The 170,022-nt window shown below is 56.2% G+C and carries 112 protein-coding genes and 1 pseudogene (1 of these 113 running past the window's edge); 58 read left to right on the top strand and 55 right to left on the bottom strand.

The window, feature by feature from the left end:
• Positions 1 to 439 precede the first annotated feature (439 nt).
• Positions 440 to 1,594, bottom strand: a complete 1,155-nt coding sequence (locus tag Pla100_RS08625) for a DUF1559 domain-containing protein (RefSeq protein ID WP_146577219.1) — start codon at positions 1,592 to 1,594, stop codon at positions 440 to 442.
• Positions 1,595 to 1,926: 332 nt separating this feature from the next.
• Between Pla100_RS08625 and Pla100_RS08620 the strand changes: the two genes are divergently transcribed.
• Positions 1,927 to 3,411 (top strand): arylsulfatase, encoded by a 1,485-nt coding sequence (locus tag Pla100_RS08620; protein WP_231602850.1) that lies wholly within the window; start codon positions 1,927 to 1,929, stop codon positions 3,409 to 3,411.
• A gap of 146 nt (positions 3,412 to 3,557) precedes the next feature.
• Here Pla100_RS08620 and Pla100_RS08615 read toward each other — a convergent pair whose 3' ends face one another.
• From Pla100_RS08615 to Pla100_RS08605, 3 genes are all read right to left on the bottom strand, one after another.
• Positions 3,558 to 4,685, bottom strand: a complete 1,128-nt coding sequence (locus Pla100_RS08615) for a hypothetical protein (RefSeq protein ID WP_146577218.1) — start codon at positions 4,683 to 4,685, stop codon at positions 3,558 to 3,560.
• A 955-nt stretch (positions 4,686 to 5,640) separates the two neighbouring features.
• Positions 5,641 to 7,680 (bottom strand): protein kinase domain-containing protein, encoded by a 2,040-nt coding sequence (locus Pla100_RS08610; protein ID WP_146577217.1) that lies wholly within the window; start codon positions 7,678 to 7,680, stop codon positions 5,641 to 5,643.
• A complete protein-coding gene (locus tag Pla100_RS08605) occupies positions 7,677 to 8,333 on the bottom strand; it encodes an ECF-type sigma factor (protein ID WP_197167777.1) in 657 nt (218 codons plus the stop codon). Before Pla100_RS08605 ends, Pla100_RS08610 begins: the two co-directional genes overlap by 4 nt.
• Before the next feature lie 194 nt (positions 8,334 to 8,527).
• Between Pla100_RS08605 and Pla100_RS08600 the strand changes: the two genes are divergently transcribed.
• Both Pla100_RS08600 and Pla100_RS08590 read left to right on the top strand, forming a co-directional pair.
• Positions 8,528 to 9,334: a PEP-CTERM sorting domain-containing protein gene (locus Pla100_RS08600; protein ID WP_146577215.1), complete on the top strand. Its 807-nt coding sequence runs from the start codon at positions 8,528 to 8,530 to the stop codon at positions 9,332 to 9,334.
• 1,176 nt (positions 9,335 to 10,510) lie between these two features.
• Positions 10,511 to 10,732: an EscU/YscU/HrcU family type III secretion system export apparatus switch protein gene (locus Pla100_RS08590; protein ID WP_146577214.1), complete on the top strand. Its 222-nt coding sequence runs from the start codon at positions 10,511 to 10,513 to the stop codon at positions 10,730 to 10,732.
• 178 nt (positions 10,733 to 10,910) lie between these two features.
• Here Pla100_RS08590 and Pla100_RS08585 read toward each other — a convergent pair whose 3' ends face one another.
• Positions 10,911 to 11,201, bottom strand: coding sequence for a Trm112 family protein (locus tag Pla100_RS08585; RefSeq protein WP_231602848.1), 291 nt, complete (start codon positions 11,199 to 11,201; stop codon positions 10,911 to 10,913).
• Positions 11,202 to 11,309: 108 nt separating this feature from the next.
• Here Pla100_RS08585 and Pla100_RS08580 point away from each other — a divergent pair, with 108 nt between their 5' ends.
• The 4 genes from Pla100_RS08580 (at position 11,310) to Pla100_RS08565 (ending at position 17,990) form a co-directional block, all read left to right on the top strand.
• Complete coding sequence (locus Pla100_RS08580) at positions 11,310 to 12,119, top strand: hypothetical protein (RefSeq protein ID WP_146577213.1); 810 nt, start codon at positions 11,310 to 11,312, stop codon at positions 12,117 to 12,119.
• A 209-nt stretch (positions 12,120 to 12,328) separates the two neighbouring features.
• Entirely contained in the window at positions 12,329 to 15,754 is a 3,426-nt protein-coding gene (locus Pla100_RS08575; protein WP_390620583.1) for an aminotransferase class I/II-fold pyridoxal phosphate-dependent enzyme, read from the top strand.
• Between the two features lie 351 nt (positions 15,755 to 16,105).
• Positions 16,106 to 16,732, top strand: a complete 627-nt coding sequence (locus Pla100_RS08570; RefSeq protein WP_197167776.1) for a molybdenum cofactor guanylyltransferase — start codon at positions 16,106 to 16,108, stop codon at positions 16,730 to 16,732.
• A complete protein-coding gene (locus tag Pla100_RS08565) occupies positions 16,725 to 17,990 on the top strand; it encodes a molybdopterin molybdotransferase MoeA (protein ID WP_146577210.1) in 1,266 nt (421 codons plus the stop codon). The genes Pla100_RS08570 and Pla100_RS08565 overlap by 8 nt, the downstream gene beginning before the upstream one ends.
• Here the strand turns inward: Pla100_RS08565 and Pla100_RS08560 are convergent.
• Positions 17,987 to 18,958, bottom strand: a complete 972-nt coding sequence (locus tag Pla100_RS08560) for an alpha/beta hydrolase (protein WP_146577209.1) — start codon at positions 18,956 to 18,958, stop codon at positions 17,987 to 17,989. The two genes, Pla100_RS08565 and Pla100_RS08560, sit on opposite strands and share 4 nt — an antisense overlap.
• A gap of 382 nt (positions 18,959 to 19,340) precedes the next feature.
• Between Pla100_RS08560 and Pla100_RS08555 the strand changes: the two genes are divergently transcribed.
• The 5 genes from Pla100_RS08555 (at position 19,341) to Pla100_RS08535 (ending at position 25,698) form a co-directional block, all read left to right on the top strand.
• Complete coding sequence (locus Pla100_RS08555) at positions 19,341 to 19,775, top strand: GntR family transcriptional regulator (RefSeq protein ID WP_146577208.1); 435 nt, start codon at positions 19,341 to 19,343, stop codon at positions 19,773 to 19,775.
• Positions 19,768 to 20,706 carry an ABC transporter ATP-binding protein gene (locus tag Pla100_RS08550; RefSeq protein WP_146577207.1) on the top strand — a complete coding sequence of 313 codons (939 nt, stop codon included), beginning with the start codon at positions 19,768 to 19,770 and terminating at the stop codon, positions 20,704 to 20,706. Before Pla100_RS08555 ends, Pla100_RS08550 begins: the two co-directional genes overlap by 8 nt.
• Positions 20,703 to 23,138, top strand: a complete 2,436-nt coding sequence (locus Pla100_RS08545; RefSeq protein WP_146577206.1) for a DUF2339 domain-containing protein — start codon at positions 20,703 to 20,705, stop codon at positions 23,136 to 23,138. Before Pla100_RS08550 ends, Pla100_RS08545 begins: the two co-directional genes overlap by 4 nt.
• Complete coding sequence (locus Pla100_RS08540; RefSeq protein WP_146577205.1) at positions 23,135 to 24,526, top strand: hypothetical protein; 1,392 nt, start codon at positions 23,135 to 23,137, stop codon at positions 24,524 to 24,526. Before Pla100_RS08545 ends, Pla100_RS08540 begins: the two co-directional genes overlap by 4 nt.
• A 329-nt stretch (positions 24,527 to 24,855) precedes the next feature.
• Complete coding sequence (locus Pla100_RS08535) at positions 24,856 to 25,698, top strand: DUF6655 family protein (RefSeq protein WP_231602847.1); 843 nt, start codon at positions 24,856 to 24,858, stop codon at positions 25,696 to 25,698.
• Between the two features lie 8 nt (positions 25,699 to 25,706).
• On the opposite strand, the gene Pla100_RS08530 is transcribed toward Pla100_RS08535, so the two are convergent.
• The 4 genes from Pla100_RS08530 to Pla100_RS08515 all read right to left on the bottom strand — a co-directional run bounded on the left by Pla100_RS08530 (position 25,707) and on the right by Pla100_RS08515 (position 29,991).
• On the bottom strand, positions 25,707 to 26,141 hold the full coding sequence (locus Pla100_RS08530; RefSeq protein WP_146577203.1) for an acyl-CoA thioesterase: 435 nt from the start codon (positions 26,139 to 26,141) through the stop codon (positions 25,707 to 25,709).
• On the bottom strand, positions 26,134 to 28,119 hold the full coding sequence (locus Pla100_RS08525) for a tetratricopeptide repeat protein (RefSeq protein ID WP_146577202.1): 1,986 nt from the start codon (positions 28,117 to 28,119) through the stop codon (positions 26,134 to 26,136). The genes Pla100_RS08530 and Pla100_RS08525 overlap by 8 nt, the downstream gene beginning before the upstream one ends.
• A gap of 118 nt (positions 28,120 to 28,237) precedes the next feature.
• Positions 28,238 to 28,996: a tributyrin esterase gene (locus tag Pla100_RS08520; protein WP_146577201.1), complete on the bottom strand. Its 759-nt coding sequence runs from the start codon at positions 28,994 to 28,996 to the stop codon at positions 28,238 to 28,240.
• On the bottom strand, positions 28,993 to 29,991 hold the full coding sequence (locus tag Pla100_RS08515) for a purine-nucleoside phosphorylase (protein WP_231602846.1): 999 nt from the start codon (positions 29,989 to 29,991) through the stop codon (positions 28,993 to 28,995). Before Pla100_RS08515 ends, Pla100_RS08520 begins: the two co-directional genes overlap by 4 nt.
• Before the next feature lie 217 nt (positions 29,992 to 30,208).
• Here Pla100_RS08515 and fusA point away from each other — a divergent pair, with 217 nt between their 5' ends.
• Positions 30,209 to 32,296: an elongation factor G gene (gene fusA, locus Pla100_RS08510; protein WP_146577200.1), complete on the top strand. Its 2,088-nt coding sequence runs from the start codon at positions 30,209 to 30,211 to the stop codon at positions 32,294 to 32,296.
• 544 nt (positions 32,297 to 32,840) lie between these two features.
• Here fusA and Pla100_RS08505 read toward each other — a convergent pair.
• Positions 32,841 to 36,290: a PVC-type heme-binding CxxCH protein gene (locus tag Pla100_RS08505; protein ID WP_146577199.1), complete on the bottom strand. Its 3,450-nt coding sequence runs from the start codon at positions 36,288 to 36,290 to the stop codon at positions 32,841 to 32,843.
• A gap of 220 nt (positions 36,291 to 36,510) precedes the next feature.
• On the opposite strand from Pla100_RS08505, the gene Pla100_RS30440 reads away from it, so the two are divergent.
• Positions 36,511 to 36,891 (top strand): hypothetical protein, encoded by a 381-nt coding sequence (locus Pla100_RS30440; protein WP_197167774.1) that lies wholly within the window; start codon positions 36,511 to 36,513, stop codon positions 36,889 to 36,891.
• A gap of 38 nt (positions 36,892 to 36,929) precedes the next feature.
• Complete coding sequence (locus tag Pla100_RS08495) at positions 36,930 to 38,246, top strand: tetratricopeptide repeat protein (protein ID WP_146577198.1); 1,317 nt, start codon at positions 36,930 to 36,932, stop codon at positions 38,244 to 38,246.
• A gap of 8 nt (positions 38,247 to 38,254) precedes the next feature.
• Here Pla100_RS08495 and Pla100_RS08490 read toward each other — a convergent pair whose 3' ends face one another.
• From Pla100_RS08490 to Pla100_RS08480, 3 genes are read right to left on the bottom strand one after another with little or no spacing between them, the layout of a single operon-like run.
• The gene (locus Pla100_RS08490) at positions 38,255 to 39,904 is read right to left on the bottom strand and encodes a response regulator (protein WP_231602845.1); all 1,650 of its coding nucleotides are present in this window, start codon (positions 39,902 to 39,904) and stop codon (positions 38,255 to 38,257) included.
• A complete protein-coding gene (locus Pla100_RS08485) occupies positions 39,901 to 41,421 on the bottom strand; it encodes an ATPase domain-containing protein (RefSeq protein WP_146577197.1) in 1,521 nt (506 codons plus the stop codon). Before Pla100_RS08485 ends, Pla100_RS08490 begins: the two co-directional genes overlap by 4 nt.
• Before the next feature lie 9 nt (positions 41,422 to 41,430).
• Positions 41,431 to 41,646 (bottom strand): hypothetical protein, encoded by a 216-nt coding sequence (locus tag Pla100_RS08480; RefSeq protein WP_146577196.1) that lies wholly within the window; start codon positions 41,644 to 41,646, stop codon positions 41,431 to 41,433.
• 168 nt (positions 41,647 to 41,814) lie between these two features.
• On the opposite strand from Pla100_RS08480, the gene Pla100_RS08475 reads away from it, so the two are divergent.
• The 6 genes from Pla100_RS08475 to Pla100_RS08450 all read left to right on the top strand — a co-directional run bounded on the left by Pla100_RS08475 (position 41,815) and on the right by Pla100_RS08450 (position 48,989).
• Complete coding sequence (locus tag Pla100_RS08475; protein ID WP_231602844.1) at positions 41,815 to 42,228, top strand: cupin domain-containing protein; 414 nt, start codon at positions 41,815 to 41,817, stop codon at positions 42,226 to 42,228.
• A gap of 79 nt (positions 42,229 to 42,307) precedes the next feature.
• Positions 42,308 to 44,302 (top strand): AI-2E family transporter, encoded by a 1,995-nt coding sequence (locus Pla100_RS08470; protein ID WP_146577195.1) that lies wholly within the window; start codon positions 42,308 to 42,310, stop codon positions 44,300 to 44,302.
• A complete protein-coding gene (locus Pla100_RS08465) occupies positions 44,299 to 45,327 on the top strand; it encodes a putative zinc-binding metallopeptidase (RefSeq protein ID WP_146577194.1) in 1,029 nt (342 codons plus the stop codon). Before Pla100_RS08470 ends, Pla100_RS08465 begins: the two co-directional genes overlap by 4 nt.
• A 9-nt stretch (positions 45,328 to 45,336) precedes the next feature.
• The gene (locus Pla100_RS08460) at positions 45,337 to 46,179 is read left to right on the top strand and encodes a transglutaminase-like domain-containing protein (RefSeq protein WP_146577193.1); all 843 of its coding nucleotides are present in this window, start codon (positions 45,337 to 45,339) and stop codon (positions 46,177 to 46,179) included.
• Between the two features lie 54 nt (positions 46,180 to 46,233).
• Positions 46,234 to 48,066, top strand: coding sequence for an alpha-amylase family glycosyl hydrolase (locus Pla100_RS08455; RefSeq protein ID WP_231602843.1), 1,833 nt, complete (start codon positions 46,234 to 46,236; stop codon positions 48,064 to 48,066).
• 20 nt (positions 48,067 to 48,086) lie between these two features.
• Positions 48,087 to 48,989, top strand: coding sequence for a diacylglycerol/lipid kinase family protein (locus Pla100_RS08450; protein ID WP_146577192.1), 903 nt, complete (start codon positions 48,087 to 48,089; stop codon positions 48,987 to 48,989).
• On the opposite strand, the gene Pla100_RS08445 is transcribed toward Pla100_RS08450, so the two are convergent.
• On the bottom strand, positions 48,986 to 51,490 hold the full coding sequence (locus Pla100_RS08445) for a serine/threonine-protein kinase (RefSeq protein ID WP_146577191.1): 2,505 nt from the start codon (positions 51,488 to 51,490) through the stop codon (positions 48,986 to 48,988). The genes Pla100_RS08450 and Pla100_RS08445 overlap by 4 nt on opposite strands.
• Positions 51,491 to 51,720: 230 nt before the next feature.
• Between Pla100_RS08445 and Pla100_RS08440 the strand changes: the two genes are divergently transcribed.
• Positions 51,721 to 52,764, top strand: coding sequence for an aldose epimerase family protein (locus tag Pla100_RS08440; RefSeq protein ID WP_146577190.1), 1,044 nt, complete (start codon positions 51,721 to 51,723; stop codon positions 52,762 to 52,764).
• A gap of 575 nt (positions 52,765 to 53,339) precedes the next feature.
• Positions 53,340 to 53,471 (top strand): annotated as a pseudogene (locus Pla100_RS32565) (IS91 family transposase); the annotation flags it as partial.
• A gap of 406 nt (positions 53,472 to 53,877) precedes the next feature.
• Here Pla100_RS32565 and Pla100_RS08435 read toward each other — a convergent pair.
• The 3 genes from Pla100_RS08435 to Pla100_RS32160 all read right to left on the bottom strand — a co-directional run bounded on the left by Pla100_RS08435 (position 53,878) and on the right by Pla100_RS32160 (position 56,589).
• Positions 53,878 to 54,357: a hypothetical protein gene (locus Pla100_RS08435; RefSeq protein WP_146577189.1), complete on the bottom strand. Its 480-nt coding sequence runs from the start codon at positions 54,355 to 54,357 to the stop codon at positions 53,878 to 53,880.
• A gap of 599 nt (positions 54,358 to 54,956) precedes the next feature.
• Positions 54,957 to 55,295 (bottom strand): MotA/TolQ/ExbB proton channel family protein, encoded by a 339-nt coding sequence (locus Pla100_RS32395; RefSeq protein ID WP_390620582.1) that lies wholly within the window; start codon positions 55,293 to 55,295, stop codon positions 54,957 to 54,959.
• Positions 55,296 to 56,466: 1,171 nt separating this feature from the next.
• Positions 56,467 to 56,589, bottom strand: a complete 123-nt coding sequence (locus tag Pla100_RS32160) for a hypothetical protein (protein WP_261344782.1) — start codon at positions 56,587 to 56,589, stop codon at positions 56,467 to 56,469.
• Between the two features lie 181 nt (positions 56,590 to 56,770).
• Here Pla100_RS32160 and Pla100_RS08425 point away from each other — a divergent pair, with 181 nt between their 5' ends.
• Positions 56,771 to 57,709: an alpha/beta hydrolase family protein gene (locus Pla100_RS08425; RefSeq protein ID WP_146577187.1), complete on the top strand. Its 939-nt coding sequence runs from the start codon at positions 56,771 to 56,773 to the stop codon at positions 57,707 to 57,709.
• Between the two features lie 488 nt (positions 57,710 to 58,197).
• On the opposite strand, the gene Pla100_RS08420 is transcribed toward Pla100_RS08425, so the two are convergent.
• From Pla100_RS08420 to lpxD, 5 genes are all read right to left on the bottom strand, one after another.
• A complete protein-coding gene (locus tag Pla100_RS08420; protein WP_231602877.1) occupies positions 58,198 to 59,640 on the bottom strand; it encodes a DUF7133 domain-containing protein in 1,443 nt (480 codons plus the stop codon).
• Positions 59,641 to 59,715: 75 nt separating this feature from the next.
• Positions 59,716 to 63,345, bottom strand: coding sequence for a family 16 glycoside hydrolase (locus Pla100_RS08415; protein ID WP_197167772.1), 3,630 nt, complete (start codon positions 63,343 to 63,345; stop codon positions 59,716 to 59,718).
• A gap of 215 nt (positions 63,346 to 63,560) precedes the next feature.
• Positions 63,561 to 66,398: a DNA translocase FtsK gene (locus tag Pla100_RS08410; RefSeq protein ID WP_146577184.1), complete on the bottom strand. Its 2,838-nt coding sequence runs from the start codon at positions 66,396 to 66,398 to the stop codon at positions 63,561 to 63,563.
• Between the two features lie 602 nt (positions 66,399 to 67,000).
• Positions 67,001 to 67,915, bottom strand: coding sequence for an LpxI family protein (locus tag Pla100_RS08405; protein WP_146577183.1), 915 nt, complete (start codon positions 67,913 to 67,915; stop codon positions 67,001 to 67,003).
• Positions 67,912 to 69,111, bottom strand: coding sequence for a UDP-3-O-(3-hydroxymyristoyl)glucosamine N-acyltransferase (gene lpxD, locus Pla100_RS08400; protein ID WP_146577182.1), 1,200 nt, complete (start codon positions 69,109 to 69,111; stop codon positions 67,912 to 67,914). The genes Pla100_RS08405 and lpxD overlap by 4 nt, the downstream gene beginning before the upstream one ends.
• 333 nt (positions 69,112 to 69,444) lie before the next feature.
• Between lpxD and Pla100_RS08395 the strand changes: the two genes are divergently transcribed.
• Positions 69,445 to 71,907, top strand: a complete 2,463-nt coding sequence (locus Pla100_RS08395) for a TonB-dependent receptor (protein ID WP_231602842.1) — start codon at positions 69,445 to 69,447, stop codon at positions 71,905 to 71,907.
• Between the two features lie 324 nt (positions 71,908 to 72,231).
• On the opposite strand, the gene miaA is transcribed toward Pla100_RS08395, so the two are convergent.
• Positions 72,232 to 73,287, bottom strand: coding sequence for a tRNA (adenosine(37)-N6)-dimethylallyltransferase MiaA (gene miaA / locus Pla100_RS08390; RefSeq protein WP_146577374.1), 1,056 nt, complete (start codon positions 73,285 to 73,287; stop codon positions 72,232 to 72,234).
• Positions 73,288 to 73,439: 152 nt separating this feature from the next.
• Here miaA and Pla100_RS08385 point away from each other — a divergent pair, with 152 nt between their 5' ends.
• Together Pla100_RS08385 and Pla100_RS08380 are read left to right on the top strand one after the other, a co-directional pair.
• A complete protein-coding gene (locus Pla100_RS08385) occupies positions 73,440 to 74,006 on the top strand; it encodes a GNAT family N-acetyltransferase (RefSeq protein ID WP_146577181.1) in 567 nt (188 codons plus the stop codon).
• 83 nt (positions 74,007 to 74,089) lie between these two features.
• Positions 74,090 to 77,596, top strand: a complete 3,507-nt coding sequence (locus Pla100_RS08380; RefSeq protein WP_231602841.1) for a DEAD/DEAH box helicase — start codon at positions 74,090 to 74,092, stop codon at positions 77,594 to 77,596.
• Positions 77,597 to 77,980: 384 nt separating this feature from the next.
• Here Pla100_RS08380 and Pla100_RS08375 read toward each other — a convergent pair whose 3' ends face one another.
• Both Pla100_RS08375 and Pla100_RS08370 read right to left on the bottom strand, forming a co-directional pair.
• The gene (locus Pla100_RS08375) at positions 77,981 to 78,733 is read right to left on the bottom strand and encodes an SOS response-associated peptidase (RefSeq protein ID WP_146577180.1); all 753 of its coding nucleotides are present in this window, start codon (positions 78,731 to 78,733) and stop codon (positions 77,981 to 77,983) included.
• A 26-nt stretch (positions 78,734 to 78,759) separates the two neighbouring features.
• Positions 78,760 to 82,869, bottom strand: a complete 4,110-nt coding sequence (locus Pla100_RS08370) for an FHA domain-containing protein (RefSeq protein WP_146577179.1) — start codon at positions 82,867 to 82,869, stop codon at positions 78,760 to 78,762.
• A gap of 479 nt (positions 82,870 to 83,348) precedes the next feature.
• On the opposite strand from Pla100_RS08370, the gene Pla100_RS08365 reads away from it, so the two are divergent.
• The 4 genes from Pla100_RS08365 to Pla100_RS08350 all read left to right on the top strand — a co-directional run bounded on the left by Pla100_RS08365 (position 83,349) and on the right by Pla100_RS08350 (position 88,037).
• Positions 83,349 to 83,765, top strand: a complete 417-nt coding sequence (locus Pla100_RS08365; RefSeq protein WP_146577178.1) for a TraR/DksA family transcriptional regulator — start codon at positions 83,349 to 83,351, stop codon at positions 83,763 to 83,765.
• An 81-nt stretch (positions 83,766 to 83,846) separates the two neighbouring features.
• Complete coding sequence (locus Pla100_RS08360) at positions 83,847 to 84,848, top strand: stage II sporulation protein M (protein WP_146577177.1); 1,002 nt, start codon at positions 83,847 to 83,849, stop codon at positions 84,846 to 84,848.
• A 10-nt stretch (positions 84,849 to 84,858) separates the two neighbouring features.
• Positions 84,859 to 86,670: a DUF4129 domain-containing protein gene (locus tag Pla100_RS08355; protein ID WP_146577176.1), complete on the top strand. Its 1,812-nt coding sequence runs from the start codon at positions 84,859 to 84,861 to the stop codon at positions 86,668 to 86,670.
• The gene (locus tag Pla100_RS08350) at positions 86,670 to 88,037 is read left to right on the top strand and encodes a hypothetical protein (RefSeq protein WP_146577175.1); all 1,368 of its coding nucleotides are present in this window, start codon (positions 86,670 to 86,672) and stop codon (positions 88,035 to 88,037) included. The genes Pla100_RS08355 and Pla100_RS08350 overlap by 1 nt, the downstream gene beginning before the upstream one ends.
• A gap of 358 nt (positions 88,038 to 88,395) precedes the next feature.
• On the opposite strand, the gene Pla100_RS08345 is transcribed toward Pla100_RS08350, so the two are convergent.
• The 9 genes from Pla100_RS08345 to Pla100_RS08305 form a co-directional block, all read right to left on the bottom strand.
• Positions 88,396 to 90,813: a site-2 protease family protein gene (locus tag Pla100_RS08345; protein WP_146577174.1), complete on the bottom strand. Its 2,418-nt coding sequence runs from the start codon at positions 90,811 to 90,813 to the stop codon at positions 88,396 to 88,398.
• Between the two features lie 315 nt (positions 90,814 to 91,128).
• Positions 91,129 to 92,628 carry a proline--tRNA ligase gene (gene proS / locus Pla100_RS08340; protein WP_146577173.1) on the bottom strand — a complete coding sequence of 500 codons (1,500 nt, stop codon included), beginning with the start codon at positions 92,626 to 92,628 and terminating at the stop codon, positions 91,129 to 91,131.
• Between the two features lie 139 nt (positions 92,629 to 92,767).
• A complete protein-coding gene (carA, locus tag Pla100_RS08335; RefSeq protein ID WP_146577172.1) occupies positions 92,768 to 93,955 on the bottom strand; it encodes a glutamine-hydrolyzing carbamoyl-phosphate synthase small subunit in 1,188 nt (395 codons plus the stop codon).
• 73 nt (positions 93,956 to 94,028) lie between these two features.
• Positions 94,029 to 94,928, bottom strand: a complete 900-nt coding sequence (locus tag Pla100_RS08330; RefSeq protein WP_390620574.1) for a PSP1 domain-containing protein — start codon at positions 94,926 to 94,928, stop codon at positions 94,029 to 94,031.
• Positions 94,925 to 95,740, bottom strand: coding sequence for a sugar phosphate isomerase/epimerase family protein (locus Pla100_RS08325; protein WP_146577171.1), 816 nt, complete (start codon positions 95,738 to 95,740; stop codon positions 94,925 to 94,927). The genes Pla100_RS08330 and Pla100_RS08325 overlap by 4 nt, the downstream gene beginning before the upstream one ends.
• A 171-nt stretch (positions 95,741 to 95,911) precedes the next feature.
• Complete coding sequence (locus Pla100_RS08320) at positions 95,912 to 96,331, bottom strand: hypothetical protein (protein ID WP_146577170.1); 420 nt, start codon at positions 96,329 to 96,331, stop codon at positions 95,912 to 95,914.
• Positions 96,331 to 96,675, bottom strand: a complete 345-nt coding sequence (locus Pla100_RS08315; protein WP_146577169.1) for a hypothetical protein — start codon at positions 96,673 to 96,675, stop codon at positions 96,331 to 96,333. The genes Pla100_RS08320 and Pla100_RS08315 overlap by 1 nt, the downstream gene beginning before the upstream one ends.
• A gap of 166 nt (positions 96,676 to 96,841) precedes the next feature.
• Entirely contained in the window at positions 96,842 to 98,200 is a 1,359-nt protein-coding gene (locus Pla100_RS08310) for a DUF1552 domain-containing protein (RefSeq protein WP_146577168.1), read from the bottom strand.
• A 6-nt stretch (positions 98,201 to 98,206) separates the two neighbouring features.
• Positions 98,207 to 100,717 (bottom strand): DUF1588 domain-containing protein, encoded by a 2,511-nt coding sequence (locus tag Pla100_RS08305; RefSeq protein WP_231602840.1) that lies wholly within the window; start codon positions 100,715 to 100,717, stop codon positions 98,207 to 98,209.
• A gap of 384 nt (positions 100,718 to 101,101) precedes the next feature.
• Between Pla100_RS08305 and Pla100_RS08300 the strand changes: the two genes are divergently transcribed.
• From Pla100_RS08300 to Pla100_RS08270, 7 genes are all read left to right on the top strand, one after another.
• Positions 101,102 to 101,689 (top strand): response regulator, encoded by a 588-nt coding sequence (locus Pla100_RS08300; RefSeq protein ID WP_197167771.1) that lies wholly within the window; start codon positions 101,102 to 101,104, stop codon positions 101,687 to 101,689.
• 65 nt (positions 101,690 to 101,754) lie between these two features.
• Positions 101,755 to 103,017: a sensor histidine kinase gene (locus Pla100_RS08295; protein ID WP_231602839.1), complete on the top strand. Its 1,263-nt coding sequence runs from the start codon at positions 101,755 to 101,757 to the stop codon at positions 103,015 to 103,017.
• 196 nt (positions 103,018 to 103,213) lie between these two features.
• Positions 103,214 to 104,134: a tetratricopeptide repeat protein gene (locus Pla100_RS08290; RefSeq protein WP_231602838.1), complete on the top strand. Its 921-nt coding sequence runs from the start codon at positions 103,214 to 103,216 to the stop codon at positions 104,132 to 104,134.
• 1,182 nt (positions 104,135 to 105,316) lie between these two features.
• A complete protein-coding gene (locus tag Pla100_RS08285) occupies positions 105,317 to 108,208 on the top strand; it encodes a M16 family metallopeptidase (RefSeq protein ID WP_231602837.1) in 2,892 nt (963 codons plus the stop codon).
• 32 nt (positions 108,209 to 108,240) lie between these two features.
• A complete protein-coding gene (locus Pla100_RS08280) occupies positions 108,241 to 109,746 on the top strand; it encodes an anthranilate synthase component I family protein (protein ID WP_231602836.1) in 1,506 nt (501 codons plus the stop codon).
• A 70-nt stretch (positions 109,747 to 109,816) separates the two neighbouring features.
• The gene (locus Pla100_RS08275) at positions 109,817 to 110,422 is read left to right on the top strand and encodes a DUF3467 domain-containing protein (protein WP_146577166.1); all 606 of its coding nucleotides are present in this window, start codon (positions 109,817 to 109,819) and stop codon (positions 110,420 to 110,422) included.
• A gap of 916 nt (positions 110,423 to 111,338) precedes the next feature.
• The gene (locus Pla100_RS08270; protein WP_146577165.1) at positions 111,339 to 112,517 is read left to right on the top strand and encodes a multiheme c-type cytochrome; all 1,179 of its coding nucleotides are present in this window, start codon (positions 111,339 to 111,341) and stop codon (positions 112,515 to 112,517) included.
• Between the two features lie 50 nt (positions 112,518 to 112,567).
• On the opposite strand, the gene Pla100_RS08265 is transcribed toward Pla100_RS08270, so the two are convergent.
• Together Pla100_RS08265 and Pla100_RS08260 are read right to left on the bottom strand one after the other, a co-directional pair.
• Positions 112,568 to 115,534 carry an FG-GAP-like repeat-containing protein gene (locus Pla100_RS08265; RefSeq protein WP_197167770.1) on the bottom strand — a complete coding sequence of 989 codons (2,967 nt, stop codon included), beginning with the start codon at positions 115,532 to 115,534 and terminating at the stop codon, positions 112,568 to 112,570.
• Between the two features lie 304 nt (positions 115,535 to 115,838).
• Positions 115,839 to 116,942 (bottom strand): DUF1559 domain-containing protein, encoded by a 1,104-nt coding sequence (locus tag Pla100_RS08260; RefSeq protein WP_146577163.1) that lies wholly within the window; start codon positions 116,940 to 116,942, stop codon positions 115,839 to 115,841.
• A 555-nt stretch (positions 116,943 to 117,497) separates the two neighbouring features.
• On the opposite strand from Pla100_RS08260, the gene Pla100_RS08255 reads away from it, so the two are divergent.
• From Pla100_RS08255 to Pla100_RS08240, 4 genes are read left to right on the top strand one after another with little or no spacing between them, the layout of a single operon-like run.
• A complete protein-coding gene (locus Pla100_RS08255; protein WP_146577162.1) occupies positions 117,498 to 118,736 on the top strand; it encodes an amino acid aminotransferase in 1,239 nt (412 codons plus the stop codon).
• A gap of 46 nt (positions 118,737 to 118,782) precedes the next feature.
• On the top strand, positions 118,783 to 120,786 hold the full coding sequence (locus tag Pla100_RS08250; RefSeq protein WP_146577161.1) for a peptide ABC transporter substrate-binding protein: 2,004 nt from the start codon (positions 118,783 to 118,785) through the stop codon (positions 120,784 to 120,786).
• Positions 120,783 to 121,712: an ABC transporter permease gene (locus Pla100_RS08245; protein ID WP_146577160.1), complete on the top strand. Its 930-nt coding sequence runs from the start codon at positions 120,783 to 120,785 to the stop codon at positions 121,710 to 121,712. Before Pla100_RS08250 ends, Pla100_RS08245 begins: the two co-directional genes overlap by 4 nt.
• On the top strand, positions 121,712 to 122,947 hold the full coding sequence (locus Pla100_RS08240) for an ABC transporter permease (protein ID WP_146577366.1): 1,236 nt from the start codon (positions 121,712 to 121,714) through the stop codon (positions 122,945 to 122,947). Before Pla100_RS08245 ends, Pla100_RS08240 begins: the two co-directional genes overlap by 1 nt.
• Before the next feature lie 231 nt (positions 122,948 to 123,178).
• Here the strand turns inward: Pla100_RS08240 and Pla100_RS08235 are convergent, their stop codons facing one another.
• On the bottom strand, positions 123,179 to 124,681 hold the full coding sequence (locus Pla100_RS08235; RefSeq protein ID WP_146577159.1) for an aldehyde dehydrogenase family protein: 1,503 nt from the start codon (positions 124,679 to 124,681) through the stop codon (positions 123,179 to 123,181).
• Positions 124,682 to 125,049: 368 nt separating this feature from the next.
• Positions 125,050 to 126,189 carry an LptF/LptG family permease gene (locus tag Pla100_RS08230; protein ID WP_146577158.1) on the bottom strand — a complete coding sequence of 380 codons (1,140 nt, stop codon included), beginning with the start codon at positions 126,187 to 126,189 and terminating at the stop codon, positions 125,050 to 125,052.
• A 192-nt stretch (positions 126,190 to 126,381) separates the two neighbouring features.
• On the opposite strand from Pla100_RS08230, the gene Pla100_RS08225 reads away from it, so the two are divergent.
• The 7 genes from Pla100_RS08225 to Pla100_RS08195 all read left to right on the top strand — a co-directional run bounded on the left by Pla100_RS08225 (position 126,382) and on the right by Pla100_RS08195 (position 134,808).
• The gene (locus Pla100_RS08225) at positions 126,382 to 127,782 is read left to right on the top strand and encodes a M48 family metalloprotease (protein ID WP_231602835.1); all 1,401 of its coding nucleotides are present in this window, start codon (positions 126,382 to 126,384) and stop codon (positions 127,780 to 127,782) included.
• A gap of 37 nt (positions 127,783 to 127,819) precedes the next feature.
• Entirely contained in the window at positions 127,820 to 128,338 is a 519-nt protein-coding gene (tpx, locus tag Pla100_RS08220; protein ID WP_146577157.1) for a thiol peroxidase, read from the top strand.
• Positions 128,339 to 128,400: 62 nt separating this feature from the next.
• Complete coding sequence (locus Pla100_RS08215) at positions 128,401 to 129,426, top strand: phosphatidate cytidylyltransferase (protein WP_146577156.1); 1,026 nt, start codon at positions 128,401 to 128,403, stop codon at positions 129,424 to 129,426.
• Positions 129,427 to 129,612: 186 nt separating this feature from the next.
• Positions 129,613 to 130,647: a PhoH family protein gene (locus Pla100_RS08210; protein ID WP_146577155.1), complete on the top strand. Its 1,035-nt coding sequence runs from the start codon at positions 129,613 to 129,615 to the stop codon at positions 130,645 to 130,647.
• Complete coding sequence (locus Pla100_RS08205; protein ID WP_146577154.1) at positions 130,644 to 133,007, top strand: HD family phosphohydrolase; 2,364 nt, start codon at positions 130,644 to 130,646, stop codon at positions 133,005 to 133,007. Before Pla100_RS08210 ends, Pla100_RS08205 begins: the two co-directional genes overlap by 4 nt.
• Positions 133,007 to 133,504 carry an rRNA maturation RNase YbeY gene (gene ybeY / locus Pla100_RS08200; protein WP_146577153.1) on the top strand — a complete coding sequence of 166 codons (498 nt, stop codon included), beginning with the start codon at positions 133,007 to 133,009 and terminating at the stop codon, positions 133,502 to 133,504. The genes Pla100_RS08205 and ybeY overlap by 1 nt, the downstream gene beginning before the upstream one ends.
• Positions 133,501 to 134,808 carry a hemolysin family protein gene (locus Pla100_RS08195; protein WP_146577152.1) on the top strand — a complete coding sequence of 436 codons (1,308 nt, stop codon included), beginning with the start codon at positions 133,501 to 133,503 and terminating at the stop codon, positions 134,806 to 134,808. The genes ybeY and Pla100_RS08195 overlap by 4 nt, the downstream gene beginning before the upstream one ends.
• Before the next feature lie 18 nt (positions 134,809 to 134,826).
• Here the strand turns inward: Pla100_RS08195 and Pla100_RS08190 are convergent, their stop codons facing one another.
• From Pla100_RS08190 to Pla100_RS08160, 7 genes are all read right to left on the bottom strand, one after another.
• The gene (locus Pla100_RS08190; RefSeq protein WP_231602834.1) at positions 134,827 to 136,764 is read right to left on the bottom strand and encodes a DUF4129 domain-containing protein; all 1,938 of its coding nucleotides are present in this window, start codon (positions 136,762 to 136,764) and stop codon (positions 134,827 to 134,829) included.
• 63 nt (positions 136,765 to 136,827) lie between these two features.
• Positions 136,828 to 138,117: a beta-ketoacyl-[acyl-carrier-protein] synthase family protein gene (locus tag Pla100_RS08185; RefSeq protein ID WP_146577151.1), complete on the bottom strand. Its 1,290-nt coding sequence runs from the start codon at positions 138,115 to 138,117 to the stop codon at positions 136,828 to 136,830.
• 6 nt (positions 138,118 to 138,123) lie between these two features.
• A complete protein-coding gene (locus tag Pla100_RS08180) occupies positions 138,124 to 138,630 on the bottom strand; it encodes a 3-hydroxyacyl-ACP dehydratase FabZ family protein (RefSeq protein ID WP_146577150.1) in 507 nt (168 codons plus the stop codon).
• 3 nt (positions 138,631 to 138,633) lie between these two features.
• Positions 138,634 to 139,023 carry an acyl carrier protein gene (locus tag Pla100_RS08175; RefSeq protein WP_146577149.1) on the bottom strand — a complete coding sequence of 130 codons (390 nt, stop codon included), beginning with the start codon at positions 139,021 to 139,023 and terminating at the stop codon, positions 138,634 to 138,636.
• A gap of 22 nt (positions 139,024 to 139,045) precedes the next feature.
• A complete protein-coding gene (locus Pla100_RS08170; protein ID WP_146577363.1) occupies positions 139,046 to 139,543 on the bottom strand; it encodes a 3-hydroxyacyl-ACP dehydratase FabZ family protein in 498 nt (165 codons plus the stop codon).
• A 105-nt stretch (positions 139,544 to 139,648) separates the two neighbouring features.
• Entirely contained in the window at positions 139,649 to 140,680 is a 1,032-nt protein-coding gene (locus Pla100_RS08165; RefSeq protein ID WP_146577148.1) for a galactitol-1-phosphate 5-dehydrogenase, read from the bottom strand.
• 417 nt (positions 140,681 to 141,097) lie between these two features.
• Positions 141,098 to 141,319 carry a hypothetical protein gene (locus tag Pla100_RS08160; protein ID WP_146577147.1) on the bottom strand — a complete coding sequence of 74 codons (222 nt, stop codon included), beginning with the start codon at positions 141,317 to 141,319 and terminating at the stop codon, positions 141,098 to 141,100.
• Between Pla100_RS08160 and dnaG the strand changes: the two genes are divergently transcribed.
• Positions 141,318 to 143,459: a DNA primase gene (gene dnaG, locus Pla100_RS08155; RefSeq protein WP_146577146.1), complete on the top strand. Its 2,142-nt coding sequence runs from the start codon at positions 141,318 to 141,320 to the stop codon at positions 143,457 to 143,459. The genes Pla100_RS08160 and dnaG overlap by 2 nt on opposite strands.
• A gap of 158 nt (positions 143,460 to 143,617) precedes the next feature.
• Complete coding sequence (locus tag Pla100_RS08150; protein WP_146577145.1) at positions 143,618 to 145,396, top strand: sigma-70 family RNA polymerase sigma factor; 1,779 nt, start codon at positions 143,618 to 143,620, stop codon at positions 145,394 to 145,396.
• A gap of 522 nt (positions 145,397 to 145,918) precedes the next feature.
• Here the strand turns inward: Pla100_RS08150 and Pla100_RS08145 are convergent.
• The 6 genes from Pla100_RS08145 to Pla100_RS08120 form a co-directional block, all read right to left on the bottom strand.
• Positions 145,919 to 147,373, bottom strand: a complete 1,455-nt coding sequence (locus tag Pla100_RS08145) for a c-type cytochrome (protein ID WP_231602832.1) — start codon at positions 147,371 to 147,373, stop codon at positions 145,919 to 145,921.
• A gap of 92 nt (positions 147,374 to 147,465) precedes the next feature.
• Complete coding sequence (locus Pla100_RS08140; RefSeq protein WP_146577144.1) at positions 147,466 to 147,909, bottom strand: response regulator; 444 nt, start codon at positions 147,907 to 147,909, stop codon at positions 147,466 to 147,468.
• Between the two features lie 20 nt (positions 147,910 to 147,929).
• Entirely contained in the window at positions 147,930 to 148,772 is an 843-nt protein-coding gene (locus Pla100_RS08135) for an alpha/beta hydrolase (protein WP_231602831.1), read from the bottom strand.
• Between the two features lie 165 nt (positions 148,773 to 148,937).
• A complete protein-coding gene (locus Pla100_RS08130; protein ID WP_146577142.1) occupies positions 148,938 to 150,419 on the bottom strand; it encodes an arylsulfatase in 1,482 nt (493 codons plus the stop codon).
• Between the two features lie 76 nt (positions 150,420 to 150,495).
• Positions 150,496 to 153,135 carry a serine/threonine protein kinase gene (locus Pla100_RS08125; RefSeq protein ID WP_146577141.1) on the bottom strand — a complete coding sequence of 880 codons (2,640 nt, stop codon included), beginning with the start codon at positions 153,133 to 153,135 and terminating at the stop codon, positions 150,496 to 150,498.
• Positions 153,136 to 153,142: 7 nt separating this feature from the next.
• Positions 153,143 to 153,832, bottom strand: a complete 690-nt coding sequence (locus Pla100_RS08120; RefSeq protein ID WP_146577140.1) for a sigma-70 family RNA polymerase sigma factor — start codon at positions 153,830 to 153,832, stop codon at positions 153,143 to 153,145.
• A gap of 213 nt (positions 153,833 to 154,045) precedes the next feature.
• Here Pla100_RS08120 and Pla100_RS08115 point away from each other — a divergent pair, with 213 nt between their 5' ends.
• Together Pla100_RS08115 and Pla100_RS08110 are read left to right on the top strand one after the other, a co-directional pair.
• Positions 154,046 to 156,310 (top strand): peroxidase family protein, encoded by a 2,265-nt coding sequence (locus Pla100_RS08115; protein WP_146577139.1) that lies wholly within the window; start codon positions 154,046 to 154,048, stop codon positions 156,308 to 156,310.
• 255 nt (positions 156,311 to 156,565) lie between these two features.
• On the top strand, positions 156,566 to 157,780 hold the full coding sequence (locus tag Pla100_RS08110) for a YHYH protein (RefSeq protein ID WP_231602830.1): 1,215 nt from the start codon (positions 156,566 to 156,568) through the stop codon (positions 157,778 to 157,780).
• 45 nt (positions 157,781 to 157,825) lie between these two features.
• Here the strand turns inward: Pla100_RS08110 and Pla100_RS08105 are convergent, their stop codons facing one another.
• From Pla100_RS08105 to Pla100_RS08095, 3 genes are all read right to left on the bottom strand, one after another.
• Entirely contained in the window at positions 157,826 to 159,256 is a 1,431-nt protein-coding gene (locus Pla100_RS08105) for an aminotransferase class III-fold pyridoxal phosphate-dependent enzyme (RefSeq protein WP_146577138.1), read from the bottom strand.
• A 436-nt stretch (positions 159,257 to 159,692) separates the two neighbouring features.
• Positions 159,693 to 161,606, bottom strand: coding sequence for a DNA gyrase/topoisomerase IV subunit B (locus tag Pla100_RS08100; RefSeq protein WP_146577137.1), 1,914 nt, complete (start codon positions 161,604 to 161,606; stop codon positions 159,693 to 159,695).
• A 234-nt stretch (positions 161,607 to 161,840) separates the two neighbouring features.
• The gene (locus Pla100_RS08095) at positions 161,841 to 164,303 is read right to left on the bottom strand and encodes a DNA gyrase/topoisomerase IV subunit A (RefSeq protein ID WP_146577136.1); all 2,463 of its coding nucleotides are present in this window, start codon (positions 164,301 to 164,303) and stop codon (positions 161,841 to 161,843) included.
• A 251-nt stretch (positions 164,304 to 164,554) separates the two neighbouring features.
• On the opposite strand from Pla100_RS08095, the gene Pla100_RS08090 reads away from it, so the two are divergent.
• From Pla100_RS08090 to Pla100_RS08065, 5 genes are all read left to right on the top strand, one after another.
• A complete protein-coding gene (locus Pla100_RS08090; RefSeq protein WP_146577135.1) occupies positions 164,555 to 165,037 on the top strand; it encodes a hypothetical protein in 483 nt (160 codons plus the stop codon).
• A gap of 45 nt (positions 165,038 to 165,082) precedes the next feature.
• Positions 165,083 to 165,466 (top strand): hypothetical protein, encoded by a 384-nt coding sequence (locus tag Pla100_RS08085; protein ID WP_146577134.1) that lies wholly within the window; start codon positions 165,083 to 165,085, stop codon positions 165,464 to 165,466.
• A gap of 408 nt (positions 165,467 to 165,874) precedes the next feature.
• Positions 165,875 to 168,238 (top strand): flagellar filament capping protein FliD, encoded by a 2,364-nt coding sequence (gene fliD / locus Pla100_RS08080; RefSeq protein WP_146577133.1) that lies wholly within the window; start codon positions 165,875 to 165,877, stop codon positions 168,236 to 168,238.
• A gap of 312 nt (positions 168,239 to 168,550) precedes the next feature.
• A complete protein-coding gene (locus tag Pla100_RS08070) occupies positions 168,551 to 169,765 on the top strand; it encodes a hypothetical protein (protein ID WP_146577132.1) in 1,215 nt (404 codons plus the stop codon).
• 57 nt (positions 169,766 to 169,822) lie between these two features.
• Positions 169,823 to 170,022: the 5' end (the start) of an outer membrane protein assembly factor BamB family protein gene (locus Pla100_RS08065; RefSeq protein WP_146577131.1), read on the top strand. The gene runs 1,084 nt beyond the window's last position; the window shows 200 of its 1,284 coding nt (coding positions 1-200); its start codon is at positions 169,823 to 169,825; the stop codon falls past the right edge of the window.

The following is a 170,022-nucleotide window of genomic DNA, read 5'->3' as shown; positions in this document are numbered from 1 at the left end:
CGATTCTGGGGGAGGGGGGCGTTGTGCGCGGTCGGTCAAAATCAGACTCGCAATCCGCTTCGCTGCGTTTCGCAATGGCCAAACCTCAAAACGCAGAACCGATTTCGTCCTTGGTGAATAATGCGGGATGATGCAAGCGGCCACATCACGACGATTGAAGTGCCAGCGATTGCACCTGATCCGAAAGATACCGTGATTGCATTGGAATACGATGCACCAGTCGAAATAGATCCCAATTCAAAGGGCGCGTACTTCTGGTCAAAGAGTACGGGTGTCAAGCATAACAACAACTAGATCGCCTAACGAATAGGCATCAAATTAGGGCTCGATCGGAAATTAAGTTTCCGATTTGAATGTAGTGGACGAGGCAACGAGTCCTTCATGCCGTGACTCGTTGCCTCGTCCACTACACCATGACAGTGCAGGCAAAGCCCGATACTTAAAAGTCTGTGCTGATGACTTCCTTCGAGGCCCGAGTCCCCAACGAGCCCCACAAGCCATACTTGCTCTGTTCGCCCGCACCTGCGGGTGCAGCGGCTTTATTGCCCGCCTCGATGCTGTCGGTAATGAACTTCACTGCACCGTCGCCCATCAGGACATGAGCGCCCCCCTGGTGCCGACTGCCCACGCTTGAAACTCCCTGGTTTATATCATTTGTTCCCATTACGCACGAAATGCTGTTGGGGGGCAAAATGGTTTGGACCGACGTGTAAACGATTTCGCAATCAGCCCATCGATAGCCTCGGCTAAGAAAATCCGAGAGAACACCGCCAGTAAAAAACTGGGGACGCGTTGGATCAATTGGGGTCTCGCACAAGCTTGGATTGGCGTGCAGGGTTTCATCGCGTCCTGTCGATACATCAGCGATGTTCTCGTTGGTACCGATGCTGGTCACGATCTCTCCCATGGCTACGGTGTTAGCCAAACCATCTAAGCAGTCGCGGAATTTCATTGTATTCCGTATCCAGAAGAATCCACGGTTGGTTGAGCGTGCAACACTCGCAGCGGCTGATTGGCCCGTACCGCCGGTGCCATTTTGTTCGTCAAAATCGGTCATGGCTGCATCTTGGTAGTCCCAATTTCCATCCTGGTTTCGCCCTCCTGAGTGCACCAAATAAATGGTGTCTCCAACACATGCAGCGTAGTTGGAACGAGCCAAGGCGGGCAACCCAACCCCCGGATCGCTTGGGCAGCGAAAGGCGGGCAATTCGGTGACCCAGGGCTTGTAGGCTGAATCCCAAGGGACGGGCCCCATCGATGGGAAGCCACCGGTCGGGTTGCTAATTTGCTCCCAAATCGCCTGTTGCTCAACGAACGGCGTGATGCCAACAAGCATGCTCAAACGCAATCGGTTAGTGTTACCACCGTTGCCAACGGTTCCGCCACCGTGAGTAGGCAGTTGATCGTAGGCTGCGTGATAGTTGTGAATGCCAAGCCCGATCTGCTTGAAATTGTTGCTGCAACTCATCCGCCGTGCGGCTTCTCGGGCTGCCTGCACAGCGGGAAGCAATAAACCGACAAGGACGCCGATGATGGCGATGACTACGAGTAGTTCCACCAATGTGAAACCGGAGTGGGAAGAAGGACGCTTCATTGATCTTTCCTGGGGAAATGCACCCGAAAACGGTGCTAGGGACATAAGAAGGCCAATACGGCAGAATAGAGTTATCATAGTGGACAAAGCTGTGTTTGTGATAGGGATTCTTGCAATCTCCTTATAGGTCACACCTGCCTGGTGTGACCTGTTTCCTTCAGTATTGCACCTGGAAGGTACGCCCCGCACTCTGAGTCGGTACATTATTCTGTTCCAACTCACCAAAATACGTGGGATAGGCTTCCAGCCTGTCGTGTACTCCTAGACAGGCTGGAAGCCTATCCCACTTATTGTCCCGACGATGCTAAATTAAATAGAAATAGGAAACTGAAATGAAATACCGTCATCAGCATGTTGTCGCCGCCTTCATGTGTATCGCGATGGGTGCGCATTCTTATGCACAGGAGAAAACATCCGAAGGCTCTTCCGAGGTGCGCATGACGCCCCCAAATATCATCTATGTACTTGCCGATGATTTGGGATATGGCGACTTGAGTTGCTTAGGGCAGCAGCATTTTAAGACCCCGAACATTGATGCGTTGAAAGCGAAGGGGATGTTCTTTTCGAACCACTATTCCGGCAGCACGGTCTGCGCACCGTCGCGATCCGCGCTGCTGACCGGACAGCATACCGGCCACACCTTTGTGCGCGGCAACAAGGAAATCATGCCGGAAGGCCAGCATCCGATGCCTGCAGAGGTAGTAATGCTCCCGGAGATTCTGAAAGAGGCTGGCTACGTCAGTGGCGTGTTTGGTAAATGGGGACTCGGTTTCCCTGGTTCTGAGGGCGAGCCTTTGAAACAGGGCTTCGATGTTTTCTATGGTTACAACTGCCAGCGTCTGGGGCATCATTACTATCCGCACCACCTTTGGGACAATGTCCAAAAGGTGGTGTTACAGGACAACGCTGGAACGGCCAAAGGAACTTATGCCCCGACTCTGATTCACGAGAAGACCCTCCAATTCATTGAGGACAATAGGGACCAGCCGTTCTTTGCCTACGTGGCCTCCATCATTCCCCATGCCGAATTGGCGGCTCCGGAAAAGTACATGAATCGGTTCAGTGATCACTTTGATGAACCCAAGCAGTATCGCGGCGTTGATGATGGGCCGAACTTCCGCAATGGGCCCTATCAGTCGCAAGCAAAACCCCGCGCCGCATTCGCAGCGATGATTACCTTGCTGGACGACCAGGTGGGTGAAATCGTTGCGAAGTGCGAGGAACTCGATATTGCTGATAGAACGCTGATCATTTTTTCGTCTGACAACGGAGCCCACCAGGAAGGCGGAGCCGATCCAAGTTTCTTCAACAGCAATGGACCGTTTCGTGGTCACAAACGCGATCTGTATGACGGCGGTGTGCATGTGCCGATGATTGCATACTGGCCAGGGAAAATCGCCGCTGGTTCCGAGTCGGATCATATTTCCGCCTTCTGGGATATGGTTCCAACGTTTACCGAACTGGTCGGACTTCCAGCACCGAGCAATACGGACGGCATTTCCATTTTGCCTACCCTTCTAGGCAATGAGACGCAGGCAGACCATCCGTATCTGTATTGGGAATTCCATGAGCGTGGCGGACGGATCGCGGTGCGGATGGGAAAGTGGAAAGCGGTCCGCTACGAAGTGCTAAAGAAACCGAACGCTCCGATGCAACTGTTCGATCTTGAATCCGACCCCGGCGAAGAAAGTAACATTACCAGTGCAAATCCAGAGGTCGTTTCGCGAATTTTGGGCATCATGCAAAATGGCGGGAGCTTGGGGACACGACACTTTGCCAGTCTATCCGCATGTAGCTCAACAAAGCTACATCCCTGATTCAACAACAGTCGCCTGCACCGAAGCGTCGACAGCTTTGGTTTTGCCGGGTCTGCCGGCGTTTGCGACGAGAAAAGTGCATGCCTCATCCACGATCGGCCTGTTGGGCCGATGAGCTGAAGCAAATAAGATGCTGATCCCGGACCTTAGTCCGTGACCGCGAATAGCTCGCGTGCCCGGCGACGCAAATGATAACGTCGATGAGTGCCGTGACTCCGCATGGAGTCGACACTGTCGGGGCTACCAGCAACGGTGCAGAACAGCTTGCCGAAGTCGCTAACCAACTCACACCAAGACGCTTGATCCAAACCGAGTCGCTGGAGAAGGGACGGGACACTTGCGGGTGTCTTGCCACGTTTGCCTGGGGCCGCCTGACGGGCCGTCCAGTCCAATAGTTCCAAGTAGTCCGCCAGCGACATCGCTAAGAATCCTTTGTCACTGCAACGCTCCGGCTTGGCACTGCCACACGGGCCGATCGGATCAAGCAGCTCGTCGATCGAAACAGGCGACAGAAACGAATCGCGACGATGCCGCAATTTCGCGATCGGTTCGGATCGCTCGCCCGTGGCTTCGTCGGGTGGCGTTTCGTGACGTGTCGCTTCGTCGGGTGGCGTTTCGTGAACTTCTTCATGCTCGGCCTGGATTCGCCGCTGAGCCGAGGTGAAATCGCTGTCTTCGAGCCGCTCGCACATCGCCGCCCGAATCGGATTGAGATCCACATAAGCCGCACAAGCCAACACAGATGCCTCATCGGTGAGCCGAGTCGCCTTGTATCGATCCTGGAAAAAGCGACCGTGTTCTTCGTCCTCACGGTTGGCCCGCATTGCCACACGCTGGCACAGCAACCGCATCCACCAACTCAGATCACTCAAACGACGGCGAATCTCTTCACGCTTAACCGGACAACCGGCGATGGAGTTGATCTCCGGTTGGGTCGGTTCCATCGGCGACCCGTCCGCCTTGCGATGGCTGGGGCACAGCATCATCCAACGACGGGCAACTTCTTCATCGCTCCAAGTCGCAACGACGTCCGGTCGAGACCTAAGAATCAAATGGAAATGATTTGAAAGCAAACTATAGCAAAGCAGATCGATTCCGAAATACGCCGCGAATTGCTGCAAATATTCCTCGATCCAGCGTTTGCGATGGTCGAAGTTCTTCCCAGAGACAGGATCATCGCCCATGAGAAAGCACCGTCTGACGGTACGGCTAAACACGTGTCCGACCGCGACTTCGCCCGGATCAAAAACTTCCGCTCGACTCATCCGTGCCATCACGCACCTCAGTGGTTACCAACTCAGCAAACTCGACCCCGTCATGATTACCGCTACAGGGTGCCAAGTCAATAGCCTCTGCGGTGCTATGTCCCCAAGATCATGGCTGACCGGGGCCGTGTGGAGTCACCGACCTAGCCGACTCAGCACATCGAACCTCGACGCTTAAGTGCGATCACTCAACCGCAGTGATCGCACTTTTTTCATGCGCGGCCAGCCCATGAGGTCCGCCACGTCGCACGCGCCCCGAATCCCTTCTCCAAAATTCTCAGCAATTCGGCAAAAGGCTCTCCAGCACCCCCAAAACCCTACAGTCCTAATTCGGCAAAAAGTACGACCGTAATTCGGTCGGTAACAGCTAATCGTTCTTCGTAAGAAACTTTCATTCTCTATCCAAAACCGGTTTTATCCCGGCACACCCTGGAATGGCTTCGCCGGGGTCAGGCTGGGTTTTCGGTTTTCAGGGCCAGGGAGCGTTTGAGGTTGTTGATCGGATGCCTTTGGCTCGTCGACTCGGCCATCCGCTTCGTCGATCAGTGAACCAATCTAGACGATTTCCCCGGATATGCCAAACCGAATTGTGCCGGAAGATCGCGATGATTTGGTCGCGTCGGTGCGGGAACCCAGTGACTCGCGAAAACCGAAAACCCAGCCTGACCCCGGCGTGAGCCGACTTCCGTAGCCGGCTTGGCCGATCGTGCTGGAATGGCTTCGCCGGGGTCAGGCTGGGTTTTCGGTTTTCAGGGCCAGGGAGCGTTTGAGGTTGTTGATCGGATGCCTTTGGCTCGTCGACTCGGCCATCCGCTTCGTCGATCAGTGAACCAACCTAGACGATTTCCCCGGATATGCCAAACCGAATTGTGCCGGAAGATCGCGATGATTTGGTCGCGTCGGTGCGGGAACCCAGTGACTCGCGAAAACCGAAAACCCGGCCTGACCCCGGCGTGAGCCGACCCTATGGTTGTTTTTGGGTCTGAAATTCTCGTTCCCATTGAGTGTCAATCAGTTGAACGCGGAATCCGTTGACGGTTGATTTCGCTTCCGCGCCTTCTCCTTCGGAGAGGTCAAACATGCCGACAGTCGAAGATTCGACAGCGAGGATGTTGTGAACCCGTGCAGCAGGTTGAAGCTCCTCGCCCTTGGAAATTCTGACTTGGTGGATAATTCCCGCGAAGAATCTTGTCCCTTGGTGTCTTGGCAGAAGACCATCGGGAAGTCCTCCAAAGCAAAGTGATCGGCGGCTGGATACAAGCTCGTATTCCCCGCGTCGCGTGGGCACTTGACTACCATCGACCCAAAGCTCGAGCTGATCACCTTTTCGCTTCGCGGCGAGAAGGTACTTGCGCCCGATTTCATACGAATCTCGGCTGACCTCAAGGTGAGATTCTCCATCGTTGAGCGATGCGACACCCCATTTCTGATCGAAGCCTGCAAACAGTACGAACAGGTCGTCGCCGCCCCAAGTCACAAGGTTGCATGGCAATGGGCCAGTCTGCGGGGTCGCGATCACTTCGATCATAGCTGGGCCATCTAACTCCACGTCAAAGTCTTGAACCTCGGCATAGCTGGTCCGTCCGTTGAACAATAAGCCATCACTCAGGTTTGACGAAGAGCTCGACTCATTGATATCACTCGAACGCGAGCCGAAATTGCCTCGCCCAATTGCGAATCCGATCGCCGCCAAAATCATTGCGGCCACAGCAACCCATGGCAGCCAGCCGTCGCGAAGATTCCAGCCAGCTTGGGGAGCCGCAAAATCGCTCGAAGTCAGGCTGCGAATTTGAACCAACCTCTTGAGCACCGTCTGCATCGAAGCAGGACGGTCGTCGACAGATTTACTCAGCATGGAATGGACCAACGCGGAGAGCCCATCAGGCAGTGCTTGACCTGCCATTTCTGAACAAAGCATTGGCGGTTGGGCGTTGATGTGCTCCAACAGTGTGTCGATGGGTGATTCGCCCACGAACGGAGGCTTTCCCGTCAGCAGAAACATCATTGTGCAACCAAGACTGTAGATATCGGTTCGGACATCCACGACGTTGGGAGTTCTGGCCTGTTCAGGAGAGAGGTATTCGGCGGTGCCGACTACTTGATGGTCCGCAGTCAGCGGCGTTGAACCAGTGTTGGCATCTCGCTGTTCGAGCAGCTTGGCCAGTCCAAGATCGAGCAACTTGACATTGCCATTGCCATCACGCACCAAGTTGCTTGGCTTCACATCGCGGTGAATGTATCCAATCGAATGCGCATAGTCCAAACCTTTCGCAGCTTGGATCGCAACATCCAGTGCCTCCTCCACTGGTAACGGTCCCTGCTCCAGTACGATCTCGCCAAGGTCACGCCCTTGGATCCACTCAGTTACCAGATACAACGAACCATCTTGCAGGCGCGCATCATAGGCCGTCACGACATTTGGGTGGCTCATCTTCGCGACCGATTTGATTTCACGTTCAAAGCGAAGCAAGCTCGATGGGTCTTGGCTGGTGCGAAGTGTAAGAGCCTTGATCGCGACGATTCGTCCCATCAATTGGTGATGCGCGCGATACACGCTCCCCATTCCCCCACGTCCGATTCGCTCTTCGATGACATAGTCGCCGATCTGTTGCCCCTTTCGCAGTTCATTTTCTTCGGCGAGTCCCGATGCGGTTTGGCTGCTTCCCGTCGTGGTCGTTTTTGGCAACAAGATGTCTCGGATTGCCTGCTCGTCGACAGTTGGAAATTGGTCGACAAAGTCATTGAGTCGAATCGAGTCTCCAGCTAGTCGTTTGTAGTGCACATCCATGGTGATCAATTCCAAGGCAAGGGCCCGGAATGCATGAACGTCCTCGAGCTCAACGGACTGCACGAATTCGGCGAGTGTTGGTCGTTCCGACTTGGCCCAGAGTTTCTCGTAGCGATCACACCAAAGATTGACCGCAAGCATTTGCTGAGTAGAAAGCTGTTCAAAACTTGTGTCTTCGTCGCCACACCGATGGCTTGCATCCCTCGCGTCATTCATTGTGAGCAAGACTCCCACAATGCACTCACCGTCTTCAGTTTCCGCTGCACGGTCCGAGGCGAGCAACCCAAATCCGTTGCGATCTGACTCGGACCGCTGCCTTCGAGGCTTTGCACTGCGATTTCTCTGAGGTCGGTGTCACCAGTTGCATCAAGCATCTTGAGCAGCTTTTCGAATGACTCGGCTGCCAAGGCGAGCTGTTCTGGTGTAGGTTCCGAACCGATTAGCTCCTCCACATTGACTGGACCCGTGGTTCGACGAGGAGAAGTTGCAGGCTCACTATTTGGCGATCGTTTCTGACGGTTTTCGTATCGAATCTGGTCGACCGATTTGCGAAGCGTGATGGTAACCAGAAGCGGCCATAAGTTGGTCGACGCATGCTCCGTATCGTACTTTCCTCGCTGCAAACCCAAGCAAAAGCTCTTGAACGCACTCAGAGCGACGTCCTCCTCGTCACGAACGGCTCCAGGCACACCCCGCAATTGCTTGCGTGCAAGCATGACCATCCGTTGAAAGTACATGTCCCACAACCGACGAGTTGCCTCACTGTCACCGTCACGAAGACGAAGTCGCCATTGGCCAGACGAGTGCTCAGCGTTCGAGTGCTCAGCGTTCGAGTGCTCAGCGTTCGAGGAGACATTCAGCGAATCCATGGAATGTTGGTTCTCGTAAAATAGCTGTTTTCGTTCAAAAACGCTGGGGAATTGGCCGTCTCGGACCTCCATTATGGACGTCGGAATAATTCTGACCAGGGTTTTTGTCGCGAATCTTGTCCAATGTCGAACTAACCAATAGGGGAACGATTTGTAGAACAAGCATACCGAGAAACCTGATAGAGGTCGCTGCTGTGATCATCCAACCAACCAAAAGCACTTCTTCGTCTCTGGCGTTGATTGTCGCCGTCGCGGCAGCATGTTGGATCGGCCGATGTGATGCTGCCGTTGTAACGGTTACCAATCCAGGTTTTGAAGACATCAGCGGCGAGTCTCCATTCAACGAGTTCACCTTCGGACCTCTCAACGGCTGGGGCTTGTATGACCCCGGTGGAATCACCAACGGAGGTGCCGGTGGAACCTACTACATTGGAACGCTCACTCCCAATCCGCCAACCAACTTCACCAATGGAGCCTCCGAAGGCCAACGGGTTGCAATCGCATTCAACTTCTTTGGAAGTGGAGGACAAGGAGAATACGGACTCCAACAGACGCTCACCGAAACACTCCAGGCGAACACGAGCTACTCGCTACAAGTGGATATTGGGAACATTGCCTCCGGCACAGCCCAGAACGGTCAATTCTTCAATCTCGACGGATTTTCTGGATACCGAGTGGACTTGCTCGCTGGCGGCGTGTTGCTGGCTCAGGACAATAACTCGCTGTTCGGTGCGATCGCTGAAGGGCAGTTTGGCACCAGTGTGGTCAACTTCAACACGGGGACTTCTCATGCTCAATTGGGCGAAACGCTCCAGATTCGCCTCGTCAATCTGAATCAAGTGGACCCGTCTTTCCCGTTGGCCGATCTGGAAGTCGATTTCGACAACGTGCGACTCAATGCCTCGGCTGTTCCCGAGCCCTCCAGCATTGCCGTGCTTGGCTGCCTGGTGTGCGGATGGGCGCTGCGACGCAGGCATCGGGCGACTTCATTTGATGCCTAGTTTGCCTTTGTGAAGATCGAGTTCGGATTCCAATTCGCGAATTAGTGTGGTGATTGCATCACGTTCATCTTCCAACTCCACGAGTCGACCTTGGTATCGCGTCGTCAGCGTCGAGGGCAACCTCGCATCGTCTTTAGGCCAATTCAGGGGCCACCCATATTCTGTAGACTCACCACGCTACTTTCCGTATATTATCCTGCTGCCCCCCCCCCCAACTCGACAACGGGAAAACGGATGCCACGCGAACCTCGTTATGAAGTCGCTGATCCCGCTGAAGTGCAGGTTTTTCATGCCATCCAGCGTTGTGTTCGCCGTGCCTTTCTATGCGTGGAGGATCGTTTTTCGGGGGCAATCCTATGAACACCGGCGTGGCTGGATTCGTGAACGCTTGGAGTTCCTGGCCAGCGTTTTTGGAATTGACTGTCTCACATACACGGTGATGGTGAAGTAATCACAATGCCCTCCTTGGCAGATTTGTGTTCAAGGGGTTTCAGTTGGTTTTCATGATCGGAGTGGTCAGTTCGGTTGGTGTTTTTTGTAGACCCTGTCGATTGTGATCGACCAGTAGTGTAATCATAGGGACAGAGCACTTTTCCAAGGGTTGACTTTGCCGCTCGTGAAAGTGGTGCCACCCACGAATGGCACAGTCTTTGACGCAAATATTTTGTTTCAAACGAGTTATCTCCAGCGACGAGCCTTGCTCGTAGGACCTCGCGGGGTTGCATCATCAGGTTGTAGTTGCTGCAGATCCAAGTGCTCCCCGGGACCGTCGTCCGGACGGCGCTGGAAGCCAACATGGTTACCCAGAACTCCTCATAGTTTGCACCTGCGCCGGGGCGGGGTTGCGGCTACACCGGGGGTCAGTTCCCGGGCTCGGGGTTCAATCGGTAGCTGGTAAGCTACCGCTCCTCTTTGGCGGATACGAACTCCACCATACTTGTGGCAGGAAACCGCACATTCAATGGTTCCTCCGATAGCGATGCGGACGGTCGACGCGCACGAAATACGTCGCTGCTGTGCCGGTCTGGAAGGCCGCCGCCGGGTGAGGGCTTCGCCAGGGAACGGACTTGGGTTTCGGGCTTGAGGAAAGGCTGAATCTCGAAACTCGAGAACGACCCCACGCGAAGCGTTTCCCAGATCCTCGGTGAAATGGACTGACGGGCGTTCTTCCGACCAATGGCGGACGTGATCGTGAGCCATCCGACGGAACTGGCGATCGCGATCAAATACAACCCGCAATCCAAGCCCGCGCCGATCGCCGTTGCAGTAGGGGCCGTTGTGATCGCGCAAAAGACCCGCCGTAAGGAGTTGGAACACGGTATTCCCTTCGCCGAAGTGTTGCGTTGCGTCTTTCAGTTGCAAGGCAAATCCATCCCCCAAGCCCAACAAGCCGCGTAAGCGGCGAGTTGGCTCTTAAACTTAAACTTAAACCCGTCACGAATTTCGAGCGGGCGGTCGCCGTCTGAGAAGCGGGTTGAGGTTTAAGTTTAAGTTTAAGTTTAAGTTTAAGTTTAAGTTTAAGTTTAAGTTTAAGTTTAAGTTTAAGTTTAAGTTTAAGTAATGGAGCGATGCTCCATTACAACCGAATCGCGTCATCGGCGATCAGGGTGGGGATATTTTCTCGGATCGGATAGAGGCGATCGGCGTTTGCGGTGACGAGTCCGCCGTCGACGGGTGTTTCCACTCGCGCGTCGAGTTGGTCGCGGGCGGTGCCGGCGGCAATTTGTTCGTTAATCCGCTCGATCAACTCCGCGTCGGCCAGGGTGAGCGGGCCGCCACCCGCCGGACAGCGCAAGATGGGAAGGATATCCGGAGTAATCGTCATGCGTTTGTGTCCTGAGGATGGAATGATTTCATCGACGGTCATTCGTTTCGCCGATGATGAAAGGCATTGTCTTCACTTTCAGGGTGTTCGCCAAGCGGCAACTCAATCGCCGCCGTGATGTTCATCCGCCCCGCACGACGAGGGACTGTCATGCGATCTAATCTTGCTCGAAAACTATTGACACTCGCCACAATCACAGGATTCTCTTCGGGACTCGGTCTTGTGAGTTTCCAGCCGCTGTCCGCTCAAGAATCTCCGGGCTTCTACACCGATCCGGCGACCGGAATCGTGTATCGGCAGATCATGCGGACGATCGAAAAACCGGTGGTCGAAACGAAGATCGAACAGCGCCAACAAACGGTCTACAAACCCAAGACTGTTACCGAAACCCGGCCGACGACTCGCCGGATGTACATTCCCGTCACGCAAAATCGCTGGGTTCCCAAGGTCGAAAACCGCTGGAACCCGTTCGTCGCCCCTCGGGTGGCGTACCACCATGTGCCGGAGACGACCTGGCAGGTCCGCGACGAAGTCATCGCGGAAACGAAAACACATGTTCAGTGGGAACCGGAAACGCAGACCGTCAGTGTTCCCCAACAATCGCTGCGCATGGACCGACAGCAGCAGGTCGATTTCGAGCCCGTCGGTCGGGTGGCACCCAATGCGATGCCGCAGACGTTAGGTCCGGCGGCGGCCGGATCGGTCCCCAACGTACCGCCGGAGATTGCGGCTCGATTGCGACCTTTGGCGGCTAACTCACCGATCCAACCGATTCGGTCGGGCACGTCCATTGGAGGTGTGTCATCGGTCGCAAGTTTGGCGTCGGGCGAGAGTCCCCGCTCGAGTTTGCAGACCGGACTGCGGGCGACGGAATTGGTTCCTCGGTCGGTGCCGTCGTATGTGGCCCCCGTCGATGCCACCGGAATTGCGGGTTTGCCGCCGATGCGGATTTGGCGGTAGGGTGGACTATCGGTGCTCTCACGTTTTTAGGGACAATCCCCCCGACGCAGCGGTCTTCTGAGCTAATTGTGGTTTAAACTAGGGACCACAGGCAATCTTTCGGTCATGTGCCGATGAATAATTCGGTTGAGGAAGCTAGACTACGAAGCGATATTCATTCCTGGGACAGGTTGATACTGGTGGATCTGCAAAAATACTTCTGCGGCGAAATGCCCCCGCGAGACCATTTCGTGTCGATCCTTCGGCACTGGGAACAAGCACGCTCGGATTCCAACGCATTCGCCTTCTCCGACGGCGATGAGATCGAACGATCATTAAGCTACGCCGAACTTTGGGCCGAAGCGAAGGGTCTGGCGGGGTACCTGCAAGGCCGTTGCGGAATTCGGCCGGGCGACCGAGTTCTATTGCTTTACCCGCCGGGTTTAGATTTTGTCGTGTCTTTGTTCGCGGTTTTCGCCGCCGGCGCGATCGCTGTTCCGGCGTTCCCGCCCCGCCGCAATCGAAAAGCGTCCCGGATTCGGTCGATTGTGTTGGATGCCGACGCCCGATGGGCTCTGTCGACGCAATCGGTCATCGAACAACTCTCCGGACCGGACCTTCACGAAGACCTCGTCGGCGTTCAGATGCTGAGCACGGATTCGCCGGACCATCGCGACGAAGCCTACTGGCGATGCCCGCGACTGCGCAGCGACGCATTGGGTGTTTTGCAATACACTTCCGGCTCGACCGGCTCGCCCAAGGGCGTGATGTTGACGCACGAAAACTTGATCGCCAACAGTCAACTGATTCTGCACGCGTTCGAGCCGTCCGAACAGATCGTCGGCACGACTTGGTTGCCAACCTATCACGACATGGGACTGATCGGCGGAGTTTTGATGCCGATGTACATGGGCCGTCCAAACGTGTTGATGAGCCCGATGTCGTTCTTGCAGCGGCCATCGCGTTGGTTGCAAGTGATCTCGCGACATAAAGTCACGATCAGCGGCGGACCCAATTTCGCTTACCAGTTGTGCGTCGACAAGATCGACGACGCCGAAGTCGCAGGCTTGGACTTGTCGTCGTGGGAAGTTGCGTTCAACGGAGCCGAACCGATTCGCGCGTCGACGTTGCAACAGTTCACCGAACGATTCAGCAAGATCGGATTCCGCGCGTCGTCGCACCTGCCGTGCTATGGCATGGCCGAGACAACCTTGATCGTCACCGGTGGCCCCAAAGAAACTCGTCCCGTTTTGACGTCGTTCGACGGAGCGGAACTCGACAAGAAGAATGTCGTACCGTCGCGCCATGAGATTGATAGTCGCGAGTTGGTCGGGTGCGGTCGCATCCTACCGGGCGAACGCATCGAGATCGTTGATCCTGATTCGTTGAAGATCCTGCCTTCCAATTCGATCGGTGAAATCTGGGTTCAAAGCCCTTCGGTCGGCCGTGGCTATTGGCAACGTCGTGAAGAAACCAACAAGACGTTTTCGGCAATGACCGACGACGATCAAGGGCCGTTTCTACGAACCGGCGACTTGGGATTCCGCCACGAAGATCAACTCTATGTCTCCGGTCGGCTGAAGGACATGATCATCGTCCGCGGCGTCAACCGCTACCCGCAAGACATCGAGGCGACGGTCGAAAAGGCCAGCGACTTGGTCCAGGCGGGCAGTGTGGCGGCGTTCGCGATGACCGACATCGACCGTGAGCAACTTGTGATTGTGGCGGAGACCGTTCGTCGCCGTGACATGGATTGGGACGAGCACCTTCAAGCGATCCGCCGAGCCGTTACCGAAGAACACGACCTGCCTCCTGATGCGATCTACTTGGTCCGCAACAGCAGCGTGCCGAAAACGAGCAGCGGCAAAATTCAACGCCACGCCTGTTTGCATGCCGTCCGCGATCACGAACTAAAAATCGTCGCCCAATGGGTTCGCGGCGAAGAGTCTTCCTTGCAATCGACTGGCGGTAGCTCGGAAACGATGATGAAGGCGGCTTCGGGCTCGGCGGGTTTGAACGCCGCCGCCGATCCGATCATCATCGACGCGATCGAGGCTCACGTTCGTCGCATCGCCGGCGAACGTGCCGGACAGATTTCAACCGACACAAACATCGTCTTGGACCTCGGCTTGGATAGCTTGGAGCGACTCGAGATCGCTCGCAACCTTGAGCGGACCTTTGGCGGGCGTTTCCCCGAAACCGTGCTCGATGAGATCGAAACGATCGGCCAAACCGCTGCGGCCGTCGAACGTTATCTTCCCGCCGGCGCACGTGGACGGGCGGAGTCGTTCCTCAAAGACCCCAACGCGCAGCTCGGTGCGGCCGATTCAGAAGTCAATGCGACTGGTATCCATGCCGCGATCAGTGACACGTCCGCGAATGGTACCGTCGTCCGGACCCCACGATTGTCGCCGGTGGCTCCCGAAGACGACGTGACGCAGTTCACCGAATACCGGCGACTCAAGGCGACAATGCGGCAGATGCAACTGACCGGTTGTCCGAATCCGTACTTCACCGTCCATGACAACACCGTCGGCGACACGACGATGATCGACGGTAAGACGTACATCAGTTTCGCGAGCTACAATTATTTGGGTTTGTCCGGGCATCCGGAAGTCTCCGCCGCTGCCTCCGATGCGATTCGCAAGTACGGCACGAGCGTCTCGGCCAGTCGCCTTGTCAGCGGCGAAAAGCCGATCCACGGACAACTCGAACGCAAGATCGCGCAGTGGCTCGGCGTCGACGCGGCGATCACGATGGTCGGCGGGCATGCGACCAATGAAACGACGATCGGCCATATCGTCGGCCCCGAAGATTTGATCCTGCACGATTCACTGTCGCACAACAGTATCGTGCAGGGGGCGTTGTTATCCGGTGCCAAACGACGCCCGTTTCCTCATAACGACTACGAAGCCCTCGACCGGATGTTGCAGGCTCTGCGTCATCAATACCGGCGCACGCTCGTCGTGATCGAAGGTGTCTACAGCATGGACGGTGACTTTGCCGATGTGCCGAAGTTCATCGAAGTCAAGAAACGCCATCGCTGCATGTTGATGGTCGACGAAGCCCACAGTTTCGGAACGATGGGCAAGACGGGGCATGGGATCGCCGAGCATTTCGGATTCGATGCACGCGAAGTCGATATTTGGATGGGAACGTTAAGCAAATCCGCGTCCTCATGCGGCGGTTACATTGCGGGCAGCCAAGCGCTGGTTGAATTGCTGCGTTACACCGCGCCGGGTTTTGTGTTTAGCGTCGGGATGCCGCCCAGCCAAGTGGCTGCCGCGATCGCGTCCCTCGATGTGCTCGAACGCGAGCCAGAACGGGTCGAACGATTGCGTCACAACAGCAATCTGTTTTTGCGACTCGCCCAAGAAGCAGGTTTGGACACGGGCGACAGCGGTGGAACTCCAGTGGTGCCGGTCATCACGGGGAACTCGCTCGTCGCACTGAGGTTGAGCAATCGCTTAAAGAAAGATGCCATCAACGTGCAACCGATTTTGTATCCGGCCGTTGACGAGTCCGCCGCCCGATTGCGATTCTTTATCACGAGCGAACACAGCGAAGAACAAATCCGATTTACCGTCGATCGAACCCAGCATCATTTTCACGAACTGTGCGAAATGCCGGTGCCTCGATTGGCGGAAACGGGTTAAGACCATTCCGAACACGTTTCGCTAGTTGCACTTTTTTTTTACCCCGCAGCGTAAGGGCTTGTTGATTTAATCGTAACCCGAAGCGTGAGCGAGGGATTCATCGCCATTAAGGCCTCTGTATGTATCCCTCGCTCACGCTTCGGGTTTCGATGAGGACTAAATCAACAGCCCGGCAAGCGAGGGATCATTAATATTGACTCATCCCTCGCTTACGCAGCGGGTTACTAAAAACCAATGCCACAGACGAAAGTGCAACTTCAAAACTGACGCGTCGGGGTACGATTCTCTTGCTCGATGCAAATGGCGAAGTTATTTCAGCGTCGTCGACTTGCTTTTATTGATCTCACCATCATGTCTACCTCCGGCGTCTCACGAATTCTTGGTGTTGTTCTCGCCGGCGGTCGTTCGTCGCGGATGGGACATTGCAAAGCCGAATTGGCTCATCCGAGAGGCGGTACGTTTTTGCGGCATGCGATCTCGGAACTGCTACGCTGTTGTGACAAGGTTTCCGTCTCGCTTAACGCGGATCAAGCAGGGATGATCGATGAGTTGATTGATACCGAGCACCACTCGATCGTGACCTTGATCGATCAGATCGACCAACGTGGACCGGCCGAAGGTTTGCGTTTGGCGATCGAGTACGCTGTTGCCAATTCCTGCACCGGAGTCCTCGTCATCCCTGTCGATCTTCCGTTCCTGCCCGCCCATGAACTGCAGGTTTTGGCGGACACGTTTGGCGATCAACCGGATCAGATCGTGACAGCAGTGAGTGAAGAAACCCCGACGCGGATCGAGCCGCTCGTGGCGATCTACCCGGTGGCGTTACAGAAGCCGATCGAGTGTCTGGTTTCGTCGGATGACCGGAGTCTTTATCGTTTCATCGAGCGATATCCGCATCAAACGGTGCGGTTGAGTGCCCACGCACTCACGAATGTTAACCATCCGACTCAATGGCCGCTGATCCATACCGATGAATGAAACCTTTGAGCATCCCGACGCCGCGATTGCCGCGATCGCTGACCGAGTGTTACCCGTCGGAGTGGAACTGGGGTGCGAGGATCTCGTCGGACGAGTTTTGGCGGAATCGATTCACGCGGACCGCGACAGTCCCGCAGCGGACGTTTCAGCGATGGACGGCTACGCGATCTTTCCCGGCCAACTTTCTCAAAGTGGCGAACTGAACGTCGTCGCCGAATGTGTGCCCGGTTCCCCGCCGCCGGAGCTATCACCCTCAAAGTCGAGCGGGTCGGGTGTCGTGCGAATCTTCACCGGTGCGGTCGTGCCGCGTGGTTGTGATCGCGTCATCCAGCGTGAACACACGATTGAATCGCAGGCGACGATTGATGACGATGCAGCGAGCTTGGGCACGATTCGCTGGAAACCTCAGGCAAACGAAAGTCAGCCGGGGCTGAACATTCGTCGCCGAGGCGAAAACCTTCGCGGCGGTGATCTTGCTCTCCCCGCCGGGACGCTGGTCAAATCACCTCAGATGGCGTCGCTGGCGAACTTCGGCATTCGATCTGCGTCGGTTTATTCGCTTGTTCGCGTTGCCATCATCACAACGGGTGATGAGATGGCGTCTGAAGGCGATGGCGGACCACCGATATCGCCGTGGCAAATCCGCAACAGTAACTCATTGACCCTTGCGGCATTGATCGACGCGTGTTCGTACACCGTGATTCCGACACTCGCCCACAGCCCTGATGAGCCCGAGGCGTTGCGTGGGGTGATCGAGCAAGCGATCGCGAGTCACGACGCGGTCTTGTTGACCGGTGGTGTCTCGATGGGCGATCACGACTACGTGCCCTCGGTGCTCAAAAACATGGGAGCCGAAACGATCTTCCATCGCTTGCCACTTCGGCCTGGTAGACCCATTTTGGGTGTGGTGTACCAAGAAACATCCCAAGCACCCGTCAAGCCAATTTTAGGTTTGCCGGGCAATCCGGTCAGCGCGACCATGGGGGCGGTACGGTTCGCCTTGCCGTTGATCGCCAAATTGGCGGGTGTCAGCGATTGGAACCCCCACCCGCCGTTGGTCCGATTAGAGGACGCCGGTTCAAAGACGTTGCCATTGCACTGGATGCGAGCGGTGCGAATGATCGGCCCAGGCTTGGCCGAACTGGTCATCGGTCAAGGCTCTGGTGATCTTGTTTCGATGGCCCAGAGCGATGGATTCATCGAAATGCCCGCCAACGCCAATGACGAGGGCCCTTGGCCGTATTTCGCTTGGTCTTAATAGCCGACCGGAGCATATAACAAGTTCCGACGCAATCGCTGTTCGACGTTCCGATCTCGAATGTATTCCAAATAGTCATGATCGGGACCGACCGCTCTTGCTGCATCGAACTGATCGATTCGATAGGCGGCGCCAGGCAAGCGGCCCGCACATGCTAATCCGGTGTACCCCATCGCCGGTGTCTTTCCGCTAAAGCGGGTGAAGCGAAAAAGCGACAAGTAACGGTCACGGCGGTTGTACATCACAAACAGATGATTCAATTGTCCAAAAGCATGTGGCACCGAGGTAAACAGCGCATCGTTCCGGATTGCCGGCGCGATCAAGGTTAGATTGATGCGTGGCGTCGGGGCCTGTGTTGCTGCGATACGGGCACCGTTGATGCTGCCACCGCCGAGCAGATTCAATGCCCCCAGGGTGACGCGGGATCCATAGCTGTAACCGATCATGGAAACCTGAGAAGACACCGGGATCCGTTGCAGGAACTTCGCCAAATGAAACGAGTGGTCTTCGGCGAGATCCGCTTTGATCCGAATGTCTCGGATCGGTCCGGGGATGCGATCGGACGGCCATGTCCAAATGATGAACCGTATCGGCGGCTTATCACGCCAAGGCAAAAACACCTGACGGTAGGTCTGCAGCCCCCGTTGGATCGCTTTGGATAACGACCAGCTGTTGCCGTGGACCAAGATCACGGTCGGTTTGGCAGCGACCGCCATCTCCGCCGAAAGCAGAGTTTGCGGTGTCGAAGAATACCATTGTCCGTCTGCATATTGACGGACCTCGAGCGACTCGACGTCACAATTTCGCGAGCCGAGATGCCGACTGCTGACCAACCAGATTTCATCTCCGAGCTGTGCCGAAGGGGACCCCAGACCCCCGTCGTCGAACTGCGCTGCGGAACGACGAACGTCAGTGAACAATCCACACACGAGCAAAACGGAGGCGATGAAAACGCGGATCGATGACATGGTTTGCTCGGCAATAAGAGAAGGCCGTTCATTCTAGTTGCGCAAATAGTCTTGTCGATTAGCCATCAACGGACTTTACCCAAAAGTAGGCTGGGTCGCAGCGATAGCGGAGACCCGGCAGCAGGCAAACGCTTCCGGCAAACCTAAACCTAAACCTAAACTTAAACTTAAACTTAAACTCGCTTACACCTCGTCCGAAGGACGATCGCCACGGGCGAAATTGGATCGCGCCAGAAGCTGGGAAGTTTAAGTTTAAGTTTAAGTTTAAGTTTAAGTTTAAGTTTTGAAGCAGATGCCTTTCGCTTGACTACGGCCCGATCATCACCTAGCATGCCTAAAGGGTTGCCTAGTTCACTAGGTAGCTATACTTCCTGGAGGGCTCATGTTTCTAGACATCGACTTTCACGCCGACGTCGCGATTTATTTGCAAATCGTTCGTCAAATCAAGTTCGCGATCGCGGCGGGCAAAGTTCGACCGGGTGAGCTGTTGCCCAGCGCTCGCGTGTTGGCCGGACAGTTGGCCATCAATCCGAACACGGTCGCGCACGCTTACACCGAGTTACAAAATGACGGCGTGATCGAATCGCTCCGTGGTCGCGGAATGGCCGTCTGCAACGGGGCAGCGACCTTGTGCCGTCGGCAGCGTAACGACGTCCTGGCCGACCGGATCGGCGAGAGTCTTCGTGAAGCATGGAACGCTGGCTTGAGCGAAGAAAAAATCCAGTCCATCGTCAATGCCCACCTCAAACGGCTCGCCAAAGCGCCGCCGTCGGTCAACTCTGAATCCATCGTCCCCAACGAGAACGCCGATGTCTGATCAATCCAGCCCGAACGAATCGCCGGTCGTGATCCAGACCGAGCAATTGACGATGCACTATCGACGCTGTGAGGCGCTGCGTGGTGTCGATCTGCAAATTCGTGCGGGCACCGTATTCGCCATCTTGGGCGAAAACGGCGCGGGCAAGACGAGTTTGATCCGGATCCTAACGGGCTTTCAAACGCCCACGGCAGGTACCTGCCGCGTCAACGGACTCGATCCGCTGACGCAAGGCGATCAGGTTCGCCGTCTGATCGGCTACGTTCCCGACGCTCCGCCGCTGTACGGTTGGATGACGGTCGAACAAATCGGCTCGTTCACCGCGTCGTTCTACTGGCCCGAGTATCGCGATCGCTTCAACCAATCGATCGCCCAGTACAAAGTCGACCCGAAGCAAAAGATCAAGTATCTCAGTAAAGGCCAACGGGCCAAGGTCGCGTTGTCGTTGGCCGTCTCCCACGACCCGGAATTGTTGATCCTCGATGAACCGACCTCGGGGCTCGACCCGAAGGTCCGGCGTGAATTCTTGGAAAGCATGATCGATCGAGCGGCGGCCGGGCGAACGGTGTTCTTATCGAGCCATCAAATCGCCGAGGTCGAACGCGTGGCCGACTGCGTGGCGATCTTGCACGACGGGGTGATCGTGATGTCTGGATCGATCGATGAAATCCGATCGGCCATCACCAGGGTCGTCGTCGATTTTGACGATCCGCATGTTGCCCTGCCCGAACTGCCGCCGCCAGCCCGCGTCTTGGTCGATGAACGCGAACGAACCGGACGGCGATGGTTCGTTCGCGACTTCGATCCCGAGATGGTTGATCTGATTCGCCACTCGCCGGGCGTATTAGACGTCCGCGTTCATCCGGCGACGCTGGAGGAAGTGTTCGTGGCGTGTACGACGGGCAACGCAACCGAGGTGGTGACCTCATGAATACGAGCACACGCTGGTTCGTTTGGAAAGAGTCGTGCCAACTGTTGCCGCTCGTGGCCGCGTTGGTGATGATCGTCGGAATCTTGTGGACGATCCAGTCGTCGATGTGGGAGGTCCGCACCGATGCGTATTACGTTCAGCTCGAATGGACGTTTTTGATCCTGCCGATCGTCTTCGCGACCGGTGCGGGTTCGATCCTGGTTGGCTTCGAACGCGAGCAAGGAACGATGCAATGGATGTCGATGCTACCGATGTCTTCACGCCGGTTGATCGTGACCAAAGGGGTCGTTGCTTTGATCGGACTGGTGGTGATGTGGTGTGTTTCCGCCATTTTAATATTCGGTTTCGGCGTCGACCGATCATTCGCTTCGCGGACTGCGCTGGACGATCCCAGTGTTGGGATGCCGGGTGTGCACGCAGTGGCTTGGGTGGCGCGATCGATTTTTGTTTTGGTGGTCAGTTTTTATACCGCTTGGAAGATCGCCAATCCGTTCCTGGCGTTGGTGGCTTTGGTCGCGTTGATGTTCGTCCCCAGCCTGATCGTGTGGACGTTTTTGGACGGCCCAGAAATCGAGATTTGGAACGGTCAATCACGTGAAATTCGCTTGACGTTGGCAGCAATCGCCGTCTCGACGCTGGGGTTTGCCTTTGTCGGATATCGAAGCGCCGTCCGAGTCCTTTCCCCAACGCCCGCGACACGCTGGCATCCGACTGACATACTCAGTTGGATTGGAAACACTTTTTCGGGTGATCGGTCCTATCGTTTTGAAAGCTCGTTCGCGGCGTTGTTGTGGTTCAGCCTGCAAAACATGGCTCGGGTTTGGCTAATTCATCTTGGCCTCCTGACGCTGGCGACGGTCAGCTTGTTTTCGCTTCGAGATCACCCCGATTCGATCGAGCAGAACCCAGGAGTCCCCGCCATGCTCTTCGGACTGACGGCATCTTGGTTGGGTGTCAGCGTGTTCAAGTTTGCTGGTTCGCCGGCGGCGGTTCGTCCACTGGCGTTGATCGGTGTGTCACCGACGCGGGTTTATCTGGCTCGTCATGCGGTTCCGCTGGCAATTTTGTCATCATCGATCGTCGTCTACGCGGCGATTGCCACCTACCTGATTGCGAATCGAACTGCAGACAACTACCCGCTAACGATTCTACCGAGCGTTCTTCAAGTGGGATTGTTCGCCGGGATGGCCTACGCCATTTCCCAGTGGCTCTCGCAAGTCATGCGGACGACAGTCTTGGCATACTTCGCGGCTCCACTGATCACCTTGCCGCTCCTGATTTTGTGGAGTCGATCATTGTTGTCAGTGACAACGCTGGCAATCTGGACGATGGTGATGATGGCGGTGACGTGGTGGTTGATGCGACGTTACATGTTGGGCAACGACCGAGTGTACGGGAGTGTCAGTGCGGCGGTCGTCGCCACCATTTTTTACTTCGGTGTGATCAAACCGCCGGACTTCGAAGGCTTCTTGATTCCGGATATCCAAACGGTCCGCTTAGGAAGCGATGCCGTTGGTTCGGCGGCACCGCGAACGATCCAGATCAAATCAAAGATCGGATTTTCCTATGGTTTGGCGGCTGATGAAATCGAAGCCGACAACCTGAAGACGCGTCAGTTTCTGAGATCGAAATTGGACGAGGAGGATCTTCAATTCATCTCGTTGTTCGAGAACATGGATCGATTGATCGAAAGTCCGAATGCGATCGTTCAAATGGAAACTCCAACTCTCGGGGATCTTTTCAGCGTCCTGATGTTTGAACGAATCGAGTACCGTGAGAAGGCAAACGATCGGTTCGTCGATTCCGTTCAAGATGTGGCGACACTGGTCGCCGGTCTCAGACGCAGTACACGTTGGCTCGACCAGGAATCGGCCGACCGGTTGGAGATTTTCATTGCCGATACGTTGACCGATCCCGAATTGAATCTCGACCCGTCCAGCCCGACGCTCGTGACAGCTTTGAGTCGTTTGCCAACCACGGCGGAGCGACATGAGGCTCGGCGTCGAGCGATTCTCGTCAGCTATCACGACTTCAATTCCCGGAGCACGGTCGATTCGCACACATTGATCGACGGTCTGACGATCGATCCGGAGGACCAATCGTTGGCCGGTGCCAAAGGTCGGGGGACGCGTCAGTCTCGAATGCGAACACTCGTCGCCGCCGCACTTTCGGCGATCGAATCGGAATCGCGACCGGGCGAGATTCAACCGTGGCAGATCACGTTGCACGAGCAGACGGTGTTCGGCGCAGTCCCGTTTGAGTTAGGACCGTATTCCGATTGGCATCGAAACGAAGTCCCCACCATTGCGACCATCCCGTGGGGGTTTTATGGCGAGTCGTTGTATCCGGTTCGTTACGTCGGATTGCCGTGGGAACAACAGATTGAAACGCTTCGAAACGGTGCGACCGATCAAACGAAGGGAACACGATGATGCGATGGTTCAAAGCCGATTGGATGTTTCCGGCGATCGTTCTGGCTCCGATGGCCACCTTGGTCGTGATGCTAACCGCCTCCTCGTGGGAGTGGCTGCGAAATGCTTCGACGCAGCGTCACCTGATCGCCGAGTTGGTTGTCAACGAACCAGTTCTTGAACCGATCCGAAGCGATGCGGAAAGATTGCAAGTGCGTAAGATTCATGAACTGATGGCCGGTTCGGCTTACTCGCGAACTTGGTACACCAATGTGTTGTTAGGTGAGCAAGTCGAAGACCTGCTTTGGACTCAACCCGAGTCACTAAGCAAAGAAAGGAGGCGTTTGATCGACCAGTTGAACGACCGATTCAAAGTTCTAGATCAAAGCTTGAAGACATTGATGTTGTCAACGGATAGCTCGCTCCATCGTGTTTATCCGGCTACTTTTCAGTACGAGGGAATCGAACATGGGTACGTATCCATGGCACCCGTTTGGCTCTTGGTTCAAATTCCGACCGGCGACCTAGGATTAACAATCCGTGGCGACGAGCCAGATCCGAGTCTTGTCATGAACGAACTCACCCGGTTATACGGTTTAACCTTGCCGGCTCCCAATGAATCGATTTCCTGGAATCACTCGCTCTACTTGTCTCACCCGATGAGGATCACTCGTATCGCGGCGGCGAAGGGGTGGCTCAACGACGAACAATACGCGGAACTGGATCGAATACTGAAAGTCTCCATCGATTGGGAACAATCGTGGATTGACGAGCGATCCAATCAAGCATGGCTGGCGGGGCTGTTTCTGCAAAACCCTGAGGTGACCTCTCGATCTCGTAATTGGTTTGGTAGTTATTCAAACCGCGCCTCCCGGTCCACGCAGGACGAACCGGGGTCGTATGCACCGAGCGAAACGCTAGCGATCGCACGGGCGCTGCTCCCGCCGAAAGACCGCAAGAATATGTCAAGAAGTATCCCGGTCACTGATCGGAGCGTCGTTCATTTCTACGGGATTGATCAGTGGCTCAAGTCATCTGGGTTGACCCACAGGCGACTTCCGATTCTAGGTAACAGTCGCATGCAGTCGTTCTCGCAATCGCTTGAGAAAACTCAAAAAGAAATTCTGTTCACGCGCGTGTGTTTGGCGGTCGCCCGGTTGAAAGACGCATGGGTGAGCGAGGATCAATCGGGCGCTTTCACGTTCACCTTCACGGATCTCGCTCGTTTCGGTTGGAGTTCGCAGGAGATCGCCGACGCGGAAGAGGAGCTGAGCATCGAGCCGAGCCTGGGTGGTTTGACGATCACATCACGAAGTGCTGATTGGATCAGGGACGGGCAAGGAAACCTGCTTGACGGCGGCGATTCCAAGCAGGTCCGATTCGAGATGGACGACGAGAACGGCTCGTGATTTCAGCGGCGTAGCCGCGACAGCATGTAGCCCCATGCATCAGCATGGGGTGGGCATGAGCAACACGTTAAGGAGTCGTGGAACGACGGCAGCAGGTGTCGCCGCTCCGCTGCTGGGAGAGTTGTTGGGTTGGGACCCCCCATGCTGACGCGTAGGGCTACATACTACCGTCGCTTTGCGACTCGTGCATTCGTCCGTCACTTGGCTCGCTCAAGGGTGGACGGGGTTGATCTTGTCCGGGGACCACAAGGTTTGGTATCGAGCAACTTCCTGCCTCCCTCGCCCACCTATTGATTTGTCTTGGCTGTCCCGTGAATTGGTATCGCTTCGTGCTCCTATCGCTAGGCACTTTCGCCGTCTTGGCGATCGGTTGCGGCACGACGCGTGAACACCAAGCGACCGAGCAATTGCTATTATCGGATGCGGTCGACCGTAGCGTTTCAACGATCGACTTTCGGCCGCTAAGCGGCGAGAAGGTTTTCCTGGACGAAAGCTACTTGCGTACGGTCAAAAGCACCTCTTTCGTTAACGCAGAGTACGTCACCAGCGCGCTGCGGCAACAAATCATGGCGGCGGGTTGTCTGTTGCAAGAAAGCAGCAATAACGCGGACATCATCATCGAAGCCCGCATCGGAACTCTCGGCGCTGATGACCACCGGGTGACCTTTGGGGTCCCTGAAAACAACGCGATCGGATCAGCCGCTTCGTTGATCAGCAGCGCCCCACAAATCCCGAATGTGCCTGAGATCGCGGTGGCGCGACGGGATGCCCGAGAAGGTGCTGCCAAGATCGCGGCGTTCGCCTATGAACGAGAATCCCGCAAAGCGATTTGGCAGTCGGGCATCAGTCAATCCAGATCGACCGCCCGCGATACGTGGGTAATGGGGGTTGGGCCGTTCCAGGCCGGATCGATTCGGAAAGAAACTCGCTTGGCAGGCTCCAAACTACTCAAATTTGGCCGCTCGCTGACGGGGTCGCCGCCCAAGTCGTTCGATCGACCGCCGGTCGATTACACGGCCGAAACCAGGTTTGATAACGGCTGGCCGGTGCTGCAGTCGATCGGTGGCGGTGGTGCCTCGGGTATGTTGCCGGGAGAAGGTTTGGTCCCAGGCGACGAAGTGCCTCCGATGATCGCGTCGGAAATCGGAGACGAAGCGGTCAAGCTTCGCTGAGCCGATTCTTACCAGGGAGCTGGCGGTATCTTCTCGCATATTTGGTAACCTTCGATCGCGAGTTTGGGCACCTCCAACGCACGATGGCGTTTTAAATCGATGTAGACCCATCGGGTACTGGCTTTGGACAACAATCGCTTATCGCTAGGCCGATAAATCATTGCGTTCCGAACGCATGCGTAACGATTGGTTTGACTGATCCAAGTCCGCACGACAATCTCATCATGGGCGACCGCCGCGACTCGGTAGGTGATTTCGTGATCACGAACGACCCAGCCGAATCCAGCCTCGAGTGCCGCTTGAGCGTCCCATCCGATCGCCGCGTTGTGATCCCGGGCCGCCCACAACGTCCATTGCAGATAACGTAAATTGTGTACGTGCTGCTGTGCATCGACCTCGTCTATCGTGACTGTGTGATGAAAATCAAACCAAGCATCATTCATTGGAACTTTGAGTCGCATCAGAGGTGGACGATGGTTGCAGTAGCTCATACATGCCGAAGTATTGGTTCGCCTTGTTGGCGTTGCCTAACTGTTCATGCATGACGGCCGCGTTGTAAATTGCTTTCAGGTTCTTGCGATCGATTTCGATGACTTGTTCGAAATAATTCGCGGCAGTTTGGAGACGTTGGTCCCCCGCCGCGATGACGCCCAGATTCAACATCGCCACTGTGTTTTTCGGGCTGCGTTGCAAAACTTCTTGCCATTGCGTTTGCGCTTCCGCGGGTCGGTTCAACGACATCAACACGCGCGCCAAGTTCTCTCTTACCTCGATCAACTCGGCATCCAGCTCGATCGCTGCTTGATAACCGGCAACGGCTTCTTCAAAACGACCTTGGCTGGCGTAGAGCGTTGCGAGATTGGAGTGGGTCTGCGCGTAGCTACGATCAAGCTTCAATGCCTGCAGCAACGCTTTTTCGGACGCCCCGAAATCGCCCTTCATGCCATAGGTGGCACCCAATCCGTTCCAAGCCACCGCCAAGCCGGGACTGATCCGCGTGGCTTCTTCGTAGAGCGTCAAGGCTTCGCCGAAGTCACTTTGGCCTTCGCGAGCTTTGGCTAAATTCACGACCGAATCGGCGAACCCTGGCTTCAATGCGACGGCCTGTCTTAAATGCGATTCGGCTTCGATAAATTCGCCTCGCCGATTCAAAATTGCCCCAAGATTGTTGTGGGCCAAAAATGAAGTCGGGTTTTTGGCCAGCGTATCCCGCCATAGCGTTTCGACGTCATGATAGACCCGTCCCTGTTGCCATGTCAGTGTTCCAAGGCACGACACCACGACCACCGCAGCGCCTGTTTGAACTCGGGACGATTTCCCAAACCAACGCGCGAAAAGCACGTTCCCCGTCACGACGACGAGTGAGATCACGCCGATGCTGGCGAGGTATTGAAAGTGATCGGCTACGAACGAAAAACGCATCGGATAAACGTCGAAAAAACCCAATGCGGGAAACAACGTACCGGCAAAGAACAGCACGGCCGCGAGTGGACCACGTCCGACTCGATGCCGCAATCCGAACAATGCCAGCATGACGCCGATGGCGGCGATCGGGAATAACCACTGCCAAGTCTGCGACAGATCGATGTCCCAGCGTTGATAGCTAAAAATCAGCGGCGCCGGCCAAATTAACTTTCCGGCATAAAACCACAACGCGCGACCGGCGATCAGGCATCGTTCCAGGAAGCTCAGTTCCCAATCAATTCCGCTCGCACCGACTTGGTTCTTTTCTAACCAAACGGTAAGCAAGCCGAGTGTGATCCCCAATACAAAAAACGGGGCCAAGCCAATGACATGTGATGCTCGTATCTGTCCTCGCTTCCACCAAATCATAACCAACAGGGCTGCCGGAAACGTTGCCGCAACGGTTTTGCTCAACAATGCTCCGATGAAACACGCCAATGAGCCCGCGTACCATCGCCATCGATCCGAAGAAGGTGAATCTTCCGAGCGAGTGAAATCACGAAAGTTCAAAAAGCACCAAGCCGCCGACAGGTAAAACAAGCCAGACAAGACGTTCTTTCGCTCGGTGATCCAAGCGACCGATTCGACATGAACCGGATGCACTGCAAAGATCATGGCAATCAACCCCGCGACGGGCACGCCGAGCCAAACCAACAGTCGCCAAAGCAACAACGCGTTGGCCGCGTGGATCAACACGTTGACGAGGTGATAGCCGAGCGGATGAAGTCCCCACAAATGATTCTCGATCCAAAACGACGAATGGACCAAAGGGTAATATTGTGGCGTCGCCGAAGGATCGAACCAAATCGCTTTCAATCCGGACAAGTCGTGCAGCGTCGGGTTTTCGGTGACGTAATCATCGTCATCCCAAATGAATCCACCACCGATCGCAGGGAGGTAAACCAATAGCGTGATCAGCAGCAAGGCGATCGCCGCCGCCGTATTGCCAAGTCTCATGAATGAATTGTTTGAAAAGATTGGAGTTGTGATTTAACCAGATTGATTTCGCAGATAGCGAAACGACGAGAGAATTTCGATCCAGCCATTGGGTCACCGAAAGTCTTGGCGACTTTCGTTACCGCCAATTGGGGCGGACTTCACCCGCGCCGGCTTCCTCGGCTTGCCAGCGGGCGGCGGGAATGATTCGGCGGAAATCCGACGGCTTGCCACGGATCGATGCGTTCATCAACAGCAATCCCAAACGAACTTCCTCGCGTTTTCGAAGCGGGGCTTGGATGACGCCCGGGGCCAACGATTCGGCTTTGCCGCGCAAGAACACCGTCACGTTATTGAGTCCGTCACCTAAGTTCATGCCCGCATCCCCGCCGACGACGATCGTGCCTCCGAGCGCGCCCGCACCGGTATCTTCACCGACGTCACCGCGCACGAAGATGCTGCCGCCGCGCATCGCCGCGCCCACCCGCGGACCGGCTGAGCCGTAGACCGCCAAGGTCCCGCCGGTCATCGCCGCCCCCAGGCCACACTTGGCATTTCCCGTAATTCGCACCCTTCCGCCCGTCATGCCTTCGCAGGCACCGTCGCCGACGCTGCCTTCGAGATGCACGTCGGCCGCATCGCACCAGGCAAAGGCAAAGTCGCCCAAGTGTCCTTTGCCGTGAATGCGAACCGCCTGCGTGATCCTCATGCACATCGCGGCTTGATGGTTTAGCCCCGCTAATTCGACCAGCGGCGGCGGACATTCTTCGCCCGACGCCGAATCGTTCAGGCGAACAGCTTCGGGAGCCGGCAAACCCGAGATCGCCGAGCGGATTTGCTCGTTGGTCATCTGGCTGACATCGAGCGTCAAATCGGGAGTTTGGATTTCGGTCGTCATGTTGTCGTCTCGCTGGGGCATCCGGCTGGGGCGAAGGTCGATATATTGTCGCGGGCGATGGCCCGAACGATTTGTTCCAAACGGTCTCCGGCCGCGGAGGAAACCGCAAGGACGTCCTCGTGACTGGCCGTTTGGGCAGCATCGGGCACCGCCATGTTTGTGACAATACCGATCGCCAACGTCGGCAATCCGGCCGAACTAGCCAGAACGACTTCGGGGACGGTGCTCATTCCGATCAGGTCAAATCCCCACGAACGCATCATCCGGCACTCAGCGCGGGTTTCGTAGTTCGGACCGGTGACGGCGAGATAACTGCCCCGGTGCAAACGAAAATCGGCCTTCCACGCCGTTTGTTCGGCCAAAACAGCGAGCGATTCGTCACACGTCGGACGACCGGATCGGTGAAGCGAATGAGGCTCGCCGAGCGGCACGCCACCCAGCCCAATCTTGCCGTGCAGAAGGCTGAGATGCTCGTCGATGATCACCAAATCGCCGGTTTCGTATCGCGGATTCAGGCCACCGGCGGCACAACTGACCACAACGGCACGGGGCCGCATCGCGGCCATGATCGCCATCGGTCGGGTCAACGCCTCAATCGAATGACCTTCGTAGGCGTGCAGCCGCCCCGCCATCGCGATGATCGGCATGTTCTCCAAACGGCCCAGTAAAAACTCGCCCCGATGTCCTGACGCGGTCGATCGAGCTAGGCCGGGGATCTGGTGATAGCCGACCGCGATCGGGTCGATGATCGCGTCCGCCAAACCACCCAGTCCACTGCCTAGGACGACCGCGAGGGGAGCCTGTTCGAGATTCGCGAACCAATCCCGCGCCATACGGACCAAAGCACGCAGCGGCGAAGGGATCTCATCGTCCGAAAGCAAACGCTCCCGGCTGAACTCGGCATCAGCTTGTTCCGTCTGAATCAAATGAAGATCCCGTGTGTGAGAGGGGCCGTTGGCCAGATTCGGCACCAGTTTGGCACCTGTTTGGTTCAAAAAATGCCCCCAAGTCGTGTGAATCGTCGTTTTGGGCTTCCCGATTGGGCGGTCCTTTGCGATATTTTCCGCTTCGCGCACGCGAAATCTTACCCCATCCACACCCTTACGATCGAGGCATTTCGCCTCCGAACCTGCCGGTTTTTTGAGATGCACACGTTTGTCGCATCCCGGCGATTCATTGGTCGAGCGTGTACGTCAGCCTAGGTAAAGAAGAATGAAACTGGAGAAAGTCCGAAACATCGGTATCAGCGCCCACATCGACTCGGGGAAGACCACGCTGAGCGAACGAATCCTGTTTTATAGCGGTCGAATTCACAAAATCGAAGACGTTCGCGGTGGCGGGGACGGAGCGACGATGGACCACATGGAACTCGAAAAAGAACGTGGGATCACGATCACCAGCGCCGCCACGAGCGTCCAGCACAAGGGTTTCCACATCAACTTGATCGACACACCCGGCCACGTGGACTTCACCGTCGAAGTCGAACGTTCGTTGCGGGTTCTCGACGGAGCCGTGCTCGTATTGTGCAGCGTCGGTGGCGTGCAGAGCCAATCGATCACCGTCGACCGCCAAATGAAACGCTACCAGATTCCTCGTTTGGCGTTCATCAATAAGATGGACCGAACGGGTGCCAATCCCCGTCGCGTCGTCGAGCAGCTTCGCAATAAACTCGGGGCGGACGCCTTCATGGCCCAAATCCCAATCGGTGCGGAAGAAAACTTCCGTGGCGTCGTCGACCTGATCGAAATGGAGGCCTACACATTCGAGGGCGACCAAGGCGAGAAGGTCGTCACCAGTGCGATTCCCGCCGACTTGCAAGACGAAGCTGAAGAAGCACGCGTGGCCATGTTGGACTCGCTATCGAACTACAGCGACGAAGTCATGGAACTGTTGCTCAGCGAAGAGGAAGTGCCCAAGGCCATGATTTACAAGGTCATGCGTCAAGCCGTTCTCAACGGTGCAACTCCGGTCTACATGGGCAGTGCATTCAAGAACAAAGGCGTTCAACCTTTGCTCGACGCGGTCACGCAGTATCTGCCCAGTCCGCTCGATCGTGAGATCCATGGTCGCGACCCGGCCGACGAAGCCAACAAGATGCCACTCTACCCCGATGCCGATAAGCCGTTCGTGGGCATGGCGTTCAAGATCGTCGAAGACCCGTTCGGTCAGTTGACTTTCATGCGAGTCTATCAAGGCAGCATCAAGAAGGGTGAAGCCTACACCAACCAACGAACCGGAAAGAAGGAACGCTTCAGCCGCATTGTGCGGATGCACAGCGAAAAGCGCGAAGAAATCGACGAAGCATCGGCCGGTGACATTGTCGCCGTGATGGGCATCGATTGTGCCTCCGGGGATACTTATGGCAACGAACGCGATTACTGCACGCTCGAATCGATGTTCGTGCCTGAGCCGGTGATCAAGATTGCGGTCAATCCGATGAACCGTGGCGACGGCGATAAGATGAGCAAAGCGTTGCAACGTTTCCGCAAGGAAGACCCGACGTTCCGCGTCGAAACCGACGAAGAAACCAACGAGATTTTGATCTCGGGAATGGGTGAGTTGCACTTGGATATTTATATCGAACGAATTCGTCGTGAATACGGCGTCGAGATCGAAGTCGGTGCACCGAAGGTTTCTTATCGAGAAAGCCCGACCCGCGAAGTCGAGTTCAACTACAAGCACAAGAAGCAAACCGGTGGTTCGGGCCAGTACGCTCACATCGTCGGCAAGTTGATCCCGATCGCCTCGGATAGCGAAGATAGCTTTGAGTTCGAAGAGAAGGTCGTCGGCGGCCGGATTCCCAAGCAGTACATTCCAGCCGTGGAAAAAGGCTTCCGTGACATCTTGGGCAAAGGCCCCGTCGCGGAATACCCCGTGGTGGGAACCCGGATCGAATTGCTCGACGGCAGCTACCACGACGTCGACTCGAGCGAAAAGGCGTTCTACACCGCCGCCCAAGGTTGTTTCCGCGAGTACTTCAAGCAAGCCGCACCAAAGCTGCTCGAGCCGATCATGAACGTCGAAATTGAATGTCCCGAAAACTTCCAAGGTACCGTTACCGGTGACGTGATTCGTCGTCGTGGTCTGATGACCAGCAACGATACCAATGAAGGCATGACGATCATTCGGGCCGAAGTTCCATTGGCTGAAACCTTCGGTTATGCCACCGACCTTCGCTCGATGACTCAAGGTCAAGGAACGTTCACGATGGAACTTTGTGCTTATCGCCAAACTCCATCGAACATCCAAGAAGACATCATCGCGATGAAGAAGAAAGCTGAACTGGCCGGCGCTCGCTAGGTCGGTAAAGCTTAATTTTTAAGGTAGCGAAACTCGTTAAGAGTTTCGCAGGCAGGCGTAACGTTGTAGCTTGCAGTTGTGATCCCGCCGGGGCAAACCCGGCGGAGATCCCTTGAATCTTCATAGTTTTGGGGCCAACGGCCCGTCCGTTTGCCTAGTGCTTTGTCCAACTTTAATTTTAGGATTAGCCGTTTTGGCGCTAGCGGGCTGTTGATTTAATCGTTTAACGGCAAGCCGCAGGCGACAGAGCTTGAGAACGCAGACGCCTGCGGCTTGCCGTTAAACGAAAACGCCCAATCGTGCACTAAATCAACAGCCCGCTAGCCACGGTTCCGTCGCAAAAAACCGGGGCTAGCGGGCTGTTGATTTAGTTTGCATCGTAACCCGAAGCGTGAGCGAGGGATACCTACAAAGGATTTAATGGCGCTCAATCCCTCGCTAACGCTTCGGGTTACGATTAAATCAACACCCGCTAGCGCCCAAACGGCTAATGTTGCCAACCCTAATGTTGAATCTAGACAAAGCACTAGCCCAATCCATGCACCTATTCCACCTCGGTGGTCGCTCTCGGGTCGACTTGAAGACTCGCGAGATACGCGACGAGGTCGCGGAGTTGGCGTGGAGTCATCTGATCGACGAGTCCTGCAGGCATCGATGATTTGCCTTTCTTGCGGGCGATGATCAGCTCTTTGTCGATCGACGACCGTGTGCCGTCGGCGGCGATCAGGTCGACGAACTCTTCGTTCTCGCTGGCGACGATTCCCGTGTAGACTTGGCCGTCTTCGTCGGCGATCACGGCGGTTTCGAACCCTTCGGCGATCTTCGCGTCGGGCAAACAGATTGCTTCGAGCAACGTGCGGCGATCGCGGGTCTTGCCGATCACGGTCAAGTTCGGGCCCACTTCGCCGCCGGCTCGGTCGACTTTATGGCATCGAACGCAGGATAGCTCGGTTTTCTCGAAAAAGACCTTCTTTCCTGCCTCTGCGTCTCCGCCGTGCAAGGAGTCGTACCATTTCGCAAGCGGCTCGCTGGTTTGCTTTTTCGCTTGATAGTCGAGCAGATCGTCGATGGTTGATTGCGGCAATCGTTTCCGAACCGCTTCGGCAACGTTCAAACGCACATCCGTCGGCAGTGTATCGGATAGATAGTCCTTGAAACCGGCTGAGATCGTTTCCACCGCGAGCGGCGAACTATTCTCAGCGAGCAAGTCCCAAGCAAGACCACGAACGGATTGGCTTTCGCTCTTGGTGGCATCGACGATACGCTCGACCGATTGCTTCGCGTCGAGACGCCCCAAAACATCCAGGCTGGCCAAAATGACTTTAACCGGTTGCTGTCCATCAACTTTTTTCGCCAGTGCGATGGCTTCGGCGGGGCTCAATCGACCGATTGCGGTCAACGCGGAAGCTCGCGCTTCGGGACGCGCGTTAGCCTTTTCGAAACGGGCGATCAGGTTCGGCGTGATCTTGGAGATTCCCAGTTTGGAAGCAACGTCGATGACTTTCTCGCGGACTTCGTCGCCCGCGAGCATGAGTTCGTCGATGCGAGCGGAAAGGGCGGCTTTGGCAACCGGTTCGGTCGTGCCCTGCGCCGGTGCGGGCCGCGGAGGGAGCGGTCGAAACTCGTTCGTCACGCGACATCTTGGATCGGGATCCGCCCAATGACCGAGCAGATCGATGGCCTCGATCCGAGCCCATTTCGGCGATAAGTCCGACGCCGCAAACCCGGCAACGGACGCTGCTGCGGAGGGAGTGCCGATCCGGTAGGCCGCCGAGAGTACCCGTCGCAGCAGCGGATCGGAGTCGAGCGGAAGATCCTTGGAACTGAGTAGTTCAACCAAGCTATCCTCGGCCGCCGGAATCGGTTCGTCGTGAATCGCCATGGCGGCTTCGGTAGCAACCAACGCAGATGAATCGGAGAGGTACTCGGCGATCTGTTCGCTGTGCTTGCCTCGAAGGGCGGCAACGGCGGCGCGGCGCACGTCGACACTTTCATGAGTTCGCAGGTCGACCAAATCGGATTCACGAACCGACTCGGTCATGAATCGGATCGCCGCATGTCGCAAAGCGGGGTCTGCGTTGGCATTGCGGGCGGTCATCGCGACGACCGACACGAACGCTTGGGAGGTCACCGAGTCCGATGCCGACGTGTCGGCTTGGATCAGTTCCGACAAAGCCATGGTGGCAAAGTAAGCAACGCGAGCGTTTTCGTCGTTGACCTTTTGAATCAGCTTGACGACCGAATCGCCATCTTTCTGATCACCGAGCAGCGAGCAGGCGGCCGCGCGAATCCACTCACTCGGGTCGTCGAGCAGCTCACGAGCGGCTGCCACGACGGCTGGTCGTAACGTGGGCTGAAGTCTTGCCGCGTGTTCGGCACCCCAGAAACCGTGCAACCGAAATCGCGGTTTAATCTCTAAATTCTTCATCACGCCGACCAACGCGTCGGCTTCGCCTCGGATCGCCAGTTCCCACTGCGACATCAAACGGACTCGCCGATCCGCGTGCCGTAAGTGTTCAGTCAGCGCAGCGACCTCGATTTGCGAAACGTCCGAAGCGAGCAATCGTTTGACTTCTTCGACGATCGGTTCTTGTTGAGCTGCGGGATCGGTGATCCGGTAGATTCTCGCTTTGCCCAATCCGTCCCAGCCGTTGACCCAATCGCTGACGAACAATTCCCCTCCGGGCCCGAACGCAATATCGGTGGCGAGCACACTCCAGATCGGTTGGGCGTCCGCGGCGAGCTGATAAAACGCGCCGTCATTTTGTAGCTGGAACGAACGGATGCCACTGTTGCTCGGGCCGCCACGAAAATCACAGATCAGAAATCGATCGTTGAGTTCATCGCCGAATCCGGTGCCGGGATAGTAGGCCAATCCCGAAGGCCCGTCAGTAAAGTTCGCGACCGGAGGAATCAAATGAGCGGGCCGTTCGTTGTGGTGCGGTTCCCAGATCTTTTGTCGATTGAAGGGACCACGATCGGGCAGGTATTGATAGTGCATTCGCCAACCGCTGTCGCCGTGTTCGAGCAGATGGACGATGCGGGCCTTGTCTCCGCTGTCGGAATTGTTGTCGACGGTGAACCAATCGCCGTAGTCGTTGAAGTCGAGTTCCTGCGGGTTGCGAAGTCCGTGGGCGAAAACCTCCAAACCGGTGCCATCGAGTTCGCATCGAAACACGGCTCCTTCGGCGGGATTGGCCAGCGTTTCGCCTTCTTTGTTGATAACGTAAAAGCCTCGATCGCCGATCGAAAAATACAAACGCCCGTCGTACCCGACCGTCACGCCGTGTAAGTCGTGACCGCGGAAGGCGACGCGCACCCCATAGCCATCCGAGAGAATCGTTCGCTCATCCGCAACTCCGTCCCCGTCGGGATCGGTGAACTGCCACAATTTAGGAATGCAGGTGTAATAGACCTTACCTCGGTGGGCGAGCACGCCGGCGCCCGTGCCTTCTTCGAGCGAGTTGAATCCATCGGCGAACACCGTGCTTTCGTCGGCCGAACCGTCGCCGTCGGTGTCCACGATCCGACGGATTCGGTCTTCCTGTTGAGCAAAGGCGTTCGCGCCGTCGCCGAGCAAACGCTTGTGATAGTCGATGCGATCTTGGACCGTTTCGGCCGCTAAATCAGCGAGCAACCATTTCTCGTCGTGAGCCCGATTGTCGGTAACGCCGCGGTTTTGACGGAAGGTTTCGCAAACATAAAGGCGACCTTGGTGATCGACGTCGAAGGCGACTACGTTGGCGACGTCCGGTTCGGCGGCGAACAAATCGATCGACCAATTCGGGGGTAGTCGGATGGCCGACATGGACTCCATCGGCTCGTCGGACGATTCCGAAATCTGAGGAGTCGCGGCGGTACGCTTGACGCTGGCAACGTCGGCAGCGACGGATAGACTTGGCGAAACGCCTCCGACGATGTTCACTCCCAACAGGTAAACGGCGAGCAAGACGCGAGGCGAGCGGGTTCGACTGAAAACGAATGAAAGCGGCATCTTGAAACCAATGGAAGATTCGAACGGAAGAGCACCCGGCGGCCCCGCAAACAAGGAACATCGCGTAGAATGTTGATCTGCCCCAGACCACTAGGATAGCTGGGCAAGTTTCGAATGAACAAGATTCAACCTCACGAAATCGGCGATTCCGCTCCACGTTTTGTGGCACTGACGTTTGATATGTTGTTCAACCTAGCTTACCCAACGAAGAACACTCATCGTGACCGAACCTGCTGACACGCCCCGAGACGATACGGTTCGCAAAGGCAGTCCGTTCGCGCAATCGATGCCGGCAGGCGAAACGCTCGGCAATGCAGTTCAAGCTGACGCGACGATCGCTTTTCGAGCCGTCGAAATACGAGCCAACGACGTCTTGGATCCCGAATGGGGAGTCCTTCGTTCGGCCATTTGGGCGTCGGCGTGGGTGGCTATTTTCTCGCTCGCTTGCTATCAATACTTCCCCGGCGGCGGAGTCCTCGTCACGGCGCTCGGGTGCGCCCTGGCAATCGTCGGACTGTTCTCGTCGCGACCGATCCCGGCATCGGTTTTGCTAATCGCTCACGCGGGACTGTTCTTTGCTTGCTATCAACGCCTTTTCTGAAAGTCCGAATCCATTCATAGCCGAAAGAGTTGGACGTGATGAACGAATCGGGTTCGGAAGACGACATGGACCTCCATTTCGATGACGCGTCTGACGGCGAAACCGTCGATGTCTTGACCCTGCATGATGCGATCTCGGAGTACCGCAATGCGAGGCAGACTCCGGACGAAGAGACCTTGGCCGGTCGCCGGATCACCCTGGTCGGCCGTCTGGGCGGAATGAGCCGTCGGGAAGCCGGGAACTTACTGCGTTCGTACGGCGCAGTGATCGTTGAGTCGGAAACCGCTCCGGTGGATTGGATCGTGATTGGTGCCGAGGAATCCCCATTGGCCGAGGCCGAATTGATCGAAGAGGCCAGTCGGCGTCGGCTACAAATCGGCCAAACGCAAATTCTGCACGAAACGGATTTGTGGCAACGATTGGGGTTGGTTGACGCCGAGAACTCCGTTCGCAAACTTCATACACCGGCGATGCTGGCGCACTTGCTCGGTGTTTCCGTTCGCGTGATCAGGCGGTGGCACCGGCGAGGACTGATTCAACCGGTTCGCACCTTGCATCGTTTGCCCTATTTCGATTTTCAAGAAGTCGCAACGGCCCGGCGCTTGGCCCAATGGGTAGCGTCGGGGGCGAGTCCTGAGGCGATCGAGCGACGATTGATCCAACTGATTGAGATTGTCCCCGAGCTCCGTCGTCCGCTCGATCAACTTTCGATCTTGGTCGAAGGCAAACACGTGCTATTGCGTCAGGGCGAAGGCTTGATCGAACCGGGCGGACAACTGCGTTTTGATTTCGACCGCCTTGAGTCGGCGTCATCGAGCGAGCCGACTCGGTCCAGTGACGATCCGATATCGATCCGTTTCCCCGATCCTTTCGCATTTCCGCCGAGCGAAGCGGCGGACGAGACCGAAGATGACTTATTGATGTCCGCCTACGCGGCTGAAGACGATGGCGATTTGGCTTACGCGATCGATTGTTATCACGCTTTGCTAGCGCGTGACGGAGCCCGCGCTGAATGGCACTTTCAGATCGGCGAATTGCTGTATCGCATGGGCGAAACGTTGGCCGCCCGTGAACGATATTATGCAGCCATCGAGGTTGACCCCGATTACGTGGAAGCTCGCTCGAGTCTCGCGGGGGTATTGAGCGAAACCGGTCAGCTCGAATTAGCGGTCGCGGCCTATCGAGGCGCGCTCGCATTGCATGACGATTACCCGGATGTTCATTACAGCCTTGGCAGATTGCTCGATCAGCTCGACCGTCAACCGGAGGCCGACGAGCATTGGAAACGCTTTCTGCAGCTCGCCCCCGGCAGTCCTTGGGCCGACGAAGCCCGTCAGCGTTTGGGGCTGGAGTAGTCGCCTTCTTACGTCGACGATTCCAACAACAAATCGGATACTTTGCGGAGCATCGCGGACTTGTCGATCGGCTTGGACAGATAGTCGTTGCAACCTGCCCGGAGACACTTTGTCATATCGCCTTGCATGGCGTCTGCGGTCAGTGCGATGATCGGACCGGCAAACCCCATCCGCCGGAGTTCTCGGGCGGCTTGGTATCCGTCCATGCGTGGCATCTGCATGTCCAAGAGAATCAGTCGCGGTTCACGTCGCTCGACCATGGCTTGCCGCACCCAGTCGACGGCGGCTCGCCCGTCTTCGGCTTCTTCCACCGTCGCGCCCGCCGACGATAAAAAGCGTTTGGATAGAAAGCGAATATCTCGTCGATCGTCAACGACCAAAAACCGACCTTCGATTCGAACTTCGTCATCAAGGCTATTGGCGTTGGGCAAACCATTGGATGGTTGCGACTGGTTCGCGGAACTGGGTACCACCTCGGTTGTCGCGATCGAGAAAGTGAACTGACTGAATTGCCCTTCGACGCTTTCGACTTCGATGTCGCCACCGAGCATATTCGCCAAACGACGACTGATCGCCAGCCCCAATCCGGTTCCCCCGTATTGGCGATTGACTCTTTCATCGCCTTGAGAAAAGGGCTTGAACAAGCGACGTTGTTGTTCGCGGCTCATTCCGATGCCGGTGTCGCGAATGCGAAAGCGCAGTGTTCCCGTAGCGTTGTCGTTGCGAACTCGGCCCGCAGACGACGATTCGGTCTGGTAGTCAACCGTCACCGATACGCTGCCTTGTGGAGTGAACTTAATGCCGTTGCCGATCAAATTGACGAGAATTTGTTTGAGTCGTTTGGGATCACTCTTGATCGACTTGGGGATCGGCGTTTGGTAGTCCAGTATGAGATCGATGCCTCGCTCGGACGCTCGGACGGACAAGATACTGCTGACGTCGTCGAGCAAGGCAACCAGCGAGAACGGTTCGCTCGAGATGGCAAGCTTGCCCGCTTCGATCTTTGATAAATCCAAAATGTCATTAATAATCGCGAGCAAAAAATCACCGTTGCGACGGATCGTTTTGAGGTAACCGATGGCTTCTTCGTTTTCGATTAAACCCTCCATCAGATCCGCATATCCGAGGATCGCGGTCATCGGCGTTCGGATCTCATGTGACATGTTGGCCAAGAACGCACTCTTGGATCGGTTCGCTTCTTCGGCGCGTCGTAACAATTCGCGAACCGCATACTGTCGTTCACGATCTCGCATCTTCGATCGCAATGTGCTGACGAACAGGGCGATCCGCAGCGGACGTTCTAGCAGCGTGACATGACCGAGTGACAGCCAGTCCGCGATTTGTTCCGACGAGCTTTCCCGGCTGTTGAGCAGAATAACGATGGGAACATCCGACCATGACGGTTGCGACCTCATCGCCATCCGAAGATACTCGAGTGATTCACCGGTCAAGAACTCCTGAGCGATCAAGACGACGCCGGCTCCCTGTCGAATTCGCGCGACGAGGCTGTGCATGGACGAGACAAACTCGGCGGCAACATTCTCTTCATGCAGAATTTTACGACAAACTTCAGCGTCATGAGGCGTAGGCGCGAGGATCGTCACACGATGGCTGTCGGGATCGTTGCAATCGTCCAAGATGGTGGTGGCTGAACTCACCGACCGTCTCCTCGGCGATCGATCAAGTTTTCACCGTCGCCGGTGTACTTCGGCGTGCCGGTCAACACGCCATGGAAATCTCGCAGCGGGTTGCCGATCTCGATTCCGCGATCGCTAAGATTGAATTCACGGATTGTTCGTTCGTGAGCACCGCTGCGTTTCTTTACCATGGAAATTGCTTGCCGGATCTCGCCGAACGTTTCAAAGTAACGAAACAACAAGACATTGTCGGCTAAGTAGCTCGCATCCACGGGTGTCCTTACCAATTGTCCCATCATTCCGTGCTGCGCCGCGATCAAGAAAGAGATGACACCTGATCGATTAAGGCTTTGCAAGATGTCGTTGAGCTGGATAACGAGATACTGTTCGTGAGGCATCGAATTGAGATAGCCGTTCAAACTGTCGATCGTGATGACCGAAACACGACGTCCTTGATCGTCGGGTTGGATGGATTCACGTACCTTCGCGCCGAATTCCGCCGGCGTCGTTTCTCCCGGAACAAACTGGCGGATCTCGATCAATCCGGATTCAAGATGTTTACGCATGGGAAAACCCAAACCATCGCCTCGGGTCAACATCGAGTGCTGGCTTTCTTCGAATTCAAAGAACACCGCGCGTTCTCCCCGATCGGCCGCGGCACAAGAGAATTGCATCGCGGTCGACGATTTTCCGACGCCGGCGGGACCCAGTAACAACGTGCTGGTTCCCGAAAGAATTCCCCCGCCGATTAGCTTGTCTAACTCTGCGTTCCCGCTGCTAACGGTTTCGCCGGTCGGTTGGGAGATCAGCGACTCAATCGTCTTGCGCGGATAGACCTTCATTCCACCTTGCTGGAGCACGAGATCATGGCGACCACCTAAAAAATCTCGGCCGCGGTGTTTGATGATTCGCAAGTGACGTCGCTCTGTTCCGTAGTGATTCAGTTCTTGTTCGAGTCGAATGACACCATGAGCGATACTTTGCAGATGTTGATCGTTATCGTCGTGCAGGTCGTCACCGGATTTGTCATCAAGCAATAGCGTCGTGCAACCACGACCGACAAAGAACTGTTTCAACGCAAGCACCTGCCGCCGATATCGGAGCGGCCCTTGGGCCAGCAACCTCATCTCGGACAAGGAGTCAAACACGACGCGACGTGGGCCGAGCGTTTCCACGCGTCGCAGAATTCGGTCAATGGTAGTGCCCAACTCCACCTCGGCCGGTTCAAACATGGTGTACTGCGCCTGTTTCTGATGCAGATCTTCTTGATCGACAAGTTCATGAATATCGATGCCGTCAAGCGACCAACCGTGCGAAGCAGCAATCTCTTGCAACTCATCTCGCGTTTCGGACAGCGTGACATACAAGCCACGCTCTCCAGCTTTGGCTCCGTCAAGCAGGAATTGCAAAGCCAAGGTTGTTTTCCCCGTGCCGGGATAGCCTTCGACGAGAGACAGACGATCCGCCGTAAAGCCACCGTTCATCACGTCATCGAGGGCAGGAATGCCGGTGCTAATTTGTCGAGTGATTCGAGGCATTACGGTTCCTTACTCCGTGATCGTCTCTCGCTGAATGCTTTCATCTATTTTCTCGGCCGTGTCTCCAATGACTCGCTTGGATTGTTCAACCATCTCGGAGGTGTCCTGCTCGACTTTCTCGGTATCGATGCGGATTCCAGGGTCACCATTGGGTGAACCGAATTGAATCCAACCTACCAGCCCGAGAATGAGGAGGATTACCAGAATCACGACAACAGCACGCATCGGTTCGCTTTCAGAGGGGATTGGCAGGGATCGCGATGCACGCCGATCGCCTCAATCCACCGCCCGAGTTTTAAAACGCATGGCAGGGGTAAGCAATCGACGTGCCGAAAACGCGATCGTGCATACAATCGGTGCGGCGTATCGCATTGCGGCACGACAATTGCCCAGTTGCAATGCCGCATCGCCCGGCTATGGACTTCCGCCGACGAAACAATCAAAACATCAGCAACGAAGGACGACACGATGGACATTCCTCAGATTACTTCCCAAAGCGGAGCCTCGAGGGGAGAGATGGGACAGGAGTACCTAGCCACCGGAAAGCAGGTCTCACTGCGGCGATGGGTCGAGAACGTCTGCGACTTTGAACCGATTCATGCCCGTGATTACGAAACCGTTGGTTATCTCGTTAGCGGAGTGTTGGAACTGGAGCTCGATGGGCAAACTGCCAAGCTCTCCAGTGGGGATTCCTGGTTGGTTCCCGAAGGTGCCGATCATCGATACCGCGTTCTCGAACCGGTGGTCGTTATCGAAGCAACCGCCCCGCCGGCGCGGTTCGGCAATCGAGATGGCGCAGTTGCTTAGAGCCAATCCTCGACTCGTCGATTCTCGGGGCTTCCTGGGATCTTTCCAGTGCTTTGTTTCCCCTCTTTTGTTCCCTTGAATGGCAAAACCTAGATCTGATTTGGCGACCATCGCGGGGGTTGCGCAGTGGTTTGCGGTTGTCCTGACGGTCATCTCGCTCTATCTCGCCCGCGATGTATTCATTCCGCTTGCACTTGGGCTACTGCTGTCATTTTTGCTCAGCCCGATCGTCGATCGTCTGCACCGCTTGGGGATTCCGAATGTCGCCGCGGTTGTGATGACAGCGACATTCGCATTCTTGCTTCTCGCTGGCGGCTTTACTCTGCTTGGTCGAGAACTGACCAGCCTGGTCGCCGACCTGCCGCAGCATAAAGGTGAATTGATCACTAAAGCGCGAAGTGTTGCGGGAATGACCAGCGGTGTCGGCGGATCGCTCGACGAACTCGCCGACGAGATGACGGAGGCGATGGAGAGTGTTGCTGAAAAGGAGATCACCAATCAGCCAAAGCCGACGTTCTTCGAACGGATCACCGATCAAGTCTTCCCGGCGGCTGATACCGACAAGGATCGTTCGCCCAATGACGGCACCTCTCTCCGTGGTCCGCTTTATGTTCAGGTGGTGAAAGACGATTTGCCACTCGCTTCCTGGGCGTCGTCGGCCGGTACGATCTTGGGCCCGTTCGCAACGGCGGGCTTGGTCAGCGTGTTCGCGTTGTTCATGTTGATTCATCGTGAAGACCTGCGGGACCGAATCATCGCGGTGGTCAGTCACGGTGACTACGTCACGACGACCGAAGCGCTCGATGAGGCGGCCGGCCGAATCAGCCGCTACCTGATGGCACAGACGATCGTGAACACGTCGTATGGCGCCGTGCTAACTATCGGTCTGATGTCCATTGGCGCCGCAATGACGCAAGCGGGAGGATTTCCCAATGCAATCTTGTGGGGCGTGCTCGCAACGTGTCTGCGATTCATTCCGTACCTCGGCCCCATTTCGGCAGCCGCGTTTCCGCTTACGATCGCTTTGTCCGTTTTTCCAGGTTACGGCGTTGCCTTGGCGGTGTTCGGTCTGATCATCACGATGGAACTACTCAGCAACAACGTACTTGAGCCGTGGCTTTATGGTGCCAGCACAGGGATCTCGGCCGTCGCCGTGATCCTCGCCGCCGTCTTCTGGGGATGGCTTTGGGGGCCGGTCGGGTTGCTCCTCTCAACACCACTGACGGTTTGCTTGGTGGTGTTGGGCCGCTATGTGCCACGCTTCAAAATTCTGTCGACCCTTTTTGCCGAGACCATTGAAGTCCGAACGGCGATGCGGTTTTATCAACGGCTTTTAGCCAACGACGAACATCGCGCCTGGGAGTTCCTTCGTGAGACCGCTGATCAATCCGATTTTGCGCAAACTTGCGACGAGGTTCTCATCCCCACGCTGAAACGCGTTCGAACCGATCACGACGCCGAGTACCTTACCGATGCCGACGCCAACCGACTGTTGGCAATGATCGGTGGTCAAAGTGCCAAGCTGCGTGAGCACCTCCTAAAAGACGTCGAACCGCAAATCACCGAGTCTGCGGCTGAAGTTATACAAGACGACCAAGAAGGCAACCAAGAAATCAACCAAGACGGTGCGGACATGTTGCCGTTGATCGTCGGCTGTTCTTCACATCACTTCAGTGAGATGTTGGTCTTAAACTTGCTACGTACGGGAGGAACCGGCGTCATCAATGAAGACGAGAATTATCGTCTTCAATCGGTTGACGATGAAACCCTTCCCGAAGAAATCGGTCAGCAGGTCCTTTCGGAGCCTCCGGCGATGGTCGTGATTGTGGTCTTACCCCCGGGCGGATTCGCTCAATCACGTTACTTATGCAAACGGCTACGCAGCATGGGCTATGCGGGGCCAATTGTTGTCTCGTGTTTGGGCAAGTTTAAGCACTTCGATCAGTTATTTGTCAAGTTTCGCAAGGTCGGCGCAACCAGCATGACGACCTCCTTCTCGCAAACCCAAGCCAAAATTCACTCGATTATGAAACAACAAAGAATTGCCCGTGAACATGTGCCGTTACGAATATGAAAACGGGTACCTGCCGATGCGGGAACCGCATCTTTTTCAATAACCACGAATGCCTTTCTTGCCATGCTCGATTGGGCCGCTGCACCGTGTGCGGTTCTCTCACGAGTCTGACGACCGATGAAGCCGACATAAGGTGTGATGCTTGTCATAGCGTCGTATATCCATGTTTGAATCAAATGCATGGCGTCTGTCATTCATTTAATCAATCGGCGGAGACCTTGTGTCGTTGGTGTGAATTCACCAACGTCATCCCGCCTCTGAGTCAACCCGATCGCGTGGTCCGCTGGGGTGCCTTGGAATCTGCCAAACGACGACTGCTGCTGCAATTGGAGGACCTGAGTTTGCCGCCGTTCATTGCGGATACCCGTCGAACCCATCGGCTGCGATTCGAATTTCTCGAGGATTCCGTCGATGCCGAAGGAAAGCCGCAAAAGGTCACGACCGGTCATGAAAACGGATTAATTACGATCAACCTGGCAGAAGCAGACAGCGTTCATCGCGAACGTTTGCGGGTCCAATTCGGCGAACCACAACGAACCTTGATCGGTCATATGCGACACGAGGTCGGGCACTACATCGATTGGGCCTGGGCCAGTCAAGTTGCGGTAGAGGAGTACCATCGATTGTTCGGCAATCCGGGCGAGGTCGATTACTCCCAAGCGATGAAGCAACACTACGAACGGGGTGCACCAGCGGATTGGCACGAGAATCATGTTAGCGCCTACGCCACGATGCACCCCTGGGAGGATTTCGCTGAAACTGTCAATGTGTACTTGGACATCATGGCGATCGCTACGACGGCGAACGACATCGGAGGCCAACATCTTGATTTGTCGCCGGTGAGCGATGCGGCCAAATTAGTGAAGTCGGTTCTAGACATCGTGATCCAGGTCAGCGAATACAACTTCGATCTCGGTTTGCTCCCGTTGCTGCCCGAACGACTTCCACCGTCGGTCGTTCAAAAACTTTCCTACGTTCACTCTTTACGCAGCCTTTCAATCGATGGGCAACTTCCAACCCAATGAGTCTTTCCCATGAACCAGATCCAAGTCGGCAGCCGTTTGCAATACTTCGTACAGTCACCCACCACGCTATTGCTCAATATCTCAGTGGCTCAAAACGACCATCAGTCCACCTCACATGAGTCGATCGAAATCGAACCTTTTCACAAAATTGAGGAGTGTGCGGTCGGTCCCCTTGGCAATCGTTTGGTGCGGATCAATGCACTACCAGGCGAGTTAACGATTCAGTATCAGGCGACGGTTCAGTTGCACGCAGACGAAGTCGACTCAGCAAACGTCATGGAGAGCGAGTACGAAGATCTTCCTGCAGATGCACTGGCCTACCTCAACCCGAGTCGGTACTGCGAATCGGATAAGTTGTTTCGATTCGCCGGTGAAGAGTTTGGCAGTTTATTGCCGGGTTATTCAAGAGTCACGGCGATCTGCAATTGGACGTTCGAGCATTTAACGTACACTCCCGGCAGTACCGGCCCGACGACGACGGCCTGCGACGTGTTGTTGCAGCGAACGGGCGTATGTCGAGACTACGCCCACGTTGCCATTAGTTTATGCCGCGCGATGGGTATACCGGCTCGATACGTTTCGGGATACGCGGTCAATCTGCAACCGCCTGATTTCCATGGATTCTTCGAAGCTTATCTGGGTGGACGTTGGTACTTGTTTGACGCCACACGTCTGGCTCCCGTCGGCGGTTTTGTTCGAATCGGAACCGGTCGTGATGCCGCCGATGTCGCCTTCGCAACCATCCGAGGCGACGCTCAGAGCACGAACCTAGAGGTCTGGGCCGATGAGCAACAGGCCGACGACCACCTGCTTGATCCCGACAACGTTCAAACCGCTGTCAGCTCCGTATGAGCCGTTTGGGATTTTTTTACTTTTTGATCAAAGCTAACCTCAAGGAACTTTCCCATGAACCATATCGTCACGCCCGCGCATCGGGAGGCATATTCGACGGACCAATTCGTTGAAGGAATGGGTGCAATTCCTCTCGACCGTGGCGTTGCTTTCCGCGTTTGGGCACCCCACGCGAACCATGTTGCAGTGGTCGGTGACTTCAACGGTTGGAACTCAGACGACCATTCGTTGCAGCGTGAGGACAACGGTTGCTGGTTTTCGATCGTCGAGAACGCCAGGCCGGGAGATCACTACAAGTACGAGGTTCGATATGGCGACAAGAAATTCCAGCGAATCGATCCCCGAGCACGGGAGGTCACCAACAGCGTCGGAAACGGAGTCGTTCATGATCCTAATTTTGAATGGCAAGGGGACCATTTCACAATGCCTCCGTGGAACGAACTGGTCATCTACGAAGCGCACATCGGTACGTTCTTCCGCTCCAACAAGGACTCGGTAGGCACCTTCGAAGACTTCACCAAGAAGTTCGAACACTTACAAAAGCTTGGCGTCAATGCACTTCAAATCATGCCGATCGCAGAGTTCGCAGGCGATTATTCCTGGGGGTATAACCCAGCTCATCCGTTCGCAATCGAATCAGCCTACGGTGGTCCGGTCGGTTTCAAACACTTTGTTCGAGAGGCTCATCAAGCCGGGTTCGCGATCATTCTCGACGTGGTCTACAACCATTTTGGGCCAAGCGACCTAGATTTATGGCAGTTCGACGGTTGGAGCGAGAACGATAAAGGCGGAATCTACTTCTACAACGACCATCGATCTAGCACTCCCTGGGGTGACACACGACCGGACTACGGGCGAGGCGAAGTGCGAGCCTACATCCGTGACAACGCGATGATGTGGTTGGAAGACTACCATGTCGATGGACTACGCTATGACATGACACTCTACATTCGAAGTATTGATGCCAGTGGAACGCAAGATATTCCCGAAGGATGGAGCCTGACACAGTGGATCAACGGCGAGATCCACGCGTTCAAACCTTCCGCCATCACAATCGCCGAAGACCTGCAGAACAACGCCTACCTTACGAAGTCGAATGACGAAGGCGGCGCTGGATTCGCTACGCAGTGGGATGCCCGATTCGTTCACCCCATCCGTGATGTCATTACACAAAGTGACGATCGACACCGCGACATGAATCAAGTCTGCAATGCGCTACGACATCGCTACAACGGCGATGCGTTTCAACGAATCGTCTACACCGAATCACATGACGAGGTTGCCAACGGAAAGTCACGAGTGCCCAGCGAGGTCGATGAATCCGAACCGGACAACTGGTATGCCCAAAAACGCGCGACGATCGGACTGGCGCTGACTTTGACCGCCCCAGGGATCCCGATGCTGTTTCAAGGCCAAGAGTTTTTGGAGGATGGTTGGTTCCAAGATGCCGAGTCGCTTGACTGGGATAAAAGCGATGAGCACGCGGGGATTGTGAAACTGACGTCGAGGTTGATCCGCTTGCGACTCAATCGTGACGGCAACACGCGAGGACTCACCGGACAACACATTGACATTCATCATGTCAATCAATCAAACAAGGTGATTGCTTTCATCCGTCGGCGCGACGGCGGTTTGGGCGATGAAACCGTCGTGGTGATTAATTTTGCGAATCAGCACTACGGGCAATACGAATTCGGTTTGCCGTCACCAGGAACATGGAGACGACGATTCAGTAGTGATCGCAAAATCTTCAGCGACGATTTCGGCGGGAATGCGAGCGGCGACATTGAGTCCATCGACCAAGCCTACGACGGGCATCCTTATCGCGGACGCGTCGAAATACCGCCGTACACCGCGCTGATCTATTCCCAAGATCCAAATGAATGAAAGTTGATCGAGTCATAGTCATGCAATATCACGTCATTTGGAACGGTGGTTCCGGAAAATCCTTACAGATCGAGCAGTTGCGTCGATTGCTCGTGGACGTGCCGACTCGATGGACCGAGATGCAGCGTGACGTCGACCTGCATCAATGCATCGCCGCGAGCGAATGCCAAACCGTCATCGCCGCCGGAGGAGACGGCACCGTTAATGCGGTCGTTAACGCGATGATGAAAATCGACATTGCCTCCCGACCGAATCTTGCGGTCATCCCGCTTGGAACCGCCAACGATTTCGCCGGAACACTCGGAATCTCTGACGAGATCAATCTCGCCGTCGCCGAAATGCGTCACAGCGAGCCGATTCGCATGGACGTGGTAAAGGTGTTTGCGGAAAACTATCAACGATGGTTCGCCAACGTCGCCGCCGGAGGAAATTGCGTCCGCGTCTCCGAAGAGATGACAGACGAGATCAAGCAACGTTGGGGTGCGCTGAGTTACGTCCGTGGCGCGATTTCGGTACTTGCGGACATGAACAGCTACCGCGTGCGGATTGACATCGACGGTGATCAAATAGAAATGGATAGTTGGGCGATCCTCATTGCGAACGGCCGAACCAATGCGGGACGCATCGAGGTTGCCCCTTTGGCATCAACCGACGATGGTTTATTGGATGTTGTTTTGATTAAGGACGGCAACGTGATGGATATGGTAGAAATTGTCGCCGGGAATTTGTCCGGTTCCTTCGAGCAATGCGATCAAGTGATCTATCGTCAGGCAAAATGCGTGGAGTTGCAGTCCTCGCCCCCGATGAGATTCACGATGGATGGCGAGATTGTCGACGAAGAACCGATTCGCTTTTGCATCGAACCAGCCGCTATCGCCATGTACGTCGGACGCGACGGATCTATCCGACGCGATGGGGACTAATTGTGTACCTGGACAACGACGCCGACATCGGCGCTGGACTTGGAAATTCGCTCGCCCAATCGTACGCGTTTGGCGTACAAAGATGTTTCATCAGAGTAGCTGGTTTCGAACGTCGTACCGCCGAAAATGCGAGAGGCATCGGGAGCCAACGTGGCGATCGGTTTGCCGTGGTAGTGCGAACGAAACACACCTTCCGAGAGAACCATTTGAATCAAACCGTTTCCATCGGCAATGTAAACATTCACGCCGTCACGTCGAGTCGATTCGATCCGGTCTCGCATCAAACCACGGAGGTCAAGTTGGATGACAAGCAGCCCGAACGCGACATCGTTTCTTTGATCGTATACCGAAGTCGTGACTGTGAGAGCGAGCGAATCGTTGTATTCGGCGTCGACTCCCTGAACGGTCTTGTCACTGGTGTTCAACAGCACGTCACCCGGCATCAATGACGCCATGGTGGCATTTTGTTCGTCGATCGTGAACGATGAAAGAAGCGCCTCGGGAACACGGCGAACCAGCCCGGTTCCCACATTGCGTTCCACTCGTGTGATCTGTTTGGCTTGGTCACGGGCAAATGCGATCATTTCGATCGAGTGGTACGATTGGTTGCGATGCAGTAGTGCTTCCGCGATGGATGCAAAACGATTTTGCATCTCCGAGCGGTTCGAAGCATCAATCGATTCCGTGGCGGCCGTCGGGGGCGAATCATGAGCCCCCTCGATGATCTGTTGCACGGCGGGCAAACTGGCCAAAAACCGAGCGTCTTTGATTCCGTCCTCGGCTTGGGCTTGCATGTGAAAAGCGAGTTCCTTGACGACGTCGGCGGCTTGTTGGAAGCGATGCGACATCGCAGCTTTTTGGTTTTGCCGCACCAGATATGTTGAAATAAAAATCACTAGGATCAAAACGACCGACGCGACGCCGATGAACTGAGACCATTTCGGATGTTCGCTAACCCACCGACTAACTTTGCGACGGGAAGGTTCCTTGTAAGCCGAAACTTTACGTCCGGCCATGTAACGCTCTAAGTCTTCGGCGAGCGCGGAAGCCGATGGATATCGCAGGCATCTTTTCTTCTGAAGAGCACGAAAGCAGATCGCGTCGAGTTCGGGAGGAACCGTCGGAACCACTTCTTTGGCGTGGACGACCTTGCCGCTGACGATCTCCGTCAATAGCTCACTGAAGGTCACATTGACCGAACTATCGTGCGACGGCTCGTGAGGCGATTGGCCGGTCAGAATGGCGAACAGAATGCCTCCCAAACCGTAAACATCGGTGCGTTCGTCGATCAGTTCGATGTGCCCGGATGCCTGTTCGGGCGCCATGTACATCGGCGAACCCAATACTTGACTTGCCAGGGTCAAATTCGATGATGCGATTTCATCGTCACCGATTTCAAAGGCCGCTTCGGCGGCTCCCGTATCGTCGTTGATCTTGGCCAGCCCCCAGTCGAGCAAGATCACTTGGCCGAAGCTATCCAGCGCAACGTTCTCGGGTTTCAAATCACGATGAATAACCTGTTTGGAGTGAGCGTACGCGACCGAGTTACAAAGTTCCACAAACGCGCTAATTAAGCGATGCAGAATCAGCGGGTCGTCGTTGCCGGTCTCGCGTAGCTCGTGGTACTCACTGATCGCGTTTTGCATGGTTTGTTTACCCATGAAACGCATCACATAGAAAAACCGGCCCGTCTGGATGTCGGTGCCGAACTCATAGATGGGAACGATGCCGGGATGCTCTAATCGTCCGGTGACCTCGGCTTCGCGGCGGAATCGGGCCAGTGTGCTTGCGCTGACCCGGTCGTTTTGATTTCGAATCTCCTTGATCGCGACGTAGCGGCGAAGGTTTTCATCTCGGGCGAGCCAGACGGTTCCCAAACCGCCTTCACCGATTTTTCGCACAAGACTGAACCGGGTAATGAGCCCCCGTTCGTTGTCGTCAGATTTCGGCTCCGAGCTGTGCCCCAAGCCGAGTAGCTTGGCTAAACGACCGCTTCCGTCGATCCGGAGCATTTGGCTGCCGCCCAAAGACATGGATTGCGATCGCGGATCCTCGGCAACCGATTGGTTCACCGAATCTTTGAGCTTCCGCGCCTCGGCTTGCCAGTGCGAGATCTCTTCCTCGGTCAAGATGCCATTGCGGACGAGTTGCTCGGCCAGCGACTGATTGCCGAACACGGTCCAATCTTTGACCGCGCGTTCGAGTTGTCGTTCTTTGACCTTGCCGCTGCGGACCAATGCGGCGGCGAACGCTAGGTCCGAAACTTGTTTATCGAGCGAAGTATCAGTCGACGACTGAGACAAATTGGCGTCGGTATCAGTTTGATCGACCGTCGGCGTGAAGTCCTGGGTCGCCACCAGATCAGGCAAAGGCGAGGGAACCTTCTCACGCCTTCCGCCGTCCCCGGCGGGAGTTCGAGCTGAACGCAGCAGAATCTGCTGGTTTTCAGCCAGCGGATCTGTCGATGCGGATCGTTCGGTTGGGGACGTGGCGTCAGACATGTGGGATCGGACGGAGTGGGGGACCGGCGGTGACCCATCATAGTTGCTTCATGAAAACTTTTTCTAATTTTGACGTGGTGGGACTAAAAACCAGTCAATCCTAATGGTTCGGAACGATTTCCAGCATTAAAACTCCGTCTCGAAGCACTCTTGCAAGCGACCGCAGACTTCCACAGACTGGTCGAATTCTCCAGTTTCCAGCTTCACTTTCGAGCCCCACCGATCGCCCTATGACCATCCAAACCTCTTCATTCGGAAAGACCTCCGACGGCCAAGCGGTTACCCGAATGACCCTCACCAATCGTCACGGAAACTCCATTTCGGTGATGGATTGGGGTGCCTCCTTGCTGGAAGTGAACGTTCCCGATCGAGACGGCAAACTGGCCAATGTGAACATGGTGTTTGATTCGATCGAGCGTTATCTCGCACCGCACCCTGGATTCGGCAGCTCGATCGGTCGGTTTTGCAATCGGATCGGATTCGGAACCTTTACGATCGACGGCGTCCAACATCAGGTCACCATCAATCATGGCAAACACTGCCTGCATGGCGGAAAAGTGAACTTCTCTCACAAGTTATGGACGGGCGAGACGCTGGAAGCCGACGCCATGACCGGTGAAGGGGTGCGATACACGTTGATCAGTCCAGACGGAGACGAAGGGTTCCCCGGCGAAGTCACCGCCACCGCGGAATACCGATGGAACGATGACAATGAATTAACCATCGTCTACACCGCTAAAACAACCGCACCCACGCACGTGAACTTGACCAACCACAGTTATTGGAATCTGGCGGGAGTGGGATCGGGGACGGCTCGCGAACATATTGCGGTCATTCATGCGAACGAACTGCTCGACGTGGATGATGATTTGATCCCGACGGGTAAGCTGAACTCCGTCCAGAATACGCCATTTGATTTCTTGCATCCTGAAACGTTTGCCAAACGAATCGACCAGTTGCCCGCGACGAAGGGATACGATCATTGCTATGTCGTCGCAGGTCAGCCCGGTAACTTGCGTCCAGCGGCTCGGGTAACGGATCATTCAACCGGCCGAGTATTGGAAATCGAAACCACCCAACCGACGATGCAGCTCTACACCGCCAATCATTTGGGTGGCAACGAATCATCGGCGGGACATGGCAGTCACGATGCGTTTTGTCTGGAGACTCAGCACGCACCGGACGCGCCCAATCATGAGAATTTCCAATCAACGCTATTGCGCCCCGGCGATGAAGTCCGAGAAATCACGGTTCATCGCTTTTTGGTTGATTAGGTCTTGTTAAGTAGGCTGGGTGGAGGAGGGCTTTGACGACGAACACCCGGCAGCGGTTTTGGGTCAATGTAGTTTGAACCGATGCGTGCCGGGTCTCCGCTATCGCTGCGACCCAGCCTACGACTAGCCGGCGATTACTTTTGTCGGGTCACTTGTTAAGTAGTCTGGGTGGAGGAGGGCTTTGACGACGAACACCCGGCAGCGGTTTTGGGTCAAGGTAGTTTGAACCGATGCATGCCGGGTCTCCGCTATCGCTGCGACCCAGCCTACGACTAGCCGGCGATTGCTTTAGTCGGTTTACTTGTTAAGTAGGCTGGGTGGAGGAGGGCTTTGACGACGAACACCCGGCAGCGGTTTTGGGTCAAGGTAGTTTGAACCGATGCGTGCCGGGTCTTCGCTATCGCTGCGACCCAGCCTACGACTAGCCGGCGATTGCTTTAGTCGGGTTGCTTGTTAAGTAGGCTGGGTGGAGGAGGGCTTTGACGACGAACACCCGGCAGCGGTTTTGGGTCAATGTAGTTTGAACCGATGCGTGCCGGGTCTCCGCTATCGCTGCGACCCAGCCTACGACTAGCCAAAATCTGACCGCACCGATGCAGTGCACCGAGTGCGGCGGGGAGATGCGAGTGGTCGAGGTGACTTATCAGAGCCTTGATTCGATGGGCATCCAGATCGAGCGTGGCTTGACGTACTTCGATAGCGGATAAGGAAAGATGAAGCGACTCCCACCCATCAATGAACACGAAACGTCTTCGGGAGGGCGAATGATGAAGGTGCGTCTAAGTGGCAGTCAAACGCGTCAAAAAACACGAACAGTGTGCTTGAGACGGCTGAACTGCGTGGTGACTTCGCTCGTTTTGGCGCGAAAGCACCCAATCAATCCACGCATTCGATCTCGCATAGGTACCACCATCCGCACCGGAGTACCAAGCACGGAAGCAAAAACCATACAGGCGATAGGCTGCGTGGGAAATCCAACCGGGCTTCTTGAACAGAGGACTTGAGCTTCGGCTAGTGGCACTGGCTTCGGGCAGCGACTTACGGACCAGCCAAGAAAAAGATTCGAACTCAAACCACGCCTCGCCGCGAAGTCAAATCCTTATTGGTTCGCCGCTATCTGTATACGGCCCAGAGGTAGTTTCTCGATGTGTGCGGATCGTGCCAAAGGGTTGTCACGCCTCCGCGCGTAGATCGAACGATCACAAATTTTAGCATATGTTCGGAGAAGCCGCTGGGTGACCCCATGCGCAGCGTAAACGTATCACGCTCCTCGTTGATCAGCGTTGGTTTTAAGTATTCATTGGCGTCTACGAGCCAGTTCGGTGAACGCGGAGTAGAGTTAAGTTCGGGCTTGAGGGCCCGAAGGTCATCAACCCATTGTTGCACGCCTTGCAGATCGGCGGTGAAGGTCGCGCGATGCTGTCCGGAAAGGTGAGTAACGGCAATATGTGTAGCGTTAGAAGGAACCTCGATAACGGAGTTGCTCGGAACGCTCGATGCGGAATTGAAGGTTTCCGTGCTAGGGCCACAGCCAATCGTGGCGACGATCAAGCAGGCGACCAAAGCGTTGGTATTTCGTAGTCTTGCGGACATGCCTTCAGTCGGCGAACACCACCGATCACGGAGCGGCCGGTAAAAAGTTGGAAGTTCCAATACAGCGTCCTGGCCGCTGCCGTGGATCGGATAGTTCGTCGTGTCCCAACGGCGACAGTTCGAACGAGTTTGGCCGGATGTCAGTGTATCGAACGCGGGCGAACCAGTGTTCAACGAGCGTTGATTCAGTCCTGGATTCGGGTCGGGGCCGGGCGTTGCAACATCGACGAACACCGCCGATCACGGAGCGGCCGGTGAAAAGTTGGAAGTTCCAAAATAGCGTCTTGGCCGCTGCCGTGGATCGGATAGTTCGTCGTGTCCCAACGGCGACAGCTCGAACGAGTTTGGCCAGATGTCATTGTATCGAACGTGGGCGAACCAGTGTTCAACGAGTGTTGATTCAGTCCTGGATTCGGGCCGGGGACGTGCGTTGCAGCATCGACGAACGACCGCGATCACCCCGTCGCGGCGAAAGATTTTCAATTGTCAAAACGCTCGGCTCCGGGACTGGGGTGCATCGCTTGGTTCGTCGGTCATTCTTGGTGTGGTAACCATATTTAGTGTACCACAATGCAGCGTCTACAATCAAATCGGAAAGTCTATTGTGTCGATGCGACGGCAGCAGAACGTTTAATCTTGCGAAGCTTGAGTGTCGCCCATATCCATACTGCGCATGCCACTATCGCTACCGGAATTGATATTGATCCAATGGAAAGAGATGTCGAAATGTCGCCCCCCAATTGACTCGGATCTACGTTTTCCGACTTCGCTAACGCGTCAAAGGAACGCATTATTCCAATCACTGTCAGTACCACTCCGCTGACGATCGCTAGCGGTGCGATCAAGCCACTCGCGAATCGGATCCGACGTAGCAATAAGCCACGATCCAAGTCGTGATGAGCGTTAGCGGTTGGTGAAGAGTATGGATTCGAGTGCATCGTTTCAGCCCGACGAACACCGCCGATCACGGAGCGGCCGGTAAAAGGTTTGAAGTTCCAAAATAGCGTCTTGGCCGCTGCCGTGCATCGGGATAGTTCGTCGTGTCCCAACGGCGACAGTTCGAACAAGTTTGGCCGCATGTCAGTGTATCGAACGCGGGCGAACCAGTGTTCAACGAGCGTTGATTCAGTGCTGGATTCGGGTCGGGGACGGGCGTTGCAACATCGACGAACACCACCGATCACGGAGCGGCCGGTGAAAAGTTGGAAGTTGTAGAAAGTCGTCTTGGCCGCTGCCGTGGATCGGATAGTTCGTCGTGTCCGATGGGGTCACGTAAGGCGGTTGCTGTACCCAAAATCGTACCGATTTACACAGATAAAGTCTATCAATTCCAACACTACACTTCCGAACGGCCAAAATCCCGAACGTTGAATCAGTGTGCGATTAGCGAAGATTAGCGTTCAGCGCAGCCCGTCTTTAGGGAACACTAATCAGCACTAATCGAACGCTAATCCTTGTCCCGAGTTCACGACCGAATAGTCGACACAACAGCGAAAGTTTGAACGAGTTTGGCCACATGCCAGTGTATCGAACGTTGGCGAACCAGTGTTCAACGAGCGTTGATTCAGTCCTGGATTCGGGCCGGGGACGGGCGTTGCAGCACCGACGAACAAAATAATTATACAGGTTTGAACCGGTATATGTTCATACACCAGGTTTTATTTTGCCAATATACCCCGCTGTTGCCCGCCGATCTAGCCAGAGGCCGGTGATTTAAGGGTACTGCGGGCTTTGGTGTGGATGGGCAGTCGGCGCGGTATTTCTTCCGCATTGACCAAAGTCTGGGCATTATCAGGAGCCGGATCCGTCTCTGCCGATGGAGCCATCAAAGAAATTCGGCGCTTGCGAGGGGAAATGGGCGATTGTCTTGGCTGCCAAGATCTTGAAACGCGTTGAGCATTCTAAGTCGGAAACAATGGCGATCGCGTTAACTCGATTTCGTAGTCGTCGCACAAGGAAAAACGCAGTGACTCCTCCACCTTCTCCTGCAGCCAACGTCCTGTGGCATCTCGGCGGTAAGCATCGCGTGAACATTAAGTGGTGGCGACTTTCAGTCGCCAAACCCTGAAACGTCGACTGAAAGTCGACGCCACGTTAAGAATCCATCACTTATTGTTCACGCGATGCTAAGCTTCCAGAGTCTGCGATTCCGTCCCACAATTCCCAGTCACCTTCCCAGGTTCGGTAATCTGCGAACGTGTAGTGCGGTACGTATTTTCTCAGTGCGGTCATCGCTTCCCTCAAAACCAACAAGATCAACGGGCAGATCGCTCGCTCGCCGCCCCTTTTCAAAACGGCGTATAGTATAACGGAATCGCGAGCACGTTTCCGTTTCACTCAGGAGAGCCTCATGGGGCCGTTACCTTGCCATTTCATTCGAATTCGAAGAGTTTTGGTAGTTGCAAGTTTGGTATTGATTTCGACCCTCTCTTTCGCTGACGCACCGAGTCGAGTCGAAGTCAACGAACATCTGCTTGAACCAGTCGATTCGGCGCGATCCAGAACGGTGCCGATCAAGTTGTACATTCCCTCGACGGCATCTGAATCGTCTCCTGCGCCGGTCATCCTCTTCTCTCATGGGCTTGGCGGTTCGCGAATGAACTCGGTTTATCTAGGCCGACACTGGGCGGAGGCCGGCTATATCGGGGTCTTCATGCAGCACATCGGCAGTGATGAATCGGTGTGGAAGGGGGTGCCGGCCCGCGAAGTCATGACGGCCTTGCGGAACGCGGCAAGCGGTCCGTCGCTCAAGGATCGTCAAGGTGATGTTCCGTTTGTGATCGATCGGCTTGCTCAATGGCAGCAGGAAGAAGGGCATCCGCTCAAAGGAAAGATGGACCTTGAGCACATCGGCATGAGCGGTCACAGCTTCGGGGCTGTTACTTCGCAAGACATGATGGGGCGGAAGTATCCTTTCAATCGATCGTTTGCCGATCCACGGCTTGATGCATTTTTGTTGATGAGTCCATCGCTTAGCCGTGGATCGACGGCGGAGCGGCAATTCAGCCATATCGCGGCTCCGGTCTTGTGCATGACGGGAACCAAAGACGACAGCCCCATCGATCCGAATCGCTCCACCCCCGATTCGCGACGTGAAGTTTACAGAGCACTGCCCATCGGCGATAAATTCGAACTTGTCTTCAAGGATGGTGAACACCATGCATTTAGCGACGCGACCGCGCGCGGACGCGGCCCGAGGCTGCCTCATCATCACGGGGCGATTCAGAAGATCAGCACAGAATTTTGGAACGCGTATTTGCGAGACGACCAAAAATCAAAATCTTGGTTGCAATCCAGTTCGGTCGAGCACGATGCGGGACTGATTGACGGGGATGTCTGGCAATGGAAGTAGAAAGGGCGATGGGCTTCGCTACCCTAAGTTTCATGCTTGACAAAGCATCAAGCATCGCGTGAGCATTAACCGTCGCATTATAAAAGTGGCATAGGCTTCCAGCCTTTTTATACCCCACAAGTCCTCATGTATTGCTCCCCTGCCAGCTCGTCTGGCAGGAAGCTGAGGTTGGCAAGCTAGACACGAGCCGCAATTCCCCCAACCTTCCGATTTTCACTTGTGCTCGCCGCTTGAAGCGGCGAGCACAAGTGAAAATCGGAAGGTTGGGAGGGCGTCGTTGTCTAGCTTGCGAATCTTATTCACCCACGAGACGAGCTCGTGGGGGTCAAAAAGTTGTGGAGTATAAAAAGGCTGTAAGCCTATGCCACTTATTGTTCACGCGACGCATAGAGCCTCTCCGAAAAGGGGTCTGACCCTTTGGAGGCGAGTCGACAATCGTTGTTTTATTGGTATCGCCGGAGAGGGTCAGACCCCTTTACGGAGAGGCTCTAAGGCTGAAACGCGTTGAGCGTGTAGTAGGCTTGGGAATGCAACAGCGGCTCCGCGTTGGTATTGCGAACGCCGCTGACGTTGAGTTGATGGACGTGGCCGAGTTGCAGGCCCTCGACGGTGATCGCCACTTTCATCCCGTCGTCGGAAACCTTCGCCGCTGTGATGGTCGGCTTGGTCGCGTCGACTTCGGGGCTGCCGTATTGCGATCGGTATTCGTACGTGTACGTTTCCAGTTCGTACGACGAGACGTTTTCCGCAGTGCTAGCATCGACTCTTTGCGTGAAGGTCAATTCAAATCCGTCCTTGGTCAAACGCATGTGTTGAATTTCAAAGGGGACCTTGCCGGTCCAATCTAAACGCTCCACCGCAAACGGCTTGGGGCCTCGGGAGCCCCATCCACGGTTCGTGCCGCCGACGAAGATCGCCCCGCTGGCGTCCATCTCCACGCCGACGTTCCCCGACGCGAAGCCTTTCTTGAACGGGAAACAGGCTCCCTGCCAACGTCCGGCAACTTCTTCTAAATCAACCCGCATCAAGGTCGAGTGCGATTGATCGGCGACGAACAGTTGCCCGGAGAAAGGACCGAACTTGCCGCCGGTGGTGTCGCAGGTGATTCCCGAGGCGCTTTTGCCCATCTTGTCATAAGGGAACATGATGACCGTCGGAATCAATTCGGGGATCTTGGTCGCTTCGACGTGCATCCGGCTGCCGCTTTCCGGTTCGGTCGGCTTGGGACCCATGTCGGGTGCGTCCTTGTACCAATCAAAACCGCCTGGGTGACCGACGAAGGCTTTGGGTCGCAATAGTTTTAATCCACACGTTCCGTTCCACGGGCCTTGGTTGTCGGTGTAGAACAAGTTGCCGTGTGCATCGAACCCCATCCCGCCGGGCGATCGCACGCCGCTGGTGTAGGGAGTCACTACTCCATCCGAACTGATCTTCATCGCCCATCCGCGAAACGGCGAATGGCTGCTGAACGATCCGGTTAAACACAAGGTCACGTACAGGTTGCCGGCATCGTCGAACTTCGAACCGAAGGCGTATTCATGGTAGTCACCGTTGATGCCCCAACCGTCACCGTGGGTGACGAACACGTCGGCTTGGCCGTCGCCATCGGTATCTTTGATTTTGGTGACTTCGGGACGTTGGGTCGCGTAGAGCCAACCGTCGCGTTCGGCCAAACTGAGCGTTTCATGAAGACCGCGTGCGAACAAGCTGAACTGGTCGGCGGTGACCTTCTCGGCGAGCGGATCGCGAATCATGAAAATGTCGCCGCGGCGGGTACAGACCGCAAGCCGACCATCATCCATCCGCTCGAACCCGCACGCTTCGATCACCTCGCCTTCAGGAGTTTCGAACGTGGTGATGCGATAGTAGTCGTCTTCGGTCGGTTGAGTTTTCTCGTCCGCTCCAGCCGCAGGGCCCGTCACCAATGACATGCCAAACGTGAGCCAAGAGACCGCCAAAACGACGGCGGGAAAATTCGGTGCAAAGAGTTGTAATTTCATAATGATCTACCAGCGAATGATTTGAGTGATGGTCGTTTTGGTGCCGCTCGGGACGATGCCACGCAGGAATGACTTGCCATCAAGATTGACGACGCTGAGTTCGATTCCTTCGACATGAACGTTGATCTCATCATTGATGCGGTAGCCGCCGTCGCTGACTTCAATCTTGCCCGAACCGAGTTGCACGACCAAGTCTTCCTTCGCATCGATGATCAGTTGCCGATCGAATCCCTTTTCGTTCGCGACGGGGTAATCTTCGACGAGGCTTTCGTTGATGCGATACCCGAACATCGGATTGCCATCGGCATCGAGGCGATAGCCGACGAAACGGTAGCCCAGTTCACGTGCGGTTTGCGTCGGCCAAGTGGCACTGAGTCGATCGGTGACGTTGTCCGAATCAAGTGAGATGATCGGCATCGCGACGTCGATTGTGGTGATCGCATCACCCTGTGGTTTTTGGCGACCTTGCCCGCGGCCGACCCAGTGCATCGATGCGTCCACGAATTCGTTTCGCCAAATACGGGCCAGACTCATCTGTTCGGCGTCCCAGAGAAGATTGACTCGGGTCGGGTACGCGACTCCGATCCCGCGGGCGCTGATGTCGCTGAAGAAATTTCGGTAGAGGCGAGGTCGCTCGACGGCTTTCAAAACGATCGCGGCTTGATTCAGACCGAGTGGTTCTTTCGCCGCATTGCCGAGGGAGAGGTATTTCCACATCGCGTCGATTTGCAACGGCGGGCTGCCGTCATTGATGTCCACGATCGCGGATCGGCCGTCGACGAAACTGTTCGGCATGCGCGTTCCGGGCCGGTATTTCGTCGGGTCTTGCAAGTAGCGTTGGAACCACGACGGACGCAAACGCTGAGGCATCATCAGCATGTCGATTGCGCCGAGTCCGCCGCCCTTGTCACCACCGAAGGAGTGACACTTGATGCACGAGAGACCTTCGTCGCCGCATAGTTTACGGCCGTTGATGACGACCTCTTCATCGCTGAGATCGGTTTGGGTGGATTGCATCTCGTCGCGTCGTTCCAGTTGGATGAGCGCGGCGATCAATGGCTTCAGTTTTTCATCATGAAACGCGGGCATCCGCGTGCCCATGTAGTCTCGCGCGTTGGCACCATTTTTGAGAACCGAGGTCAAGTAGTCGTCGTTGAGTTTGTCCGCGACGCCATCGAGTGGCGGCGGCAAGCGGCCTTCCCAACCCATCTCGGGAATCGTGGTGGTGAAGTAACCGTCACGCGAAGGTTCCGGTCCGCCGATGGAATTGCGAACATGGCAGGCGTAACAGTTCAGTGCCGCGAGGGTGAGGTGGATGGCACGGGATGTGTCGGCGGTGGACGTGTCGGCAGTGGCCTTGTCGGCGGTGGTCTTCGGAGATTGCGACATCATCGATTCGATCGCGGCGACTTGGGTCGAGCCGAGTTGATAGTCGACGGCGGGCGACTTCACTTGATCTGACAGACAGCCTCGTCCAGGTTGAATTTGGTTCCAAGCCGGAGCCAGGGATGGATAGGTCAGATTGGAATCGGACGTCGCGTCCGCGAACACATGGCAGTTGACACATCCTGCCGTCGCGAACAATCGCCGGCCTTCATCGACCAAGGACGCGTCGGGTTGAAAATCACTGGGCAACAGATCCAGCGGCCCGGCCCCGGCCTTGGCGGTTAAGATCCAGGTTGAAATGTCCGATCGCCCCATTTGCGGGTCGTCCATTTGCAAACTCAATTCGATCTGCCCGCCGCCGTCGAAGTACTCGACTCGGATCGGCTGGATGCCCGCTTTCAATTCGAATGTCGCTTCACGGTTGTTCGCCGGATGAATGCCGTCATTGACCAGCTCTTGGTCACCGATGCGAAGGCGAGATCCGTCATCGCTGCGTAGCACGAATCGGTACTTTCCGTCGGCCTCGATCGACAGGTTGCCTTCGAACACGATTCCGAAATGTTGGTTGGGGCGGATGTCGTCGATCTTGAGCGTGCCGACTTCATCGATCTTGACGGGTTCCAATTCATCAAAGTTGGGCAGGTTTTCCCACTTACCACGGTAAATTTTTCGAACCCATCCGGCGGTCGATTCGGACTTGGTGACTTCACCGGTCAGGTAAGCCGCGATAGCCGTTGCGTCGGTCCCATTCCCCACGAGCGCGGGCATCCGAATCCCCGGTCGCACTTCGTTACAATTTCGCAAGAACGCGGCCAAGGATGGGACGGTGTATTTGCGATGCAATTCGCCCAAAGGCACCGAAGTCGAATGAGGCGTTGACGGTTCGCGACGTGACGCGTGGCAGGCGACGCAGCCGACGGTGTGATAAAGTTTCTCACCTTGGTCGATCAGGGCTTGGTTGACCGGTCGATCGGCGATTTGTCCGGTTCCGCGCGCGATCAGATAGCTGGCGATCTTCGCGGCATTATTTTTCCGCGTTGCGGCGTCCGCGCCGGGCCATGGATCGGGCATCGTGGTGTTGGGCTTGGCCGCATGTGGGTCGGCGATCATCGCGTGAATCGCGTCATGACGAACTCGCCCGGCCAAGCGATTCAAGTCCGGGCCGCGTTGATCGGGCAACATCCCTGAAGCGGCGTCACCTTGCGAGTGACAAGCGGCACAGGCCAAATTGCTAACCAAGAGTGCCCCGGCGTCGGCGGTCGACGTGGACTCGGTTCCGACGAAGCGTTCGAAGCCCGGAACGATCGGTCGGCGGGCTTCACGATCTGCGTCACGAGGCAACAACCAGATATTGCGAAAGCGAACCGGGTCGCCGTGGTCTTGCAAATAGATCGGTCCAGGTTGCGGCCCTTCTTGTAACTTCGAAGCCGTGGTTGACTTGGGCACCTCGACGTCGTTTTGAACCATGATGCCGTTCAAGCGAACCGTCATTCTTGCGTTGGCGATTTTTTTTCCTGCCTCGTCGTAACGTGCGGCGGTGAAATCAACGTCGTAGGTTTGCCAAGTCAATGGAGGGAAGCACGCGTTGACTGACGGTGCGCTAACCGTATAGATGCCTCCGGCTTCGTTATCGAGGCCTTCGCAGCCAAACGAATCGAGGACTTGAGTTTCGTAGCGAGCTTGGTGATAAATTCCGCTGTTGCCACGCTGTTGTCCGGTTCGCTCGGGTGCCCATGGTGTCTGAAATTCGACGTGCAATTGATAATCGCCGAATGTTTGCCGGGTCTGGGTTCCCTGCATCAACCAACCCTCTTCGCTGACGCGAGCGCCGTCCCAATGTTGTTCGGCGGACGCTTGGGAACCATCGAACAGCACCGTCGCCCCGACGGGGGCGGGCCGACCGAGCGTGGGGCTTTTGCGTTCCACCCTGGTCAGTTTCATCGAATCGATCAGGTCTTCGACGGTGTCACGATCACTTTCGATCCGCCGTGGGTTCGGTTTGGCACCCGCACCCGGCAGTCCGCCTTCGAAGATGACTAGGTCAAACTCGCCTTCACCGCGAGCGATCACCTGCATCGCTTGGTCGACGCCCACGTACTCGCCCTGAATCGCGAAATCGTCGTCTTGTTGAGCGGTCGTGAGATCAGGCGTCCCGGCGGCGGGACAATCGATCACGGCAAAGAGGTTGACCCAAAAGGCCAAAAACGCGGCTAAAACGGGGGCCGGTAAGCGGGAAAGAAAACGTGGCATCGACGGTCGCTCGGTGGGAATGAAACGGAGGGGCCGCATTGTAATTGATGCGGCCCCTCCGTGTACCGGCTGAGCGAAAAAGGAAACGCTAGTGCTTTGTTCCAACGTTAAGTTCGGGTTGGCATATCGTGGCACGGCGGTCCCCGCCGTGTTTCACGGTGGGGACCACCGTGCCACGTTTTAAGCCAACCCTCATTTTAAATATTGACGAAACGCTAGGCGTCCTCGTCGTAGTCCTCGTATTCGTCGTCGGCGTAGTCGTCACGGTCGGTCTCGTCATCTTCGGTCGGAACGCTTTCGGTCGGAACGCTCACGGCGGAAACACTCGATTTTCTCGTTAGGACCGGTTCCGAATCCGCGTCGGACTGCGTTTCGGATTCGATGCCCTGCATCGCGTTCCATTGCTCCATGGTCAACAACACGTCCCGCGATTTGGAACCGTTGTACTGGCCCACGATTCCGTCTTCGGCCATGTAGTCGATCAGCCTCGCGGCGCGTCCGTAGCCGATTCCGAGGCATCGTTGGATCAACGATAACGAGCCACGACCTTCGCGAATGACGACCTCGATCGCGCTTTCGTAAAGCTCATCCTTCTTTCGCAAGCTGTCGACGTCCAAGTCGCCGCCGCCACCTTCGCCTTCCTCGTCCACTTTCAGGTTCATCAACTCGCCGATAAACCGCTGTTCTCCCCCGCTACTGCAATGATCGCAAACGCGATCAATTTCCGCGTCGGACAGATAGGTGCCCTGGCCTCGGATGAGCGTGCTCGTGCCGGGCCACAGGAACAACATATCGCCGTTACCGAGCAACTTGTCGGCACCGTTTTCGTCGAGCACCACGCGGCTGTCGGTCTTCGACGCGACTTGGAAGCTCAAACGCGCCGGAAGGTTCGACTTGATCAAACCGGTGATGACGTCGACGGTCGGTTTTTGCGTCGCGAGGATCAAGTGGATTCCGACGGCTCGAGATTTTTGCGCCAAACGAATGATGTGTTGTTCGACGTCCTTGCCGGCGGTCATCATCAGGTCCGCCATTTCGTCGGCGATGATGACGATGAAGGGAAGCTTGTCGGGTACGTCGACGCCGCCTTCCGCCTCATCGATTTCCAGACGGCGCAACACTTCTTCGCGCCCGAGATCGTTGTAGCTATTGATGTGACGCACGCCCGCTTTGGCGAGTAATGAGTATCGCTCTTCCATCTTGTCGACCGCCCATCCCAGGATGGCTTCGGCTTTTCGCATGTCCGTGATCACCGGGTGCATCAGATGCGGCAGTCGTCCGTATCCGCTCAGTTCGACCATCTTGGGGTCGATCATCAGCATTCGAACTTCGTCGGGTTTGCAGCACATCAAGATGGACGTGATGATCGCGTTCAAACATACCGACTTACCCGTACCGGTCCGACCGGCGATCAACAGGTGAGGCATCTTAGCCAGATCGACGGGCATCGGATCGCCCGAAACGTCTTGTCCGAGGAAGACCGGGATGTTCATTTTGTGAATGCGTGAATCGGATTGCTCGATCACATCACGCAATCGCACGACTTGGCGGATTTCATTGGGGACTTCGATCCCTACCGTATTCTTGCCGGGGATCGGAGCGACGACGCGAACACTGGGGACTCGCAGCGCGATCGCGAGGTCGTCGGCCAGCGCGCTGATCTTGTTGAGTCGTAAACCGGGTTCGAGTTCGATCTCGTATTGTGCGATAACCGGGCCGAGGGTGATGTTCGTCACCCGGACCTTACAACCGAAGTTGCAGATCGTTTCTTGCAACAGGATTGCTTTGCGGTTCGCTTCGGCTTCCTGTTCGGCGTAGTCGAATCCATCGCTACTTTCGAGCAATTCTAGACTTGGTAAGCGGTAGTCGGACAAGTCATCGGCGGCATCGAGGACGGCGTCGTCGAGTTCTTCGCGGAAGTTCTTGCGACGCGGCGTTTGGATACTCGGTGGTTCGACTAATTCGTGGGCGTCGTCGTTACGGAGTACATGGGATTCGTCGTCGATCACCAGTTCGCGGGTCACCGATTCGTCTTCGTCATTTTCGTCTTCCCATTCCTCGTCGCCGGTTGCCGCATCGCTGTCGGATGTTTGGGCGGCGGCGGTTAAACCTGCTGCGGCGGCCAGTCCTGCGGTGATCGCGGCAGCTTTGGCCAAACCGCTCTTGCGTTTAGATTCGTTGTCCGCATCGGCCGATGCCTTCTCCGCAGTCGCCTTTTCGGATGCGGCCAACTCGGCCGCCTTGGCGGCTTCCTCGGCGATGCGTCCGGGCGATCGAATGGAGATCTGTGGTTCGGGCGGATCGATTCGATCTTGCACGATCGGTGGAGTTTCCCCGTCAAGCTGGATCGGGCTGCCGACGTCCGTGAACGGTTGGCGGCGTCGTTTAAGCGTCACCGGCATCACGCCGGCGGCGCGGACGATGCCTTTGCGGGATACCTTGGCACCACCAACGACGACTTTCTTTCCCGCGTAAACGAGCATGTAGTCGGTCGTCAAAAGTAGCCCAACGGCTAGGATTGATAGCGTCAGAATCCAAGAGCCGACCGGATGAAAATGCTGCAAAAGGAACGTCGATCCCATGGCCCCGAGGTACCCGCCGTTGCCGACGACCGGCATGCCTTTTAAATCGATCGTCGTCATCGAGGCGGCCGTGCAAGCGCCGACCAGGACAATGCAACCGCCGAGCGAACGGAGGACGGGGGCGTTCATTTTGCCGCGGATCAACAGTGCCGTGGCGACCCCGCCACCAGCGCCGATCAACAGCGAAACGCCGATGCCGACGGCCTCAAGCAACAGCGCCGAGATCAACGCGCCGAGCGAGCCGCACGCGTTCTGGACCGTCGAGTTGATCGGATAGACTGAAACGTCCGGCGTATAAAATTCCGACACCGGCCAAACGTTGGTCGGGACCGGATCGGCGGGATCGTGGGTCAACACGGCCACAAACGTCAACAGTGTTCCGGCGACGATGATCAGGGCCGGAACGTCACGGCGAAGCGAAACCGGGCGAACCGATTCGGCTTCGGGGTTGGTTTGGGCCGCAGTCGACATGGCAGCTTTCTGGGGCAAGGAAGCGATAGAAAGATGGAAACGAACATACTCAATTCGTTACATCGTCCATCGATGGCCTCCGAATGAAGCGAATAATCGCTATTAACGGTGCCTCGCTTACCGGCCTGTTGACTTAGTCTGAATCATAACCCGACGCGTGAGTTTTGAAGAGCAACATACCAGTTGCACTTTTGCCTGTGGCATCGGTTTTTAGTAAGCCGCTGCGTAAGCTCACTGTACCACACATCTGTCGTGTCTTTTGAGGACGACAAAACTGTGGGCAGGACATTCAGTTCGGCACGCGAATGATGGTTCACCCAGTGCTCTCGTTCTCTAGGTGATTGACGAGTACCACGATTCCCATGAACCCCTCCCAAAGGGTGGGGTTCTTCTGCCTTGCTCCGCTGGGCAACTTGAATCGGACCACAAAACTGTCCATCTCGAAAACCAATCAAGGTTTCAAACGCAACGGCATCAATCTACGGACTTGTGTGGTACGACGAGCTGCGTAAGCGAGGGATAGTTGATATTGACTCATCCCTCGCTTACGCTTCGGGTTACGATTCAATCAACACGCTGTCACACGTCATATTAGGATGAAATCAAGCGGCCGCTCGCGCCGCCTGCTGGGCGCCCGAGATGGCGACAATCGCGATGCCGAGTTGATCGGCCAGAGCGATCGTGGCTTCCTGGTCGAGAACGATCGTGCGGTCCGCCTCGATCACGATCGCCACGCCACCCGCATCGGCCACGTTTTGAACCGTGTTGGTACCGATCGTGGGCACGTCGAAACGCATGTCCTGATTCGGTTTGCTTACCTTGACCAACGTCCACCCGCCGCGACGGCACAATTGACCGGCGCGTGTGATGCAGGCGTCGGTGCCTTCGATCGCTTCGACTGCGATCACGGTGCCGTCTTTGATCGCGACGGCTTGGCCGATGTCCAATCCGCCCATCGTTTTGGCGATCGTCCACCCGAACTCAGCGTCACTGGTCAAACGGACCGATAGTTTGCGACGCGTTAAATTTCCCGACTTCACGAGTAACTCCGGGGCGAGCGAGGTTGCCGAACAGATTTCAATCTGGTGTCGATGGTAGGTGTTGATGACGGCGGTCAACAATCGATCATCTCGGGCATCTCGTCGGCGACCGAAAAGCATCGGCCAAAACGTGCGCAGGCACGTCAGGTCCGGTGCATGTCGCATCCACAATGAGCCGCCATAAAGCAGATCGGATTTGAACAATTTTCCCGCCATCGTGACGTGATGAACATCTTGTTTCTTGAAGAAACGCAAGTGCTTGCCGAACCGTCCCACGCCCGACCAAAGAATTTCGTCGCATACCGATGCGATTTCTGGTTGCGCGTGTCCGGTAATCGCGACACAGACGACCGGATGCCCATCGGCACGTAACCGAGTGGCGACACGAAACGGGAAACTTCCCCAACCGGCGATCAAGCCGACGGTCTGGCCTGGGGCCAATGCCACCGGCGAGTCATGGATCGCTTCGTCGTTCATGCCGCTTTGCAAGATTGACTGGAGGCATCCCCATCACGCGTCGCCTTGACCGATTCGTTGGCGGACGCGGAACTCGATCCCGGTTGCAATTGGGCGGTGAGTTCCTCGACTTGGCGGTTGAGTCGCTTGACTTCGCGGCGAAGTTCCGGCAAACGTCGCTGCACGGCGATGATTTGCATCTGTTCGCGTTGTGACGTCGCCGGTGAGCCCAAATAAACGCCTGCGGAAAGGTCTTCCATGACGCCCGATTGAGCAGCCACGATCGCGCCGTCGGCCAAATGAACGTGGTCTTTCAACCCGACTTGGCCTGCTAGAATGACGTAATCGCCCGTCGAGCAGCTTCCCGCAATGCCGACCTGGCTGCACAGGAGATTATGCCGGCCGATGCGACAGTTGTGAGCGATCATGACCTGGTTATCGATCTTGGTGCCTTCACCGATCAACGTCGCCCCGTAGGTGCCGCGGTCGATCGTTACCGACGCACCGATCTCCACGTCATTTTCGATTTCGACGTAACCGAGTTGGGAGGTGGGGACGTGGCGACCGCCTTCTTGGCGATAGCCGAAACCGTGGGCACCAATGACCGAACCGGCATGGATGACGACGCGATCGCCGATCCGACAATAGGAGTACATGGTGACGTTGGGAAACAGGGTGCAGTTGGCACCGACGGTACAACCGGCGGCGATCGACACTCCCGCATGAATCTTGCACCCCGGTCCGATCGTCACGGCCGCGCCGATCGACGCTGCGGAACTAATTTGTGCGGAAGGGTGGATTTGAGCGGTCGAATGAACGCCTGCTCCGGGAACATCGCTGTCCATCGGCGGGCGAAAATGCCAGATGACCGCCGTGAACGCGGCATGTGGATCCTCGACGACGATTTGCCAGGCGGGGCCTTTGCCTTGCAAGTTTTCCGCCGTCAAGGCGACCGGCGTCAGCAAGACGGTTGCATCGGATGCCTGCGCCGCGGCTGAGTTTTTGGCTTGATCGATCATCGTGATGTCGCCCCGGACGGCTTCCAGGGGTGGGGCGGCACCGGTGAAAACCAGATCATCCTGACGCGATGGCGACAACAATTGATTCTTGCGATCGACCAATGGTTTCAGTTCCCCGCCGGTCAATTCGAGCAACTGCGAGACGTTAAGCGAGGCGGCATCGACGTGGAAAGCGGAGATTGAGCTGACAGTGGTCATCCGATCGATTCCTGAACAAGATCTCTGAATGGGTTCAAGAGTTGCTTGTAGCGATTTCCGTTTTGGTAACGCAACCGTAAAAACGATCGCATTTGGAGTTAGCTCCCCGTTCATTGCCCGCAAAGTCGACGCATCTTTCCAAATGCGCGGTCTGATACGGAAATGCGATTTAACCTCGAGAATTGGAGTAATCGTCAGAGCCCACAGAGTCGATGCATCAGGGGGGCGGGAGATACGTCCCGTTTTTTCATTATTGGATACCCCGCAGGTATGCGGGTTAGGCGAGAAGTCCGGCCAGAGGTCGGACCGCTCGGGTCTGGGGGGACCAAGTAGATGTTCAATCGTAGAACTTTAATGGGGACCATCGGGTTCTTAACGCTAGGGCCGATGATCGGGTCAGCGGACGAACCGCGATTCGATTTCCTGCGTTACGCCGAAGCGATCGATAGCGACGTTCAAGGCACGATCAAGCTGATTCAGGCCGAAGAGACTTCCAACGAAGTGATTCAGCCCCCTGACGTTCCGACGCAACGGGATCCGCTGTCTTCGCTGCGCGAAACGGGGGTTCGTATTCGACGCACTTTTGATCCCTCGGACATAGGGAAATTTCGTCAAGCGGCACTTCCCCAGGTAGCGGAGACGGACCTTTCAACACCCGCGCAAGTTCAGGTGAACGAAGCGGTGACTCAGCGGGTTGATACCGGCGTCAGCGCGACCGCACCGGTCAACGTCATCCCGGCGAGTACATTCGCGCTGACTTCGCAACCGGACGTGGCCGAAACGCTCGCCGAGGTGGCCGTCGCGCCGACGGTGAAAACGCAACGACGCAGCCCGATCGCGATGGAACCTCGCATTCGAGGTTATCACGGCGGCCAAATTTACACGATGATGGACGGATCCTATATGACCCCCGTGCGTCCTGACTTGGACGCATTGCTGACCAAGGTCGACCAATCACTGATCGGATCGAGCCAAGTGATCAGCGGTCCGTATGGTCTACGATACGGTAGTGGTTTTTCATTCATCAACGTGGATACACTGCCGACGCCCCGTTACGACCAACTAGAGAACCACCTGCGTTTGGGAACGCACGTTCGTCCCAACGGCGGTCAAACTTATAACACGGCCACGTTGATGGGTGGGGGCGACGTCGGTGGTTATTACGCCAACGTCGGCTATCGTCGCGGGAGCGATTATGAAGCGGGCAACGGCTTGGATATTCCCTCGAGTTACGACGCTTTCAATTTGTTTTCCGCCTACGGTCGTGATCTCGGTGACCACCTCAAGATGGAAACCAAGTTCAGTTTGCTCGACCAAGGTGAGACCGAATACGCCGGTCAGTTCTTTGACGTCGATAGTCTGAAACACTACGGTCTCTCACACAGTTTCATCTACGATAATGATCGAACCGGCATCGGTTTCCGACTCGACGGATGGATCTCCAATACGGACTTTCGGGGCGATACGGATCTAGGTGGAAAACGCCGCGATGACTTCCCTGTACTCAATCGCGTCGATTTCGCGCTGGCGCAGAATCCCGGTCTCGGTCCGATCGCTGCGGACCCGCGATTCAGCGGTGACGTTGAAGGTGAATTGACGACGACCGGTTATCGGGCCGGCCTCACCAACGGCGGCGACGATCGCTACTCGTGGGGTGCGGGCACGGACCTGCGATACGTGCGGCAAGACATTGATGAAAGTTACGACATCCGAGACTTTGGATTCAATGATGCCGACGGATTGTTTCAAACCGGCTTGCCGCAGTCGGAACTGATTGATGCCGGGTTGTATGTCGAAGGAACCGCCAAGTTGCTCGAGCCTTGGAGCGTCGCCGTGGGAGCACGTGTCGGGTTCACCAACACCGAAGCCGACGCCGACGAAGTTCGTCCTGAATCGAACTTCCGGGATGCCGGTGGGAATCTGATCGCCGACCTTTCACAAAACGATACTTTGGTGTCTTACTACTTCAACAATGACTTCGAATTGTCGCAGAACTGGACCAGTCGGATCGGGTTTGGTTATGCCGAACGATTGCCGGACTTAACAGATCGTTACAGCGACGGGTTGTTCTTGGCTGTGATTCAGAGCGGGTTCAGCCGCGTTAACGGGAATCCGGATCTGGACAAGGAGCGTGCATATCAAATCGACGTTCGGTTTGACGGATCGTACGAAAACATTCGCACCCGCTTGAGTGCATTTCACGCTTGGGTATTGGACTACAACACCTACGCCGCCAACGAGATCGGTGATCCGAGCGGTGCGCGATTGCTGCAAGCGGTCAACACGGACGAAGCCACTCTCGCTGGTTTTGAAGGTTACGTCGAAGCCGACATGACCGACGCGTGGCAATGGTTCGGGTCGATCGCGTATGTCGATGGACGCGACCGTGAAATCTCGCAACCCTTGCCCGGCATTTCTCCTTTGGAATCCCGAATCGGAATGCGTCTGAGCGATACAACACCCAAGCAGGCTTGGGGTTTCGAAACCGGTTGGCGGATCGTCGATAATCAAGACCGTTTGGCTTCGTTACGTTCGGTCAACAATGCCCTGCCGCCGGTGGCCCTCGAAACCGAAACACCTGGATTTGCGACGGCATATTTGCGTGGATTCTATCGCCCCAACGATCGTTGGAGTTTTACCGGCGGGATCGAGAATCTGTTCGATCGTAATTACTACGAACACCTCAGCCTGCGGCTACCGGCGGAGGATAACATCGCACCCGACCCCGATTTTGAACCGACGATCGTGTTGTCGCCCGGCATCACGCCGTACATCGGTGTCGAGGTCGAATACTAGTGCTTAGCATCGCGTGAACATTAACTGCCGCATTGAGAAAGTGGCATAGGATTCCAGCCTTTTTATACCCCACATCTTTTTTGACCCCCACGAGCTCGTCTCGTGGGTGAATAAGGCTCGCAAGCTAGACAACGACGCCCTCCCAACCTTCCGATTTTCACTTGTGCTCGCCGCTTGAAGCGGCGAGCACAAGTGAAAATCGGAAGGTTGGGGCAATTGCGGCTCGTGTCTAGCTTGCCAACCTCGGCTTCCTGCCAGACGAGCTGGCAGGGGAGCAATACATGAGGACTTGTGGGAGATAAGAAGGCTGGAAGCCTATGACGCTTATTGTTCACGCGATGCTTGTTCGTTTAGGGCAATGCTGCTAAACATGTGTGGCCAGTTCGCTTGCACAATGCCGACAATTTCGTCGGCAAGTTCGTCCAGCGATCTTGCCCGATCGTCTTGATGCGTGGCGACCGATCGGATTTCCGAGAACGATCGGAACCAAGTTTCCTGCCGACGTGCGAGCCGTCGAGTATGAAACAAAACTTGCTCGGCGACCGCGTCGACGTCCCACGTTGTCGAGTTTGACTCTTGCGAGACCGCTTCGATCGCGTCGAAGATCTCGCGATAGCCGACTGCGGTCCGGGCGGTCTTGGAGAGCGGATCGTTACCATTCCAAAGACACTTGGCTTCGTCCAGAAGTCCTTGTTGAAACATCTTACCAACACGTTCCTCGATTCGCTGATGCAGAACCGCTCGCGGCGTCCTCAAGGCGAACACGAGACCCTCCTCCGCTTTTTGGCGGCGATGGAAGTGTGTTTGAAAGTGACTCATCGGGACGCCGGTCGCTTTGGCAAACTCCAACGCCCGGGTCATTCGACGCACGTCCGTCGGATGGATTTTGTTTGCCGACAACGGATCGACTTGTTTCAAACGAGATCGCAACGCGTCGACGCCATACCGCTGGACGTCTTGAGCAACGGCTTGCCGAAACGATTCGTCGGCGGGTGGGCCGGGATGAAATCCCTTTAAGATCGCTTTGAGGTACATCGGCGTGCCGCCCACGAACATCGGCACGTGTCCGCGAGCGAGGATCGTTTCGACGCAATGATGCGCCCGCTCCAGATAGCCGGCGACGCTAAACTCGTCGTGCGGATCGACGATATCGATCAGGTGATGGATGACGCGTTCTCTCTGGTCCGACGTGGGTTTGGCCGAACCGATGTCCATTCCGCGGTACACGGCGATCGAATCGAGCGAAATGATTTCGATCGTCGGACCGCCTTTCTCGCCCGCCAACCGTTCGGCCACGCCGAGCGCGAGTTCGGATTTGCCCGATGCGGTGGGTCCGGTCAGAACGATGACGCGATCAAAGAGGGACTCAAAGGGCGTCATATTCAAAAAATGGTTTCCGATCCGGACCAAGACACGCTAGAAGCGGGGGGAACATGTTAAACTCAGGTGACTCGAACAAACCAATCGATTGTTCGGCAGTTCATCATGAGTGTTCAGAATGTTAGCGCTTCGTCAAAGGGGGTTGACCGACGATGGGGATGACGTATTTCCGCCGATTCCGAATGGAACTTTCCCTCTGCGATTTTGACGCGGACTGGGATCGGGATGCGTTGACCTCGTCCGGCTACACCTTGGTGGGATTCGAGGAAGGCTTGATTCGCGAACATGCCCAGGCAAAATACCAAAGCTTTCGGCACGAAATGGACTCGGACGTTTTCCCTTGTCTAGGCCGCCGTGACGGTTGTTTGCGTTTGATGCGGGAAATCGCCTCACGGACGACGTTCGTCCCCGGGGCCACATGGCTGGTCCGTTACCAGGATCGCCGGGGGGGGCGAACCATGCCGGTCGCCACGATTCAAGGGATCGAGCAGGACGGATGGGGCGCGATTCAGAATCTCGGCGTGATTCCCGAGCACCGTGGCCGCGGATTAGGCCGGCTGCTCATGCAAAGAGCGGCGGCGGGATTTCGGGCCGCAGGACTTGAAAAGATGAACTTGGAAGTCACGACGGCCAACACGCAAGCGTTGCGATTGTACGAGAAGATCGGTTTTCGTCGATCGAAAGTAGTCTACAAGGCTTGCGAGATCGCTGGCGTTTAAGCGCGAAGGGTGTATTCGTCCAACCCCTCCGACGGTAAACTTTTCTGGCATAATCCGACCGCCACTCTCGCAAGGATGCCCTCATGGCTCGCAAGCAACGCCCAACGCTACCGAACCGATCGCCAAAACAATCGCTGGCGATCATGAATGCGATCGCCAAGTTGCGTGCCAATCGCGAAAAGATTGAAGACGATGAGGACGACTTATTCGAGTCACCGGCATTCAAACTTCTTGCGTCATCGGTGAAACCCAATCGTGCATTGGAATGGGCTCGTAAGTTCGAGGCGATCCTCTATCAGGTCCCCGATGAATTGTTCGATGCAGTCGATGCATCGTTCAAATGTGAAGTCAGCGCGATTTACGACAGTGGCGAGATTCATGGAACCTGTTTGCATGGAGGCAGAGTTTATCCGGTTTTCGCGCGGCAGACGTTCGAGCCGACGCCGTCCGGTTGCGCCTGCAGCACCTCCGGTGGCGAACGCCCCTGTATCCACAACGCGGCGTTCTTGTCCTTCTTGAGGCGGCAACTGTTCGGCGCTCAGACGAGTCTTCATCAAGATATCAATCAAGGGCGATTCTCATCCGGTCAGCCGAACTACGATCGATATCGACCGGACCCGGTGCAAGAATTATTCGGCGATTTGGATCAATGCATCGAGAAACTCGAACGCGTCGGCGTTGATGGAAACGACGACACCTTGGCCCCTCGAGCGAATCAGTCTGATCAACGTTTGGCCTGGCGTTTGGAGATGAAAAACAACCGAATCGAGTTTTATCCGATCGTTCAGCAACCTAAAAAACGCGGCGGTGGGTACACGAAGGGACGTCGCTTGACGCTCGAGGACGCGGCCCAAGATTCGACCCTTCGCAAAACGCCCCAAGACCTTCGAGTGTTAGGGTGCATCCGTTATTCGGATAGCTACCACCGTTATCGTCCCGAAGCAACCTTGAACGTGTTCGATGCGGTGGAGAGATTGATCGGCGCGGACAACGTTTTCAACGATACCGAACCGTGGACGATCCGTCGCGATTCGATGGAGTTCGAGTTGATCGAAGTCAGTGATCATTACTGCGTTCTGAACCATCTCGCCGGCAGCGATGAATCGGTTAAAGAATTTGATCGCGATCTTTTGATTCGGCGGGTCAGTGATCCCGAATTCGCGCGAGCGACTCCGCAGAACAAATTCATGGCACACGATGCTCGTGGTCCGATCTTGCGTTTGGAAATGCAACGTCACTTGATCGGATTGATCGACGCCTCGCCCGGCATGGCCGAACCGATCTTTAAGCTCAGTCAACTAAGGCCGGTTCCCAAAGCTCAGGGACCGGAACTGGCTCGTCGCTTGAACTCATTGCAAAACCAAATTTCGGTCAAGGTGCCCGAAGAGTTGCTCGGCCCCAGCGTCCCAGCGTCGGTCACCCATGTGGTCCTATTGCGGAGCAACGCCGATGGCACCCTCGATGTGGCTCTGCGTGTACGCGATGCAACCGGACGTTTGCGAAAACCGGGGACCGGTCCGGCGTTCGCCCCTGAAACCAGAGACGGAAAGTCCATTCAGGTTTGTCGCAACTTGCGCGGCGAAGTACGTCATGCCGAATCGATTGCCGAGCGATTCCATTTCCAAGAACAATCCGATCACGAGTCACTGATCGGCGAACATTTCGCGGCTCACATTTCCAATTTTACTGACGCATTGGATTTGATCGATCGCTTGCAAACTTTCAATCGCGAAGACACCCCCGAGTCCGAACGATTAGAAATCTTGTGGGATCGAAACAGCGAAAAGCCGGTCTCGGTGCTCGGCAGCATCTCCAGTAACAACGTGCGTGTCGAAGTCCAAAAGAAACGCGATTGGTTCGGCGTCACCGGGCAGTGCGAAGTTGGGGGAAAGCAAATCGAATTGAATGATTTGTTAGAGAACTTGTCCGGTGACGATGCCGAACGCATTCACGGCGACTTCGTTCGCTTGAAGGACGGTCAATGGGCTCGCATCAGCGAGAAGTTGCGGCGTCGGCTGCGGAGCATCCGTGACGCCACCCACAGCGATCGCAAGACCTTGAAGCTCGACGCGACCTCCGCACCGGCGATGCGAGACATCATGGCCGACGGCGAGATCCAACTTAAAGCGACCAAGGCGTGGCAAGATTGTTTGAAACGATTGGCGCGGGCGGAGAAACTCGTACCAAAAGTCCCCGACAGTCTCGACGCGACGTTGCGTGATTACCAAATCGAAGGTTTCCAGTGGCTGCGACGACTCGCCGAATGGGGCGTCGGCGGCGTCTTGGCCGATGACATGGGTTTGGGAAAAACGTTGCAGACCCTCGCCGTCGTTCTGGACCGCAAAGACGAAGGCCCGACGTTGGTGATTGCGCCAACGAGTGTCGGTTTCAATTGGGTCCGCGAAGCCAATCGATTCGCGCCGGAATTGAACGTTCATCTGTACCGCGAAACCGACCGCAAGGAATTTCTATCAACCGTCGGGCCTGGCGATCTCGTTGTTTGCAGTTATGGACTGGCATTGCGTGACGAGCAAGAACTATCGAGCGTGGAGTGGGGAACGCTAGTCCTCGACGAAGCCCAAGCGATCAAGAACAGTCGCAGCAAGACCTCTCGCGCGATTGCCGACATCCCGGCGAAATGGAAGGTGGCGTTAACCGGAACGCCGGTCGAAAACCATCTCGGCGAGTTGTGGAGCCTATTCCACGTCGTGTCGCCGGGCGTGTTCGGGGGTTGGGAATCGTTCCGGAAACGGTTCGCCGCCCCGATCGAACTCAAGGACAGTCAAATCGCGCGAGAGAGTTTAGCAGAGCGCCTCAAGCCGTTCGTGTTGCGTCGCAAGAAATCCGAAGTGCTGAAGGATCTTCCGCCGCGTACGGAGATGAATTTGTACGTCGACTTGTCCGACTCCGAGCGGGCCGAATACGAAAAAATTCGACTGCAAGCGATCGGCGAAATCGAAGAGGTCGAAGCGATCACGACGACCCAAGACCAACGATTTCGGATTCTGGCCATGTTAACGCGATTGAGACAGATCAGTTGCAACGCGGCGCTCGTGAATCGGAATTTCAAAGGCGAGTCGGCTAAGTTACAGCAGTTGATCGAAACGATGACGGGGCTCAAAGAGGAAGGCCACCGGGCGTTGATCTTCAGCCAATTCACCGAGCACTTAGGATTGATCCGCGCCGAACTCGAGGCCAAGGGATTCACGTACGAGTATCTCGATGGCTCGACGCCCGCCAAAGCAAGACAAGAACGCGTCGATGCGTTCCAGAATGGGGCCGCCGACGTATTCCTAATTTCACTCAAAGCAGGCGGCACCGGTTTGAACCTGACTGCCGCAGACTATGTGATTCACATGGACCCGTGGTGGAATCCGGCCGTCGAAGACCAGGCCACCGACCGCGCCCACCGGATCGGTCAAGACAAACCGGTCATGGTGTACCGGATCATCGCCCGCGGGACGATCGAAGAAGAAATCTTGGCGCTGCACGAAAGCAAACGCGACCTCGTCGCCGGTATCATGGAAGGAACCACTGCGGCGGGCAAGCTTAGCAATGAAGAACTCATCGCGATGCTGAAACGAGGCTAGTGCTTCGTTAAACCCTAAAATTAGGGTTAGTGAAGTCAGCCGACGGCGCTAGGAACGTGTTGATTTAGTTCGCATCGTAACCCGAAGCGTGAGCGAGGGATGCATACAGATGATTTAATAACGCTGAATCCCTCGCTCACGCTTTTAGAAGTTGCGCTTTTTTCGTAACCCGCTGCGTAAGCGAGGGATAATTGATATTGACTCATCCCTCGCTTACGCTTCGGGTTACGATAAACCAATGCCACAGGCAAAAGCGCAACTTCAAAATGCGTAAGCGAGGGATAGTTGATATTGACTCATCCCTCGCTTACGCTTCGGGTTACGATTGAATCATCAAGCCGTTGCGTATCGGGTTATGAATCATCCGGGCTGGTTCTGGACTAATCATTCTGTGCCGCGGATCCCAAGTTCGCCGACCGCTTCGATTGCGGCGAGTTGTTCGTCACGTTTGGTGAGATGTTCGGCTTGCCGTTTTTTCCACGCCGGTGCCATCTCCCTTGCGACCGTCGCGTTCAAGTCGGGAACCATCGCGTGTGCCCGCAATACGTTCCATGACTCGTCCACTGATCGCGGCTCCCGCGAGATCCATTCGTCGATTCCGTCGTCGGACAGGAAGAATGGGCTGCGGTGATGGCCGTGCTGCATCACGATCGGCAGTGCCGGTCGCATGATCAAGCTCATCGTCAAGACCGCCGGCATCGATGAAGACGACTGGTCGTCGTCACCGGTCGCATCGAACCATGTGTAAATGGCCGCCGCGATCATTGGGCGGTCCGATTGAACGGAAAAATCGACCTCAGTGCCGGCGGTGTCACCCCAATAGCATGGCTCGCGAAAGCTACTCATCGGGACGACGCAGCGATGCGACTTGATCGATGAACGCCATGGCCATTTATCAAGATTCTCGACCCGTGCGTTGGTCAACGGACGCTTTTGAGCCGCCGGGTCTTTGCCGAACGGGATCAACCCGAATCGCATCGGTAAAAGTTCACGTTGCTGATCACGATTGATCGCAACGACGGGCGTCGGCTGGTTAGGAAAGACATCTTGGGCGACTTCGAAACGCTGCGACAACATCGCGTCGAACAATTCGCCGAGCGTGGCCAGATTTGTCTTGAGATTGAAACGATTACACATCAGAGATCAAGCGACCAGACACTGCGTCATTCCTCTTCGGTGACGTTTTCGGCTGCCGTCGAAGGTCGAGTGCGGCTACTCAAATCGGTCATTAGTTCGAAGCCTTCCTTGACAAACACCGCGGCGGCGATGATTGCGGCGATCACCGCGACCACCTTAAGCATCATCAAATCAATCATTGCGACGGCAACCAATCCGCACATCAAGGCCACGCCGGCATAGATGAATTTCAACATCGCTTGAATGCGAGTTGAATGACTTTGGGAGCGATGGCTTTGGGTGATCGCGCTACGAGCGGATTCGTTAGCCAATTCTCGCATCGCCGAAAGATTGCTGTTCCGTTCGGGAGCTTGCGAGCGTGGAATCAATGGTCCTTCGTTTTCGATCGTCCCCGATTCCTCATCGCCTTGATCGATCGATTCATTTCGAGATACAGTCGATGCCGGTGCATTCGTGGGTGATGGCATCGCCACAGGTGCCGACACGGGTTTCGCAATTTCAATTGCCCTGGGGGCAGGTTTGGAAACATTCGTCACATTCGACGGTGTTGATTCGTTGGTTGCGGGCGTTCCCTGCACTCGCTGCAAGAGGCGATTCATATATGCCTCGATCGAGTCATCCTCTGGATCGTCGCTCGAGTCCTTGTTCGCTACCCCGTTGTCGGCAACCTTGGGTTCCGTTGCCACGACCGTACGGGCGGTCGCTTCTTGTCTAGCCGATGTGACGACACTCTCGGTCGCGATCACCTCTTCAGCTTCACTAAAGACATGAGAGACCGTTGAGGAAACGTTCACCGTCGAGCCACCGAAAGACGCATCAATGGTTTGATCGCCTGCGTCTTGCATGTCTTGTGATCTGAAACCGTCTTGCAATCGTGATTCTGCGGTCGACGACAGCATCGCCGCGTACGGCGAAGCAGTTGCTTCGTTGTCCTGAAATTCGACTGTCGAATCCTGGGCGATCATTTCGGTTGGTTGCCACTGGGCAGTCATGTTCGGCAACTCGTAATCTTCCGAGCTCTCATCGTTGCTTGTTGAATCGATCAACGCGTCGGTCAGTGCGCCGGTGAACATCGCTGTCATCTCGGGATGTTCAAAATCTTGATCATCATTCGCGCCGTTGTTGAAGTCATTCGTTTCGTGCTTGGCAAGCCCCATCTCACGAAGTAAACGATCACCAAGTGACTCTTCGGCTTGAAGCTCCGGCTCAAACGAAGATTCACTTTCGATGCTAGCCTCGGCTTCGGAATGAAACTCGGCTTCGGAATGAAACTCGGCCTCGAATGGGGATTTTGATTCGAACGTGGATTCCGAATCGTAATCGGATTCCAAGGTGGCGTCAGATTCATCCGGCGATAGGTGACTGAGTGAACCTAGCGTCGATTCAATCGGCGCGTCGTGCGAGGCTTGGTCCCATAGCGGCTCGTTCCACTGTTGGCGCGATTCAAATTCCAGACGCTCTTCAGGTTTCAGGTAAGACTGGTCTTCTTCGGGCCACTGCGGTTGAGCCTCTTCGATGGTCGCCATTGACGGCCCGGTCGACGTTTCATCGAAGCGATCTTCATATCGTTGAGAGACATCGTCGGACCACTTGGCGCTCAGGTCTGATTCCCCGGACTGCAAATCGCCAGACATTTCTTTGGCGGGCGAGGTTGGAGATACGTCGGCTTGATCGGTTGCTGATTGAACCGAGTACATTGGCCACACGTCGTCATCAACATGATCAGCGTCGTTGTCCTTCGTTGTGTCGATTTCGCCATGAGAAGTAGGAGCCTCAACTGCAGGCTCTACGACAGCAGATGGTGGTTCATCCGATGGCGTTTGCTTTAGTTCTGAGGATACGGATCGGATCTCCGACTGTGCAGGCGCGATCGATCGGATCGGGGCACTGTCTTGGTGGATCAGGCCAATCATTGCTTGAGCATCGTCGCGTTTCGCATCGGCAATATGCTCGTCTGCGGGGACCTTCTGTTCGATGGTTTGGCGAGTTTTGCGTTCGAGCGTTTCGATTCGATTGAGCGTATCGTCGTGTTCGCGATTGGAGCGGTCGTACAGCAGTCGGGTCTCTTCGGCGTCCTTTTTGGCCTGATCGCGCTGGCGTCGCATGCTTTCTTGATCGTTGACGGCTTGGTCACGTTCACGTTGCATGGCTTCGAGTTCGCGTTGAGCCTCGGCAAGCTTGCTTTCAGCTTCGGCGCGAGACGCTTCGGCATCATCGCGAGCGTGTTCCGCCTTTTGCCATTGATCCCGAGCCTCCGAAAGCAGACCTTGTGCGTCGGTGCAACGAAGCTCGGCCGTTTCGACGCGTCGTTCCCACTGTTCGATTTGCTCCTGGGACCCGGTCAACTGTTCGGCTATCTGGAGTCGTTGTTGCTCGATTTGATCGCGTTCTTGTTTGGCCGCTTCGTATTTTAAAGTCGCCTCAGCGAGCCGTTCGTTGGCAGCATCCAGTTCAGCTTTGGTCTCGCTGCAGAGCTGATTGGCGGCGGCACACTCTTTCGCGGCGGCCTCTTGTTTTTGACGAGCATCATCGCGTTCAAGATGAGCACCGGAAAGTTGTTCGGCTAACCTTTCATTTTCTTCGCGAAGTTTAGTCAGTTGCACTTGAGCACTGGCGAGTTCGACCGTTAGCTCGTCGACATTCCTCCGCAGCGATTCAACTTCCAGCGTCCACGAATCGCGATCATTCTCGTGCCGTTGCTCGCTCGAGCGAATTGAAGATTCCAGATGAGCGATGGTTTGGCGAGCTTCGTGATATTCTTGGTCGAGCTTGGCCGCGTTCCCACGTGCGGCAGAGATTTCATCCTGCAACAGGCCGATCTCGGCGCGAAGTTGCTCTTCGATGGCCTCGAGTTCATTGCATCGCTGTAACGTCTTCTCGCGACGAGCCTCGCTAAGTGCTCGCGCGTCGATTTGCTCGTCACGCTGGCGGGCGATCTCGTTGCACTGTGCCAACGCTTCGTCGCGTGAGTCGGCGAGTGTATCACAGCGAAGTTGGTGCTCGCGGTTCCGTTGAGCTTCGAGTTTTTGCAGGATCTCCTGTTGCTCGGTGAGCTGCAACAGTTGTTCATTGAGTGACGCGAATTTCGTCCGCATTTGCTCAACGGCGGCATTGGCCGCGTCGGCCCGCTCGTGGGACCGGCGAAGGCGTTCTTCGGATTCGGCGATGAGTTGTTTCTGAGCGGAATCGACTTGTTTGAAACGTTCATGCTCGCCGAGTAGCTTTTCGATCTGCATGCGGTGCAAACGATCGCGGCCGTCCAAACGCTCTTGTTGCAACCGCAAATGCTCACGTCCGGCTTCGAGTTCCTCTTGTTGCAACTCGATCTCGGTTTGACGGCGGCGCAGCTCATCGTAGCGTTGGGTGAATTCGTCATGAACTTCCAGTGCGGCGGACTCTTGAGTCGCTAGCTCATCCTGACGTTTTTGGAACAACTCCATTTGTCGGTCGAGTTGTTCACGTTGTTCGGCGACTTCACGTTCGCGTGTCCGGCACCATTGTTCCCGGCGTTCCACATCATGCTTGAGCGCTCGCCAATGTTTGGCTTCGTCATGAAACGATTTTTGCCATTGGTCGAGATCGTCTTGGGCTTCCGGCTCGGGCCTTCGTTTGGGTGCTTCGTAGTCTCGTGTGTCCGGATCGGAATCGCGGTGTGAAGTGGGTCGGCTCGGGTTTAGCGACAAAGGCGTATTGGCGAGCAGTTCGAATTCATAATTTCCCAACCGCAAACGATCATTCAGTTCCAACGTGCCTTCGGAGATGCGAACGCCGTTGATTTGAAACGGAACGGCATAGGCGCGCACGAGCACCCGTTCATGATCCCGAATCAAGACCGCGTGCAAGGGACGCAAGCTCGGATCGTCCAAGCGGATCGAGCAACCCACGCCGCTGCCGAGCGTGTACCGGGCTCCCGACAAACGCAGCCGACGAGTCGGCTGGCCCTCACAACGGACGCGAAATTCCAAGCCCGCTTCGTGGTCCCATTTCGACGGCGACTTCGCCCACGCCTGAGTCCCCGACATATCGTCCGCGTAGGAGTCCTTGATTCCCTGCCCCAGTTCGAGGGCGGAGGAAACAATGAACGCCGAGTCGTGGGCCAGATCGTCCGATTGGGTGGGTCGCGCCGTGGTTTTCACTGCGTTGCCTATCGTTGATTGTGTATTCGATTGAAGTCCAAATGGGCGTTCGCACGTCCACTTGTAACGGTTGGATCGGTTATTCGACTCGCGGGCATGAAGGGAACTGCCCGGTTTTCGGAACAATCGGCAAACTCAACCCACTGTGACACGAGGGGCGAACGCTGTTCAGGTTGACTCATTACCAAAATGTCTTGTCAATGAGCGGTTTCCCGCCCGAATATCTTTTTAGCGGCAAATCCGAGGATTCGGCACAATCGTTGCTACCGAGGGAAAAATGTCGGCGTTCGATTGCTTTTTTGGCTTGATAATTCGTGAAAACGTCTACCCTTGCACGGGAAGACGGGTTTTCGCCTCATCGGTCGTGAACTTTGCGATCCCGCCGGACGTCTCAACGGGTGCCCGCGTGGCAACCAGGATTGCCCGAAAAGTAGTCACCCCCCGTCCGCAGGCCTCATGCTTGAACGAAAGGTAAACCAATGTCACGTCAAGAAACTCTGAAAACCCTCCGCAAAACTCTGTTGCGTCGGCGGGATGCGCTGCGAAAAGCCTTGGTCGGTGACCTGAGCCTGCTGCGTGAATTGCACCAACAAAAGACCGGCGACCCACTCGATGCGGCGGCCGATACCGTTCAAGACGAACTCAATAGCCAACTCGTCGAGGTCGAAGCCCGCGAACTGGCAGCCATCGAAGAGGCGATTGCGAAGTTCGACAGTGGGAATTTCGGGGACTGCGAAGAGTGCGGCAAGCCGATCCCTTTGAATCGGCTCAAGGCGCTGCCTTACGCGAACGAATGCATCGAGTGCAAACGCCGCGAGGAAATGGACCTCGAACTCGAAGGGTCCGCCCCCCCTTGGAACCGAATCTTCGACATGACCGAGGTCGACCCGGTTTAACTCGCCTTCATTCGGTTATACTCGCGGCTCGCCCCCAAGGAACAACACCCAAGGAAAAAGCGGGCCGCTTCGGAGTGACGAGTGAACATCGCCAAACTGCTTGATAAACGACGGTCCAATTGGACCGAATTGGAACGACTCTGCGAGGCGATGGAAGTCGGTGGCCGGACCCGCAAGGCGGGTGCCAAGTACGCCGGCCCCGAAGGCATCACCCGTTTCGCCACACTCTATCGCGGAGCGTGTGCGGATTTGGCATTGGCCGACGCCTATCAATTGCCGCCGGCAACGGTCACGTACCTGCATCGTTTGGTCGCCCGGGCACACAACCAACTTTACCGCTCGGGTAAGTTTTCCGCGGCGGGATGGGTTGACCTAATCTTTCGCGATGCTCCCCAACAAATATTTGCTGATCCCTGCGTGCGGATCGCCACGATCGTCTTTTTCGGTCTGTTCTCGCTGTCGATGTATCTCGGCTACCAACAGAACCTCTTTCCCGAATTCGCGCAAACGATCGTCGGCCAAGCTCAACTGGACCAAGTCGAGGAGATGTACGAGCTAAAAGTCGACGGCTCGCTGAATCACTACGTCACGATGTCGGGATTCTACATCATGCATAACACCGGCATCGGGCTGAAGTGCTTTGCCTATGGCATCTTGATCATCCCGTGCTTGTTCATCCTTGCTTTCAACGGCGTCAGCTTGGGAACGATCTTCGGTTATATGGCCCGTGAAGATGTCGGCGGCAGTGACAATTTTTTTCACTTCGTGACCGCCCATGGTCCGTTCGAGCTGACCGCGATCGCGTTGTCGGCGGCAGCCGGTTTGCGGTTGGGCGTGGGTCTGTTTCACACCGCCGGATTGACACGAATGGATTCGATGCGATTGTCGGCTCATCGCAGTGTTCCGATCATGTCGGCGGCGGCGACGCTGTTTGTTCTTGCGGCGTTTACCGAGGGGTTCTTATCGCCCAGCCCCGCGCCCTATTTAATCAAGGCGATGTGGGCGATCATGTCGTCCGCGCTGATTAGTTTTTACTTCGTCGTACTCGGCTTTCCCCGCGAAGTTTCACCTCGTTCCCATTGACTGAGCGTCCTTGCAACTCGACCAAACCAATGTCGCGATTCGCGTTCGAACGTTATCGGAAATCGGTGACTTGTCGCTGATGATGGTCCGCCGTTATCCGCGTGCCTTTGTTCGGGAGTTCATCTTGGGCGCGGTGTTTTGGATGATCGTCAACACGATTTTGCTCGGCTGGATGACGCTCGATTTTTCCAGTAACGAAACTTTCGAAGGCGAAACCGACGCATTGTTTTGGCGTTATTTGATTTGGATGGCGACACTCGTATTTTTGCAAACGCCGATCGCGGGTGTGCTGTCGACGTATTCGCTCGGACAATCGATCTTCGAATCACAGCCACCACTGCGGCGTACGCTTCGCGAATGCCGCAAGATGTTTTGGCCGCTCGTTTGGACGCTCGGTGTTAAACGAATGGCGATCCCGGCGGTGGCGATCGTCGCTTTTCGATGGGGCCAGGAGTCTAGCGGGTTTTATGATGTCGCCTTGCCGATCACATTGGTTCTTGTTGCCTCGGTGGTCCGTAGCAATCGACCGTTCCTTGCCGAGATGATTTTGTTGGAACGATGCCCGATCAAATCGCCTTCCCCCAACGTGATCACATTGGCCCGCCGATCCAAAGCGTTGCACACGCCGTTGTCGAGTGAACTGGGAGGTCGCTTTCTGAGTGTCGCATTAGTTCTGTCGGCACTGCTCGGATGTGTGTTTTATTCGATCTTCTGGGTCCGCGGCATCACACTGAGTGACTGGACAGTGGACACGGTGGCAATGTTGGTTTTTTATCCATTGGCGTTGTGGGTCATCGCCTCGCTGAGTGTCGTAGTGCGGTTGCTCGGCTATCTCGACGCTCGAATTCGTTTGGAAGGTTGGGAAGTGGAACTTGCGATCCGGGCCGAGGCGATTCGGCAATTCGGAGAAGACATCATGTCGATTCCGACACCAGCGGAGATCGTCGATTCGCCGGTCACGGGCAACTCGTCCGGTGCGACAGCGTCTCGGGTCGGTGCCGGGACGGCGATCTTGCTGTTCGCGTTGATTAGTTGTGTCAATTCACATGGGTTCGCCCAAGACGTATCGCTCGATTCGGCGTCGGAGACTCGATTCGATCCAGTTGTGGCAGATTCGGCTTGGTTCGATTCAGAGTCCAAAACGATCGTGCCCATCGAAGTAGTCGATCGACGCACCGACACACTCAATCGCGAATCGCGTTGGACCCCGAAGCCGCCTCAATCGAAAGCCAAGACGGCCCAGAAAAACACTCCACCGCCCGCCACGACAGGCCCGACGACGTTTTGGGGAGCGCTCACTTGGGGCAATCTGTTCGGTTGGTTTTTGTTGTTTCTATTGATGTCGGCGTTGATCGCCGCACTCGCGTATGTGTTTGCGAACAGTTCGTTTGATTTTCGTCCGGCCCCGATCCAGCAAACGCTCGTCCGTCAAGAGTCACTCGACGATCAAACCAAACGGCGTATCGCCGAACTGCCCGCCGAGCTTCGTGATACCGACGTCCATCCTCGCACCGAGTTGGAGCGTTTGATGCAGCAGGGCGATTATGATCGCGCCATCATTTTTCTGTATGGACATCAACTCTTGATGCTCGATCGCGCCGCTTGGTTGCGATTGTCCCGTTGGAAAACCAACCACCAGTACGTGCGAGAAGCTCGTGGCAACCGATTACCGGCGGGTGATCTGTTGGCCGAAACGGTGCAGGCGTTCGAGCGTTCTTACTTTGGTCGCCACAGTCTCAACGGCGAGCAATTCAACTTACTTTGGCAGAATAACCTGCAACTCGAATCGATGATCGCTCCACCCGCCGTAGCGAAAGCCTGATGAAATCAAACGATTGCCCGGTCCGAATACCGCAGGGGTTCCAAGCCCTTTTCGTTTTGATTTGTTTGACCTGCCTCGGATGTTCTGGTTTTATCACTGAATATGGTGAGAGCGATGGGGTTCAAGGTAATCAAAGTCTCAACGGATTCGGAGCATTCCGAAACGCGATCGGTCAGTCCGAGACTGCACCGGAGGTCACGATCAATACCCGTGATCTTTCTCGGTTGTCGTCCCGGGCAGAACGATTCGACACATTGGTTTGGATCCCCAAGGCGTGGCCACCGGCCAATGAAGCCGCGGTGACGACATGGTTGAATCGCTGGTTGCGGAAAGGGCAAAAGTCGATCGTGTTCGTCGTCCCCGACGGAGGCAGCACGGAGGCTTATTTTCGCGAGGCGGCCTCGGTCGCACCGCCGCAACAACGCCTGGAATATCGTCGTCGACTTGCCAATCTGATCAACGAGCGGTTGCTCGAAGACGGTCAACGTCGCGACGTGCGTTTGGGCGATTGGTTCGTGGCCGAGGCGTTGCCGTATCGCCAAATTCTGTCCGATCGCCGGATTGCGGATTACGACTTAAGCGAAGTGCCTGACCGGGAATCTTCGGCGAGTGGCCAAGATCTCAATGATGACTCGATCGACATCGGTGAGATCGAAATGGTGGATATCGATGACGAGCAGTTGTTGGCCGAAATTGACGAACTACTCGACATGGCGGACGACGAAGCCGAACTCCCGGCTGAAATCGTCGATCCGATTCAATTCGAATCGCTCGGGCAGGAAACAACCCCTCGCTCCGGCAATCGAAAACTACTCACAACGCTCGCCCGGATTACCGATTCACGATGGGCTGACTCGCAAATTCTAGTGGTCGCCAGCGGCGGTTTAATCACGAACTACGCGATGACGGCCGCCCCGGCGAACGAATTGGCAAACGAGATTTCGGACTCGATCTCGCGAACCGCCAAAGCAAACGATAACGAGGGTAAAAAAATTGAGATCGCGTTCTTGTCGTCCGATGAAGGTCCGGTCCCGGTCTCCAACCTTCAACCCGGTGCACCGGTCGCCACCGGAATGGAACTCTTGACGACTTGGCCGTTGAGTCTCGTCACGATGCACGGCGTGTTCTTGGGCGTGGTGATGTGTTTGATGTTACTGCCGGTGTTCGGGCGGGCACGTCAAGTGACCTACAACCGAACGACCCATTTCGGAAACCATCTGTCGGCGATGGCCGCACTGATGCGCCGCAGTGACCGCAATGTTAACGGGACTTTATTCGCCCGAACCAAGATCAGCCAATACCTCAAAGTCGTCCGAGGCGAAACGTCAGGACCGTGGGTAATGCCCGAGTCGAAAGACAAGAATTAAGGGTCCTCGGTTTAGCATCGCGTAAGAATAAGTGGCATAGGCTTCCAGCCTTTTTATACCCCTCATCTTTTTTGACCCCCACGAGCTCGTCTCGTGGGTGAATAAGGTTCGCAAGCTAGGCAACGGCGCCCTCCCAACCTTCCGATTTTCACTTGTGCTCGCCGCTTCAAGCGGCAAGCACAAGTGGAAATCGGAAGCTTGGGGGAATTGCGGCTCGTGTCTAGCTTGCCAACCTCGGCTTCCTGCCAGACGAGCTGGCAGGGGAGCAATACATGAGGAATTGTGGGGTATAAAAAGGCTTGGAAGCCTATGCCACTTATTGCTCATGCAATGCTTAACCAAGGCGAACGCCTTTCGGTTACTTGTCGAAGTCGGACGTGGGAATAACGTAATGCAATGAGAAGTCAGTGAAACCTTGGCGTTGCAGGTGCGCGATGATCGCAGATACGGTCGCGGTGTAGTCGCTCGCCCGGTGCAAGTACAACGACACAAATTCACCTGATTCGGACTCCATCGCCTCGTTGTTGGTGTCTTCCCACTCGCCCTCTTCCCATTCGTCCTGAGTCGTTTCGTCATCGAATGCATCAGGGTCGATCGCGTGAGCGTACTGGTCCGCCGTCATGACCTCGCCGCTGACGTGAGCGGCGAACGCATAATGAGGCTGGCTCGAATCCCCGAAACCTAAAAATCGATTCTCTGGGTCAAGAAACTGATCCATCGTCGGATAGAGATTCTCATTTTCCTCGTAATCGAAATCGTCGAAACTCTCGCCGAGCTCCTGGCGTTTCTTTTCCCTTGCGATCTGGCGTTCTTCGATATGTTTTGCATGTTGATGGGTTGCCGATTGGAATGCCTGGTACTGGCGAGCCACTTCGGCTTGTTCGCCGGAGAGCTCGTCGATTAAGTCGGCCGTGTACTTTGCTTCCAACGCACGAACCTTGGCTTGAAACGTTGCCGCCCGGGTTGACGCCACCATTGCATCTTGGTCCGGGCTTTCGCCATCGTAGTCCTTGTATTGAGCCTGGTACAACTTATTTCGCATCTCGAATAGCTGAGGCGCACTTTCAAGGGTGATTCCGTTGACGAGGGTTTGAAGAACCTTTCGATTAGCGAGTTGTTGGTCGGTCGGTGGATCGATTGGTGACCAAGTCGGCAGGTAAAGTCGATCCGCGGTCACGCCGACCATTTGAAAATCGGTCTCGACGATCCGTTTAGCTTCCTGTGGATTGGGGGCCCTGCAAAGTAGCTGAATCGAGTCATGGTGCATGCCACTGATGACATGCACGATCGGTCGTCCCGGCACCGGACCGTTCGCCGTTGAGGGCGAGGGATTGTGGCTTTGATTGGTAACCGGGCTGGATACCACCATCGGTGCTAGCCATGTGTCCTTCGGGTCGACTGGTTTGAACATCGCTTTCATGCGTTCTCGAAATGCGCCAGCGTCAAACTCGTCTTCATCGTCTTGGGCAGATGCGGTCGCGAATTCGTTCAGAGGTCGGTCGGACTTTTTCGGAACGGTGGCCAACAAGACATTGCCGATCCTTACGTGGGTGTACTGTTCACGGTCCTCCGGATTCATTTGTTTCAATTTCGCATTCAGTTCACCGGGTGAATCGAACCGAGCCACGCCGAGCAAGGATGCTTCGATCGGTTCATCGCCAAGGAAAAACTGCGTATCGGAAACGTCGAGCGTGACAACCTGCGAGGTCGAGTCGAACATCCCATCGCTAAAGAAACCACCCCAGAAAAACTCTCGCATCGCGAACATCGTCGTTCCACCGACCAGCGCAGCCATGAACGATCCTCCGTACATCAGCCAGATGGCCAGTGTCGCGACGGCACCAGGGGGGCGGACGATCAACGACTCATAAATCTGAACGATCAAGGCTGCTTTCTGCGGCGTGGCGACTTCCGACAACGCCGTCGATTGCATTTCTTGGTTGAGTAGCTTGATCGCGTCTTCAGGGATCTCATCACGCTCGGGCGCCGGCAAGGGGCGGTCACGCATCTGGCGAATCAACTTGGATACTCGAAACGTGGTCGGCAAGGAGATGATCAACGGGATAGCAAAGAAGAATAGAATTCGGCTGCCGATAAAGAACGCGAACGCCAACATGATGACAATTCCGAGCATGCGGGCGAGTAGTTCCAACAACGGCGAACGACTGAACACGGTCAGGTGCATAATCCATCCACCATCGAGCGGCATGATCGGCAGCAAATTGAGCGCATTGAGAAACAAGCTCATGCCCCCGAGTTCGAACATCCAGTCGATCTGCTGGGCGGATCCTATCCACATCAGCGGAAGCGCGGCGATGATTCCTGGCAGCGGACCCGCCAGATAAACGAGGGCTTTCTTCCACCCGGCGATATTGAAGTGACGGCCACTCACGGCCGCGCCTAAGAATGGAATGAAGAACATTTTGACGTTTCGGTATCCGAACGCCTTCATGGCGAGGTAGTGTCCCGCTTCATGAAATAGCAGCACGGCTACCAAAATGGCGATCATCTGCGGCGTCCACCACGCGATGCCGGCCGCTACAAACAATCCTAAAGAGACAAACAAGACGAGTAGTTTGGTGAAGCCACCTGTGTTCTTTGTCTCAATCGTGCGAACCGCCTGGATCAATTCCCCCGACACGAGTTGCCCGGGTGACCATTGAATCGGTGGAGATTGGAAAAAGGGATCAGCCGAACCGCCGGAATCTGAGGCGGAGACGAGAAACGGATTTCGGGGCGTCGCCGTGTCTGGCGGATCGTGATCGGTGTTGCTCATGCCGATAAGCTACCCTGCCCGCAACCCGATTGCTACAGAATCCGACCGGTAGCTCCCCACTACCATCTAATGCTATGCCACGCTAGCGGGGGGTGCTTAGTTAAGTTGTCCTTATTTACGACAACAAATTAGTTTTTTTTAGTTAGCTTACTAGTGAACATCAAGAAAGCATGACGATAGACTAGTTCAGCAGACGCGGGACGGTTGTGCCCTACTGAACCGCGTCTCCCCCCGCCGGTCACTGCCCCGATCGGTGGGGGATTTTTTTTATTCAGCAGGCGGAATGCCCTTGTGCTATCAAGAGGCTTCGCGGCTTCAATAAGCCTTGGCGAACACAGCCATCTTGGCGGCCGGTTTGCCGGTCAAGAAACATGTTCCCGGTGTTGTGTTGTGTTCCCTTGGGATGCAACGGATCGTGACCTTGAGTTCTTTCAAGAGTGGCTGCAGCGAATCCTCGTCAGCGAAGTGGCAGTGAGCGAACCCGCCTTGGATCTTGTCGTCATCGGTTGATGCAAAGTAGTCGCGGAAATCGGCTTCGTTTTTGATCGTGACGGTGTTGGACTCCCGCAGAAGCAGCGCCGCGTCGAAAAGTTCTTGTTGCAAGGTCGCTAGCTTTTCACCGATCGTCGCGACGATCTCTTGCCGCGAGACACCGACGCTCTTGGGCTGATTGCGAATGCCGCAGAAAACGCTATCGGCGGCCATGTCTTTCGGGCCGACTTCCAAACGGATCGGTACGCCGCGTTTGACGTGGTACCACTTCTTTTCGCCGCCTCGGATGTCACGGTCATCGATCACGACTCGAACCGGGGCACCGGCAAACGTTTGAGCGGCCAACTCATCGCGTAGACTCTCGACGTACGCCATCACCTCGGCTCGGGAATCGTCTTTGTAGATCGGCTGAATCACGACGTGCGACGGAGCCAGGCGTGGTGGCAATACCAATCCGTCGTCGTCGCTGTGCGTCATGATCAACGCGCCGATTAATCGGGTGCTGACTCCCCAAGACGTCGTCCATGCGTATTCAATATCACCGGTGACGGACTGAAACTTGATCTCCTGTGCCTTCGAAAAATTCTGGCCTAGAAAATGGCTCGTTCCTGCTTGCAAGGCTTTGCGGTCTTGCATCATCGCTTCGATCGACAGCGTTTCGACCGCGCCGGGGAATCGTTCCAGCGGCGTCTTGCTGCCGACGATCACCGGCATCGCCATCCAGTTCTCGGCAAAGTCGCGATACACCTCGACCATCTGTTCGGTTTCACTGATCGCTTCTTCGGCCGTCGCGTGAACGGTGTGGCCTTCTTGCCATAAAAACTCGGCCGTCCGCAAAAACATCCGCGTTCGCATTTCCCAGCGGACCACATTGGCCCATTGGTTGATCAGGATCGGCAAATCGCGATAGCTCTGAACCCACTTGGCGTAGGTTGCCCCGATGATCGTTTCACTGGTCGGCCGAACGATCAGCGGTTCTTCCAACTTACCCGCCGGACGCAGCCCACCGTTGGGGTCCGGCTCGAGCCGATGGTGGGTGACGACGGCGCATTCCTTAGCAAACCCTTCGACGTGTTCGGCTTCCTTTTCGAGAAAGCTCATCGGGATGAACAGCGGGAAATAGGCGTTCTGGTGCCCGGTCGCTTTGAACATGTCATCCAACGCCCGTTGGATATTTTCCCAAAGCTGATAACCCCACGGCTTGATCACCATACAACCCCGAACCGGCGAATTCTCGGCCAAATCGGCGGCGCGGATCACCTGTTGGTACCACTCGGGGTAGTCGTCGGCGCGGGTCGGGGAGATGGCGGTTTTGGGGGGCATTGAAGAGTGAAGAGTGAAGAGTGAAGAGTGAAGAGTGAAGAGTGAAGAGTGAAGAGTGAAGAGTGAAGAGTGAAGAGTGAAGAGTGAAGAGTGAAGAGTAGGCTGGGTCGGAGCCGCTTCGGCGGAGACCCGGCAGGAATTACCGATTCAACATGCTTTGGAATTCATTGAACAAGTAGTGACTGTCGTGTGGACCGGCGGCGGCTTCGGGGTGGTACTGGACCGCGAACGCGTCGGCTTCCTTGTGACGCACGCCGGCGATCGTGTCGTCGTTGAGGTGCCGGTGGGTGACTTCCAAGCAATCCGGCAGGTCTTTGTCGTCGACGGCGAAGCCGTGATTTTGGGTGGTGATCTCGACTTTTTGCGTCTTCACATTAAAGACCGGTTGGTTTGCTCCGCGGTGACCGAACTTCAATTTAAAAGTCTTCGCACCACAAGCGAGCGAAAGCAGTTGGTGTCCCAGACAGATACCAAAAACGGGCACCGTGCCGATCAGGTTCGCGATTGTTTCATGGGCGTAGGTCAGCGGTTCGGGATCGCCGGGGCCGTTGGACAAGAACACGCCGTTGGGTTCAAGTCGTTTGATTTCGTCGGCGGTGGTGTTGCCGGGAACGATCGTCACGCGATTGCCACGTGATCGCAAGTGCCGAGGGATGTTCCATTTCATGCCGAAGTCCATGCAGACGACATGCGGGCGGTCCGCGTCCGCGACGTCTGACGAAACGATCGTTTGTCCCGAACCGCCGCGCAGATTACCGCGACTGACTTCGATGGACGTCCATTCATCCAGCTCCTGGGTCCATTTTTCCTGTTGGCTCGGCATGACCTCGCGGACCAAATCCCGACCGACCAAACTCGGTGCCGCTTGAGCTTTGGTGATGAGCGACGCATCGTCGAGATCTTCGGTCGACAAAATGCCTTGCATGGCCCCTTCGCTGCGGATGCGGCGGACGAGGGCACGGGTATCGATGCCGGTTAAGCCCATCACGTTGTGCTGTTGAAGGTAATCGCTCAACGATCCTTCGGACCGATAGTTGCTATGCACTCGGCTTTCGTTACGAATGATGAAACCCGATAACGCCGTTCCCTTGCGTTCGACGTCGATCGAATTAACGCCATAATTGCCGATCTCGGGATACGTCATCGTGACGATTTGTCCGCAGTAGCTGGGGTCCGTCAAGATCTCCTGGTAACCGGTCATGGAGGTATTGAAAACCACTTCTCCGGTGACTTCGCCGGTCGCCCCGAGCGAGTACCCCGAATAAACGGTTCCGTCTTGAAGAGCGAGTTTGGCAGCCGTGCGGGCGGTGCGAGCGTTGACGGTCATGAAAGATGATCTGCAGGTGGAAGTCGGAAGCGGGCGACAAACTCACAGAATTATCACATTGACGAACGTTTTCTTAAAGGGGCCGAAGATTGTCTTTGCCCTTTTTGCCGCTTGCCACCATGCCATTGCCGACGGCCAAAATCTCTACCACGTCCCCGACCGGGATCATGATTCGGCGTTGATCTTCGGTTTGAACGATCAATTGCCCGGCAAGAATGTCTTGCGCGATGACTCGGCATTGTCCGTCACGTGTCAGCAATTGACTGCCGACCGGCGGAAGCTCTTGGGCGAGTGATTCGTAGGTGTCGAATTCGTATCGCAAACAACACTTCAGACGGCCGCATCGTCCGGATATCTTCGTGGGGTCCAGCGAAGCTCGTTGCAACTTGGCCATCTTCATCGATACCGGTGGCATCTTGCTGAGGAAGCGACTGCAACAAACCTCTTGGCCGCAATCGCCGAAATCAGCGAGCAACTTGGCTTCGTCTCGGATGCCGATTTGTCGCATCTCGATGCGAGTTTGAAATTCCTGGCCGAGCGATTTGACCAGTTCACGAAAATCGACGCGGTTTTCGGATATGAAGTAAACGACCACTCGCTCGCCGCCGAGGACCCGTTCGACATCGACCAATTGCATCGGCAAGTTCAAACGATCGACGTGCGGTTGGCAAACGTCCAAATCACGTCGCGTCATTGCTGACATTTGGGTCCAGTCGCCGCGATCGGTTGCATCGAGGCGACGCAATATCTTGCCTTCGGTGGGCTCGTGTAATCCGCCGATCGCGGCCGGCGTGGCTTCGCACAATACCGTCGCGATCTCGGTTCCCCGGTCGCTACGTATGACGACCTCGTCGCCATAACGGAATTCGCTAGTCGCGGTCATCACGCCGAGATGCCTCATGCTGCCGTAACGGCAAACGTATTGAAGCGATGACGCCGATGATGGTTCCGGCGACGTGGGAGAATCGGTCACGCGAGCAAAGTCTTCAATGAGTCGATGGTTTTCTGGGCTGCGGTTTGCGAATCCGGAATCGGGAACGCTTCGGCGCACAAGTAACCATCGTAACCGATGCCGCGAAGAGCCGCGATGATCGGAGCAAAATCGGTGTGACCCAGCCCAGCGGCCTGCCGATTCGAGTCGACAAAATGAACGTGGCCGATCGCGTCGCCCCCGCGGCGGATCGCCGCCGCCACGTCGGATTCTTCGATGTTCATATGGAACAAATCGGCAAGCAACTTCACGTTGCCCGTTTGCAGACGATTCAGGAACGTCAGTCCTTCGTCGACGGTCTTGATGAGATTGGTTTCGTACCGATTGAGCGGTTCGTAGATCAACGGCACATCGTACTCAGCCGCCAGCGGTGCGAGTTCTTCCAAGGCTTCGGCGAGATAGTCCAGTGCTCCGGCGAGCGATAAATCACCGCCCCAACGGCCCTGCATCGAACCGATGATCGCCGGTGCCCCGACGGGACCGCCGAAGTCGATCATCGAGCGGACGAACTCGCGGGCAGCTTTGCGTTTGGAAACGTCAGGGTCGGTGAGGCTGAGTCCGTGCTTGACCATGCCCGCTCCAGTCCCCACGGCGGCAACTCGCAAGCCGGTTTGTTCACTCAGCGACCGCAGTTCGTCCACCGAAACGGCATCGGGTCCAGGGGCGAACACCTCGACGGCATCGAAACCGAGTTTAGCAGCCTGTTCGAACGCGTCGGCCAAACCGTCCCAGAAAACGAACGGCCCGCCACGGGCTTCTTCGACAAGACTGACGGTAATCGCTGATTTCATCATGATGTTTGGGATTGCTGGTTCGATAGCCCGACGCGCGAGAGCCGGTGGATTGAATCATAACCCGACGCGTAAGCGAGGGATGAGTCAGTATCAATGATCCCTCGCTTACGAAGCGGGTTACGAAAAAAGTGCGACTTCAAAATGCGTGAGCGAGGGATCCAGACCAGTATCTCAAGCGAAGTAGCTCGCCAATTTGGAACGCAGTTCTTCGTTGCCGTTGATCACCGATTGAAGCTGCGTCCGGGTGGCCGCGTCGGCGGGCGAAGACGATTCGGGACGAGGCGTCGTCACTTGGATTTGGCCCTGATCGTCCATTTGCAACTCGACCGGCGAATCACTCGTTAACCCGAGTTGAGTCATCAGGTCCGCGATCACTTGCCGCAGCGACTTGTTCGCCGTTTTGTGGTCGGGACCGTGAGCCGTTTCAGTTGCCTTGTTTGCGCCGGCGTCGGCGGCGAAAACCTCGGCGAAATTTGTCACCGCTTCCGTCGAGTTTTCGGCTAATTCAGTGGCGGCCCCGGCGGCTAGCCTGGCCACACCGAGCGCGGCCGTCACGCCAATTCCCAAGCCGACAGCGGGTGGGATCGACATCAGTGTTGATGCTTGACTTCGAACTTCAACGCTTTGAGCCAATCCATCAGCTTGTGTGCGTCGTCGTGGGTCTTGGCTTGATGCTCGAGCCATTTGGGGCAACGATACTTGATATCGATGTGACCGTTGTGTTCGTGCTTTTCAACTTCACACTTGAGTTTCTTGAGCGTATCGACGATCTGAGCGGCTTGCTTGGAATCATGCTCGTGACGGGTTTTCCACTCCGGGCAGCGATAGCTAACGACTTCCGAAGCCATGGCGGTGGGAGCGGAAATGACGGGCGAGGACGATCCGATTACGAAGGCGGATGCCATCACGAAGGACAAGAAGACGAGACGATACATATTGGGGACGCCAATGGGTTAGTGAAGGTGGCTGGTGGTAGCTGGACTCGCAAGAGTTCAGCAGAATTTCGTGCAAATACCGAAGTCTTGCGACTTCGGCTACTCGAACTTTACGCTGTCACAAGCCCCTAGTTAACGTTTCGCTCACCAAGGGGTCAAGGCGGTTTCAGGACAGACCCGTCAACACGCCGTCGCCACAGAAATCCGGATTGCCAAACGACTCTTGAGGAAAGCCCATTCGTTCGGCGATCGTCATCAGCAAGCGGTTGTGTGGCGTCCGTCCGAAATCGAACGCTCGGTCGCCTTGAATGCCGAGCCCACCACCAACGAGCACGAAAGGAATGTTGTCGCGGGTATGTGAGTTGCCTTTACCAAGCTCATTGGTCCAAACAATCGTGGTGTGGTCGAGCATCGATCCTTCCCCACCGGGCTCCGGCGTCTCTTTCAAACGCTTGGCCAAATACGCAACTTGCTCGCAGTACCAAGTGTTGATTTTGATGAGTTTCTCGTACGCGTCTTCGTTGCTGTCGGGTTCGTGAGAGAGGCCGTGGTGGCCTTCATCGATTCCGATCCAACGCATTTTCGCGCCGCCCACGCTGTTGGTGATTTGGAACGTGGCAACCCGAGCAAAGTCAGCCGCCATGCCGTTGACCAACATCTCGATCTGCATGCGGGTGATTTCCGGCATGTTGTCATTTTGATCTTCGATGTTGGGTGGCAATTCAGGCACCGCGTGTCCGATGCGATCCGCCTGAGTTTCTAACTCGACCTTCAAGTCTCGCTCGACCTTTCGGACCAAATCGACGTGCTGTTGCAACAGATGCCGATCCTCGGCGCTGACCATCGATTCCAGCTTGCGAAAGTCATCGGTCAAGTCATCCAGAACGCTGGCGAGAAGCTCGCGATTCTTGGCTTGCCCGTACAACTTATCAAACATCTTGTACGGATCATCGATCGGTGCGACCGGTTGGTTCGGCCCCGAGTACGACATGCGAGTCCAGGTATCGGCGCGGTCGGGAACCATCACGCCGAACTCGAGCGAACCGAATCGTGTCCGGGTCGTGGAGTTGGCTTGCAGTTGGTTCTTGAGGAATTGATCGATGCTGATTCCCTGCGACCAGCCCGCCGGCGTGTCACTGCCGCCTTGAATATCGCCGGGGAACAGTTCGACGCCGGTCAACAAACATCCGATGCCGCGCATGTGGCCATCGCCGTCGCCTTGGATTTGGTTGCACAACCCGTGCATGGTGCACGTTTGATCGCGGAAGGGTTCCAGCGGTTTGAGGATTCGCTTGAAATCTAGTTTTGTAATCTCGTCATTGGCTTGATCTTTCTTACCCGACTCGCCTGGCCAAAAATGTTGCGGGATGACGCCGTTGGGGCTGAAGACAAAAATCATCCGCTGGCGTTTTGCGACCGCACTGTCGCCCCAACCGAGGCTAGGTAAGTTCCAAGCGAAGTTTGCCGCAGCGGCACTGATGCCGGCTTGACGCAAGAATCGACGACGGGAGATGTGATAGCTCATGATGACTCAGGTTTGGTTGGTATCGGTCAACGGTCCCTCTGCCGCGATGACCGCGACCTCGATCAGCAACTGTCGAATGTTGCATCCCGAGTCGCGGAACTGATCGGTCAATTGTTCCAATCGATCGAGCCCGAATGCGGCGATGGGTTGTTTGGTAAAGTATTGAAATACGCGGGACACGAATGCCGACTGGGCATCGCGACTTCCGGCGGCGTAGTTGGCCAATTCGCGAGCGTTTTCAAATTCAATCTTTTGATCGTCGCGTGTGTCGTAGTGTCCGCCGGCGTCAATCGGATGTTTGCCATCGGTTTGACGGAATCGGCCGATCGCGTCGAAGTTTTCGAGCGTGAAGCCTAAGGGGTTGATCTTCGCGTGACAGATTTGGCAGCTCTCCGGGCTCGTTTGCAACGCCACCCGTTGACGTGTCGTCAGGTCAGGATGCAGGTCCGGGCTCAGCGGCGCGAACGCCGCGTTGGGCGGACGGAGCGTGCGGCCCATCACGTGCCGGATCAAGAAAACGCCTCGATGAATGGGCGACGTTTCTTGATGATGGGCGAACTTCGCCATGACGAGTGGATGCGAAAGCACGCCGATATGGGTCTGGTGATTGCGGACGGTGCGCTTCAAGCCGGAACGTGCGATCGGATCGTCGCCGTGTTCTGAGGCTTGATCCGACGATGGCTTCCAAGCGTCGCCGTAGAAGTCGGTTAATCGTGGCGTGGTTAATGTCCAATCCGAATACAGCAACTGGCGGAAATCACTTGTTTCGCTCCAAACGATCTCATCAAGAAACCCGTCGAGCGATTTTCGCAAATCACTCAGGATTGTCGCGTCAAAGCCAGGGAATTTTTCGTCGTCTTTTCGAAGATCGTCTTCGGGCGACATCTCTAACCAATGATAAAACATCTCGCGAAGTTTTGCCCGTGTGCGGGCGTCATCGACGTACCGAGTCGCGACTTGCCGAATCACCTTGGGATCATTCAGTTTATTCGCGTTCAAGTCGTTGACGAACCAGCCATCGCTTGGCACCGCGTCATGAAGTGTCAATGACAACAGCGTGCCGACTTGCCAAGACCGATTGCGATCCTCGTCGAGCGTCGGGTAAAGGAATCGCGGTGACTTGACCGTCAACAGCACCGCATACTTGATGATCTCGATCTCGTCTTGCGTTTCCGCCATGATCGCATCGAGCAGTGACTTCGCACCGACCGTTTCGGCATCGCCTCGGTGCGCCACGCTGATGAGCGTCGTCAATAAGTCTCGCAACTTTTCCGGACGCGGGCGATCATCCTTTTTGTTGCGATCGAGGTGATCCGGCCACAGTTCATTGATGGCCAAGTCGGCGAATTCCAATGCCGCCGCAGTCACCGCCTCGTCCCAACCTGCGTCAACGCTGATCCCGCGTTCGAATCCGTACGAGCGATCGTCCGGCGGCATCTTGGTTTGGACGCGGGCCGCCGAAGGCACCCAGCCCGGCATCAATTGCGAGGCCGGAATGATCTCTTCAACGCCGCCGGGACGAACCCACGACAGCGAGACGCTCGACGGAGGTGTCTCGCCTTTGCGTTTGCGTTGGTTCAGATCCAGCTTGAAGGGATAGCTGCGGCCTCCGGTTAACCAAATCGTGCGCCGAAACTCATTGCGTCCTTCGGACTGGACATGGTTGTCGATCAGTTTGTTCCGCCAGCTTCCGAACGTGAACTCGAACGATGTGGTGCTGCGAACGATGATTTCGTAGCGACCGGTTTGTTCGACCCGCAATCCACCTTCGAAATGAGCGTGGAATTGTTCTCCATCGATGCCGAGGTCCGAACCGTCGGGATGTTTCGGTCCGTCGAGCTTGTAATCGAAATCGATTTGGTCGACGTTTCCTTCGAACTTACGATCCTCTTTTTTCCAGCCTTTGCCGTCGTAGTAGCTGACTTTAACGCCATGTTCAGTGACACGATCTTTCCAGCGGTCTTCTTTTACGCCGTGGAAATGCGAATACAGGTTCATTAGGCTGTTATGGAGTTGCGTGCCGGTTAAACGCTGCAATGCTTGACGCGGTGGCCGATTTCGAAGCTGTGCGGCTTCGCTGTAAAAGGCATGGTGGATGTAGGCAGCCACGGCGGCGGCGTCTTCACCGACGCACTTTTCCGGATCTTCCTCCGGCATCGTATCAGCGATGATTTCGGTCAGTTCACCGATCGAGGAATCGCCGGTCAAAGGGTCGGGATAGCTGTCTTCGGTGCCTTGGCCGGTCTCGCCATGACAAGCGGCGCACTGCGACTTAAATATCTCGCCACCTTTGGCGACCAGCGTCTCGGCGGTCGGCTGTTCGGCTCCGCTTGCGCTGCCACCAAAGAAACCAGACCCAATCAGACAAACAACCACTAATAGTTGCCACATCCAAACGTGGCGTCGACTTTCAGTCGACGTTTCAAGAACTGGCGACTGAAAGTCGCCACCACGTGAGCGCCGCGCGTTGCCAAGCAAGCGTTCGGGCGCGTCCGTGATCGGTGACCTCAAATTCATGGTGGACCGTTCAGCAATCGTATCAAGGCGGGGTGGAGAGGCGAGCGCGGGGCGGGGGAATGAAACTGGCTCGGCCTCAGGAGGGACACTCATTGTATCGTTACGCACCGTCTTTTCCAATAGTTTCCTTTCGAGAACGTCTTTGCAGATCAATCTTGACCCAGCTTACCAAATCGCTAAGATACCGAAAGTTTGGCAATCCAGGGAACTAGGGATACTTGCAACGGTCACGCGAGACGCGTGCCATGCGGGTTACGCAACGGCTAAGTGCTAGTGCATTGCCCCCGAGGTTTTGCTAAACGAAGTGACGCAGTGAAGGTGGGTTGAATTTGCCTTCACTTTTTTCGGTAATGGTACTACCCCACAGGGAGGATGGTTCCGGCCATGACCACTAAAACTGTTTTTACAACTGGCGAAGCCGCAAAAATTTGCAAGGTGAGCCAACAGACCATCATTCGTTGTTTCGACAACGGGTCGCTCAAGGGATTCCGAGTCCCCGGCAGCAAATTCCGACGCATTCCTCGTGAACAATTGTTTTTGTTCATGAAGGACAACGGTATTCCTACGGACGCTCTGGAGAGCGGCAAAAAGAAGCTACTGATCGTCGACGACGACCAAGACTTGGTCGATCTCATGCAGGACGGGTTTCAGCGCGACGGGCATTTCGAAATTCGCACCGCCAACAACGGCTTCGACGCCGGCATGGGCGTCAAGGAATTTCGGCCTGACTTAGTCGTTCTGGACGTCATGCTACCGGACATCAACGGGAAAGAAGTTTGCCAACGTGTCCGCAGTGATCCATCGATGGACACGGTCAAGATTCTGTGCATCTCTGGGATGGTCGAACACTCCAAGGTCGAAGGATTGATGGCCGCCGGCGCGAACGATTTCATGCAAAAGCCTTTCTCGATCGACGATCTCGTCGGGAGAGCCTATTCATTGCTCGAAATGGAACGCGGCGTGGTCGGCTGAGCGTGAGCCGGTCCGTCTACTCCGGATGGTTGCCTCCCATCGCGTGCGGAAACGAACGCGTTTGGTTGCCTTTAAAAACGTCGTCATTGGCGGCGTTATGCGACACCCTCTCGCAAAGATGCGTGACCACTGCAGACGACCGCAACTTAAGGAACGACCACGATCCAAGCAGTCGAGCGACGCCGGCACTACGCCGGTTGGTGTCGGCAATGTGTGTCGACCCGGCGTTGGTATTGGCAACCCTCGCTCATCAATTTGCCGCATGTGATTTCACGCGAGCCCAACTGTCCCATCCGCTGACGCTTTTTGATCTAGCTGACTTTTGGTGTCGTCAGGGCAGCACGCTATGGCGAACGACTGATTGGTTGGCTTGCCCAAGCACCCACGCGACCGATTCTACCTTCACGGGCTTTGATCGGCTCGATCATTACTTCCAAACACTTCCGTTGTCGCGGTGGCCGGGGCAAGCGGAATCGTGGTGGGCCGAAGCGGGCGGTCACCGACCTGAAGGGGACTTTTCGAAGGTGCGGTTGATGTCGTCCGATGATCAGCCCGAGGCATCGCGTTCGGCTCACGAGGTGATCGCTCGCTTGATCGATCGATGTGAACCCAACGAACGGCTTGCCTCTTACGCGTCCGCTTCGGTCGACCGGATTAAAAGTGAACTCGCTCATTCACTTGCTTACGGCTTGAGCCACGAGATCAACAACCCGCTGGCGAATATCTCGACGCGCGCCCAATCGCTCGCACGGGTGATCGACGAGCCCTCACAGCGTCAATCGTTATTGCGAATCGTCGATCAAACTTCCCGTGCCCATGCGATGATCGCGGATTTGATGTTCTACGCGAACCCTCCCGAACCGAAGTGGCAGTCATTTGATTTGAAAGATTGCTTGAACCGAACGCTCAGTGGATTCACCGACGAGGCACAGCGTTGCTCGATTGCGACCAGCGTTCTCTTCGACTCCGACGAGGAAGCTCAACCCGTTCATGGTGATGTTGAAATGATCGGCGAAGCCGTTGCCGTGCTTGTCCGCAACGCGATCGAAGCGATCGGTATCGACGGCGTCGTGCAGGTACGCGTCACGAGAAGTGAACACCGAAATAATAATACAAACAACGGGTGCCGTATTCGAGTTTGCGACAGCGGCCCGGGCCTGACACCTGAGCAAGCCGCCAGAGCTTTCGACCCATACTACAGTGGCCGAGAAGCCGGCCGCGGCCTGGGGTTGGGACTGTGTCGAGCCCAGCGAATCATGGAACTGCACGGCGGAAGTGTGAGTATTGAGCCAGCATTGGCAGGCTGCGTCGCAACTTTGGTTTGGTGATCAACGGCAACCTGAAGCCATCTCCGAAAAGGGAGCTGGCCCTTTGGAGGCGAGCCGCTATTCGTTGCTTTTCTGGTGTCACCGGAGAGGGTCAGACCCCTTTTCGGATACGGCTTGAGGAAACCTCTTGCATTTAGCCAAGAAAAAATTGTAGGAACAACCGACTCGCCTCTCTTCCGCAAGCCCGTACGCACTCATGCCAGCTCACGCCTACCGCCAGACGGCACCGCTTTCGCCACCGGATCGTCAATCCGAGCAAGAAACCGCCCGGGCGAGACTCACTGTCGTCCATCCGGAAGATTTTGTGGCGGTCACGCAACCATCCCCTGTTTCGCCATCGGATCGGTCTGCGCTCGGGCTTCAGCGTCCCCTGTTCACATGGATGGTGCTAATCACTTCGCTGTTGATCGGAATGGTGGTCGCGACGTTGTCGGGTTGCCACTGGGCGGCCGGCAGTCAAAACACACAAGGGGCGGCGCTATACAACCAAGGCCAATACACGGCGGCGATGGAGCAGTTCCAAAAAGCGATTGCGTCCAACCCCCAAGACCCCGATGGCTACTACAACTTGGCGGCCACCACCCATCGATTGGGCAATCAGCGACAAGACCCGAATCTGATCCGCCAAAGCGAAGCACTTTACAACCAGTGCTTGGATCATGATCCCAATCACATCGACTGTCACCGTGGATTGGCGGTGTTGTTGGTCGACTCCGGCCGACCGGATCGGGCGTTCACGTTGATGAAGAACTGGGCGGCACAGAACCCGACTTCGAGCGAGCCGCGTATCGAACTAGCTCGTCTCTACGAAGAACACGGCGAGCCTGAGACGGCATTGAAATATCTCGAAGACGCCGTGCAACAGGATGCCAACAATCCACGTGCTTGGTTGGCACTGGCTCGGTTGCGAGAAACCGGAGGTGACCCGGTGCAGGCGTTGCAAAATTACCAAAGGGCGTTGGCCGTCGGCGGTGGAGCGTTAGGTCCCAACGGCCCGATGGCCACCGAACGAGTCGCCGCGTTAAGCCGTCAACTCAACGCCGCCAACGACGCCCGACTCAACGCAGGCGGAACGCAAATCGCCACCCCGATCCCATTCGGTTCGACGCGGTATTGACCCCATCCACCACGGACTTCGTATCCGTAGGCTGGGTGGAGTAGGCTCTGCGACGAACACCCGGCAATTGGCTGTAGGCAGTTGGCAGTTGGCTCAAGCTTAAACCTCAACTTAAACGTAAACCTAAACTTCCGCTCCCGACGCGAGCAGCGCTTGTGAGCAACCCCAGAACCGCGACCCCAAAAAAACGAGTTTAAGTTTAAGTTGAGGTTTAAGTTTACGTTTTTCGGCGAGGCTCGTGTTGCCGGGTCTCCGCCGAAGCGGCTTCGACCCAGCCTACTTCTGACCCATCGATCGCGGATTTCGTAGGCTGGGTGAAGGCGGCTTTGCGACGAACACCCGGCAATTGGCAGTTGGCAGTTGGCTCAAACTTAAACCTCAACTTAAACGTAAACCTAAACTTCCGCTCCCGACGCGAGCAGCGCTTGCGAGCAACGCCAGATCCGCGAACCAAGAAAAGACGAGTTTAAGTTTAAGTTGAGGTTTAAGTTTAGGTTTTTCGGCGAGCTTCGTGTTGCCGGGTCTCCGCCGAAGCGGCTTCGACCCAGCCTACTTCTGACCCATCGATCGCGGATTTCGTAGGCTGGGTGGAGGAGGCTTTGCGACGAACACCCGGCAGTTGGCAGTTGGCAGTTGGCTCAAGCTTAAACCTCAACTTAAACGTAAACCTAAACTTCCCCTCCCGACGCGAGCAGCGCTTGCGAGCAACGCCAGATCCGCGACGCAAGAAAAGACGAGTTTAAGTTTAAGTTGAGGTTTAAGTTTAGGTTTTTCGGCGAGGCTTGTGTTGCCGGGTCTCCGCCGAAGCGGCTTCGACCCAGCCTGCTTCTGACCCATCGATCGCGGATTTCGTAGGCTGGGTGGAGGAGGCTTTGCGACGAACACCCGGCAATTGGCTGTAGGCTCAAACTTAAACCTCAACTTCAACGTAAACCTAAACTTCCGCTCCCGAAGCGAGCACCGCTGGCGAGCAATGCCAGAATCGCGAACCAAGAAAAGACGAGTTTAAGTTTAAGTTGAGGTTTAAGTTTACGTTTTTCGGCGAGGCTTGTGTTGCCGGGTCTCCGCCGAAGCGGCTTCGACCCAGCCTACTTCACCCCGTCGGCAGATCCGTTAGGCTTTGACATACGGATAAGCTTCCTTATCGTCGTCTCCTGGATCGAACCAACGGAATTGGAACTCATGAAACCAGTGCGCTCTCGCTTCTCGCCACCATTCGGCCTGAACCCACACGTCGGCCAGCGGTTATCGGTCGGCGTGCTCTTGTCGGCACTCGCGATGCCCGCAGTCGCTTGTTTTCTGACTCCTGGAGTGGCGACGAGCCGCTGCGCCGCCGATGAAACTGCCGCGACCGACAACACGACCGACGGTCAACCCGCCCCCACCACCCAGGAAGCCCCCGTGACCGAAGAATTGCCCGAGTTGATCCGCAGCGTCGAAGGCATTTCGGAATACATGCTCGAAAACGGCGTCCAAGTCCTGTTGCTTCCTGATGAAAGCAAGGAGGTCGTGACCGTCAACATGACCGTCTTCGTCGGCTCGCGGCACGAAGGCTATGGCGAAGCCGGGATGGCTCACCTGCTCGAACACATGTTATTCAAAGGCACGCCGACCCATCCGGCCGTTCCGAAGGTCTTGACCGAACGTGGGGCGCGGTTCAACGGCACGACTTGGATGGACCGAACCAACTACTACGAAACGCTGCCTGCGAGCAACGAAAATTTGGAATTCGCCGTCAATCTGGAAGCCGATCGGTTGGTCAATAGTTTCATCAAAGGCGAAGACCTCGCCAGCGAAATGACGGTCGTCCGCAACGAGTTCGAGCGGGGCGAAAACTCACCGACTCGCGTCCTGATGCAACGCATCGAGTCGGCTGCCTTCGATTGGCACAACTACGGCAAGTCGACGATCGGCAATCGCAGCGACATCGAACGAGTGCCGGTCGTCAAACTACGGCAGTTTTATCGCAAGTTTTATCGTCCCGACAACGTGATGGTCATCGTTGCGGGGAAATTCGATCCTGAACACGCCTTGCAAACCATTCAAAACGCGTTCGGTTCGCTGCCCGTTCCCGAAACCCCGATCGACGAAACGTACACCGTTGAACCTGCTAAAGATGGCGAACGCACTGTGGTGCTGCGACGCGTCGGCGACATCCAAGTCGCCGGGGCGGCTTATCATATACCTTCAGGTAGCCACCCGGATTACCCCGCGATCAAGGCTCTTGTCAATATTCTCAGCGATGAACCGAGCGGCCGGCTTTATAACCAAATGGTCGAAACCGAAATTGCCAGCACCGTGTTCGCGATGGCGTTCGGATTCCGCGAGCCGGGACTGTTGATGGCGATTGCCGAAGTGCCGACGGATCAATCACTTGAAGTGGCGCGGGCGAAGCTGATCGAAATTCTGGAGGACGATTGGGAAAACAACCCGATCACTGAAGCCGAAGTCGAACGGGCCAAGGCACAGATCCTCAAGCAGCGCGAACTGGCCTCCGCCGACACCGATCGCATCGCAGTAACGTTGAGTGATTGGGCCGCCCAAGGCGATTGGCGGTTGTACTTTTTGTACCGCGACGCCGTCGAAGCCTTGACCGTCGAACAGGTTCGCGAAGTTGCCAAGAAATACTTGCTCCGCAATAACCGCACCGTCGGGTTGTTCATCCCCAGCGAAGAATCCGATCGCGTGACGATCCCCGATTCGCCCGATCTGAACGCACTGCTGCGTGACTACAAGGGCCGCGAAGCGGTTACGGCGGGCGAGCGGTTCGACCCCGATCCGATCGCGATCGAAGAACGTGTTATCCGAGGCCAATTGGTCGGCGGGATCGAATACGCCCTGCTTCCGAAAAAGACTCGCGGTGATTCGGTCTCGTTGATGCTGACGATCCGTTTCGGAACGCCCGAATCGCTCAAAGACAAAATGGGCGCTGTTGAGTTGCTCGGGCTGTTAATGGCACGAGGAACCACGCGGCTAAATTACCAACAACTCCAAGACGAGTACACGCGGTTGAAAGCCGATGTGTCGATCTACACGTTGATGGGGCTGCTTCAAGTCCAAGTGAAAACGAAGCAGGAAAACCTTGCCGAGGTGATCGAACTGATCGGCGAAGTCATCAAGTCGCCGCGTTTGGACGAGACCGAACTTGAAGTCATTCGCCGGCAAACCGTGACAGGCTTGCAAAAGAGCAAGACCGAACCGAATGCGCTGGCACCCCGTCGCGTTCGTGAGTTATTGTCGCCGTACCCGAAAGATGACATCCGCTACGTGATGTCGATCGATGAAGAGATCGCGATGTACGAGGAAGCGACGATCGATCAAATCCGCAATCTGCACGCGGAATATTTGGGCAACCAAGCCGGCGAACTCGCCGTCGTCGGGAACTTCGCACCTGATGCGGTTTTGGCGGCCGTCAAATCGGAACTCGAAGGTTGGACGACAAGTCAGCCTTACGTCCGTATCGACCGTCCAGCCCATCCTGAAATCCCCGGTGCGACGGAACTGATTGAAACGGCCGATAAGTCCAACGCGTTGTTGTACAGTTCTCAACAATACGCGTTGTCCGACATGGATCCGGAGTACGCCGCCTTGGTGTTGGGGAACTTCATCCTCGGTGGCGGGTCGCTGAGCAGTCGATTGGCCGACCGCGTTCGCCAACAGGAAGGCTTGTCGTACGGCGTCCGCAGCGGATTGAGTGCGCGGCCCAAGGATGATCGCGTGGACATGACGTTGTACGCAATCACCAACCCGGCCAACAAAGACAAGCTGATGAAGGTGATTCGTGAAGAAGTCGATCGTTTAATCAAAGATGGCGTCACGGCGGATGAGTTGGAAAAGGCGAAACAGTCGTATTTGCAAGCCGAACGGATTGCCCGCACCGGTGACCCGTCGCTCAATTCGTTGTTGTTGCAATCGATGTTCTTGGGCCGCACGATGAAAGCGGTCGCCGAGCATGAAGAACAAATTCAAAACGCGACGATCGAAGACGTCAATTCGGCGATCCGCAAGTACATCGATCCGGACGGACTGGTGACTGCTTTGGCAGGTGACTTCAAAAACAACCCACCCGAGTAACCCCATCTAGAAATGAATTGACGGCAATCGCGTTGGAAACTTCCCGTCTTCCGCCGGTCATCCGACCATTGGGATACGCCCAGGTTTGGGATGACGTGTTCATGCGTTTGCAAACGTTGCCGCACTGTGTGTGGTTGGATTCGGCATCCGACCATGCATTTGATCGCGGTCGGTATTCGTTTCTGACCGCCGACCCGGTGGCGTTTTGCAACGCGTCGCTGTCATCACCGGATCCGTGGCCGGTACTTAAGCAATGGTGTCGCGGATTGCAGAACGCTCGTGCTTCTCTCTCTCAGGTTTCAGGTTCGGTTGTTTCGGACTACGGCAATGGTGGCCTCCCACCGTTTTGGGGCGGTGTTGTCGGTTTGTTGGCCTACGAAGCGTCCTGGTGGCTCGAACCGAGCCTCCGCGACGAGTCGTGGTTGAAGACACCGCTGAACCAACCGTCCCCGGTGGTCGTGCCGGGCATGGCGATCGGCGTTTACGACTGGACGATCGCGATCGATCATCTCCAGTGCAATGCGTGGTTGATCAGCACGGGGCTGAACGAGCTTTTCGAAACCGATGCCGATCGAGCCCGACGGCGGGCCGACGGCGTGATGGATTGGATCGAAACAGCAAGTGCATCGACGGTGCCTCCGATCTCCGCGATTAAGACGACCAAGGAATCACTGCCAAGCCTGTCGAGCAATTTCACTGACGAATCATTTTCAGCCGGTGTAGCCGAAATCATCGCTAGGATTTGTCGCGGTGATTCTTTCCAGGTCAACTTGGCACAAACGTTGACGCATCCGGCGATGTGCTCGGCGGCGGAGTTGTATCGTCGGTTGCGCACCATCAACCCGGCGCCTTACGCCGGCTTTTTCGACGCCGGTGATTATCAAATCGTCAGCTCGTCGCCGGAAGGTTTCTTGCAAGTTCGATTGGGCGGGAACGGAATCAGCGAAGTCGTTACGCGGCCGATCAAAGGCACGGTGCGGCGGTGCGGTGATGACGCCGAAGACGCACGACTGGGAGAAACGTTGCTCGCCAGTGAAAAGGATCGCGCGGAGAACGTGATGATCGTCGACTTAATGCGAAACGATTTGTCGCGGGTTTGCATCGACGACAGCGTCCAGGTGACCGGTTTGTGCGAATTGGAGATGTACCAACGAGTTCAGCATTTGGTATCCACCGTCTACGGGCGTTTGCGTCCCGACTGCGACGTGTCGGATTTGTTGGCGGCATGTTTTCCCGGCGGCAGCATCACGGGCGCTCCGAAAGTCGAAGCGATGAGGACGATTGCCGAGTTGGAACGGCGTCCGCGAGGGGCGTATTGTGGCTCAATGGGTTATGTCAGTCTCAGCGGTGCGGCCGATTTCAATATTCTGATCCGCACGATCACGCATCGACCCAGTGGCGACCCCGAGGCTCGCGAGGCAATCTGGGAATTTCCCGTCGGCGGCGGGATCACGGCCAAGAGCGATCCGAAACACGAAACCGAAGAAACGTGGATCAAAGCCGCCAGTCTCCTCGAAGTCATCGGTTCGGTCGGTTAATCTTATAACGATGCCGCACATTCATTCGGCACCACACGTTCGTTCATTCTTGCTTCAGCCCGGCTCTGCCATGAATCCCGATCCTCCCTCGCCTGACGAACCTGGAAAACCCGAATTCGGCGAGAATCCGCCTCAGCCGGAGAACCCGGCACTCAGGGCACGAGTGCCCGACAGCGTCGCCGGCGGAAGCTTCAGCACAGGCGCGATCGTGATGACGGGCCCGACCGAGTTTATCGTCGACTTTTTGCAAACGATCGGGCGACCGCACCGGGTGGCCACCCGGGTTGTGATCCCGCACGCGGTCATGCCCCAATTCGTCGAAGCATTGCAAAAGAACCTCGACATTTACCGCAGCCGTTTCGGCGACCCGCCCCCGCCGCCGGCCAACCCGAACCCCGACGCGCGTCGTCCTAGCCCTCAGGAAATCTACGACGATTTGAAACTGCCCGACGACGTGCTCAGTGGCGTGTACGCCAACGGCGTGATGATCGGGCACGGCGCGACGGAATTTGGTTTGGATTTCTTGACGAGCTTCTTTCCCCAATCGGCCGTCAGCGCTCGGGTGTTTTTAGCGTCGGGCCAAGTACCGCGACTGCTCGAGTCGCTCAAAGGCGCCGTCAAACAACTTCAAGACCGCCGACAAGGCCCGGGTCCCGAAACTCCGCCCGAGGCATGACATCTCGTCGAATATCAGTTCAAGGATTGCCATCCTCGATGATTCACTCATGAAGTATCGACGCTGGGTGCTTCAAGACGTTGAGGGCGCAGGCCGTGGGGGCGTTCTAACCTCGCGGACTCTGATACTGCTTCGTCAAACCCTAAAATTTGGGTTAGTGAAGTGAGCCGACGGCGCTAGCGGGCTGTTGATTTAGTGCACGATTGGGCGTTTTCGTTTAACGGCAAGCCGCAGGCGTCTGCGTTCTCAAGCTCTGTCGCCTGCGGCTTGCCGTTAAACGATTAAATCAACAGCCCGCTAGCCGCGGGCATTGCTCAACGCCCGACGCTAGCGCGCTGTTGATTTAGTCCTCATCGAAACCCGAAGCGTAAGCGAGGGATACATACAAAGGACTTAATGGTGATCAATCCCTCGCTCACGCTTCGGGTTACGATTAAATCAACACGCCGCTAGCGCGTTCGGCTCACCCTAAAATTAGATTTTGACGAAGCACTACCCTCTCGGGTTTGAGTCATAAGTACCAGTCGGTGCGCCGGTTATTCGCTCTCGGCAAAATTTGGCGAGTTTGGCCGAAGTTTCAGGCGTTGGATCTAGAGTCCGGCCTCTTTCATTTCTTTCTCATACTGTGCCGGATCAACGCCTTCGGGATAAACTGACGCTGGTGCAACTGGTGGTTCCGTTACGGTCACTTCGGATGACCCGCCACAGCCACTGCAAAAAACGCCAAGCGACATCAAACCACAAACAAATAAAACGCTTCTGACCAAATTCATAAGGGAAACTCCTACGTCGTTGAGGTGAAGAACTAGCGTTAGAATGAATGACGAAAAGCCCGCTTGCAAGTAGCCTATTCCGGCACTAGGCTGAAACAAGGTTGAATGCTTGCTTGTTGTCCGTCCTATTCGATAGTGAGACTGTGCGACGAACGCTTATCGCATTGGCGACATTGCTTCTGGCCGTCGTGGTATTCGTCGTGGTCTTCACGCTGGCAAGGCCCCGGCGCGCGATGGAGTCGTCGCCGCGCATCGTTGACGCTCAAGCCGAACAGGCTCCGACCTTTGTTGGCAAGCAGGTTTGCGCGGAATGTCACCAGTCAAATTTTCACCTTCATGCCGCCAGTGGTCATGCCACCACATTGCGTCCCGCTTCTGAGCCGATTGTGGCAGAGCACTTCATCGACGAGGCGTATGACGCCGGAGAATCTTTCGGAACGTACCGTTACCTCCTGGAGCCCGACGGACTGTCCGTCACATCAGGCGAGTATTCCGAACGTGCGTTTCCCTTGGAGTACGCCTTCGGGTCCGGCCACAACGCAATCACGCTCGTGACGCTCGTCGCGGACGAAGACGGGAAGACGGTCGGGATGGAGCATCGAGCGACTTGGTTTTCGTCTAACGACTGTCTTGGGCCGACCCCTGGGCAACACGATGCTCCGCCGGAATTTTCCGCGGAAGTTTTCGGTTTCAAGAAGACGAGCCAAGAAATCAGTGAGTGCATTGGTTGTCACACGACAACCTTTGAGTTTCATGAAGACCGTTTGAGCCTCGGAAATCTTCGCCCCAACGTGAACTGTGAACGATGTCACGGCCCAGGCAGCGAGCACGTTCGCCAGGCTCGTGACAACCCGGTCCGTCCAGCAGCTTTTTCGGTCGGTCGCGATGATTGGACCATTAACGACGAAATCTCTCTTTGCGGTGAGTGTCACCGGATGCCACAAGACTTTTCGCCCCTGGCATTGCGTGAGTACGCCAACGTAATGCCCCGCTTTCAACCGGTCGGCTTGCTTCGGAGCGAATGTTTTTTGAAATCGAAAGATCTGCGTTGTACCACTTGCCATAACCCACACGAAACGTCAACAGCACGAACGACGCAGCAATACGAGAGCGTCTGTTTGGATTGTCATCGACAGGCCGAATCCGACCACATCGCTTGTCCACAGTCTCCCACCGAACGTTGTATCGAGTGCCACATGCCGCGAGTCAAATTTGTGGGCGACATCGGTTTTCATGACCACTGGATTCGTGTTCGAGATTCCAATAAGGAAGTCGAGATCCTCCCCGAATCTCCTGCAAGTGATCGCATTTCCGACGAATAGTCTGGGGTACGAAATCAACGCTATTCGATCCAATGTGCTGATCGGCTGATTCAATCCGGATATGGATCCGGATGGCCTTCGATCAGCAGATAACGCTGGTTCAGTTCAGCGATTTTCACTTCCGATTTTTGGCCTGATGGCCAGTTCACACTCACCAATGCTTTTTCGGACGAACCGAGTCCGAAACAGACGATCGATTCGTTTTTGACAGCGAAGCCGTCGCCAGCGTTGGCCGTCATCACAAATGATTGTTCCGGTTCTTCAGAGGATACCGACGCTAAAACGCTGATGCGGGCCCCGATCGCATCTCGCTCGCTTTCGCGGCCCACGAGCCGCAACTGCAGCCAATGAAGATCAGGTTCGGTTTGGTTTTCGATCAATGCGGTCGGTGCGTCGAGATGAGTCGCTAAAAGATCGACGCGTCCGTCGCGATTCCAGTCCAATCGGGCAAGCCCTCGGCCGAGCACGGGAGTTTGCCAGTAGTGGGTTGGGTCGTCGACTTCGCCAATGGCATACTTTCCGTCTTCTTGATGTCGATACAACTGTGGCGTCATTCGGTACGGAATGCCTTCGTCGCTTTGGTCATGAACATGCCCGTTGACGACCGCGATTTCTACTCGTGAGTCATTATCGACGTCGATTGCCTGCGCACCGAACCCGAGTACTCGGTAGCTATCTTGGTGCAAACCGTACCGCCAAGTCCCGTCCACAAAATGACCCGAGCGCGTTTGCAGCATTAGGAAATTGGGCTGCAAATAATAGTTGGTCACGAACAGGTCAATGCGGCCATCGAGGTTGAAGTCGCCGGAGGCGACACCCATTCCGGCTCCACTGATTCCCTCGTAATTGACGGCCAATCCTTTTAGATTTGCGGTTTCCAAGAGTACGGAATCTGCAGCATCGTTATTGCGATCGGTGAGTCGAGTTCGATCAATGGCGTCGGATTGCAGTGTTTCGGCAGAGTCTCCGAGTCGTTGCCGTTTCCATAAACGATTCGGGCGGCCGTCGTTGGCAATGAAGATCTCGTTGGTGCGATCGTTATCAAGGTCAGTCACGATCACGCCGAGACCGGGCACACCTTCGGTTCCCAAAGTCACCGCCTTCTGCAGTTTGCCGGTCACGTCGTTTACGAAAATCCTGTCCTTCGCGGCGTTGTATTTGGACGGAGCGAGGTTGGTCGAATAAGCTAGCTGTTCGTCGAGGTAATTGATTTCAATGATGTCGGGAAGAGCGTCTCCGGAGACATCAGCGATCGCGAAGCTGGCTGTCCACAACGCCGTCTGGTCCGACTCCAGCGGACGGCTTTGAAATGTTCCGTCTCCGTTATTGATGAAAAGACGATTTGAGCCCAGGTTGGCGACGAGCATGTCGGGGAAGCCATCTTGGTTGATATCGCCGGCGGACATTCCTTGACCAAACCCGCGATCATCCGCCCCGGCGATGTCAGTGATGTCATTGAAACGGTCCATTTGGTTGCGGTAGAGCGCATTCGGTTTTTGGCCGTCTTGCTTTTCCGGTGTCGCGTTGGCCTGAACCAAATAAACATCAGGACGACCGTCGAGGTCATAGTCGAGAACCCCTGCCCCGCCGCCGATTTCCTGTGACACGCCGACCTGCGATGGGTCGCTTGCGTTGGTGACGTCGTACTGGTGTCGCAACCCGACCTGATCGGCGATGTTCGCGAACTTCGCCGGGTAGGATCGAACGACAGTCGGTGGTGGAGGAACTTCCAATTCGGATTCTTGTTTGATCACTTCAGGTTGACCAAATTGCTGCCTCAGTTGTACCGTTGTGATCCCACACAGCAGGGTTTCCTCGGAAGCCGTTTGTCCGCTCGCGATCAGTTCGAGGCGTTCACGGTTCAGTTCAGAGATTTTCTCGCCGATTTGAGATTCGGATAGCGCATCTTGTTGGTAGCCGACGGCGATCGCACGCCAGCCTAACGCTTCGAACGGGCGTCCCAATTCTTCCAAGATAGTGGCGAGTGACTCGATCGACTCGAGAGTTCGTTTTCCTTCAGCAAAGTCCAATCCGATGACTGCCGACTGTCGCAGCAGGTCGGCGCGGTGCCATGCTTGTTGGGCCTTTTCGAATTGTCCGAGCTGATTCAACGAGTCGCCGTAGCGAAGGTACGTCACTTTGTCAGTGGGGTCCAGCAGAATCGCCTCGGCCAACGAGACGGTCGCGTCGCGATAACGTTTTTCGAGCAAAGCGAGGGTGCCTTTCGCGAGCCAGTATCCGGCCTGTTTTTCGCACTCGGGTACCGGTTCCTTAATCCATTGGCGTGTTTCTTCTAGCTGTTGCTGAGAGATGAGAATCCTACCGTAAAGCGAGTAGGCTTGAGCTGAATCGCGATAGGATGACGACAGCAATTCCTTGGCATTTTGGAATTCTTCCCTGCTGTATGCCAGACGGGCATGGCCGACCGGACCGATCGGACCGAAAATGCTGACTTCGTCTTCGTCCGAAAATGCGAACGACAGGGTAATGAGCGCACGAAGTTCTTCTTCTTCGACGTTTCCTTGTCGGCAGAGCCATTTGAGATGCTCGGCCGCTTCCAGCCGAAAGCCTTTTCGATTGAGCAAGCGAGCCAAGCGGCGATGTACCACGACGGCCTGTGGCGACTGCTCTAGTAAGATTTGATAGCTCCGGACTGCCTTGTCCCACTCGCCCAATTCGGAGTACCAGTCCGCCGCTTGACCCAGTGCGGCCAGCTTTGCGGCTGGTTCGTTCGCGGGAATCGAACGAAGCAATTCGATCGCCTCAGCGAATCGATTCTGCCCGGCTAGGATCCGAGCCATCATGAAAATGGCCTGAGGGTTTTCGGGCGATGTCGTCAGCCATTGCCGTGTCGCCTTCGCCGCTTCATCAAACTGCTCTTCACGAATCCATTCAGAAATTGCATCCGGATCGGGTAATTCCGGTGCGGTTGCTTGCGCTGTTGACGAAGGTGATGACGGCTCAGATTGTGGCTGCGTGTCCGATGCGGAGGGTTGGCATCCGACAAGGGTAACCAAAGCGAGAATGCAAGAAAAGCAAATGCGGCTTGAGGGGCGGGCGAGCACGCTCCGTTGCCGTCGACGGGCTCCCGAAAGGCTGCCATCCGAAAAGATACCCTCCGGCCGCCCGAAGAGCCGGATTCTTGATGGGATTCTGGGAAACATACTCACGCGGTTTCATTGAGCCCGCCTCGAATCAGGCGGGTGATGGCAAGCAAAGCCATCAGCATTGACGGCCAATAGATTTGTTTCAACGAAAAATCGGGAATGATCTGAAGACCATTCCCGATCGTAAACGGAAGTTCTTCGTTGTCACACGAGCTTATGGGATTTCGACATCCGCTTCTTGGACATCACGAGTTCCCAATGCGCCCCACAGTCCGTAGGCGGTGTCCGTGCCTTGACGTCCGGCGGGGGCATCTTGGTTGCCGGCTTCGATCGAATCGGTGACGAATTTCACCGCACCATCAGACATCAAGACGTGGCAACCACCTTGGTGACGACTTGACATCGAGAAGTGGCCTTCCGAATTGTGCCAGCCATCGCGACAGCTTTCGCTGTTGGGTGGCCGGATCGTGTGGACGACGCTTCGGGATGCTTGGGCGAATGCCCACGCCGCTCCCCGTGAGCGGGCGCTGCCGCCGGTGGCTGTCCAGAAATTCGGCCGTTGCGGATCGATCAGATTCCGGCAAAGAGCGAGATTGAGCGTCACCCGGTCACCATTGTACATGTCACCGAGGCTCACACGATTCTCTGTCGTGATTTCCCGCCTGTTGGAGTACGTATTGAGTTCACCCATCATGATGGTGTTCGCAAGACCGTCGAGAATATCTCGGAATCCGGTTTCGCGACGGGGAATGAAGACGCCGCGGCAATCGGCGGCCGATTCGTTGTCCAGCGACGACCATGGATTGTCACCGAGACATGGGCCGTAGTTGGCTCGGCCCAATTGGCCCGAAGTCGACTGCATGGGATCACTCGGGCAGCGATACCCGGGAATTGTGGTCCGCCAAGGTGGATAAGTCGCATCCTCCGGTTCAGGACCCATCGGGTTGAAGTCGGGTGTGCTGGCGTTAATTCCGCGTTCCATCGGATTGGAGATCTCCTCCCACAACGCCTGTTGCTCGATGAACGGTAGGATCCCCACCAGCACGCTGAGCGAGCGATCGTTTCCGGGTTGCTTGTTGTTCCAAGCACCGGGGAGGGTTCCGCCCATGTGCCGAGGCAACTGGTTGTACGCGGCGTGGTAATTGTGGAAACCCAAGCCGATTTGCTTGAAATTATTACTGCAACTCATGCGGCGGGCCGCTTCGCGGGCCGCTTGAACCGCGGGCAGCAATAGCCCGACTAACACACCGATAATCGCGATCACGACGAGAAGCTCAACCAGCGTGAAGCCTGTTCGCCAACGCCTCAGTTTCATCATTTCAAATACTCCGGAAAAGGTACCTACGGATTATGACACTGCACGGGAGGAGAACATTACGCATGGCCATCTCCGCAGGTGGCAACTATGGTTGGTAAGCCCTTAAGCCCCGGTGGACTTAAGATCATCTGCATTAGTCACTGACGAAATGAACCCCGTACTTGCAGTACTAGTGTTGGATAATATCACGGAGCGGTGGCCGCTGCAAACCGAATCTGCGTTTACATTTTTTTTTCGAGCCATCGGACAGACTCTATAGCATGAGGTCGGAGCTGCCCGCCGACGCTTGCGGACTGTTGATCTAGTCTGCATCGTAACCCGCTGCGTAAGCGAGGGATGATTGATATTGACTCATCCCTTGCTTACGCAGCGGGTTACTAAAAACCAATGCCACAGGCAAAAGCGAGACTTCAAAACTGACGCCTCGGGTTACGATTAAATCAACAACCCCCTTTCCGGCGGGTGCTCGTGGGCGGAACCCGATGGTCCAAGCTTGTCGGATTGGTTAAGCTCTTGGACTTACTGGATCTTTCACCGCCGCGCCCCCACTTCCGCATGTCCGCGACTCCTTCGGCTACCCGTGCCCCTCATCGCTTCGATTCGATCTCGTTAGCACCCCCGGACGCCATTCTTGGCTTGACCGAGGCATTCAATAGCGACCCCCGCGCCGACAAAATGAACCTGTCGGTAGGCGTCTACAAAGACGCGGCGGGTGTCACCCCGATTTTGCGTTGCGTCAAAGCGGCCGAGCAGAAGCTTCTCGATGGCGAGACGACAAAGGGGTATCTTTCGATCGACGGATTGCCTGATTATCGCGGTGCGGTGCGCGAGATGGTGTTCGGGGACCAAGTTCCCGCCGACCGCGTCGCCATCGTTCAGGCGCCCGGCGGTACGGGGGCTCTGAGCGTTGCAGCCGATTTTCTCGCCTCGCAATGTTCGGCCGGCCCGGGCAAACCGATGCGTGTGTTCTTGCCGACGCCGACTTGGGCGAATCACAACGCGATCATGCAGGACGCCGGATTGGCGGTCGATTCGTACTCCTATCTAGGCAGCGATCGACGGACGCTCGACTTCGATGCGTTGATCAGCGACTTAAAAACGAAGCCGAGCACCGGCGATGCGGTGCTGTTGCATGCGTGTTGCCACAATCCGACCGGCGTCGATCCGACGCCAGATCAGTGGCAGGAGATCGCGTCGGTGCTGTCTCAACGGGGATTGCTGCCCTTCGTCGATTTCGCCTACCAAGGATTCGGCGACGGTCTCGAGCAAGACGCCGCCGGCTTGCGAACGATCTTGGAGAACGTCGATGAAGCGATCGTGTGTTCGTCCTACAGCAAGAACTTTGGTCTGTACAGCGAGCGAGTCGGCGCGGTCGGTTTGGTCGCGGCGTCGGCCCAGGCGACTGCCGCGTCGCTGAGCCAACTCAAACGCTGCGTTCGGTCGAATTATTCCAACCCGCCACGTCATGGTGCGGCGATCGTGGCCACGATCCTTGCCGATTCCGAGCTAACAGCGATGTGGAAAGACGAACTCGAAGAGATGCGATTGCGAATCACGTCGCTGCGTGAGTTGTTCGTCGCCGGCATGGCGAAACAACCCGGTGCACCGGATTTCAAGTTCCTACTCGACCAAAAGGGTATGTTCTCGTTCAGTGGTCTGAGCCCGATGCAAGTCGACGAACTCAAAGCGAAATACGGAATCTACATCGTCGGCAGCGGCCGCATCAACGTCGCCGGCATGAACGAAGATCGAATGGACTGGCTCTGTGACGCGGTCGCCGACGTCGCGTGCTAGTTGCCATCCGCTAATAGCCAACCGCCAACCGCCAAAAGCCTCCCCCATGCCTCTCGAACTCAGACGCGCTTTTGTCATTTTGTCGCTCGTCGTGATCGCGGTGGCGGTCGTGTGGGCGACGCGGTTCGATGCGATGCCACCGGCAGACTTTAGTTTGCAAAACGGCACCGACCCGAAAACGCTCGATCCGCACCGGGCAACCGGGTCTCCCGAAAGCCGGATCTTGTTCAACACGTTCTCGGGTTTGTTGCAAATGTTGCCCGACGGGCCGCCGGATCCAGAGACCGGTCTGCAACCCATGTCGGCTCAACCTGCCGTGGCGAAAAGTTACGAAGTCGCCGACGATAAACTGACCTATACGTTTCACCTTCGTGACGATGCGATGTGGTCGGACGGGACGCCCATCACGTCGCGTGATTTCGTCTGGTCGTGGACCCGGATGCTGCATCCCGGAACGGCTTGCGAGTACAACTTCCAATTGTTCAGCCTGCCGAATGCTCAAGCTTTCAGCACGGGAGTGGTGGAAGTCGATGATCGCGTCGAAGTTGAACTTTGGGATCGACCGTTCCCCGACGGCCGACGCGAAGATGAGGTCGGCGAGGCAAACATCCAGAACTTTCCTCGCGGAACGATGCTATACGGCACCTTGAAAGAGATTCGCAAACCTCCCGAACCGCAACTCGGTGACGACGCCGACGATAAAATCAAGGCGGACGCGATGGGCCAGTGGCAAGAATCGTGGGTTTACGTCGTCGATATCGCCAAGGTCCAAGAAGACACCCCCAACCAAGATGTGTTGTGGGACGACGTCGTTTCGACGCGGATGTTTTGTGCCAACCCGGATTCACCGATCGCCGACGCTCAGACCGCGCGGATTCACAACGTGCTCGTCGCGTTCGATAAACTCGGCGCATTGGAAACCCCCGACGACCATACTTTGGTCGTGCATTTGAAGGATCCGCTGCCTTACTTCCCGTCGTTGACGGCGTACTATCCGTTGTTCCCGGTGCCCAAGCATTGCATCGAGGAGCACGGCATGCCGATGTGGACAAAGCCGGAAAACATTGTTTCCAACGGACCTTATGTCGTGGGCATGCGCCGCCTCCGCGATCGCGTTCGATTGGTCAAGAATCCTCGATGGTTCAATGCGGATTCGGTCGCGATCGAAACGATCGATGCGTTGTCGACCGAGGGGCAAAATACGGCGCTGAACATGTACGAAACCGGGCAACTCGACTGGGTTACCGATCCACCGGGGGCGCTGATGGAAACGCTCCGCGAGCGAGACGATTTTTATTCCGCACCCATGTTGTCGTTGTATTTCTACCGCATCAACACGACCCGCAAACCACTCGATGATCCGCGAGTTCGCCGCGCGATCGCGATGGCGATTAATCGAGTGCAGATCGTCGAACAGGTGACCAAAGCCGGACAAGTGCCCGCCTATTCACTCGTCCCGCCAGGAATCGCCGGATACGAATCGCCACCGGGCTTGGAACCGGATCTCGACCGGGCGAAAGCTTTGTTGGCCGAGGCCGGGTATCCCGGCGGTCGCGGAATTCCCAAGGTCACCATCCTTTACAATACCAGCGAAGGACACCGGGCGATCGCCGAAGTCATCCAACAACAGCTACAAAATACGCTGAACATCAAACTGGAACTGCAAAACATGGAATGGGGCAGTTTTTTGGACAAGACCAACCAGATCGACTACGACATCGCCCGCGCCGGATGGATCGCCGACTACGCCGACCCGAACACGTTCTTGGATTTGTGGGTGACCGGCGGACCGCAAAACAGCACGGGATGGTCCAACCCGGTGTTCGACGGATTGATCGGGCAAGCCGCCGCCGAAACCGACGCCCAAACGCGAATGAAATTACTCGCCGAGGCCGAATCGATTTGGATCGAAGAGATGCCAGTCATCCCGATCTATTTCTACGTCGGGATCAACATGGTCAAGCCGCGTGTCGAGGGTTTCTTTCCGAGCCCCCAAGACATTCATCCGTTTCAGTTGCTGAAGATCCGTGAACCGGAGAGTGTTCGATGAAAGACCTTTTCGGTTATCTGCTGCGTCGATTTGGATGGATGTTGTTCACGGTGTGGGCGGTTTACACGGTTTCATTCGTGTTGATGCGGTTGGTGCCGGGGAACCCGTTTAGTAGCGAGCGGACGGTGCCGCCGGCGATCGAACGACAGCTCCGCGCACGGTACAACCTCGACGCGCCGCCGATTGAACAGTACACCGACTACCTTGTCGGCATTCTGACTCGGTTCGACCTGGGCGTTTCCATCCGTTTGGAAGACTACACCGTCAACGAAGTGCTCGCCGAAGGCTTCCCGGTTTCCGCATCGTTGGCCATCCTCGCGCTCGTGTTTGCGATCACGTTGGGAGTGACCGCTGGAGTGGTATCGGCCGTTTATCGTGGCACGTTGGCCGATTTGTCGATGATGGCGACGGCGGTGCTGGGCATCGCGATTCCCAACTTCGTGCTCGCTTCGTTGGCGATTTTGTTGTTCGTATTCATGATCCCGATCTTCCCCGCCGCCGGCTGGGGAACGCTCAAACAAGTCATGTTACCGGCGTTGTGTTTGGGGGCTCCCGTGGCCGCTTACATCGCGAGGCTGACACGTGCAGGGATGCTGGAAGTGCTCTCCAAGGAACATGTTCGCACAGCGTTCGCCAAGGGTTTGCCCAAGCGAACCGTGATTTTACGCCACGTCTTGCCGGGGGCGCTTTTGCCGGTCGTTTCGTACCTCGGTCCGGCGACCGCAAGTGTCCTGACGGGATCACTCGTGCTCGAGAAAATCTTCGCCTTGCCGGGCATCGGCAGCCATTTCATCTACGCGGCGACGCAGCGTGATTACACGCTCGCGATGGGCATGGTACTGACGTACACGGTGTTGCTATTTGTCATGAACACGTTGGTCGATTTGTCGTACGCGATCATCGACCCGAGGGTCAAATTGGAATGATGACCGAAGCCAAATCATCGCGCGAATCCGATACGCTCGATCGCATCTTGAAGGAGTCGCGAAACATCCGCGGCGTGTCCTTGTGGCAGGACGCCTGGCGACGACTGCGGCGCAATCGCGCGGCGATGGGATCGTTGATCTTCCTGATCGGGTTAGCGTTGGCATCGATCTTCACGCCCGTGCTTCCGTTGCAAAGCCCGATCGACAAAGACCTCAACGACCGGACGTTTTTGTCTCCGTCGTTCACGCCGGTGTCAATGGGATCGCGGGAGGGCTTGAAGTTTCGAGACAACAGTCTGACGGCGGAACTCAATGCGTTCGAACGCGAGGTTGCCGAGGCGCGAGCGGCGATCGCGTCGTTACCATCACCAACGGATCGGGCCGAACAACTCGTTCAACTTCAACAACGCATCGCCGTCGAGCATCCCTTCAACCAATTGTGGAATCAACTGGGGCCTGTCTCGTTTGCCATGGTCCGCGCCCGGGTGGCGATCTTTGGCGACTTCGCGATGCCCTCGCTCTTCGGCACCGACAAACTTGGCCGCGATCTATTGGCTCGAGTTTTTTGGGGGTCGCGTGTTTCGTTGGTCGTCGGCGTGGTCGCCACGTTCGTCAGTCTGATCATCGGTGTCAGTTACGGTGCCATCGCCGGCTATTTCGGCGGTGTCGTCGATGCGATCATGATGCGAATCGTCGACATGCTGTACTCGATCCCGTTCATCTTTGTGGTGATTTTTTTGGTCACGTTCTTGGGCGAAGACAGCGTCAAGAAAGTACTCGACAACTACGGCATCGACCAAATCACGATCTTCTACATCATCATCGGTGCGATCTACTGGTTGACGATGTCGCGGGTCGTTCGCGGCCAGGTGTTGTCGCTGCGTCAAGAACAATTCGTCGAATCGGCGAGGACCGTGGGCGCGTCACCGATGCGAATCGTGTTCCGGCACTTGGTCCCCAACACGTTGGGCGTCGTGATCGTCTATTTGACGTTAACGATCCCCTCGGTGATGTTGTTCGAAGCGTTCCTGTCGTTTCTCGGTCTCGGTGTCGCTCCGCCGGACGTGTCTTTGGGACTGTTACTCAATGACGGAGTGGAAGCCCTTTCGATCGTCAAGTTGTTTTGGTGGGTGGTGGTGTTTCCGGGGGCGGCGTTAGCGCTGACGTTGTTCGCGCTGAACTTCCTCGGTGACGGCTTGCGTGATGCGTTAGACCCGCGGATGAAGAACCGCTAGTGTCGTGTTTCATCGGCTTTGCATCGTAACCCGAAGCGTGAGCGAGGGATTCCTTTTGCATCATAACCCGACGCGTAAGTTTTGAAGTTGCACTTTTGCCTGTGGCATTGGTTTTTCGTAACCCGCTGCGTAAGCGAGGGATAATTGATAATGATTCATCCCTCGCTCACGCTTCGGGTTACCATTAAATCAAGATGCCGGGTTGCGATTGGAGTTGAACGAGGAACCGCACTACAGCGAGATGCAGACCGATTTGGTTTGCAGATAGTTTTCCAGCGCCGCGTGTCCCATCTCGCGGCCCCATCCGGATTGTTTGTAACCGCCGAAAGGTAACGCCGCGTCGAAGATGCTGTAACAGTTGATCCATACCGTTCCCGCCTTGACCGCTTTGGCAAACCGGTGGGCCTTGGAGATGTCTCGGGTCCAGATTCCCGAGGCCAGTCCATAGGCGGAGTTGTTCGCTTGGGCGATCAAATCTCCGTCGTTTTCGAAGGGCATCGCGGCAACGACCGGACCAAAGATCTCTTCGCGGACGACGGACATTTCTTCGGTCGCATGTTTCAAGACGGTGGGCTGGACGAAGTAGCCTGGTCCGTCGATTGCCGAACCGCCGGCGACCGCTTCGGCACCTTGATCGGCGCCCGCTTTCAGAAAGCGGGTGACGCGGTCGTGTTGTTCGCGTGATACGAGCGGTCCCATCTGGGTCGACGCATCGAATCCACTGCCGACTTTGAGATTTTTTGCGATCTCACTGACACCCGCGACGACGTCATCGTAAATTCCCTTTTGCACAAATAATCGCGAACCGGCACTGCACACTTGGCCTTGGTTGAAGAAGATCGCATCGGCGGCTCCGGCGATCGCCATGTCCAAATCCGCGTCGTCGTAAACGACGTTGGGGCTTTTTCCGCCGAGTTCCAGGGTTACCTTTTTCAAGTTACCAGCCGCTGCACCGATAATCAGCTTGCCGACTTCGGTCGATCCGGTGAATGCGACCTTGTCGATCTGTTCGTGCGAAGCGATCGCGGCGCCCGCCGTTTCGCCGAAACCGGTGATGATGTTCACGACTCCGTCGGGGATACCAGCCTCTTGAATCAATTCGCCCAAACGGATCGCCGACAGTGGTGTTTGTTCAGCCGGTTTCAGGACGATCGTGCATCCGGTAGCCAGTGCGGGGCCCAGTTTCCAGGCCGCCATTAATAGCGGGAAGTTCCAAGGGATGATTTGACCGACGACACCGATCGGCTCTTTCAACGTGAAGGCATGGAACTCGCCACCTGGTGCATAGGGCACGTTCAACGGGATCGTATTGCCTTCGATCTTCGTCGCCCAACCGGCCATGTAGCGAAACATGTCGGCGGCGAGCGCCACGTCGGCCGCGCGAGCAACACCGAGCGGTTTGCCGTTGTCGAGCGTCTCGAGTTGGGCGAGTTCGTCGGCGTGCTCCTCGATCAATTCGCCAACGCGCCAAATCAAACGGCCACGATTCGAAGCGGTCATTTTGGACCACGGTCCACCGTCGAACGCGGCGCGGGCCGCTTTGACCGCTCGATCCACGTCGGCGGCATCTCCTTCGGCGGCTTGGGCAATGACCTGATCGGTTGCCGGGTCGAACACATCGAAATGCTTGCCGCTGGCCGAATTCACCCATTTGCCGCCGATCAACAACTGCTTCGGTTGGCTGAGAAAGGACTGCAATGCGGCGGGGACCGAAGACGCGGTTGCGGTGGACATGATGAACTCCGTTGAAAGGGATGGGGTTTCTAGGAGTGAATTGTAGCGTTTCGAAAAAGCCGCGGGCATTGCCTCACCCGACCGTATCCGTAGTCGTATTCGTAGTCGTAGGCTGGGTGGAGGAGGCTCTGCGACGAACACCCGGCATTTAGCCTAAACCTAAACCTAAACCTAAACCTAAACCTAAACCTAAACCTAAACTTGAACTTCCGCTCCGCAATCGCGTACTCATCGCCAGCATTTCCTAGCCCCGAGGAATGACGAGTTTAAGTTTAAGTTGAGGTTTAAGTTTAAGTTTTTCGATAAGGCCTGTTGCCGGGTCTCCGCTATCGCTGCGAGCCAGCCGACATCGCGATTAGGGCTAGAGATTAGACGTGTTGGACCGCTCGCAGGCGGGTGAATGCGAGCGGGCAGACGACCAGCAACGGTAGCCATGCCGCGATGCCCGGCGAAACCAAGGTGCCCGAACCGCCCAACGCGCTCGCGATCGTCTTGAGCAGGAAGAACAGCAGCACCATCCCGACGGCCGATCCGATCATCACGAACAGTTTTCGGTCGCGTGAATTGACGACCATCGGCAAGATCAACAACACCAAACCGAAATCCAGCGGAGCTCGTACGATCCGTTCGTGAAGTGTTGTCTGCAACGCCAAACTGCTGTGTACGTCGGGGTTGCGGATACGCCCAGACAATTCAGCGATCGATGCCAAGCGGACGGCCGTATCTTGAGTTTGCAACATATTGGGATGCACGGTCGTGACCAGGAAACAATTTCCTTTAGCTAGCCATGGTTGATCAGCCGCAGTCATTAGCACCCAGCGATCATTGCGACTGACCGAGGCGATCCGATCGATCGACTCGGGCCGCTTGACGTTTTCAAGCAGATAGCCCGCCGGGTGATCGGCATCGGCCGGTACCCATCGAGCGATCTCGGCGATCAACAGATCTCCGAAATCCTTGTAATCACTGTCGATGCGAAAATTCGGACGGGTGATCGTCCCCGACTCGGCCCTCAGCTTGGCCCCCTCGATCAAGATGCCGACCGCTTGGTCGAAGGTCGGGCGGACGGCTTGCTCGACTTCGCCGTCTAGGTTCTCGGCTTTCATGGTTAAGGAGTTGCGGAAGTGCGGGATGACCAATTCGCGGCTGGCGAATTGCCCCACGATGATGATCAGTGCCGCGACCACCATCGGTCGAAAGATCCGGCCGTGCGATACTCCGGCTGAAAGGGTCGCGGTTAGTTCGCCGGTCCGCCTCAGCCAACCGACGGTGAACAGGAACGCCATCAGCGTGATGATCGCCCCAGTCATATCAAAAAGCAGGATCAGATATGGCCCGTAAAAACGGATCGCCACGATCACGAGCGATTCGCCTTTGCGAGATTGAGCGACGAGGTCATCAAACGCGGTGAACGCGTGAAACACGATGAAAATGCCCGCCAACGACAAAAAACACACGAAAACCGTGCGCAGGAACAACAACAGGATGTAGCGATCGATTTTGGTCATGGCGCGACGATTGTGATGGTTTCTCGGCGGCCACGACAAGATCAATGCACCCTTTCGACCGGCGCATCCGGTACAATTCGTTGGCTCCGGGTACCTATTCGCCTAAAATCACGCGGTGGATCGCGCCAAGTCGAATCGAATCGGTTTTGATGGGCGTGATCGGCTCATCGCTCACCCACCCCGAGAATCGTTTTGACGCTCTACATCTTTCTGCTCGTGATCGTCTCGTTGATGTGCGGGTCGGCTCCGGCCAACGGCGACCTTTCGGTGCGCTGCGTTTGGGCGACGTTGGCGATGTTGTCTGGCTGGATCATCCTGGGTCACGTCTCGGCCCGTTGGATGGCCCGGCAGGTGCTTCGCGGCGAAGTCGAGTTCAACGTGGCGGCGAATGGTTTGCGGTCTCAACTTGATATCTTTCGCTGGTTCGCGTTGCCGATCGTGATCATGTGCTTGTACGGATTCTCATTGTCGGCTTACAGCCGCGCTCAACCGGTGATTCAATCGAGCATGTTTTTGCAAGCGATCGTGCTGTTGTCGCCCGGCTTTTCGTTGCTCGTTTCGACTTGGTCGGCTGAATATTACTTTGCCGTCGCCGTCGGGACCCAGCCTCGGCGATTGGGAGGATACCTTTCCGCGATGACACGCATGTTTCGCTCCGGTCCGGCTTGGTTGATCGTGCCCACATTGACCGTGATGGCGGCGGGCGATTTGTTGCAACAAGTGCAAGTGCGCTCGGAATCTTGGGATCACTGGATCGGTGACGCGATCGTGTCGTGGTTGCCGGCCATGTTGTTGGTTATCGGATCGTTGGTTGTGTTCGCGTTGCCGTGGTTGGTCCGATGGTTGGCCAAGACCGAACCGATCGACGGTTCGACTGAATCGGAAATCCGTTGTTGGCTCAGACGCTGCGGATTCTCAACACATTGGTTGTTCGGGATGCAAGTCGCCCGGTGGGATACCGGCGGCCGGATGCTCAACGCGATGGTCGCCGGTGTGATTCGTCCGGGACGATTGCTGTTGATGTCGGATCGTTTGCTCGACGAACTGCCGCGGGGCCAGCGAATGTTGGTCGTCATGCACGAGTTGGCCCATGTCAAACGCTGGCACGTTCCGTTGAGGATGGCCGCGATCTTGCCGGCTTGGTTCGTTTCGAGTTACTGCGGTGAGTTCTTGATCGAGTACGGATGGTTTGACGAAACTGTTGGCGCGGCCATCGGAGCGGTATCGGGTTTGGTCACGACGATCGTTTGCTTGGGGCTCGTCAGTCATTTCTGTGAACTCGACGCCGACGCGGTTGCCTGTCGTTTGGCGGTCCGCGCGAGCCGGAGAACCGAAACCGAAACCGAAGTCGGTGTGGGAGCAGCTTCGGCGTTGGATTCACCCGTGCTTTCGCGAATGCCGGAAGCGGAGATGACGATCGAAATGGCGGCGGAGCTGATGGCCGACGCGCTCGTTCGCGTGACCGCCGACCATCCTGCGTCGCGGAAGGTGAGTTGGTTGCACCCTAGTTTGGCGACACGGGTGGGCCGATTGCGCCGGATCTCGTACCCGCTTCCCGATCAGCGGGCTGAAGGGCATACTTGGGCGTTGTGAATAACTTCCCAATCCCTCGTAACCGAGAGTTTATCTGATGAGTCAAAGTGGCGTGATCACGTTCAAGGGCAACCCCATGACCCTCGCCGGCAGTGCCCTGCAAGTCGGCCAATCGGCACCCGACTTTAAATTGCACTACGCTCACGAAGGCCTGAAAACGCTCACGTTGGCGGATTTGAAAGGCAAGCCGTCGATCGTCAGTATCGTTCCCAGCCTCGACACCCCGACCTGTGCGACGCAAACGAAGACCTTCAATCAAAAGCTCGGTGAAATGGGCGAGAAGATTAACGCCGTCACCGTCAGCCGCGACTTGCCGTTCGCCCAGGCTCGTTTTTGCGGCGCCGAGGACGTCAAGATGCGAACGGCCAGCGATTACCAAACTCACGAGTTCGGCGAAGACTACGGCGTCGAAATCGAAGAGCTGAAGTTGCTCTCGCGAGCCGTGTTCGTGCTCGATGCCGAAGGCAAAGTGACTTACAAAGAAATCGTTTCGGAAGTCACGCAAGAGCCGAACTACGACGCGGCGCTGCAGGCGCTCGGCGATCTGGTCGGCTAGGGGTTGGTTCCACCTCCGCAAACAACGAATGCCATGATCCCCCAACCCCAAACGACGATCTCTTGTTAGCCGATCGGCTTCGCTCCAGTTTCGCTTTGATCCTCGGTACGGCGGCGTTTTTGTACCTCGACGCGCGGTACCATACCGAGGGTGCGGGTGGGTTGTTTCTGATTCCGTTGTTGTTGTTCTTCGTCTTCGGCACCGCTTCGGATCTAACCGGTTTGGTTACCCAGGCCGGTTTTCCGGTGCATCGAATGGTAACCGTGGGCGGAGCGATCTTGGTGGCTCTGTCGCCGTCGATCGTGATGATTTGGAACGCTTCATCCTGGGTAATGCCGCAATCGGTCTCGCCTTATCCGGTGAATTGTCCGATCGGCCAGGTCGGTTGGATCGCGATCTCACTCGGGTTTATTGTTGGCACCTTGTTCCTTTGCGAGATGAAAGACTACTCATCGGAGTCGGACACGGACTTGGTGCTGCGTCGATTGCTCGCCGGAATCTTTATTGTTGCTTACCTAGGCGTTTTGATGTCGTTCTTGGTGCTGATCCGCAGTCTAGGAACGGGCAACTGGGGATTGGCGGCGCTGTTGACGATGATCGCGACAACCAAGAGCACTGATATCGGTGCATACTTTACGGGCAAAGCCATCGGTCGACGGAAGTTGATCCCGCGACTGAGTCCCGGCAAGACGTGGGAGGGCGCGATCGGCGGGGTCGTCGTCGCGACGATCGTAGCGATGTTGTGTTTGCAGTTCTTGTTCCCCGCCGTCTTGGATGGTTTTGGCGAACCCGAAGCCCGCCCAGATGTCTTGATCGAGACCCCGTTGGGGAATGTCGAATTTTCAGGGTTGATTCCGAGGGCAATTCCTACGCCTGCGGTGCCTCCGATTTGGCTGGCGTTTGTGCTCGGCCCGGTACTCGCGATTAGCGGAATGGTGGGGGATTTGGCGGAATCGTTGGTCAAACGAGCCTGCCATTCCAAGGATTCCGGGGATTGGCTTCCCGGCATGGGGGGGGTCTGGGATGTGACGGATTCGCTCATATTCGCGGCTTTGCCGTCTTTTCTGTGTTTCGTGGCAGCGGCATGATGGCCGTGACGTCAGGCATGAAAAATCCGGGATTCGAGCCGGGGGCGTTGGCTTGATGCTTCCCCTGGCGTATAGAATCTGCGTTCGCCCCGGCGATGTTTCTCCGGCGATCGTTACGACGGCGTCCATCTCTGCGACTTCCGTTTGTTTTTCCGTATTGTGTATTGAGGTTCCGTGAAGCCCGTCATGAATGAAGCCACGCTGTCGACGGCTGGCCCCGAGGAAGTGTTGACGTTGTTCGGTCCGCGTGACCAGCACGTCCGCAAGCTTCGACGATTGTTCGATGTCGACATCACTCATCGTGACGGCCGGATTCGAGTCGCCGGGGAAGAGGACAACGTCAACGCGACGTTAAGAGCCCTCGAACGCCTCCGCGTGATCGTCCGCGCCAAAAAATCCTTGGGAATCGGGGACGTCGAAACGGCGATCGCCGAAGAAGGCGTCAAAGGCGATGACGAAAAGACCGGACGCGTCGGTCGACCGCAAGCCGATCCGATCAACATTCAAAACGCCGGCCGTAAAATTTCCCCGCGAACGCCCGGCCAAGCCAAGTACGTCGAGGCGATCCGCAAACACGATCTTACTTTCGCAACCGGACCGGCCGGATGTGGCAAGACCTATTTGGCGGTCGCTACGGCGGTCGAGGCCTACAAGGCGGGCACGGTTCGCAAGATCGTTTTGGTTCGACCGGCCGTCGAGGCGGGCGAGAGCTTAGGGTTTTTGCCTGGCGATCTGAGGGCGAAACTGAATCCATATTTGCGGCCGCTCATGGACGCACTCGGTGAGATGGTCGATTACGACCAAGCCCGCGGGTTGATGGAACAGGATGTGATCGAGATCATTCCGTTGGCTTACATGCGTGGACGAACGCTCAATGACGCTTTCATTATTTTGGATGAAGCCCAAAACACCACCGTCGCCCAGATGAAAATGTTTTTGACCCGGATGGGCGAACATTCCAAAATGGTCGTCAGCGGCGATGCAACGCAATTGGACTTGCCCCGCGGTGTCCGCAGCGGCCTGCATGACGCGCTCCATCGACTCGGCAAGATCGAAGGCATCGGCGTGATCCGGTTGTCTTCTCACGACATCGTTCGCCATCGGTTGGTGCAGAAAATTGTCGAAGCTTACGAAGCTTCCGAAAAACTGGACGCTGACCAGCCTCCTGATGCGCATCCCCGCGCACAAGCTCCTGAAACGCGCGGTGTTCCGGATTCATGAGTAGTGCGAAAACGCAGCGTGCCGGCAAAGAGCGGATTCAGTCGCTCGGAATCCCCAAGCCGAAATGGGCTGCCTGGTGGGACCACAGCAACAAGAGCGATCTGGCGATTCGGTTCGGGTTGGCAACGGTCGCCGCGGTCTTGTTGTTGGTCGTGTGTCGGACTTGGCAACCGACGTTCGCGTATCGCATGGGTGCCATTCCGGCCCGCGACTTAATGACCCGGGTGACGTTCCAGGTTCCCGACAAAGTCGCCACCGAGGATCTCAAAGAACGTAAACGCCGGGAAGTGTTGACGCTTTATCGCAACACTCCTAAACGACTCGAGCAACTCCGTGCCGCGCTGCGAAATAAGTTGTTTTTGATTTTAGGTGCGTCGTCGTTCGAGCAACTCGGCACCGAAGAGCGGGCCGCATTGACCGAGTTTTACGAGGGTAGCGAGACAACTCCGGAAGAGGATTCGCCGGCGGAGCGATTCGCGCTGCTCAAACGAGTTTTTAATGAAGACAAGGAGCTAACCGAACTCGAAGAGGTCGTCGAGCTATCGATGGTTCCGTTGTATAAGAACGGTCTGTTGCAGGCACCGCAACACTCCGCCGAACAGGGATCTCAGCGGATGATACGTGTTTTCCAAGCCGATCAGGCTGACGAAGCCGTGCCGGTGGAATTGTCCAAGGTGCGGATCGCCGAAGCCGGCGGTGTGCTCGAAAAATTGCTAAAAGATCAATTCCGTACGCGTTTCGAAGGCGAGGAGGGCCAAGTCGCCGCTCGCATGATCGGCCAGTGGTTGCGGGAACGGTTGCCCGAGTACGAAACGCTGAAGTACGACGACGATGCATCCCAAGCCGCTCGAGAGCAAGCCGCCGACGCCGTCGAGACGGTGATGATGACGTTCTACACCGGGCAATCAAAACTCGCCGACGCTGGTAAGCCGCTGACGGTCCGCGAACTTGATTTGCTGCGTAGCGAATGGGAAGTTTTGATCGAAAACATGCAAGTCTCCGATCGTCTGGCGCGCGTGATCGCGTTTGGTGGAATGATCGTGGCGTTGTATCTGTTGTGTGGTTCGTACATTTGGTTCGTCGATGATCGTGAGTTGGTTCGCGATCCTTATCGGTTGGCACGTCTGTTGGCCTTGATGGTCACCACAATCGCGCTGAGTTACTACGCGTCGCGTGACGCTTGGCGGGCCGAACTCGTGCCGCTCGTTTTGACGTCGATTACGGCGGCGGTGGTCTACGGTCGCGAGTTGGCGCTCTTGCTGATGGCGGCGGCGAGTCTGTCGGTCACGTTGTTGTTGGGCGCGGACTTGTCGAACTTAGTGGTCATGGCGGCCGCTTGTACATCGTGTACGTTGTTGCCTGGTCGCATCCGCAGCCGCACGCACTTAATCACCGTCGGAGCGATCAGTGCGGCGATCACGGTCTTGACCGTGATTGGCGTCGGAATCGTGACCGGACAAACGCTCTCATCAGGCTCCCCCGGCGACGGATTGGAACCACTGTTCATGGACGGTCCCATGCAGCGCGTCTTGTCGGGGTTGCTCGCCGAAGCGGGCTGGGCGGGGTTGTGTATTTGGGTATCGTCGTTGGCGATGACCGGTTTATTACCCTTGATCGAAAAAGGCTTCGGTGTTCAAACCGATTTATCGTTGCTCGAACTTGGTGACGCCAGCCACCCGTTGTTACGTCGTTTGGCGCAACGTGCTCCGGGGACGTACAACCACTCGATCAACGTCGCGTCGATCGCCGAAGCGGCCGCCGATGCGATCGGTGCCAACGGCTTGTTGGTTCGCGTCGGGGCGTACTTCCATGACATCGGCAAGATGTTCAAGCCCGAATATTTCATCGAGAATCAATCCGCCGGAATCAATCAGCATGATTCGTTGCAACCGGCGATGAGCACGTTGGTGATCATCGCTCACGTCAAAGACGGAGCCGACTTGGCCCGCAACCACCATTTGCCGGCGCCGATCATCGATTTCATTTTGCAGCACCACGGCACGACGTTGGTCGAGTACTTCTATCGGGAGGCGGCCAAACGCAGCGAAGAGGACCCTAATCGCGAAGCGGTCAGTGACAAGGACTTCCGTTATCCGGGGCCGAAACCGCAAACACTCGAGGCGGCCGTGTTGATGTTGGCCGACACCGTCGAAAGTGCCTCGCGGACGTTGGTCGATCCCACGCCCGCGCGGATTTCGAATCTGGTCGACGCGATCGCCCAGAAAAAAGTCGCCGACGGTCAGTTCGATGAATGTGGTTTAACGTTTTCTCAATTACACCGCGTCCGTCAAAGTCTCGTCAAATCGCTGACCGCGATTTACCACGCACGCGTCAAGTATCCAGGCCAGCAATCGGCGTGATGACGAACATCGAAACCTTGATCGACTCGGACGCGGAGGATCCTTTTGCGGCGGCGGGTATTCGCGAAACGGATTTGCAATCGGCCGTCATCGCTGCGGCTCAGGTCGGCCATTGTGATCGGATCAGCGTCGGTGTTCGGGTCACCATGGATGCGGCGATTCACCAAATCAATCGCCAATTTTTACAACACGACTACCCCACCGACGTGATCAGTTTTCCGTATGATTTGGTACCGCCTCGCGTTGAAGGCGAATTGGTCGTGAGTCTCGAAACGGCGATCGCTCAGGCGACCGTTGCCGGTTGGTCCATACGAGAGGAGTTGTTGCTTTACGTGGTTCACGGAACATTGCACTTGGTCGGCTACGACGACACGACGGAGCCCTTGCGATCCGAAATGAGGCTCGCCGAACGAACCGGACTCGCATCGTTGGGAATTGTGCCGCCGATGGACGAGGAACCAGCACGGTCGGCATCCGCTGAGGATCGTGCCCGATGAACGAACTCTCTGCGATTGTCAGCCAACCGATCATCGGTTGGAATTTGTTTTGGGCTCTTACCGGGTTTATTCTCGGGAGTGTCGGCGGTCTCGGCGTCGAGTTGCTCGACGGTTTCGCCGGACGATCACTCGAGGTGTACTGCCGCGTCCGCAAGAATCGCGAGCGGTTCGGTGCGGTGTTGGATCACCAGGACGACGCGATCCGTGGCAGCGAATACTTGCGGATGATCGGAACGGTGGTGTTCTTGATGTTCGGAACGCTCGTCGTGGTCGAGCATCAAGGTCATGCGTGGAATGTCCTGACCACGTGGGCGGTTGTGGCTTGTTTGTTGATCATGTTGACGCATCTGTGGTTGCCGGCCGCGATCACCCGATTTACCTCCTCACCGCTACTGTACTTTACCTGGCCGTTTTGGTTTTTGCTGTCGGTCGCGATGCGGCCGTTGCAGGGTCCCGGCGAGCTACTTGAGATCATGACCCGTCGATTGGCCGGTAAGATCGAACACGAAGACGAAGACGAGGAACAACTCGAAGACGAGATCCGCACGATCGTCACGGCGGGCACTCGCGAAGGTTACTTCGGTCCGGGCGTTCGTGAGATGATCCAAGGCGTAATGGAACTGCACGAAGACACCGTCGGTCACATCATGACACCGCGCGGCGACGTCGAAGCGATCGATGTGAAAACGATGTGGCCGGAGGCGATCAACAAAATCATCGCCAGCGGCCGGACGCGTTATCCGGTTTACGAAGAAAGCCTCGACAACGTCGTCGGAATCTTATTCGTCAAAGACTTGTTGCCGTTCCTCGTTTCACAAAAGTTACCCGACCAACCGATCCTGGATCTGTGCCGTCGGCCTTGGTCGGTCCCCAAGGACCGCAGCGTGGAGTCGTTGTTGCGAGAGTTTTTGCACAACCGTTCGCACATGGCGATCGTCGTCGATGAGTTCCAACAGACCGCCGGCGTCGTTACGATCGAAGACGCACTCGAGGAAATCGTTGGCGAAATCGTGGACGAGTCCGACGAAGAAGAAGAGTACGAGATTCGAGTGATCGACGACGACACGATCGAAGTCGACGGTCGCGTGATGATCGACGACATCAATGAGTTGATTCACTGGAACCTACCCGAGAGCGAAGATTACGAAACGATTGCGGGATGGGTCCTTTACCACACCGGCGCGATCCCCGATCCAGGTCAGCAATTACGGTTGAACGAGTTCGAGATCGAAGTCCTGAGAGCGACCAACCGAAAGATCGAATCGATGCAACTGCGACGTGGCATCGCGGGCAACGCAAGCTAACCGTGGCGATTTTTTCCCTCACCCGTCCAAGCTCGGTCGCATGAACTTCCAGACTTGGTCGGCCGCTTGGACGTCGGTCGAGGCCGCTTGGTCTTGTCCGTAAACGATCCGGTTGTAAGCATCGACGACGCTCAGTGCGGATTGTCGAAGGACCGGGAACTGCGTCACCAATCGGTGGGCGAATTCGTTTGGCGTCTCATCTTCGCTGCGACGAACGCCTTGTTCGCGGGCCCAGGCTTCGAGGGCTTGAAAGGTCACAACGACTACCTGTTGCGGCTCGGCCCGGCCGATCGGGTTTTCGAACGATGAAAAGGGCCTTGGCGGCGGGACGTCCGCACCCCCGCGTCGTGGCGGCGTGGCGGGCGTTTCGGTCGGTCGATCGCGACCGCCAAGCCACTCGTTGATCCAAGCTAAGATCGCCTGATAGTTCCGGTACAAATAGAACCCCACGATCCCGAACAAGACGGCGATCAGCAAGTATTTGAACAGTCCGACCAGACCAGAGAGCAACCCGCCCCAATCCGTTGAAGGGGCAGGCGGTTTGGCGGGCGGTGGTTCGGCGGGCGGTGCTTCGGCGGACTGAGTTTCGGCGGACGGCGGTTCAGTGGCGGGTTGCTCCGCTTGGGTTGGATCGGTCCGATCCGACTGATCTTTCTGATCCGACTGATCTGGCTGATCCGTCCGATCTGGCTGGTCCGACCGATCTGGCTGTTCGTTGGGCGGCGTTGCTTGTTTGGGCTTCTCGCCCGGCTTAGCCGGTTCTTGCGGCGTGGATTGAGCCGGCTTGGACTCATCCGGCTTGGACTCGTCCGGTTTGGCGGGCTGGTCGGACTTCGCCGGTTTGGGCTGTTCACCCTCGGGCGATGGCTTCGATGGCTCGGTTTTGGCGTCCTGGTCGCCTTTGGCGTCGGACTTGCCTTGTTTTCCTCCTGGATCATTCCCCGTTGGACCGTCTTGGCGGTCGCCTTGTTCACCGCCCGGCGGCGCTCCTTTTTCGCCGCCCTCGCCGCCTGGATTCGGACCGGGGGCATTCGGTTGCGATGTGGACTGCTCGGGCGTCGGCGGGGCGTTGGACTGGGCCTGTGATGATGAGCTGCCCTTGCCTGGATCTTCCGCACCCTCGTTACCGTAACCATAACGACTTGCCGTCATCGGTTTGGCGTTCTTCAGAAATTCGGGCATTTTCAGCGACGCGAGCGTCCGGCCCGGCATCGGGGCGAGCAGCGATAGCAACAAGATCACGCCGATCATGCCCATGCCCCCGGCTACCCACGCGACCGTGGTCTGCCAGGGCATCTCGGTGTTGCGTTGTCTGAGGTAACGACGGAGGTTGAGGAACGCGGTCACAACCAATAGCGACAAACTCGTGAACAGATAAATCGCCAACAGCGATCGGGCGGCGGTCCACGCGGCTGAATGACTCGCCAAGAAAAACTGCCCGATGCCGAACAAGGGCAATGCCCCCAGGGCCAAATACAAGACCGTGCGTCCCGGTTGGTTGCCGCTTTGGCCGACAAATTCAGACTCCCGGCCGGCCGTTTTTTGGAACCATAACCGACCGCTGTCGATCAGTCCTTGGCCGCTGCTGTCGATCCCGTCGTCGACGATGGTGCAATCATGGACGATGCGGTCGGCGAGGTAACCGATCACGAAAAGCACGACGGCGGATGAGAGCGGCCCTCCGAAGAATCGGCTCATGACGAAAAACGAGGCTGCTCCCAAGGCGATCGTATAGCCCATCGAGTAGTTGCGGCCCTCTTCGATCGTCATCCGCGCGATTGCGGTGACGCCCATCGTGTAGAAAAACAGGGTTTGGGCGACGCGGGCGGGATAGTACCCGGAGTAAATCACCATCATCAAGAACATCGCGAGGCTCAATAGCATCGCGAAGATTAAGACGGGGGCCAGACCGATCGCGGCGTAATCGGCAACGGTTTGATGGCGTCGGTTGAACAAGTGATTCCCGATGGACGATGGGTGGCATAGCCAAAGTCACCGAAACTCAGGCGCCTATCCAGCTTATCCGTCAAAACGGCTCAAGCACAGCGTCACGTTTTGGCCGCCGAATCCGAAGCTGTTGTTCAATGCGTGTTGAATATCGGATTGGCGTGCCTCATTGGGAACGTAATCCAAGTCGCAATCCGGGTCGGGGTTTTCGTAATTAATCGTTGGCGGAAGGACGCCGTGACGGATCGCCATCAAGCAAACGATCATTTCGGTCACACCGGCGGCGGCGATCAGGTGCCCCATCATGCTTTTGGTGCTACTGACGGGAGTGTTGATCGCGTTGTCGCCGAACACTTCACGGCAGGCTTTGGTTTCGACGCGGTCGTTGACCTTCGTGCTCGTGCCGTGCGCGTTGACGTAGCCGATGTCGGTCGGATTCAATCCGGCGTCGGCGATTGCCATTCGCATTGCAGCGATGCCGCCGTGTCCGTCGGGCGGGATGTCGGTGATGCGGTACGCGTCGGCGGTGGTGCCGTAGCCGGTGATCTCGCCATAAATCGTCGCGCCTCGAGCTTTGGCGGCTTCGAGTTCCTCCAAGATCACCATGGCGGAGCCTTCACCGAGGACGAACCCGTTTCGTCCGGCGTCGAAGGGGCGGCTGGCCTTGGTCGGTTGGTCGTTGCTTTCGGACAAGGCGGTCAATAGGTTGAAACCCGTCACACCGAAGGGGTGGATCATGCTGTGCGTGCCGCCGGCCAGCATCACGTCGGCTTCGCCCCGCCGGATGATCTCGGTCGCTTCGCCGACCGCTTGGCTGCTCGCGGCGCACGCGGTCAAGCAGTTGAAATTCGGACCTTGCGCGTTGAACCGGGCGGCTAAGTGAGCGGCCGGCATGTTCGGTTCTTGTTCGAGTTCCTTGGCCGGGTCGAGTAGTTCCAAGCCGGCGGCGATGAATTTCTTGGGGTCGTATTCGCCCGATTCAAGGGCCGCGACCATCATCTTGCTGAACGTGCCGAAGTCCTGGTTGCCTTCGCCGCTTCCCAAGTACACGCCCATCCGGGTCGGATCGGTAATCGAATCCAACACGCCGCTATCGTTCATCGCTTGAGTCGACGCCGCGATCGCGAATTGAGTGTGACGGCCACGTTGGACGTGGTCTTCGCCGTCGGCAACAGCTTTGCGAACGTCCCAATTCTTAACTTCGGCGGCGATTCGAGTGGGGAAGCCGGTCGCATCGAACAGCGTTGTCGGGGCGACACCGCTGCCGCCTTCCTTCAAACCAGACCATACCGTTTGAACATCCCAACCCATGGGGTTGATCATTCCGATTCCGGTAACAACGACTCGGCGACGCGACGACATGGACGCTCAAAGATTAGGGTAAAAGGGAACCGGTTGACCATCGGCGGTCTTGGCTACGTGAAAGAAATTCATCAGTCGCAACATCGCACGCAGGTCGCCGGGATGAAACAGAGGACCGTCAACCAAATGACCTTCCTCCAAAAACGCGAACATCAATTCCGCTTCGGCTTGCAACACTCCGTCGCAGTGGCTCGTTCCGGTGATTGTGGCACCGAGTTCTTGAGTCCGTTGAAGTTCGACGTGATAAATCAATGTATCGCCGGGTTTGGCCGGCGCGTAGTATTTCACCGAGCCGACCTTGGCCAGGACGACTCGTTTAGTGAACTGAAATTTTTCGTGGACGAGGATTCCACCGAGTTGAGCGAGACCTTCGATGATCAGCGTCGGCGGCAGAACGGGATAACCCAAACTGTACCCGTCGAGCACTTCTTCATCGAGCGCAACGTTCTTGATGCCCTTGGCGTGCGAGCCACTGACAAACTCGGTGAACCGATCGACCCAAAACCAACGCATCGCTTAAGCGTTGACCTTGCTTCCGACGTAGTTGCACAAGTCGCCGACGGTCAGCAGGTTGCCGAAGTCTTGGACGCGAGGATTCTTTTCGAACTTCGACAGGTCCGCCCACGGCATCCGAGTTTTCAGTTCCGTCATCCCGTCTGGCGTGACCACGCCGTCTTGGACGTATTGGCTGTTGGTCAAAATGTCTTCGGGCGAAAGTTCTTCGCGGGGAATTTGAATGTCGAATGACTTTTCAAGCTTGAACACGATGTCGAGGAAGTCGATTGATTCGGCACCCAAATCGCCCACCAAGGTTGCGTCGCGGGTCGCTTCGTCTTCGTCTACGCCGAGCGCGTCGACCAAAGCGGCTTGAACCTTTTCAAAAATATCGTCGTCGGACATCGACATGTGTTCGTTCCTAAAGAGTTGTTCAAAGTGAAAGGGAAAACGCTGCCACAGCCGGGCAGTCGCCATAAAGTTCGAAAAATTGAGCTTCCGCAGCCCGCTTTAAGTCGGTGTCGGTATCAAGATATTCCGGGTCGCCACTAGAGCAGCTTTCCAAAATCAGGCGAGCCGCCACGGTTGTCCGATCGCCTTTGCGGGCGACCGCCTTGATGGTGGACAGATTCCCCTCGGTTTTGAACATCTCCGCTTCCACGGTCAAGGTTTCGCCCGGCGAAAGGAAGTCGCCGAATTTGACGTTGCGCGCTTCCCTCAGCAAAACGAGTGCGTGGTTGAAACCGGGCGACATGCGTATCAGCCAAACGGACGCTTGATGAAGGGCCTCCAACATCATCACGCCGGGCATGACAGGAAAGCGGGGGAAATGGTCGAGCAGGTATTCTTCATCAGCGGCCAGCGTCCGCTCGCCGACCAGCCTCTTGCCGGGTTCGAAAAGCGTGATGCGGTCGAGTTGACGATATTTCATACCGGGGATTTTGCGTGTCATGGGGCGAATCTTAGTTCTTCCCCCAAAACCCCTCAACCGGAGATTCACCCCAGAATCGTTCGGATTGCCAATTTGGGGCAAACTTTAAGGGCAAACCACTACTTTCATTTGCTCGGGGTCGCCCGCGTGGAGACGTTTGAACCACTCCGGGCCGTCGGCAAGCGAGATCTTGGCCGTAATCAGAGGGGCGACATTGATGATCCCCCGGGCCATCAGATCGATGCACTGCGGGTATTCGCCGTTGCAACCGCAGGTGCCCTGCAACCGGATTTCACGCGTGACGACGGACTGTAGCGGCAACTCGATCGTCGGAGAAACGTTGCCGACAAGCGTCACCGCCCCGCCTTTGCGAACCGATTCGATCGCAGTCTTGACGGTCGGCGTCGCACCCACGACTTCGAATGCGACGTCGGCACCTCGGCCTTGGGTCAGGCCACGAATGGTTTCGGGAACGTCAACTTGATCACCGCGCAACACGTCGGTCGCCCCCAATTCCTTCGCGGCGGCGAGCCGTTTGTCGTTCAAATCGACCGCGATGATGCGCGTCGCTCCGGCCGCTTTGGCGGCTTGCAAGGTCAGCAACCCGATCATTCCGGCACCCACCACGACGGCGGTATCGCCCAGCCGGATCGGCGTGATGGCAGCCGCGTGAACCGCGACACTGACGGCCTCGACCAAAGCGGCGTGTTCAAACGCCAAAGAATCGGGCAATTGATAGACGATCCGCCGCGGCACCGAGATCCGCTGGGCGAATGCCCCGTGTCGCCGGTACTCGCCACACGAAACTCCCAGCACCATTCGGTTATCGCAAAGGTTCTGATGGCCGTCGCGGCAAAAATGGCATCGGCCACACGAGACCATCGAATCGAACGTCACTCGTGTACCCTCGGGCATGTCGGTCACGTTGGCCCCCGAAGCGACGACGATGCCGGCGGCTTCGTGACCCATGATCAACGGCGGAATGCGTCGCCCGGTGCTGCCGTCGTACCCGTGAATATCGCTGCCACAAATCCCGCACGCTTCGACCTGAACCAAAACGTCGTCGACGCCAACTTCGGGCTCGTCGACGTCGGTGTATTGCATATTTTTGTATTCGGTCAGCAAAAGGGCTTTCATGTCGATCTCGATGCTTGGATATGTGTCGGATTGGCTCTAAGGTAGCCGGAGTCGCAAGACTTCGGTATCGGTCAGCAAACCGACTGAACTCTTGCGAGTCCAGCTACCACGATTGCGAGTCCAGCTACCACGCCCCCGATAACGTCAATAACTTTGGAAATCTTCCCGGTTTTATTCAAGAAAAGCAATCCGATTGATCTTGACTCGTTTTGTCAATCTTCTCAGACTCCTGACTTGCTTGTAACGAAGCGGCCAGTCGGCGACGTGGAAAATAACCCGTGCGGCTGAGACCCGACGCTACAGGGACGTACCGGATCGAAATTTGCCTCGGCATTCGGTTCGAACACGAAGGACACCGCCTCCGAAATCGATCCAGAACAAGATCGGGAAATCGGTTAGACTGTGCAAAGGCTTCATTCAAGGAAGGCTTTCACCGGTGAGCTTCGGTTCGACCCCGCCGGTCATCCAGGACGGATGATGACACAGCGCAGTCGCGCATGACGGGTTGACCGATCCAATCACGGCATCCGCTTCGGGATATTGGCCGACGGTTTGTGTTTCGCTGATTCGATCAGTTCGACGCAATCCCAGTCCGCACAATCTTTCGTGGTGCGTGTCACCGCAGTCGCCAACCGGCATGGGTTTTCGTTTGTCATTCCAAGCGGACTTCGACGTTAAAGAACGAGTGCGCAGCGCGTCGGACATTGTCGACGTGATCGGTCGCGATTTGGAGATGCGTCCCCAAGGACGGCACTTCGTCGCCCGCTGCCCGTTCCACAACGACAAGCGTCCGTCGATGACCGTCAACCAAGAACGCCAGTCTTGGAAGTGTTGGGTGTGTGACATTGGCGGCGACGTGTTCAGTTTCGTGATGCAGCGCGAAGGGGTCGAGTTTCCCGAAGCCTTGCGAATGCTCGCCGAACGAGCCGGCATCGAGATCCCCGACAAGCGGCAGGGCCCCAAGACCCAACCGGGAAGCCCCAACGACAAACCGACGTTGATCGCGGCAATCAGCGAGGTCGCCCAGGCATACTACGAACAACTCGACGCGCACAAGTCCGATGACGCCAAACGAGCGTGGGACTATCTGCAACAACGTGGCATCGACGACGAGAACCGCCAAAAGTTTCGCATCGGCTTCGCGCCCGACTCGTGGGACTTTGCCGTCAACTTGCTCCGCTCGAAAAGCTACTCCCTCGACGTCGCGATCGCATGCGGCGTCGCGATCGCCCGACAAAACCAGGCGTCCGGCCAAGACGCTCCACAAGTCTCTGGTGCAACGGGTGGTTACGATCGGTTCCGCGGTCGCTTGATGTTCCCGATTCATAATTCCCAAGGCAAGACGATTTCTCTGGGCGGTCGGATCATCCCCGCCATCGCCGAACGTGTTGCGGCGGCGAGTGGTGATGCCGGAGGTGCCGGGGCCAAATACATCAACGGTCCCGAGACGTTGCTGTTTCGCAAATCCAACGAACTGTACGGACTCGACCTCGCCCGTGATTCGATTCGCGGTGCGGGGGAAGTGCTCGTGATGGAAGGTTACACCGACGTCGTTGCCGCATCGATGGCCGGTATCGACCGCGCCGTCGCGGTATTGGGTACGGCGTTGACCGAAGCGCACGTTCGGATCCTGAAGCGTTATGCCGCCCGTGTCGTGTTGGTGCTCGACGGTGACGAAGCGGGCCGGCGACGAGCCGAGGAAGTGCTCGAGTTGTTCGTGACCGCCGACGCGGACCTTCGTATCCTAACGCTTCCCGACAACGCCGACCCTGCCGATTTTTTGGCCGCCCATCCGGCCCAAGAGCTTCTCGATATGGCCGCCGCGTCGCCCGACGCGATCGATCACAAGCTTGCCCGATTAACCGACGGTGTCGACATCACTCGCGACACCCACGCGGTGACGACGGCGATCGAAACGCTGCTCAAAATGTTCGTCAAATCGCCTCAAAACGACGATAGGGCGTCGCTGAAGATTGACCAGTTGTTGATGCGAATGAGTCGCACGTTTGAGTTGCCGGTCGATCGATTGACACGACGTTTTCAATCGTTGCGTCAAGAACACCAAACTCGTCAAGCGAATCAAGCTCGCTACCAGAAAACATCGGCAACACCGTCACGACCAAGCGAACGTCAACCGCATCGGCCCGACTCGGGCAGCGATCGGTTTGCCGAAGCAGCCATGGAAGACGCCGCCGCGTTCGGGCTCGACTTTGATCCATCGAACTATGCGGATCCTTCGGGCTATGTTTCAGGCCAATACGATTCATCGGATAATGACCCAGGTGCGTTTGGACCAAGTGTCCAGTCGCCATCTCGATCATCAGTCAACGAATTCCAAGCACCGCTCTCGGGCGTCGATCGTGAGCTGTTTGAAACGCTGCTCGTCAGTCCCGAGTTGGCGGCGATGGCCGTCGAGTCGATCGACCCTAATTGGTTGCAATCGACCACCGCGAAGATGCTGTTATCGGCCTATCAAGAACTCGACTTGCAGCAACGCGAATTGAACGCCGAGTCCTTGTTGACGTTAATCGAAAACGAATATCTCAAGAACCAAATCATCACGCTGCTTGAACGCATCGAGACCCGCGGTGACCGTTTGGCCGACCAACCGCATGATCGTTACACGGCAATCTTAACCCGATTCCGTGAGCGTGAATTTGAAATCGAAAAGACACGACAAATCGAAAAATTGGCTTCCGCTTCCTTGCCTGAAGACGAGGAACTCGCCATGCTGGAGCAACTCTTTGCGGCGGAGCGATTACGACACTCGCCGCGATAGATGATCTCCCGATCAATCACCTCCCGTTTCTTGACCCACTATTGAAATCGAAAGGCATTTACCCGAACGTCACGTTTCTGTTTTCCCGCAAACAAGTCACGCCGACCCGGCTTGCCGTCCCATGATGGGACGAGACCCTTTAACACGAAGTTAGAACAATGCAATTGATGGATCAAACCCTCTCCCAACTCATCAACCGTGGTGCCAAGGACGGCTACCTGACCTACGATGAAGTCAACGCTTATCTGCCTGACGAAGACGTCAACCCGGAAAAGCTCAACACGCTTTTAGCGGCACTCGAACGACGCGGGATTGCGTTGATCGAAGCCACCGAAAAACAAGCACGTGTGACCGCCGCCGTTAAACGCCGCGCACCCGAACCCAATGTCGCCGGCATGCGAGATGGAGACGATCTGTCGGGCGAACGCTCGGAAGATGACGACGATTTCGATCCTAGCGAAACCGACGACGAAGCGATCGAAATGTCATCCTCGATGGGGCTCTCGGGCATCGAGGACTCCAGCGGCCCGATCCTCGGCACGGCCGCCGACTTGCCCAAGGCGAGCGAAGATCCGATCCGGATGTACCTCAGCCAAATGGCCGAGATTCCGTTATTGACGCGAGAACAAGAAATCTCGCTGGCCAAGAAAATCGAGATCACGCGTAAGCAATACCGCCGCTCGTTGCTCGAAACCGACTACGCGATGCGAGCCACCGTCGACGTGCTCAAGAAAGTTCACTCGGGCGAACTCCCGTTCGATCGTACGATCAAAGTTTCCTTGACCGAACGACTCACCAAAGAGCAGATCTCGCAACGGATGCCGCACAACCTACGGACTCTCGAACCGTTGTTGGAGCAAAATCAATTGGACTTCGAGATTCTTGTACGAAAGAGTGCCTCGCCGCGACTCAAGGCCGAAGTCCGCAAACGGTTTCTGCGCCGCCGCCGCAAGTGTTTGGAATTGGTCGAAGAGCTAAGCCTTCGCAGTCGCCGCGTGACCCCGTTGTTGCATCAACTAGAAAAAATCTCGGGTCGGATGAACTTCATCCGCGAACGACTCGACACGCTCGGACATGACGCAATGAGCCGTGACGAAGCGGCCGACTTGCGGCAAGAGTTGCGTGAACTGATGCTCGTCACTCAAGAGAGCCCTCGCAGTTTGCACAACCGCATGGTGCGGACCCGCAAGTTCTTCGATCAATACGAGTCGACCAAACGAGAGCTCAGCGCCGGCAACTTGCGATTGGTTGTTTCGATCGCCAAAAAGTATCGTAACCGTGGCCTGTCGTTCTTGGACTTGATCCAAGAAGGCAACACCGGCCTCATGCGAGCGGTCGACAAGTACGAATACCGACGTGGTTTCAAGTTCAGCACCTATGCCACTTGGTGGATTCGCCAAGCAATCACCCGCGCGATCGCCGATCAAGCACGCACGATCCGAATTCCGGTTCACATGATCGACGTGCTCAGCAAACTTCGCCAAGCTCAAAAGCGTCTTACGCAAACGCTTCGACGCGAACCGACTTACGAAGAGATCGCCGAGTCGACCGAAATCGCGATCGAAGAAGTTCGACGTGTCATGGATATCGGACGTCACCCGGTCAGTTTGGATCGCCCCGTCGGGGAAGGTGAAGACAGCAGTTTTGGCGAGTTCATCCAAGACAACGAGAACGACAACCCGGTACGCGTCGCTGCCAGCGGGATGTTACGCAGCAAGATTGACGAGTTGCTCAAAACACTAACCTTCCGTGAACGTGAGATCATCCGCTTGCGCTATGGATTGGTGGACGGATACAGCTACACGTTGGAAGAGTGTGGTCGCATCTTCAAGGTTACCCGCGAACGCGTCCGGCAAATCGAAGCCAAAGCGGTGTCGAAATTGCAGAGCCCGTCGCGCGCCGACCGCTTGGCCTCGTACCTCAAGCCAGCCGCCTAGTGCGTCGTCAAAATAAAACTTAGGGTTAGTGAAGTGAGCCGACGGCGCTAGCCGCGGGTATTGCTCGACACCCAACGCTAGCGGTCTGTTGATTTAGTCGTTTAACGGCAAGCCGAAGGCGTCGGCGATGCCCCCAATTGACGCCTACGGCTTGCCGTTAAACGAAAAGGGGTCGCGATACCACTAAATCAACAGCCCGCTAGCGGCGTGTTGATAGTTTGCATCGTAACCCGAAGCGTGAGCGAGGGATACATACAGAGGCCTCAATACCGCTGAATCCCTCGCTCACGCTTCGGGTTACGATTAATCAACAAGCCCGTGAGCGAGGGATACATCAAAGAGAATCAATGGCGTTCAATCCCTCGCTGACGCTTCGGGTTACGATTAAACCAACAGCCCGCTAGCTGCGGGTATTGCTCGACACCCGACGCTAGCGCGTTCGGCTCACCCTAATCTTAAATTTTTATGGAGCACTGATCGTACCATGTTGGTACGATCGCTCACGGAGGATCGATAGAGCCGCTACATGGTTTTGAGATATTCCAAAACGGCGTCTTTTTCGGCTTCGGTTAGCATGTCGGGATAACTATGTCCCAGTGCAGACTTGCCGAGCCGACGGGTGTCAAAGTACGTTCGACGAACCGCAACATCGGGATGCTCGAGCGGAACGCGATCGGTTGTTTCCACCGTTAGGCCGACCTTCGATTCGTCGAGATCGATCTTGGTGCGACGCCAGACCGCCGGGCGGCGGTCTGGGTGCAAGACATGCCAAAGGGTCGGCACGCTTCCGTTATGAAAGTAGGGTGCACTGGCCCAAACGCCATCCAATGGTGGTGCGACATAGCCGGCCGGGTCGACAATCGTTGCTTGATGATCCGCCTGACCGACGTTCGCGAACCAACTATCCGCATACTTGGTGCGACCGGCGACACCGAGTGCCTCGTGTCGTACCGGGTCGGTTCCGATCTCATCAATCGGGATCATTTCGTTGGGATACGCCGCGATGGCCTCCGCGTCGGTGCGATGTCCGTACGTTCCGTGGCAATTCGAGCAATTCTGGTTGAATATCAGTTTCCCACGACGGGCCAAGTCGCTATCGACCGGATGCGGGTACTTCGGCGGACGTAGCGATGACAAGTACGCATAGACGTCCTTAAAGTGGTCTTCGTTTTGACGATAAAAGTCGGGTCCATTCTCAGGGACCAACGTGAACTGCATCAAACCGCGGTGCCCTTTTTCCGCGAATCCATCAATGTAAAGGTAAGGCCGTTTATAAAAGTGCCACCACGGGGGCGCGTCCATATCATGATTGGTGAATGAAGCGGGAGGACGGTCCAAGACATTCAAGTCGGCATCACGAAAATGCATCAAGCCCATGCCGAAAACAACGGCATTGGTCGTTCCGTGCGTGGTACCGAGCGGAACGACGAGCGAGCCGAAATCCATTCGCGTCAAAGGCTCGCCGATCCGAAACTTCGTACTGCGAATCTCTTCCGTCATCGTCTGCAACGCAAACCGATTGTTCGGCGCGCCGGGAGTGGGAACCCCGTAGACCGATCCGCCGTGGCAGGAGAAACAATTCATCGTCCAGTCTCCGTTTTCGGAAACGACGTATTGCAAGGGTTTCCCCGGATCCGCTCCGTCGTCGGCGAGATGCTCCGGACGCGGGGTCAATCCATACCGTTGGAAGATCATTCGGCGTCGCTGAGCGACCGTCGCTGATTCGGCTCGACTGCGAAGCGGCTCGGGCCAACTCTGCCAAACTTGATCGACGGTTCTCTGATTGAAATCGCTCGGCAATAGCGCTTGTTGTGTCAAGAAACGATAGCCCTCGGAGGCATCGGGATGACGGATAGCGTCTTGATCGGATTCGGCCGATGGGCTGCCCGCCTGCTTGGGAATTTCGGCGTAAGCCGTACTGACGAACAGCAAGAACGCGAGCAAACCAAGAGCACGGTCATTGAAACGAAAACCCATCCTATCCCATTCAGATCGAGTGCCTATCAAAAAAGCAACGCCAATGGAGGAACCGAATCTATCCTGTCGTCGCAACGAGAAATCAAAGCAGATTACTGGGCTGATTCGTCGGGCTTCGTCAATAATCGCGCGACCGCGTCGAGCAAGCGTTCCATTGAGAACGGCTTGCGGATGTATTCGCTAACGCCGAGAAGTTCAGCATACGCCTGATGGCGACTGCCTTCGTTGCCGGTAATCATGATCACCGGCAAAGGCAATTCCAATTCACGACGAAGCTTTTCCAACACCAAGAATCCGCTGCGTTTGGGCATCATCATGTCCAAAATCATCAGTTCGGGTGTTTCTCGCTCGGCCAACGCCAATCCTTGATTTCCGTCTCGAGCGACAACGACCTGGTACCCCGAAGACTCCAGTGCGTATTTCACCGTTTCAACAATCTCGAGATCATCGTCGACGAGCAGAATTTTGGGACCGGTAGGTTCCGTCGGTTCTGCGACGATGGGATGAGTAACGGGTTCGTCTGAAGGTGGGATCATGGATGCGAGGTGGTGGGAGGCTAGTTTGCCGAGAATTCAACCATTTTCAACTCCGAACCCTGGATCAATTCAATATTGACGGTGTCGGCGGCGGTGGAAGAATCCGTGGCAGGGGAGGGAGTCACGATTTTATCAAAACACCACCGGTCGATGTCCTTCAATGCGGCCGTATTGACCACATCATTGCCAGGATATTGCCGAATTTCCACCTGCGCTTGCAGCCATTGGGCCGTCGTGATGTCTCGCCGAAGCTGCGCGGAATCATCGTCGACGCCATCCATCGCCTGTTGCCACAGCATCGGGAGCCTCCGCTGACGCAATTGGTTGAACTTCCCTAATCCGCAACCGGCGGTTTCCAAACGCCCTGACATGCGAATCACTCCCGCAAAGGCGTTGGGATGCTGCATCGCAACCCGGCACGCCATCGTCGCTCCCGAGCCTAATCCGGCCAGAATAATCCGATCGGGATGGATGGAATGCCTCCGTGACGTCATTTCGATCGCGTCAAAGATGTTTTGGCAGGCCTTGCGCACGCCGTTTTGGCTCGATTGCCAATCGAAACCGGATCCCTGGACATCGGTCGCGTACGTCGCTCGCACTCCCACGCCGACGTAATTGCGTGAACTGATGTGAGGTAAGATCTGTTCGATCTGAAGCTCGCTCGCTCCCGCTGAATGCAACCAAACCAACAAAGGATATTGGTAGGTTGTTTGAAAGTGCAATGGCGTGACGATTTGGCAAAACGACTGAAACGGTGACGCCAATACGGTGGACGTTTTCGCGGTATTTTGCCCTTCTTGAGGACCCAGTTTCTCGTGGGAGTGATTGCTTCGTGACCAACGTGGTGAAAACGAACCACTCATCAGAGGCCTCAATTGTGGAGTAGAAGAGAGCATCAAGGGAAACCGAGGATCCGAGGAAGCAGAGCGACCTCGAGCCGGGGTCCGACTTGATAGAAGAGCATCGGTGATGTGAGAAGGCTAGTTTCACAACCCCTTGTTTGTCAACGCCGATCGGACAAGTTGCGTTTACCGTTGAGAATCCAACATCGGCATCGCAAACAGTTCGCTCGGTGAATGTTCCGCAGTGGCAATGCTCACGATTCGATCGATTACTGCGGGATTTTGCGGTGCCACGTCGTGGCTTTCCGATGGATCGTTCTTCAGATCGTACAGCGCCCACGCGGGCGGCTGTTTTGTCTTGCCGGCGGCCATCAGGTTTTTGCGGATGGCTTTCCATTGGCCCATTCGAACCGCTTGCTGGCCGGTGTATCCGCCGAATTCCCAATAAAGAAACGGATGTTCGGCCTGATTCGATTGATCGCCTCGCAGCAATGGCAAGAACGAGATTCCATCGATCGCCGATGACTCGATTTTCACGCCACATGCATCACTAACCGTCGCATGCAAATCCCACCAAGCGCCCATCCAATCGGTCGTTTGGCCCGCAGCGATCACTCCCGGTTGTCTGGCAATTAGCGGAACGCGGATGCCGCCTTCATCAAGTTGTCCCTTGAGTCCTTTCAGACCACCGGCCGAATTAAAGTACTCGCTGTCCGAGCCACCGAGTCGATCGTAAGTGGGTCCGTTGTCCGACGTGAACATTATCAAAGTGTTTTCCGTCAAGCCGAGCTCTTCGATGACGTCAACAATCTGACCGACACCCGCATCCATGTGACTGACCATGGCGGCATACGCGGCCCGAGGACGTGGGTGCGGCAAATAACCTCGGTGTTCGTAGGCTTGTTCTTCGATCACACCGTCGTATGCCGCCAGGTCCTCATTGGGGACTTGGATCGAAAGATGGGGAACCGCGAACGGAAGGTACGCGAAAAACGGTCGGTCTCGATTTTCGCGGATGAATCGAATCGCCTCGGTGACAAATTGATCTTGCGAGTACGTTTGTCCGTACAGCGTTCGGTCATTGCCCGGCTGATCTTCTTTGACTCGGTTCCGCCATAAAAACTTGGGATAATGATTGTGGGCATGATACTGGCAATTGAAACCATAAAACAAATCAAAACCCTGGTCATTCGGATCGCCGGAGGTTCCGAAATGGCCGAGCCCCCATTTTCCGAACGCGCCGGTTGCGTATCCAACGCCCTTGACTCGCTCTGCCAACGTGATCTCGTCGGACGGAATCGGCCATTGACCGTCGTAAACCGTCCCGACCGCCTGCTTGCCCTCGGAATTCACTTTGTGGGGAAGGTTGTCACGAATGAATGCGTGTCCGGGATGCTTCCCCGTCATCAAGCAGCACCGACTCGGTGCACACACGGCGTTTCCGCTATAGAAATCCGTGAACCGCATGCCTTCGGCGGCCAGTTGATCGATTCGTGGTGTCTGGATCTTGGCTTGCCCATAGCATCCCAGTTCGCCATAACCCAAATCATCGGCTGCGATCAAAATCACGTTGGTTCGATCGCCCGAGTTGGCAACCATCGAACCCGACAACAGACCAATGCAACAAGCGATGACGATCCGTCGGACATAATTTAGGTAACGGTTCATCGGCAAGACTCACTCTCAATCAAGGGGGGTGTATTCCGAGACATCTTCGTTTTCGGGTCGACGATGGTGGATCTTGTTAAAGATCCGATGCCGGGACAAGCAGTGTGCTCGGATATTTTTTAACCCACTTTAGCCGGTCTTCGTTGCGGAGTGCAAATTCCTCAACCTGTTCGGGCTCGTAGTGATGATGATCGCCCACACGCTTCCAAATTTTTTCGATTCGTGAACAGGTCTTGGCCGCCCCATCGAAAAAACCCAATTCCATTTGAGTTTCGGCAAGATGTTCCAAAAACAAGGCTTGCCAAACCCGATACGCCCATGAATCGGGATAGCGTTGAACCAATCGCGATTGGACCTGAGCGGCCGAACGATAAAGCTCGACCGCTTGAGTGAGTCTCTCGCGGTCGGGCACGGCGATCCCTGTTCGTGCGTAGTAGCGAATGCTGTCGTCGATCGTCGCGTCCGTATCAATATCACTGAAGTTTGGATGACGCGCGTGCGGTCGTTCCACTAATCTCGCTAACTTAAATTGGGTGTGCAACAGTCCGTTGGAATAGCTGGGGACGTTCGGATGCCGCAAGCAAAGATCCAAGAAGATCGACTCGGCCTCGCGCAAACGTGAGATCGTTTGCTCATGCAACGCATCAAGTGATTGTTCGTCCGATCGCGGCATGTTCTCCCCGAACGGTCCGAACACATCAATGTCCGATAACGCAGTCGCGAGTTCGAATTGAACGCCGATGTGATCGGGTTGTTGTTCGCACAACGTCCACAACAAATCAATGACCTCGTTTAGTGATTCTTGAGGGACGGAGTTCGACTCGGGTAACGATTCGGGCGGACGGCGTCGGCTTAGTTCCAGTAATGCCGCCGCCAACAACCGTTGGACTTTAAATTGCATTTGCCCGTCGAGCGAATCCGGATGAACATCGGCGGAAACCAACAACGACTTGGCGATCGTGATCGATTGCTTCACCGATTCGATCGGCTGAAAGGTTTCGGGCCCATGTTGACGCGGATGGGGACCGCGCCGACTTGCCGGGCCACTGATCGCAAACGGGGGCGGAAATAGGTCCGGCCCCATCCCGGGCAACAGCGTTCGTCCCCGCATGAAATGCACTCGAGCCAATTCGTAACGGGCCGCCGATGAACTTCGCAGCGCCGCCGTATCGAGATGTTCGATCGTCGTTCGACGTAGCAAATCCGAGGCTTCGATCTCGCCGATCATTTCAAGGCAAGACGCTTGGTCGAGTTCAAGTTGTGCCCGTGCGATCGCTAATTCCTCGGCCGTCAATGTTAGCTTTGAAACATCCTGCCGAGATCGTTCGAGCGTACGGATCGCGTCTTCGTATTGTCCCAACTGCATCTGAATCGCGGCCACTGTTTTTAGGGACGCAAAGGCCTGACGCCGAAGCGCGCCGGTCGCGCCGGATTGTCGATCATCGAGATGTCGAGCGACCCGATCGTAATACGGCAGCAGCCCCTCTAAAACCGACGCGACGGCGGGATCGAGTGTCACGCCGGACGAAATCTCAGTGCTTGTCTCATGGCCGGTCGCCTGAAATTGTTCAAACACCTCTCCCAATGCCTCGACCGCCAATGACGACGTTTGTTCGGCTTGTTGACGGGCGATCGCTTGTTCGCGGTTAGACTCTGCAAGACGTATCGAAGCGATCGTCATGGTCGTCGCCACCGTCATCAACGCAACGATAAGCGCCGTCGACAATGCGGCGACTGCCGGATAGCGATAGGCCCATCGTTTCAGTTTTTTAAACGTCGAGAGCGGTCGAACCGATACCGGTTGTCCGTTGAGGTATCGTTGTAAATCTTTCGCCAATGCGGATGCGGACGGATACCGTTCCGAAGCGTCTGCCGCGACAGCCGTCTGAATGATCGCCGCTAAATCGTGAGGGACGGATGGATGTGCCTTCGAGATCGGGGCGATCGACAACGATCGTTTTCCCGCCATCATGTCGGCCATCGATTCGTCGCCGATCGCAGGTTTTCCGCTAATCATCTCGTACATCGTCAGACCGAGCGAATAAACATCGGTGCGGACGTCCGTCTCGCCCAAGATCTGCTCGGGTGCCATATAACGAAACGTACCCACGGCGTCTCCGTCCCGCGTAACCGCAGCGGAAGCCAGGTTCTTTGCGACGCCGAAATCAGTCACCCAAAGTTGTCCGTCATCGCTCACGATCAAATTGGACGGCTTGATATCACGATGCAAAACACCTTGGTCGTGAGCGTGAGCGAGCGCCTTGGCCGCCTGCATCGCAAGATCAGCCGCTTCTTTGGGTGTGAACACACCGGATGTGGCGAGTCGCTGGTCCACGCTTTCACCGTGAAGTCGCTGCATCACAAAATAGTGATAGCCTTCGTCGAATCCAACACCGTAGACGGGAACAATGTTGGTATGGTGCAACGCCGCGATCGTTTGTGCTTCGTTAGCAAACCGAATGCGACTGGTCGATTCCGAAAACACGTTGCGAGGCAAAATCTTCAGCGCCACCGTTCGCCCCAACGAAATCTGGGTGGCTTCGAAAACGACTCCCATCCCGCCGCGTCCGATCGGGCGATGAAGTCGAAAGTCACCGAGTTGGTCTGGACGATCTCGTCCTAGGCTCGCCCAACTCGATGCCTCGGTCGCCCGCGCCGCCCGCGCGTTCTCGAGTCGTTCGATCAGCGGACCGAAAGCTATTAAAGGATCCGTCATCGGTAACCTATTTCGTTTCGAGCACCGCTTGCAACCGCGACAATGCGCGGATGTAACGATTGCTGGCCGCCGTCGCACTCAACCCCAAAACCTCGGCCGCTTGCTGGTTGTTGAGGCCTTCGAAATGCCGCAATGCGATCATTTCTTGGTCGATCTCGGACATCGTTTCGATCGCTCGTTGCAACTCGGCGCTGGATTCCTCGCGGATCGCGCGGCCGCTGGGCGACGTTTGGCTGGCCGCCAAGATTCCGGCAAGCGACTCGGCGGTCGTGTTGGGTAGACGCGCCCCGCCGATCGAGATTTCCCGCCCCGCCGAACGCTTTCCCGCCTCGAGATGTCGCCGATGTACGTCGATCAATGTCTGCATCACCGTCATCCGCGTCCAAACAAACAAGCTGTGTTTGGGGTGTTGGACCCAATGTTCGATCCGAATCTTCGCTGCCAAATAGGCGTCCTGCAAAACATCGTCCGCGTCGATCCGCGACATCAAACGACCGTCCATTCGGAACGTCACCAAGTGCCAAAACGTATCGTGATGCACGTCGAACACTTCGCCCAACAAAACGTCCGGCTCTTCGCTCGCGCGTCGCAGCAGCGCCGGCTCGGGCGGATTTCGATCCAACGGATCGATCTCGCCCTTCGAATCCGGCGAGTCGCATGAATCTGGTAAGTCGCGTGATTCGGGACAGCCTTTCAAAGTGATTGATTCTCATAAAGCGAATACGGTCGGACGGTGGAACAATCCACAACCGAAAAAAAGTCTTTTTTTCTGACGACGTCTCGGTGGATGATGGAGGATCGCCCCCGTAGATGTCATTAGCGGCTCGTAATCCGACGTCGCTACCTCGGCGAGGTCCATCCTGCGACCGTATCGCCTTGGTCTTTTCTGTCACTTTGGAGGTTCACGATCATGGCTCAATCTTACTCTAGGACGCGTCGCATCGCATCACGTCGCGAAATTCAGCGGCATCTTGGCATCCAAACGCTCGATGCTCGGACGTTACTCGCTGCCGACGTCGGCGCGGAGTTCGCCGCCCCACCACTCCCGCCTCAACCTCCGGCACCTCCCGCCTTCGAATCGTTTTCCCTCGATTCATCCATTGATGTCCAAAGCGACTCGATTCCCGAAGATGCCAATGAAGACGGAGAGGTCTCCGCACTCGATGCGTTGACGATCATCAATCGACTCAATCGCGGAGGTGGTGAAGCCGCCCCGATTGAGTCGATTGGTCGCAATGCAGCGAGACCTCGTGACCGCATGGACGTCAACGGCGACGGCATCGTTTCGGCGCTCGACGCACTGATGGTAATCAACCGGATGAACCGGGGGCGTAACGCCGATCAAGTTCCTGACCGTGGCCCGATCAGGCCGCCCGAAGTGGAGGTTCAATCGATCGACGGAACTGGTAATAATCTGGAACGCGCCAACCTGGGTGCGGCAGGGACCGCGTTGGTTCGCATCGTCGATGCGGACTACGCCGACGGGATTGCCGAACCGGCCGGCGAAGATCGTTTGTCCGCACGGGAAATCAGCAATATCGTATTCGACCAAGACGAATCGATACCAAGTTCGAAAGGATTGTCCAACTTGGTTTGGCAGTGGGGCCAATTCATCGACCACGATATCACCGCGACGGCGGGCGGTGATGGAGAGGCCTTCAATATTGCTGTCCCCTTAGGCGATGAACACTTCGATCCGTTCGGAACCGGAGATCAAATCATCTCGTTCACCCGCAGCGCGGTGGCCGAGGGGACCGGCGTGGAAACTCCTGCCGATCAGGTCAACAACATCACCGCCTTCATCGACGGTTCGATGGTCTACGGCAGTGATCTCGAGACGTCCGAGTCGCTGCGGTCGTTCGAAGGTGGGCGACTGCGAACCAGCGAGGGAAACCTTCTGCCCGTCAACGAGCAAGGATTCTTCCAAGCCGGGGACGCACGCGTCAACGAGCAACTCGGTCTGATCTCGATGCAAACCCTGTGGATGCGTGAACACAACCGAGTCGCCGGTCAGATCGCCGCAGGCAACCCCAGCCTGAACGACGAAGAAATCTTTCAGCGAGCGCGCCGGATTGTGATCGCGGAAATTCAAGCGATCACGTTCAATGAATACTTGCCGCAATTATTGGGGCGTGATGCGATCGATCGCTACGAAGGCTACGATTCGTCGGTCGACCCGAGTATCAGTAACCTGTTCGCAACGGCCGCGTTCCGATACGGTCATACATCGTTGCCGTCGGAGTTGGCCCGTCTCGCTGATGACGGGAGCGTCATCGAAGCCGGTTCGGTCGCGCTGGCCGACGCGTTCTTTAACCCTAGCGAAATTCAAGCCGAAGGAATCGATTCGATCCTCAAGGGTTTGGCGTCGACGCCGCAGCAAGAGATCGACACTCGACTGGTCGACGATGTACGGAACTTCTTGTTCGGACCTCCCGGTGCGGGCGGGTTTGATCTGGCCGCACTCAATATTCAACGCGGCCGAGACCACGGCTTGCCCGATTACAACGCCGCTCGAGAGGCGATGGGACTGGCCCGAGCCGAAACGTTTGCCGATGTTTCGTCGGACACCGACGTTCAAGCTCGATTGGCACTTGCCTACGAAAGCGTCGATGATATCGATGTCTGGGTCGGCATGTTGGCCGAAGACCACGTCAACGGCGGCACCGTCGGCGAGTTGGCCGCCACCGTCATCGCGGAACAGTTCATGGCGCTGCGTGACGGTGATCGCTTTTGGTACCAGAATGTTTTGTCGTCCCAACAAGCCCGCGAAATCGGCGGGACACGTTTGTCCGATGTCATCGAACGCAACACCGAGTTGACATCGGTTCAAGACAATGCGTTCCGCATCGACCAATCACCCCGCGATGAGGACCCACTTCCGCCGGGACGGCCCAATCCCGTTGACCAACTTCCCGACGAACGTCCCGACCAACGTCCCGATCTTGATCGCAACCTCGATCCGCCACCGCCGCGTCAGCCTGTCGGTGCACCACCGGTCGGCGTGGCCTCGTCGCCCGGTCAAACGCAACCCGGGCCTGGACGAGGTCCGACGAATGAAGACGCCCGCGACCCGTCCGCCAGTGCCCTTTCAGTCAACTTACAAGGAGGCCTTGCGCCTGATGCGGTCGATGACGTGATTCGCCAAATCACCAACCCGCCACGCCGGGCAAGATAAAACACAAGTTGATCTGCCAACACGTTCCACTTCGGTCTGTCTTTTAGGAGACCTGTAGTGGATCTTGGTCAAGACCGGCGGATTTCCAACCGGTCGGCAGTGATCCACGTAGACGCGTCTCGCCGAGACGCGATCATCGATCGTTCGATTCGAATTTGCGAGTCTGGGACAGACTCGCCTACGTGGATGCAGCCTCGTTAAACGGTACTAAGCTAAACATTTCCTCGTCAAATCTTTTTCCCAAGGAACCCTCTGTTGTCCGATTCCAATCATCAAAGCAAGACCTTGCTCATCCTTGTTCTCATCGGTGTTCTGGGGGTGATCACGATCACCGTCGCTCAACCACCGCCCATGCGGACTCATCGCGTCATTCAAAAGGGCGAACTGGAACCACTGCCGGCCACCGCCACGCCTGACGTCGCCAACGCCGTCACGATCCGCGTCGAAGGCGACCAACGCGTGATCACGTCCAACGGCATCCCAGATCACCCCACCGGGCAATTCCCCAATCGTGGAAATCCGAATCGCATCGCGGTCCAGTCCCACAAGTATCGCGTTCCAGCCAAGCCGACCGCTGCCGATCAGATCACGCCGATGCGGGGCGAGTTCGGCGTCGCGATCAACGGAGTTCCCTTCGACCCGGGCGCCGCCGAGTTCTACGACGGTGACCCTGGCTGGCAGTACGAACCGCTTTCCGGCGCGATCAATCTCGGCATCGATCTGTCGCACGCTCACGTGCAGCCCAATGGTAAATACCACTACCACGGACTGCCGACCGGGTTGCTCGACAATGTCGATCTGAATCCGAATCAGCACTCGCCGTTGATCGGTTGGGCGGCCGATGGCTTTCCGATCTACGCCGTCTACGGGTTCAGCAACCCGAAGGACGGCTCATCGGACGTGCGAGCGATGACGTCCAGTCACCAGTTAAGGAAAGGCAAACGGCCCGGGGGTGACGCGCCCGGAGGCGAATACGATGGGACCTTTGTTCGTGACTACGAGTACGTCGAAGGCAGCGGAGACCTGGATCAGTGTAACGGACGTTTCACCGTCACTCCCGAGTTCCCCGAAGGCACTTACGCATACTTCATGACCGAGCAATGGCCGGTCGTACCGCGGTTCTATCGCGGCACGCCATCACCCGACTTCATGCACGGCCCGCCTGGAGGCGGACCCGGTGGAGGCTTCCTGGGCGACCACCGAAGTGGCCCCGGCGGGGAACGACCTCGTCGTGAAGACCGGCCCGGTATGGAAGAACGAGCCATGCGCGGCCCTGGACCGGGCGGCCCTGGACCGGGCGGTCCTCCACGCCCCGGAACGATCCTTCCCGATTTCCTCAAAGAGGCTTTGGAGCTGACCCAGGATCAACGACGGCGACTCGATCAATTGCAACGAACCGTCGATCAGGAACTGGCAGAAATCCTCACCGAGGAACAACGGCGCCACCTCGATCGGCCGCCTCGTCGATAGTACGCCCTCAAGATTTGGCGGCTAAACATCCCGCTGTTCGTCGAACTAAGATTCGACGCGCTCTCGAAACTGTCTGAGTCCCGCGTCGAGCAGCTCGATCGCACGATCGATGTGCGAGGTCGTCGTGATCGCCGGCGGGGGCAAGAAACGCATCCGCACCGGCGACGCTCCGCAGAGAAAACCGAGCAGCCCGATCTCGTAGAGAATATGCATCAAAAGTTTGGCTTGGTCGAGCGATCCGTTACCGGGTGTGAAGCCGATCATCATTCCTTCGCCGAACGGACCGCTGATCAAACCAGGATACTTCTGGGTAAGCGTTTCGAGTTGCTCGGCAAAGTATCGATGACGTTTCACGTTCGCACCCTCAGCTCCGAAACATTTGACGCGGTCCAGTTCGTCGAGCGTTTCTAGCCCGGTTCGAATGGCCGAGGTCGAACCCGTGAATGTTTGACTGAGGATTGGTGCGGTCGGGTGGAATTCTTTGCGATACAAGGTCGCACATACTTGGGTGATTTTGCCGACCGTAACGATGTCGGCAAATTCGTCGAGTCCGTAGTGTTGGAACGCAAACGGTCGACTCGTTCGCGAAAACGATTGGATCTCATCAAAGATGATCGACACGCCGGCATCACGCAGCGGTCGGCACAACGCCGCAAAGAACTCGTGACTCCCGGGATAATAGCCGCCTTCACCCGCGATCGGTTCGGCCCAGAAAGCAGCGTACTTGCCGGGATGTCGGGCGAGCAATCGCTTGAGTTCGTTAACGGCCCACCGGGTTGATCGTTCGGGATGCTTCGGATCCAAGAATGGCAAATAGTCGACCTCGATCGCCAACGGAATTCCGTTTCGGTAAGCCGGTCGATCGGTGATCGCGGCTAACGCGATCGAACGACCAGCGAAAGCGTTGTCGAACGCCAAAATCCGGCTCGCCGGTTGGGCTTTATGGAACGCGAGCTTCAAGGCGTTCTCGTTCGCCATCGCACCGCTAGTCGATAGTAAGCCATGTGCCAGCGGCGCACCGGATTCGCTGGCCAGGGAAGTGAGCCGTTGCAGCATCCGCACGCTCGGGATGTTTTGTTGCAGGTTGCCTTGCATGACGGTGTCTTCGATCGCCGCGTCAATGCTTGCGGCTAACATCGCCGGATGGGAATGACCGCAGCCGTGGACCCCGATGCCGCCGATGAAATCCAACTTGACACTGCCGTCGGCAAGTTCGACGTACGGTCCGTTGCCCAAACCGGAGGCAAAGTAAGGCCATAAAGGTGGTCCACCACGAACACTGGTGTAGTCATCGATGACCGTCTGATAATCGTCGGCGAAGTTCTTTTGCGGCGGCGCGACCACATCCAAGTGACTGGCGTGTTCCGCCATCGCTTCGGCCAGCAATCGTTTCGCCTCCGCCACGCGCGGGTCGTTTCGGAAAGCTTCCGCGTGCAGCGTCTTCGTTGCGGCGACGGGTTCTTGGGTGGTCGACATGTGAAAAGTCTTCAGGTTGGAAACAAATCAAGCCGCCATTCGGGATGCCGAACGCGACGGGGAAGAGAACCTATTAACCGCATTGGGGTGGGATGCTGTCAAGTGCTTAACGAATCAGCCGCAGCCCGCTCGATGGTCTATCGGCTAACCGAAGTAGGCTGGGTCGCAGCCGCTTCGGCGGAGACCCGGCATCACGACGCTCTCAATGAACTTAAACCTAAACCTAAACCTAAACCTAAACTTGGCTTTCTTTGGTTCGCGGGTCTGGGAGCCGTTGCCTCAGGAGCAGAAGTTTAAGTTTAAGTTGAGGTTTAAGTTTGAGTTATAGCCAAACGCCAAACGCCAAACGCCAAACGCCGGGTGTTCGTCGCAAAGCCTCCTCCACCCAGCCTACTTTGGGAGTTTCGCTAAGCCGAGGTTTGATCTTGATACAGGACTAGACATCGATCTCTTCGGCGTCTTCGGCGCGGTCCATGATGAAGTGGAACCGGGCCGATGCATCGCGGCCCATCAGGTCGCTGATCGTTTTGTCGGTTTCGATCTGGTCGTCGATTTCCACTTTCAACATCCGCCGTTTGGTCGGATCGAGCGTGGTGTTCCACAAGACCTTGGGCATCATTTCGCCCAAGCCTTTGAAGCGAGTGATCTCCGGTTTGGCCCGCCCGCCGTGCTGGGCCAAGATCTGTTCGCGGTCGGGTTCGTCGGCGGCCCAGTACGTTTCCTTGCCGATGTCGATGCGGTACAGCGGCGGGACGGCGATGAATAAACGACCGTCGGCGATCAGCGCGGGCATATGCCGGTAGAAGAACGTCAGCAACAGCGTTGTGATGTGGTGTCCGTCGGAGTCCGCATCGGCAAGCAGGATGATCCGATCGTAGCGCAACTCGGCGAGGTTGAGGTTGGGACCCAACCCACAACCGAGCGACGCGATCAAGTCCTGGATTTCTTTGTTTTCTAGAATCTTTTTCAAGGTTGCCGATTCGGTGTTGAGCACCTTGCCTCGCAGCGGCAGGATGGCTTGGAAATTCCGATCGCGGCCTTGCTTGGCACTGCCGCCGGCCGAGTCACCTTCGACGATGAACAGTTCTGACTTGCCTTTGCCCGCCGAGACACAATCGCTGAGTTTGCCCGGAAGCAACGTTCGTTTCGATCCACCTTTGCGGGAGACCGCTTCGCTGGCCGCTCGCGATGCGGCTCGAGCCCGTGCCGCCGCGATCACGCGGGCGATTACGCCGTCGGCGATCGACGGGTTGTTGTTGAGCCACTGTTCCATCGACGAACGGACGTGCGATTCGACCATCCCGTGAGCTTCGGGATTGTTAAGCCGATCTTTGGTTTGGCCTTGGAATTGAGGTTCAGCGATGAAGATTGATACGATCGCGATCAAACCTTCACGAATGTCCTCGTGTGTCATCTTCACGCCCCGAGGCGTCAAGTCGTGGGTGTCGATGTAGTTGCGGACCGCTTTGACGAGTCCGCCACGAAAGCCGTTTTCATGCGACCCGCCGTTGGCGGTCGGGATGCCGTTGACGTATGAACGGACGTGTTCGTCGGTCGACTCGGTCCATTGCAATGTGACCTCCATGCGTTCCTTGTCATCGACACGGTGGGTAAACGGAGTGTCATGAATCGTTCTGGCACCGCGTTCTTTGATAACCTTGCCGAGGTAATCGACGATTCCGTTTTCGTGAAGGAACGTTTCTTTTTTTCCAGCGACCTCGTCGTTATAAGTCACTTTCACGCCGCGATGCAGGAACGACGCGGTTTCCAAACGCGCGCGGATCGTGTCACTGTTGAACGTCGTCTTGGGAAAAATCGTCGGGTCCGGTTTGAAGGTGATCGTTGTTCCCGTACCGCGAACGGTGCCTCGCAGCTTTTGCAACTTACTCGTCGGAATCCCGCGTTCGAACGTCATCCGATATTGCGAACCACCACGCCGCACGACCGCAATCAGTTCTTTAGAAAGGGCGTTGACGACCGACGCTCCGACGCCGTGCAACCCGCCGGCGGTTTTGTAATTGTTTCCTTCGAATTTGCCACCGGCATGCAAGACGGTCAGTACCATCTCGAGGGCGGGCTTGTTGGTCTTGGGATGCTTGTCGACCGGGATACCGCGTCCGTTGTCGCTGACCGTGATCGTTTGTTCGTCTTTGTGCAACGTCACCGTAATTTCGGTGGCGTAACCGTTCATTGCTTCGTCGACGCTGTTGTCAACGATTTCCCAAATCAAATGGTGCAGCCCTGCCGAGTTCACACCGCCGATGTACATCCCCGGTCGCTTGCGAACCGGATCCAGTCCTTCGAGGGCGATGATATCTTTGGCGTTGTAGTCTTGCGTAGCGATGGACATGCTTTACGTATGGAAATAGAAATTGACGCGTGTTATTCAAACTTAAACTTAAACTTAAACTTAAACTTAAACCTAAACTCTCGTCACCTACCTTTGTCGGTCGCTTTCCGAGTGCCATTCACTGCCAAAGAGAACCGTTGCGAATACGTTCTAGATAAGGTTCCGAGCGCGGGGTTTAAGTTTAGGTTTAAGTTTAAGTTTAGGTTTAAGTTTTAGTTACTGGACACTGATCACTCATTCTTCAAAAACAACGGGTGCTTCGATCGGGTCTTCGACGATTTCGGCGATCTTGCCGTTCTTTTGTAGTTCGATGCCGCGTCCGCCTCGCGCGGTCACCCGATACTTGGCGGTCGAGATCGTTTTCCTGGCGCCGCGATTAGTGACCACGGTCATGAGGTCTCGGTCACCGGTCGAGGGCTTGAAGCCGAGCAACCGGTCGGTGGTGGCGAGTTTGATCAACAACACTCCTTTGCCGGCACCGGACAAGTAGTTGATCTCGTCGACCGGACAAACCATCGCGCGGCAATCGGCCGAGACCGCTAGGATGGTTTCGGTGCCGTGAACGGGAACAACGTCGATGATCGAGGCTCCTGGTTTAACGCGGGCGAACTTACGGCCCGCGCGCGTGGATGGTTCGGCGAACGCTTGCATGCCGAACCGCATCGCATAACCGTCGCTCGACGCGGCGAGCCCGTGAGTCGCCGGATAGTATTGGCCTTTGGGGTCTTCCGTCAAATCACCGATCAAACGAGGGTCCATCGACAAGGCCGCGACGATCCGCTCGCCGTCTTTGAATTTGAACAACTTTTGGATCGGTTCGCCGAAACCGGTCGACGCGGGCAGGTCCTGCATCCGCGCGGTGTAACACACCCCAAGGGAACTGAAGAACGCGATCGTTTCCCGCGTGTTGCCGGCGACGCACGTGAGGATCTTATCACCTTGTCGCAATCGGCTCTTCGTCGGATCGGCGATCTGTTTTTGCCGTTTCACCCATCCGTCGACGGTGACCAGGACGTGGCAATCCTCGGCGACGATGAAGTCTTCTTCGGAGATCTCGACTTCTTCGGACTGCGTCACGATTTGGCTGCGTCGTCGTCCCGCGACGTCGCCGCCGTAATCATTGACGAGCGTGTTGAGTTCTTCGCGGATGATGTTCCAACGTCCCGAGGACAGATAGTCTTCGCGATCATCGGCGAGCAGTTTTTCGATTTCCTTGACGCGTTTGCGTTTGGCCTTTAACTCGTCGAGGATCAAGTTGATTTCCAACCGCGCCAAGCGATACAGTTTCAGTTCCAAGATCGCATCGGTTTGCTCGGCGTCGAGTCCGCCTTTATCGGCCGGGAACTTCTTCATGATCTTGTCGGCCGCGTCGGCTTTGCCGTCGCTGCTGCGGATGATCTTGATGATCGTGTCGAGGGCGTCAAAGATTAACGCGAAGCCTTCGAGGATGTGGATTCGTTTGAGAAGCGAGTTGAGTTCGTTGGTCAACCGCGCCGTCAAAACATCCAAACGGAAATGCAGGAAGTACCACAAAATCTCCTTCAAACTCAACCTACGCGGCGCACCGACCTCCGGGTTCTCCGTCGGCGTTAGACACGTCAAGTTCACGTTGAAGTTCGTTTGCAGTGGCGTGTTCTTGTAAAGGAACGCGAGCACCTTGTCGGCGTCGGCGTTTTTCTTCAAGTGCAAGTCGACGCGGATGTCTTCGCTGGAAAGATCGCGGACTTCTTCGACGAGCGGTAACTTGTTGCTGTAGACGAGTTCGGCGATCCGCTCGACCATCAACGCTTTGTTGACGCCGAACGGAATTTCAGTGATTCGCAAAATGTCGCCGGTCTTGGTCGATTCGGCGACACTGGCGACGCCACGCAATTTGATCGTCCCCGAACCGGTCGCGTAGATTTCGCGAAGTTCTTCTTTGGTGTTCACGATGGTGCCGCCGGTCGGAAAGTCGGGGCCTTGGATCGCGTCACCGGCGACGAGTTGATAGTCCTTGATCTCCGGATCACTGAGCAACTTCAACAACGCCTTGCACACCTCTTTGAGGTTATGCGGTGGGATGTTGGTCGCCATGCCGACGGCGATCCCGGTTGCCCCGTTGACGAGCAGGTTGGGCACCCGCGAGGGCAGGACGACGGGTTCTTCCCGTGTGCCGTCGTAGTTCGGCTTGAAAGCGACCGTCCGCGTCGATAGATCGCTGAGGACTTCTGACGCGATCGGGGTCATGCGGCATTCGGTGTATCGCATCGCCGCCGCGTTGTCGCCGTCGATGCTGCCGAAGTTGCCGCTGCCGTCGATCATCGGCATTCGCAACGAGAACGCCTGCGACATCCGCACGAGGGCTTCGTAGATCGAGCTGTCGCCGTGCGGGTGGTAATTCCCCATCACGTCGCCGACGACTTTGGCGCACTTGCGATGTTTTGCCGTCGCGTCGAGACGCTGCTGGAACATCGTGTAGAGAATCCGCCGCTGGACCGGCTTGAGCCCGTCGCGGACGTCGGGGAGGGCACGCGACGTGATGACCGATAACGAATAGTTCAGATACCGCTCTTGGGCGGCCAACCGCAGCGGGATGTTCTCGATTTCCTTGAGCAAGGATTCATCAAAACCGTTGGATCGGGATCGGCTTGATTTTTTTTCGTTGCTGGAGCGTTCGTTTCCAGGGCGTCCGTTGGAAGATGATCGACGTTTTGCCACGCCAGGATACCGGTGGGTTAAGTGGGGAATGGGTTTCGGAAATGGGGGTTATAGCGACCCTGGACCCGATAGCGAAACCCTAACGACTGGGGTCCTTGTGTCGAATGCGTCTGCGATCACGCTCACAACGATTCGTCTCGAAATTCGGAAGATCCGAGCCGAAGCTCTCCGACTGAATCAACGGCGGCTGAAAATCCGAAACCCCTCAATAAGTAATTCGGTTTGGCGGTCGTTCAAGGAGGAACGCACAAATGAAGCGTCTATTTGTCATCTTGACAGCGGTTTCGGCGGCGATCGTTGTAGGTCATTCTTCGGCCCAGGCTTTTGGCGGTCATCATCGCGGCGGCGAGCGGGTGGTCAGTTCGCAGGTGGTCAGCGACGTCGCCGTGGGCGAGTCCTACGAAGGCGAAGTCGTTAGCGGCGGCGGCGGGGTTCAAAACCGTCAATACGGCCAGCCTGATTTGTTTTACAACTTTTATACGCAGGGCCCGGCCAATTCGGCCAACGCTCAAATGTACGTAGCTCCGGTGCCGGTTCCCCCGAATGTGGGGCACACGTACTTGACCTACCAGCCTTTTTACCCACACGAATTTCTTTACCCGCACACCGACAAATTTCATAACTATTATGACAACGGTCGTGGGATGAATCGCACCAAAGTCCAGTATTCGACATCGCCGGTGCATTCGGCGGTTAAGAATTTTTACTGGAATGTCTTGCGGATCCCTCGTTAGAAAGTCCGCAACCACCGCTGCCACCCCCATTCCGGAAACACTGTCATGATTCGAAAACTCTTGGTTTGCTTGGTCGTCTTCGTGGCCGTTGAATCGCTGTCGACGATCCAATCAACGGCGTCGGCGAGTGATATTTACGGCATGACCCACGTTTGGAACCTAAATTACGCTCAAAACCGTCCGTGGCACGGGGCGTACTACTACCAAAACTACGGCCAACCGACCGCTTTGGTCGTGCCGCCGACCGCGCACATGCGGCAAACGTACTCGTGGGGGGTCAGCCAAAACCTCAATCACCCGATTTATCATCAATTCGGTCGCAACGCTTCCACGCCGGGTGCCGCACCGGCGGGCATGTTCTATCCGACCCCGAATTGGCCCAGCCACACCGACCAGTTCGGCATCTACTACGTCCGCGGGCCTTGGTAGAGCCTCGTTCGTTGCAGTAGAAGCTCCGGCTAGCGGTCTGTTGATTGAATCGTAACCCGCTGCGTAAGCGAGGGATTGAACGCGATTAATTCCCTTTTGAGTATCCCTCGCTCACGCTTCGGGTTTCGATGAGGACTAAAACAACCGAGCCTAGCCGAACCCGCCATGAGTTTCGGCTAGAACGGCCCATCGCCATCGGAATCATCATTAAAGTCGAAAGCACCCGCTCGGGCCCGCCAGCCTGAGCGGGTGTTTTTTCGTTTACCGACACGCTCGGGGTGGGAAGTGGACCTAGGTTTTGGATGGCAGGTTCCAACAGATTCGTTGGCCTGACTCAACCGACTTTGCCGATAACACTGATAACAGTCAAATCGGCTACGAATTCCGCCTCCCCTGAAGCAATGCCTTATGGGCCGTTTGCAATCTTCCATCGGACTCGTCACCGGAACCGACATTGTCGGCACCGTCGATCAGCTAATGGCCATCAGTGCTCAACCGCGCGACCGATTGCTCCGCAAAGCCCAGGAGATCCAGGGGCAGCAGCAACAGGTCGCTTCGTTGACGGCGACCGTCATCGGTGTGCAATTGGCCGGCAACGGAATCGGCGTGCCGGGCCTATTCCGCAGCAAAGCGGCGACCTCATCGAACGAGGCCGCCGTTTCGGTCAAAACCGGGGATGCGCCAATCAATGGCGAACATCTGATTCGAACCTTGCAGACCGCGGCGACACACAATGTGCAATCGGCACAGCGATTCGACACGAGCGACGAAGCCCTCAACCTAACGGGAAAGATCACGATCCAGCCCAGCGGATTCGTCGATCAAAAAGTTCAATTATCGGGGCTCAACGATGGCCTCGGTGTCCAACCGGGCAAGATCCGCCTGACTGATCGCAGCGGTCAGTCCGCCGAAGTCGACTTGACTTCGGCAAGGACGATCGACGACGTCTTGCAAGCGATTAATGACGCGGACGTTGGAATCAGTGCGACGACCAAGAACGGCAAGATTCGCTTAATCGACCAAACCGGCGCGACGGACTCGAACCTGAAAGTCGAACAACTCGGTAGCGCCGAAACTGCCGCCGACTTGGGCTTGTGGGGCATCGACGAAGCCTCCTCGACGGTCGACGGTAAAGCGATCGATTTGCCCGAGGGAACCAACTCGTTGCGAGGTGCCTCGCTGTCGCAACTCGGCGGAGGCGCCGGATTGACGGGTCTGACAGAGTTCGACATCACACTGTCAGACGGTTCCGAAGCGACGATCGATGTCAGCGACACAAGCTCGCTCGGCGAAGTGATCGACGCGATCAATAACTCCGGCCTGGAGCTCATCGCCCGAATCAACGATGCCGGCAATGGCATTCGTTTACGCGACGTATCCGGTGGCGAAGGATCGTTCGTCATCAGCAGCGACGATGAGACGGCCGCCAAACTCGGTATCGCCGGAACCGCCGAGTCGGACATCATCGACGGCGCTGATTTGAACTTGCAAACCGTGACGCTGGAGACCGAACTCGCGTCGCTCAACCAAGGCCGAGGCGTCGGTACCGGTAGCTTCACGATTCGCGATAGCAGCGGCGCGACGGGCGCGATCAATATTGTTGCCGACGAAATCGAAACGATCGGGGACCTAGTCGATAAGATCAACGGCCTCTCGATCGACGTCACCGCCTCGCTCAACGAAGCCGGCGATGGAATTCAGATCGAAGATACGGCCGGCGGCGTGCTTGAGCTGAAAATCACTGACACCGGTACCGGCAAGGTCGCCGAAAACTTAGGCTTGGCGGGAACCGCGGCCACCAGCACGGCAACCGGCAGCGAAGCGATCACCATCGATATCACGGCCGACGATACCCTGGATTCGATTGTTGAGAAGATCAACACGTCGGGACGGTACGCCGACGCATCAGTACTTGCCAACGACGACGGCACATTCTCGCTGCAGATCCGGTCCAATAAGGCCGGTCAAGCCGGCCGCATCGGCGTCAACACCGAAGGCTTGGACCTGACGTTGCGAACGGTTTCCCAAGCACAAGATGCGGTGATCTCCCTATCAACCGACGGCGGCACCGCACGGTTCCTCAGTTCGAGCGACGGCGTATTCGAGGACTCCGTCACGGGATTGAACCTGACCGTCAAAGAGCTCTCCGACGAGCCAGTCAACATTTCGGTCGAAGACGATCCAGACCGGATTGTGACCGCGATCAAGAGGTTTGCCGATCAGTACAACAAGCTGCAAGACAAGATCAACGAAGTGACCGCCTTCGATGCCGACACCAACGAGGTCGGATTGCTATTCGGGTCCACCGAAACGTTGCGAATGCAAAACGGATACGGCCGGCTTTTGACCAGCCGCATCCGAGGCAGCAGCTTCCAATCGCTGGCCCAGGTCGGTGTTCGTTTGGACGAAACCGGCAAGCTCAAGGTCGACGAAACGAAGCTGAAGGCCGCGTTGGCCGAAGATCTCGAAGGCGTCGAACAGTTTTTCAATCGCAAAGACCCGACTACCGACAAGAACATCGGAATGGTCGGCCAATTGAGCGATCTGGCGGACCGATACGCAGGCACCAATAACGGAATGTTGATCAACAAAACGTTGACGCTCAACAATCAGCTCGACCGGAACGGTGAACGCGTCAGCGCGATGAATTTGCGCCTGGCAGCCCAGCGAGAACGGCTGCTGCAAAACTACTATGCGATGGAAGAAGCGATCGGCAAGATCCAGTCCAATTCCTCCTACGCCTCTGGCATTTCGTACATCGGCTTCGAATAATCCACTAGATCAACCAGCCCGTAACAGCGTGTTGATTTCGTCCTCATCGAAACCCGAAGCGTGAGCGAGGGATACATACAAAGGACTTAATGGTGATGAATCCCTCGCTCACGCTTCGGGTTACGATTCAATCAACACGCCGCTGGCGTCCGATTAACCGCCGCTAACGCGGTACGGCTAATCGAATCAACGAGCCGTGCGGTGACGGAAAGTCACCGCACTTGCCCGACGCGGCATCCCCAGTAGCGAGGTTGTCAATTCTGGTATCATATGCAGCCTGCCCCATGACCGAGGACGGATTCGCGGTCGCGGATGAACTTCATATGCCCGCAATTGAGAACGCTCAACATGATCTTCGACATCTCTCGTCCGACGTGGCTACCGCTCGCGGTGGCTGGGTTTTTTGTTGTTTCATTCCTCGGATCTCCGCCTGAATTGTCGGCCGAACAACCCGGTGAAGCGTCGCCGACGATAGCGGCCGACCTACAAACGATTCTGGCGATCGAAGCCGAAGGCAAAAATTTCGCAATCGCCCAATCGGCGGCCCGCCGACTGAGTGACTTGCCCTCGTCGGAGATTTTCACCGTACTCGAAGCGATGAGAAACGCCGATCCGGTCTCCATGAATTGGTTACGCGGGATCGCCGGGAACATCGTGACGCGATCCGGCGTCCCCAATCAGGATGCTCTTCAAGCGTACATCGCCGATACCGAGCACAGTCCGCCGGGCCGCGCGACCGCGATGATTTTGCTTAAAGCTGCGGCGCCCGATGCGTTCGAGCAACAACTTGACGCAAGCCTCAATGATCCGAGTCTGCTGATTCGGGAGATGGCAGTGGAACGTCAACTCAACCAAGTCGAAGCCTTGATCGACGACCAGCCCGAACAAGCCAAGGCCGCACTGCGTGAGACGTTAGCCGCCGCACGGCATCCGGTTCAATTGGCGAGCGTCCTAAAGAAACTCAACGACCTCGGAGATGAGATCACTACTTCCGAGGCTTTCGCGATGATCGAAACCTGGCAAGTCATCGGGCCGTTCGATAATGTGAGCGGTGTCGGGTTTGATCGCATATATCCGCCCGAAGCTAACTTCACATCGACCGGACGGGTGGATTTGGATGCGTCCTACGAAGGCAAAAACAGCGACGTTAAGTGGCAACCGATCCAAGCCACCGGCAAGGAAGGCAAAGTCGACCTGGCTGCGGCATACGACAAAGAGAAAGGCGCGGTCGCTTATGCTTATACGGAATTCGAATCCGATTCCGATCGCGAAGCCCAGATTCGCCTCGGTTGCATCTGTGCCAATCAGACTTGGCTTAACGGGAAGTTGGTCATGTCCAACGAAGTCTATCACTCAGGTTCAATGATCGACCAATACAACACTGCAGTGCAATTGAAGAAAGGAACCAACCGAATCCTGTTGAAAATCTGCCAGAACGAACAAACCGAATCGTGGGCCCAGGATTGGGTGTTTCAGTGCCGCGTGACCGACCCGACGGGTAAAGGACTGCGACCGGACGGTGAGTAGGCATCTGCCGCTCGCCTTCACTCGATCGAATCCACCTTCCATTTGACAGAAATAATCATGAATCAGTTACTCGCGTTCAAACCACGATCCCGTCGCCAATTCTTTGGTGGTTCCTTGAACCGAACATTGAGCGGCCGAAGTCTTCTTGCGGTGTTTACCATTCTCTGCGCCGGGACGTGCGATGCATTGGAGCCATCATCCGACTGGCTCGGGTTCCGCGGCGATGGTCGCGGCGTCGCGACGGCGGGACCGACCAC

Source organism: Neorhodopirellula pilleata, from assembly GCF_007859915.1.
GTDB classification, from domain to species: domain Bacteria; phylum Planctomycetota; class Planctomycetia; order Pirellulales; family Pirellulaceae; genus Rhodopirellula; species Rhodopirellula pilleata.
The sequence above is the reverse complement of the archived record's forward strand: the minus strand, read 5'-3'. Positions and strand labels throughout refer to the sequence as shown.

What these genes read in the sequence shown, in the direction of transcription:
- Pla100_RS08625 (WP_146577219.1), bottom strand. Translation starts at nt 1,594, where the DNA reads ATGAAGCGTCCTTCTTCCCACTCCGGTTTCACATTGGTGGAACTACTC.
- Pla100_RS08620 (WP_231602850.1), top strand. Translation starts at nt 1,927, where the DNA reads ATGAAATACCGTCATCAGCATGTTGTCGCCGCCTTCATGTGTATCGCG.
- Pla100_RS08615 (WP_146577218.1), bottom strand. Translation starts at nt 4,685, where the DNA reads ATGGCACGGATGAGTCGAGCGGAAGTTTTTGATCCGGGCGAAGTCGCG.
- Pla100_RS08610 (WP_146577217.1), bottom strand. Translation starts at nt 7,680, where the DNA reads ATGAATGACGCGAGGGATGCAAGCCATCGGTGTGGCGACGAAGACACA.
- Pla100_RS08605 (WP_197167777.1), bottom strand. Translation starts at nt 8,333, where the DNA reads ATGGATTCGCTGAATGTCTCCTCGAACGCTGAGCACTCGAACGCTGAG.
- Pla100_RS08590 (WP_146577214.1), top strand. Translation starts at nt 10,511, where the DNA reads ATGGCGGACGTGATCGTGAGCCATCCGACGGAACTGGCGATCGCGATC.
- Pla100_RS08585 (WP_231602848.1), bottom strand. Translation starts at nt 11,201, where the DNA reads ATGACCGTCGATGAAATCATTCCATCCTCAGGACACAAACGCATGACG.
- Pla100_RS08580 (WP_146577213.1), top strand. Translation starts at nt 11,310, where the DNA reads ATGCGATCTAATCTTGCTCGAAAACTATTGACACTCGCCACAATCACA.
- Pla100_RS08575 (WP_390620583.1), top strand. Translation starts at nt 12,329, where the DNA reads ATGCCCCCGCGAGACCATTTCGTGTCGATCCTTCGGCACTGGGAACAA.
- Pla100_RS08570 (WP_197167776.1), top strand. Translation starts at nt 16,106, where the DNA reads ATGTCTACCTCCGGCGTCTCACGAATTCTTGGTGTTGTTCTCGCCGGC.
- Pla100_RS08565 (WP_146577210.1), top strand. Translation starts at nt 16,725, where the DNA reads ATGAATGAAACCTTTGAGCATCCCGACGCCGCGATTGCCGCGATCGCT.
- Pla100_RS08560 (WP_146577209.1), bottom strand. Translation starts at nt 18,958, where the DNA reads ATGTCATCGATCCGCGTTTTCATCGCCTCCGTTTTGCTCGTGTGTGGA.
- Pla100_RS08555 (WP_146577208.1), top strand. Translation starts at nt 19,341, where the DNA reads ATGTTTCTAGACATCGACTTTCACGCCGACGTCGCGATTTATTTGCAA.
- Pla100_RS08550 (WP_146577207.1), top strand. Translation starts at nt 19,768, where the DNA reads ATGTCTGATCAATCCAGCCCGAACGAATCGCCGGTCGTGATCCAGACC.
- Pla100_RS08545 (WP_146577206.1), top strand. Translation starts at nt 20,703, where the DNA reads ATGAATACGAGCACACGCTGGTTCGTTTGGAAAGAGTCGTGCCAACTG.
- Pla100_RS08540 (WP_146577205.1), top strand. Translation starts at nt 23,135, where the DNA reads ATGATGCGATGGTTCAAAGCCGATTGGATGTTTCCGGCGATCGTTCTG.
- Pla100_RS08530 (WP_146577203.1), bottom strand. Translation starts at nt 26,141, where the DNA reads ATGAATGATGCTTGGTTTGATTTTCATCACACAGTCACGATAGACGAG.
- Pla100_RS08525 (WP_146577202.1), bottom strand. Translation starts at nt 28,119, where the DNA reads ATGAGACTTGGCAATACGGCGGCGGCGATCGCCTTGCTGCTGATCACG.
- Pla100_RS08520 (WP_146577201.1), bottom strand. Translation starts at nt 28,996, where the DNA reads ATGACGACCGAAATCCAAACTCCCGATTTGACGCTCGATGTCAGCCAG.
- fusA (WP_146577200.1), top strand. Translation starts at nt 30,209, where the DNA reads ATGAAACTGGAGAAAGTCCGAAACATCGGTATCAGCGCCCACATCGAC.
- Pla100_RS08505 (WP_146577199.1), bottom strand. Translation starts at nt 36,290, where the DNA reads ATGCCGCTTTCATTCGTTTTCAGTCGAACCCGCTCGCCTCGCGTCTTG.
- Pla100_RS08495 (WP_146577198.1), top strand. Translation starts at nt 36,930, where the DNA reads ATGAACGAATCGGGTTCGGAAGACGACATGGACCTCCATTTCGATGAC.
- Pla100_RS08485 (WP_146577197.1), bottom strand. Translation starts at nt 41,421, where the DNA reads ATGCCTCGAATCACTCGACAAATTAGCACCGGCATTCCTGCCCTCGAT.
- Pla100_RS08480 (WP_146577196.1), bottom strand. Translation starts at nt 41,646, where the DNA reads ATGCGTGCTGTTGTCGTGATTCTGGTAATCCTCCTCATTCTCGGGCTG.
- Pla100_RS08470 (WP_146577195.1), top strand. Translation starts at nt 42,308, where the DNA reads ATGGCAAAACCTAGATCTGATTTGGCGACCATCGCGGGGGTTGCGCAG.
- Pla100_RS08465 (WP_146577194.1), top strand. Translation starts at nt 44,299, where the DNA reads ATGAAAACGGGTACCTGCCGATGCGGGAACCGCATCTTTTTCAATAAC.
- Pla100_RS08460 (WP_146577193.1), top strand. Translation starts at nt 45,337, where the DNA reads ATGAACCAGATCCAAGTCGGCAGCCGTTTGCAATACTTCGTACAGTCA.
- Pla100_RS08455 (WP_231602843.1), top strand. Translation starts at nt 46,234, where the DNA reads ATGAACCATATCGTCACGCCCGCGCATCGGGAGGCATATTCGACGGAC.
- Pla100_RS08450 (WP_146577192.1), top strand. Translation starts at nt 48,087, where the DNA reads ATGCAATATCACGTCATTTGGAACGGTGGTTCCGGAAAATCCTTACAG.
- Pla100_RS08445 (WP_146577191.1), bottom strand. Translation starts at nt 51,490, where the DNA reads ATGTCTGACGCCACGTCCCCAACCGAACGATCCGCATCGACAGATCCG.
- Pla100_RS08440 (WP_146577190.1), top strand. Translation starts at nt 51,721, where the DNA reads ATGACCATCCAAACCTCTTCATTCGGAAAGACCTCCGACGGCCAAGCG.
- Pla100_RS08435 (WP_146577189.1), bottom strand. Translation starts at nt 54,357, where the DNA reads ATGTCCGCAAGACTACGAAATACCAACGCTTTGGTCGCCTGCTTGATC.
- Pla100_RS32395 (WP_390620582.1), bottom strand. Translation starts at nt 55,295, where the DNA reads ATGCACTCGAATCCATACTCTTCACCAACCGCTAACGCTCATCACGAC.
- Pla100_RS32160 (WP_261344782.1), bottom strand. Translation starts at nt 56,589, where the DNA reads ATGACCGCACTGAGAAAATACGTACCGCACTACACGTTCGCAGATTAC.
- Pla100_RS08420 (WP_231602877.1), bottom strand. Translation starts at nt 59,640, where the DNA reads ATGTCATTGGTGACGGGCCCTGCGGCTGGAGCGGACGAGAAAACTCAA.
- Pla100_RS08415 (WP_197167772.1), bottom strand. Translation starts at nt 63,345, where the DNA reads ATGCCACGTTTTCTTTCCCGCTTACCGGCCCCCGTTTTAGCCGCGTTT.
- Pla100_RS08410 (WP_146577184.1), bottom strand. Translation starts at nt 66,398, where the DNA reads ATGTCGACTGCGGCCCAAACCAACCCCGAAGCCGAATCGGTTCGCCCG.
- Pla100_RS08405 (WP_146577183.1), bottom strand. Translation starts at nt 67,915, where the DNA reads ATGAACGACGAAGCGATCCATGACTCGCCGGTGGCATTGGCCCCAGGC.
- lpxD (WP_146577182.1), bottom strand. Translation starts at nt 69,111, where the DNA reads ATGACCACTGTCAGCTCAATCTCCGCTTTCCACGTCGATGCCGCCTCG.
- Pla100_RS08395 (WP_231602842.1), top strand. Translation starts at nt 69,445, where the DNA reads ATGTTCAATCGTAGAACTTTAATGGGGACCATCGGGTTCTTAACGCTA.
- miaA (WP_146577374.1), bottom strand. Translation starts at nt 73,287, where the DNA reads ATGACGCCCTTTGAGTCCCTCTTTGATCGCGTCATCGTTCTGACCGGA.
- Pla100_RS08385 (WP_146577181.1), top strand. Translation starts at nt 73,440, where the DNA reads ATGGGGATGACGTATTTCCGCCGATTCCGAATGGAACTTTCCCTCTGC.
- Pla100_RS08380 (WP_231602841.1), top strand. Translation starts at nt 74,090, where the DNA reads ATGGCTCGCAAGCAACGCCCAACGCTACCGAACCGATCGCCAAAACAA.
- Pla100_RS08375 (WP_146577180.1), bottom strand. Translation starts at nt 78,733, where the DNA reads ATGTGTAATCGTTTCAATCTCAAGACAAATCTGGCCACGCTCGGCGAA.
- Pla100_RS08365 (WP_146577178.1), top strand. Translation starts at nt 83,349, where the DNA reads ATGTCACGTCAAGAAACTCTGAAAACCCTCCGCAAAACTCTGTTGCGT.
- Pla100_RS08350 (WP_146577175.1), top strand. Translation starts at nt 86,670, where the DNA reads ATGAAATCAAACGATTGCCCGGTCCGAATACCGCAGGGGTTCCAAGCC.
- Pla100_RS08345 (WP_146577174.1), bottom strand. Translation starts at nt 90,813, where the DNA reads ATGAGCAACACCGATCACGATCCGCCAGACACGGCGACGCCCCGAAAT.
- proS (WP_146577173.1), bottom strand. Translation starts at nt 92,628, where the DNA reads ATGCCCCCCAAAACCGCCATCTCCCCGACCCGCGCCGACGACTACCCC.
- carA (WP_146577172.1), bottom strand. Translation starts at nt 93,955, where the DNA reads ATGACCGTCAACGCTCGCACCGCCCGCACGGCTGCCAAACTCGCTCTT.
- Pla100_RS08325 (WP_146577171.1), bottom strand. Translation starts at nt 95,740, where the DNA reads ATGATGAAATCAGCGATTACCGTCAGTCTTGTCGAAGAAGCCCGTGGC.
- Pla100_RS08320 (WP_146577170.1), bottom strand. Translation starts at nt 96,331, where the DNA reads ATGTCGATCCCACCCGCTGTCGGCTTGGGAATTGGCGTGACGGCCGCG.
- Pla100_RS08315 (WP_146577169.1), bottom strand. Translation starts at nt 96,675, where the DNA reads ATGTATCGTCTCGTCTTCTTGTCCTTCGTGATGGCATCCGCCTTCGTA.
- Pla100_RS08310 (WP_146577168.1), bottom strand. Translation starts at nt 98,200, where the DNA reads ATGAGCTATCACATCTCCCGTCGTCGATTCTTGCGTCAAGCCGGCATC.
- Pla100_RS08305 (WP_231602840.1), bottom strand. Translation starts at nt 100,717, where the DNA reads ATGAATTTGAGGTCACCGATCACGGACGCGCCCGAACGCTTGCTTGGC.
- Pla100_RS08300 (WP_197167771.1), top strand. Translation starts at nt 101,102, where the DNA reads ATGACCACTAAAACTGTTTTTACAACTGGCGAAGCCGCAAAAATTTGC.
- Pla100_RS08290 (WP_231602838.1), top strand. Translation starts at nt 103,214, where the DNA reads ATGCCAGCTCACGCCTACCGCCAGACGGCACCGCTTTCGCCACCGGAT.
- Pla100_RS08285 (WP_231602837.1), top strand. Translation starts at nt 105,317, where the DNA reads ATGAAACCAGTGCGCTCTCGCTTCTCGCCACCATTCGGCCTGAACCCA.
- Pla100_RS08275 (WP_146577166.1), top strand. Translation starts at nt 109,817, where the DNA reads ATGAATCCCGATCCTCCCTCGCCTGACGAACCTGGAAAACCCGAATTC.
- Pla100_RS08260 (WP_146577163.1), bottom strand. Translation starts at nt 116,942, where the DNA reads ATGATGAAACTGAGGCGTTGGCGAACAGGCTTCACGCTGGTTGAGCTT.
- Pla100_RS08255 (WP_146577162.1), top strand. Translation starts at nt 117,498, where the DNA reads ATGTCCGCGACTCCTTCGGCTACCCGTGCCCCTCATCGCTTCGATTCG.
- Pla100_RS08250 (WP_146577161.1), top strand. Translation starts at nt 118,783, where the DNA reads ATGCCTCTCGAACTCAGACGCGCTTTTGTCATTTTGTCGCTCGTCGTG.
- Pla100_RS08245 (WP_146577160.1), top strand. Translation starts at nt 120,783, where the DNA reads ATGAAAGACCTTTTCGGTTATCTGCTGCGTCGATTTGGATGGATGTTG.
- Pla100_RS08240 (WP_146577366.1), top strand. Translation starts at nt 121,712, where the DNA reads ATGACCGAAGCCAAATCATCGCGCGAATCCGATACGCTCGATCGCATC.
- Pla100_RS08235 (WP_146577159.1), bottom strand. Translation starts at nt 124,681, where the DNA reads ATGTCCACCGCAACCGCGTCTTCGGTCCCCGCCGCATTGCAGTCCTTT.
- Pla100_RS08230 (WP_146577158.1), bottom strand. Translation starts at nt 126,189, where the DNA reads ATGACCAAAATCGATCGCTACATCCTGTTGTTGTTCCTGCGCACGGTT.
- tpx (WP_146577157.1), top strand. Translation starts at nt 127,820, where the DNA reads ATGAGTCAAAGTGGCGTGATCACGTTCAAGGGCAACCCCATGACCCTC.
- Pla100_RS08210 (WP_146577155.1), top strand. Translation starts at nt 129,613, where the DNA reads ATGAATGAAGCCACGCTGTCGACGGCTGGCCCCGAGGAAGTGTTGACG.
- Pla100_RS08205 (WP_146577154.1), top strand. Translation starts at nt 130,644, where the DNA reads ATGAGTAGTGCGAAAACGCAGCGTGCCGGCAAAGAGCGGATTCAGTCG.
- ybeY (WP_146577153.1), top strand. Translation starts at nt 133,007, where the DNA reads ATGACGAACATCGAAACCTTGATCGACTCGGACGCGGAGGATCCTTTT.
- Pla100_RS08195 (WP_146577152.1), top strand. Translation starts at nt 133,501, where the DNA reads ATGAACGAACTCTCTGCGATTGTCAGCCAACCGATCATCGGTTGGAAT.
- Pla100_RS08185 (WP_146577151.1), bottom strand. Translation starts at nt 138,117, where the DNA reads ATGTCGTCGCGTCGCCGAGTCGTTGTTACCGGAATCGGAATGATCAAC.
- Pla100_RS08180 (WP_146577150.1), bottom strand. Translation starts at nt 138,630, where the DNA reads ATGCGTTGGTTTTGGGTCGATCGGTTCACCGAGTTTGTCAGTGGCTCG.
- Pla100_RS08175 (WP_146577149.1), bottom strand. Translation starts at nt 139,023, where the DNA reads ATGTCGATGTCCGACGACGATATTTTTGAAAAGGTTCAAGCCGCTTTG.
- Pla100_RS08170 (WP_146577363.1), bottom strand. Translation starts at nt 139,543, where the DNA reads ATGAAATATCGTCAACTCGACCGCATCACGCTTTTCGAACCCGGCAAG.
- Pla100_RS08165 (WP_146577148.1), bottom strand. Translation starts at nt 140,680, where the DNA reads ATGAAAGCCCTTTTGCTGACCGAATACAAAAATATGCAATACACCGAC.
- dnaG (WP_146577146.1), top strand. Translation starts at nt 141,318, where the DNA reads ATGGGTTTTCGTTTGTCATTCCAAGCGGACTTCGACGTTAAAGAACGA.
- Pla100_RS08160 (WP_146577147.1), bottom strand. Translation starts at nt 141,319, where the DNA reads ATGCCGGTTGGCGACTGCGGTGACACGCACCACGAAAGATTGTGCGGA.
- Pla100_RS08150 (WP_146577145.1), top strand. Translation starts at nt 143,618, where the DNA reads ATGCAATTGATGGATCAAACCCTCTCCCAACTCATCAACCGTGGTGCC.
- Pla100_RS08145 (WP_231602832.1), bottom strand. Translation starts at nt 147,373, where the DNA reads ATGGGTTTTCGTTTCAATGACCGTGCTCTTGGTTTGCTCGCGTTCTTG.
- Pla100_RS08140 (WP_146577144.1), bottom strand. Translation starts at nt 147,909, where the DNA reads ATGATCCCACCTTCAGACGAACCCGTTACTCATCCCATCGTCGCAGAA.
- Pla100_RS08135 (WP_231602831.1), bottom strand. Translation starts at nt 148,772, where the DNA reads ATGAGTGGTTCGTTTTCACCACGTTGGTCACGAAGCAATCACTCCCAC.
- Pla100_RS08130 (WP_146577142.1), bottom strand. Translation starts at nt 150,419, where the DNA reads ATGAACCGTTACCTAAATTATGTCCGACGGATCGTCATCGCTTGTTGC.
- Pla100_RS08125 (WP_146577141.1), bottom strand. Translation starts at nt 153,135, where the DNA reads ATGACGGATCCTTTAATAGCTTTCGGTCCGCTGATCGAACGACTCGAG.
- Pla100_RS08115 (WP_146577139.1), top strand. Translation starts at nt 154,046, where the DNA reads ATGGCTCAATCTTACTCTAGGACGCGTCGCATCGCATCACGTCGCGAA.
- Pla100_RS08105 (WP_146577138.1), bottom strand. Translation starts at nt 159,256, where the DNA reads ATGTCGACCACCCAAGAACCCGTCGCCGCAACGAAGACGCTGCACGCG.
- Pla100_RS08100 (WP_146577137.1), bottom strand. Translation starts at nt 161,606, where the DNA reads ATGTCCATCGCTACGCAAGACTACAACGCCAAAGATATCATCGCCCTC.
- Pla100_RS08090 (WP_146577135.1), top strand. Translation starts at nt 164,555, where the DNA reads ATGAAGCGTCTATTTGTCATCTTGACAGCGGTTTCGGCGGCGATCGTT.
- Pla100_RS08085 (WP_146577134.1), top strand. Translation starts at nt 165,083, where the DNA reads ATGATTCGAAAACTCTTGGTTTGCTTGGTCGTCTTCGTGGCCGTTGAA.
- fliD (WP_146577133.1), top strand. Translation starts at nt 165,875, where the DNA reads ATGGGCCGTTTGCAATCTTCCATCGGACTCGTCACCGGAACCGACATT.
- Pla100_RS08070 (WP_146577132.1), top strand. Translation starts at nt 168,551, where the DNA reads ATGAACTTCATATGCCCGCAATTGAGAACGCTCAACATGATCTTCGAC.